Annotated in this window: 216 protein-coding genes, 2 tRNA genes and 1 pseudogene (2 of these 219 running past the window's edge); 119 read left to right on the forward strand and 100 right to left on the reverse strand. The window is 71.8% G+C overall.

The window, feature by feature from the left end:
• Positions 1-1520, forward strand: partial view of an excinuclease ABC subunit UvrB gene (gene uvrB, locus H4W80_RS55110; RefSeq protein WP_192792338.1) — the 3' portion only. Its footprint begins 589 nt before the window's first position; the window shows 1520 of its 2109 coding nt (coding positions 590-2109); its start codon lies off the left edge, out of view; the stop codon is at positions 1518-1520.
• 70 nt (positions 1521-1590) lie between these two features.
• On the opposite strand, the gene H4W80_RS55115 is transcribed toward uvrB, so the two are convergent.
• The 5 genes from H4W80_RS55115 to H4W80_RS55135 form a co-directional block, all read right to left on the reverse strand.
• Positions 1591-2352, reverse strand: a complete 762-nt coding sequence (locus H4W80_RS55115; RefSeq protein ID WP_192792339.1) for an alpha/beta fold hydrolase — start codon at positions 2350-2352, stop codon at positions 1591-1593.
• 234 nt (positions 2353-2586) lie between these two features.
• Positions 2587-3462, reverse strand: coding sequence for a serine protein kinase RIO (locus H4W80_RS64180; RefSeq protein ID WP_192792340.1), 876 nt, complete (start codon positions 3460-3462; stop codon positions 2587-2589).
• Between the two features lie 514 nt (positions 3463-3976).
• Complete coding sequence (locus tag H4W80_RS55125) at positions 3977-4735, reverse strand: ABC transporter permease (RefSeq protein WP_192792341.1); 759 nt, start codon at positions 4733-4735, stop codon at positions 3977-3979.
• Positions 4732-5670 (reverse strand): ATP-binding cassette domain-containing protein, encoded by a 939-nt coding sequence (locus H4W80_RS55130; protein WP_192792342.1) that lies wholly within the window; start codon positions 5668-5670, stop codon positions 4732-4734. The genes H4W80_RS55125 and H4W80_RS55130 overlap by 4 nt, the downstream gene beginning before the upstream one ends.
• Before the next feature lie 5 nt (positions 5671-5675).
• Positions 5676-6881: a cytochrome P450 gene (locus H4W80_RS55135; protein WP_192792343.1), complete on the reverse strand. Its 1206-nt coding sequence runs from the start codon at positions 6879-6881 to the stop codon at positions 5676-5678.
• 145 nt (positions 6882-7026) lie between these two features.
• Here H4W80_RS55135 and H4W80_RS55140 point away from each other — a divergent pair, with 145 nt between their 5' ends.
• The 3 genes from H4W80_RS55140 (at position 7027) to H4W80_RS55150 (ending at position 9880) form a co-directional block, all read left to right on the forward strand.
• Entirely contained in the window at positions 7027-7710 is a 684-nt protein-coding gene (locus H4W80_RS55140) for a helix-turn-helix domain-containing protein (protein WP_192792344.1), read from the forward strand.
• A gap of 844 nt (positions 7711-8554) precedes the next feature.
• Entirely contained in the window at positions 8555-9136 is a 582-nt protein-coding gene (locus H4W80_RS55145) for a dihydrofolate reductase family protein (RefSeq protein ID WP_192792345.1), read from the forward strand.
• A gap of 186 nt (positions 9137-9322) precedes the next feature.
• Positions 9323-9880, forward strand: coding sequence for a hypothetical protein (locus H4W80_RS55150; protein WP_225964211.1), 558 nt, complete (start codon positions 9323-9325; stop codon positions 9878-9880).
• Here H4W80_RS55150 and H4W80_RS55155 read toward each other — a convergent pair whose 3' ends face one another.
• Positions 9881-10459, reverse strand: coding sequence for a Uma2 family endonuclease (locus tag H4W80_RS55155; protein WP_318787525.1), 579 nt, complete (start codon positions 10457-10459; stop codon positions 9881-9883).
• Positions 10460-10516: 57 nt separating this feature from the next.
• Positions 10517-11122, reverse strand: coding sequence for a hypothetical protein (locus tag H4W80_RS55160; RefSeq protein WP_192792346.1), 606 nt, complete (start codon positions 11120-11122; stop codon positions 10517-10519).
• Between the two features lie 136 nt (positions 11123-11258).
• Between H4W80_RS55160 and H4W80_RS55165 the strand changes: the two genes are divergently transcribed.
• Both H4W80_RS55165 and H4W80_RS55170 read left to right on the forward strand, forming a co-directional pair.
• On the forward strand, positions 11259-12023 hold the full coding sequence (locus tag H4W80_RS55165; RefSeq protein ID WP_318787526.1) for a glucose 1-dehydrogenase: 765 nt from the start codon (positions 11259-11261) through the stop codon (positions 12021-12023).
• Positions 12024-12818 (forward strand): alpha/beta fold hydrolase, encoded by a 795-nt coding sequence (locus H4W80_RS55170; protein WP_192792347.1) that lies wholly within the window; start codon positions 12024-12026, stop codon positions 12816-12818.
• Between the two features lie 38 nt (positions 12819-12856).
• Here H4W80_RS55170 and H4W80_RS55175 read toward each other — a convergent pair whose 3' ends face one another.
• Positions 12857-13456, reverse strand: a complete 600-nt coding sequence (locus tag H4W80_RS55175; RefSeq protein ID WP_192792348.1) for a DUF4126 domain-containing protein — start codon at positions 13454-13456, stop codon at positions 12857-12859.
• A gap of 4 nt (positions 13457-13460) precedes the next feature.
• On the reverse strand, positions 13461-14366 hold the full coding sequence (locus H4W80_RS55180) for a phosphotransferase (RefSeq protein WP_192792349.1): 906 nt from the start codon (positions 14364-14366) through the stop codon (positions 13461-13463).
• 70 nt (positions 14367-14436) lie between these two features.
• On the opposite strand from H4W80_RS55180, the gene H4W80_RS55185 reads away from it, so the two are divergent.
• Positions 14437-16794: a GcvT family protein gene (locus H4W80_RS55185; RefSeq protein WP_192792350.1), complete on the forward strand. Its 2358-nt coding sequence runs from the start codon at positions 14437-14439 to the stop codon at positions 16792-16794.
• Here the strand turns inward: H4W80_RS55185 and H4W80_RS55190 are convergent.
• The 5 genes from H4W80_RS55190 to H4W80_RS55210 all read right to left on the reverse strand — a co-directional run bounded on the left by H4W80_RS55190 (position 16772) and on the right by H4W80_RS55210 (position 22148).
• The gene (locus tag H4W80_RS55190; protein ID WP_192792351.1) at positions 16772-17530 is read right to left on the reverse strand and encodes a GntR family transcriptional regulator; all 759 of its coding nucleotides are present in this window, start codon (positions 17528-17530) and stop codon (positions 16772-16774) included. The genes H4W80_RS55185 and H4W80_RS55190 overlap by 23 nt on opposite strands.
• A gap of 227 nt (positions 17531-17757) precedes the next feature.
• Entirely contained in the window at positions 17758-18522 is a 765-nt protein-coding gene (locus H4W80_RS55195) for a carbohydrate ABC transporter permease (protein ID WP_192794331.1), read from the reverse strand.
• A gap of 53 nt (positions 18523-18575) precedes the next feature.
• Positions 18576-19526, reverse strand: coding sequence for a carbohydrate ABC transporter permease (locus H4W80_RS55200; RefSeq protein ID WP_192792352.1), 951 nt, complete (start codon positions 19524-19526; stop codon positions 18576-18578).
• Entirely contained in the window at positions 19516-20826 is a 1311-nt protein-coding gene (locus H4W80_RS55205) for an ABC transporter substrate-binding protein (RefSeq protein WP_192792353.1), read from the reverse strand. Before H4W80_RS55205 ends, H4W80_RS55200 begins: the two co-directional genes overlap by 11 nt.
• 68 nt (positions 20827-20894) lie before the next feature.
• Positions 20895-22148, reverse strand: coding sequence for an ROK family transcriptional regulator (locus H4W80_RS55210; protein WP_192792354.1), 1254 nt, complete (start codon positions 22146-22148; stop codon positions 20895-20897).
• 86 nt (positions 22149-22234) lie between these two features.
• Here H4W80_RS55210 and H4W80_RS55215 point away from each other — a divergent pair, with 86 nt between their 5' ends.
• From H4W80_RS55215 to H4W80_RS55225, 3 genes are read left to right on the forward strand one after another with little or no spacing between them, the layout of a single operon-like run.
• The gene (locus H4W80_RS55215) at positions 22235-24379 is read left to right on the forward strand and encodes an alpha-N-acetylglucosaminidase (protein WP_192792355.1); all 2145 of its coding nucleotides are present in this window, start codon (positions 22235-22237) and stop codon (positions 24377-24379) included.
• Between the two features lie 8 nt (positions 24380-24387).
• A complete protein-coding gene (locus H4W80_RS55220; RefSeq protein ID WP_192792356.1) occupies positions 24388-25290 on the forward strand; it encodes an N-acetylmuramic acid 6-phosphate etherase in 903 nt (300 codons plus the stop codon).
• Positions 25287-26279, forward strand: a complete 993-nt coding sequence (locus H4W80_RS55225) for an N-acetylglucosamine kinase (RefSeq protein ID WP_192792357.1) — start codon at positions 25287-25289, stop codon at positions 26277-26279. The genes H4W80_RS55220 and H4W80_RS55225 overlap by 4 nt, the downstream gene beginning before the upstream one ends.
• Here the strand turns inward: H4W80_RS55225 and H4W80_RS55230 are convergent.
• Both H4W80_RS55230 and H4W80_RS55235 read right to left on the reverse strand, forming a co-directional pair.
• Positions 26224-27354 carry an NAD(P)H-dependent flavin oxidoreductase gene (locus H4W80_RS55230; RefSeq protein ID WP_192792358.1) on the reverse strand — a complete coding sequence of 377 codons (1131 nt, stop codon included), beginning with the start codon at positions 27352-27354 and terminating at the stop codon, positions 26224-26226. The genes H4W80_RS55225 and H4W80_RS55230 overlap by 56 nt on opposite strands.
• A 9-nt stretch (positions 27355-27363) precedes the next feature.
• Positions 27364-28047: an acyltransferase gene (locus H4W80_RS55235; protein WP_192792359.1), complete on the reverse strand. Its 684-nt coding sequence runs from the start codon at positions 28045-28047 to the stop codon at positions 27364-27366.
• Positions 28048-28157: 110 nt separating this feature from the next.
• On the opposite strand from H4W80_RS55235, the gene H4W80_RS55240 reads away from it, so the two are divergent.
• From H4W80_RS55240 to H4W80_RS55300, 13 genes are all read left to right on the forward strand, one after another.
• Complete coding sequence (locus H4W80_RS55240) at positions 28158-29822, forward strand: CTP synthase (RefSeq protein WP_192792360.1); 1665 nt, start codon at positions 28158-28160, stop codon at positions 29820-29822.
• Positions 29822-30424, forward strand: a complete 603-nt coding sequence (locus H4W80_RS55245) for an NUDIX domain-containing protein (protein ID WP_192792361.1) — start codon at positions 29822-29824, stop codon at positions 30422-30424. The genes H4W80_RS55240 and H4W80_RS55245 overlap by 1 nt, the downstream gene beginning before the upstream one ends.
• 16 nt (positions 30425-30440) lie before the next feature.
• Entirely contained in the window at positions 30441-31346 is a 906-nt protein-coding gene (locus tag H4W80_RS55250; protein WP_192792362.1) for a site-specific tyrosine recombinase XerD, read from the forward strand.
• A gap of 124 nt (positions 31347-31470) precedes the next feature.
• Positions 31471-32406, forward strand: coding sequence for a ParA family protein (locus H4W80_RS55255; protein WP_378525974.1), 936 nt, complete (start codon positions 31471-31473; stop codon positions 32404-32406).
• Entirely contained in the window at positions 32403-33218 is an 816-nt protein-coding gene (locus tag H4W80_RS55260) for a segregation and condensation protein A (protein WP_318787527.1), read from the forward strand. The genes H4W80_RS55255 and H4W80_RS55260 overlap by 4 nt, the downstream gene beginning before the upstream one ends.
• A 478-nt stretch (positions 33219-33696) precedes the next feature.
• On the forward strand, positions 33697-34296 hold the full coding sequence (gene scpB / locus H4W80_RS55265; RefSeq protein ID WP_192794333.1) for an SMC-Scp complex subunit ScpB: 600 nt from the start codon (positions 33697-33699) through the stop codon (positions 34294-34296).
• The gene (locus H4W80_RS64185) at positions 34293-36188 is read left to right on the forward strand and encodes a pseudouridine synthase (protein ID WP_318787528.1); all 1896 of its coding nucleotides are present in this window, start codon (positions 34293-34295) and stop codon (positions 36186-36188) included. Before scpB ends, H4W80_RS64185 begins: the two co-directional genes overlap by 4 nt.
• Before the next feature lie 69 nt (positions 36189-36257).
• Entirely contained in the window at positions 36258-36617 is a 360-nt protein-coding gene (gene aroH, locus H4W80_RS55275; RefSeq protein WP_185073133.1) for a chorismate mutase, read from the forward strand.
• A gap of 63 nt (positions 36618-36680) precedes the next feature.
• Positions 36681-37769 (forward strand): prephenate dehydrogenase, encoded by a 1089-nt coding sequence (locus H4W80_RS55280; protein WP_192792364.1) that lies wholly within the window; start codon positions 36681-36683, stop codon positions 37767-37769.
• Between the two features lie 53 nt (positions 37770-37822).
• Positions 37823-38443: an RNA polymerase sigma factor gene (locus H4W80_RS55285; RefSeq protein ID WP_318787529.1), complete on the forward strand. Its 621-nt coding sequence runs from the start codon at positions 37823-37825 to the stop codon at positions 38441-38443.
• Positions 38436-39494, forward strand: coding sequence for a CU044_5270 family protein (locus H4W80_RS55290; protein ID WP_192792365.1), 1059 nt, complete (start codon positions 38436-38438; stop codon positions 39492-39494). Before H4W80_RS55285 ends, H4W80_RS55290 begins: the two co-directional genes overlap by 8 nt.
• Positions 39491-40390 carry a hypothetical protein gene (locus tag H4W80_RS55295; RefSeq protein WP_192792366.1) on the forward strand — a complete coding sequence of 300 codons (900 nt, stop codon included), beginning with the start codon at positions 39491-39493 and terminating at the stop codon, positions 40388-40390. Before H4W80_RS55290 ends, H4W80_RS55295 begins: the two co-directional genes overlap by 4 nt.
• A 67-nt stretch (positions 40391-40457) precedes the next feature.
• On the forward strand, positions 40458-41606 hold the full coding sequence (locus H4W80_RS55300) for an NAD(P)/FAD-dependent oxidoreductase (protein ID WP_192792367.1): 1149 nt from the start codon (positions 40458-40460) through the stop codon (positions 41604-41606).
• A 50-nt stretch (positions 41607-41656) separates the two neighbouring features.
• On the opposite strand, the gene H4W80_RS55305 is transcribed toward H4W80_RS55300, so the two are convergent.
• Positions 41657-41857 (reverse strand): DUF2795 domain-containing protein, encoded by a 201-nt coding sequence (locus H4W80_RS55305; protein WP_192792368.1) that lies wholly within the window; start codon positions 41855-41857, stop codon positions 41657-41659.
• 40 nt (positions 41858-41897) lie between these two features.
• Complete coding sequence (locus tag H4W80_RS55310) at positions 41898-42743, reverse strand: glycosyltransferase family 2 protein (RefSeq protein WP_318787530.1); 846 nt, start codon at positions 42741-42743, stop codon at positions 41898-41900.
• Positions 42744-42852: 109 nt separating this feature from the next.
• On the opposite strand from H4W80_RS55310, the gene H4W80_RS55315 reads away from it, so the two are divergent.
• From H4W80_RS55315 to aspS, 5 genes are all read left to right on the forward strand, one after another.
• Entirely contained in the window at positions 42853-43509 is a 657-nt protein-coding gene (locus H4W80_RS55315) for a TetR/AcrR family transcriptional regulator (protein WP_192792369.1), read from the forward strand.
• A gap of 22 nt (positions 43510-43531) precedes the next feature.
• Positions 43532-44887: a carotenoid oxygenase family protein gene (locus H4W80_RS55320; RefSeq protein ID WP_192792370.1), complete on the forward strand. Its 1356-nt coding sequence runs from the start codon at positions 43532-43534 to the stop codon at positions 44885-44887.
• Positions 44888-44948: 61 nt separating this feature from the next.
• Positions 44949-45671 (forward strand): (d)CMP kinase, encoded by a 723-nt coding sequence (cmk, locus tag H4W80_RS55325; protein WP_318787531.1) that lies wholly within the window; start codon positions 44949-44951, stop codon positions 45669-45671.
• A gap of 30 nt (positions 45672-45701) precedes the next feature.
• The gene (gene der / locus H4W80_RS55330; RefSeq protein WP_192792371.1) at positions 45702-47093 is read left to right on the forward strand and encodes a ribosome biogenesis GTPase Der; all 1392 of its coding nucleotides are present in this window, start codon (positions 45702-45704) and stop codon (positions 47091-47093) included.
• Between the two features lie 314 nt (positions 47094-47407).
• Entirely contained in the window at positions 47408-48670 is a 1263-nt protein-coding gene (gene aspS, locus H4W80_RS55335; RefSeq protein WP_192792372.1) for an aspartate--tRNA(Asn) ligase, read from the forward strand.
• Positions 48671-48692: 22 nt separating this feature from the next.
• On the opposite strand, the gene H4W80_RS55340 is transcribed toward aspS, so the two are convergent.
• The 3 genes from H4W80_RS55340 to H4W80_RS55350 are packed head-to-tail and all read right to left on the reverse strand — an operon-like array spanning position 48693 to position 51423.
• Positions 48693-50267, reverse strand: a complete 1575-nt coding sequence (locus H4W80_RS55340) for an MFS transporter (protein WP_192792373.1) — start codon at positions 50265-50267, stop codon at positions 48693-48695.
• Entirely contained in the window at positions 50264-50905 is a 642-nt protein-coding gene (locus tag H4W80_RS55345) for an LppX_LprAFG lipoprotein (RefSeq protein WP_192792374.1), read from the reverse strand. The genes H4W80_RS55340 and H4W80_RS55345 overlap by 4 nt, the downstream gene beginning before the upstream one ends.
• 59 nt (positions 50906-50964) lie before the next feature.
• On the reverse strand, positions 50965-51423 hold the full coding sequence (locus tag H4W80_RS55350) for a MarR family winged helix-turn-helix transcriptional regulator (RefSeq protein WP_185073145.1): 459 nt from the start codon (positions 51421-51423) through the stop codon (positions 50965-50967).
• Between the two features lie 34 nt (positions 51424-51457).
• Between H4W80_RS55350 and H4W80_RS55355 the strand changes: the two genes are divergently transcribed.
• Entirely contained in the window at positions 51458-52387 is a 930-nt protein-coding gene (locus tag H4W80_RS55355) for a cation diffusion facilitator family transporter (protein ID WP_192792375.1), read from the forward strand.
• A 17-nt stretch (positions 52388-52404) separates the two neighbouring features.
• On the opposite strand, the gene H4W80_RS55360 is transcribed toward H4W80_RS55355, so the two are convergent.
• From H4W80_RS55360 to H4W80_RS55410, 11 genes are read right to left on the reverse strand one after another with little or no spacing between them, the layout of a single operon-like run.
• Positions 52405-52584, reverse strand: a complete 180-nt coding sequence (locus H4W80_RS55360; protein WP_185073147.1) for a hypothetical protein — start codon at positions 52582-52584, stop codon at positions 52405-52407.
• A gap of 10 nt (positions 52585-52594) precedes the next feature.
• Complete coding sequence (locus H4W80_RS55365; RefSeq protein ID WP_192792376.1) at positions 52595-53182, reverse strand: 4'-phosphopantetheinyl transferase family protein; 588 nt, start codon at positions 53180-53182, stop codon at positions 52595-52597.
• A 17-nt stretch (positions 53183-53199) separates the two neighbouring features.
• Positions 53200-53883, reverse strand: a complete 684-nt coding sequence (locus tag H4W80_RS55370) for a hypothetical protein (RefSeq protein WP_192792377.1) — start codon at positions 53881-53883, stop codon at positions 53200-53202.
• On the reverse strand, positions 53880-55226 hold the full coding sequence (locus H4W80_RS55375) for an MlaD family protein (RefSeq protein ID WP_192792378.1): 1347 nt from the start codon (positions 55224-55226) through the stop codon (positions 53880-53882). Before H4W80_RS55375 ends, H4W80_RS55370 begins: the two co-directional genes overlap by 4 nt.
• Positions 55223-56227 carry an MCE family protein gene (locus H4W80_RS55380; protein WP_192792379.1) on the reverse strand — a complete coding sequence of 335 codons (1005 nt, stop codon included), beginning with the start codon at positions 56225-56227 and terminating at the stop codon, positions 55223-55225. The genes H4W80_RS55375 and H4W80_RS55380 overlap by 4 nt, the downstream gene beginning before the upstream one ends.
• The gene (locus H4W80_RS55385; protein ID WP_192792380.1) at positions 56224-57255 is read right to left on the reverse strand and encodes an MCE family protein; all 1032 of its coding nucleotides are present in this window, start codon (positions 57253-57255) and stop codon (positions 56224-56226) included. Before H4W80_RS55385 ends, H4W80_RS55380 begins: the two co-directional genes overlap by 4 nt.
• On the reverse strand, positions 57252-58277 hold the full coding sequence (locus H4W80_RS55390) for an MlaD family protein (RefSeq protein WP_192792381.1): 1026 nt from the start codon (positions 58275-58277) through the stop codon (positions 57252-57254). The genes H4W80_RS55385 and H4W80_RS55390 overlap by 4 nt, the downstream gene beginning before the upstream one ends.
• A complete protein-coding gene (locus H4W80_RS55395; protein WP_192792382.1) occupies positions 58277-59311 on the reverse strand; it encodes an MCE family protein in 1035 nt (344 codons plus the stop codon). The genes H4W80_RS55390 and H4W80_RS55395 overlap by 1 nt, the downstream gene beginning before the upstream one ends.
• A gap of 1 nt (position 59312) precedes the next feature.
• Positions 59313-60332: an MCE family protein gene (locus H4W80_RS55400; RefSeq protein ID WP_192792383.1), complete on the reverse strand. Its 1020-nt coding sequence runs from the start codon at positions 60330-60332 to the stop codon at positions 59313-59315.
• A gap of 4 nt (positions 60333-60336) precedes the next feature.
• Positions 60337-61194 carry an ABC transporter permease gene (locus H4W80_RS55405; RefSeq protein ID WP_318787532.1) on the reverse strand — a complete coding sequence of 286 codons (858 nt, stop codon included), beginning with the start codon at positions 61192-61194 and terminating at the stop codon, positions 60337-60339.
• Complete coding sequence (locus tag H4W80_RS55410; protein WP_192792384.1) at positions 61194-61985, reverse strand: MlaE family ABC transporter permease; 792 nt, start codon at positions 61983-61985, stop codon at positions 61194-61196. The genes H4W80_RS55405 and H4W80_RS55410 overlap by 1 nt, the downstream gene beginning before the upstream one ends.
• A gap of 251 nt (positions 61986-62236) precedes the next feature.
• On the opposite strand from H4W80_RS55410, the gene H4W80_RS55415 reads away from it, so the two are divergent.
• From H4W80_RS55415 to H4W80_RS55460, 10 genes are all read left to right on the forward strand, one after another.
• Positions 62237-62665, forward strand: a complete 429-nt coding sequence (locus H4W80_RS55415) for a CBS domain-containing protein (RefSeq protein ID WP_192794339.1) — start codon at positions 62237-62239, stop codon at positions 62663-62665.
• Between the two features lie 93 nt (positions 62666-62758).
• On the forward strand, positions 62759-63307 hold the full coding sequence (locus H4W80_RS55420; protein WP_192792385.1) for a hypothetical protein: 549 nt from the start codon (positions 62759-62761) through the stop codon (positions 63305-63307).
• 212 nt (positions 63308-63519) lie between these two features.
• Positions 63520-64404, forward strand: coding sequence for an endo alpha-1,4 polygalactosaminidase (locus H4W80_RS55425; protein ID WP_225964215.1), 885 nt, complete (start codon positions 63520-63522; stop codon positions 64402-64404).
• Positions 64394-65308, forward strand: a complete 915-nt coding sequence (locus H4W80_RS55430) for a carbohydrate kinase family protein (RefSeq protein WP_192792387.1) — start codon at positions 64394-64396, stop codon at positions 65306-65308. The genes H4W80_RS55425 and H4W80_RS55430 overlap by 11 nt, the downstream gene beginning before the upstream one ends.
• Positions 65305-66594, forward strand: a complete 1290-nt coding sequence (gene melA / locus H4W80_RS55435; protein ID WP_192792388.1) for an alpha-glucosidase/alpha-galactosidase — start codon at positions 65305-65307, stop codon at positions 66592-66594. Before H4W80_RS55430 ends, melA begins: the two co-directional genes overlap by 4 nt.
• On the forward strand, positions 66591-67868 hold the full coding sequence (locus tag H4W80_RS55440) for an ABC transporter substrate-binding protein (protein ID WP_225964216.1): 1278 nt from the start codon (positions 66591-66593) through the stop codon (positions 67866-67868). The genes melA and H4W80_RS55440 overlap by 4 nt, the downstream gene beginning before the upstream one ends.
• Positions 67865-68776: a carbohydrate ABC transporter permease gene (locus tag H4W80_RS55445; protein ID WP_225964217.1), complete on the forward strand. Its 912-nt coding sequence runs from the start codon at positions 67865-67867 to the stop codon at positions 68774-68776. Before H4W80_RS55440 ends, H4W80_RS55445 begins: the two co-directional genes overlap by 4 nt.
• Positions 68773-69585 (forward strand): carbohydrate ABC transporter permease, encoded by an 813-nt coding sequence (locus H4W80_RS55450; RefSeq protein ID WP_318787533.1) that lies wholly within the window; start codon positions 68773-68775, stop codon positions 69583-69585. The genes H4W80_RS55445 and H4W80_RS55450 overlap by 4 nt, the downstream gene beginning before the upstream one ends.
• 84 nt (positions 69586-69669) lie before the next feature.
• On the forward strand, positions 69670-70443 hold the full coding sequence (locus H4W80_RS55455) for a cyclase family protein (protein WP_192792389.1): 774 nt from the start codon (positions 69670-69672) through the stop codon (positions 70441-70443).
• Positions 70440-72098, forward strand: a complete 1659-nt coding sequence (locus H4W80_RS55460) for a thiamine pyrophosphate-binding protein (protein ID WP_192792390.1) — start codon at positions 70440-70442, stop codon at positions 72096-72098. The genes H4W80_RS55455 and H4W80_RS55460 overlap by 4 nt, the downstream gene beginning before the upstream one ends.
• A gap of 65 nt (positions 72099-72163) precedes the next feature.
• Here the strand turns inward: H4W80_RS55460 and H4W80_RS55465 are convergent, their stop codons facing one another.
• The 3 genes from H4W80_RS55465 to dhaK form a co-directional block, all read right to left on the reverse strand.
• Positions 72164-72538: a PTS-dependent dihydroxyacetone kinase phosphotransferase subunit DhaM gene (locus tag H4W80_RS55465; RefSeq protein WP_192792391.1), complete on the reverse strand. Its 375-nt coding sequence runs from the start codon at positions 72536-72538 to the stop codon at positions 72164-72166.
• A 133-nt stretch (positions 72539-72671) separates the two neighbouring features.
• On the reverse strand, positions 72672-73289 hold the full coding sequence (gene dhaL, locus H4W80_RS55470) for a dihydroxyacetone kinase subunit DhaL (protein ID WP_192792392.1): 618 nt from the start codon (positions 73287-73289) through the stop codon (positions 72672-72674).
• Positions 73289-74269, reverse strand: a complete 981-nt coding sequence (gene dhaK, locus H4W80_RS55475) for a dihydroxyacetone kinase subunit DhaK (RefSeq protein WP_192792393.1) — start codon at positions 74267-74269, stop codon at positions 73289-73291. The genes dhaL and dhaK overlap by 1 nt, the downstream gene beginning before the upstream one ends.
• Positions 74270-74382: 113 nt before the next feature.
• Between dhaK and H4W80_RS55480 the strand changes: the two genes are divergently transcribed.
• On the forward strand, positions 74383-75129 hold the full coding sequence (locus H4W80_RS55480; RefSeq protein WP_192792394.1) for a lysophospholipid acyltransferase family protein: 747 nt from the start codon (positions 74383-74385) through the stop codon (positions 75127-75129).
• A gap of 40 nt (positions 75130-75169) precedes the next feature.
• Here the strand turns inward: H4W80_RS55480 and H4W80_RS55485 are convergent, their stop codons facing one another.
• A complete protein-coding gene (locus H4W80_RS55485; protein WP_192792395.1) occupies positions 75170-75367 on the reverse strand; it encodes a hypothetical protein in 198 nt (65 codons plus the stop codon).
• 49 nt (positions 75368-75416) lie between these two features.
• On the opposite strand from H4W80_RS55485, the gene H4W80_RS64190 reads away from it, so the two are divergent.
• Positions 75417-76358 (forward strand): RDD family protein, encoded by a 942-nt coding sequence (locus H4W80_RS64190; RefSeq protein WP_318787534.1) that lies wholly within the window; start codon positions 75417-75419, stop codon positions 76356-76358.
• A 47-nt stretch (positions 76359-76405) separates the two neighbouring features.
• Here the strand turns inward: H4W80_RS64190 and H4W80_RS55495 are convergent, their stop codons facing one another.
• Positions 76406-76906: a MarR family winged helix-turn-helix transcriptional regulator gene (locus H4W80_RS55495; RefSeq protein ID WP_192792396.1), complete on the reverse strand. Its 501-nt coding sequence runs from the start codon at positions 76904-76906 to the stop codon at positions 76406-76408.
• Positions 76907-76996: 90 nt separating this feature from the next.
• Here H4W80_RS55495 and H4W80_RS55500 point away from each other — a divergent pair, with 90 nt between their 5' ends.
• On the forward strand, positions 76997-77851 hold the full coding sequence (locus H4W80_RS55500) for an NAD-dependent epimerase/dehydratase family protein (RefSeq protein WP_192792397.1): 855 nt from the start codon (positions 76997-76999) through the stop codon (positions 77849-77851).
• Between the two features lie 55 nt (positions 77852-77906).
• Here H4W80_RS55500 and H4W80_RS55505 read toward each other — a convergent pair whose 3' ends face one another.
• Together H4W80_RS55505 and H4W80_RS55510 are read right to left on the reverse strand one after the other, a co-directional pair.
• Complete coding sequence (locus H4W80_RS55505) at positions 77907-79181, reverse strand: ABC transporter substrate-binding protein (protein WP_192792398.1); 1275 nt, start codon at positions 79179-79181, stop codon at positions 77907-77909.
• Positions 79182-79568: 387 nt separating this feature from the next.
• Positions 79569-79642 (reverse strand) — tRNA-Pro (locus H4W80_RS55510).
• Positions 79643-79737: 95 nt separating this feature from the next.
• Here H4W80_RS55510 and H4W80_RS55515 point away from each other — a divergent pair.
• The 4 genes from H4W80_RS55515 (at position 79738) to H4W80_RS55530 (ending at position 81752) form a co-directional block, all read left to right on the forward strand.
• Positions 79738-80163: a hypothetical protein gene (locus H4W80_RS55515; protein WP_192792399.1), complete on the forward strand. Its 426-nt coding sequence runs from the start codon at positions 79738-79740 to the stop codon at positions 80161-80163.
• Positions 80164-80232: 69 nt separating this feature from the next.
• Positions 80233-80778 (forward strand): hypothetical protein, encoded by a 546-nt coding sequence (locus H4W80_RS55520; protein ID WP_192792400.1) that lies wholly within the window; start codon positions 80233-80235, stop codon positions 80776-80778.
• An 8-nt stretch (positions 80779-80786) separates the two neighbouring features.
• Positions 80787-81548 carry a hypothetical protein gene (locus H4W80_RS55525; RefSeq protein WP_192792401.1) on the forward strand — a complete coding sequence of 254 codons (762 nt, stop codon included), beginning with the start codon at positions 80787-80789 and terminating at the stop codon, positions 81546-81548.
• A gap of 6 nt (positions 81549-81554) precedes the next feature.
• Positions 81555-81752 (forward strand): hypothetical protein, encoded by a 198-nt coding sequence (locus tag H4W80_RS55530; RefSeq protein ID WP_185073178.1) that lies wholly within the window; start codon positions 81555-81557, stop codon positions 81750-81752.
• 87 nt (positions 81753-81839) lie between these two features.
• Here the strand turns inward: H4W80_RS55530 and H4W80_RS55535 are convergent, their stop codons facing one another.
• On the reverse strand, positions 81840-82253 hold the full coding sequence (locus H4W80_RS55535; RefSeq protein WP_192792402.1) for an ATP-binding protein: 414 nt from the start codon (positions 82251-82253) through the stop codon (positions 81840-81842).
• A gap of 15 nt (positions 82254-82268) precedes the next feature.
• Positions 82269-83039 (reverse strand): SigB/SigF/SigG family RNA polymerase sigma factor, encoded by a 771-nt coding sequence (locus H4W80_RS55540; RefSeq protein ID WP_185073180.1) that lies wholly within the window; start codon positions 83037-83039, stop codon positions 82269-82271.
• Between the two features lie 173 nt (positions 83040-83212).
• Here H4W80_RS55540 and H4W80_RS55545 point away from each other — a divergent pair, with 173 nt between their 5' ends.
• On the forward strand, positions 83213-83569 hold the full coding sequence (locus tag H4W80_RS55545) for an STAS domain-containing protein (RefSeq protein WP_192794344.1): 357 nt from the start codon (positions 83213-83215) through the stop codon (positions 83567-83569).
• Between the two features lie 37 nt (positions 83570-83606).
• Here the strand turns inward: H4W80_RS55545 and H4W80_RS55550 are convergent, their stop codons facing one another.
• Positions 83607-84323: a GAF and ANTAR domain-containing protein gene (locus H4W80_RS55550; RefSeq protein WP_192792403.1), complete on the reverse strand. Its 717-nt coding sequence runs from the start codon at positions 84321-84323 to the stop codon at positions 83607-83609.
• Positions 84324-84387: 64 nt separating this feature from the next.
• Here H4W80_RS55550 and H4W80_RS55555 point away from each other — a divergent pair, with 64 nt between their 5' ends.
• Complete coding sequence (locus H4W80_RS55555; protein ID WP_192794345.1) at positions 84388-86214, forward strand: SpoIIE family protein phosphatase; 1827 nt, start codon at positions 84388-84390, stop codon at positions 86212-86214.
• A 127-nt stretch (positions 86215-86341) separates the two neighbouring features.
• A complete protein-coding gene (locus H4W80_RS55560) occupies positions 86342-87445 on the forward strand; it encodes a glycosyltransferase (RefSeq protein ID WP_192792404.1) in 1104 nt (367 codons plus the stop codon).
• A gap of 53 nt (positions 87446-87498) precedes the next feature.
• On the opposite strand, the gene H4W80_RS63220 is transcribed toward H4W80_RS55560, so the two are convergent.
• A complete protein-coding gene (locus H4W80_RS63220; RefSeq protein WP_192792405.1) occupies positions 87499-88551 on the reverse strand; it encodes a PucR family transcriptional regulator in 1053 nt (350 codons plus the stop codon).
• Between the two features lie 75 nt (positions 88552-88626).
• Here H4W80_RS63220 and H4W80_RS55570 point away from each other — a divergent pair, with 75 nt between their 5' ends.
• The 4 genes from H4W80_RS55570 (at position 88627) to H4W80_RS55585 (ending at position 92873) form a co-directional block, all read left to right on the forward strand.
• On the forward strand, positions 88627-89544 hold the full coding sequence (locus tag H4W80_RS55570) for a proline dehydrogenase family protein (RefSeq protein WP_192792406.1): 918 nt from the start codon (positions 88627-88629) through the stop codon (positions 89542-89544).
• Complete coding sequence (gene pruA, locus H4W80_RS55575) at positions 89544-91169, forward strand: L-glutamate gamma-semialdehyde dehydrogenase (RefSeq protein ID WP_192792407.1); 1626 nt, start codon at positions 89544-89546, stop codon at positions 91167-91169. The genes H4W80_RS55570 and pruA overlap by 1 nt, the downstream gene beginning before the upstream one ends.
• 114 nt (positions 91170-91283) lie before the next feature.
• Positions 91284-92246, forward strand: coding sequence for a GlxA family transcriptional regulator (locus tag H4W80_RS55580; protein ID WP_192792408.1), 963 nt, complete (start codon positions 91284-91286; stop codon positions 92244-92246).
• Between the two features lie 3 nt (positions 92247-92249).
• Positions 92250-92873, forward strand: coding sequence for a DJ-1/PfpI family protein (locus tag H4W80_RS55585; RefSeq protein ID WP_192792409.1), 624 nt, complete (start codon positions 92250-92252; stop codon positions 92871-92873).
• Positions 92874-93072: 199 nt separating this feature from the next.
• Here the strand turns inward: H4W80_RS55585 and H4W80_RS55590 are convergent, their stop codons facing one another.
• Positions 93073-93699, reverse strand: coding sequence for an ArsR/SmtB family transcription factor (locus tag H4W80_RS55590; RefSeq protein ID WP_192792410.1), 627 nt, complete (start codon positions 93697-93699; stop codon positions 93073-93075).
• A gap of 68 nt (positions 93700-93767) precedes the next feature.
• Here H4W80_RS55590 and H4W80_RS55595 point away from each other — a divergent pair, with 68 nt between their 5' ends.
• The 3 genes from H4W80_RS55595 (at position 93768) to H4W80_RS55605 (ending at position 96211) form a co-directional block, all read left to right on the forward strand.
• A complete protein-coding gene (locus H4W80_RS55595) occupies positions 93768-95012 on the forward strand; it encodes an MFS transporter (RefSeq protein WP_318787535.1) in 1245 nt (414 codons plus the stop codon).
• A gap of 56 nt (positions 95013-95068) precedes the next feature.
• Positions 95069-95875: a serine/threonine-protein kinase gene (locus H4W80_RS55600; RefSeq protein ID WP_192792411.1), complete on the forward strand. Its 807-nt coding sequence runs from the start codon at positions 95069-95071 to the stop codon at positions 95873-95875.
• A 259-nt stretch (positions 95876-96134) separates the two neighbouring features.
• Positions 96135-96211: transfer RNA gene (locus H4W80_RS55605), tRNA-Pro, on the forward strand.
• Positions 96212-96274: 63 nt separating this feature from the next.
• Here the strand turns inward: H4W80_RS55605 and H4W80_RS55610 are convergent.
• The gene (locus H4W80_RS55610) at positions 96275-96445 is read right to left on the reverse strand and encodes a site-specific integrase (RefSeq protein ID WP_225964218.1); all 171 of its coding nucleotides are present in this window, start codon (positions 96443-96445) and stop codon (positions 96275-96277) included.
• 501 nt (positions 96446-96946) lie between these two features.
• Positions 96947-97324, reverse strand: coding sequence for a hypothetical protein (locus H4W80_RS55615; RefSeq protein ID WP_192792412.1), 378 nt, complete (start codon positions 97322-97324; stop codon positions 96947-96949).
• A gap of 241 nt (positions 97325-97565) precedes the next feature.
• On the opposite strand from H4W80_RS55615, the gene H4W80_RS55620 reads away from it, so the two are divergent.
• Positions 97566-98726 (forward strand): NsdA family TPR-like regulatory protein, encoded by a 1161-nt coding sequence (locus H4W80_RS55620; protein ID WP_225964219.1) that lies wholly within the window; start codon positions 97566-97568, stop codon positions 98724-98726.
• Positions 98727-98886: 160 nt separating this feature from the next.
• On the forward strand, positions 98887-99222 hold the full coding sequence (locus H4W80_RS55625; RefSeq protein ID WP_192792414.1) for a hypothetical protein: 336 nt from the start codon (positions 98887-98889) through the stop codon (positions 99220-99222).
• Between the two features lie 302 nt (positions 99223-99524).
• On the opposite strand, the gene H4W80_RS55630 is transcribed toward H4W80_RS55625, so the two are convergent.
• Entirely contained in the window at positions 99525-100454 is a 930-nt protein-coding gene (locus H4W80_RS55630; RefSeq protein ID WP_192792415.1) for a helix-turn-helix domain-containing protein, read from the reverse strand.
• Between the two features lie 255 nt (positions 100455-100709).
• On the opposite strand from H4W80_RS55630, the gene H4W80_RS55635 reads away from it, so the two are divergent.
• Positions 100710-101168 (forward strand): DUF2690 domain-containing protein, encoded by a 459-nt coding sequence (locus H4W80_RS55635; protein ID WP_225964220.1) that lies wholly within the window; start codon positions 100710-100712, stop codon positions 101166-101168.
• Positions 101169-101232: 64 nt separating this feature from the next.
• Here H4W80_RS55635 and H4W80_RS55640 read toward each other — a convergent pair whose 3' ends face one another.
• Positions 101233-101937 (reverse strand): response regulator, encoded by a 705-nt coding sequence (locus H4W80_RS55640; protein WP_192792417.1) that lies wholly within the window; start codon positions 101935-101937, stop codon positions 101233-101235.
• Positions 101934-103133 carry a sensor histidine kinase gene (locus H4W80_RS55645; protein WP_192792418.1) on the reverse strand — a complete coding sequence of 400 codons (1200 nt, stop codon included), beginning with the start codon at positions 103131-103133 and terminating at the stop codon, positions 101934-101936. Before H4W80_RS55645 ends, H4W80_RS55640 begins: the two co-directional genes overlap by 4 nt.
• A 198-nt stretch (positions 103134-103331) precedes the next feature.
• Here H4W80_RS55645 and H4W80_RS62180 point away from each other — a divergent pair, with 198 nt between their 5' ends.
• Positions 103332-104135 carry a hypothetical protein gene (locus H4W80_RS62180; protein ID WP_225964221.1) on the forward strand — a complete coding sequence of 268 codons (804 nt, stop codon included), beginning with the start codon at positions 103332-103334 and terminating at the stop codon, positions 104133-104135.
• Between the two features lie 18 nt (positions 104136-104153).
• Here H4W80_RS62180 and H4W80_RS55655 read toward each other — a convergent pair whose 3' ends face one another.
• Positions 104154-105005, reverse strand: coding sequence for a DUF72 domain-containing protein (locus tag H4W80_RS55655; RefSeq protein ID WP_192792419.1), 852 nt, complete (start codon positions 105003-105005; stop codon positions 104154-104156).
• Positions 105006-105075: 70 nt separating this feature from the next.
• Between H4W80_RS55655 and H4W80_RS55660 the strand changes: the two genes are divergently transcribed.
• From H4W80_RS55660 to H4W80_RS55675, 4 genes are all read left to right on the forward strand, one after another.
• The gene (locus H4W80_RS55660; protein WP_192792420.1) at positions 105076-105828 is read left to right on the forward strand and encodes an endonuclease/exonuclease/phosphatase family protein; all 753 of its coding nucleotides are present in this window, start codon (positions 105076-105078) and stop codon (positions 105826-105828) included.
• 75 nt (positions 105829-105903) lie between these two features.
• Positions 105904-107031, forward strand: coding sequence for an L-talarate/galactarate dehydratase (locus H4W80_RS55665; RefSeq protein ID WP_192792421.1), 1128 nt, complete (start codon positions 105904-105906; stop codon positions 107029-107031).
• Between the two features lie 5 nt (positions 107032-107036).
• Complete coding sequence (locus H4W80_RS55670; RefSeq protein ID WP_192792422.1) at positions 107037-108323, forward strand: L-talarate/galactarate dehydratase; 1287 nt, start codon at positions 107037-107039, stop codon at positions 108321-108323.
• Between the two features lie 10 nt (positions 108324-108333).
• A complete protein-coding gene (locus tag H4W80_RS55675; RefSeq protein ID WP_192792423.1) occupies positions 108334-109050 on the forward strand; it encodes a FadR/GntR family transcriptional regulator in 717 nt (238 codons plus the stop codon).
• Between the two features lie 284 nt (positions 109051-109334).
• Here the strand turns inward: H4W80_RS55675 and H4W80_RS55680 are convergent, their stop codons facing one another.
• Genes H4W80_RS55680 through H4W80_RS55700 form a run of 5 tightly spaced genes read right to left on the reverse strand, consistent with a single transcriptional unit; the run spans position 109335 to position 114075 of the window.
• The gene (locus H4W80_RS55680) at positions 109335-110606 is read right to left on the reverse strand and encodes a glucarate dehydratase family protein (RefSeq protein WP_192792424.1); all 1272 of its coding nucleotides are present in this window, start codon (positions 110604-110606) and stop codon (positions 109335-109337) included.
• Complete coding sequence (locus tag H4W80_RS55685) at positions 110603-110998, reverse strand: universal stress protein (protein WP_192792425.1); 396 nt, start codon at positions 110996-110998, stop codon at positions 110603-110605. The genes H4W80_RS55680 and H4W80_RS55685 overlap by 4 nt, the downstream gene beginning before the upstream one ends.
• Positions 110995-112515 carry a tripartite tricarboxylate transporter permease gene (locus tag H4W80_RS55690; protein ID WP_192792426.1) on the reverse strand — a complete coding sequence of 507 codons (1521 nt, stop codon included), beginning with the start codon at positions 112513-112515 and terminating at the stop codon, positions 110995-110997. Before H4W80_RS55690 ends, H4W80_RS55685 begins: the two co-directional genes overlap by 4 nt.
• A gap of 9 nt (positions 112516-112524) precedes the next feature.
• Positions 112525-113046, reverse strand: a complete 522-nt coding sequence (locus H4W80_RS55695) for a tripartite tricarboxylate transporter TctB family protein (RefSeq protein ID WP_225964223.1) — start codon at positions 113044-113046, stop codon at positions 112525-112527.
• Between the two features lie 21 nt (positions 113047-113067).
• Positions 113068-114075 (reverse strand): tripartite tricarboxylate transporter substrate binding protein, encoded by a 1008-nt coding sequence (locus H4W80_RS55700; protein ID WP_192792428.1) that lies wholly within the window; start codon positions 114073-114075, stop codon positions 113068-113070.
• Between the two features lie 135 nt (positions 114076-114210).
• Here H4W80_RS55700 and H4W80_RS55705 point away from each other — a divergent pair, with 135 nt between their 5' ends.
• The 4 genes from H4W80_RS55705 to H4W80_RS55720 all read left to right on the forward strand — a co-directional run bounded on the left by H4W80_RS55705 (position 114211) and on the right by H4W80_RS55720 (position 118418).
• On the forward strand, positions 114211-115197 hold the full coding sequence (locus H4W80_RS55705; RefSeq protein ID WP_192792429.1) for a LysR family transcriptional regulator: 987 nt from the start codon (positions 114211-114213) through the stop codon (positions 115195-115197).
• A gap of 63 nt (positions 115198-115260) precedes the next feature.
• Positions 115261-116175, forward strand: coding sequence for a 5-dehydro-4-deoxyglucarate dehydratase (gene kdgD / locus H4W80_RS55710; RefSeq protein WP_192792430.1), 915 nt, complete (start codon positions 115261-115263; stop codon positions 116173-116175).
• Positions 116176-116180: 5 nt separating this feature from the next.
• Positions 116181-117503 (forward strand): enolase C-terminal domain-like protein, encoded by a 1323-nt coding sequence (locus tag H4W80_RS55715; protein WP_192792431.1) that lies wholly within the window; start codon positions 116181-116183, stop codon positions 117501-117503.
• Between the two features lie 57 nt (positions 117504-117560).
• Positions 117561-118418: an NAD(+)/NADH kinase gene (locus tag H4W80_RS55720; RefSeq protein WP_192792432.1), complete on the forward strand. Its 858-nt coding sequence runs from the start codon at positions 117561-117563 to the stop codon at positions 118416-118418.
• Between the two features lie 13 nt (positions 118419-118431).
• On the opposite strand, the gene H4W80_RS55725 is transcribed toward H4W80_RS55720, so the two are convergent.
• Positions 118432-119721: a YibE/F family protein gene (locus tag H4W80_RS55725; protein ID WP_192792433.1), complete on the reverse strand. Its 1290-nt coding sequence runs from the start codon at positions 119719-119721 to the stop codon at positions 118432-118434.
• Positions 119722-119787: 66 nt separating this feature from the next.
• On the opposite strand from H4W80_RS55725, the gene H4W80_RS55730 reads away from it, so the two are divergent.
• Positions 119788-120495 (forward strand): DUF72 domain-containing protein, encoded by a 708-nt coding sequence (locus tag H4W80_RS55730; protein WP_192792434.1) that lies wholly within the window; start codon positions 119788-119790, stop codon positions 120493-120495.
• Positions 120495-121466, forward strand: coding sequence for a magnesium transporter CorA family protein (locus tag H4W80_RS55735; RefSeq protein ID WP_318787536.1), 972 nt, complete (start codon positions 120495-120497; stop codon positions 121464-121466). The genes H4W80_RS55730 and H4W80_RS55735 overlap by 1 nt, the downstream gene beginning before the upstream one ends.
• On the opposite strand, the gene H4W80_RS55740 is transcribed toward H4W80_RS55735, so the two are convergent.
• The 3 genes from H4W80_RS55740 to H4W80_RS55750 are packed head-to-tail and all read right to left on the reverse strand — an operon-like array spanning position 121444 to position 124912.
• Complete coding sequence (locus H4W80_RS55740; RefSeq protein ID WP_318787537.1) at positions 121444-121923, reverse strand: DUF1850 domain-containing protein; 480 nt, start codon at positions 121921-121923, stop codon at positions 121444-121446. The genes H4W80_RS55735 and H4W80_RS55740 overlap by 23 nt on opposite strands.
• A gap of 38 nt (positions 121924-121961) precedes the next feature.
• Entirely contained in the window at positions 121962-122909 is a 948-nt protein-coding gene (locus H4W80_RS55745) for a TAXI family TRAP transporter solute-binding subunit (RefSeq protein WP_318787538.1), read from the reverse strand.
• Positions 122906-124912, reverse strand: coding sequence for a TRAP transporter permease (locus H4W80_RS55750; RefSeq protein ID WP_225964224.1), 2007 nt, complete (start codon positions 124910-124912; stop codon positions 122906-122908). Before H4W80_RS55750 ends, H4W80_RS55745 begins: the two co-directional genes overlap by 4 nt.
• Positions 124913-125148: 236 nt before the next feature.
• On the opposite strand from H4W80_RS55750, the gene H4W80_RS64195 reads away from it, so the two are divergent.
• The gene (locus tag H4W80_RS64195; protein ID WP_192792437.1) at positions 125149-126120 is read left to right on the forward strand and encodes a helix-turn-helix transcriptional regulator; all 972 of its coding nucleotides are present in this window, start codon (positions 125149-125151) and stop codon (positions 126118-126120) included.
• 4 nt (positions 126121-126124) lie between these two features.
• Here the strand turns inward: H4W80_RS64195 and H4W80_RS55760 are convergent, their stop codons facing one another.
• Positions 126125-126568 (reverse strand): ATP-binding protein, encoded by a 444-nt coding sequence (locus H4W80_RS55760; RefSeq protein ID WP_318787539.1) that lies wholly within the window; start codon positions 126566-126568, stop codon positions 126125-126127.
• 174 nt (positions 126569-126742) lie between these two features.
• Between H4W80_RS55760 and H4W80_RS55765 the strand changes: the two genes are divergently transcribed.
• The 3 genes from H4W80_RS55765 to H4W80_RS55775 all read left to right on the forward strand — a co-directional run bounded on the left by H4W80_RS55765 (position 126743) and on the right by H4W80_RS55775 (position 128745).
• Entirely contained in the window at positions 126743-127210 is a 468-nt protein-coding gene (locus H4W80_RS55765; RefSeq protein ID WP_192792439.1) for an adenylyltransferase/cytidyltransferase family protein, read from the forward strand.
• Between the two features lie 98 nt (positions 127211-127308).
• A complete protein-coding gene (locus tag H4W80_RS55770) occupies positions 127309-127896 on the forward strand; it encodes a hypothetical protein (RefSeq protein WP_192792440.1) in 588 nt (195 codons plus the stop codon).
• A gap of 105 nt (positions 127897-128001) precedes the next feature.
• Positions 128002-128745: a DUF427 domain-containing protein gene (locus H4W80_RS55775; protein ID WP_192792441.1), complete on the forward strand. Its 744-nt coding sequence runs from the start codon at positions 128002-128004 to the stop codon at positions 128743-128745.
• Between the two features lie 10 nt (positions 128746-128755).
• On the opposite strand, the gene H4W80_RS55780 is transcribed toward H4W80_RS55775, so the two are convergent.
• Positions 128756-129358 carry a TIGR03086 family metal-binding protein gene (locus H4W80_RS55780; RefSeq protein ID WP_192792442.1) on the reverse strand — a complete coding sequence of 201 codons (603 nt, stop codon included), beginning with the start codon at positions 129356-129358 and terminating at the stop codon, positions 128756-128758.
• A 56-nt stretch (positions 129359-129414) separates the two neighbouring features.
• On the reverse strand, positions 129415-130068 hold the full coding sequence (locus H4W80_RS55785) for a TetR/AcrR family transcriptional regulator C-terminal domain-containing protein (RefSeq protein WP_192792443.1): 654 nt from the start codon (positions 130066-130068) through the stop codon (positions 129415-129417).
• Between the two features lie 87 nt (positions 130069-130155).
• On the opposite strand from H4W80_RS55785, the gene H4W80_RS55790 reads away from it, so the two are divergent.
• On the forward strand, positions 130156-131691 hold the full coding sequence (locus H4W80_RS55790; RefSeq protein ID WP_192792444.1) for an FAD-dependent monooxygenase: 1536 nt from the start codon (positions 130156-130158) through the stop codon (positions 131689-131691).
• Here the strand turns inward: H4W80_RS55790 and H4W80_RS55795 are convergent.
• Genes H4W80_RS55795 through H4W80_RS55805 form a run of 3 tightly spaced genes read right to left on the reverse strand, consistent with a single transcriptional unit; the run spans position 131688 to position 135863 of the window.
• Complete coding sequence (locus H4W80_RS55795; RefSeq protein WP_192792445.1) at positions 131688-132950, reverse strand: M20/M25/M40 family metallo-hydrolase; 1263 nt, start codon at positions 132948-132950, stop codon at positions 131688-131690. The genes H4W80_RS55790 and H4W80_RS55795 overlap by 4 nt on opposite strands.
• Positions 132947-134806, reverse strand: coding sequence for a S9 family peptidase (locus tag H4W80_RS55800; RefSeq protein ID WP_225964225.1), 1860 nt, complete (start codon positions 134804-134806; stop codon positions 132947-132949). Before H4W80_RS55800 ends, H4W80_RS55795 begins: the two co-directional genes overlap by 4 nt.
• Positions 134807-134810: 4 nt before the next feature.
• Positions 134811-135863, reverse strand: a complete 1053-nt coding sequence (locus tag H4W80_RS55805; RefSeq protein ID WP_318787540.1) for a C39 family peptidase — start codon at positions 135861-135863, stop codon at positions 134811-134813.
• Positions 135864-135956: 93 nt separating this feature from the next.
• On the opposite strand from H4W80_RS55805, the gene H4W80_RS55810 reads away from it, so the two are divergent.
• Positions 135957-137285 carry an SWIM zinc finger family protein gene (locus H4W80_RS55810; RefSeq protein ID WP_192792447.1) on the forward strand — a complete coding sequence of 443 codons (1329 nt, stop codon included), beginning with the start codon at positions 135957-135959 and terminating at the stop codon, positions 137283-137285.
• On the forward strand, positions 137282-139990 hold the full coding sequence (locus tag H4W80_RS55815; protein ID WP_192792448.1) for a DUF6493 family protein: 2709 nt from the start codon (positions 137282-137284) through the stop codon (positions 139988-139990). The genes H4W80_RS55810 and H4W80_RS55815 overlap by 4 nt, the downstream gene beginning before the upstream one ends.
• 57 nt (positions 139991-140047) lie before the next feature.
• On the opposite strand, the gene H4W80_RS55820 is transcribed toward H4W80_RS55815, so the two are convergent.
• Positions 140048-141157 carry a DUF5925 domain-containing protein gene (locus H4W80_RS55820; RefSeq protein ID WP_192792449.1) on the reverse strand — a complete coding sequence of 370 codons (1110 nt, stop codon included), beginning with the start codon at positions 141155-141157 and terminating at the stop codon, positions 140048-140050.
• A gap of 66 nt (positions 141158-141223) precedes the next feature.
• Positions 141224-142693, reverse strand: coding sequence for a serine/threonine-protein kinase (locus H4W80_RS55825; RefSeq protein ID WP_192792450.1), 1470 nt, complete (start codon positions 142691-142693; stop codon positions 141224-141226).
• 94 nt (positions 142694-142787) lie between these two features.
• On the opposite strand from H4W80_RS55825, the gene H4W80_RS55830 reads away from it, so the two are divergent.
• The 5 genes from H4W80_RS55830 to scpA all read left to right on the forward strand — a co-directional run bounded on the left by H4W80_RS55830 (position 142788) and on the right by scpA (position 151371).
• Entirely contained in the window at positions 142788-144653 is a 1866-nt protein-coding gene (locus tag H4W80_RS55830; RefSeq protein ID WP_192792451.1) for a CASTOR/POLLUX-related putative ion channel, read from the forward strand.
• 18 nt (positions 144654-144671) lie between these two features.
• Positions 144672-145610, forward strand: a complete 939-nt coding sequence (gene mtnA / locus H4W80_RS55835; protein ID WP_192792452.1) for an S-methyl-5-thioribose-1-phosphate isomerase — start codon at positions 144672-144674, stop codon at positions 145608-145610.
• Between the two features lie 81 nt (positions 145611-145691).
• Positions 145692-147395, forward strand: a complete 1704-nt coding sequence (locus H4W80_RS64200) for a peptidoglycan-binding protein (RefSeq protein ID WP_318787541.1) — start codon at positions 145692-145694, stop codon at positions 147393-147395.
• Positions 147396-147496: 101 nt separating this feature from the next.
• Positions 147497-149227, forward strand: coding sequence for a methylmalonyl-CoA mutase subunit beta (locus H4W80_RS55845; RefSeq protein WP_192792453.1), 1731 nt, complete (start codon positions 147497-147499; stop codon positions 149225-149227).
• Complete coding sequence (gene scpA / locus H4W80_RS55850; protein ID WP_192792454.1) at positions 149224-151371, forward strand: methylmalonyl-CoA mutase; 2148 nt, start codon at positions 149224-149226, stop codon at positions 151369-151371. The genes H4W80_RS55845 and scpA overlap by 4 nt, the downstream gene beginning before the upstream one ends.
• Here scpA and H4W80_RS55855 read toward each other — a convergent pair.
• On the reverse strand, positions 151365-153584 hold the full coding sequence (locus tag H4W80_RS55855) for a serine/threonine protein kinase (RefSeq protein WP_192792455.1): 2220 nt from the start codon (positions 153582-153584) through the stop codon (positions 151365-151367). The two genes, scpA and H4W80_RS55855, sit on opposite strands and share 7 nt — an antisense overlap.
• A 111-nt stretch (positions 153585-153695) precedes the next feature.
• Here H4W80_RS55855 and meaB point away from each other — a divergent pair, with 111 nt between their 5' ends.
• From meaB to H4W80_RS55870, 3 genes are all read left to right on the forward strand, one after another.
• Positions 153696-154655 carry a methylmalonyl Co-A mutase-associated GTPase MeaB gene (gene meaB, locus H4W80_RS55860; RefSeq protein ID WP_192792456.1) on the forward strand — a complete coding sequence of 320 codons (960 nt, stop codon included), beginning with the start codon at positions 153696-153698 and terminating at the stop codon, positions 154653-154655.
• 86 nt (positions 154656-154741) lie between these two features.
• Positions 154742-156496 carry an AMP-dependent synthetase/ligase gene (locus H4W80_RS55865; RefSeq protein ID WP_192792457.1) on the forward strand — a complete coding sequence of 585 codons (1755 nt, stop codon included), beginning with the start codon at positions 154742-154744 and terminating at the stop codon, positions 156494-156496.
• Positions 156493-156945 (forward strand): acyl-CoA thioesterase, encoded by a 453-nt coding sequence (locus H4W80_RS55870; RefSeq protein ID WP_192792458.1) that lies wholly within the window; start codon positions 156493-156495, stop codon positions 156943-156945. The genes H4W80_RS55865 and H4W80_RS55870 overlap by 4 nt, the downstream gene beginning before the upstream one ends.
• On the opposite strand, the gene H4W80_RS55875 is transcribed toward H4W80_RS55870, so the two are convergent.
• Together H4W80_RS55875 and H4W80_RS55880 are read right to left on the reverse strand one after the other, a co-directional pair.
• A complete protein-coding gene (locus tag H4W80_RS55875) occupies positions 156863-157936 on the reverse strand; it encodes an acyltransferase family protein (protein WP_225964227.1) in 1074 nt (357 codons plus the stop codon). The genes H4W80_RS55870 and H4W80_RS55875 overlap by 83 nt on opposite strands.
• Positions 157933-158553, reverse strand: coding sequence for a TetR/AcrR family transcriptional regulator (locus tag H4W80_RS55880; protein WP_192792460.1), 621 nt, complete (start codon positions 158551-158553; stop codon positions 157933-157935). Before H4W80_RS55880 ends, H4W80_RS55875 begins: the two co-directional genes overlap by 4 nt.
• A gap of 70 nt (positions 158554-158623) precedes the next feature.
• Between H4W80_RS55880 and H4W80_RS55885 the strand changes: the two genes are divergently transcribed.
• Together H4W80_RS55885 and H4W80_RS62200 are read left to right on the forward strand one after the other, a co-directional pair.
• The gene (locus tag H4W80_RS55885; protein WP_225964228.1) at positions 158624-159280 is read left to right on the forward strand and encodes a CehA/McbA family metallohydrolase; all 657 of its coding nucleotides are present in this window, start codon (positions 158624-158626) and stop codon (positions 159278-159280) included.
• Complete coding sequence (locus tag H4W80_RS62200; RefSeq protein ID WP_225964229.1) at positions 159277-159495, forward strand: hypothetical protein; 219 nt, start codon at positions 159277-159279, stop codon at positions 159493-159495. Before H4W80_RS55885 ends, H4W80_RS62200 begins: the two co-directional genes overlap by 4 nt.
• Here the strand turns inward: H4W80_RS62200 and H4W80_RS55890 are convergent.
• A complete protein-coding gene (locus H4W80_RS55890) occupies positions 159474-159662 on the reverse strand; it encodes a hypothetical protein (protein ID WP_192792461.1) in 189 nt (62 codons plus the stop codon). The two genes, H4W80_RS62200 and H4W80_RS55890, sit on opposite strands and share 22 nt — an antisense overlap.
• A 25-nt stretch (positions 159663-159687) precedes the next feature.
• On the opposite strand from H4W80_RS55890, the gene H4W80_RS55895 reads away from it, so the two are divergent.
• The 3 genes from H4W80_RS55895 to H4W80_RS55905 all read left to right on the forward strand — a co-directional run bounded on the left by H4W80_RS55895 (position 159688) and on the right by H4W80_RS55905 (position 163065).
• The gene (locus tag H4W80_RS55895) at positions 159688-160209 is read left to right on the forward strand and encodes a CGNR zinc finger domain-containing protein (RefSeq protein WP_192792462.1); all 522 of its coding nucleotides are present in this window, start codon (positions 159688-159690) and stop codon (positions 160207-160209) included.
• Between the two features lie 230 nt (positions 160210-160439).
• A complete protein-coding gene (locus H4W80_RS55900; RefSeq protein ID WP_192792463.1) occupies positions 160440-162047 on the forward strand; it encodes an ABC-F family ATP-binding cassette domain-containing protein in 1608 nt (535 codons plus the stop codon).
• Positions 162048-162084: 37 nt separating this feature from the next.
• Entirely contained in the window at positions 162085-163065 is a 981-nt protein-coding gene (locus tag H4W80_RS55905; protein WP_192792464.1) for a hypothetical protein, read from the forward strand.
• 74 nt (positions 163066-163139) lie between these two features.
• Here H4W80_RS55905 and H4W80_RS55910 read toward each other — a convergent pair whose 3' ends face one another.
• Together H4W80_RS55910 and H4W80_RS55915 are read right to left on the reverse strand one after the other, a co-directional pair.
• Positions 163140-163397 carry a TFIIB-type zinc ribbon-containing protein gene (locus H4W80_RS55910; RefSeq protein ID WP_192792465.1) on the reverse strand — a complete coding sequence of 86 codons (258 nt, stop codon included), beginning with the start codon at positions 163395-163397 and terminating at the stop codon, positions 163140-163142.
• A gap of 58 nt (positions 163398-163455) precedes the next feature.
• Positions 163456-164310 carry a phosphotransferase gene (locus tag H4W80_RS55915; RefSeq protein ID WP_192792466.1) on the reverse strand — a complete coding sequence of 285 codons (855 nt, stop codon included), beginning with the start codon at positions 164308-164310 and terminating at the stop codon, positions 163456-163458.
• A gap of 18 nt (positions 164311-164328) precedes the next feature.
• On the opposite strand from H4W80_RS55915, the gene H4W80_RS55920 reads away from it, so the two are divergent.
• Positions 164329-165213, forward strand: a complete 885-nt coding sequence (locus H4W80_RS55920) for a TIGR03619 family F420-dependent LLM class oxidoreductase (RefSeq protein WP_192792467.1) — start codon at positions 164329-164331, stop codon at positions 165211-165213.
• On the opposite strand, the gene H4W80_RS55925 is transcribed toward H4W80_RS55920, so the two are convergent.
• From H4W80_RS55925 to murQ, 3 genes are read right to left on the reverse strand one after another with little or no spacing between them, the layout of a single operon-like run.
• Positions 165210-165593, reverse strand: coding sequence for a VOC family protein (locus H4W80_RS55925; RefSeq protein ID WP_192792468.1), 384 nt, complete (start codon positions 165591-165593; stop codon positions 165210-165212). The two genes, H4W80_RS55920 and H4W80_RS55925, sit on opposite strands and share 4 nt — an antisense overlap.
• Before the next feature lie 9 nt (positions 165594-165602).
• Positions 165603-166676 carry a serine hydrolase domain-containing protein gene (locus tag H4W80_RS55930; RefSeq protein ID WP_192792469.1) on the reverse strand — a complete coding sequence of 358 codons (1074 nt, stop codon included), beginning with the start codon at positions 166674-166676 and terminating at the stop codon, positions 165603-165605.
• Between the two features lie 11 nt (positions 166677-166687).
• Positions 166688-167587: an N-acetylmuramic acid 6-phosphate etherase gene (gene murQ / locus H4W80_RS55935; protein ID WP_192792470.1), complete on the reverse strand. Its 900-nt coding sequence runs from the start codon at positions 167585-167587 to the stop codon at positions 166688-166690.
• A gap of 58 nt (positions 167588-167645) precedes the next feature.
• Between murQ and H4W80_RS55940 the strand changes: the two genes are divergently transcribed.
• Positions 167646-168758, forward strand: a complete 1113-nt coding sequence (locus tag H4W80_RS55940; RefSeq protein WP_192792471.1) for an exo-beta-N-acetylmuramidase NamZ family protein — start codon at positions 167646-167648, stop codon at positions 168756-168758.
• Between the two features lie 2 nt (positions 168759-168760).
• Here H4W80_RS55940 and H4W80_RS55945 read toward each other — a convergent pair whose 3' ends face one another.
• From H4W80_RS55945 to H4W80_RS55980, 8 genes are all read right to left on the reverse strand, one after another.
• A complete protein-coding gene (locus H4W80_RS55945; protein WP_225964230.1) occupies positions 168761-169660 on the reverse strand; it encodes a GNAT family N-acetyltransferase in 900 nt (299 codons plus the stop codon).
• Positions 169660-170670 (reverse strand): ABC transporter ATP-binding protein, encoded by a 1011-nt coding sequence (locus H4W80_RS55950; RefSeq protein WP_192792472.1) that lies wholly within the window; start codon positions 170668-170670, stop codon positions 169660-169662. The genes H4W80_RS55945 and H4W80_RS55950 overlap by 1 nt, the downstream gene beginning before the upstream one ends.
• On the reverse strand, positions 170667-171671 hold the full coding sequence (locus H4W80_RS55955; protein ID WP_318787542.1) for an ABC transporter ATP-binding protein: 1005 nt from the start codon (positions 171669-171671) through the stop codon (positions 170667-170669). The genes H4W80_RS55950 and H4W80_RS55955 overlap by 4 nt, the downstream gene beginning before the upstream one ends.
• A 3-nt stretch (positions 171672-171674) precedes the next feature.
• The gene (locus H4W80_RS55960) at positions 171675-172574 is read right to left on the reverse strand and encodes an ABC transporter permease (protein ID WP_192792473.1); all 900 of its coding nucleotides are present in this window, start codon (positions 172572-172574) and stop codon (positions 171675-171677) included.
• On the reverse strand, positions 172571-173581 hold the full coding sequence (locus H4W80_RS55965) for an ABC transporter permease (RefSeq protein ID WP_192792474.1): 1011 nt from the start codon (positions 173579-173581) through the stop codon (positions 172571-172573). The genes H4W80_RS55960 and H4W80_RS55965 overlap by 4 nt, the downstream gene beginning before the upstream one ends.
• Before the next feature lie 10 nt (positions 173582-173591).
• A complete protein-coding gene (locus tag H4W80_RS55970) occupies positions 173592-175412 on the reverse strand; it encodes an ABC transporter substrate-binding protein (protein ID WP_192792475.1) in 1821 nt (606 codons plus the stop codon).
• 164 nt (positions 175413-175576) lie between these two features.
• Positions 175577-176542 carry a zinc-dependent alcohol dehydrogenase family protein gene (locus H4W80_RS55975; protein WP_192792476.1) on the reverse strand — a complete coding sequence of 322 codons (966 nt, stop codon included), beginning with the start codon at positions 176540-176542 and terminating at the stop codon, positions 175577-175579.
• Positions 176543-176544: 2 nt separating this feature from the next.
• A complete protein-coding gene (locus H4W80_RS55980) occupies positions 176545-177732 on the reverse strand; it encodes a M20 metallopeptidase family protein (protein ID WP_192792477.1) in 1188 nt (395 codons plus the stop codon).
• A 61-nt stretch (positions 177733-177793) separates the two neighbouring features.
• Here H4W80_RS55980 and H4W80_RS55985 point away from each other — a divergent pair, with 61 nt between their 5' ends.
• The 3 genes from H4W80_RS55985 to H4W80_RS55995 all read left to right on the forward strand — a co-directional run bounded on the left by H4W80_RS55985 (position 177794) and on the right by H4W80_RS55995 (position 179809).
• On the forward strand, positions 177794-178573 hold the full coding sequence (locus H4W80_RS55985; RefSeq protein WP_192792478.1) for an HAD-IIA family hydrolase: 780 nt from the start codon (positions 177794-177796) through the stop codon (positions 178571-178573).
• Positions 178574-178616: 43 nt separating this feature from the next.
• Positions 178617-179240 (forward strand): hypothetical protein, encoded by a 624-nt coding sequence (locus tag H4W80_RS55990; protein ID WP_225964231.1) that lies wholly within the window; start codon positions 178617-178619, stop codon positions 179238-179240.
• A gap of 173 nt (positions 179241-179413) precedes the next feature.
• Positions 179414-179809, forward strand: a complete 396-nt coding sequence (locus tag H4W80_RS55995) for a hypothetical protein (RefSeq protein WP_192792480.1) — start codon at positions 179414-179416, stop codon at positions 179807-179809.
• 39 nt (positions 179810-179848) lie between these two features.
• Here the strand turns inward: H4W80_RS55995 and H4W80_RS56000 are convergent, their stop codons facing one another.
• Together H4W80_RS56000 and H4W80_RS56005 are read right to left on the reverse strand one after the other, a co-directional pair.
• Positions 179849-181129, reverse strand: coding sequence for an RNA polymerase sigma factor (locus tag H4W80_RS56000; RefSeq protein ID WP_192792481.1), 1281 nt, complete (start codon positions 181127-181129; stop codon positions 179849-179851).
• Positions 181130-181290: 161 nt separating this feature from the next.
• Positions 181291-181620 carry a YciI family protein gene (locus H4W80_RS56005; RefSeq protein ID WP_185073265.1) on the reverse strand — a complete coding sequence of 110 codons (330 nt, stop codon included), beginning with the start codon at positions 181618-181620 and terminating at the stop codon, positions 181291-181293.
• Positions 181621-182121: 501 nt separating this feature from the next.
• Between H4W80_RS56005 and H4W80_RS56010 the strand changes: the two genes are divergently transcribed.
• Genes H4W80_RS56010 through H4W80_RS56045 form a run of 8 tightly spaced genes read left to right on the forward strand, consistent with a single transcriptional unit; the run spans position 182122 to position 190946 of the window.
• Complete coding sequence (locus H4W80_RS56010; protein WP_192792482.1) at positions 182122-183357, forward strand: sugar transferase; 1236 nt, start codon at positions 182122-182124, stop codon at positions 183355-183357.
• A 2-nt stretch (positions 183358-183359) separates the two neighbouring features.
• On the forward strand, positions 183360-184754 hold the full coding sequence (locus H4W80_RS56015; RefSeq protein ID WP_192792483.1) for an O-antigen ligase family protein: 1395 nt from the start codon (positions 183360-183362) through the stop codon (positions 184752-184754).
• A complete protein-coding gene (locus tag H4W80_RS56020; protein WP_192792484.1) occupies positions 184751-186277 on the forward strand; it encodes a lipid II flippase MurJ in 1527 nt (508 codons plus the stop codon). Before H4W80_RS56015 ends, H4W80_RS56020 begins: the two co-directional genes overlap by 4 nt.
• The gene (locus H4W80_RS56025) at positions 186274-186966 is read left to right on the forward strand and encodes a polysaccharide deacetylase family protein (protein WP_225964232.1); all 693 of its coding nucleotides are present in this window, start codon (positions 186274-186276) and stop codon (positions 186964-186966) included. The genes H4W80_RS56020 and H4W80_RS56025 overlap by 4 nt, the downstream gene beginning before the upstream one ends.
• Positions 186963-188057 carry a glycosyltransferase gene (locus H4W80_RS56030; protein ID WP_192792485.1) on the forward strand — a complete coding sequence of 365 codons (1095 nt, stop codon included), beginning with the start codon at positions 186963-186965 and terminating at the stop codon, positions 188055-188057. Before H4W80_RS56025 ends, H4W80_RS56030 begins: the two co-directional genes overlap by 4 nt.
• A gap of 2 nt (positions 188058-188059) precedes the next feature.
• Complete coding sequence (locus H4W80_RS56035; RefSeq protein WP_192792486.1) at positions 188060-188629, forward strand: hypothetical protein; 570 nt, start codon at positions 188060-188062, stop codon at positions 188627-188629.
• Positions 188626-189756: a GNAT family N-acetyltransferase gene (locus tag H4W80_RS56040; RefSeq protein ID WP_192792487.1), complete on the forward strand. Its 1131-nt coding sequence runs from the start codon at positions 188626-188628 to the stop codon at positions 189754-189756. Before H4W80_RS56035 ends, H4W80_RS56040 begins: the two co-directional genes overlap by 4 nt.
• A complete protein-coding gene (locus H4W80_RS56045) occupies positions 189747-190946 on the forward strand; it encodes a glycosyltransferase (RefSeq protein ID WP_192792488.1) in 1200 nt (399 codons plus the stop codon). Before H4W80_RS56040 ends, H4W80_RS56045 begins: the two co-directional genes overlap by 10 nt.
• A 209-nt stretch (positions 190947-191155) precedes the next feature.
• On the opposite strand, the pseudogene H4W80_RS64205 reads toward H4W80_RS56045, so the two are convergent.
• Positions 191156-191512, reverse strand: a pseudogene (locus H4W80_RS64205) (glycosyl hydrolase); the annotation flags it as partial.
• A gap of 434 nt (positions 191513-191946) precedes the next feature.
• On the opposite strand from H4W80_RS64205, the gene H4W80_RS56055 reads away from it, so the two are divergent.
• The 4 genes from H4W80_RS56055 to H4W80_RS56070 are packed head-to-tail and all read left to right on the forward strand — an operon-like array spanning position 191947 to position 195513.
• The gene (locus H4W80_RS56055) at positions 191947-193116 is read left to right on the forward strand and encodes a carboxylate--amine ligase (protein WP_192792489.1); all 1170 of its coding nucleotides are present in this window, start codon (positions 191947-191949) and stop codon (positions 193114-193116) included.
• 20 nt (positions 193117-193136) lie between these two features.
• The gene (locus tag H4W80_RS56060) at positions 193137-194330 is read left to right on the forward strand and encodes an NAD(P)-binding domain-containing protein (protein ID WP_225964233.1); all 1194 of its coding nucleotides are present in this window, start codon (positions 193137-193139) and stop codon (positions 194328-194330) included.
• Positions 194327-195112 (forward strand): hypothetical protein, encoded by a 786-nt coding sequence (locus tag H4W80_RS56065; protein ID WP_225964234.1) that lies wholly within the window; start codon positions 194327-194329, stop codon positions 195110-195112. Before H4W80_RS56060 ends, H4W80_RS56065 begins: the two co-directional genes overlap by 4 nt.
• Positions 195109-195513 carry a GEVED domain-containing protein gene (locus H4W80_RS56070; protein WP_192792491.1) on the forward strand — a complete coding sequence of 135 codons (405 nt, stop codon included), beginning with the start codon at positions 195109-195111 and terminating at the stop codon, positions 195511-195513. The genes H4W80_RS56065 and H4W80_RS56070 overlap by 4 nt, the downstream gene beginning before the upstream one ends.
• 6 nt (positions 195514-195519) lie before the next feature.
• On the opposite strand, the gene H4W80_RS56075 is transcribed toward H4W80_RS56070, so the two are convergent.
• The 3 genes from H4W80_RS56075 to H4W80_RS56085 all read right to left on the reverse strand — a co-directional run bounded on the left by H4W80_RS56075 (position 195520) and on the right by H4W80_RS56085 (position 199116).
• Positions 195520-196053: an NADPH-dependent FMN reductase gene (locus H4W80_RS56075; RefSeq protein ID WP_192792492.1), complete on the reverse strand. Its 534-nt coding sequence runs from the start codon at positions 196051-196053 to the stop codon at positions 195520-195522.
• Positions 196054-196155: 102 nt separating this feature from the next.
• The gene (locus H4W80_RS56080) at positions 196156-198129 is read right to left on the reverse strand and encodes an ABC1 kinase family protein (protein ID WP_192792493.1); all 1974 of its coding nucleotides are present in this window, start codon (positions 198127-198129) and stop codon (positions 196156-196158) included.
• Positions 198130-198189: 60 nt separating this feature from the next.
• Positions 198190-199116: an acyl-ACP desaturase gene (locus H4W80_RS56085; RefSeq protein WP_192792494.1), complete on the reverse strand. Its 927-nt coding sequence runs from the start codon at positions 199114-199116 to the stop codon at positions 198190-198192.
• A gap of 77 nt (positions 199117-199193) precedes the next feature.
• Here H4W80_RS56085 and H4W80_RS56090 point away from each other — a divergent pair, with 77 nt between their 5' ends.
• The gene (locus H4W80_RS56090) at positions 199194-199652 is read left to right on the forward strand and encodes an NUDIX domain-containing protein (RefSeq protein WP_192792495.1); all 459 of its coding nucleotides are present in this window, start codon (positions 199194-199196) and stop codon (positions 199650-199652) included.
• On the opposite strand, the gene arfB is transcribed toward H4W80_RS56090, so the two are convergent.
• Entirely contained in the window at positions 199649-200056 is a 408-nt protein-coding gene (gene arfB / locus H4W80_RS56095; protein ID WP_185073280.1) for an alternative ribosome rescue aminoacyl-tRNA hydrolase ArfB, read from the reverse strand. The two genes, H4W80_RS56090 and arfB, sit on opposite strands and share 4 nt — an antisense overlap.
• 148 nt (positions 200057-200204) lie before the next feature.
• Here arfB and H4W80_RS56100 point away from each other — a divergent pair, with 148 nt between their 5' ends.
• From H4W80_RS56100 to H4W80_RS56110, 3 genes are all read left to right on the forward strand, one after another.
• A complete protein-coding gene (locus tag H4W80_RS56100; RefSeq protein WP_192792496.1) occupies positions 200205-201026 on the forward strand; it encodes a hypothetical protein in 822 nt (273 codons plus the stop codon).
• Positions 201023-201622: an HAD family hydrolase gene (locus H4W80_RS56105; protein ID WP_192792497.1), complete on the forward strand. Its 600-nt coding sequence runs from the start codon at positions 201023-201025 to the stop codon at positions 201620-201622. Before H4W80_RS56100 ends, H4W80_RS56105 begins: the two co-directional genes overlap by 4 nt.
• 117 nt (positions 201623-201739) lie before the next feature.
• On the forward strand, positions 201740-203287 hold the full coding sequence (locus tag H4W80_RS56110) for an alkaline phosphatase D family protein (protein WP_192792498.1): 1548 nt from the start codon (positions 201740-201742) through the stop codon (positions 203285-203287).
• 405 nt (positions 203288-203692) lie between these two features.
• On the opposite strand, the gene H4W80_RS56115 is transcribed toward H4W80_RS56110, so the two are convergent.
• Positions 203693-205525 (reverse strand): efflux RND transporter periplasmic adaptor subunit, encoded by a 1833-nt coding sequence (locus tag H4W80_RS56115; RefSeq protein WP_192792499.1) that lies wholly within the window; start codon positions 205523-205525, stop codon positions 203693-203695.
• A gap of 176 nt (positions 205526-205701) precedes the next feature.
• Between H4W80_RS56115 and H4W80_RS56120 the strand changes: the two genes are divergently transcribed.
• From H4W80_RS56120 to H4W80_RS56145, 6 genes are read left to right on the forward strand one after another with little or no spacing between them, the layout of a single operon-like run.
• Positions 205702-206835 (forward strand): efflux RND transporter periplasmic adaptor subunit, encoded by a 1134-nt coding sequence (locus tag H4W80_RS56120; protein ID WP_192792500.1) that lies wholly within the window; start codon positions 205702-205704, stop codon positions 206833-206835.
• Positions 206832-207575 carry an ABC transporter ATP-binding protein gene (locus H4W80_RS56125; protein ID WP_192792501.1) on the forward strand — a complete coding sequence of 248 codons (744 nt, stop codon included), beginning with the start codon at positions 206832-206834 and terminating at the stop codon, positions 207573-207575. The genes H4W80_RS56120 and H4W80_RS56125 overlap by 4 nt, the downstream gene beginning before the upstream one ends.
• Positions 207572-208828: an ABC transporter permease gene (locus H4W80_RS56130; RefSeq protein ID WP_192792502.1), complete on the forward strand. Its 1257-nt coding sequence runs from the start codon at positions 207572-207574 to the stop codon at positions 208826-208828. The genes H4W80_RS56125 and H4W80_RS56130 overlap by 4 nt, the downstream gene beginning before the upstream one ends.
• Before the next feature lie 10 nt (positions 208829-208838).
• Positions 208839-209378: a hypothetical protein gene (locus H4W80_RS56135; protein WP_192792503.1), complete on the forward strand. Its 540-nt coding sequence runs from the start codon at positions 208839-208841 to the stop codon at positions 209376-209378.
• Positions 209375-210070 carry a response regulator transcription factor gene (locus tag H4W80_RS56140; RefSeq protein ID WP_192792504.1) on the forward strand — a complete coding sequence of 232 codons (696 nt, stop codon included), beginning with the start codon at positions 209375-209377 and terminating at the stop codon, positions 210068-210070. The genes H4W80_RS56135 and H4W80_RS56140 overlap by 4 nt, the downstream gene beginning before the upstream one ends.
• Positions 210067-211590 (forward strand): sensor histidine kinase, encoded by a 1524-nt coding sequence (locus H4W80_RS56145; protein ID WP_192792505.1) that lies wholly within the window; start codon positions 210067-210069, stop codon positions 211588-211590. The genes H4W80_RS56140 and H4W80_RS56145 overlap by 4 nt, the downstream gene beginning before the upstream one ends.
• Positions 211591-211731: 141 nt before the next feature.
• On the opposite strand, the gene H4W80_RS56150 is transcribed toward H4W80_RS56145, so the two are convergent.
• Positions 211732-213108 (reverse strand): FG-GAP and VCBS repeat-containing protein, encoded by a 1377-nt coding sequence (locus H4W80_RS56150; protein WP_192792506.1) that lies wholly within the window; start codon positions 213106-213108, stop codon positions 211732-211734.
• Positions 213109-213228: 120 nt separating this feature from the next.
• On the opposite strand from H4W80_RS56150, the gene H4W80_RS56155 reads away from it, so the two are divergent.
• On the forward strand, positions 213229-214458 hold the full coding sequence (locus H4W80_RS56155) for a cytochrome P450 (RefSeq protein ID WP_192792507.1): 1230 nt from the start codon (positions 213229-213231) through the stop codon (positions 214456-214458).
• Positions 214459-214472: 14 nt separating this feature from the next.
• Here H4W80_RS56155 and H4W80_RS56160 read toward each other — a convergent pair whose 3' ends face one another.
• The 7 genes from H4W80_RS56160 to H4W80_RS64210 all read right to left on the reverse strand — a co-directional run bounded on the left by H4W80_RS56160 (position 214473) and on the right by H4W80_RS64210 (position 223342).
• Positions 214473-215873 carry an MFS transporter gene (locus tag H4W80_RS56160; protein WP_192792508.1) on the reverse strand — a complete coding sequence of 467 codons (1401 nt, stop codon included), beginning with the start codon at positions 215871-215873 and terminating at the stop codon, positions 214473-214475.
• A 32-nt stretch (positions 215874-215905) separates the two neighbouring features.
• Positions 215906-216505: a TetR/AcrR family transcriptional regulator gene (locus tag H4W80_RS56165; RefSeq protein WP_192792509.1), complete on the reverse strand. Its 600-nt coding sequence runs from the start codon at positions 216503-216505 to the stop codon at positions 215906-215908.
• A 658-nt stretch (positions 216506-217163) separates the two neighbouring features.
• Positions 217164-217808, reverse strand: a complete 645-nt coding sequence (locus tag H4W80_RS56170; RefSeq protein WP_192792510.1) for a biliverdin-producing heme oxygenase — start codon at positions 217806-217808, stop codon at positions 217164-217166.
• 128 nt (positions 217809-217936) lie between these two features.
• Entirely contained in the window at positions 217937-218872 is a 936-nt protein-coding gene (locus H4W80_RS56175; RefSeq protein WP_192792511.1) for an alpha/beta hydrolase, read from the reverse strand.
• Positions 218873-219769: 897 nt separating this feature from the next.
• On the reverse strand, positions 219770-221131 hold the full coding sequence (locus tag H4W80_RS56180) for a phenylacetate--CoA ligase family protein (protein WP_192792512.1): 1362 nt from the start codon (positions 221129-221131) through the stop codon (positions 219770-219772).
• A gap of 203 nt (positions 221132-221334) precedes the next feature.
• Positions 221335-221991: a response regulator gene (locus H4W80_RS56185; RefSeq protein ID WP_192792513.1), complete on the reverse strand. Its 657-nt coding sequence runs from the start codon at positions 221989-221991 to the stop codon at positions 221335-221337.
• Between the two features lie 19 nt (positions 221992-222010).
• On the reverse strand, positions 222011-223342 hold the full coding sequence (locus H4W80_RS64210) for a sensor histidine kinase (RefSeq protein ID WP_192792514.1): 1332 nt from the start codon (positions 223340-223342) through the stop codon (positions 222011-222013).
• 648 nt (positions 223343-223990) lie between these two features.
• On the opposite strand from H4W80_RS64210, the gene lon reads away from it, so the two are divergent.
• A protein-coding gene (lon, locus tag H4W80_RS56195; RefSeq protein ID WP_192792515.1) for an endopeptidase La crosses the window boundary here: on the forward strand, positions 223991-225348 show its 5' portion. The gene runs 1000 nt beyond the window's last position; the window shows 1358 of its 2358 coding nt (coding positions 1-1358); the start codon lies at positions 223991-223993; its stop codon lies beyond the right edge, outside the window.

The following is a 225348-nucleotide window of genomic DNA, read 5'->3' on the forward strand; positions in this document are numbered from 1 at the left end:
TCACCCGGGGCACCTTCCGGGTCCGGGGCGACACGATCGAGATCATCCCGAAGTACGAAGAGCTGGCCGTGCGCATCGAGATGTTCGGCGACGAGATCGAGAAGCTCTCGACCATGCACCCGCTGACCGGCGAGGTCATCACGGAGGACGAGGAGCTCTACATCTTCCCCGCCTCCCACTACGTCGCGGGCGAGCAGCGCATGGCCGCCGCCGTGGCGGGCATCGAGGCGGAGCTGGCCGAGCGGCTGGAGGAGCTGGAGCGCCAGGGCAAGCTGCTGGAGGCGCAGCGGCTGCGGATGCGCACGACGTACGACATCGAGATGATGCGGCAGATCGGCACCTGCTCCGGCATCGAAAACTACTCGCGCCACATGGACGGGCGCGAGGCCGGCAGCGCGCCCAACACGCTGCTCGACTACTTCCCCGAGGACTTCCTGCTCGTCCTCGACGAGTCCCACCAGACCGTGCCGCAGATCGGCGCCATGTACGAAGGCGACGCCTCCCGCAAGCGCACGCTGGTCGAGCACGGGTTCCGGCTGCCGTCGGCGCTCGACAACCGGCCGCTGAAGTGGGAGGAGTTCCTGGAGCGCATCGGCCAGACCGTCTACCTGTCGGCCACGCCCGGGCCCTACGAGCTGGGGCGGGCCAAGGGCGAGGTCGTCGAGCAGGTCATCCGCCCGACCGGCCTGGTCGACCCCGAGATCGTGGTCAAGCCGACCAAGGGCCAGATCGACGACCTGGTCCACGAGATCCGCCAGCGGGCCGAGCGCGACGAGCGCGTGCTGGTCACCACGCTGACGAAGAAGATGTCCGAAGACCTCACCGACTACCTCCTGGAGCTCGGCATCCGGGTGCGCTACCTGCACAGCGAGGTCGACACGCTGCGCCGCATCGAGCTGCTGCGGGAGCTGCGCACGGGCGAGTTCGACGTGCTCGTCGGCATCAACCTGCTGCGCGAGGGCCTCGACCTGCCCGAGGTGTCGCTGGTGGCCATCCTCGACGCCGACAAGGAGGGCTTCCTGCGCTCGGAGACGTCGCTGATCCAGACCATCGGCCGTGCCGCCCGTAACGTGTCCGGCCAGGTCCACATGTACGCCGACAAGATCACGCCGTCCATGGAGCGGGCGATCGACGAGACCAACCGGCGGCGGGCCAAGCAGATGGCCTACAACGAGGCCAACGGCATCGACCCGCAGCCGCTGCGCAAGAAGATCGCCGACATCCTCGACTCCCTGCAGCGCGAGGACGCCGACACCGACCGGCTCCTGGGCGGCGGCCGCCAGCAGTCGCGCGGCAAGGCCCCCGTGCCCGGCTTCGCCGCGAAGCAGGCCGGCCAGCACGCCAAGGCCATCGCCGGCGAGATGCCGCGGGCGCAGATGGAGTCCCTGATCGAGTCGCTGACCGAGCAGATGCACCAGTCGGCGGCCGACCTGCAGTTCGAGGTGGCGGCGCGGCTGCGCGACGAGATCAAGGAGCTCAAGCGCGAGCTCCGCGACATGCGCGAGGCCGGCGTCAAGTAACGCCGCCCGCCCGGCGCCTCCCCTCCGCACGGAGCAAGAGGCGCCCGCGGGGCTCCGGGGCAGCTCGCTCTCAGGGGAGGAGATCCGCCAGGGCGCGAGCGAAGGCCTCGGGCTCGTCGAGCATGATGCCGTGCCCCGACTCGGGAATGCCGACCACCCGGACACCGCTCGCCCGCAGGCTGCCGGCGTCCTCGGGCGGGTCGCCCTCCGGGTGCAGGAAGGCGCGGGGGATCGGCAGGTCCTGCAGGAGCCGCCGCATGGGGGGTGTGGTGCCCGCCGCCAGGCTGACGGCCGTACGGTGGAGCCCGCGCAGGTCCGCCAGCCGCATGGCGGACCACCAGTGCGGCCCCACGCGCTCGCGCACCTCCTTCCACCCGTGCGACAGAAACGCCTCCTCCGTGTAGCTCGCGATGCCGCCGCCGCCCGGCCGCACGGGGGCCGGGCGATCGGGGTCGAGGTCGGCGTCCACGAGCACCAGGTTGGCGATCAGCTCCGGGTGACGCGAGGCGAGCACGATCGCCACCGCGCCGCCCATGCTGTGCGCGATCACCGACGCCCCGGCGACCCCCGCCTTACGCAACGCCTCGGCCAGGGCGTCGGCGTGGGTCTCCAGCGTGTAGGCGAAGTCCCGGGGGTGGTCGCTGATCCCGAACCCGAGCAGGTCGATCAGCAGGGACCGGTGCTGCGGGAGGAGGGGATGGGCGGCGACCTCGGCGTAGTAGGGGGCCGAGGTCGCGCCGAGACCGTGGACGTAGACGCGCGACGGTTCCGCACCCGGCAGCTCTACCCAGCGGATGCGAGCGCCGCTGGGATGGACGACGGCATCGTGCATGACGGCCCTCCTCGTCGGATCTCGGGGCCAATATACCTACGACCTGCGCAAACGATCAGCAGCTCCGAAGTCCACGCAGGTCGCTCCTGCCACCCGAAACCCGCTCAACCCACCCGCCCCAGCGACCGGTCCGGCCGTCCCCGCACCGCCGTTTCGCACCGCCGTCCGGCCGTCCCGCGTCGCCATCCGCGCGGCGGCGCGGCGCAGGACGTCGAGCCGTGGACGGCAGCCCGATCACAGGGAAAGGCCCGCCTCCTTGCGGAGGAGTGCGGCGAGGGAGTCCGGGTCGGCGGCCGGGACGCCCTTGGCGGCGAACCAGGTGGCGACGTTGTGAGCGTCCCGGTCCAGGAACGAGGGGCCGGTCGGGTGTGCGATCACGTCCACGATCTGCGGCAGGTCGATGATCACCAGCCTGCCGTCATGGACCAGCAGGTTGTACGGCGACAGGTCCCCGTGAGCCAAACCCTCCCTGGCCAGCGTCACCATGGCCGCCACGAGCTGCTCCCACAGCCCGTCCAGGTCGTCGGAGACCTGAGCCAGCCGCGGCGCGGCGTACCCGTCCGGCGTCCCGATGAACTCCTGCAGGATCTCCGTCTCCACGATCTGCACCGGGTACGGCACGGGAACCCCGAGCTCCCACAGCCGGCACAGCGCCCCGAACTCGGCGACCGCCCACTGGGCGGCGATCACCTGCTTGCCGAACGCGGTGCGGTTGGCCATGGCGCGGTTCATGCGGCTCTCGCGGGTCCTGCGGCCCTCCAGGTAGCCGGAGTCGCGGTGGAACAGCCGGTGATCGGAGGAGCGGTAGCGCTTGGCGGCCAGCAGGCAGACCCGGTCGGTGCCGGGCACGCCCCGCGAGATCAGGTGGACGTCGGCTTCCTTGCCGGTCTTGAGCACGCCGTGCTCGGTGTCGACGGCGGCCAGCTCGGTGACGAGCCAGCCGGGGTACGGCTTGGGCCCCTTCTCCGTGGGAGTGCTCTGGTCCCAGGTGGACCAGCGGTCACCCTCGGGCGGCCCGTCGTCGGTCTCGGGACTGCTCTCCAGCCATTCGAGGTCGTCGGCGTCGAGGGCATGCTTGCCACGGGTACGGTGCTGCGAGTGCTTGGGCACGGTGGGATTGCTCCTGGTGTGAGGCCCACCGGCTCGTCGATCAGGTCAGCGAACGCGCGGTGGGAAGGTTTGAGGACGCGGAAAACGGCACGCGAACAGTCGTCATCACGGTCTCACCCCTCCCTTCGCGGCACGGCGCGGCGATCATGGTAAAGCCGCCGCCGAGCGATCAACTCGGCTCCCGAGTATGCCGGTGCCCGCCCGGCCCTCGCAACCGATTAAATGACGCCCCCGCCGCCACCCCTGTCACCCGGGGCGGGACGGGACTACGCGACCGCCGGGGCTGCGGAGATGATCCCGGTGCCAGGCTCCCGTCCGCACCGTCGAGCGCGGGTTCGACGGCAGATCGACGTCCGGGCCCGCCCGGCACCTTGTGCGGCCCTTGCGCCGCATCGCCCGCCTGTCCCGCCGTGGCGCGGCAGTTCGGAACCGGTGTCAGCGGTCGCGGGTTCCAGGGGCACGAGATGAAGGCGAGGCGGAACCACGGATGCCTGACCGGTCAAGAAGGCCGGTCTCATCGGTTGTAGAGCCGGCGCGCCCACAGATATCCGGCCAGGGCGATGCCCGCGCTCCAGGCGGCTGCCTCCGCGAAGCCGGCGCCGGCCGGGCGGCCGGCCAGCAGCGCGCGCAGCGTCTCGATGACGGGGGTGAACGGCTGGTGCTCCGCGAACCAGCGCAACCCGGCCGGCATCGACTCGGTCGGTACGAAACCGCTGCCGAGGAACGGCAGCAGCATCAGCGGCATCGGCAGGTTGCTGGCCGTGGTGACGCTCTTGGAGACCAGGGCGAGCGCGACCGACAACCAGGTGATGGCGAAGGTGAACATGGCCAGCACCCCGGCCACGCCGAACCAGTCCAGCGCGGAGGCGGACGGGCGGAAGCCGATCAGCAGGGCCACCAGGGTCACCGCCGCGATCGCGATGAACGTCTGCACCATCGCCCCGAGCACGTGCCCGGTGAGCACCGAGACCCGGGCGATGGCCATGGTCTTGAACCTGGCGATGATGCCCTCGGTCATGTCGGTGGCCACCGAGATCGCGGTGCCCTGAGCGGCCCCGGCGATCGTCGTGATCATGATGCCGGGGGCGAGGTAGCCGACATAGGCGGCGCGGTCGCCGCCGATGCCCGCGCCCATGGTGCCGCCGAGGACGAACACGAACAGCAGCAGGAACACCACGGGGACCGCGGCGAACGTGAAGATCAGCGAGGGGGAGCGCCAGATGTGTCTGACCTGGCGGCGCAGCATCGTCGCCGAGTCGGTGATCGCTCTCATCGGGAGGGCTCCTTGGTCAGGGCGAGGAAGACGTCGTCCAGGTCGGGCGTGCGCACCGACAGCTCGGCGACGTCGATGGTCTCGGCGTCCAGCCACTCCAGGAGCTTCTTCAGCGTCCTGACGCCGCCGGAGTCGGGGATCTGGACGGTGAGCGCCGCGTCGTTGTGCGAGGTGGCGCCGACGTGCGGGGCGGCCCGGCGATAGCCGTCGGCGTCGGCGAAGCGCACCACGATGTGGCCGCCGGGGACCAGCCGCTTGAGCTCCGCCGGGGTGCCCTCGGCCACCAGCTCGCCCTGGCTGAGCAGGGCGATGCGGTCGGCGAGCTCGTCGGCCTCCTCCAGGTACTGCGTGGTCAGGAAGACGGTCACACCGTCCTGCTCGACCAGGTCCCTGACGATCTGCCACATGGTGCGGCGGCTGCGCGGGTCCAGGCCCGTGGTCGGCTCGTCGAGGAAGATCAGCTTGGGCGTGCCGATCACGGTCATGGCGAGGTCGAGCCGGCGGCGCATGCCGCCCGAGTAGGTGACCGCCGGCTTGCGCGCGGCGTCGGTGAGGTCGAAGCGCTCCAGCAGCTCGCGGGCCCGCTCACGGCCCCTGGAACGGCCGAGGTGGAGCAGGTCGGCCATGAGCCGCAGGTTCTCCTCGCCGGTGAGGAGGCTGTCGACGGCGGAGAACTGGCCGGTGACGCCGATCGCGGCCCGTACCTTTTCGGGCTCTCTCGCCAGGTCGTGCCCAGCCACCCGGATCTCGCCGGCGTCGGCCCTGATCAGGGTGGACAGGATCTGCACCATGGTGGTCTTGCCCGCGCCGTTGGGGCCGAGCAGGGAGAAGATCGTGCCCTGCGGGATGGTGAGGTCGATGCCGTCCAGTACGCGGTGCGAGCCGTACGACTTGCGCAGTCCCGTCACCGAGATGGCAGGTTCAATGGTCCGCACGGTCGTCACCCTCGGTCCCAGGTGACCGGCAGGCTGCGCACGCCGTAGATCTGCGCGGGGTCGGTGCGCAGCGGCACCTCATCCGCCGGTACGGCGAGCCGCAGCGTCGGGAACCGGGTGAGCAGCGCGGGGAAGGCGACGCGCATCTCGACGCGGGCGAGCTGCTGGCCGAGGCACTGGTGGATGCCGTGGCCGAAGGCCAGGTGCCCGGTGGCCGGACGGCGCAGGTCGAGCACGTCGGGGTCGGTGAACTTGGCGGGGTCCCTGTTGGCGGCGTTGAGCGCGATCAAGACCGTGTCGCCGGCCTTGAGCTGTTTGCCGCCGAGCTCGACGTCCTCCAGCACGCCGCGCATGCCGGTGGCGGCGATGGACAGGTGGCGCAGCAGCTCCTCCACGGCGCCGGCGGCCAGGTCGGGGTCGTCGCGCAGGACGGCGAGCTGGGCCGGGTCGCGCAGCAGGGCGAAGGTGCCGAGCGCGAGCATGTTGGCGGTGGTGTCGAGGCCGGCGCCGAGCAGGAAGGCGGCCACGCCCCCGAGCTCCTCGTCGGTCAGGTCGCTGCCCGTGGCCAGGTCGCTGAGCAGGTCGTCGGTCGGGTTCGCGCGCTTGGCGATCGCGAGCGTCCCCAGATACTTGCCGAGCTCGATGAAGGCGGCGTACTGCGCCTCGGGCTCGGGGGCGTCCGAGAGGGCCCGGGTGGCGGTCTGGAACTGCTCGCGGTCCTCGTACGGCACGCCGAGCAGCTCGCAGATCATCAGCGCGGGGACGGGCTGGGCGAAGACCTCGACGAGGTCGGCGGGCGGCCCCTGCCGCTCCATCGCGTCGAGCCGTTCACGGGTGATCTCGGTGACCCGCTCGGTGAGCAGGTTCATCCTGCGGACGGTGAACTTGCCCGCCAGCAGCTTGCGGAAGCGGGTGTGCTGGGGCGCGTCCATGCCGGTCAGGTCGCCGATGGGGGCGGGCGGCAGGTATCCCATCTGCGGGTAGTACTGGGTCTCGTAGCGGGAGCTGAAGCGCGGGTCGGCGAGGATCTGGCGGACCACCCCGTAGCCGGTGACCAGCCAGACGCCGGGGGCGTCCTCGGGCGCGGCCAGCCGGGCGATCGGCTGCTCGGCACGGAGCGCGGTGACCTCGGGGGCGGGGTCGAAGGGGCAGGCGGGTGCGCGGTCGAAGGAGGGGCTGACCGGCTGATCGCGATAGTACGTGTTCGACATGTTTTGAAAGCTACGTTGCATTCAAGACGACTGCAATCGACGAAACGCGTTCTCCCAGGTCATTCTCGGCAAATTGATGCATCGACGCTGGACCTGAATGCAATGTTTCGTTGCATTGAGTGGCGGCGAACGCAACAATGGCGTCATGTCACGAGGAAGGTTGACCCAGCGGGACCGCCAGCGCATCGCGGCCGGCCTCGCCGAAGGGCGTTCCTACGCCGAGATCGCCAGGCGGCTGGACCGGCCGACCTCGACGATCAGCCGCGAGGTGGGCCGCAACGGCGGCCCCGGCGGTTACCGGCCCGAGCAGGCACACCGGGCGACGGAGCGGCGGGCGCGGCGCGGCACGCCGGCTCTCCAGTTCGCGGCCAAGCCGCCGGACGACGAGAGGCGCGAGACGGAGGACGAGGTCATCGAGATGGCGGTCCGGATGGGGCTGCCGAAGATGATGGCGCGCGTGCTCATCGGCCTGTGGCTGAGCGAGGACGGCAAACTCACCGCGGCCGAGCTGACGCGCACGCTGCAGGTCAGCCCGGCCTCCGTCTCCATGGCTGTGGGCTACCTGCTCCAGCAGGGACTGATCGGGCGCGAGCGCGATCCGCGACGGCGTCGCGACATCTACACGGTCGACGACGATGCCTGGTACCACTCGATCGTGACCGGCTCACAACAGAGCCTCGAGGCGGCGGAGTTCGCGAAGGCGGCCGGGGAGAGGTTCGGCCTCGACACCCCCGTGGGGCGCCGGCTGGCCAAGGGCGGGGCCTTCCTGGAGCGGATCAGCCTGGACACCCTGGAGTCGGCCGAGCGCTGGCGCGACCTGCTGTCGTGATCGGCTCAGCAGGCGATCTGCCGGGAGAGCGGCGCGGATCCCGGCCGTCCGGGAGCACGGCGGGCCCGCCGCCACCCTCGGCACGGACGCGCAGGCGCTCGCCAGCCACCACACCGACCACCGCGCCGACCACCGGGCTGGCCATCGCGTCGGCCACCGGGCTGGCCTGCGGCGCGTGCTGGCCTGTGGCGCGTGCTGGCCTGTGGCGCGTGCTGGCCTGTGGCGCGTGCTGGCCTGTGGCGCGTGCTGGCCTGCGGTACGGGCCGGGCGAGCGGATCCGTATCGGCGCCGAGGTGACGGGCATCCGCCAGGCCAGGACAGCCCCTAAGGGGGCGGCGAGGCGGTGGGCCGATCTGCTGCTCGCGGCCGACGGCATCCACAGCACGGCACGGTACGCCGCCGCGTCCGTCCGGACGCGCCCAAGCCCGTCGCCGCCCCCGGTCGGCGGGCAGCAGGGCCGCCCGGCGGTCGAGGACGGTGAGCGACGCGGGCAGCCCGGCCGCCCTCCGACGATCGCCGTCGAGCACCACGAGGCCGCCATCGCTCACCGCAGTACGTGGCGGCCCCGTATCGGCGTCATCGTGCGCCAGCACACTCCCCGTGCCCGGCGCTCCCTCGCCGCGGGTAGCGCTCGCTGGACCGCCTCGTCGTCCACGGTCATGGCGCCGCAGCCGTTCATGGCGAGATGCCCGCGTCGAGCCCGGCGAGTTCCCGCAACGCGCTTGGCCTCGGTCGATGCAGTGAAAGTCATCGCGCGTCTGGTGACATTTGCCCCTGTCGGCCGACGAGCCCTCCGGGCAGGGTGGGCGCGAAGCTGATCGACGGAAGAAGCGGAGTGCCTGAGATGGCGAAACTCGTTGTCTGCAACATCATGTCCCTGGACGGCTTCTACGCGGCAGCGGACGGCAACCCGCTCGTGCTGCCGATGGACGCCGCCTTCGACGCCTACAACCTGGAGCGGATCCAGGCCGCCGGGTCGCTGCTGCTCGGCGCCGACTCGTACCGGATGTTCATGGGGTTCTGGCCCGCTCAGGCGGACAACCCCGAGGCGTCCCCGGTGAATCAGGAGTTCGGCGGGATCTACGGGCGGATCGAGGTCAGCGTCGTCTCGGACTCGCTCACGGACGAGGACATCGCGCCGTGGGCGGACCGGACGACCGTGGTCAAGCGCGCCGAGGCCGAGGGGTGGGTCAAGGAGCTCAAGCAGCGCGCCGGCGGCGACATCGTCACCTTCGGCAGCCGGATCACGTGGAACGCCCTGCTCCGCGCCGGGCTCGTCGACGAGCTGCACCTGGTCGTCGGAGCGAAGGCGCTCGGCGAGGGGACGCCGATCTTCACCCAGCCGGTCGAGGGGTTCACCGTCGAGGAGGTCCGCCGCCTCGACGGCTCCGACAACGTCCTCCTGCGCTACGCCAGGATCGGCTGAGCTGCTCGGCCGCGGCGAGCGGCCGGAGGCCGGCGCGGTGCCGGGCCCGTCCGGCCGCGCACGGAGCCGGCGTGCCGCGGGCGGCGCGATGCAGGAGGAAAGCCGAGGTCCTGCGGTGTCGAACTCGGCCGTCATTTCGCCAAAAATGCGGTGCGGTGGATCCAGCCGGACTTGTACGGTGCGGGCATGCGACGTTGCCCGGAATGCGACCACTGGGAGCCGGCCGGAGCCCCTGGCTGTCCCCGGTGCGCCGGACTGGTCGACGAGATCGTCGAGGAGGGCTGGCGCGCGTTCCTTGAACGGGAGTTCGGCACCACCCGGCCGCCGGACGAGCGCCTCATCGCCGAAATGGTCACCGACGAGCCCGACAAGCACCCATGGCGCGTGGTGGACGCCGCCTACGACCGCCTGACCTGCCCCGAGTGCGGCGATCGGCTCAGCAGGGGCCCGGCCGGGTGCGCCGCCTGCGACCTGGCCAACGGGTTCCGCTACTCCGCCATCGAGATCGACCGCCCCGCCGCCCCGCCCGGCAACGAGCACGCGCTGCGGGTGAACGTGGCCGTCACCCGCCGGCCGTCCGGGGTCTCGGAGTCCGAGGTGCTGCTGCGGCGCCTGTCGCTGCCCATCCTCATCGAGGGCCGGCTCCCCACCCGGGCCCAGGCCCAGGCCACCAAGGCCCTGGCCAACGATGGCGCCACGGAGGCGGAGCTCGCGGCGTTCATCTACCGGGAGTGGGACGACTGATCATTCCTCGGCCTTGTCCAGGTCGAGGTCGATGTCGATGTCCACGTCGAATCCGATGTTGGTCTGTAGCCGCTTGCGATGGATGCCGGTGGGGACATAAGCCTTGATTGCGGGCTCAAGCTCAAACGTGTAAACCACGGGCTGGCCATCCTCCTCCACTCGCCAGAAGTGCCTGATGCCCGCGTTTGCATACTTGATCGGCTTGGTGAATCGATCCCTCTCCTCGGATTCCGCCGAGACCACCTCGACGACGAGATGGACATCCTCGGGCTTGAACGAGGCGCGTTGCATGCTGAAAGCCGCTCTCTTGACCAGAAGGACATCCGGCTCCGGCCGCTGACGCATTCCCAGCGTCACCGTCATCTGGTCAACGGCCATGAGCTCCCGCGGCGGGCGAAGCGACCTCGAGAACCACCGAACTACGAGCATGTGGAAGCCGGTCTGCGGGGACCTGAAGATGAGCGACCCATCGATCAACTCGACGTGCCGGGGCGCGTCAGCGGGAAGGTGATCGAGCATGTCGGCGGTCCAGCCGCCGGGAGGGCCGGGATAGAACCACTCAGGAAGGGCCGCGGTCACCAGTCACCCTCCTCAGATCTTCACGCAGCGCGCCTATTTTGCCACGTGGAGTAGTCGTCAGGGGCGGTCTTTGCGTTCTTCCATCGAGCGGCGGTAGAGCTCGTCGATCTGGTCAAGCGGGTCGGGGGCGTGGCGGCGGGCCTCGATCTCGAGGTCGGTGCGGGAGCCGAGGTCGGCGATGCCGGTGGCGGTGTGCTGCACCTGGTCGCCCAGGAGGTCGGCGCGGATGCGGGCGCACATCGCCGTCAGCCTGGCCTGGTGCTCCCTGAGCCGGTCGAGGGTGGCGTGGTCGACGTACGAGGACATGCGGCGCTGCTGGGCGTACATGCCGAGCTGGCCGTCGTGGACGTCCGCCTGCGCGGAGAGGTCGGCCATGAGGCGGGGCAGGTCGCCGAGGCCCCAGCCCAGGCGCTGGGCGTGGTCGACGGCCTGGCGGGTGAGGGCGACCTCGCGGCGCAGGTCGAGGCGGAGGCGTTCGACCTCGGCGGCGTCGCCCGTGCCCATGGCGTTGACGTGGGTGCTGAGCCGGGTGGTGGCCTGCCTGGCCTTGACCGCCGCCTTCTTGCCCAGCTTGACCAGGAGGTAGACGCCCACACCGCCCAGCAGCAGGAAGAACGCCAGGATCACCAGTAGGACGACAAGCAGCTCGCTGATCTCCGCCACCTCCTGTGAATCTCGATGAATTGAAGGATAGTCGGCCGGGGCGGCATCGGCGCGGCCGGGAAACCAAGCAAGCACTTGATCAGAGTGGCGGGACTGTGTTTCAGTTCTCGGAGAGCGGCGGGAAGGGCGGGCTGGCGTGCTCGACGGCAAGGTAGTGATCATCACCGGTGGCGCCCGGGGGATGGGGGCGGCCACCGCGCGGCGCTGCGTCGCGGCCGGGGCTCAGGTCGTGATCACGGATGTGCTGGTGGAGGAGGGTACGGCCACCGCCAAGGAGATGGGTGCCCGATTTGTCCCTCACGATGTGACAAATCAGGACCAGTGGGCCGAAGTGGTCGCCGCCACCCTGGAGGCGTACGGCAGGCTCGACGGGCTCGTGAACAACGCGGGCATCGCCCTCGCGCAGCCGATCGAGCAGCAGCCGCTGGAGGCCTTCGAGCGGGTGCTCCAGGTGAACCTGGTCGGCGTCTTCCTGGGACTCAAATCGGTGGTCAGGGCCATGCGCGAGTCCGGCGGCGGCGCCGTCGTGAACCTCTCGTCCGTCGCGGGCCTCACCGCCCTGCCGGGCACGGGCGGCTACGGCGCGTCCAAGTGGGGCGTGCGCGGGCTGACCAAGATCGCCGCCCTGGAGTTCGGCAAGGACCGCATCCGGGTCAACTCCGTACATCCCGGAATGATCGTCACCCCGATGACGCAGCCGCTCGGGGCCGTGTCGGGGGACGGGACCTTCCCACTGGCCGCCGCCGGGCGCTGGGGCGAGCCCGAGGAGGTGGCGGAGGCCATCGCGTTCCTGCTGTCCGACGCGGCCTCGTACGTGACGGGCGCGGAGCTGGCCGTGGACGGCGGGTGGACGGCCGGAGAGAGCGCGCTGCTGTCCCGACTGGAGGGTGGGGGTCACTAGATGCCGTACGCGGACGTCGGCGGAAATATCAGGCTTTTCTATACGGAGGACGGCGACGGGCCCCCGCTGCTGCTCGTCCACGGCTGGGGCACCGACTCCCACCAGTGGTCCTGGCACATCGACGCGCTGGCGGCCACCCGCCGGGTGATCGCCGTGGACCTGCGCGGGCACGGCTACTCGTCCGTCCCCGAGAGCGGCAACACACCGCGCGAGATGGCCCGCGACCTGCGCGCCCTCCTCGACAGTCTGGGCATCCCGCAGGTGGTCGCCGTCGGGCACTCGATGGGCGGCCAGGTGGTCTCCATCCTCGCCGTCGAACACCCCGAGCTGGTACGCGGGCTGGTCGCCGTCGACCCCGGCTACGGCATGACCGACCGGGTCGCCAGGCGCTTCCCCAAGATGATCGACGGCCTGCGCGGCGAGCACCCGCACGCCGCCGCCGAGAAGATCGACGAGTGGTGCACGAACGCCGGCACCCCCGCCGTCATCAGGCGCTGGCACAAGCGCAGGCTGTACGGCATGCCGCCGCACGTGCTGCTCCAGGCGTTCGAGGCCATGTTCACGGCCCCGGACGCCATCGGGGTGCGCCCGGCCAGCGACGACTACCTGGCCCGCCGGCGCTGCCCGGTGCTGTCGATCTGGGCGGATCCGGAACGGGCGAGCTGGGAGTCGGGACTGCTCAAGGACCCCGCGTCCAGGGTCGTGTGCTGGGAGGGGGCCGGCCACCGGCTGCACGAGGAGCGCCCGGCCGAGTTCGTGGACCTGGTGGAGGAGTGGCTGCACGCCCAGGAGTGACCCGGGTCAGGGGGAGCCCGGGTCAGGGGGAGCCCTGGTCAGGGCTGGCCGCGGGCCGCTCGCCTGCGGGCGCGTATGCGGCGTACCTTTCTGATCAGCCACCACGCCAGCACCGCCATCACCAGCAGCGCGACGATCACCAGCGCGGGGGCGAAGACGGCCACCAGGCTCATGCCGAGCGAACCCGCGTCCTCCGCCGTGCTCACCACCGGGGCGCCCACCCCGGCCGTCCCGGCGTTGATCACCGGCCGGGCGGCGGCCTTGACCGCGTGCACGGCCAGCGCCATCACGATGCCCAGCAGCCAGCCGGCCCACGGGTGCTCGGCCATCCAGGTGGAGTGGTCGAACTCGGCCGCCGCCTGCGTGGCCGAGAAGACCACGCCGCCCGAGGCCGGGCGCACCACGGTCTGGATCGTGTCGTTGACGCTGTCGACGGCGGGCACCTTGTCCAGGACGAACTCGGCCATCAGCAGGACGGCGATCACCGCGAGCACGCCCCAGTTGGACAGCCAGGAGTAGCCGTCGGGGAGCTTCACGGCGTCGGTGAGGTTGGCCAGGACGCCCACGACCAGCAGCGGGATGTAGGCGTTCAGCCCGGCGGCCGTGGACAGGCCGAGGCCGGTCAGTGCGGCTAACATGCCCCTAGTCTGCCCGCGCGGCCTCGTCCATGAGGTGCGCCAGGCCGGATCCGGTGAATTCGGCCACCGCCCGGTCGTACTTCTCCATGCCCCACGACCAGAAGTCGAAGTCGATGCTCTCGTTCGCGCCGTCCTGGATGGAGGCCCAGAGCGTCCAGCCGTACTTGGACATGAGGCCGAGCAGCCGGGCGCGGGCGATCTTGTGGCGCAGGCGGCGGCCGTAGTAGGCGGTGACGAGCTCCTCCAGGTGGCCGAGCGGCAGGTCGGACTCGCTCCAGATGTTGCCGAGCTCGAAGCAGGGGTCGTTGTTGCCGGCGTACTCGTAGTCGATCAGCCAGAGGCGGCGCCCGTCGTCGAGGATGTTGCCGGGCAGGAGGTCGTTGTTGCAAGGGACGGTGCCTTCCGCCCTTATTTGCAGACATTTCCGGATGTCGTCGACGGCGGGCATGAAGTCGAGGTAGCCCGCGGGAAGCCGGTAGCCCCGCTCCCGCACGATCCCCAGGTAGTGCCGCTGCACCTCGAACATGTCGAAGTCCCGTACGAACCGCGGCCCCGCGTGCAGGCGGCGGCACGCCTGCGCCACCCGGGGGAGGTTCGCCCGGTCGAGGAGGTCGGCCTCGGTGAACGTCCGCCCCTGCACGAAGCCCACCACCAGCACCCCCAGCTCGGGCAGGTACGCGTGCACCGGCGCCCCCACCCCGGCCGCGGCGGCGGCCAGCGAGCACGCGTGCTCGGCGTCCCTGTCGATGCCCAGCAGCGAGGAGTCGCTGGCCCACACCCGCGCCACGTACGCCCCGTCCGGAGTCGTGACCTTGTAGTTGTGGTTGGTCAGCCCTCCGGGTAACTCCTCGACGGAGCGCGGCACGCCGGACAGCAGAGGAACGCGATCGAGCACCTCGGGCACGGCCATGCTCGATGCTAGGACGGGCGGCGCTAAACGGTCTAGACCTTTTACCGTGCCGAAGGTTAGCCTCGCCAGCATGAGCGACTCGGCCCGCATCGTGATCATCGGTGGCGGGGTGGGCGGCGCGTCCGTCGCCTACCACCTCACCCAACTCGGCGAACGCGACGTCGTCCTGCTGGAGCGGGACGAGCTCACCAGCGGCTCCACCTTCCACTCGGCGGGCCTGGTCGGCCAGCTGCGCGCCGATCCCACCCTGACCCGCATGAACCAGTACTCCGTCGAGCTCTACCGCACCCTCGACGCCGGCTGGACGGAGTGCGGCGGCATCAAGCTGGCCTCCACGCCCGAGCGCATGGCCGAGATCCGCCGGCAGATCGGCTGGGCGCGGACGTTCGGGCTGCCGCTGGAGGAGATCTCGGTGGCCGAGGCCGTCGAGCTGTTCCCGCTCATGGACCCCGAGGGCGTCGTGGGCGCCGCGTACCTGCCCACGGACGGGCAGATCGACCCCTCGCAGCTCTGCTACGCCCTGGCCCAGCGGGCCCGCGAGGGCGGGGCGATGATCCGTACCCATACCAGGGTGCTCGGCATCACGACGGCGAACGGCCGCGTCACCGGCGTGCGCACCGACCAGGGGGACATCGACTGCGAGATCGTGGTCAACTGCGGCGGGATGTTCGCGGCCGAGCTCGGCCGCATGGCCGGGGTGCGGATCCCGATCGTGCCCATGTCGCACCAGTACGTGGTGACCGACGCCTTCCACGACCGCACGGGGCTGCCCACGCTGCGCGACCCCGACCTGCTCGTCTACTACCGGCAGGAGGTGCAGGGGCTGGTCATGGGCGGGTACGAGCGCACCTGCGCGCCCTGGACGGCCGGCCCGAACTCCTTCGACGCCGTCCCCGCGGACTTCAACGGCCGCCTCCTGTCCGAAGATTGGCCGAGATTTGAGGAAATTTCGGATAATTCCCGGATCCGGGTGCCTGCGATGGCCGACGTCGGCATCCGCAAGCTGATCAACGGCCCCGAGGCGTTCACCCCCGACAACGAGTTCTGCCTGGGGGAGACGGAGGTCGGCGGGTTCTTCGTGGCGGCGGGATTCTGCGCGCACGGCATCGCGGGCGCGGGCGGCATCGGCAAGGTGATGGCCGAGTGGATCGTCGAGGGCGAACCCAGCATGGACCTCTGGCACATGGACATCCGCCGCTTCGGCCGCCAGTACCGCTCGCCGTCGTACACGATCAAGCGGGCCGTCGAGAACTACGAGACGTACTACGACATCCGCTACCCCGGCCACGAGCGCTCGGCGGGGCGGCCCCTGCGGCTCTCGCCCGCGTACGGCTGGCACGCCGCCCACGGCGCCGTCTTCGGCGAGAAGTCCGGCTGGGAACGGGTCAACTACTACGACTCGAACGCGACGGACGAGGGGGAGCGGCCCGGCGGGTGGGCCGGGCGGCTCTGGTCGCCCGCGATCGGCGTCGAGCACCGGGCCACGCGCACCACGGCGGGCCTGTTCGACGAGAGCTCGTTCGCGAAGATCGAGGTCTCCGGCCCGGACGCGGCGGACCTGCTGGAATGGGTGTGCGACAACCGGGTCGCCCGCGAGGTCGGCGCCGTCACCTACACCCAGGCGCTCAACCGGCGCGGCGGCATCGAGTGCGACTTCACCGTGACCAGGCGGGGCGAGCAGGAGTTCCTGATCGTCACCGGCACCGCGTTCGGCTCGCACGACCTGGGCTGGCTGCGCAAGCAGGCCGCGCGCACCGGCGCGACGGCCAGGATCGCCGACGTCACCGGCCAGTACGCGTGCTTCGCCCTGTGGGGCCCGCGCGCCCCCGAGATCATCGCCGGGCTCACGCCCGACCCGATGGACTTCCCGTTCATGTCGTCGCGGGAGATCACCGTGGGGGACGTGCCGGTGCTGGCGCTGCGGGTCACGTTCGTGGGGGAGATGGGCTGGGAGCTCTACTGCTCCACCGAGTACGGGCTGGGGCTGTGGCAGGAGCTGTGGCGGGCGGGGGAGCCGTACGGGCTGGTGGCCGGCGGCTACCGGGCCATCGACAGCCTGCGGCTGGAGAAGGGCTACCGGGTGTGGGGCGCGGACATCGGGCCCGAGACGACGCCGTACGAGGCGGGGCTGGGGTTCTGCGTCAAGACGGACAAGGACTTCCTCGGCAGGGACGCCCTGGACCCGGCGCCCGAGCGGCGGCTGCGGTGCGTGACGCTGCGCGACCCGCGCGCCGTCGCGCTCGGCAACGAGCCCGTACGGCTGGACGGGCAGGTCGTGGCCCGGGTCACCTCGGGCGGCTACGGCTACACCGCGAAGGAGTCGATCGCCTACGCCTACCTGCCGGTCGGGCCCGGGGCCCAGGTCGAGATCGAGGTCGAGGGCGCCTGGGTGCCGGGCGTCGTGGTCAAGAGCCCCGTGGTCCCGTGACGCCGCTGCGTACCGAGATCCGGACCCGGTCGGGACGGAACAGGTCCCGGGCGAACTCCACCGGCGTGCCGTCACCCGCGTAGGCGGTGCGCTCGATGAGCATGAGCGGCGTGCCGGGCGCGATGCCCAGCTCGGCGGCCTCCGCCGGGCGGGCGATCACCGGGGCCAGGTGCTCGACCGCCGTACGCGGCTCCAGGTCGTAGCGGGCGGCCAGCAGGGCGTAGAGGGAGCCGGTGAGGTCCTGGTCGAGGAAGCCGGGCAGGGGCGGGAACCAGGAGCGCTCCAGCGCCACCGGCGACAGCCCGGCCGAGCGAACCCTGGCCACCTCGTGCGCCGGCGAGCCCTCCTCCACCTCCAGCCCCGCGGCCACCGCCCGCGGGGCGGGCACGGTCGCCGCCGTCAGGACCCGCGCCTCGGCCCGCAGGTGGGCCCGCCGCATCTGCTCGGTGAACCCGGCCAGCCCGGTCAGGTCGCACTCGATGCGCGGCTCGGCCACGAACGCGCCGCCCGACCTGCCGGGCACCCTGACCAGCACGCCGTCGCGCTCCAGGGTGGCCAGCGCCTGCCTGAGCGTCATCCTGCTCACGCCCAGCCGCCCGGCCAGCTCCCGCTCGCCGGGCAGCCGGTCGCCCGGCTCCATCTCGCCGCTGGAGATCGACTCGAGCAGCCACCGCTCGATCTGCACGTGCGCGGGGACTCCCGTGCCACGCTCCAGCTCCGGCGGTGTCCCGACCACACGCGCATCTTGGCATGGGTTTCGACGTGAATGCCAAATGTGCCCACGGCCCAGGGTCGGGGTCCCTTGGAGGAGGGAGGGGCGTGGCTCGGGCCCGTTGGGGTTTCGAGCGCCGACCGTGGCTGGGGTCCCCTGGGGGAGGGGCGTGGCGCGGGCCGTTGGGGTGGCGGGTGCCGTCTGGGGCTGGGGGGTCCTTGGGGTGGCGGGGACGGTGGGTGGGATGCGGGTCAGCCCTTGATGGCGCCCTGGGTGATCCCGCTGACGAAGCTGCGCTGGAAGATGAGATAGACGACCACGATCGGGGCGATGACGATCAAGCAGGCCGCCGCCAGCAACGGGATGTCCGTCGTGTACTGGCCGACGAAGAGCCCCAGCCCGCTCGGTGCGGTGCGCCGGTCCGGGTCCTGCATCATGACCAGCACCAGCATGAACTGGTTCCACGACCACATGAAGTAGAGCACCGACAGCGTGGTGACCGCGGGCCACGAGATGGGCAGCAGCACCCGCGCCAGCACCACGAGGTCGCGGGCGCCGTCGATGCGGGCCGCCTCGACGAGCTCCTCGGGCACGTTCGAGAAGTGCGTCTGCATCCAGTACACCCCGAACGGCATGAACAGCGCCGCCTCGGCCAGGATGACGCCGACGTAGGAGTTGGTGAGGCCGACCTCGCGCAGGTTGAAGTAGAGCGCCACCACGATGACCTCGATCGGCAGCGTGAGCCCCATCACGAACCCGAACGACAGCGTCCGGTGCCCCCACACCTTGAGGATCGCCAGCCCGAACCCGGCGAGCGTGGCCATCGCCACCGCGAGCGGCACCACGAAGAGCGCGATCAGCACGCTCGAACGCATGAGGTTGGTGAAGTTGCCCCGCTCCCAGGCGAGCGCGAAGGTCTCCCACGACCACCGGTCCGGGATGCTCAGCCCGTCGAGCTGCGAGCCCGAAGGGTGCAGGGCGGCCAGGACGATGCCCGCGAAGGGCACCAGCACCATCACCGCCAGCAGGACGAGCACTCCGTACCGGACACTGACACCGCCGAGCGTTCTCAACTCTGATCATCCCTGGTGAAGTATCGGACGGCGCTCACGACGGCGACCACGATCACGGTCAGCACGACCGCGAGCGCGCTGGCGCCGCCGATGTCGCCCTCGTTGAAGGCCAGCCGGTAGACGAGCAGGCCGGGCACGTTGGTCTGCCCCGCCGGGCCGCCGTTCGTGGTGACGAAGACGAGGTCGAAGCTGGCCAGCGCGGCGATCGTGGTGATGACGCCGGCGACCGTGATCTCCCTGCGCACCCCGGGCACGGTGACGTGCCGGAACTGCCGGAACGCCCCCGCTCCGTCGAGCCGGGCCGCCTCGTACAGGGACGGGTCGATCTTCTGCGCGCCGGCCAGGAAGAGCATCATGCACAACCCGCTCATCACCCACGTCCCGATGAGGCCGAGCGCGATCAGCGCCAGGCCGTAGTCGCCCAGCCAGGCGCGGGTGATCGACCCCAGCCCCACCAGGTCGAGGAACTGGTTGACGACGCCGGACTCGCCGTAGAGCCAGCGCCAGGTGATGCCGACGGCGACGAGCGGCAGCACCTGGGGGAGGAAGAAGATGATCCGGAAGAACGTCATGCCCCGGCGCACCTTGCCCATCAGGAGCGCCGTCATGAGCAGCCCGACCGCGATGGGGATGACCGAGAAGAAGACGATCAGCGCGAGGCTGTGCAGGATGGCCTCATACAGCGCTGAATCACGAAAAATCTTGATGTAGTTGGAGAAACCGGCCCAGACCGGCGGCAGGATGCCGTCCCAGGTCAGGAACGACAGGCGGAGCGTGTTCAGCGCCGGCCAGATGGCGAAGCCCAGGTAGACCGCCAGCGCGGGCAGCACGTACAGCCAGCCGCGCGCCCGCCCCCTCCGGCGCGGAGGCCCGGCGGCCGCCCGCCCCCCGCCGCGGGCCGGGGCGGCCCGCGGCGGGGAGACGGCCGGGCTCAGCTCACGAGCCATGATGGGCGTCCCACGACTCCTGCAGGGACTTCAGGAAGGCGTCGGGGGTCATCTTGTCGCTGATCAGGCCCTGGATGCCGGGAGTCAGCTTGTCGATCATGCCGGGGGAGGCGAAGTCGGGGAACGGGACGATCCCGTTGCCCTGCGCCACCGGCGCGAAGACGCCCGCGATGTCGCCGCGCAGCCCCGTGGCGCCCAGGTCGGCCTTGGTGTCGACGGGCATGAACCCGCCGTCGAACTCGATCTTCGCCGCCTCCGGCGAGCTGAGGTAGTCGAGGAACGCCGCGGCGACGTTGGGGTTCTTCGACTTCGACGAGATGGCGTACGCGACGCTGGCGCCCGAGGCGACCTTCGCGGGCTCGCCCGACGGGGTGGGCATGAGGAAGAAGCCGACGTCGTCCTTCATCTCGGTCTCCAGGGTGGAGGCCGCCCAGTTGCCGGTGATCAGGAACGCGCTGCCGCCCTTGGCGAAGCTCGCCAGCGCGTCGGCGTCGGCCGTGGCGCTCGCCCCGGCGGAGATGTAACCCTTCTTCGCCCAGTCGGTCAGCGTCTGCGTGGCCTTCGACGCGGCCGGGTTCACGATCGTCGCGCCCGGCTTGCCGTACACCCACGACCGGTAGTCGTTGACGTCGCCGGTCACGTTGAGCAGGGCGTTCCACAGGTGGAACCCGCCGACCTGGAGCGCGCCGTTGCTCAGCGGCGTCTGGCCGGCGTCCTTGGCCTTCTGCATCGCGGCCTCGAACTCGGCCAGCGTCTTCGGCGCCTGCTTCACGATCTTCTTGTTGTAGAAGACGCCGAGCACCGAGAGCCCGCCGGGCACCGCGTACAGGCTGCCGGTCCCGAACTGCTTGGCCGACTTGTCGGAGCTGAGGACCTCGAGGCTGGCCGGCGGGAACTTGGTGGTCCAGCCGTAGGCCTTGGACCACGGGCTCAGGTCGAGGATGAGACCGGCCGGGACCAGGGAGTTCATCGCGCCCGGGTTGTACTGGGCGATGTCCGGCGCCGAGTCGGACGACATCGCCAGCTTGATGGACTTGATGTAGTCGTTGAACGGCGTCATCTGGGGCTTGACGGTGACGTTGGGGTGCTTCTTGGTGAAGCCGTCGATGAGCGCCTTGGTGGGCGGGTCGTTGGTGTAGGCGAGGGTCAGCGTCACCGGGTCGTTCGGAACGGTGGTCGATACGTTGACCTTGGTCGCCGTACTTCCCCCCGAACTGCTGGCGCCCGCGCAGGCCGTCAGCGCGAACGCCGTCGTGACGCTGAGCGCCGCGACCGCCGCGCGCCGGGCTGGTCTCGTCATGCGTGTGACCTCTCTCCTCAATCGGGTGGGTGGCGTCTTGTCCTCAAGGCCCTCATGGCGGCCGGTCCTCATCCGGCCGAGCCCGGTCTGACCAGGCCGAACCTGGTCCGTTCGATCTCGTCCAGCGAGTGCAGCAGCGCCCCGTGGACGACCGCGTCCTCCTGGAGCGCCGAGACCTCCAGCGCCGGCTGGTTCAGCGGCTCGCCGGAAAGGTGCCGCCGGAGCGCCGCGAGCAGCGTCTCGCCGCATCTGGCCAGTGGCCCGCCGATGACGACGAGGCGCGGGTTGAGGATCGCCCGGATCACGGTGATCCCCTTGGCGAAGCGGCGGGCCACCACGTCGAGCGCCTCCAGCGCCGCCGGTTCGCCGCCGGCGACGGCGTCCAGCACGGCCTCGAGCGCGTGCTCTCCCGCGGCCTCGATCCGGGCCAGGAGCGCGGCGTCGGCGGCGCGTCCGGCCGCGGCCGTGGCCTGGCGTACGAGCTCCGCGCCGCCGACCCGGTCCTCGAACGGGCCCAGGCCCTGCGGATGGCGGGGGGCCGAGGGGCCGTCGGTGAACAGGTCGAGGAAGCCCACGTCACCGGCGTCGTTGGAGGCGCCGCGGTAGAGCTCGCCGTTCAGCACGATACCGGCGCCGACCCGCTCGCCCCAGTGGATCATCACCAGGGAGTCCTCGCGCCGCTCCGCGTCGCGCCACCGCTCGCCCTGCGTGGCCAGCTTGACGTCGTTGTCCAGGTAGACGGGGCAGCCGAGCGCCTGCGTCAGCCGGCGGACGAGGAGGTCGCCGGCCAGGCCGGGCATGCTCGGGATGAGCTTGATGACCCCGGCCGCCGGGTCGACGATGCCGGGGGTGCCCACCGAGGCGAACCAGAGGTCGCCGGTCGTGACGCCCGTCGCGCGCAGCGTCCGCTCCACCGTGGTCAGGAGCGCCTCCACCACCTGGTCGCCGCTCGGGTCCGTGCCGAGCTGCTCCGCGGCTGAGGCCGTCACCGTCCCGGCCAGGTCCGCCAGCGCCACGCGCACGTCCTGCGGGCTGATCGACAGGCCCAGCACGTGGCCGGCCTCCGCCCGGAACCGTACGAGCTGCGCCGGCCGCCCCGCCCGGGTGGAGTCGCGGTCAAGGGGACCGAACTCGACGAGCCCTTCGGCGGCCAGGCCGTTGAGCGAGCGGGTGACCGCCTGGCGGGAGAGCCCCACCGACTTGGCCAGCGCCGAGACGCTCATGCTGGCCTCGCCCGGCGGCGCGGCCCGCAGCTTGCGCAGGACGGCGGCGGCGTTGACCTCGCGCATGAACTGCGTGCCGGCGGCGACGACCTGCTCCATGCTCTCTCCCTGCGATCGGTTGCCGGTACGCTAGCATATTAATTATGGACCGTACGGAACTAATTCGTCGAGGGGTGTGAGCTGCAGTGTTGTCCGGTGAGGGCCCGCCCTGGGCGGAGACCGTCCGCGGCCTGGCCCGCCGCGTGCTGGGGCCCGTGGCCGAGTCGGTACGGTTCGCCGCGCGCGACGGCGACGGGCGCGAGTACGCCTACGAGGCGGCGGGCGGCGTGCTCGCCATCGCCGCGACGGACGGGGTGAGCGCCTCGGTCGCGCTCCACCACTACCTCCGGGAACGCTGCGGCACGTCCGTGGGCTGGGACACGGTGCTCCCGCTGGGGCTGACGTCCCTGCCCGACGCCCCGCCGCGACAGGGCGCGGCGCGGGTGCGGGAGGGCTACTACTTCAACTTCTGCACCTTCAGCTACACGACGCCCTACTGGGACTGGGCCGACTGGGAGCGTGAGATCGACTGGATGGCCCTGCACGGCATCACCATGCCGCTGGCCGTCACCGGTCACGAGGCCGTCCTGCACGCCGCCTACTCCGCGCTCGGTCTCGACGACCGGCGGATCCGGAGCTTCCTGGGCGGGCCGGGCTATCTGCCGTTCCAGTTCATGGGCTGCCTGGACACCTTCGCCGGCCCGCTCTCCCCGTCCTGGATCGAGAGCCACCGCGAGCTCGGCGCGCGCATCCTCGACCGCGAGCGCGCCTTCGGCATGACCCCCGTGCTCCCGGCCTTCACGGGACACGTCCCGTCCGAGCTCGCCTCGACGGCGCGGGCCGGGCGCCGCCTCTGGCAGGGGTTCGAGACCTGGGTCCTCGACCCGGCCGACCCGCTGTACGAGCGGCTCGGCGCCGAGATCGCCCGCGCGCAGATCGAGCTCTTCGGCACCGATCACCTGTACGCGGCCGACCCGTTCATCGAGATGATCCCCATCGACGCCGACCCGGCCTTCCCCGGGGCCGTGGCGGCGGCGACGCTGGCCGGGCTCCAGGCCGCCGACCCGGACGCGGTCTGGCTCATGCAGGCCTGGCCGTTCTCCTACCAGCGGGAGTTCTGGACCGAGGAACGCGTCAACGCCTTCCTCGACGCGATCCCGGACGGCCGGATGCTCGTCGCGGACCTGTGGGCCGAGCACGACCCGCTGTGGAGCCGCTTCCGGGAGTTCTCCGGGAAGCCGTGGCTCTGGTGCGCGCTGCTGAACTTCGGCGGCCGCACCGATCCGGGCGCCGACCTGCGCGGAGTGCCCGCCGGGATCGACGCGGCCCTGGCGGCGCCGAGCCCGCCCGCCGGCCTCGGCCTGTCCATGGAGGCCACCCGCAACAACCCGGTCTTCTTCGAGCTCGTCGCCGACCAGATCTGGAACCAGGTCCCCGACCTCGACGCCTGGCTCGACGCCTTCGTGACCCAGCGCTACGGCGCCCGGTGGACGGCCGAGCTGCGGGCGGCCTGGCAGGGGCTCCTGGAGACCGTCTACGACCCCCGGGGCCTGCCGATCCTCCCCCAGGCGTTCGAGGGCGTCATCACCGCGGCTCCCTCGTACGAGCGCGGCCCGGCCGAGCTGCGCGCCGACGTCGCCGCTCTCCTGTGGTACCGGCCGGAGGCCCTCGCCACGGCCTGGGAACGGCTGATCGAGGTGGCCGAGCGCGACCCCGGCCTGGCCGCGGGACCGCTCGGGCACGACCTCGTGGAGACCGGCATCGCGTACATGGCCAGGGTCGCCGACCGCCTCTGCCTCGACGTCCTGGACTCGGCGGGCGACCCGGCGCGGGTCGACCGGTTCCTGCGGGTCTTCGAGGACCTCGACCGGATGCTGGCCTGCCGCCCCGAGTACACCTTCCAGCGCTGGGAGGCCAAGGCGCGGTCGTGGGCCGCCGACGCCGCGGACCGTGACGTCCTGGCCGACAACGCCCGCCGCATCATCACGGTGTGGGGCACCCCGGACAGCCCGCTGCTGGACGACTACGCGGGCCGGCACTGGGCGGGACTGGTCGGCGGTTACTACCGCGACCGCTGGGAGCTGTGGGCGCGGGGCCTCGGACGCGCGCTCGCCGGCGACCCCGGCGCGGAGGCGGAGCTGCGGGAACGGCTCCGCGAGCGCGCCGAGCTCTTCCTGCGGGAAGGCGCGGGGTCCGCGGCGCCGGATCCCGGCGATCTGGCCACGGAGTCACGCCGACTGCTCACCGCCTACGCGGGCTCGCTCGCCCAGCCGTACGAACACGATCGATGAGGAGCACGATGCCCCAGGTGGCACCACCGACCGAAAGCCGCAACCCGCGCACCGCCGACATCGACACGCTGGAGTCAGCGGACGTCCTGCGGCTGCTGCTGGACGAGGACGCCACGGCGGTCGCGGCCGCCCGCGCCGCGACCGGGGAGTTGTCCCGGGTGGTGGACGAGGCGCGTCTCCGGCTGGGCCGGGGCGGAGGCGTGCACTACTTCGGCGCCGGCGCGTCGGGCCGGCTGGCGGTGCTGGACGCCACCGAGATCACGCCGACGTTCGGGGTGGCGCGCGGCCTGTTCACGGCGCACTTCGCCGGCGGGCCGGGCGCGCTCACCGACTCGTCCGTGGACCGGGAGGACGCCGAGGAGCTCGGAGCCGCCGACGCCGGGGCGCTCGGCGAGAACGACGTGGCGATCGGGATCACGGCATCCGGGGCCACCCCGTACGTGGCCGGGGCGCTGCGCGCGGCCCGGGCGGCCGGCGCGCTCACCGTGCTGATCACCTGCAACCCGGCCGCGCCGCTGCGCGACCTGGCCGAGATCCTCGTCGTCGCGGACACCGGGCCCGAGGCGCTCACCGGCTCCACCCGGCTCAAGGCGGGCACGGCGACCAAGGTGCTGCTCAACGCGTTCTCGACGGCGCTGATGATCAAGTCGGGGCGTACGTACTCGAACCTCATGGTCGGGCTGGTCGCCACCAACGCCAAGCTGGAGCAGCGGGCGGTGAACCTGCTCGTGGAGGCGACCGGGGAGGACGCCGCGGCCTGCGGTGCCGCGCTGGCGGAGGCGGACGGGCGGATCCCGGAGGCGCTCGTCCGGCTGCTCACGGGCTGCGCGCCCGGCCAGGCGCGGGCCGCGCTCGCCGCCCATCCGGGCGTGCGCGCGGCCGTGGCCGCGCTGGGCGGGCACGCCGGATGAGCGGCTTCGCGGGCGTGGACGTCGGCGGCGGAGGCATCAGGGCACGGATCGAGAGCGGCGGGGAGATCGCGTACGGCGAGGACTCGGCGCCCCTGCCCCGCACCGAGGGCCGGGTGGACCTCGACCGGCTCGCCGCCCGGATCGCGTCGGTCGTCGGGGACGCGGCGCGCGTCCCCGGGCGGCTGGACGGGATGGCCGTCGGCGTGACCGGGCTGCCGGGGCTGGTCAGGGAGCCGGAGGCGTTGTGGCGGCCGCTGGGGGAGCGGTTCGGGCTCGGCACGCTCGTGGTCGCGGGCGACATGGTGACCACGCACGTCGGCGCGCTCGGGTTCCGGCCCGGGGTCGTGGTCGCCGCCGGGACCGGCGTCATCACGCTCGGCACCGACCTCGACCGCGTCTGGAACCAGTCCGACGGATGGGGCCACCTGCTCGGCGACCACGGCGGGGGCGCCTGGATCGGCGCCCAGGGCCTCCAGGCCGCCCTGCGCGCCCACGACGGCCGGGCCGGCGGCTCGCCCGCCCTGCTCGAACACCTGACGGCCCGCTTCGGCCACCCCCTGGACCTGGTGGCGCTCGTCTACGAGTCGGGGTCGCCGGCGCACCACCTGGCGTCGTTCGCGCCGTCCGTGGCCGACGCGGCCCGCGCGGGGGACCCGGTGGCGCGCGGGATCTGGACCGAGGCGGGGCGGCAGCTCGGCCAGACCGCCGTCGCCGCCGCGTCGGGGCTCGACCCGGTCTTCTCCTGGGGCGGCCGCGTCTTCGAGGCCGCGGACCTGCTGATGGAGCCGTTCCAGGGCACCGTGCGCGACCTGCTGCCGCAGGCCCGGTTCACGCCGCCCGGCGGCACCTCGGCCGACGGCGCCCTCGCGCTGGCCAGAGCCGCGGCGGACGGCGGGGTCCGGCCGCGGCACCCGTACCTGTACGTCTACGCCGCTAGTCGGAGCCGGTCAGCAGCCGCAGCCGCTCCACCGCCTCCCCGAACTCGCTGATCATGTCGTAGACCACCTCGCGGGCCGGTCTCACCTGGTCGAGCTGGCCCACGACCTGCCCGACGAAGTAGTTGACCAGCTCCACGGCCCCAGGCTCGCCCTTCTCCGCCGCCGCCCCGATGCGGGCCATCGCGCCCTCGGCCACCAGCAGCTGCAGCGGCATCCCGAGCGGCCCGGGGCTCTCCTGGCCGGAGTCCCACTCCTCCGTCCAGGCCGACTTGAGCTGGCGGGCCGGCTTGCCCGTACGGGACCTGGACCTGACCGTGTCCAGCGACGAGGCGGCCAGGAACTTGCGCTTGACCGCGGGCGACGTCTCCGCCTCCTCCGTGGTCAGCCAGACCGAGCCGCACCACACGCCCTCGGCCCCGAGCGCCATGGCCGCCGCCATCTGCCGCCCCGACGCGATCCCGCCCGCCGCCAGCACGGGGACCGGGGCGACCGCGTCCACGACCTGCGGGACCAGCACCATCGTGGAGATGTCGCCGGTGTGCCCGCCGGCCTCGGTGCCCTGCGCCACGATGAGGTCCGCGCCCGCCGCCACCTGCCTGCGGGCGTGCTCGACCGTGCCGACCAGCGCGGCCACCGGCACGCCCGCCTCCCTCGCCCTGGCGACCATCTCGGGCGGAGGCGGCCCCAACGCGCTGGCGATGAGCCCGATCGGGTGCTTGAGCGCCACGTCGATCAATCCCGTCGCCCCGGCCGCCGTCACCCGCCTGCCGAACTCGTCCGCCGCCGCCGTCAGCGGCTGGATGGGGGCGCTCACGCCGTACTTGGACAGCAGGTGGGTGACGAAGTCGCGGTGCCGTTCGGGGACGAAGTCCATGAGGTGCGCCTGCCGGTCGAGCGCGGAGGCGTCGACCTTGCCGGGCACGAGCACGTCCACGCCGTACGGCCGGCCGCCCACCTGCCCGTCGATCCAGGTCAGCTCGGTGTCGAGCTGCTCCGGCGAGTACGCGATCGCACCCAGGACCCCGAAACCGCCCGCGTTCGTGACGGCGGCCACGACGTCGCGGCAGTGGCTGAAGGCGAACAACGGGAACTCGATGCCCAGGCGCTCACAGATGGAGGTCCGCATGATCCGACGCTAACCGGCAGAAGCTTGTTCGGTCCATCCCCCGGGGCGGGCCGGGTGCTTCAGCAGGCCGCCGGGGGCGTGCCAGCCGAGCTCCGAGGTGTAGCCGCGGACCAGCTTGGCCGGTACGCCGGCGACCACGCTGTGGTCGGGGAACTCGCCGCGGACCACCGCCCCGCCCGCCACCACGCACTGGCGGCCCAGCCTCGTGCCCGGCAGGATGATCGCGCCCGCCCCGATCCACGAGCCGGAGCCGATCGATACCGGGCTGTTACGCGGCCACTGCCGGCCGATCGGCACGTCGGGGTCGTCGTAGACGTGGTTCTGGTCGGTGATGTAGACGTACGGGCCGGTGAAGACGTCGTCGCCGATGTCGATCGACTGGTGGGCCACGACGTGCGAGCCGCGGCCGATAGAGCAGCCGCCGCCGATGCGCAGGATGGACTCCGGCCCCAGGTCAACGCCGGGGCCCATGCCGCAGGACAGGGACACGCGCTCGCCGACCAGCGTGTGGTCGCCGATCTCGATCCACCGCTCGCCGAAGATCGCGCCCGGGGGGAAGGCGATGCTGACGCCGTCGCCGATCCGGCCGAAGCGGTAGCCGGCCGGAGCGGTGGCGTTGATCGCGCCCGCGCGCCGGATCGCCCCGTAGGCTCGGTGAATCAGCGCGCCGACTGCCCGCCGTACCAATGACATAGCGACCAAAGTTACCGCTAGGTCACACCGTTCGGGCATGTCGGGGGCGTTGTTTGATATCCTGAGAGCCCGTGGACACTTCGACCACACCTCGAGCCACGGGAGCCCCTTTGCGCAGCGCATCGCAAACCAAGCATCTGTTCGTCACCGGCGGTGTCGCCTCCAGTCTCGGCAAGGGGCTCACGGCATCCAGCCTCGGTCGCCTGCTCAAGGCGCGCGGTCTCAGGGTCACCATGCAGAAGCTCGACCCTTACCTCAATGTCGACCCAGGGACCATGAACCCGTTCCAGCACGGCGAGGTGTTCGTCACCGACGACGGCGCCGAGACCGACCTCGACGTCGGCCACTACGAGCGGTTCCTCGACACCGACCTGCACGGCTCGGCCAACGTGACGACCGGCCAGGTCTACTCCAACGTCATCGCCAAGGAGCGGCGGGGCGAATACCTGGGCGACACCGTCCAGGTCATCCCGCACATCACCAACGAGATCAAGGACCGGATCAGGGGCATGGCCGCCCCTGAGGTGGACGTGGTCATCACCGAGGTGGGGGGCACGGTCGGCGACATCGAGTCGCTGCCGTTCCTGGAGGCCGTCCGCCAGATCAGGCACGAGGTCGGGCGCGACAACGTGTTCTTCCTGCACGTGTCGCTGCTGCCGTACATCGGCCCCTCGGGCGAGCTCAAGACCAAGCCGACCCAGCACAGCGTGGCGGCGCTGCGCAGCATCGGCATCCAGCCGGACGCGATCGTGCTGCGCTCCGACCGGCCCGTGCAGACGGCGATCAAGCGCAAGATCAGCCTGATGTGCGACGTGGACGAGGACGCCGTCGTCTCCGCCGTGGACGCGGCCTCGATCTACGACATCCCCAAGGTGCTCCACTCCGAGGGGCTCGACGCGTACGTGGTGCGCCGGCTCGGCCTGCCGTTCCGCGACGTCGACTGGAAGGAGTGGGAGGAGCTCCTGCGCCGGGTCCACCGGCCGGCCAAGGAGGTCACGATCGCGCTGGTCGGCAAGTACATCGACCTGCCCGACGCGTACCTGTCGGTCACCGAGGCGCTGCGGGCCGGCGGGTTCGCCAACGACGCCCGCGTCAACATCCGGTGGGTCAAGAGCGACGACTGCGAGACCCCCGAGGGCGCCGAGCGCGAGCTCGACGGCGTCGACGGCGTGCTGATCCCCGGCGGGTTCGGCGTGCGCGGCATCGAGGGCAAGATCGGCGCGATCCGGCACGCCCGCGAGGGCAAGATCCCGCTGCTCGGCATCTGCCTCGGCATGCAGGGCATGGTCATCGAGGCCGCCCGCAACATGGCCGGCATCGAGGACGCCAACTCCGCCGAGTTCGACCCCGACACCAAGCACCCGGTCATCTCCACCATGGCCGACCAGGAGGACGTCGTCGCCGGCGAGCGCGACATGGGCGGCACCATGCGGCTCGGCAGCTACACCGCCAAGCTCGGCGAGGGCACCCTGGCCAGGCAGCTCTACAGCGGCAAGGCCAAGGCCGACGAGCGCCACCGCCACCGCTACGAGGTCAACAACGCCTACCGCGAGCAGCTCGAGAAGGTCGGCCTGGTCTTCTCCGGCCTGTCGCCCGACGGCCGCCTGGTCGAGTACACCGAGCTGCCCACCGACGTCCACCCGTTCTTCATCGGCACCCAGGCCCACCCCGAGTTCCGCTCGCGCCCCACGCGGGCCAACCCCATGTTCAAGGGCCTCATCACCGCGGCCCTGACGTACGCGGACGCGCGAGTCTCCACGAAGGTGACCCAGTGATGAAGGTCGAAGACACGCCCGAGGCGTGGGACGTCGTCGATTCCAAGGAACGCTTCCGCGGCCACGTCATCACGGTGGTCACGGACTCGGTGAAGATGCCCCGCGACGAGGTCGCCGACCGCGACGTCGTGGTGCATCCAGGCTCGGTCGCCGTGCTCGCGCTCGACGATCGGGAGCGGGTCCTGATGATCAGGCAGTACCGCCACCCCACGCGCATGCTCATGTGGGAGCTGCCCGCCGGGATCCGCGACGTCGAAGGCGAATCGCTCGTCGAGGGGGCGGCCCGCGAGCTCGCCGAGGAGGCCGGCTACCGGGCCGGCACCTGGCACACCCTCGTCGACCTGCGCTCCTCCCCGGGCATGACCGACGAGCGGATCCGGGTCTTCCTCGCCCGCGACCTGACCAAGATCGAGACCGACTTCGTCCACCGGCACGAGGAGATCGACATGCCGGTCGAGTGGGTGCCGCTGCCCGACGCGGTCGAGAAGGCGCTCATGGGAATGATCCACAATTCCCCGGCCGTGGCCGGTATCCTCGCCGCGTACGCGGCTTCGGTCGAGGGGTTCGCCCTGTTGCGCCCCGCCGACGCCCCTGAGGTGTGACCGGAAGGACCTTTTCGTGGAGGCGGTGCTCTCCAGCTACCTCGCCCATCTGGCGGTGGAGCGGAGCCTGGCTGCCAACACGCTCGCGTCCTACCGCCGTGACCTGCGCCGATATGTCGACCACCTGCGCGCGCGGGGCCGGGCGGAGCTCGACGAGGTGGGGGAGGCCGACGTGCTGGCCTTCCTCGCCGCGTTGCGCGAGGGCGACGGCGAGCACCCCGCGCTCGTCGCCAGCTCGGCCGCCCGCGCCGTCTCCGCCGTGCGCGGGCTGCACCGTTTCGCTCTGCGCGAAGGCGTCACGGCCCACGACCCCGCCCACGAGGTACGCCCGCCGCGCCAGCCGCGCCGGCTCCCCAAGGCCATCAGCGTGGACGAGGTCGAGCGGCTCATCGCCGCCTCCGGCCCCGACGGCGCGCCCCTGACCTTGCGCAACAGGGCCCTGCTCGAGGTCCTGTACGGCACCGGCGCCCGCATCTCCGAGGCCGTCGGGCTGGCCGTGGACGACCTGGAGGACGACCAGGTGCGCCTGCGCGGCAAGGGCGAACGCATGCGCGTCGTGCCCCTGGGCCGCTACGCCCGCTCCGCGCTCGACGCCTACCTCGTACGGGCCCGCCCCGGCCTGCTCGCCCACGGGCGCGGCACCCCGGCCGTCTTCCTCAATGCCAGGGGAGGCCGGCTGACCAGGCAGGGAGCCTGGGAAGTGCTCCAGGCCGCCGCCGAACGCGCCGAGCTCGACGGGATAAGTCCCCACGTTCTTCGCCATTCCTTCGCAACCCATCTGATAGACGGCGGCGCTGACGTTAGGGTGGTCCAGGAGTTGCTCGGCCACGCCTCCGTGACGACCACGCAGGTCTACACCTTGGTGACGGTCGACAAACTTCGCGAGGTCTACGCCGCCGCGCATCCACGTGCCCGGCAGTGATCTATAGTCTTTTGCGACGTGCGGCAACCCTCGGCGTGCCGCCTTGCTGCCTAAAGTGGCGAGCCCATAGTGTCCGTCCGGACGGTCCGGTTCGGGATCGTCAGGGAGGTTCGAGCTGGTGACTGTGACGACCAAGGGTTCGACCCCGGGGACCCCCGACAACCCCTGGGGCGACACGAAGACCAACGCGCCTTCCAACGGCGTCAACCTCGGGCCCACGCAGCGGCCCAGACCCGTGTTCCCCGAGCCGGTGCCCCCCGCGGTGCACGGCCCGGCGCGCGTGGTCGCGATGGTCAACCAGAAGGGCGGCGTCGGCAAGACGACGACCACCATCAACCTGGGGGCCGCGCTCGTCGAATGCGGGCTCAAGGTGCTGCTGGTCGACTTCGACCCGCAGGGCGCGCTCTCCGTCGGCCTGGGCATCAACCCGCTCCAGCTCGACCTGACGGTCTACAACCTGCTCATGGAGCGGGGCGTCACCGCCGAGGACGTGCTCCTGGAGACCGGCGTCGAGGGCCTCGACCTGCTGCCCAGCAACATCGACCTGTCGGCCGCCGAAGTGCAGCTCGTCACCGAGGTCGCCCGCGAGCAGGTGCTCGGCCGGGTGATCAAGCCGCTGCTGCCGCACTACGACGTGTGCCTCATCGACTGCCAGCCGTCGCTGGGCCTGCTCACGATCAACGCCCTCACCTGCGCCCACGGCGTCATGGTGCCGCTGGAGTGCGAGTTCTTCGCGCTGCGCGGCGTGGCGCTGCTCATGGACACGATCTCCAAGGTGCAGGAGCGGCTGAACGAGGACCTCGAGATCGAGGGCCTGCTGGCCACCATGTACGACGCCCGTACGCTGCACGGCCGTGAGGTGCTGGCGCGCGTGGTGGAGGCGTTCGGCGACAAGGTGTTCCACACGGTGATCAACCGTACGGTCCGCTTCCCCGACGCCACGGTCGCCGGCGAGCCCATCACCACCTTCGACCCGTCCTCGCTCGGCGCCAACGCTTACCGAGAGCTGGCCCGCGAGGTGCTCTCGCGCTGGTCGGCGCCTGCCACAATGGCCAGGTGACCGACGCCGAGCAGCCTCAGGGGTTCCAGGTCCACCTGGACGTCTTCGAGGGACCCTTCGACCTGCTCCTCGGCCTCATCGCCAAGCACAAGCTGGACATCACCGAGGTCTCGCTCTCCAAGGTCACCGACGAGTTCATCGCCTACATCCGCTCCCGTGGGACCGAGTGGGACCTCGACCAGACCAGCCACTTCCTGCTGGTCGCGGCGACCCTGCTCGACCTGAAGGCGGCCCGACTGCTGCCCTCGGGCGAGGTCGAGGACGAGGAGGACCTGGCGCTGCTGGAGGCCAGGGACCTGCTGTTCGCGCGGCTGCTGCAGTACAAGGCGTACAAGGAGGTGGCGAAGCTCTTCGCGGGGCGGATGGCCGAGGAGGCGCTGCGCTTCCCCCGTACGGTGCCGCTGGAGCCGCAGTTCGCCAACCTCCTGCCCGAGCTCATCCTGGGCATCGGGCCCGAGCAACTCGCCAAGATCGCCGCCAAGGCCTTCACCCCCAAGCTGCCCCCCACCGTCAGCGTCGGGCACATCTACCAGCCCCTGGCGAGCGTCAAGGAGCAGGCGGCCATCCTCGTCATGCACCTGCGCCGCCTCCGGCGCGCCACCTTCCGCACGCTGGTGGCCGACTGCTCGGGCACTTTCGAGGTCATCGCCCGATTCCTGGCGGTGCTGGAGCTCTTCCGGGAGTCGGCGGTCACCTTCGAACAGGTCGAAGCGCTGGGGGACTTGCACGTAACCTGGACGGGCGCTGACGACGGGGACGTCGCGGTGGGGGACGATTACGAGGAATCCGCGGAGAAACCAAGCAATGACTGACAGCCCACTGCCCACCCCTCGCCGATCCCCGGACTCCGAGCCCCCGCTCCCCGCCTGGATGACCCTCCCCGGCTCCCTCGTCCAACCCTCATCTCCGCCGGAAGAGGACACGACCGAACCGCCCTCACCCACCCCACCACCGCCCCCGGACGACGCCCGATCGACTGATGGGGCGATGTGGGCCGATGAGGCGCGCTCGACCGGCGGGGCCGAGTCGGCCGACGAGGCCGGATCCACCGCTGACGCGCTGTTGGCGGATGAGGAGGTTTCGGTCGACGGGCCGCTGTCGCAGGAGGCGGACAGCGCACCGGCGCCGGACGTTCCCTCCGCCGCCCCGGACGCGGGTCCTCCGGGCGCCGGGTCGGCGGGTCGTGGTGCGGCGGAGTTCGGCGCAACGCGCACAGCCGATGAGGCGGGCGCTTCGGAGGCCGGTGGGGCGTCGGCGCCTGAGTGGCGTGAGGCGGATGCCGCCTTGGGCGTGGCTCCCGGGCAGGGTGCGGAAGGCTTCGACGAGGGGCAGGAGCGGGCGGCTGAAGGGCCGACGCTGGAGGCGGCGCTGGAGGCCATCCTGCTCGTCGTCGACGAGCCCGTCTCCGAGATCACCCTGGCCCAGGTGCTGGAGCGGCCCACCCACGAGGTCGTCGCCGCGTTGCGGGGCCTGGCGGCGGAATATACCGCTGCCGGCCGAGGTTTTGACTTGAGAGATGTTGCGGGCGGCTGGCGTTTCTACACGCGTGCCGACTGCGCACCCCTGGTCGAGCGGTTCGTACGCGACGGCCAGCAGACGCGGCTGACCCAGGCCGCGCTGGAAACACTTGCGGTCGTGGCTTACCGGCAACCGGTGAGCCGGGCTCGCGTCGCCGCGGTACGCGGCGTCAACAGCGACGGCGTCATGCGGACGCTCGTCGCGAGAGGGCTGGTCGAAGAGGCCGGCACCGACCCGGAGAGCCAGGCAGTGCTCTACCGGACAAGCTCATACTTCCTTGAACGTCTGGGACTGCGGGATCTCAGCGAGCTCCCCGAGCTCGCGCCCTTCCTCCCCGACGACGTGGAAAACCTCGAGGAGACAACAAAGTGATCAACAGGCGTAGCACCCCGTCCGGTGATGGACGCGGTCGTGGACGTACCGGCGGCTCGGGTCAGGGCCGAGCGGGACGTCCCGCCTTCCGCTCCGATTCCAGTTCAGGATCCCGGTCCGGCGGCGGCTTCCGCGGCGGATCCGGGGACTCCCTCCGCGCCGACCGGAGCGGCTCACGCGCCCGGTACGGGTCCGGCGACGGCGAGCAGAGGCCCTCCCGCGGCGAGCGCGAGTACCCGGCGCGTGACGACCGCGGCAACCGTTACGAGGACCGTGGCAACCGGACCGGTGACCGTGCCGGCCGGAACGATGACCGTGGGAGCCGGTACGACGACCGGGGTGGCCGGTACGAAGACCGCAACGGGCGTGGTGAGCGCCAGGAGCGGCCCCGCGGCGACCGAGGCGGATACCGCCCCGAGCGCCGCGACGACGAGCGCGGCGGGGGCGCCCGCGGCTCCCGCGACGAGCGTGGCGGCTACGGCGGCGACCGACGCGACGAGCGCGGCGGTTACGCGGCCGGACGGCGTGACGACCGCGGCGGTTTCGGTGCCGGGCGGCGTGACGACCGCGGCGGTTATGCGGCCGGACGGCGCGATGACCGTGGCGGCTTCGGCGCCGGGCGGCGCGATGAGCGCGGCGGCTCCGGTGCTGGACGGCGTGACGAGCGTGGCGGTTTCGGTGCGGGCCGCCGTGACGAGCGTGGCGGTTTCGGCGCCGGGCGGCGTGACGAGCGCGGTGGCTATGGTGCCGGGCGGCGTGACGAGCGCGGCGGTTACGCGGCCAACAGGCGCGATGACCGTGGCGGTTACGGTGCCGGGCGGCGCGATGAGCGCGAGGGCTCCGGCGCCGGGCGGCGTGACGAGCGCGGTGGCTTCGGTGCCGGGCGGCGTGATGAGCGCAGCAGCAGCGGTGGCGGCGGGTTCCGGGCTGATCGGAGCGGGCGCAGGGACGGGGGCGCTCCGGCTTCCTCGCGTGCCCGGTTCGGCAGGCGGGACGGCGACGCCCGCCCCGGCGACCGCGCCCCCCGTACCCCCCGCCGCGACGACGTGCAGACGATCGGCAGCGGCAGCCCCCAGCGCGACCGCGTGAAGGCCGCTCGCCAGCCCCTCCGCGACCGCGACTTCTACGCCGACGACTACACCGACGAGCGCGACACCACCGAGGTCCCCAACGGGGTGCGGCTGCAGAAGGTGCTCGCCCAGGCGGGCGTGGCCAGCCGCCGGGCCTGCGAGGAGATGATCGGCGACGGCAGGGTCACCGTGAACGGCCAGGTCGTCAGGCGGTTCGGGGCCAAGGTGGACCCGGCGACGCAGGTCATCCACGTGGACGGCAAGCGCATCCCCACCGCCCCCGACCTCGTCTACTACGCCCTGAACAAGCCCATCGGCGTCGTCTCCACCATGAGCGACCCGCAGGGCCGCCCGTGCCTGGCCGACTACGTGGAGGAGCTGGCTCCGAGGCTGTTCCACGTGGGCAGGCTGGACACCGAGACCGAGGGCCTGCTGCTGCTCACCAACGACGGCGAGCTGGCCAACCGGCTGACGCACCCCAGCTACGGCGTGCAGAAGAAATACTGGGCCAAGGTGCCGGGCCCGATCCCGCGCGACCTGGGCCGCAGGCTCAAGCAGGGCATCGACCTGGAGGACGGCCTCGTCAAGGCCGACAGCTTCGCGATCGTGCAGGAGCACGGCCAGCAGGCGCTGGTCGAGGTCGTCCTGCACGAGGGCCGCAAGCACGTCGTCCGGCGCATGCTGGAAGAGGCGGGCCACCGGGTGATCGACCTGGCCAGGATCGAGTTCGGGCCGGTGAAGCTGGGCCGTACCAAACCGGGGACGGTCAGGGCGCTGACCTTGAAAGAGGTCGGTGAGCTGTACGCGGCCGTGAAGCTGTAATCTGGCCGGACGCAGGAGCCCGTGCGAACCTCCGCACGGGCTCTCCCGCTATGGAAGGGGACTGACCACATGGTGCGGGCGATCCGCGGGGCGATCCAGGTGGAAGCCAACGACCGCGACTCGATCATCGCAGGCACGACCGAGCTGGTCACCGCGATCATGGAGCGCAACGAGCTGACCACCGACGACGTGATCAGCGTGCTGTTCACGGCCACGCCCGACCTGACGGCCGAGTTCCCGGCGCTGGCGGCGCGCAAGCTGGGCTTCCACGAGGTGCCGCTGATCTGCTGCACCGAGATCGACGTGCCGGGCGCGCTGCCCCGGGTGGTGCGCCTCATGGCCCACGTCGACCTCGACCGCCCGCGCTCCGCGATCCAGCATGTCTACCTGCGTGGCGCCGTGAAGTTGCGGCAGGATATCGCCCAGTAACGCCCGGCGATTACGTCAGGGCATACTCACGCCCACTATGGCCCGATAAATCAGGACACCGAGATGGAACTTCGCACCGCGCTCGTCGTCGGCACCGGTCTCATCGGCACTTCCGCGGCCCTGGCGCTGCGCAAGCGCGGCGTACGCGTGCTGCTCGCCGACCGCGATCAGGCCGCCGTACGGCTGGCCCGGGAGCTGGGCGCGGGCGAAGACTGGGACCCGGACGCGCAGCTCGCCGACGAGGTGGACCTGGCGATCATCGCGGTCCCCCCGGCCCACGTGGCGAGCGAGCTGCTGGAGCTGCAGCGGATCAACGCCGCCAGGTTCTACACCGACGTCGCCAGCGTGAAGGCCGAGCCCCTGCACCGGGCCACGCAGCTCGGCTGCGACCTGACCTCCTACGTCGCCTCCCACCCGCTCGCCGGCCGCGAGAAGTCCGGCCCGGGGGCGGCCAGGGCCGATCTGTTCCTGGGCCGGCCGTGGGCGCTGTGCCCCACCGAGGAGGCCGACCCCGAGGCCAAGGCGACCGTGCTGCGGCTGATCGAGCTGTGCGGGGCCAACGCGGTCGAGGTGAGCGCGTCCGAGCACGACCGCGCGGTCGCCGTCGTCTCCCACGCCCCCCACGTCGCCGCCTCCGCCGTGGCGGCCCGCCTGGCCGACGCCACCGACGTCGCGCTCGGCCTGGCCGGTCAGGGCGTGCGTGACGTCACCCGGATCGCGGGCAGCGACCCGAGCCTCTGGCTCGGCATCCTGTCCGGCAACGCCTCCCCGGTCGCCGAGGTGCTCGAAGCCGTCGCCGCCGACCTGGCCGACGCCGCCAGCGCCCTGCGCGCCCTGGCCGAGGGCGACGGCACCGCCACCAACGACATCACCCAGCTCCTCAAGCGCGGTGTCGTCGGCCACGACCGCATCCCCGGCAAGCACGGCGGCCCGGCCCCCTCCTACGCCGTCGTCCAGGTCGTCATCGGCGACCGTCCCGGCCAGCTCGCCCGCCTCTTCCAGGTGTGCGACGAGGTCGGGGTCAACGTCGAGGACGTGCGCCTGGAGCACGCCCCCGGCCTGCCCCTGGGCATCGCCGAGCTGTCGGTCCAGCCCGACGCCGTGTCCATGCTGGCCGAGGGCCTGCGCGAGCGCGGCTGGGAAGTTCCCTGACCCCTGGGTCCTCCCGTGTGAAAGCAGAACGCCCTATCGGTTGAGTAAAGGGTGTGACTGCCAAAGTGACGGCTCGCGCCGGGCCATCGGACCCGGCGGAGGCGCTGAGCGACGCGGCTCTGCTGGAGCTGTCGTGCCGAAAACCCGAGCGGTTCGGTGAGATCTACGACCGGTACGTGGCGGAGATCCACGCCTACCTCGGCAGGCGCCTGGACCGGCAGGCCGCCGACGACCTGACCGCCGAGGTGTTCCTCGCTGCCTTCAGGAAGCGCGAGACGTTCGACTCCGGGCGCGGCGAGGTCCGCGCCTGGCTCTACGGGTTCGCCACCAACCTGATCAGCCTGCACCGCCGTACCGAGCTCCGGCGGCTGGCCGCGCTGCAGCGCAGCGCCGGCGTGCACCGCGCCCCGGAGGACGGCCACGAGGAGCGCGTGGTGACCCGCGTGGACGCCGTGAGCACACAGGGGCGGCTCGCGGAGGAGCTGCGGGCCCTGTCCGACGGCGACAGGGACGTGCTGCTCCTGAGCGCGCTGGGCGAGCTGAGCCATGAAGAGGTGGCCCAGGCCCTCGACATCCCGTACGGCACCGTCGGATCCCGCCTGTCCCGTGTGCGCAAGAAGCTCCGTGCCGCCCTGGGCAGCGTCAACCCCCTGAACGGAGGCACCGATGGATGACTACCGGGCGGTGCGGGAGCTGCTGCCCGCGCCGCCGCTGACGCCCGACGTGGAACGGGCCGGACGCGACAGGCTGGCCGCCGCGATCGCGGGGGAGCGGGTACGGAAGGGCCGCAGGGCCGCCAGGTGGACCGGGCTGGGGCTCGGCCTGGCGGGCGCGGCGGCCGCGGCGGCCCTGGTCGTCGTTCCCGCCACGGCCCCCACCGCGCCGACCCCGCACGGCGTGATCGCCGCGCCTGACGGCAAACAGTTCCTGCTGGCCGCCGCGGCTTCGGTGACCTCCGTGCCGGACGCCGGCACGTGGTGGGGGAGCACGCTGATCAACGGCAGGGAGTTCCGCGAGCCCGGCCAGGGCTACGTGCTGCGGGAGAGCGAGTCGCAGGAGACGTGGATCCCCGCGGACCCGGAGGGCCGCACCTGGTACCGCTGGAAGTACCTGGGCGCCAAGCCCGCCACGCCCCAGGACGAGGCGGCCTGGCGCGCCGCCGGGGCGCCGGAGTCGTGGACCTACGCGAAGAAGGCTCCCGGGTTGCCCACCGAGGACGCCCCACTCGGCATCGTACGGGCGGCGCCCGGCAAGCCGGAGACCTTCTCCACCGAGGACTGGGACTTCCGCATCGTGCTCGCGGACAAGCCCCTGACCAAGATGAACGAGGTCCCCGACACCCCCGAGGGCCTGCGCGCGCTCCTCGGCGCCCCCGACGACCAGGCGACCATCGACAACACCGCCCGCCTGCTCTTCTTCGCGCCGGTGACCAGCCGGACCAGGGCCGCCGCCTACCGGCTGCTCGCCTCGCTGCCCGGGGTCGACGCCGTCGGCCCGGTGACCGACGTGCTGGGCCGCGCGGGACAGGCGGTCGAGTACCGCTCCGCCGAATACCCCACCACACCGTACGCGGGAGAGACCCGCACCCGGCTGGTGATCGATCCGGTCAGCGGGATGCCGCTGTCCATCGAGACCCGGTCGGTGAAGGACGGGCTGCTCCTGGAGTACACCGCGATCCAGGACAGCCGCTGGACGAACGACAACCCGTTGGAGGAGACGAAGTGAGATATCCGATAGCCGCAGTGGCCGTCCTCATCACCGCCGGCGTCGTCGCCGTGCCCGCGCAGGCAGCCCCGGCCGAGGGCGCCTACTGGCGGGTCGAGGTGGTGCGGACCGCGGACCATCCACGCCCCGTGGGCAGCGGATACACGGTGACCCAGCGGTCGGTCAGCGTCGACTGGCAGACGCCCGGGGGCAAGGCGTGGTCCGCCTACCGCGAGCTGGGAGCCCGGCCCAAGACCGCGAAGGACGAGGCGGCCTGGAAGGCCGACGGCTCGCCGACCTCGTGGACGTACCGGACGGAAGGCATGAAGATCTCGCTGTCCACTGAACCCGGCAAGGGCCGCGTGGGCCCGGTGAAGGGGCGGCCCGCAGGAAAGTTCCGGATGGGGGAGAAGTGGGTGACGTACGCCCAGCTCCAGGCCCTGCCGACCGAGCCCGAAACGCTCAGGGCGCGCGTCGTCGCGGACGTGCGCGCCTGGATCGACGCGGCCGCGGAGGAGGCCAAGACCACCGACCCGAGTGCCAAGAAGGAGGACTGGCTGGCCCACCTCGACAGGTACGTGGCCGAGCACATGACCCACCTGCTGTACGAGAACCCGGTGCCGTTCAAGGTCAGGTCCGCCGCGTACCAGGCGCTGAAGACCACCAAGGGCGTCAGTGACCTCGGCCAGGCGAAGGACCCGCTGAACCGGTCCGGCCAGAAGGTCGCCCTGCCGGTCTACGAGCGGAAGAGCTCGGTGCTCAAGGAGCAGTTCATCGTGGACACCAAGACGATGACGCTGCTGGCCCGCTACGTCGATCTCCAGGACGGCGGCAAGCAGCTGGCCGGCAAGAGCGGGGTCGAGACGTACAAGGTCGGCTGGACCGACGACAAGCCCGCCGTGCCCGCCGCCGGCTAGCACCGGCCCGATGTCACATCCGAGCCTCCTCGGTCCGTCTTCAGGCCGGATCGAGGAGGTAAGGACAATGACCGACATTCTGGTACTCGGAGCCGGCTACACCGGGGTCGCCGCGGCCATCAGGACCGCCGTCAGGACCCGCCGCGCGGGGGGCCGGGTGCGGCTGGTGAACGCCTCGGCGAGGTTCACCGAGCGGCTCCGGCTGCACCAGACGGCGGCCGGGCAGCGGCTGGCCGACTTCCCGCTGCAGGACGTGGTCGCGGGCACCGGCATCGAGTTCGTCCAGGGACGGGTGGCCGGGCTGGACGTCGAGCGCCGTCAGGCCCGGCTGGAGGACGGGCGCGTGCTCGGCTACGACAAGCTGATCTACGCGCTCGGCGCCGTCACCGACGCCTCGGTGCCCGGCGTCGCCGAGCACGCCTTCGTCTACGACGACTACGCGGGCACCGTACGGCTCGCCGAACACCTCGCGGGCCTCGCCTCGGGCACGGTCGTCGTGGCCGGCGGCGGGCTGACCGGCGTCGAGTCGGCCGCGGAGATCGCCGAGGCGCACCCGCGCCTGCACGTGGTCCTGCTGACCAGGGGGCGGCCGGGCTCCATGATGGGCGAGCGGGCCCGCGCCCACCTGGACGCCGCGCTGGAGCGGCTGGGCGTCGAGGTGCGCACCGGCGCGGACATCACCAAGGTGCTGCCGGAGGGGGTCGAGCTGGCCGGGGGCGAGCTCGTCCACTCCGACGCGACACTGTGGACCACCGGCACCAGGGGCCTGCCGCCGGCCGCCGAGTCGGGGCTGAGCGTCGACGCCCGCGGCCGGATCGTGGTGGACTCCGCGCTGCGCTCGGTCTCCCACCCCGACGTGTACGCCGTCGGCGACGCCGCCGCGGTCAGCCAGCCGTACGGCGTGCTGCACGGCACCTGCCAGGGCGGCATCCCCACCGGCCTGCACGCGGCCGACTCGCTCGCCGCGACCCTGCGCGGCAGGACCCCGAAGGCGTTCCGGTTCGGGTACGTGCATCAGCCCGTCTCGCTGGGGCGCGAGGACGCGGTCATCCAGTTCACCCGGCCGGACGACAGCCCGCGCAGGTGGTACCTGAGGGGCCGGGCGGCGATCGCGTACAAGGAGGCCGTGAGCGGCAGCCCGCTGCCCACGTTCGGGCTGCTGAAGCGGGGGCTGGTGCCCGTGTGGGCGTTCGCGCTGACCGGAGGGCTCGGGTGAACGGCACGACGGGCGGGGCACTGGGCCCCGCCCGTCGCGTTCTTCCGTGATCAGCGCCTGGTCGTCAGGGCCTCGGTCACGTCACTCGGGTCGTCGAACATCTCGTGGTCGGGCAGGGTCTCCAGGGCTTTGATGATGTCCTTGCTCGCCTTGCGCTCGCGGGCAGCCCTGATCAGCTCCTGCTTGTTGGCCGGAAATTCCACGCCGCTCAGGTTCTTGAGCAGGTCGATCGGGTTCGGTATTGTCGTCATAACTCTGTGCTGCCCGACTGTCACGATATGTAACATTCGGTCAGCAATCGTGCTGTTCCAGCCGCTGCCGTGCCCGCTCCACCTCGGGCGGCAGTTCCCGCCGCTCGGCCAGTGCCCGCGACAGCCTCGGCACGGCCGTACGCAGCCCCTCCCAGCCGGCCGGTCCGGCGCGGAGCGCGTCGAGCGACCGCCGCGCCACCACCCGCCACGGGCGGCGCAGCACCGCGGTCAGCACGGCGTTGCGCGTGGCCAGCACCTGCCTGCCGCGCGGGTCCTTGGGCGGGGGCGGGTGGTGGTGGGCCACGACCTCGTCCACGTACGCCAGTCCCCACCCCTTCGCGGCCAGGTCCACGGCCAGCCGCTCCTCCTCGCCGAAGAAGAAGATCACGTCGTCGAACCCGCCCGCCTCCAGGAACGCCTCCTTGCGCACCACCACCGCGAACGCCAGGAACCCCAGCACGCTCGGCCCCGGCAGGTCCGGCTCCACGCCGAGCGGTGAGTCGCGCATCGCCTCCGAGACCGCGTCCAGGCGCTCCTCCGGCCCCACCAGCACGCGTGCCCCCAGGACGGCCAGCCGCGGATGCGCGTCCAGCACGTCCGCGGCCCGCTCCAGCGCCCCCGGCGCCCACCAGGAGTCGTCGTCGGCGAAGGCCACGTACGGGGTCTCGGCCAGGCGGACGCCGAGGTTGCGGCCCGGCGCCCCCAGGTTCCTGCCCGCCTCCACCACGTGAACGTCCGGGAAGTGGCGCCGCACGAACCCCGCCGTCCCGTCGGTCGAGCCGTTGTCGACGAGGATGACCGGGCGCGGGTGCAGCGGAAGCGTGCGGGCCAGCACCCGCAGCCTGTCCTTGCTGGCCACCACCACGGTGACGCGCGGATCGTTCACAGAGGGCCACTTACCGCGCGGCGCTCTCTTACTCCTCTTGGTTGACGCGCTCCCCGGAAAGGGGGTATCAAAAGCGGTAACAGCGTTACCGAGAAGAAACGGCGTTACCGTGAGCACTGCGTACCAGCAGGCCCAGCAGGAGGGGCAGAGCGTCGTCCGGGCCGCGATCCTCGACGCCGCCACGCACCTGCTCGCCACCGAGGGGCCGGCGGCGCTGACCGTGCGGCGGATCTCCGGCGAGGTCGGCTGCTCGACCAAGGTGATCTACACGCTGTTCGGCGGCAAGGACGGGCTCAGCCAGGCGCTGTGGCTGGAGGGGTTCGCGCGGTTCGAGCGGTGGATGCTCGAGGTGATGGGGCCGGATGATCCCCTGACCACGCTGCGCAGAGGCATGGTGGCCTACCGCGCCTACGCCCTGGCCGAGCCCGACTACTACCGGGTCATGTTCCAGGGGGCGATGCCGGGGTTCAAGCCGGACCAGGAGTCGGTGCAGGCCGCCAGGCGGACGTTCGACCTGCTGCTGCGGCGCGTGGAGGAGTGCCTGGAGGCGGGGGTGCTGCGCGGGGGAGCGGCCCGGGAGATCGCCGATGTGCTGTGGATGGCCATGCACGGCGCCGTAAGTCTGGAAATTTCTGGCTATTTCGAGCCTGACGAGGTGGCACAGCGCTACGAGCTGCTCTGCGCCTCGGTCCTCGCGCCTTTCCTGGCCCACAGTGCCGTGACCCACGGTGACGTGACCCACGGTGACGTGAGCCAAGGCGCCTGACCCACGACGAGAGGAACGCGACATGACGCCCTTCACCGGCGGGTTCGCGCCCGTGACCGATGAGATCACGGCCTTCGACCTGGAGGTCACCGGCAGCGTCCCGGCCGAGCTGAACGGCCGCTACCTGCGCAACGGCCCCAACCCGCTCAGCCTCGACGACCCCACGGCGAGCCACCTGTTCCTCGGCGAGGGCATGGTCCACGGCGTGCGGCTGCGCGACGGCCGCGCCGAGTGGTACCGCAACCGCTGGGTCCGCAGCGCCCGCGTCGCCGAACGGCTCGGCGAGCCGCCCCGGCCGGGCCCGCTGCACAAGAACTGGGACTTCGCCGCCAACACGCACGTCATCGGGCTGGCCGGGCGCACGTTCGCGACCGTGGAGGCGGGGCCCCTGCCGTACGAGCTGGACTACGAGCTCGACACCGTCGGCACGTGCGACTTCGACGGCGGCCTGCCCGGCGGGTTCGCCGCGCACACCCACCTCGACCCGGTCAGCGGCGAACTGCACGCGCTGGCCTACTTCTTCGGCTGGGACCACCACCAGCACATCGTGATCGACCCCAAGGGCTCGGTGACGCGGATCAGGGACATCCCGATCGCCGACGCCCCGATGCTGCACGACTTCGCGCTCACCGAGCGGTACGTGGTGATCTACGACCTGCCGGTCACGTTCAGCCAGGCCCACGCGGAGAAGGGCGTGCCGCTGCCGTACGCGTGGAACGACGCCCACGGCGCCCGGATCGGGCTCATGTCGCGCGAGAGCGGCGAGGTGCGGTGGGTGGAGGTGGACCCGTGCTGGGTGTTCCACACGCTCAACGCCTACGACGACGGCGACGAGGTGGTCGTGGACGTGGTCCGCTACCCCAAGCGGTTCGTGGACGCCCGGCTCGACCTGGGCGGCCTGCCGACGCTCGACCGGTGGACGATCGACCCGGCCGCCGGCAAGGTCCGGCAGACGCGGCTGGACGACCGGCCGCAGGAGTTCCCGCGCATGGACGAGCGCCGCACCGGCCGGCCGTACCGCTACGGCTACACCTCGGCCGCCCGCGACCTCCACGACGTGCTCTACCCGGCCGACGGCGAGCTGGAGGACCTGCCCGACCAGGCCTTCGACAACACGCTCATCAAGCACGACCTGGCGCGGGGGACGCAGGAGTGGCGGCAGTTCGGGCGGGGCGCGTACGCCGGCGAGCCCGCGTTCGTGGCCTCCGGCGCGGCCGAGGACAACGGGTACGTGCTCGTCCTGGTCAACAACGAGACCAGGGGAGCGGCCGACCTGGTGATCCTTTCCGCGCAGGACTTCACCGGCGAGCCGGTCGCCACCGTCCACCTGCCGGCCCGCGTCCCGCTCGGCTTCCACGGAAGCTGGATCGCCGACTGAGCCGGACACGGTAGCCTCTTCAGGTTGGGATTCTTGAGAAGCTCGTGAAGAGGGAGAGGCCGTGACCGGTCTGGTCGTCGCCATGGACGGTCCTTCGGGGTCGGGTAAGTCGAGCGTGTCGCGCGGGGTCGCCCGGGCGCTGGGCCTGCGCTACCTCGACACCGGGGCGATGTACCGGGCGATGACCTGGTGGATGCTGCGGCAGTCCGTCGACCTGACCGACCCCGCCGCCGTGGCGGCCCGCTCCGGCGAGCCGCGCATCGAGGCCGGCACCGACCCCGACGGTCCCACGATCCACGTCGACGGCGTCGACGTGGCGGGCCCGATCAGGGAGTCCGAGGTCACCGGCGCCGTCTCCACCGTGGCCGCCGTCCCCGAGGTCCGGGCCCGCCTGGTGGCGCTCCAGCGGGAGCTCATCGGGGCCGGTGACATCGTGGTCGAAGGCCGCGACATCGGCACGGTCGTCTGGCCCGAGGCCGCCGTCAAGGTCTACCTGACGGCCAGCCCGGAGGCCCGTGCCCGGCGGCGCAACGCCGAGCTGGCCGGCTCGACGGTGGCGGCGCAGCAGGAGGCCATGGCCAAGCGTGACACCCTCGACTCGACCCGCAAGACGGACCCACTCTCGATGGCGGATGGCGCCGTCGAGCTCGACACCACGCCGTTGACCTTGGAAGAGGTCATCGCCGAGGTGCTGAGACTGGTCGCGGAGCGGAGGAGCTCGGAAGGAGAGAGCGGAGCCAACGAGTTCCGAAGCGGCCGCGACCGTGTAAACGAGCGCACCTGACGGTGCGGTACTCACAAAGGATGAAATTTCGTGTCAACGGGGGATTGGGTCGAGGCCGGTCTCGACGACCTTGAGATCACCGAGCACGGCGACACTACGCCGTTGCCGGTCGTCGCCATCGTGGGGCGGCCTAATGTCGGCAAGTCCACGCTGGTCAACCGCATCATCGGCCGCCGCGAGGCGGTCGTGGAGGACGTGCCGGGCGTCACGCGCGACCGGGTCACGTACGACGCCAACTGGCGTGGCCGCCGCTTCACGGTGGTCGACACCGGCGGCTGGGACCCCGACGCCACCGGGATGAACCTGCGCATCGCCGAGCAGGCCCAGGTCGCCGTCGAGCTGGCCGACGTGATCGTGTTCGTCGTCGACGCCACCGTGGGCGCGACCGACGCCGACGAGATCGTGGGCTCGGTCCTGCGGCAGTCCGGCAAGCCGGTCGTCCTGGCCGCCAACAAGGTCGACAACCAGCAGCTGGAGCTGGAGGCCGCCGCGCTGTGGTCGCTCGGCCTCGGCGAGCCGTACCCGGTCTCGGCCCTGCACGGGCGCTCCAGCGGCGACCTGCTCGACGTGGTGCTCGACGCGCTGCCCGAGACGCCCGCGCTCGGCTTCGAGACCGAACGCGGCCCCGCCCGCGTCGCGCTGCTCGGCAAGCCCAACGTCGGCAAGTCCTCGCTGCTCAACAAGCTCGCGGGCGAGGAGCGGGTGCTGGTCGACCCGATGGCCGGCACCACCCGCGACCCCGTCGACGAGCTGATCGAGCTGGGCGGGCGCACCTGGCGGTTCGTCGACACGGCCGGCATCCGGCGGCGCGACCGGGAGCTGCAGGGGGCCGACTTCTACGCGGCCATGCGCACCCGCGCCGCGCTGGAGCGCACCGAGGTGGCCGTCGTGCTCATCGACGCCAGCCAGATCCTCACCGAGCAGGACCTGCGCATCATCGGCCTGGTCATCGAGTCGGGCCGGGCCATGGTGGTGGCCTTCAACAAGTGGGACCTGGTCGACGAGGACCGCCGCTACTACCTGGAGAAGGAGATCGACCGCCAGCTCGTCCGCACCCCGTGGGCGCTGCGGGTCAACATCTCCGCCCTGACGGGCCGGCACATCGACCGGCTGGTGCCCGCCCTGGAGAAGGCGCTCGACTCCTGGTCCACCCGGGTGCCCACCGCCCGGCTCAACGCGTTCCTGACGGAGCTGGTGCAGCAGACGCCGCCGCCGGTGCGGGGCGGGAAGCAGCCCAAGATCCTCTTCGCCACGCAGGCCTCCGTGGAGCCGCCGAAGTTCGTGCTGTTCACGTCGGGATGGCTGGAGGACACCTACCGGCGCTTCATCGAGCGGCGCATCCGGGAGGAGTTCGGGTTCGCCGGCTCGCCGATCGAGGTCACGATGAAGATCCGGGAGAAGCGGGCCAAGAAGGACAAGTGACGCGCACGGCGCCCGGGGGAATGGTTTTGCCGTTCCCCCGGGCGCGGCCGTAGGATCTACGGCAACGCGTCGACGGAGACGAGTAGCCAGAGGTCCGCAGGGGTCGAGAGAGCCGCCGGTAGCTGCGAAGGCGGTCCCGTGCTCCGCTGGTGAAGACACTCCCGAGTGCGGGGAGGAAATGCCCCGCCGGTCTGACCCCCGTCATCGGGTCGTCGAGGCCGCCTCCGCTGAGGCGGCGAAAGTGCGGTGGCACCGGGAGCTCCCTTCTCCCCCGCACTCCCAAGGGGTCATGCAATTCCTCGTGAGGAGCTGTAATGATCTCTCGTGTCATGTCGGCGGAGCTCGCTGAGCACGCCGGCCAACGAGTGACGATCGCCGGCTGGGTCCATCGCCGCCGGCAGCTGAAATCCGTGTCCTTCCTCGTCGTCAGGGACCGTACCGGCCTGGCCCAGGTGGTCGCCGCGAGCGACCTGCCCGGCGAGGAGAGCGTCGTCGAGGTCACCGGCACCGTGACCGCCAGCCCGCAGGCGCCGGGAGGCGTCGAGCTGGTGGAGCCGGAGATCGAGGTGCTGTCGGAGCCGTGCGCGGCGCCGCCGTTCGACCTGTACCGGCCGGTGGTGCCGGCCGGGCTGCCGACGATCCTCGACCACGCGCCGGTCGCGCTGCGGCATCCGCTGCTCGGCGCGCCGCTGGAGATCTCGGCCGCGAGCGTGGCGGGCTTCCGCGAGACGCTCGACGGGCTCGGGTTCACCGAGATCCACACGCCGAAGATCGTCGCCTCGGCCACCGAGTCGGGCGCGAACGTCTTCGGCATCGACTACTTCGGCAGGCGCGCCTACCTGGCCCAGTCGCCGCAGTTCTACAAGCAGGCGATGGTGGGGGTGTTCGAGCGGGTCTACGAGGTCGGCCCCGTCTTCCGCGCCGAGCCGCACGACACCGTACGCCATCTGGCCCAGTACACCAGCCTCGACGCCGAGCTGGGCTTCGTCATGGACCACCGGGACGTGATGGCGGTGCTGCGGGAGGTGGTGGCGGGCATGCTGGAGTCGGTACGGCGCCGCGCCCCGTCCGCCGTCGAACGCGCCGGGGCAATCCTGCCCGAGGTGCCCGCCGAGATCCCGGCCATCCACTTCACCGAGGCGCAGGAGCTGACCGGCTCGGCCGAGCCGGACCTGTCGCCCGCGCAGGAGCGGTGGCTGTGCGAGTGGGCGGCGAAGGAGCACGGGTCGGAGTTCCTGTTCGTCACCGGCTACCCGATGTCCAAGCGGCCCTTCTACACCCACCCGGACCCCGCGCGGCCCGGGCACTCCAACGGGTTCGACCTGCTCTTCCGGGGCTTGGAGCTGGTCACCGGCGGGCAGCGGCTGCACAGGTACCCGGACTACGTGGCCGCGCTGGCCGCCCGGGGCGAGGGCACGGAGCCGTACGAGGGGTACTTGCAGGCGTTCCGGTACGGGATGCCGCCGCACGGCGGGTTCGCGCTCGGGCTGGAACGGTGGACGGCGCGGCTGACCGGCGCCGCCAACATCCGCCAGACCACCGCCTTCCCCCGCGACCTGCACCGCCTGTCCCCGTGACCCTGGCCCCCTGCGCCCGCTCTCATCCGGGCGCAGGGGGCTCGCCCCGCCGGGCGCGAGGCATCAGCAGCGCGACGGCCGCGCCCAGCAGGCAGACGAAGGCCGTGACCAGGAACATCTCCGTGTACTCCGTGTGCAGCGCCGCCTGCACCTTCGCGGTGTACTCGGCCAGCTGCCGCTGGTACGTCACCGCGTCCACGCCGAACGGCAGCGGCGTGTCCAGCTGGGCGGTCAGCGACTGGAACCGGTAGAACCCCCACGCCGACACCGCCGCGATGCCGATCAGCATGCCCATCATCCTGGCCACCACGACCGCCGCCGACGCCACGCCGTGCTGGGCCGCCGAGGTCACGCGCAGCACCGCCGACGAGACCGGGGCGATGACCAGGCCCAGTCCCAGACCGGCGACCACCAGATCGACGTCCACGAGGAGCCCGGCGCTCTTGAGATCGAGCGGCCAGCGGCTCATCAGCCAGTAGCCGGCCGCCCCCAGCACCAGGCCCGCCACCGCGACGACGCTCTCGCCCAGCCTGCGGGCCAGGAGGCCGCCCAGCAGGGCGCCCACGGTGAGCGCGGCCAGGAACCTGGCCAGGATCAGCGACGCTCCCAGCGCGTCCTCGCCGAGCAGGGTCTGGGCGGTGAACTGGACGAACACCATGGTCACCAGGAGCGCCGCCCCGGCCAGGAAGCTCACGGCCAGGGTGGCGAGCAGGGGGCCCTTGCGGGTGGCGGAGAGGTCGAGCAGGCGTACGGGGGAGCGGATCTCCCACCACACGAAGATCCCTGCCGCCAGCGCGCCGGCGGCGATCACGGGCAGGCCCCACGGCGGGAGCACGGTCTTGGCCGGGTCGGGGTTGTACAGGCCCACGACCAGCAGCGCGAGCGCCAGCGCCAGCAACGCCCCACCGACGACGTCCACCCGCCGCCTCCCGCCGCCGCTCCCGGCCTGCCCGGCGCCGGTGGTCGTCGTGGGGTCGGGCGGCGGGCCGGTGCGGGCGGGCGGGCCGGAGGGGACGGTGAAGTGGACCGCGACGGCGGCCAGGGCGGCGAGCGGGAGGTTGATCCAGAAGATGGCGTGCCAGCCGCCCAGCTCCACCCCCGCCACCACGGTGCTCGGGATCAGCGCCAGCACCCCGCCGTACAGGGGCCCGAGGGCGCTCCCGAGCTCCTGCGCCGCCCCCACGGCGCCCAGCGCCACCGGCCGCTCGTGCTCGTCCCACAGGTCGCCGATGAGCGCCATCGTGATCGGCAGCAGCGCCCCGCCCGCCACCCCCTGCACGGTGCGCCCGGCCACCACCATCACCTCGCCGGACGCCAGCGCCGTCAGCACCGAGCCGAGCGCGAACGCCGCCAGGCAGGCGTGGATCAGCGGCCGCCGCCCGTAACGGTCGGAGAGCTGGCCGAGCAGCGGCATCGCGGCGACGTACCCGAGCAGGAACCCCGTCACGATCGGCGTGGCCCGCTCCAGGTGGTTCAGCGGGATGCCCACGTCCTCGGCGATGTCGATGAGGACCGTGACCACCACGTACGCGTCGAGCCCGGCCAGCAGCACCACCGCGCCCCCGGCGCCGAGGACGACCCGGCGGGCGCCTCTCATCCGGCGGGCGGCGTGATCGTGACCGGCGCGTCGTAGTCGCTGAACGACACCGTCACCGTGCCGTCCTGCAGCGGCAGGCTGGCCTTGGTCAGGCGGCTGGTGGCCTTGTCGATCCAGACCTTGCCGTTCACGCCCTGCGTGAAGCCGGGGATGATCTGGCCGATGGCCTGCCCGGGGAACGTGGTGGCCACCCGGTAGGCGTCGCCCTCCAGCGCCTCCACCTGGGGATCGGTGGCCGAGGTGAGCAGCTGCGCGATGCCCTTGGTGGGGTTGAGGATCACCGAGGGGTCGTAGAACTGCGCGAGCTGCTGCCGGGTCATCTTCTGGAAGCCGCCCGTGGGCCCCTTGAAGTGCACGGTGTCCCCGACCACGGCGAAGCTGATCTCCTGCAGGCCCAGGAGGTCGATCGTGATCGTGCCGTCGGCGTCGCCGGCGGCCGTGAGCCTGCCGTCCGCCTTCTTGACGGGCACCGTGGTCTTGCCCTCCGTCGCGATCGAGAAGCCGGCCGACTTGACGCCCTTCATGGCCTCGGCGGCCTTCTTCATCAGGTCGGGACCGGCAGGCAGCTCGCCGCCGCCGCCCGACGAACACGCCGACACCAGCGCGAGAACGGCGACGATCAGAAGCTTTCTGAGCATGTGCGGATCGTATCCACCGCCTGGGAACGCCGTGCGGCGTCGCGGATATCGGTTGGGTGTCAGCGCAACTTCTTGAGGCGCTCGACGATCGGCCCGTAGGCCGCGTCGATCGCTTCGAGCTGGTCGTCGGTGAGCCGGTCGACGAAGTGCTCGCGCACGCTCGCCACGTGGTGCGGCGCCACCCGCTGGATCGTCTCCCAGCCCTCGTCGGTCAGCACCGCGAACGTGCCCCGCCGGTCGTCGCGGCAGTCCTCCCTGGTCACCAGGCCCTTGGCCTCCATGCGGGAGATCTGGTGCGACAGCCGGCTGCGTGACTGGATCGTCGCGTCGGCCAGGTCGCTCATCCGCATGCGCCGCCCCTCGCTCTCCGAGAGGTTGACCAGGATCTCGTAGTCGTTCAGCGAGAGCTGGTGCTCCTGCAGCTCCCGGTCGAGCCGGTGCATGAGGAGCTTGTGCAGCGCCAGATGCGTGCGCCAGGCACGCTGCTCGGCGGGAGAAAGCCAACGAGGCGCGCTCATGATCTCCAATCTAGCGCACGTAGAGTGAAGCGCTATGGAGCAGCGGGATTCAGGGGAGAGCCTGGGCACCGTCCTGGTGGCGGGCGCGGCCAATCTGACCATCGCCGTGGCCAAGCTCGTCGCGGGTCTGTTCAGCGGCTCGGCGGCGATGTTGTCGGAGGCGGCCCACTCGGCCGCCGACACCGTGACCGAGCTGCTGTTGCTGGTGGCGGTGCGCCGCGCGGTCCGGCCGCCGGACCGGCGGCATCCGTTCGGCCACGGCAAGAGCGGGTTCTTCTGGGCCATGATGGCGGCGGTCGCGACGCTGGTGGGCGGGGCCGGGTTCTCGATCACGCACGGACTGCACGTGATCGAGAAGGGCGAGGAGCTGACGAACCTCACCCCGTCGTACATCGTGCTGGCCGTCGCGTTCGCCATGGAGGCCGTCTCGTTCTTCAAGGCCCTCTCCCAGCTGCGCGGCCAGGCCGCCAGGCACGACCTCGACCCGGTCCGGCTGGTGCGGATCACCTCCGACACCCCGTTGAAGGCCGTGCTGTTCGAGGACGCGGCCGCTCTCGTGGGCCTGGTCATCGCCGGCGCCGGGCTGGCCGCGTCGCAGCTGACGGGCTCGGCGCTGTGGGACGGCCTGGCGTCGGTCGGGATCGGCCTGCTCCTGCTGGTGGTGGCGCTCATCCTGATGCGGTCGAACATCTCGCTGCTCATCGGCCAGGCGGCGCCCTCGCACGTGCAGGAGGGCATCAAGGCCGAGCTGGTGGCTCAGCCGGAGGTGGAGGAGGTGGTCGAGCTGCTCACCATGATGATCGGGCCCGGCTCCATCCTGGTGGCCGCCAAGATCGACTTCGTGGACGTGGCGAGCGCGGCGGGCGTGGAGATCGCCTGCGACGAGGTGGACCGGCGGCTGCGCGAGCGCTTCTCGGGGATCAGCCTGGTCTTCCTCGACCCCACCCCGACCCGCCGTCGCTGACGGGGGCAGGGGGCAGGTCAGCTGTAGTAGTGCATGGCAACGGCGACGCCGATCACGTGCATCAGCACCACGATGACGATGAAGGAGATGAACACGAACTTGGCCGGCCCGTGCTCGAACGTCTTCCCCTCTTCGAGGGGCCGCCGCTGGGCCATGCGGTCGGCGATCCGCTCTTCAAGGGATTTCCGGTAGAACATGTGTACAAGTCTATCCGGGGATGGGCACCCTCCTCGCGGGGGCGTCCGTGATGATGGCCACTCTGATGTCCGGCCCCACGCTCCATTCGAGCAGGTGGCGGTCGCCCAGGTCGTCGCCGCCCGCGCGGAGCTTGTCGAGCGTCAGCTCGCCGCGCTTGATCAGCGCCTCCTTGCGCGTCCAGTGCCGGATCAGCTCGTCGTTGCCGGTGACCATCGCCCGCTCGCGCGGGGTGAGCACCCGGTCGGCGAGCAGCGGGTCCAGCGGCCCCGGCGGCACGTGCTCCGCGTCCACGCCGACCTTGCCGGGACCGGCCGCCGCGCACACGTAGCCGCGCGTGTGGCTGAAGCTGACGCCCAGCTCGGGCGCCTCCTCGATGTACGGCTTCCCGTGCCCGGGGCCGTGCAGGTCGCAGCGCTGCCGCAGGGTCAGCTCCTGCGGCCCGACGTCGAGCACGGCGGCGGCGCAGAGCCGTACGAGCAGGTGGGCGGCGACGAAACTGGCCCGATCCGCCTCGAACCTGAACCGCCCGGCCCGCTCGATCTCCACCTCGGTGAGCCAGTCTTCCGGGGCGCGCACCTCGTCGGGGCGGCCACCCATCGCTAAGGAACCGATGGTCAGTCCTTCTTCTTGTCGCCGGTGAGGTTGTACTGGTCCTCCGAGGCCGCGCCGAGAACGGTCACGTCATGGATCTTCCAGGTCCCCTTCTCCTTCACAAGGCTGATCTTAAGGTGCGAGTCCTTGACGGAGCGGATCGCTTCGGAGGTGTTCACCTGCTGGTCGACCACGACGATGGCGTGCGCGGTGGCCTCGTCCACGTCGGCCAGGTAGACCTCGCGCACCGTGGCCTGCGAGGTGGCCTTGAGCTTGACGATGACCTGCGCCATCGCCCCGCCGAACGCCGCGTCGTAGGTGGCCAGGAAGTCGCCCGTGGCCTGGGCGGCGAGGGTGGAGCGGGTGCTCTGGAGGTTCTGGTAGTCGTAGCTGAGCAGCGCCTTGCTGAACGCGCTCGCCGCCCCCGACACCTCCAGCCGCAGCGCGCGCTCGGACTCGAGCCTGGCCCGCGCGTCCCCGGCCTGCGAGGCGGAGATCCACTGCAGCACTGCGGTGGCGGCGAGCGCGGCCACCAGCATCGCCGCCAGCGTCCCGAGCACCCGGGCCCGCGTGACGCGCCCGCCGCCCTTGCCGCCGCCCGCCTCCTCGGAGGATGCCTCCGTGGAGGGGGCCTCCTCGGAAGAGGTCTCCTCGGAGGGGACCTCATCGGTGCGGGCGTCCTCGGCGAGGTCCTGCTTGGTGGTCATTTCGACTCCTCACGGCGGCGGGCGGCCCGGCCCGTCGCGATCCAGCCCACGATGCCACCGCCGGCCACCACGGCGAGGAATATCCCGGCAATCAGCGGGGTGGCGTTCGGCGGGGTGCGGGACGCGGGCCCGGCCTCCGCCGCGCCGGTGGGCGACGGGGTGGCCTCGGGGCTCCGCTTCGGGTTTTCGGTCTTCCTCGCCACCGGCCGCGCGGACTCGGCGGGCGAGGTGGTGTCCTGATGAGGGTCCGTACGGCGATCCGCAGGGGAGTCGTCGGAGTCCCCCGGGTCGTCAGTGGCGGGGGAGGGGCAGGAGCGCAGGGCGGGCACCGTCGGAGGCCGGACCGCCCCGGCGTACTCCTCGGCGGGGGTCGGCCCGCCCGGCACGCTGAAGATGAACGCCGCCCTCCCGTAGACGGTGTCGCCGTGCCGGTCACTGATGTCGTCCGCCAGGCTGAGCGCGGTCGGGACGATGCTGAGCAGGTGGTGCACGTTCCGCTCGGTCTCCGGCGAGAACGCCGGCCGGTGCGGCTGCCCCAGCGCCGTCAGCAGGCACGAGAACCCCGGCCTGGACTTCCTGACGGCCGCGTCCAGCCGGGCGAACACCCCCGGCCCACGGTCGAGGAAGGCGTTCAGGTCGGCGCGGGAGGCGCGCAGCGTGCCCGTCACCGTGCTCAGGTCCGCGATCCCGGAGGCCAGCTCGCCCCGCTTGCCGGCCAGCGTGTGGGTGAGCCGGGTGAGCTGCACCGACAGGTCGTCGAGGACGGCGGCGTTGTCGGCCAGCGTGCCGGTCAGGGAGTGGGCGTCGTCGATGATGTTCCTGATCGCCGGGGCCCGCCCGTCCAGCGCGACGGCCAGCTCATGGGTGATCGTCTTCGCGTCACGGGGCGGCACCGCGTTCAGCAGCTTGCCCACGCCCTCGAACAGCTTCTTGTAGTCGAGCGGCACCGACGTCTTGGCCAGCGGGATCGTGTCCCCGGCCGCGAGCGTGGGGCCCGTCACGCCGGTGGCGGGCGGCGAGAGCTCCACGTACGGCTCCCCGATGGCCGACTTGCGCCGCACCTCGGCCGTGGCGCTCCTGGGCAGCCGGATCCCCCTGTCGATGTCGAGACCCACCACGATCTTGCCCGGCGCCAGCCGCACGTCGCCGATCTTGCCGACCCGCACCCCCAGGTACGCCACGTCGAACCCCCGCATGAGCCCCGGCGACGACACGAACTCGGCCGAGACCCGGTAGGGCCGCTCGATGGCGTCGAGCCGGATGATCGTGCTGAACGCCCAGACGGTCATGACCACGCCCAGGACGGCGAAGACGCCCAGGTTCAGATAGATCCGGTTGTTCATCGCGGCGGCTCCAGGAGCAGGCGGAAGTCCTCGATCCGGTTGGGCAGCGGCCCCTGCGACGACTGCCTGGGCAGCAGGACGCCCTTCAGCCACAGGTAGATCAGCACCTGCCCGTTGACCGTGATCGGCGGCGCGTCGATGAACTTCTGCAGCCGCGCCACCAGCGTCTTCAGGTCCTCCTTGCCGCGCTGCATCGCCGACGAGATGGCCTCCAGCTCCAGCAGCAGCGTCCGCAGCCGGGCGGCGTGGCGCGGGTAGACGGTGAGGTTGGCCTCCTTGGCCAGCCGGGTCAGCGCGATGATCGCCTTCTTGACGTGCTTGCGCCCGTGCGCGATCCGCGCGGTGGCCGCGGCCAGCGTGCCCGGCAGCCGGTCCAGCTCGCCGCTGCCCTTGGCGAGGTCGTCGCCCAGCCTGGCCAGCGCGTCGATGCTGGTGCCCAGGTCCCGGCGGGCCGCGGCGTAGGCGTCGGTGACCTCGGCCGTCTGCTCGATCAGCTTGTTGACGTCGTCGCCCTTGCCGGCGAAGGCGGTGGAGGCCGCGTCGAGGATGGCGTTCACGTCCTGCGCGCCGAGCGCCTCGATGAGCGGCCCGGCCTTCGCGGTGACCTGCTCGATGTCCGGCTCGACCGACGTCTCGGCGATGGTGGCGCCGTCGCGCAGGTACGGCCCCGTGGCCAGGTCCCTGCCCGCGGGCGGCGTGAGCAGGACGTAGTTCTCGCCCAGCACCGACGTCTTGGCCACGGTGGCCGTGCTGCCCTCGGGCACCCGGTACTTGGACACGATCGACATCGTCACCTTGGCCCGGTAGCCCTCCAGCCGGATGCCGGTGACCGTGCCCACCCGTACGTCGGAGATCTGCACGCTGTGCCCGGCCACCAGGCTCTGCACGTCGTCGAAGACCGCGTTCAGGGTCAGGTCGCCGGTGGTCGCCCCGAGCGTCTGGAGCGAGCACGACGCCGTGACGGCGAGCGCGAGGATCGCGGCCGGCAGGCGGGCCCTCATCGCCGCCTCCCCTGCTGCTCGTAGGGGCAGTTGCTCAGCCCGGCGGGCAGGCACGGCACCCGCCCCAGGTTCAGCGACTGGAACAGCGGCGTCAGCCACGCCCTGGTCATCGCGTTGAGCACGACGCGGATCTTCAGCACGTGCTGCTTCCTGTCCCACGAGTCGATCACCACGTCGGCGAAGTCGGCCGCGCCCTTGACCGCCTGTGCCACGGACGCGCTGTTGGCCCGCATGGTCAGCACCAGCTCCGCCAGCGTCCCGGCGGCCTGGGGGAGCCGCTCGGAGTACTGCTCGATGATCACGTCGCCGCGCCGGACGAAGTCCGAGATGCCGGTGATGAAGTCGCGCAGCCGCCGCCGCTCCTCCGCCAGGATCGAACTGGCCTCCGCGAACGCGTCGATCGCGCCCGTCACCTGGCTCTCGCGCCGGTTGAGGCCGGTGGCCAGCCGGTTCAGCCCCTTGGCGAGCTCGACGAGCTGCTGGTCCTGCTTGGCCAGGGTGCCGGTGAGCCGGGAGGTGTCGTCGATGGCGTTGTTGATGGTCTTACCGCGCCCCCTGACCCCGTCGGCCAGGTCGCTCGCCACGGAGCCGAGCTTCCTGTCGTCGAGCGCGTCGGTGAGCTTGGTGAACGCGTCGAGCGCGTCGTCGATCTCCACCGGCAGGTCGGTGCGCTCCAGGGGGATGACCGTGCCCGGCGTGACCTTCCGGTCGCCGGGCTTCCACGGGGGATAGAGGACGACGTTCCGCTCGCCGAGCGTGTTCTGCGGCGCGACCACGGCCTTCACCCCGGCCGGGAGCGGCACCTGCCGGTCCACCAGCAGGTCGACTCTCACCTTGTCCCCATCGATCCGGATCTTCTCGACATATCCGGCGTCCAGCCCCATCACCTTGACGCGCGCCTGCTCGTACAGGGAGGGCGCCTTGCGGAAGATCGCCACCAGCCGGTACGGCTCCGGCCCCAGCACGGTGCACCCCGACGTCAGGAACACCCCGGCCACGGCCAGCAGGATCGCCACGGGTCGTCTCATCTGGCGCTCTTCCTGTCATTGCGGATGGCGGCCAGCACCTCGGGGTTGATGGGGCCGAGGCCCGTGGCTATGGCCTCGAGCCACGGGCCTTGACCGCCCATCGTGGACAGGCCGGAGAACGTCGGGCCCGCCCATGCCAGGAGCGAATTGAACTGCTTGTTGCTGCCGCTGAGCCGCGTCGTGATGGCCGCGTTGTCGTCCAGCACCCGGACGAGGGTCTTCTCGTGCTCGTTGATCAGCTTGGTCGTGCTGCGCACCAGGTCGCTGCCGTCGCCCAGCAGCGTGCGCAGCTCCGCGCGCCGCCTGCGCAGCTCGGCCAGCATGACGCCGATGGCGTCGATGAGCCGCGCGAGCTGCCTGTCCTTCTTCTCCAGGACGTTCATGATCCGGGTGCCGTTGTCGATGAGCCGCTGGAGCTGCGGCTCGCTCTTGCTGATCGTGTCCGACAGGTCGCCGATGTTGCGCAGCAGCCGGGTGATGCGGCCGCGCTTGCCGAGGTCGACCTTGTCCAGCTCGGTGAGCAGGTCGTCCACGGCGTCGGTGTCCAGGCGCTCGACCAGCCGGGTCGCGTCCTTGATGGCGTCGTTGATCAGGGTGGGCACGCCGGTCCGCGTCACGGGGATGCGCCGCTGCCCCTCGGGGAGCTGGTCCAGGTACGGGGCCGCGACGGGGCCGGTGAGCTTGACGTACCGGCCGCCGAGCAGGTTCGACAGGGCGATGTCGGCCCGGGTGCCGCGGCCGAGCCGCACGCCGTCGTCCACCTTCCAGGTGACCACCACGTTGCCCTGCGCGTAGTCGGCGCGGACCTCGGTGACCTTGCCGACGCGCACCCCGGCGACCCTGACGTCGTTGCCGGTGCGCAGCCCGCCGGAGTCCACGAACACGCCGGACATGGAGTAGCCGCCCTCCAGCAGCCCCAGGTTGCCGACCAGGAACGTGCCGGCGAGGATCGCGGCGAGCGTGGCCAGCGACACGAGGCCGACGACGATCCGGTTGCGGTCACGGAAGGACTTGAGCGCCATCACCGGCCCACCAGGAGCTTGCGCAGGTCCTTCGTGCTCTGGACCCGGGTGTTGCGCAGCGGCGGCGGCGCCTGCATCCCGTACGGGCAGGGCGCGGCGCTCAGCGCCACGCACGGGACCGCGGTGATGAAGTAGTGGCCGCGGTCCACGGTCTGGTACGCGCGGGCGAACAGCGGCTGGAACGTGCTGACCGTCCTGTCGATCTCGTTCACGTGCCGCCTGATGCCGCCGGTCAGCCCCGACAGGTTGTCGACCAGCCGGCCGAGCTCGTCGGCGTTCCTGCCCAGCACCTCGTTGGAGGTGTGCACGGTCGTCGACAGCTCCACCAGCGACTCGTCGATCAGCTCGCGGTTGTCGGCGAACGCCTCCGACAGCGTGACGAGGTTGTCGACGAGCTGCTCGATCTGCTTGTCACGCCGGGCGACCACGCCGGTGACGGTGGCGTAGTCCTTCAGTAACTGCTCGATGGTCTTCCTGCGCTCGGTGACCGTGGTGGTGATGGCGTTGACGTTGTCGAGCAGCCTCGGGATGTTCCGCTCGTTGCCCTTGAGCGATCTGGCGGCGGCGGTGAGGAGCTGGTTGATCTGGTCGGGGTCGAGGCTGCGGGTGAGCGGGCCGAGGTCGCTGACGAGCTGGCCGATGTCCACGACGGAGGAGGTACGGGTGATGCGCGCTCCCGGCGTCAGCTTCCCGGCCGCGGTGCCGGGCAGCAGGTAGACCACGCGCTGGCCGACGGCGTTGCGCCAGCGGATGGCGGCCTCGGTGTCGGCGGGCACGGTGATCCCCTGCTGCACCTCCATGGTCACCTCGGCCCGCCCGTCCACCACCTTGATCGTGTCCACCTGGCCCACGGGCGCTCCGGCGATCTTCACCTCGTCGCCCTCGTTCAGCCCCGACACGTCGTCGAACACGGCGACCAGCGGGTAGCCGGCGCCCGTGCTCACCCGGGCGATCTGCACGCCGATCACCGCGATCAGCGTCACGCACACGCCGACGAAGACCGCGAACCGCGCGAACGTCCAGGCCCGGCGCATGTCAGCGCCTCCCGTCGGTCGGGCCGCAAATGCCGACGATCAGCTCGCAGACGTCGGTCGCCACGAACGCCTCGACCTGGAGCTGGCGGGTGTTGCCAGGCCCGGGCGCCTCGATCAGCTCGTTGAGCAGGTCGACCAGCCGGTTCAGTCCGCGTACGCCATCGCCGGCCAGGCCGAGCTGGGCGTAGATGAGCGCGGCCACCCGCTCGGCGGAGTGCACGCCGGCCCGCAGGTCCTGGCGGTGCTTGGCCAGCCCGTGCGCCGCCAGGCCGGAGACGGAGGTCACCTCGTCCAGCAGGGCGCGCACCTTGTCCGCCCGCGCGAGCAGGCCGGGGGTGATGACGTTGACGTCGGAGGAGATCGAGACGAGATCGTCGCCCTTGTCCTGCAGCGCCGTGCCCAGCAGGGCGGCGTCGTGCAGGAACTGCCGGGCCCGGCCGCGCTGGCGGTGCGCGACGCCGACGAGCGTGCCGGCGTCGCCGATCAGCTCGCGCAGGTTCTCGCCCTCGCCGTCCAGGCCCTGGGCCAGGGTGTGCACGATGACGGTGACCTCGCGCGGGTCCACGGCGTCCAGGCCGCGGTAGGCGGCGCCGAGCGTGTCGGACAGGTCGAGCGGACCCTCGGTGTCGGTGATGACGGCGCCGGCGGCCAGGTAGGGGCCGGTGGTCTCGCCGGAGCCGGGCTTGAGGTCGAGGAACTTGGGGCCGAACACCGAGGCCGGCTCGACGGAGGCGACCGTGGAGCGCGGCACCTTGACGCCGGGGTCCAGGTGCATGGTCACCACGGCCCGGCCTCTGGCGTCCAGCGACACGCCCGTCACCTTGCCGACCGTGATGCCGCGGATCTTGACGGGGGAGCCGGCGTCCAGGCCCTGCCCGGCCCTGGCGAACACGGCGTCGATCCTCGTCCCGCTCAGCTCGGTGGCGGTGCGGACGACGTACAGGGTGGCCGCGGCGAGCACGACGAGCACGGCGAACGCGATGCCCACCCGGGCGGCGAGGGAGAGTTGGAATCGGCCCACCGGCTCACCCCGTCAGCGGTATGTTGCCGCCGCCGCCCCAGAACAGGTACGACAGCAGCAGGTTGAGCAGCACGATCGTGACGATCGACTGGCGGATGGCGCGGCCCGCCGCCACGCCCACGCCCACCGGGCCGCCGGTGGCGTGGAAGCCGTGGTAGCAGTGGATCACGATGACCGCGAAGGCGAACACGCCGACCTTGGTGACGCTGAACGCGATGTCCCGGACCGGCAGATACAGGTAGAAGTAGTAGTCGTAGACCCCCGGCGCCAGGCCGAACAGCACCGTGCACATCAGCCGGGTGGCGAAGAAGCTGGCGAAGAGGGCGATCAGGTAGATCGGCACCAGCGCCAGCAGCGCCGCCACGACCCTCGTGCAGATCAGGTACGTGAAGGCGTTGATGCCCATGACCTCCAGCGCGTCGATCTCCTCCGAGATCCGCATCGCGCCCAGCTCCGCCGTGAACGACGAGCCCACCTGCGCCGCCAGCGCCGTCGCGGCGATGATCGGGGTGATCTCGCGGACGTTCGCGAAGCTGCCCACCAGGCCCATGAACGACTCCGCGCCGATCGCCTGCAGCCCCTGGTAGCCCTGCAGGCCCACGGTCGCGCCCACGACGAACGCCATCGTGAACACCACGAAGATCATGCCGCCGCCGATGACGGTCGCCCCGACGCCCACCACGACGTCGCTGACCTGCCTGATGACGACCTTGAAGAACTTGAGCCGCAGGACGACGTCGCGTACGGAGTAGAACAGCACCTTCCACACGAACAGCGGCCAGTCGGCCAGCGTCGCGAACCGCTCGGCGACGTCCCGGCCCCGCAGGGCGAGCCGCAGACCGGCCGTGCGCGTCACCATCATCACAGCGACCTCGGCGGGTAGGCCAGGAAGTAGACGGCCGAGATCACGTAGTTGAACGCGAACACCAGCATGAACGTCACCACGGTCGCCTGGTTGACCGCCCGCCCCACGCCGACGGGGCTGGAGGCGCACGTCATGCCCTTGTAGCAGGCGACCGCCGCCGCGATGAACCCGAAGATCCACGCCTTGAACAGCGTCACGTACAGGTCGGAGGCGACGACCAGGGAGAACGCGCCGTCGAAGTACGCGCCAGGGGTGACGCCCTGCACGACGACGTTGAAGAAGTAGCCGCCGCTCGCGCCGGCCAGGATGACCAGCGGGCACAGGCAGACCGCGACCGTGCTGGCCGCCCACATGCGCGGCGTGACCAGGCGGTGGATCGGGTTGACCGACATGACCTCCATCGCGCTCAGCTCGTCGCGGATGTGGCGCGCGCCGATGTCGGAGGTCATCGCGCTGCCGCCGGCCCCGGCGATCAGCAGCGCGCTGGCCAGCGGCGCCACCTCGCGGATGAGCCCGACGAAGACCGCGCTGCCGGTCGCGGAGCTGGCGCCGAGCTGCCTGGCCAGCTCGCCCACCTGGAGTGCCACGGTGGCGCCCAGCGGCAGGGCGACCAGCAGGACCGGGACGCTGGTGACCCGGGCCAGGAACCAGCACTGTTCGACGAACTCCCACCACCAGCGCCGGATGTCCCAGGTCCTGCGCAACCCCTCCAGGACGATGACGAACAGCTCACCGATCTGGCCGAGTGCCGACCCGGCCCGGCGTCCGATGTACCCGGAGAGGGTCATCGGCGACCTCGGGTTACCGCCATGACCACCTCCGCCGCCTACGGATGAGTGGCAACCCTACTGACGGGTTGTCTAGTAGTCGATGCTTTCGTGGGAATTTGCGCGAAAGGTATGAGACGCAGGTCACATGTTGTCAGCCAGGCACGAAAAGTGACCGCGCCGTTACAACCCGGCTCCCCTTGACGTCCGCCCCGTGGGGTTGTTTGCCTGTACGCAAGGCCTGGAAGACTGAGGTGCAAGAGGTGATGCACGTGCTCATCGGGACGATTCTCCGCGCCAAGGGAAGTGATGTGGCCACCGTGCCGCCCGGGGCGACGGTGCGCGAGCTGCTTGCCACGCTCGCCGAACGCAACATCGGTGCCGTGGTGGTCTCCACCGACGGCCTCACCATCGAGGGCATCGTGTCCGAGCGCGACGTCGTGCGCCGCCTGCACGACCGCGGCCCGGCGATCCTCGACGGCCCGGTTTCCGCGATCATGACCACCCAGGTGCGCACGGTGGGGCCCGGCGAGAACGTCGACTCGCTGCGGCAGATCATGACCATGCAGCGGTTCCGGCACATGCCGGTGGTCGAGAGCGGCCGGCTCGTGGGCATCGTGAGCATCGGCGACGTGGTCAAGAGCGCGATCGAGGAGCTGGAGACGGAGAAGGCGTCGCTCGTCGACTATCTCCACCGTTGATAGGGATGGCACCCTTGGTCCGTGATGTACGGGCCTCCTGAATATCCGCCTGAGTATCCGCGGGCGACAAGCAGTCCGACGATCATCGTGCTCGTGGCCGGACTCGCCGCCCTGCTCGGGTTCCTGCTGGGGGTCTTCGTGGGGTACGGCTCGGCCGAGCCGTCCGAGAAACCCGCCCCCCGGGTCACGGTCACGGTCGAGGGCACGCAGCCGCCGGAGTCCGAGCCCACGGGCTCCGACCCGTCATCACCGGTCCAGCCCACCCAGCCCACACAGCCCACGCAGCCCACGCAGCCCACGCAGCCCACACAGCCCACGCAACCCCAGGGAACGCCGCCGGGCGCGACCCAGCCGGGGTCCACTCCGCCGGGCGCCGGTCAGCCGACCGGGGGGACCGGGAGCAATCCTGCCTTGAGCTCCCTGTCCATGCGGACGCTCGTCGTGGGCACGGACATCCAGCCGGGCACCTACCGCACGACGGGCCCGACCACGGGAATCCCCATGTGCTACTGGGCCAGGCTGCGCAGCGCCACGGGGGACGAGATCACCAGCGGCATGCCGGCGGGTCCGGCCAGCGTCACCATCCTGGCCACGGACAAGGCGTTCAGGACCGCCGGATGCGCGGAGTGGACCAGGGCATGATGCTTTTGTGCGTCAAACTCTGGACAATAGAGCAGGAATGCGCAATTCTGTGCGGCAAGCAAGAAGGGAGGCACGCCTGGAGCGTGCTGGCGTGACGTCCTACGGTTATGGGCCACGCCACTCCGGTGTCCCTGGCCAGGACGCGACTCGGAGAGTGCGGAACAGCGCGCAGCGCCACTGATCCGCACCCGATCCGTTCGCGAGGAGTCCTGTTGCGTCGTCTCCCTGCTCTGATCTCCGCGGCCGCCCTGGCCGCCACCGCCCTCGTCACCGCCCCCGCCGCCGGAGCCGCCGCCGATGCCGCAGCGGCCACCGAGGCCAGGGCGTTGCCCGCCCCCGTCGCCTGCAACGGCTGCTGGAAGCCCGCTCTGAACACGTCCTGGCAGTGGCAGCTCTCCTCCCTGCCGGCCAAGCCGTACCCGAACGTGCAGATGTTCGACATCGACGGCTTCGCCGCCAAGGACGGCGCGATCGTCAAGTCGCTCAAGGCCGACAAGCCGGGCCGCGGCGTCGTCTGCTACATCAGCGCGGGCACGTTCGAGGACTGGCGCCCGGACGCGAGCCAGTTCCCCGCCGAGGTGCTCGGCAAGCCGCTGGAGGACTGGCCGGGTGAGCGCTGGCTCGACATCCGCACGTACACCGGCAAGCTCGGCCAGATCATGAAGGCCCGGCTCGACATGTGCAAGGCCGCCGGGTTCGACGCCGTGGAGCCCGACAACGTCGACGGCTACAGCAACGCCAGCGGCTTCCCGCTCAAGGCCGCCGACCAGCTCGCCTACAACAGCTGGTTCGCCAACGAGGCTCACAAGAGGGGCCTGTCGGTCGCGCTCAAGAACGACATCGAGCAGATCCCGGCGCTGCTGCCGTACTTCGACTTCGCGGTGAACGAGGAGTGCTGGGAGCACTCCGAGTGCACCACCGCGCAGAACGACGACTACGGCTACGACCAGTTCGTCAAGGCGGGCAAGGCCGTGTTCAACGTCGAGTACAACCTGGCCACCTCGGCCTTCTGCGCCAAGTCCAACGCTCAGAACTTCAACTCCCTGAAGAAGAAGTACGAGCTCGACGCCTACCGCGTGCCCTGCCGTGGCGCGTGACTTCGACCTGCTGGTCGTCGGTGACGCCAACCCCGACGTGGTGCTCTCCGGGGCGCCGCGCGGGTTGGCGTACGGCCAGCGTGAACAGCTCGTCTCCGGCGGCGACCTGGTGCTCGGCGGGTCCGGCGCGATCACCGCGTGCGGGGCGGCCCGGCTGGGCGTGCGGACCGCGTTCGCCGGGCGCGTGGGCGACGACGCGGCCGGGCGCTTCGTGCTGGGCGCCCTGGCCGAGCGGGGCGTGGACGTCTCCCGCTGCGTGATCGACTCCCGGCCCACGGCCATGACCGTGGTGCTGGCCGACGGTTCGGACCGGGCCATCCTCACCTCGCCGGGCTGCCTGCCGTACCTGACCGTGGAGGACCTGCCGCGCGGCCTGGCCCGCCACGTCCACGTGTCGTCCTATTTCCTGCAGCCGGGGCTCGCGCCCGGCCTGCCGGGCTTCCTGGCGGAGGAGCGGCGCGCGGGCGCGACCACCTCCCTGGACACCAACGACGACCCCGCCGGGGAGTGGGAGGGGCTCGGGGAGGTGCTGGCCGAGGTGGACGTGTTCCTCCCGAACGCCGCCGAGGCCCGGGCCGTCGCGGCCCGGCTCTTCGGCGCCGGCCCCGAAGGCATCGAGGCCGCGGCCGCCCGGATCGGCGGGCTCGGCCCCACCGTGGTCGTCAAGGACGGCGGCGACGGCGCGCTGGCGTGGCAGGCGGGCGAGCTGACCCGGGCCCCCGCCGTCCCCGTCGAGCCGGTGGACACCGTCGGCGCCGGCGACAGCTTCAACGCCGGCCTCCTCGCCGCGCGGCTGCGCGGGATGAGCCTGCGCGAATGCCTGCGCGTGGCCGTCACCTGCGGATCCCTCTCGACCCAGGCCGCCGGCGGCACCGCCGCCCAGCCCACCTGGAAGGAAGTATGAAGATCGTCTTTCTCGGCGCGGGAAGCGTCGAGTTCACCCAAGGGCTGCTGGCGGACCTGGTTGCCTTCCCCGATCTGGGGGAGTTCGAGGTGGCGCTGCACGACATCCACCCCGAGCGGCTGGACACCGCCGAGGCCGCCGCCCGCGTCATCGCGGCCGGGCGGCCCGTCAGGATCTCCGCCCACCTCGACCTGCGCCGGGCCCTCGAAGGGGCCGACTTCGCGATCAACATGATCCAGGTCGGCATGATCGACGCCACCCGCGTCGACTTCGAGGTGCCCGCCCGGTACGGGCTGCGCCAGACGATCGCCGACACCATCGGCGTGGGCGGCATCTTCCGCGCCCTGCGCACCTTCCCGGCGCTCGACCGGATCGGGCGGGCCATGGCCGAGGTGTGCCCGGACGCGTGGCTGCTCAACTACACCAACCCGATGGCCATGAACGTCTGGTACCTGGCCGCCGCCACCCCCGTGCGCAACGTCGTCGGGCTCTGCCACTCCATCTACTGGACCGCCCATGACCTGTCCGAGCTGGTCGGGGTGCCGCTGGAGGAGGTGTCGTACCTCGCGGCGGGCGTCAACCACCAGTCGTGGATGCTCCGCTTCGAGTCCGGCGGCCAGGACCTCTACCCGCGCCTGGACGAGGCCATCGAGCGCGACCCCGGCCTGCTGCGCCGGGTGCGCGTGGACATGTACCGCAGGCTCGGCTACTACCCGACCGAGACGAGCGAGCACTCGGCCGAGTACGTGCCCTGGTACCTGCACGACGAGCGCGAGATCGAGCGCCTGCGGATCCCCGTGGGCGCGTACATCGGCATCAGCGAGGAGAACGTCCGCCAGTACGAGGCCACCCGCGACGCGCTGAAAGCGGGCCGGCCGATCACCGTGGAGGGGACCATGGAATACGCCCCGCAGATCATCCACAGCGTCACCACCGGCACGAGCCGGGTCGTCTACGGGAACGTCCAGAACAGGGGCCTGGTCGCAAATTTGCCGGACGGCTGCGTGGTGGAGGTGCCGTGCGTGGCCGACGCGCTCGGCGTCCGCCCGATGGCCGTCGGCGACCTGCCCGCGCAGTGCGTCGCGCTCAACCGCTCCTACGTCAACGTCAACGAGCTGACCGTGCGCGCCGTCACCGAGGGGCGGCCCGAGCACGTCCGGCACGCCATGATGGCCGACCCGAACACCGCCGCCACCCTCACCGTCGAGCAGATCGACGAGCTGTGCGGCGCGCTGATCGAGGCCCACGGCGAGCTGATGCCCGAGTCCCTCAGGAGCCGGTCATGAAGGGCCCCACGGCGGGCATGGCGGCGCTCGCCCTGGCCGCCGGGCTGCTGACGGCCTGCGGCTCCTCCTCCGACGACGCCTCGGGCCCGGTCGAGATCACCTGGTGGCACGGCCAGACGGAGCTGCAGGCGAAGGTCATCGAGGAGCTGGCCGCCGAGTACTCCAAGGCCCACCCGGACGTGAAGATCACGCCCGCCGTCGGGTCCACGAACGTGGACGACATGCTGCAGAAGGTCCAGGCGGTGCTGGCCGGCGGCAAGGCGCCCGACATCGCGTACATGTACGGCACGTGGATGCCGAACCTGGCGCGCAACCCCAAGGTGTACGACCTGGCCGCCACCGTGAAGGCCCCCGGGTTCGGGTGGGACGACTTCTGGCCGTCGGAGCGGGCCGTGTCGGAGGTGAACGGCAAGGTCGTCGGCGTCCCCGCGCTGGTCGACAACCTGGCCGTCATCTACAACAAGAAGCTGTTCGACGCGGCGGGGCTGCCGTACCCGTCCAAGGACTGGACCTGGGACGACTTCCGGGCCGCGGCGAAGAAGCTGACCGGCGGCGGCGTGTACGGCACCGCGTACCCCGTGACCGGTCTCGAGGACACCGTGTGGCGGTTCTGGCCGATGATCTGGCAGCAGGGCGGCTCGATCCTGACGCCGGACGGCAAGAAGTCGGCGTTCAACACGCCGCAGGCGGCGCAGGCGCTCGACCTGTGGACCGCCATGGCCCAGCAGGATAAGTCCGTATATCTCGATCAAAACGGGGAGAAGTTCGTGCCGCTGTTCCAGAGCGGCAAGATCGGGATGATCGCGGCGGCGCCGTACGCGCTGCTGGACATCATCGACCACAAGATCTCCTACGGCGTGCAGGTGCTGCCCGGCTACAACGGCAACCACGAGACGGTCGCCGGGCCGGACAACTGGGTCGTGTTCGACAACGGCTCGCGCCGGGCCAAGGCCGCCGCCGAGTTCCTCACCTGGCTCACCCGGCCGGAGCAGGACGCCCGGTGGTCGCTCGGCCTGGGCAACCTGCCGCTGCGCAAGGCCACGACCGCGCTGCCGGCGTACCAGAAGTTCGTCAAGGACTTCCCCGGCATCGACGTCTTCACCGCGAACCTCGAGAACGCCAAGCAGGCCAGGCCGCCCCTGCCGGCGTACCCGGAGTTCTCCGAGAAGGTCGGCAACGCGATCGCCCAGTCGCTGGTCGGCGGCACGCCCGCGCAGCAGTCCCTCACCAAGGCCGCGACCGAGGCCGACGCGGTGCTGGGGCGCTCGCGATGACAGCCCCGACGATGAGCGGGGCGGCGCGGGTGAGCGCGCCGCCCGCGCGGCGGAGCCGGTTGGTGCCCCAGCTGACCGGGTGGGGCTTCGTGTTCCCCGCGACGCTCGTGATCGTCGGGCTCAGCCTGTTCCCCGCGGTGTGGGCGCTGCTGCTCTCGCTGCGGGACGGCGACCTGCTCACCGGCGGCGACTTCGTCGGGCTGGCGAACTACCGCGACATGCTCGGCGACGCCGAGCTGGCCGCGTCGGCCGGGCACACGCTGCTCTACACCGTGCTCTTCGTGCCCGGCTCGGTGGTGCTCGGCCTGGCGCTCGCGCTGGCGCTCAACCTCAAGATCCGCCTCATCGGGTTCTACCGCACGTGCTTCTTCGTCCCGTACGTCGTCTCCGCCGCCGCCACGGGCATCCTGTCGAACTTCGTCTTCGACCCCGACTTCGGCATCGTCAACGCCGGGCTGAAGGCGCTCGGCCTGCCCGCGATGGGGTTCCTGCAGGACCCCGACCAGGCGATGCTCACCCTGGTCGCGATCTCGCTCTGGGGCGGCGTGGGCATGCCCGCCGTGGTCTACCTGGCCGCCCTGCAGGACATCCCGCGCGAGCTGATCGAGGCGGCCCGGGTGGACGGCGGCGCCGGGCGGCACGTCCTGCGCCACGTCGTGCTGCCGCAGCTGCGGCCGGCCACGGTCTTCCTGCTGATCTGGCAGACGATCACCGCGCTGCAGCTGTTCGACCTCGTCTACACCACCACCAAGGGCCAGCCGCTCGACTCCACGACGACCATCGTGTTCTACCTCTACCGGCAGGCGTTCCAGCTCTTCCACTCCGGCTACGGCACGGCCATCGCCTATGTCCTGTTCATCGTGACGCTCGCCGTGTCGGGCGCGGTCCTGTGGAGGGGTGCGAAGTGACGCGCCGCAGCCTCGCCCATCTCTTCCTGATGCCGCTCGCGCTGCTGTTCGTGGCGCCGCTGGTGTGGATGGCGCTGACCGCGTTCATGCCGGACGCCGACATCAACACCTACCCGCCCAAGCTCTGGCCCGAGCACTTCACGCTGGACGGGTTCAGGCGCATCTTCACCGAGGACGACTATCCGCTCTGGCTGGCCAACACGATGATCGTGGCCGGGGCGGCGGTGCTCGGGCACGTGGTGCTCTGCTCGCTGGCCGGGTACGGCTTCGCCCGGATCGAGTTCCGCGGCCGCGGGGTCGCCTTCGCGGCGGTCATGGCCACCATCATGGTGCCGACCCAGGTGCTGATGATCCCGACGTTCCTGCTCTTCAAGAACATGGGCCTGATCGACACTCTGGGCGCGGCCATCGTGCCGTGGCTGGCGTCGGCGTTCGGGGTGTTCCTCATGCGGCAGTTCTTCCTGTCGCTGCCCAAGGAGCTGGAGGAGGCCGCCGTCATCGACGGCTGCTCCCCGCTCGGCGTGTTCTTCCGCGTGGTGCTGCCGCTGGCCCGGCCCGCGCTGGCCACGCTGGTGGTGTTCACGCTGCTCGGCGCCTGGAACGACCTGATCTGGCCGCTCATCGCGATCTCCTCGGAGTCGGGCTACACGCTGCAGCTCGGCCTGGCCACCTTCGCCGGCGCCCGGCACACCGAGTGGTCGGCGCTGATGGCCGGCAACGTGGTCGCGGTGCTGCCGCTCGTGCTGGCGTTCATCCTGGCGCAGCGGCACTTCGTGGCCACGATGAGCTTCAGCGGACTCAAGGGCTGAGGTTGTTGGCAGTGGTGGGGTGTGCGTAGGAGGATGCGCACAGCCCACCGCACAGCCCACTGCACAGCCCACCGGGAGGATGACATGTCGGTGTTGCAGAGCTTCGTTGACAGCGTGCGCAGCGGGGCCATCGAGGTGATCGACCTCACGGCGCCCCTCTCGTCCGAGACGCCGATCCTCCAGTTGCCCGAGCCGTTCGGCAACACGATCCCGTTCCGCCTGGAGGAGATCAGCCGCTACGACGACCGCGGCCCCGCCTGGTACTGGAACGACATCCACACCGGGGAGCACACCGGCACCCACTTCGACGCCCCCGTCCACTGGGTCACCGCCCGCGACGGCCAGGACGTCTCCCAGGTGCCCGTGCGCAGCCTCATCGCGCCCGCCGTCGTGCTCGACTTCGCCGCCGAGGCGTCCAAGGACGCCGACTTCCTCCTCCAGATCGACCACGTCAAGGAGTGGGAACGCGCCAACGGCCCGCTGCCCGACGGCGGCTGGCTGCTCTACCGCACCGGCTGGGACACCCGCTCCGGCGACCAGGCGGCCTTCCTCAACGCCGACGCCTCCGGCCCCCACACGCCCGGCATCTCGGTGGAGTGCGCCAAATGGCTGGCCTCCGAGACCCCGATCGCCGGGATCGGCGTCGAGACCGTCGGCACCGACGCGGGCGCCGCCCACTCCTTCGACCCGGCCTTCCCGTGCCACTCCTTCCTGCTGGGGGCGGGCAAGTACGGCCTGACCCAGCTGCGCAACCTCGACCGGCTGCCCGTGACCGGCGCCGTCGTGGTCGCGCCGCCGCTGCCCATCGTGGGCGGCTCCGGCAGCCCCGTGCGCGTGCTGGCCCTGGTCGAACGTTGATCGTCGCGCAGGCCGTGGGCCGGGCCCTGGCCGCCTGCGGCGTCGGGACCGCCTTCGGGGTGGTCGGCAGCGGCAACTTCCACGTGACCAACGCCCTGGTGGCGGGCGGCGTGCGCTTCGTCGCCGCCCGCCACGAGGGCGGGGCCGCCACCATGGCCGACGCGTACGCGCGGATGAGCGGCCGGGTCGGCGTGGTGTCGGTGCACCAGGGGCCGGGGCTCACCAACGCCCTGACCGGCCTGACCGAGGCGGCCAAGAGCCGTACGCCGCTCATCGTGCTGGCGGGGGAGGCCACGGAGGTCCGGTCCAACTTCCACATCGACCAGGCCGCGCTCGCGACGGCGGTCGGGGCGGTGGCGATGCGGGTCGGCTCGCCGGAGGAGGCGGTGTCGCGGGCGGCCGAGGCGTACCGGGTGGCGGTGGAGGAGCGGCGCACGGTCCTGCTGAACCTGCCGCTCGACGTCCAGGCCGCCCCTTTCGAGGGCTCTATCGACGTATCGGTGGCCGCGGCGGGCTCTTCGGCGACCCCTCCGGCAGGTCCCTCGGTGGGTCCTTCGGTGGCGGAGCCGGCGGAGGTGGGGGAGCTGGCGCGGTTGCTCGGCGCGGCCGAGCGGCCGGTGTTCATCGCGGGGCGCGGCGCCCGGCACGCGCGGCGGGAGCTGGAGGAGCTGGCCGGGCGCGCGGGCGCCCTGCTGGCCACCTCGGCGGTCGCGAAGGGGCTCTTCCGCGGCAGCCCGTGGGACCTCGACGTGAGCGGCGGCTTCGCGACGCCGCTGGCCGCCGAGCTGATCCGCGGCGCCGACCTGGTCGTGGCGTGGGGATGCGCGCTGAACATGTGGACCACCCGCCACGGCACGCTCGTTTCGCCGGGTGCGAAGGTCGTGAAGGTCGATCTCGACCCGGCGGCGTTCACGGCCCACGTGCCCGCCGATCTGGGCGTGGCGGGTGACGTGGCGCGCGTCGCGGAGGCGCTGGCCGCTCGGGTCGCGCCCCGCCCGGGCTACCGGTCGCCGGAGGTCGCCGCCCGCGTGCGGGCCGAGGGGCGCTGGCGGGACGTGCCGTACGAGGACGAGAGCGGTGGCGGCCGGATCGATCCCCGGACGCTAAGCATCGGGCTGGACGACCTCCTGCCGCGGGAGCGGATCGTCGCCATCGATTCCGGAAATTTCATGGGATATCCGTCGATGTTCGTGGATGTCCCGGATGAGGGTGGGTTCTGCTTCACGCAGGCGTTCCAGTCGATCGGGCTGGGCCTGGCGACGGCGATCGGCGCGGCGATCGCCCGGCCGGACCGGCTGCCGGTGGCGGCGCTCGGCGACGGCGGCGCTTTCATGGGCATCGCGGAGCTGGAGACCGTCGTCCGGCTCGGCCTGCCCATGGTGATCGTGGTGTACGACGACGAGGCGTACGGGGCTGAGGTCCATCATTTCGGGCCGCACGGACACCCGCTCGGGACGGTCACGTTCCCGCCGGCCGACCTCGCCGCCATCGCCCGGGGCCACGGCTGCGCCGCCGTGACGGTCGGCGGGCCCGGCGACCTGGCGGGCGTGGCCGAATGGGTGGACGGGCCCCGCGACCGGCCGCTCCTGGTGCACGCCAAGGTCACGGCCGAGCACGGCTCCTGGTGGTTGGAAGAGGCCTTCAAGGGGCACTGAGCTCGCGGTGGGCGCGGGCGTCCGCCCAGCTCACAGCTCGCGGTGGATGCGGGCGCCCGCCGAGCTCACAGCTTGCGGTAGGTGCGTGCCTCCTCGGCCGCCTCCAGCACGTCGGCCAGCGGCACGCCCGCGCCCGCCGCCACCGCCGCGGCGATCGCGCCCTCCACGAACGGCACGTCCGCCACCACCACCCGGCCGTCCTCCTCCAGCAGGCGGGCGGTCAGCACCGAGCTGCCCAGGTCGGGGATGAGCACCACCCCGTCGCCCTGGTCCACGCTGCGCAGCGCCGCCTCGATGAGGTCCAGGCTCGTGCCCAGCCCGCCGTCCTCGGTGCCCCCGGCGGCCGCCACGAGCGCGTCGGCACCGGCGATCCCGCGCGCCAGCGCCGCCGCCTCCGCGGCCAGCCCGGCGCTGTGCGAGACGAGCACCAGCCCCACCATCACCCGGCTCCGCGAGGAATCACGCGATCACCGGAGCCGCCCATCACGCCACCACCGACGTCAGCAAAGCCCGTCACGCCACCGCCGACGTCAGCAAAGCCCGTCACGCCACCGCCGACGCCAGGACGGCCCATCACGCCACCACCGACGCCAGCGCCGCCATGAACAGGGCCGCCGACGCCGCCCCCGGATCCTCGTGTCCGATGCTGCGCTCGCCCAGGTAGCTGGCCCGCCCCTTGCGGGCCTGCATCGGGATCGTGGCCTTCGCCCCCTCCTCGGCCGCTCCGGCCGCCCGTTCGAGCGCCTCCTTCACCCCGATCCCGTCACGTACGGCCAGCGCGAGCGCCCGGGAGGCCGGAACCAGCGCGTCCACCATGGTCTTGTCGCCCAGCGCGGCCTTGCCCAGCCGTTCGAGCGCCACCACCCCGGCCTCGAACGCCGCCGAGAACCCGGCCAGCGTCACCGGCGACTCCAGCGACTTGCCCATCTGCCGGAACACCGACCCGTACAGCGGCCCGGAGGCGCCCCCGACGCGGCGGATCAGCGTCGCGCCCGCCGCGGCCAGCACCTCGCCGGGAGTCCCCGGCGGCGACTCGGCCAGCGTCTTGCGGACCTCGGTGAGGCCGCGGTCGAGGTTGGTGCCGTGGTCGGCGTCGCCGATCGCCGCGTCCAGCCGGGTCAGCCGGTCGCGGTCATCGTGGACCAGCCTGGCCGCCTCCTCGAACCAGGCCACGAACACGTCGGTGTCCATCAGCGCCCCCAGCGCAGCCCCGGCGTCTCGACCGGCGCGTCCCACAGGCGGGTGAGCACGTCGTCGAGCAGGCAGATCGACACGGAGAAGCCCTGCATGTCGAGGCTGGTCACGTAGTTGCCGACGAGCGAGCGCGACACCCGGGCGCCCTTGCCCCGGACGAAGGCCGCGACCTCCGCGAACACCACGTACAGCTCCATGAGCGGGGTGCCGCCCATGCCGTTGACCATGACGAGCAGGTCGCCGCGGAGCGGCAGGTCGCCGTGGATGGCCTCCATCGCGATCGCGGCCAGCTCGCGCGCCGACACCATCGGCACCCGGGCCCGTCCCGGCTCGCCGTGGATGCCGATGCCCAGCTCCACGTCCGTCTCCGGCAGGTCGAACGTCGGCTTGCCCGCGTGCGGCGTCGTACAGGACGTCAGGGCGATGCCGAACGACCTGCTGCGCTCGTCCACCTCGCCCGCCACCGCGGCGAGCTGCGCCAGCGGCGCGCCCTGCTCGGCCAGCGCGCCCGCCAGCTTCTCCACGAACACCGTGGCCCCGGTGCCGCGCCGGCCCGCCGTGTAGAGGGAGTCCTGTACGGCCACGTCGTCGTCGACCAGCACGCTGGCCACCTCGACGTCCTCGATCAGCTCGGCGGCCATCTCGAAGTTGAGCACGTCGCCGGTGTAGTTCTTGACGATGTGCAGGACCCCGGCGCCGCCGTCGACCGCCCTGGTCGCGTCGATGACCTGGTCGGGGACCGGGGAGGTGAAGACCTCGCCGGGGCAGGCCGCGTCGAGCATGCCGTACCCGACGAAACCGGCGTGCAGCGGCTCATGCCCCGAGCCGCCGCCCGAGACCAGGCCGACCTTGCCCGGCCGCGGCCCCTCGGCCCGGTAGACCACGCGGTCGCGCACCCGCAGCGAGGGGTGGGCCGCGGCCATGCCGTTCAGCGCGTCATCGACGACGGAGTCGGCCGTGTTGATGAGCTTCTTCATGGTGAGAAGATCTGCCCATTTTCACGAGGGCGCAAGCGTCGCACGGCGACGTGCGCGGGACGGTCCGGCTCCCGACTACCGTGCCACCCGCCTGAGTAGGCTACCTTCTGCTCATGGCTGAGATCGTGTACCCGCCGGTGATCGCCGCCGCGCGGGCCCTGTTTCGCGTGCTCGACGTTCGGTTCCACATGGAGGGTACGGAGCACGTGCCGAAGACCGGGGGAGCGGTGCTGGTGAGCAACCACATCAGTTACCTTGACTTCATCTTCGCGGGGTTCGCCGCGCTGCCCTCGCGGCGGCTGGTGCGCTTCATGGCCAAGCAGGACGTCTTCGAGCACCGGATCTCGGGCCCGCTGATGCGCGGCATGCACCACATCCCGGTGGACCGGGGGGCGGGCGCGGGCTCGTACGCCACGGCCCTGCGCATGCTGAAGGCCGGCGAGGTCGTCGGGGTCTTCGCGGAGGCGACGATCAGCCGGTCGTTCACCGTCAAGGAGATCAAGAACGGCGCCATCCGGATGGCCCAGGCCACCAACACGCCCATCATCCCCGTCGCGCTGTGGGGCAGCCAGCGCTTCTGGACCAAGGGCCGGCCCCGCAAGCTCACGCAACGGCACATCCCGCTGACCATCGTGGTGGGCGAGCCGATGCACCCCAAGCGCGGCGAGAACGTCAACGACCACACCGCCGACCTGCACAAGCGGCTGTCGGAGCTGGTGGACCAGGCGCAGCGCACGTACCCGGAGGTGCCGCCGGGGGTGTGGTGGCAGCCCGCCCACCTGGGCGGCACGGCCCCGACGCCGGAGGAGGCGGAGGCCATGGACGCCGCCGAGGCCGAGGCCCGCGCCAAGAAGGAGTAGCCCCGCCCCCAGGCGGGCCCGCCGCGCCGCGCCGCGCGGATCAGCCAGGGATCGGAAGCGTGCGGTCGGGGCGATCCGCCCGGTACGCCTCGCCGTCCGGATAGACGCACCACGTATCGCCCCGCCGCAGCAGAACCGGGCTCGTCCACGACTCGGCCGGCGCCGGGAGCAGCAGGTGCCGGAGGCGTTCCGCCGCGTCCCAGATCAGCAGCCCGCGAATGTTGCCGAGGAGATCCATCCTGACCGGGTCGTACAGAGGCTGGCTCCACAGCCCAGGAGGGGACCCGGTGGGCACGCATGGCCGAGGTCCGCGCGGGCGCCGGGCCTGTCTCGGAGCAGCCGGCGCCTGGGCGGCCGCCGTGGCCGTGGCCGCGTATGCGACCTGGGACGCCTGGCAGGTCGAGTACGGGTCTTCCTACGCCTTCTTCGGCTGCATAGGGTCCTTCGGCGAAACCGGCTTCGGCCTCACCGCAGTGGCGTCGGCCCTGCTGGGGGATGCCTATGAGGTCACGCAACTGGCCGTCCTGTGGGGCGTGCCCTCGATTCTGGTCCTCGCGGGGTCGCTGATGTCGGCCGTCACGGGGAACGGGGCCGTCGTCGGCCGCCGAGTGGCCGGCCTGCTCGTCCTCCTCGCGATCGCCGGACCGGTCAGCCCTTCGTACATGCGGGAGGACGGGTGCTCGGTGATGCCCGTGCTCAGTGGCGAGTGGTTCCGGACCGTGCTGAGCGCCTACGGGCCCGCGCAGTCCGCCCTGCTGGGCTCGGCGCTGCTGGTGCTGCTGGCCACCCGTACGGCGCAGGACACCTGGCCGAGTGGGTCCACCGGCCGCCGGGCGGCGGCGTTCGCCATCGACTACGCGATCATCGCCTTCCTTCTGGACCTCTTCGCGGTGCGGCTCAGCGGCGTGCAGTACGGCCTCCTGAACTGGTTCAGGGTCAACGAGCCGGCATCGCTGCTCGGCGCCGTGGCCGCGTTCCAGTACTCCCTGACGGGGCTGACGGCCGGCAAGCGGCTCATGCGTCTCCGCGTCGTCTCCGCCGGGACCGGTCATCGGCCGGGCCGGTCCCGGGCCGCGATCCGCGCGCTCGTCTTCCCCGCCCTCGTCTGCGTGCCGGAGTTCGGGCTGGTCGTGCTCCTGGTGGACGGGTTGTGGGCGACGGCCGACCCGGCGGCCCGCACTCTGCACGACCGTCTCGCCGGCACCCGGGTCGTACGCGACCTGCTGTAAGCGGGTGCCGCTCTGCCGTAGTGGCCGGCCTCGCCCGAGCGTGCGCTCTACATGGGGCGGCCGGTGTCGCCCAGGGAGACGAGGAGTTTGCGGAGGAGGCCGGCCAGCGCGTCGCGGTCGGCGGGGGAGAGGCCGCGCAGGAGGTGGGCCTCGTTGGCCGCGTGACGTTCCAGGATGTCGTTGGCGACCCGCCGCCCCTCGTCCGTCAGCGCCACGAGCGTCATCCGCCGGTTGCCCGGCGCCGGCCAGCGGTCGACCAGCCCACGCTCGACCAGATGGTCCATGCGGTTGGTGAGCGCGCCAGGGCTGACCATGGCCGCCGCCGACAGGTCCTTCATGCACATGGTGTCGGCTTCGTTCCTGAGCAGCGTGGCCAGCATGTCGAACTCCCACGCCTCAAGCCCGTGCTCGGCGAAAAACTCCTTGACCCCCCGCTCCAGGAGCCGCGAGGCTCGTGACACCCGGCCGATCACGCCCATCGGGGACACGTCCACGTCAGGCCGGGTGCGGGCCCACTGGCCGAGGATCGCGTCGACTGCATCTGCCATGGCGGCAATCGTACGACATTGAAATGTTCGACGTCGTGGGTTATCGTCCTACGTGGAAATGTTCAATGTCGAAATTTTTGAGGTGGGACGATGAAGGTGCTGGTGCTGGGCGCGACGGGGTACATCGGGAGTGTCCTGGTGGAGCGGCTGGTCGCGCGGGGGCATGAGGTGGCGGCGTACGTACGGCCCGCGGCGGAGGGAGAGCGGCGGGTGCCGGGCGTGGCCGACGTGCGCTACGGGGATCTGGCGGACGCCGCCGCGCTGGACAGGGCAATCGGCGCGGACCTCGACGCGATCGTGCACGCCGGCCAGCTGACCGGCGACCAGGAGACCGACCTGGCCACGATGGGCGTGCTCGCCGGATCGTCGAAGAAGGTCGTCTATGTCAGCGGCGTCTGGGTGCTCGGCGAGACCGACGGGGCCGACGAGGACAGCCCGGCCGACCCGATCCCCCTGGTGGCGTACCGGGACGAGGTGGAGCGGCTGGTGATCCACGGCGGCGGGTCCGTGGTGCGTCCCGGCGTCGTCCACGGGCGCGGCGCGGGCATCGCGGCGCTGCTGAAGGCCCGGGCCGCGCGGCGCGGGACCGGCGAGTACGTCACCGCGGGCGGCACGCCGCCGACGTGGACCTTCGTGCACGTGGACGATGTGGCCGAGCTGATCGTGGCTGTCCTGGAGAAGGGTGAGGCGGCCGTCTACCACGCCATCAGCGAGGAGGCGGTGCCCGTCACCGCCGTGGCCGAGGCGGCGGCCAGGTCGGCGGGCGTCAAGGAGGTGGCCGAGCCCTGGCCGCTCGAGGAGGCCGCGCAGGAGCTCGGGGAGGGCTTCGCCCACGCCCTGGCGATCAGCCAGCGCGTCAGCGCGACGCGTACCCGCGAAGCGCTCGGGTGGCGGCCCTCCCGTCCCGGCATCGTCGCCGATCTCGTCGAGGGTTCCTACGCCTGACGAGCCCTCCTGTGACGGCAGTGGGGCGGTCGTGACGGCCACCGCCCCGCGGCCCCTAGCCTGCGATGAGGGCGTTGGCCTCCGTGATGAGCTTCTGCGCGGCCTTGTCAGGCGTCATCCGGCCGGACAGGACCTCATTCGTGTACCGCGTGAGGATCGCCTCGATGGCGCTGGCGCGCTTCGGCGGGGCGGCGGGGGAGTCGGCGAGCTCGCCCTTGACCTTGTCGAGGAAGGCCAGCGTCTTCTTGTCGGTCTCCGGAAGCTTGTCCCTGACCGCCGCCAGCACCTGGGAATTGGCCGGCAGGCCGCGGTCGCTGAGGATGATCGCGCCGGCCTCCGGATCGTTGATCATGAAGTCGATGAACTTGGCCGCCGCGGCCTGGTGCTCGGACTTCGCCGAGGCGGTGTAGAACATCGCGGGCTGCAGGAACATGCCGCCCGCGGCGGCGCCCGGCGCCTTCGGCATCCGCAGCAGGTCCACCGCCTTGCCGCCGGACGCCTTGTTGATCGAGCCGAGCTGGTTGCTCCACCACATCCCCATCGCGCCGTTGCGGGTGGCGAACAGCGACCGGTCCTCGCCCTGCGTCCCGAGCTCGATGCTCTTGGCGGCGTCGGGAGAGCCCTTGGTCCTGATCAGCTTCTGGTGGATGGCCCACCACGCCTTCAGCGTCTCGGGCGAGACGCCGATCCTGTTGCCCTTGTAGAGGGACTCGCCCCGCTGAGCGGCGAAGATCTGCAGGAACGCCGGGTTGAAAGCCTGCTGCGTGCCGTAGACCTTGCCGCCGGTGCCGGCAGTGATCTTGGCCGCCAGGTCGACGTATTCGTCCCAGGTCCAGGTGGTGTCGTCGGGCAGACTCTGCCCCGCGTCCTTGATCGCCTTCGGGTCCACGACCAGGGACCAGGCGTTGACGCCGGTGGGGATGGCGAACTGCTTGCCGTCGATGGCGCCGGTGGCCAGCACCTTGGCGTCGATGTCGGCGGTGTCGACCGCGCTGGACAGGTCGGCGAGCGTGCCGCGTTCGGCGTATTCGCGCAGGCCGCGGATCTCGAGGGTGATGACGTCGGGCGTCTGGTCGCTCGCGACCCTCGTGGCCAGCGTGTCGTAGTAGGCACCGAAGCCGGAGAACTCTTCCTCGATGTCGATGTCCGGGTTCTTCGCCTCGAACCTCTTGATCGCCTCTTGCGTCATCTTCTGCCGTGCGTCACTGCCCCAGTAGGAGAAACGTAACGTGATCGCACCGTCGGCGCCTTCGCTGCCGCAGGCCGCAGTGATCACCAGCACAGTGGTGGCCAGCAACGCTGCCGTCCACGTCTTCTTGCCAGAGCCCACGGCTCTACCTCCTGGGGGGTTGAGGGGTGCAGGACCTGCTTCGCGGTCCTGGGAGGGTCACTCCACGGGTCGGTCGCTTCCGTCCGGCCAGGAAGAAGTCGAAGCCCGGCCCGAGCGCGCTGATCGGCATGGCGAGCATCCGGAGCTCACGACGACCCCCCACCGGAGTCAGAGAATCCCGCAAGGTTACCGGGGCGGTGAAGCCGCCGGAAGTTGTTGAGGGGGAGGAAGTGGCCGAAGTGGTCGCTCTGTGTCCGGATGGGGTGCGTTTGGGTGACTCCCGTGAGCCGGCGTGCTCCGGATCGAGCGCCCGCGGGCAGCCGCGACGGACGCCGCCCACTCATGCGAAAGGGTGCCACCCTGGCGAGTGACACCCTGATCGACCAGTCGGGACGACAGGATTTGAACCTGCGACCCCTTGACCCCCAGTCAAGTGCGCTACCAAGCTGCGCTACGTCCCGGTCGTGTCGGCCGCTCCCTGCGGAGCGGGACGTCATAACCTTAGCGCACATCGGAGGTGCACGCGTACACGGAGAGCTGGGGCGGAGGTGGCCGAGTGGGGCGGAAACCGACCATCGATCGGCGGGAGCTGGCCAGGTTGGTGGCCGAGGGGATGAACGTGCAGGAGCTGGCCGCGCACTTCGGGGTCAGCGAGTCCGGGGTGCTGCAGGCCAAGCGGGCCGCCGGGCTGGCCAAGCCGATGCTCGACCACAGCCGGGCCGTCCCGTGGAAGCTGGCACGCGAGCACTCCCAGTCCGGGCCCGCCACCAATCTGCGTAATCTGTCAGCGGCCGCGCAGGGGAAGCCGCCCGCGGCCGAGCGGCTGAACACGGCTCTGCGGTGGGCTCAGCGGCTCGTGGACGAGGGGCTCGACGTGCGGTACGACGCGGCCGAAGGGTTCAGCGAGATCCCCGCCGCACCGACGGGCTCACATGTCGCGGCGGTGCTGGCCGCGGCCAGGCAGGCACTGGAAGCCCGCTGAGACGGTGGGTTTCGACCCACTGTTCGAGGGCAGTCGCTGGTCTCAAGACAGAGACCGGAGGCGAACAACATGACCACCTTAATCTGGGTGGCCGTCGTCGCGGTCGTGGTGGTGGCGCTCGTCGCAGTCGGGTATCTCGTGCTGCAGCAGAGGCGCCGCGACCATCTCCGCGAACGTTTCGGCCCGGAGTACGAACGCATAGTCGCCGAGCACGACACCCGCCGCGAGGCCGAGCAGGAGCTGCTCGACCGGGAGCGCCGGCATGCGGAGCTCGACCTCCACCCCCTGACGGAAGAGTCGCGCGACACCTACGCGAACCAGTGGACCGAGGTGCAGGAGCGCTTCGTCGACGCGCCCGGCTTCGCGGTGACCGAGGCCGATCAGCTGGTCACCTCGGTCATGGCCGAACGGGGCTACCCGACGGAGAACTACGAGGAGCGGCTGTCCACCCTGTCGGTGGGGCACGCGAAGACTCTCGACCACTACCGGACGGCCCACGAGATCAGCGGGCGGGCGGCCAGGAAGGAGGCCTCCACGGAGGAGCTGCGGCAGGCCATGGTGCACTACCGCGCGCTGTTCGAGGAACTGCTGCAGGAGACCACACGAGGACGGTGAACGAGCACATGAGCACCCCCAGCACCCCCAGGAGCGGCAGCGAGGAGGAGCGCGCCCGCCGCGACGGGCTCCCTGACGAGTTCCCCGACGAGCGCTCCGGCGACCGCTTCGACGCCCGCACCGACGGGTACGCGGACGAGCGCGAGCTCGACGGCGACCGCGCGGGCGACGTCCATGCCGCAAACGATGACCGTATTGTCCTGGACAATGGCCGGGTCCCCGGCGACGTCCGGGTCGCGGGCGACGACGAGCCGGAGCGGCACAGCCCGCGCGCCGGCGACGAGTACGCCGCTGCCGTCCCTGGCGCCGTTCCCGGGGCCGTGCCCGGCGCGGTGACGCCGCCCGCGGCCGAGTACGACGACGGCGCGTACCGCGACCCCTACGCCAGGACCGGCGAGGACACGACGGCAGGACCGGAGACCGAGCCGGGCGACGTCCCGGCGCACGCCGCCCCCGACGACATCGTCCTGTTCGACCAGGACCCGGACCAGGTGCAGGCCCGCTGGCGCGACCTGCAGGCGTCGTTCGTCGACGATCCCGGCGAGGCCGTGCGGCGTGCCGACGGGCTGGTCGGCGAGGTCGTCGACGCCCTCACCAGCAGCCTCACCACCCGCACGAACGGCCTGCGCGACCGCTGGAAGGACACCGAGGCGGCCGACACCGAGCAGATGCGCCTGGCGCTGCGCGACTACAGGAACGTCCTGGAACGCCTGCTCGCCCTCTCCGGCCACCAGACCCAGCCCGAGCTCCAGACCTGGGGAAAGAGGTGATCTGACATGCTCGCGGTAGTCGCAGCGATCATCTTCGGGCTGGGATTCCTGCTCGACCTGGTCGGCGCCCGGATCCCCGGCGGGTTCTCCGGCATGACGTTCGTCCTGCTGGGCCTGACGCTGCTGGCGCTGCATCAGGCGGGCGTCGGCACGGCCGGCATCCGTACCGGCTACAGCAACTGGCGTGGCCGGGCCCGTAGGTAGACGGCACGTACGAACGGGCCCCGCCGGTCAACGGCCCCAGCCGGTGAGGCCCTGGAACGGGAGGTCGCCGAAGGCGGCGGCCTCCCGTCACTCCTTTCCGGGGAAGCGCATGATGACGGTGCTGCCGCCGTTCCCGACCCGTACGGTCAGGTCCGACGACACCAGCCGGGCCACCCACAACCCCATCCCGCCCACCGCGTCCGGTCTGGGCCCAGGCTTCCAGGCGCCCTCGTCGTGCACCTCCACGATCAGGTCGCCGCTCACCGTCCAGGTACGCATGGAGGCCCGGTCGGCCCCGTGGGTGACGGCGTTGGTGGCGACCTCGTTGACCGCGATGACGAAGTCCCCGATGGCGTCCTCGGGCATGCCGGCGTCGCGGGCCTCGTCCTCAGCGAACTGCCGGACCTGCGGCAGGTCCGGCAGTCGGAAGCGGAGCTCTTTCACGGGCGCGCCGGGCGGCGGGCTCGTGTAGCCCGACTGAGGCTCCCCGTCCTCGTTCACCCGGCGACCTTCTTCTCAGCCGACCAGCTCGGAGCGAAGCTGGTCGAGAACCTTGCGGAGGATACGTGAGACGTGCATCTGGGAGATCCCGAACTCGGCGGCGATCTCGGCCTGCGTCATGTTGCCGAAGAACCGAAGCAGCAGGATGTGCTTCTCGCGCGAGGGCAGCGCGTCGATGAGCGGCTTGACGGCCTCCCGGTCGACCATGGTGCTCAGCGTGTCGTCGTCCTCGGGGATGACGTCGCCGAGGGAGGCGGCGTCGTCGTCGGTGCCGAGCGGCGCGTCGAGCGACAGGGTGCTGTAGGCGGCGGAGGCGTCGAGGGTCAGCAGGACGTCCTCCTCGCTGATGTTCATCTTGGCGGCCAGCTCGGCCACCGTGGGCGACCTGCCGAGGTCCTGGCTGAGGTCGGCGACCAGCCGGTTGAGCTCCGAGCGGCGCTCCTGGTAGAGACGCGGCACCCGGATGGCCCAGGTGCGGTCGCGGAAGTGGCGCTTGACCTCGCCGGTCATCGTGACGACCGCGTAGCCCCTGAACGCGTGGCCGAGGGTCGGGTCGAAGCCGTTGACGGCTTTCATCAGGCCGACGTAAGCGGCCTGGAGAAGGTCCTCCAGAGGCTCGCCGCGGTAGCGGTAGCGCCGCGCGATCTCCATGGCGAGCGGCCGGTGCATCTCGACGATCCGCTCGCGCAGTCGCTCTCTGTGACTGTCGAGGGTGTCTTCCCGGACCATTTCGGCCAGGAGTTCTTCCGCGGTCATCTCCTCGAGGACGTATTCCTGTACAGCCATCGCTGCTCCTCTTATGGGTCGCAGGCGGCCTCTCCAGCAAAAAAGCCCAGGCAGAGGCACGCCTCGCTCAACTCTCGAGACGAAAGCCCGCTGCTGGACTCCGCATCAAGTGTCCCCCGTTTCGCGGGAAGTATTCCTCCCTTCTGTGGTGACAGTAAGGTTGCTCCGTGACAATGCCGGATAGCGGCGAGGGGTCCATGGCGGCCCTGAGCCTGACGTCGTCGACGGTGGACGAGATCACCGTGATCAAGGTTGACGGCGTCCTCGATGCCACGACCCGCGAGCAGTTCGCCGACTACCTGTCCCTGGCGGGGCCGGACCTGATTCTGGACCTGGCCGGGGTCACGTTCATGGACTCTCGCGCGCTCGGGCTCATCGTCCACCACTGGCAGACGAGCCTGGCGTCGGGCGCCAGGTTCGCGCTCATCGGGGTCGAATACTCCAAGTCCAAGGTGATGTGGATCACCGGACTGGCCCAGCGGCTGCCCCTGTACGACACGCTCGACGACGCGCTGGCGGCCATCGGCTGAGGACGGGGGCCAAAGAGACAGGCCAGACAGACAAGGGTCAGCGCTTCGACTTCCGCTGGTGCTCGTCGACCAGGAGCCTGGCGAGGTCGGCCACCTTGACCTGGTGGTGCTGGGAGATCTTGCGCAGCTCCTCGAACGCGGCCTCGGCGGTGCATCCGCTGGTCTGCATGATGATGCCCTTGGCCTGGTCGATCACCGACCGTCCGGCGAGGGCCTCCTGGAGCTGCGCGGCGTCGGTGCGCACCTCCTCGAACTCCCACATGTTGGCCATCGCCACCCCGACCTGCTCGGTCAGCATGTCGGCCAGCGAGTGGGCGCCCTGGGGGGAGAACGCCCCTGGGCGTACCGAATAGAGGCCGACCAGCAGCAGGGCGGGCGCCACGTCGATGGGCACGACCAGCACGGAGCGCACGCCCCAGCGGCTGGCCAGCGCGTCGTAGCGGGGCCAGCGGGGCTCGTTGAGCACGTCGGCCACGCCGGCGCGGGCGCCGCTCTGCCGGGCCTCGACGGACGGGCCCTCGCCGAGCGCGCGTTCGCCCTCGACGAGCATGATCAGCTCGCTGTGGGAGCCGGACACCAGGACCCGGTGGTCGCGCCAGTGCTCGGCCGAGGCTCCCGAACAGCCCGGTACGCCGGCGGCCAGCGCCGTGGTGAGCCCACGCAGCACGCGTTCCGTGGAGGTGTCCTCGCCCAGCCGGCCCAGTGCGGCAAGGTCGCGGGCGAGACCGGGGGTGATCATCGCAGTTGATTTCATAGCAGCAAGCCTGTACCCCATATGGCCTCCCATATCCCTTGTGACGTAGCGTCAGAGGGTGACCATGCCGGACCTCGAACAAGCGCTGGACGCGTTGGCCGGACGCGTGTCGTCGCTTCGCGAAGCGCGAACCGCCTATCCCGCCGACCTCGCGCCCACGCTCGACGCCGCCCTTGCCGAGCTCGACACCGCCGCCGAACTGCTGGCCGAGGCCCGAGAGGCGCTGCAGAAGGCGCCCAAGCGGGCGGGCGGAAAGAAGGACGGCACGCAGCGGGAGCTGAAGCTGCTGCGTCAGGTGTTCCGGGCCTTCCCGGTGCCGGTCATCGTGCTGGACGGCGGTGGCGTGGTCAGGCGGATCAACCCCGAGACCTCGCAATTGCTCGGCAGCCCCGACGGCTACCTGGTGGGCCGGTCGTTCCCGCTGCTGGTGGACGTCTCGCGGCGGGCCGCGTTCCGGTCGCACCTGACGGCGGTGCTCCAGACGGGCCAGCCGGCGGCGTTCGAGACGCGGCTGGCGCACCAGGGGCGCACGCACACCGTCCAGCTGGCGCTGACCAGGATGACCATGCCGGGCGAGCCGCAGCAGATGGTGGCGGCGGTGGCGCTGCCGACCGAGGTGCAGCTGCCCGAGCCGGGCGCGCGGCGGCCCGAGCAGTCCGACGGCGCGCTGCTGCTGGCGGCGGCCAAGCGGCAGGACCTGCTGGTCAAGATGGCCAATCTGCTGCTCGAGGAGGAGACGCTGCTGCGCCCGGTCGCGCTGCCGAGGGCGACGCGGCTGCTGGCGGCCGAGTGGGCCGACTGGGTGGTCGCGGACATGGTGCGCGGCGGGGTGCTGCGCCGCTCGGTCGTGGTGGCGCCGAAGAACCATCCGCTGGGCGATCTGGTCCGCCAGGTGGAGTCCGCGGATCCGGCGGGCAGCCAGGTCGTGATGCAGGTGCTGGAGCGCGGCTCCGGCGTGGTGCAGGAGATGCTGGACGACGACAGCCTGCTCGGGTTCTGCGCGGACGGGCCGCTGCTGACGGCGATGGGCGCGGGCTCGATGCTGAGCGTGCCGATCGGCTCCGGCGACGGCGTGCTCACGCTGGTGCGCGCGCACGACCGGCGCCCGTTCACGCTGGCCGACCTGGCCGTCATGCAGGAGGTCGGGCTGCAGCTCGGGCTGGCCGTACGGGCCCAGACCAGCTTCCAGAGCCGTTCGCGGGCGGCGGACGCGCTGTCGGCGAGCGTCGCGCCCCGCACGCTGCCCGACGTGCCCGGCTACGAGGCGGCGGCCGTCTACCATCCCGGGGCGTCGGTGGGCGCCGAGTTCTACGACGTGTTCCCGGTGTCGTCCGGGTGGGGGTTCGCGCTGGGCGGCGCCGTCGGCAAGGGCGAGGAGGCCGCGTCGGTCAGCGCGATGGTACGCGGCGGCCTGCGGGTCCTCGGCGTCTGGGAGTCCGACCCCGACCTGGTGATGCGCAAGGTCAACGAGGCCCTGGTCGCGCAGGGCACGGGCATGTTCGTGATGGCCGTGGCGGGCTTCGTGAAGGGGCGCGAGATCAGGCTGTCGTCGGCCGGGCACCATCCCGCCGCGCTGCTGCAGGCCGACGGCGCCGTGCGCTTCGCCGCGGGCGGCGGCGTGCCGCTGGGCCTGGCGCCCGAGGCGGAGACCAGCGTGGAACGGCTGACGGTGGCCGTGGGCGAGACGCTGGTGCTCTATTCGGAGGGGCTGATCTCCTCCAGGAACGACCGGGGGGAGCCGTACGGCGAGGAACGGCTGGCCGACGTGCTCGGCCGGTGCGCGGGACAGTCGCCGTCCACCGTGGTCAAGGCGCTGGAGGCCGACCGGCACGCCTTCTCGGGCGGCCAGGTGTGGGACGAGATTGTGATCCTCGCGCTACGTGGGGTCTGACCTGCAAAGTCAGAGATGTCTGATTTTTGGGGGTTTGCGATCGAGTCAAAACTGGGTATGGTCGGAAGCGTAGACATGTGCCTAAGACGCAGGCGCACCTTCCAGTCTTTCTTCGCTGAGGTGTGCCATGAATATCGCGATCGTAGCTTCCGCTGAGAGCAACCGGCGTGACCGCATCCTTTCCGTCGCCCGTGAGCTCGGCCGCGAACACCACGTCACCGTCTACTCCCGTCGTGACAGCATTGAGGGCAAGCCCAAGACGCGGGTGGCCCCGGGGGTCACGTTGGAGCAGATCGACGTGGGCCCGGCCCAGGAGTTGTCGGCCGACGGCGTCGTTCCCTACCTGAACGACGTCGGCGAGCACCTGATGCGGCGATGGAGCCAGGAGCGGCCCGATGTGATCCACGCGCATTCGTGGACCGGTGGGCTGGTGGCGGTGGCGGGTGCCAACGGGCTGGGGGTGCCGGTCACGCAGACTTTCCACACGGTCGACGCCTCGCACAAGGAGCTGGAGCTGGCCCTCGGCCGCCGGGCCAACGCGGTCATCGCGGGCTCCGGGGACGAGGAGTCGGCGCTGATCCGGCTGGGCGTGCCGCGCAACCACATCGCCGTCGTCCCGTACGGCGTCGACACCGAGCGCTTCCAGCGCCGCGGCGCGGTGGCCACGAAGGGCACGCGCAAGCGGCTCCTGCACGTCGGCCCGCTGACGGTGGATCGCGGCGCGGACACCGTCGTGCGGGCGCTGCCGGGGCTCGGCGACGTCGAGCTGGTCATCGCGGGCGGGCCCGAGCCCGAGGACCTCGACACCGACCAGGACGCCTGCCGGCTGCGCGCGCTGGCCGAGCAGCTCGACGTCGCCGCCCAGGTGACGCTGCTGGGTCAGGTCAAGCGGTCCGCCGTGCCGAAGCTCATGCGCAGCGCGGACGCCGTGGTGTCGGTGCCGCGCGAGGCCGTGACCGGCATCGTCGCGCTGGAGGCGATGGCCTGCGGCGTACCGGTGATCGCCTCGGCCGTCGGCGCCCACCTGGACTCCGTCATCGACGGCGTCACCGGGCTGCTGGTTCCCCCGGACCGGCCGGCGCGCACCGCGCGGCTGGCCCGCGAGCTGCTGTGGGACCCGACCCTGCGGACCGCGCTGGGCTACGCCGGCGCCGACCGGGCGCGCTCGCGCTACTCCTGGGAGCGGGTGAGCCAGGAACTGGTAAGGGTGTACGAGGCGGCCTGCGCCTGAACCACCGAAACCCCGGCAGGCGGCAGCAGCCGCCTGCCGGCACCATGAGGTGGTCAGTGTCCGCAGAGCCGGGCGGCCTTGAGCCCCAGGTGCACGGCCAGGCGGTCGTCGCCGTCCGAGAGATCCCGGTGGGTGAGACGCTCGGCCTTGCCCAGCCGGTAGTAGAGCGTCTGGCGGTGGATGCCGAGCTCCGCGGCCGTCTTCTGGGCGTGGCCGCCGTGGTCGAGGTAGGCCTCCACGGTCTCGGCCAGCTCGCCGTCCAGGACCGCGGTCTCGGCCGCCAGCTCGCGCAGGTCCGCCTGGCCGAGCCTGGCCAGCAGGCGGTGCACGCCCAGGTCCTCCCAGCGGGCGACGGGCGCGTACCGGGGGAAGTGCTCGGCCACGCGCAGGGCGTGGCGGGCCTCGCGCCAGCTCAGCCAGGCGTCGGCCGGGTCCGCCCGGGGCGCGCCGATGCCGGCGGCGGTGCCATACGCGCTCTGCAGGGTCTGCGCCACCTCGCCCGCGAGGTGGGCGGGGGCGAGCAGGGCGACGGGGGAGCCGGGGCGGGCCAGGACGCCGCGCGGCAGCGTCCAGAGGGCGGCGAGGCGCTCGGCCGACTCGCGTACGGCGATCGCCGCGACGGGGCCCGGCACCTCGATGGCCGCGCCCGCCCGCTCGGACGGGTCGGCCGAGAAGAGGGCGAGCAGGCCGCGGCCGAGGTCCTGCCGGCTCCTGGCCTCCTGGGCGAGGGCGGCGGCGGCCCTGGCCACCAGCGGCGCGACGGATTCGAGCGCCGCGAGCGAGCCCGAGTCGAGCAGCCACAGATAGCCGTAGGTGACCTCGCCGTGGCGCAGCGGCCAGCACACCCTGGCCAGGACGCCGAGCTCGGCGTCGGCGGGGATCCGGACCGGGCCCGGGGCCTTGGCGATGCCGTAGCGCTCGAAGTAGTCGCGCACCTCCCCGGTGGCGCGCCGGCGCAGGATCGACTCCTGGCGGACCGTGTCGATGTCGCCGTGCTGCGCCCCGTACGCCAGCAGCCGGAACGAGCGGTCCTCCAGCGTCGCGGACGCCCCCAGCCGGGCGGCGATCTCGTCGACGATCTCTTGCAGGTCTGCCGTGTTGTGCATTTGTATGACAGCCTGCCACATCGGCCGTTACGCACGTCGATGGCCCCCGCTGAGCTGCGTTTTTAGACTTGAGGCATGCTGGGTCAAGTGCTCCTCGCCGCGTCCGGGAGCGGCGTCGTACGTCGTGCCGTGTCGGCCTTCCCGCTCACCAGGAAGGTGGTCGATCGGTTCGTCGCGGGCGAGAGCGTCCAGGAGGCCCGCGACGCCATCGAGCGCCTGCGCGACATGAAACTCGCCGTCACCGTCGACCACCTCGGCGAGGAGACGCGCGACGCGCGGGCCGCCGAGGCCACCGCGAACGCCTACCTCACGCTGCTCGACGCCGTCAGGCCGCTCGACCTCGGCGCCCGGGGCGAGGTGTCGGTCAAGCTGTCGGCCGTGGGGCAGCGGCTCGACGACGCGATGGCGCTGGAGCACGCCCGCGAGATCTGCGCCGCGGCGGCGCGCAACGGCTCGACCGTCACGCTCGACATGGAGGACCACACCACCGTCGACTCGACGCTGACCATCCTGCGCAAGCTGCGCGAGGACTATCCGTCGACCGGGGTGGCGATCCAGGCGTACCTGTTCCGCAGCGAGGCCGACTGCCGCGACCTGGCCGCCGAGGGCTCCCGGGTGCGCCTGGTCAAGGGCGCCTACCGCGAGCCCGCCTCCGTCGCGCACCAGGGGCGCGGCGCCGTGGACAAGGCGTACGTGCGATGCCTGCGCATCCTCATGGCGGGGAAGGGTTACCCCATGGTGGCGACGCACGACGATCGCATGATCGCGATCACGGAGGTGCTCGCCGACCGGTTCGGGCGGACGATCGGCGACCACGAGTTCCAGATGCTCTACGGAATCCGGACCGACCTGCAGGAGTCCCTGGCCGGGGCCGGCCACACGGTCCGTGTCTACGTCCCCTACGGCGACGACTGGTACGGCTACTTCATGCGCCGCCTCGCGGAGCGCCCCGCCAACGTCGCCTTCTTCCTTCGCGCCCTTGGGGGTAAGTAATGGATGCCATCAGCAACGTTCCCGTGCCGGCCAACGAGCGCGTCTACGGCTACGCGCCGGGCAGCGCCGAGCGGTCGGCGCTGGAGGACCGCATCAAGGAGCTGGCCGGGTCGTCGATCGACCTGACCATGACCATCGACGGCGAGCAGCGCCTCGGCGGTGGCGCCCCCATCGACGTGGTGCAACCGCACAACCACGCCGCCGTCCTGGGCCGTACCAACGACGCTACGGCCCGGGACGTGCAGGACGCGGTGGACGCGGCGCTGCGGGCGGCGCCCGCGTGGCGGGCCCTGTCGTTCGACGAGCGGGCGGCGATCTTCCTCAAGGCCGCCGACCTGCTGTCCGGGCCGTGGCGGGCCACGCTCAACGCGGCGACCGTGCTGGGCCAGTCGAAGTCGGCGCAGCAGGCGGAGATCGACTCGGCCTGCGAGCTGATCGACTTCCTGCGCTTCAACGTGGCCTACGCCCGCCAGCTCTACGCCGACCAGCCGATCTCGTCGCCCGGCGTGTGGAACCGGATGGAGTACCGGCCGCTCGAAGGCTTCGTGCTGGCGATCACGCCGTTCAACTTCACCGCCATCGCCGGAAATTTGCCGACTTCTGCGGCTTTGATGGGGAATGTCGTCGTCTGGAAGCCGTCGCCGACCCAGCAGTTCGCCGCGCACTTCACGATGCGGCTGCTGGAGGCGGCCGGGCTGCCTCCCGGCGTGATCAACATGGTCACCGGCAACGGCCAGGCCGTCTCCGAGGTGGCGCTCGGGCACCCGGCCCTGGCCGGGATCCACTTCACCGGCTCCACGGCGACGTTCCAGCACCTGTGGAGCACCGTCGGCCGGAACATCGCCGCCTACCACGGCTACCCGCGCCTCGTCGGCGAGACCGGCGGCAAGGACTTCGTGCTCGCCCACCCGTCCGCCGACCCGGCCGTGCTCTCGACGGCGCTGGTCAGGGGCGCCTTCGAGTACCAGGGGCAGAAGTGCTCGGCGGCCTCGCGGGCGTACGTGCCGCGCTCGGTCTGGAACCGGATGCGCGACGACTTCGTGGCCACCGCCGAGTCGCTGACCGTGGGCGACGTGTCGGGCGACCTGTCGACGTTCATGGGCGGGGTCATCGACGCCCGGGCCTTCGCCAAGCACAAGGAGGCCATCGACCGGGCGCGGGCGGCCGCGAACATCGACGTCCTCACCGGCTCGTACGACGACAGCGTCGGCTACTTCGTCAAGCCGACCATCCTGGAGTCGGCCGACCCCACTGACGAGATCTTCGTCAAGGAGTACTTCGGGCCGATCCTGGGCGTGCACGTCTACGAGGACCGCGACTTCGACGCGGTGCTCGACCAGATGGAGGGCATCGCCCCGTACGCGCTGACCGGCTCGATCATCGCCCAGGACCGCTACGCCATCGCGTCGGCGTCCGACCGGCTGCGCTTCGCGGCGGGCAACTTCTACGTCAACGACAAGCCGACGGGCGCGGTCGTGGGCCAGCAGCCGTTCGGCGGCGCCCGCGCCTCGGGCACCAACGACAAGGCGGGCTCGATCTTCAACCTGATCCGCTGGGTGAACGCCCGCACGATCAAGGAGACGTTCGTCCCGCCCACCGACCATCGTTATCCGCACATGGGCTGATTTTTCAGCCCATCCGGCCCATGAGCCCCCCGGTCCTGCCCCGGGGGGCTCATGGCGTAATGTGCAATGTTTGTGTCGTTGACGCCTTGACAGCCCCGCCACCAGCATGAAGACATGCAGCGACGGGTTGTGATGGTCGTCTTCCCCGGCTTCCAGCTGCTCGACCTGGCCGGGCCGTCCGACGTGTTCGCGACGGCGGCGCTGCTGGCGCCCGAGGACGGCTACCAGGTCGAGGTGGCCGCCGTGCGGGCCGGTCCCGTGCCCTCCGGCAACGGGATCGCCGTCACGGCCCGCGCCCTCGGCGAGGTCACCGGGCCCGTCGACACGCTCATGGTCGTGGGCGGGATGTCGGTCCCCGGGCAGCTCGGCGACCGGGAGCTCGTCGAGGCCGTCGCCCGGCTGGCCGCGGGCGCGCGGCGGGTCGCGTCCGTGTGCAACGGGGCGTTCCTGCTGGCCGAGGCCGGGCTGCTGGACCACCGGCGGGCCACCACGCACTGGCTGTCCGCCGGCGAGCTGGCCGCCCGCTACGAGTGCGTCGAGGTGGACGCCGACCCCCTCTACATCGAGGACGGCGACGTCTGGACCTCGGCGGGCGTCCTGTCCGGCGTGGACCTCGCGCTCGCGCTGGTGGCCAGGGACCACGGCCACGCGCTCGCCCGCGACGTCGCCCGCGGCCTCGTGGTGTACCTGCACAGGCCGGGCGGGCAGAGCCAGTTCAGCACCCCGATGCGGGCCATGACGCCGCGCAGCGAGCCGCTCAGGGAGTTGCAGGCCTACATCGACGCCAACCCCGCCGCCGACCTGAGCGTGCCCGCGCTCGCCGCCCGGGTGGGGATGAGCGAGCGCCACTTCTCCCGCGTCTTCACCGGGCAGACCGGCCTGTCGCCCGGCCGGTACGTCGAGCGCAGCCGTGCCGAGGCCGCCAGGCGGCTCCTGGAGGTCACCGCCCACCCGCTGGACCGGGTGGCCAGGGAGTCGGGGCTCAGCACGCCGGAGACCCTCTACCGCGTCTTCCGCCGCCACTGGCGGATCTCACCCGGCGACCACCGTCGCGGGTTCCGATCGAAGGAGAAGTAAACGATGCACGTGGCGATCCCGCTCTATCCCCGCTTCACCGCGCTCGACGCGGTCGGGCCGTACACGGTGCTGGCCTTCGCGCCCGGCTGGACGGTCACGTTCGTCGCGGCCGAGCCCGGGCCGGTCACCGACGACCAGGGCACGCTCACCCTCACCGCCACGGCTTCCTACGAGGACCTGCCCCGCCCCGACGTGATCGTGGTCCCGGGCGGCCCGGGGACGTTCGACGCCATGTCCGACGAGGCGCTGCTCGGCTGGCTGCGGCAGGCCCACGAGCACAGCCGGTGGACGACCTCCGTGTGCAGCGGGTCGTTCGTCCTGGCGGCGGCGGGGCTGCTGGAGGGGCTGAGGGCGACCAGCCACTGGGCCCTGCTCGACATGCTGCCGCAGTACGGGGCCGAGCCGGTGAGCGAGCGCGTCGTGACCCAGGGCGGGATCGTGACCGCGGCGGGGGTGTCGGCGGGGATCGACATGGCGCTGACCCTGCTGGCCCAGGCCACCGACGAGATCACCGCGCAGTCGGTGCAGCTCGTGATCGAGTACGACCCGCACCCGCCGTTCGACGCGGGGTCGCCGAAGACGGCGCCGGAGGGCCTGACCGAGCTGGCGCTCAAACTCATCGGCTGACCCCCTCCGGGGCCCGGCCGCCCCCGCCCCGCCCCAGCGCCCTCGCTCTGAGGGCCCGGCCGCCCCCGCCCCGCCGCCCCGCTCCAGCGCCCTCGCTCTGAGGGCAGGCCGCCCCGCTCCGGCGGCACCGCTCTGGGACGCACCGCTCTGGGGGCCCGGCCGCCCACGCCGCCCCCGGCTGCTCCGGCCGTGGGCGGCCCTAAGGCGTGCCCTCCTCTGCCGGCCCCTGACCGGCCCCCACCGGCAGCACGTCGAAGTGGATGATCACGCGCCCCATCGACGGATCGCGATCGCGTGAGTCCGGCGACTCGACCTCCCTGCGGTCCGACAGCGCGCGATACCGCTCCAGCACCTCGAACACCTCGTCCCGCAGCGCCGCGCTCTCCTCGGGCGTGAGCCGCAGCGAGCGCCGCCCGTAGCCGCTCGCGCGCACCCACTCCTCGGGCGCCCGCGCCTCCTCCTCGCGCCACCGGGCCAGCTCCGCGCCGCGCTGGCGCACCATGTCGTCCAGCAGGAACTCCATCGCGCCGGCCGCCTCGGGATCGGAGGGCGGTTCCCCGTAGGAGAACCCGCCGGGCGTGATGCGCCAGTACTTCTCCTTGCCGCGCCCCATCCCCGGCACGACCTCGATCATGCCGTGCCCGGCCAGCTCCCTCAGGTGGTAGCTCGTGGCGCCGGTGTTCTGCCCGAGCAGGGCGGCGAGCTTGGTGGCCGTGGAGGGGCCGTGCTCGTCCAGCAGCTCGTAGATCCGCAGGCGCAGCGGGTGGGCGAAGGACTTCAGGGCCCTCGCGTCGAGCGTGCGGGCGGAATAGCTCTTGCTCTGCATCGCTATGCAAGCCTATCTTTGCAAAGAAAACTATGCACACTTTCCCTTACACACTATCGGAGTGAGCCGTGGGGCGTTCGTTCGGATTTCTGTGGTCCTCCACCGCGCTGTCGAACCTGGCCGACGGCGTGCTGAAGGTCGGGGCGCCGCTGCTGGCCGTGTCGATGACGCGTTCGCCCACGCTGGTGTCGCTGGCGGGGGCGGCCGCGACGGTGCCGTGGCTGCTCCTCGCGCTGCACGCGGGGGCTCTCGCCGACCGGCTCGACCGCCGCCGCATCATGGTCGTGGCCAACCTCGCCCGGGCCGCGGTCCTCTCCCTCGCCGGGCTCGCGGCCCTGCTCGGCCTGCTCGACCTGTGGGTGCTGCTGGCGGCCGTGCTCGTGGCCGGGGTGGCCGAGGTCTTCGCCGACGTCTCGGCGCAGTCGATCCTGCCGATGACCGTGCCCCAGGCCGACCTGACCAGGGCGAACGGCCGCGTCTCCACCGCCCAGATGATCGGCAACGACTTCGTCGGGGCGCCGCTGGCGGGCCTGCTCGTCGTGACGCTCCCCGCCGTCGTCTTCGGCGCCCCGGCCCTCCTGTACGGCGCCGCGGGCCTGCTGTTGCTGGGCATGCGCGGCACGTACCGGATGGACACCCCGCGAGCGCAGGGCCGGCGGCCGCTGCGGCGGGACATCGGTGAGGCGCTGCGGTACCTGTGGTCCCATCGGGTGCTGCGGAGCCTGGCCGTCACGGCCGGGCTGCTCAACCTCGCCAACGCCGCCTACTTCGCCGTCTTCGTGCTGTGGGCCGTCGGCGACGGGTCGCGGATAGGGCTGGAGCCGGGCGAGTACGGCCTGATGACGACCGCGTTCGCCGTCGGGGCGCTGCCGGGGTCGCTGCTGTCGGGGTGGGCCGCGGGGCGCTTCGGGGAGTTCCGCGCGCTCGTGGGGTGCTGGCTGGCGACCAGCCTCCTGCTCATCGTGCCGGTGGCCGTGCCGTCCCCGTGGACGCTCTACCCGACGGCCGTGCTGTGGGGCGTGGCGGGCGCGGCGGGCAACGTCCTGGTGATCTCGGCCCGGCAGCGGCTGATCCCGGCCGAATTGCTCGGGAGGGTCAATTCGGCATACCGCCTCGTCGGCATGGGCGGGATGCCGCTCGGGGCGGCTCTGGGAGGCGTTGTGGCCGAGTTTGCGGGGCTTGGTGCCGTCCTCGTGGGCGCCACTGGAGTATGTTTGGGGGGTGTCGGACTGGTGTGGCGCGCGTTGTCTGATCGAATTTCTAGGCCGTTGACCAGCGCACCCGCACTTTCCGACATATCAGGATCACGTTAGGCACCCTACGGCCTGTGCTGAAGTGACATGATTATCCCCGAGCAAGAGGGGATGGTATGCGGGAGATCGGCGGACGGTACCTCCTGAACGAGGAGGCCGGTCGTGGGGGTATGGGAGTCGTCTGGCGTGCGTTCGATCAGCTCCTCCACCGTACGGTGGCGCTGAAGGAGCTGACCTTGGCCGGTGAGGCCGAGATGGTGCGCCGCCGGGTGCTGCGTGAGGCCAGGATGGCTGCCGGCCTGACGCACCCTAACATCGTCACGGTCCACGACCTGATCGAAGAGGGCGGCAAGCTCTGGATCGTGATGGAATACCTGGACGGGCTCTCGTTGCACCAGCTGCTCTCCCAGGTGGGCACCTTACCGGCCCAGTCGGTCGCCGCGATCGGGCAGCACCTGCTCGCCGCGCTGCGCACCGCCCACCAGGCCGGAGTGCTGCATCGCGACGTGAAGCCCGCCAACGTGATGCTGACCGGTGACCGGGTGGTGCTGACCGACTTCGGCATAGCGACCGCCGAGGGCGACATCCGGATGACCAGGTCGCGGCGGTTACGGGGCACGCCGGCGTTCATGGCGCCCGAGCGGCTGCACGGGGGGCCGGCCAGCAAGGAGGCCGACATGTGGTCCTTCGGCGCCACCCTCTACAGCGCCGTCGAGGGCCAGCCGCCCTACCCGGGCCAGGACGCGGCCACGGTGCTCGGCATGGCCCGCAGCGGCCCGTACCCACCGCCCCGGCGGGCCGGGGTGATGCGGCCGCTCATCGAGGGCCTGCTCCACCACGACCCGGTACGGCGCTACACGCCGGAGCAGACGGCCGGCCTGCTGGCCGGCATGCGCGCCAGCGCCTACCAGGCCGCCATCTGATCACCGCCGGCCGCCGGGTCGCTCGCCCGGCGGATGTTGTTTGACCTCCGCCGTCCCGGATGCCACCACCTGGGCGTGCTCAGGCCGACCGCGCACGGCCTGCCCGCACCGGCCCGGAGCACCCGCACCACAGGGCGAAGGCGATTCCTGCCCGAGCGCGGGGGCCTGCCGGCCCGGTTCGGCAACGCTCGATGATCTCGCACTTCTGATGTGCGCTAAGGTAATGACGTCCCGCCCCGCAGGGGGCGGCCGGCACGATCGGGACGTAGCGCAGCTTGGTAGCGCACTTGACTGGGGGTCAAGGGGTCGCAGGTTCAAATCCTGTCGTCCCGACCAGATTTCAGCTGGTCGACAAGGGTGTCACTCGAAAGAGTGGCACCCTTACGCATTGATGAGTGACTACCGGGCGAAGATCGTGTCCATCGCTGCAGCTCCTTGCAGGAGTACGGGACGGATCTGCTTCCGGTAGACGGTTTCGGTGGCCGCTGTCCCGGTGCGGCCGACCAGGCGGGCGATGTCCTCCAGCGGAACCCCGGAGTCGGAGAGCAGCGACACGAAGCTGTGTCGCATCTCTCGGGGCGTCCAGTAGTACACGGACATCGGGACCGGGCATGCGGCCTTGGAGGCCGGTCCCGGCCCGCGCCGATCGACGGGCGACCTGAGCTTAGGTCAGGACGTGAGATCGGCAGTTGCCGAAGACGGGGGAGGAACGGGGCAGGAGTTCCGGATTGCTTCTGGCAGGCGTGGTGACGCCGTCCTTCCAGATCTCAAGCCACCACGCCCGTCTCTAGCGGGCCCTTCCAAACAGCAACGCCGTCCAGATCGCCCAAACCTCGCTGATCGGCAAGGGCGATGTCTCATGCACCTCGTGCCTCCCGTCGAGCTGGATGGTTCGCCGTAGGAGTGCCCGCCCGCCGCCCTCGCACAGTTCGTACACCGTGGCCCTGCAGTGGCAGGTCCAGGCCACCGTGCGCGTCCGCTCCAGCGCGGGGTACGGTTGCCGCCAGTCCAGCCGGGTGTGATCGCGCTGCGCCATGGCTACATGCGGGCTCAGGCACCTATTCGCAAGGGTCACGACGCGCTGTCCGCGACCACCTCAGATGACGGGGTCTTCCTCAGATGTGCGTACCGGAAGGCGACCCGCCGAGCCGCCCGAGCAGGGTCTATCGCCGGATGCCAGGCGTAGGTGAAGCGCCGACGGTGCTGATCCCAGCCGGTACGCCACCAGTAGCGATCGTCTTTGCACCACACGACCAGGCCCACCCAGACCGACACCAGCGCCAGCCCGTAGCCGTCGTGGACATCGGCCGCGATGCCGTACTGCTTCAGCGCCTTGCGGAGTTCTTCGGCGACGTCGAGCGGGGTCATCGACACGACATCCAATGTCCTGTCCTGACGGCCCGCTGTGACGCTGTTCGCGGGGATCGGAGCGCCTCTAGAGTTGTCCATGGGTCGCACCTCCAGTGTGCGATCAAGGAACCCGTACGGCGTGTCAGCGCCTGCGGGTTCCGCCTTTTCACGGTCCTCTCATGACATCTCCCGGTAGCCCCGCACCGACAGTGCGAGTAAGGGAGACTGGGGGAGACAGGCGGACCCCAAGTCCCCCGAGGTGCACACAATGGATAGCGTTCCGGTCTGGGCGATACGGTTGCGCGCCGAAAGGCGTGGCAAGTTGTGGACACAGCGAGACATGGCCAAGCACCTTGCCGACGCGGCCGACCCACGCACCAGGGCTCGTCTGCCCGAGCGGGAATCCCTGATCCGTATGATCAAGGATTGGGAGGCCGGCAGGCATCAGCCCAAGGACCCCTATCGATTGCTCTACTGCCGGGTGTTCGGTATGAGGGAAGCCGAGTTGTTCGCCGATGCCGCAGAAGCCTCGGTGCAGGACAACGCTTGCTTCGAAGGCGAGATCGAGGCGTTGGAGCTGGGCCGCCGGGTTGCCGCCAGCGATGTGGGTAACGAGACGCTTGACCGGCTGGAACTGGCCGTCGATGACCTTGCGATGGCCTACCAGGGAACACCGCCGGCCGAGTTGCTGAAACGAGCACGCGAGCACCTGTCTTACGTTTCACATCTGATCAACGCGAAGAAGACACTCGTCGAGCACCGCCGCCTGCTCACAGCCGGTGGCTGGCTGTCCTTGCTGGCTTCCACCTGCTATATCGACCTCCGCCAGTTCAATGCCGCCGCAACATGGCTTCGGACATCCGCCCAGTTGGCAAAGCATGCTGAGCATCCCGAGATCGCGGCATGGTGCCTGGAGACGGAGGCCTGGCAGGCGATCACCACCGGCGACTACCGCCGAGCCTTGACCCTGACTCAGGGGGCGCAGGTGATCGCGCCACGTGGAAGTTCCGCCTACATCCAGGCGACCGCACAGGAAGGCCGGGTATGGGCACGGCTCGGATCCGGCCCGGAGACCCGTGATGCGCTGAACCGCGTCGCCCGGCTGGTCTCGTCGTTGTCGATGCCCGAGCATCCCGAGCATCACTACCGATACGACCCCTCCAAGAGCGACGCATACGTCGCGACCACACTGTCATGGCTGGGAGATCCGGCCGCCGAGTCATACGCCCGGCAGGTGCTCGCGCGTATGGAGTCAGCCGCCGATGAACTGTTTCGCCCACGCAGGGCGGTATCTGCGCGTCTTGACCTGGCGCTGGCCCTGCTGGCGGCCGATCAGCCCGACGAGGCCGGTCGGCTTGCCCTCATGACCATGACCAGCGGCGTGCTGGTGCCGTCCAACTATTGGAGGGCACACGAGGTGATCAGCGCCATCGAAACGCTCCGCATGCCGGAAGCCACAGAACTGCGCGAGGCGTATCGAGAACTGAGCGGTCCCGAGTAGAGGGCTCGGGGCGCGTCCATGCAGAAACGAAGGTGCGCGGACGAGCGGCCTTCTGAGTGAATCGGGTTCGGTGGGTACCAGGCCCTGGGCCAGTACTTCCGCATCTGCGGGCCGATATGGAATGATCCTTCTCTGCATTAATCATGTCGAAGGATCACGTATGTCCATCAGGGCGATCGCGTTCATCGCCTTCCTCTTTATTGGTGCCGGTGTGCTTGCTGGTGTGATGCCCCTTACCGAAGGTGGCTTGGAGTGCGGTTCGGCGTTCATCTCGCCGTCCAATTCTGCCGGTCAAGACCATGTGAACGAGTGCGAGGATGTTCGCAATCTCGTTCAGATCCCAACAACGATTTTGCTGGCCGTCGGCGGTGTGTTGCTACTCGCGGCCTTCTTCTTGGATGTGCGTCTGACTGTGGAGAGACATCGAAGAGAAGAGCAGCAAAGCGCAGCGCCCGGGATTCGTGACGAAGATATCGGCCAGCCGTCGGGTGACTAGCTGAGTGACAATCGTCAGCGACAAGCGTGGACGTCACTGGATCGCCCTAGACAGTGTTGCCAGGTCGAACCCGCTACAGGTCATGATCGGGGCCCTGTAGGGAGTGACCGGGGGTCAAGGGGTCGCAGGTTTCAAATCCTGTCGTCCGACCAGATTTCCGCTGGTCGATAAGGGTGTCACCTGTTGGATTGACACCCTTTCGCATGGGTGGGTGCCTAACGGGCGAAGAGGGTATCCGGATCTGCTTGCGGGAGACGGCCGCGCCGCTGTGGCAGGCGAGGGGGCATGGCTCTCGGACCGATTCAGCGGGGCCGGTAGTAGTCGAGAGCGATCTTCGCGGCGTAGTTGCCGTCGTCGGTCTCGATCACCTTGATCACGGCGATCTCCCCGGTCTTGCGGGAGCGCAGGCAGAAGAGCGTCCTCGGGGGAACCTGCCGGAAGCGCACGCCGTACGACGGGGCGGGGGATGCGTGCGCCGCGCACCGGTCGGGGGTCAGGGACGGTTCCGGGGAGATGTAGACGTCGGTGTCGTCGGGAAGCTCAAAGGCGCCGTGGCCGTCCCCTCCGCTGTTGGTGCTTATCGACCAGGGACCGTCCCCCTCGGTGACCACGCCGGTCTGGAGATCGAAGTAGAAGTTGTAGTCCGGCAGCGGCAGCCGCCGGTCGAGGTAGACGGGGTCGTAGGCCGAGGTCGGCGACGGAGTGGAGCTCGAAGGAGGGACGACCTGGCGCTTCGCCTGCGACGACCACGGCGATGTCACGGCGAGGGTGACGGCGAGCGTGACGGCGGCGGCGAGCGCGGCGACCAGGGCGACGAGGAGCGGGCGGCCTCCGGCGACCCGGCCCGTGGCCGTACTCGCTGCGGCGGTTCTTCCCGTCGCCGTGCCACCCGGGGGTGTGGGCTCGCCGGGTCCATCGGTGGCGTCCCGTGGCTCGTCCGGTTCGGCGATCAGGTCGGGGCGGGCGCGCTGGAGCGTGACATGCAGCATGGTCCAGCGTTGCCGCCACTCCTCGACCTCTCCACCGCAGGCCGCCACGAAAGCGAGGGTGACGTCCAGGGTCGGCAGGGTGTGCCCGGCCGCGGCCCGAGAAAGCACCGAGGGGGAGTAGTTCGCCTTCCGGGCGAGCTCGCGATAGGTCGGGGCCCCGGGTGCGGTGACCCGCAGTTCGCGAAGCTCGAGGGCGAACTCCCGGAGGGGCCCGTCCGGGACCGGTGTCTCCCGCCTGCCCATCGCCACCTCGATCGCGCGGTCGAAGCTCGCCCGTCCGTGACTCGCAGTATCCGATCTTTGCTGAGATCGGTCAAAGCCCGGATCGCCGTTGCACTCGGCCCCGCGTCCAGCTCATGCGGAGTCTCCGGCCTGCGATGTTCGGTTGTTTCCAATGGTTCGGAGTTGTTGTGCGAATGCCGGGACAGCTTCCCTCGCGGTGGGCGAACAGTGACAGTCGAGGTCGGCACGTCGTACCTGTCTCCTGGAGGAAGCAGCATGAATCGATCCTTCGCCGCCGCAGCGTTGGCCTGCGGCCTCCTTCTCATCGCTCCTGCGGCGTACGCGCAGGACGGGCCCGGCCGGGGGGAAAGGGGCAAGTCGACCGTTGATGCGGTCAGGGGATGCTCGGGCGCCGGCTGTGACGGAGCGGATCCCGTGGAGCTGCACTGCAGCGGTGACGCCCAGACCGTCTACCACTACTCCACCAGCCTGGGCCGGCTGGAGCTGCGCCACAGCCCGGGGTGCGGCGCCTCCTGGGCGCGGATAACCGGGGCGGAGGAAGGAACGTGGTTCTACGTGCAGACCTGCAACGGACGGTACGCGCAGTCCTACCGGGTCCCGCGCGGCTACAGCAACGCCTACACCGACATGGTGCCCGACTATTCGGGGATACGGGTGGGCAACCTCGCCGGTCACAGCCCCTGCCGGGGACCGGAGGACTCGGTGCGTGGGTGAATCACCCGAGAACGGATCGCGCGGAGCGGGACGCCGTGTTCCCTCGCCCAGGTCTCGGCAGCCGTCAGCGGCGGCCGTCCGGGATGGTGATGAGTCCGCCTTCGTAGGCGGCGATGACGAGCTGCGCTCGATCCCGGGCGTGGAGTTTGGCCAGAAGACGGCCGATGTGGGTTTTGACCGTGCCGACGGTGAGATGAAGGTGCTGCGCGATCTCGGAGTTGGACATCCCCTTGCCGATGAGGGTGAGCACCTCGCGCTCGCGTTGAGTGATGTCGTCGAGGTCGCGCAGGACCGGGGCGGAGTGGGGGCCGCGCAGGAAATCGGCGATGAGCCGGCGGGTCACGGTGGGCGCGAGCAGCGCTTCGCCGGAGGCGACGACCCGGATGGCGGCCAGGAGCTCGCTCGCCGTCGCGCTCTTGACGAGGAATCCACTGGCGCCGGCCCTGAGCGAGGCGTACACGTATTCGTCCAGGTCGAACGTGGTGAGGATCAGCACACGGACGCTGGCGCTGTCCGGGTCGGCGCAGATGCGCCGGGTCGCCTCGATGCCGTCCATGTCGGGCATGCGCACGTCCATGAGGACGACGTCGGGTCGGCGCCGGCGGGCCAGGAGCACGGCTTCGGCGCCGGTGCCGGTCTCGCCCACGGTGGCCAGCCCCGGGGTGGTGTCGATGAGGACCTTGAGGCTGTCGCGTACCAGGACCTGGTCCTCGGCCAGCAAGACCGTGATGGGAGGGGGCGCATCGGGTGCGGCGGCGTCGGCGGTCATGTCAGGGTGCCGTTAGGGTCGTAGGGCAGGCGGGCCGTCACCTGAAAGCCTCCTTCGGGCCGGCGCCCGGCGCTGAACGTGCCTCCGTACATCCTGGCTCGCTCGCGCATGCCGATCAGGCCGTGTCCGCCGTGGCCCGCTCGCGGCGGCCGGCCGTGGCGGGGGCCGTCATCGATGACCTCGATCAGGGCTTCCCGTCCGTCGATCTCCACGGTGACGGAGCAGCGGGTGGGCGCCGCGTGGGTGATGACGTTGGTCAGAGCCTGTTGCACGATCCGGTAGACCGACATCGCGACCGCGGGCGGCAGCACGGCCTCCTCGCGGACGGTCAGATCCACCTCCACCCCGGCCGCGCGGGCATGGGCGGCCAGCTCGGGCAGGTCCGCCATGCCGGGGACGGGCAGGGGAGGCTGCTGGGGATCGCCGTCGGAGCGCAGGAGGCCGAGCACGCGGTGGATCTCGGTGAGCGTGCTCCGGCTGGTCTGCTCGATGACGTCCAGGGCGGCGCGCACCTCGTGCGGGCGGGCGTCGGCGACATGGTTCGCGACGGTGGCCTTGACGGCGATCACGCTCATGCTGTGGCCGATGACGTCATGCAGTTCGCGGGCGATCCGCCGGCGTTCGTCGGCCACGGCCGCCTCGGCGAGGTGGCGGACGAGGCGGGCGGTCGTGTCCCGCTTCCAGCGGACGACCGTCCCGACGGCCCATCCGGCCGTCAGCAGCACGCAGACCGCGCCGATCTCGACCGGCCAGTACGGCGGCATCTCGCTGGGCGCCGCCGCGGGCGGGAGGCCAGGGAACACCTGCTCGTAGAAGATCAGGATGGCGGCCACCGCGCCGACCACGCACACCGCCCAGCCGCCTGACGACCACACGACCGAGGCGGTGGAGGCCACCAGGTACAGCACGAGCACGGTCGGCAGGAACGACACCCAGATCGCGCCCGCCGCGACGGCGCCGGCCACGGTCGCCGCCACCGCCGTGGCGCACGCGAGCCCCAGCATGGCCCGTGGCCGGCGGCGCCGGACGGCGATCGGAAAGCTCATGGCCGCCGCCACCGGCCAGGCCGACCAGGCGGGCCACCACGACGACGGGCCCGGCGGATCGACGATGGCGTAGCCGACGGTCAGCGCCACGATGACCGCCAGCACAGCGTCGGCGACGCCGCTTCCACCGAGCCGCGAAGCGCGAACCATGACGAGAAGGTATCGCCTTCCCGATCAACCGGCATCTGACCACGGTTGGACATCCGCTTCCGTCCCGAGTCGTACCACCGGCTCGCGTCGGCCGGCCAAGATGCGACCCGGGCCAGACGCGTCCCCGCCCCGCAGCCCGTCACCATGCTGGTGCGCTCGGCATACCGGGCCGAGAGCGGACGAATCTGGGAGGAAACGATGAATGCCGATCTTCGGCGGCGAATCACCCGATGGCGACAGAGTGCCGAGGAGCGGCGCGCCGCCAACGCCGCGGCCAACCTGGACCGGCAGCCCCCGTTCCCCGGACGATGGGTGAGCGCCGTCTCGCTGATCGGCGGCCCCGCGCTCATCATGACCGGGACCCTCCTGCGCTCCCCGTTCTACTACTTCGTCCCGTACCAGCTCGCCGCCTACGCCCGTCACCCCGCCCTCATCACGGCCGCCTACACCTGCTTCGCCGCCGGCTTTGTCCTGCTGTGGCCGGCGGTCATGACGCTGGCGCAGCGGATCGCCGCCACCAGCCCGCTGTGGGGACTGTGGGGCGGCTGCCTGGTGATCGTCGGCCTGTTCACCCGGACCTTCCAGTTCGGCACCGATCACCTGGCCTTCCACCTGACCGACAGCCTCGGCCTGCGAACGATGCTCAGCGGCATCGACGCCTACTACCTGGCATGGCGGGACACGATCTGGCACCCGTTCAGGGCCATGTCCGGACCGGCCTTCTTCGGCTGGGTCGTGCTGGCCGTCGGCGCCTACCGCTCCGGCGCCCTGGGGCTGGGCCGCTCGGTCGCGCTCGGCCTGATGTCGGCGCTCGCGCTCGGCACCCTCAAAGGCACCGAACCGCAGTCCTTCGTCGCCGTGGGCGGCCTCTGCGTCGCGTTCATCCCCCTGGGCATCTCGCTACTGCGTAGCGGGCCCCCGCCGACCAGGCGCGCCATGTTCTGGATCGTCGTCCTCGTCCTCGTGCACATCCTCATGACGGCCTACGGCCCAAGGGGATGAGAACCCCCGGTCCAGCCGTCAGAAAAGGGTCAGCGGGTCCGTGGGCTCGGGTTCGGGGAGCGGGGTCAGGCCGGGGACGCGGGCGCGTACCGCCTCGTGGAAGTCGCGGGCCAGCTTCGGCGCGTCGGCGTTGTCCGGCGTGTGGACGAAGAACGTGGGGGAGCGGCCCTCCCGCAGCCAGTCCGTGACGACGTCCAGCCACGGCCGCCAGCCCTCGACGGTGCGGGCCTCGGCGTCGCGGCCCAGGTAGCGGACGATCGGGTGGCCGGTGAGGGCGCGCGTGCGGCGGGGCACGCGGGGCTTCTTGGTCCACGCGTCGCGCTCGGCGTCGCTGGTCGGCGGGCTCTGGAAGAGCGTCGTGGTGTCGAACGGGACCCACTCGGCGTCCGCGGCCGCCAGGACGCGCTCCAGGAGCCGTTCGGACCGCTCGTCCTCGAAGAAGGCGCGGTGCCGGAGCTCGACGGCGTATCTGTGGGAGCGGGGGAGCCGGTGCAGGAAGGCCGCGAGGGTGCCGAGGTCGGCCGGTGAGAAGGAGCCGGGCAACTGGATCCAGAGCGCGTGGGCTCGCGGGCCCAGCGGCTCGATGGCGTCCAGGAAGGCGTGCAGGTGCTCGTCGGCGCCGGTCAGGCGGTGCTCGTGGGTGATGGGCTTGGGGAGCTTGACCACCATGCGGAAGTCGGGGGCGGTCTGGCCGGCCCACGACTCCACCGTGGCGCGCGTGGGGGTCGCGTAGAAGGTCGTGTTGCCTTCCACCGCGTCGCACCAGGTCGCGTACGAGCGCAGGCGCTCCCCGGGCGGGAGGTGGCCGGGGAGGAAACGACCTTGCCAGCGCGCATGAGTCCACATCGCGCATCCCACGTGAAGCCGCATGCTCTCGACGGTATCGGAGATCCGTTGAGACGCTGTCATGGTCATGACGGGCGAAAAGGAAGGGCCGACCATGCCTCGTGTCCGACTGCTTCTCGTGATCGTCCTCGTCGCGGTGAGCGCCCTGGCCGGGCCCGCGGCGGCCGCGCAGGAGTTCCGGGTGCTGCAGCTCAACCTGTGCCACAGCGGCGTCAACACCTCCTGCTTCAACGGCGCCGCCACCCTCCAGGAGGCGAACGCGGTCATCGCCGCCAAGCAGCCCCACGTCCTCTCCCTCAACGAGATCTGCAGGAACGACCTGCCCCAGCTGGCCCCCGCCATGGGCGACGGCTTCTCCGCGTTCGCCCCGGCCCGCCGTCCCGACGGCACGCCCGTGCGCTGCACCAACGGCGACGAGTACGGCAACGGCCTGATCTTCCGCTCTCCGGCCGCCGGGACCGTCTTCTCCGGCCAGTACGCCACCCAGGACGGCGGCAGCGAGAAGCGCGTCTACGTGTGCGCCGAGTTCGCCGACCTCGTCGGGTGCGGCACCCACCTGTCGACCACCGGGAACGTCGCCATGGCCCAGTGCAAGGCGGCGATCGCCCTGCTGCGCGACCGGGCCGTCGCGGGGCGGCAGACGTTCCTGGCGGGCGACTTCAACCTCAAGTACGCCCCGCTGATCGGGCCTGACGTCCAGGACTGCAACGCCGCGCCGTTCTTCAGGAAGGGGGACGGCAGCGTGCAGCACGTCTTCGCGGCCAACCTGGGCTACGTGCGGACGGAGGTGACCCGCATGACCTACACCGACCACCCCGCCCTGCTCGTCGTGCTGACGCGGCCCTGAGGCGAGGTTGTCATATGAGTGATGGCTTCGTATGATGACTGACAACATCCTCGCCGCCTACCCCTTGGACCGCCGATGGCCGCCGACCGCATCCGCCACGTCTCGCTCTCCTCCGTCACGCTTCCGCTCGACGTCCCCGTCAGCGACGCCAAGGTGCTCACCGGGCGGCAGAAGCCGATGACCGAGATCGCCTTCCTCTTCGCCGAGATCACGACCGAGGACGGTCACGAGGGCACCGGGTTCAGCTACTCCAAGAGGGCGGGCGGCCCCGCGCAGTACGCCCACGCCAAGGAGGTCGGGGACAACCTGATCGGCCAGGACCCCTCCGACATCGGCAAGGTGTACGACACCCTGCTGTGGGCGGGCGCCTCGGTCGGCCGGTCCGGCGTCGCCACGCAGGCGCTGGCCGCGATCGACGTCGCGCTGTGGGACCTGAAGGCGAAGCGGGCGGGGCTGCCGCTGGCCAAGCTGCTGGGGTCCTATCGTGACTCGGTGCGGACGTACAACACCTCGGGCGGCTTCCTGCACGCGCCGATCGAGGAGGTCAAGGCCCGCGCCACCCAGTCGCTCAAGGACGGCATCGGCGGGATCAAGATCAAGGTCGGGCAGCCCGACACCCGGGAGGACCTGCGGCGGCTCGCCGCGGTCCGCGAGCACCTCGGCGACGACGTGCCGCTCATGGTGGACGCCAACCAGCAGTGGGACCGGCCGACGGCGCTGCGGTTCGGGCGGGCGGTGGAGGAGCTCGGGCTCGTCTGGATCGAGGAGCCGCTGGACGCCTACGACGCCGAGGGGCACGCGCAGCTCGCCGCCGCGCTCGACACGCCCATCGCCACCGGCGAGATGCTCTCCAGCGTCGCCGAGCACGTCCGCCTCATCGAGGCCCGCGCCGCCGACATCATCCAGCCGGACGCCCCGCGCGTCGGCGGCATCACGCCCTTCCTGCGCCTGGCCACCCTCGCCGACCACGCCGGGCTGCAGCTGGCGCCGCATTTCGCCATGGAGATCCACCTCCACCTGGCCGCCGCCTACCCGCGCGAGCCCTGGGTCGAGCACTTCGAATGGCTCAACCCGCTGTTCAACGAGCGGCTCGAGACCCGCGACGGCCGCATGATCGTCCCGGACCGGCCGGGGCTCGGGTTCACGCTCAGCGAGCAGTGCCGCAAGTGGACCGTGGACAGCGTCGAGTTCGGGAAGGCCTGAGACCGGTGGGCGACCGTGTCGCGTCGGTGCGGTTCGGCCACTACGCCGTGCCGCTGGCGCATCCGGTGAGCGACGCCAAGGTCGCGACGGGGCGCCAGCGGCCCCTCTCCCAGATCGACGTGCTGACCTGCGAGATCACGACGGACGACGGGCTCGAGGGGCTCGGGTTCTCGTACACGACGCGGGCGGGCTGCCGCGCGCAGTTCGCCCACGCCAAGGAGGTCGGCGAGATCCTGCTCGGGCGGGATCCGTCGGACATCGGCAGGTTGTACGACGGGTTGTTGTGGGCGGGGGCGTCGGTCGGGCGTTCGGGGGTGGCCACGCAGGCGCTGGCGGCGGTCGACGTCGCGCTGTGGGACCTGAAGGCGAAGCGGGCGGGGCTGCCGCTGGCCAAGCTGCTGGGGTCCTATCGTGACTCGGTGCGGACGTACAACACGTCGGGCGGCTATCTGCAGGCTCCGGTCGAGGAGGTCAAGGAGCGGGCCCGGCAGTCGCTGAGCGAAGGCATCGGCGGGATCAAGATCAAGGTGGGGCAGCCCGACACCCGGGAGGACCTGCGGCGGCTGACCGCGGTGCGCGAGCATCTCGGGGACGACGTGCCGCTCATGGTGGACGCCAACCAGCAGTGGGACCGGGCCACGGCGCTGCGGTTCGGGCGGGCGGTGGAGGAGCTCGGGCTCGTCTGGATCGAGGAGCCGCTGGACGCCTACGACGCCGAGGGGCACGCGCAGCTCGCCGCCGCGCTCGGCACGCCCATCGCCACCGGCGAGATGCTCTCCAGCGTGCCCGACCTCGTGCGGCTCATCGACCTTCGCGCCGTCGGCTTCCTGCAGCCCGACGTGCCGCGGGTGGGCGGCATCACGCCCTACCTCAAGGTCGCCGCCCTGGCCGATCACGCGCAGCTGCAGGTCGCGCTGCACTTCGTGATGGAGATCCACGTCCACCTGGCAGCGGCTTACCCGCGCGAGTCCTGGGTGGAGCACATCGAGTGGCTGTCGCCGCTGTTCGAGGAGCGGCTGGAGATCGAGGGAGGGCGCATGCGCGTTCCGGACCGCCCGGGCCTCGGCCTCAGCCTCGCCGCGGCGGCCGGGGCCTGGCGGCTCGATCAGGTCGAGTTCGGCGCGGTTGCGGGGCGGGAGTCCGATCCGGGCGAGTTCGGCGCGGTTGCGGGGCGGGAGCCCGATCCGGGCGAGTTCGGTGAGGTTGCGGGGCGGAGGTCCGACCGGGGCGAGTTCGGTGAGGTTGCGGGTGGGCGGTCCGGGCGGGTCGAGTTCCGTGCGGACGCCGGGTAGGTTGTCAGCCGTGCCGCCAGATCAGAGGCTCGACCGCGACAGCGGGCGCGGGCTCGCGCATGAGCTCGTCGAACGCCTCAAGGAGCGCATCCTCGCCGGCGAGATCGAGCCCGGCCAGAAGCTGCCGACCGAGTCCTCGCTCGTCGAGGAGTTCGGCGTGAGCCGTACGGTGGTCCGCGAGGCCATCTCGCGGCTCCAGGCGGCCGGGCTGGTCGAGACGTTCCAGGGGCGGGGCTCGTTCGTGCTGGCGCTGCCCGCCTCCACGGCCTTCTCGGTGGAGCCGTCGCAGATCCGCAGCCATCGCGACGTCCTCGACATGATCGACTTCCGGATCGGCGTGGAGTCGGAGTCGGCGGGGCTGGCCGCCGAGCGCCGCACCGACCTGCAGCTGAAGGCCATCGAGCGGGCCCTGGTCGACCTCGGGCGCTCCGGCGAGCAGCCCAGCAGCGCCGTCGAGGCCGACTTCCAGTTCCATCTCAAGATCGCGCTGGCCTCGGGCAACCGGTTCTACTCCGACCTGCTGGCGTCCTTCGGGCCCATGGTGATCATGCTGCCGCGCACCCGGCTGGAGCACGCGTACACGGTGTCCAACGCCACCCACCTCACCCGGGTGACGCTGGAGCACGAGAACATCTATCGCGCCATCGCCGACCGGGACGCCGCGGCGGCGCGGGCCGCGATGCGGCTGCACCTGTCCAACTCACGCGCCCGCCTCCAGGCCCCGTAGCGGGCGGTCGGGGGGCGCGCCGGGACGGCTTGCGTCTGCGGAGTCGCGGGCTCGTCTCCGGGCTCCGCAGCACGCGGTTACCGGCAGTGGGGGCTGCATGGTGCGTGGTTGGCCGTGGGGGCGGGTGGGCTTCGTAGTGCGTGGTTGGCCGTGGGTGGGGTGCGCGGCTGCGTCTGTCCCGCCTTGCGGGTCCCGTCTTCGGGCTTCGTCGTGCCAGGGCGGGGTGGGATGTGGCTGCGCGCCCCGCCCCGCGCGCTCGTCGCCGGGCCCCGCGAGGTGCCGGGTTACCAGCGGGCGGTGTTGGGGGTGAAGCCGGGCTCGACCGTGCGCATGTACGTCGTGTCCTCGCGCCCGCGCTGCCCGCACCGCTCGTACTGCTCGTGCAGAGCCCCCAGGGCGTCCTCGTCCAGCTCCACGCCGAGCCCCGGCCCGGTCGGCACGGCCACGCTGCCGTCGCGGAACTCCAGCGCCCCCGGCCTGATGACCTCCTCGGTCTTCCACGGGTAGTGGGTGTCGCAGGCGTAGGTGAGGTTGGGAGTCGCGGCGGCCAGGTGGGTCATCGCGGCCAGGCTCACGCCGAGGTGGGAGTTGGAGTGCATCGACAACCCCATCCCGAACGTCTCGCAGATGCCCCCCAGCAGGGCCGAGCGGCGCAGGCCGCCCCACAGGTGGTGGTCCGAGAGGACGACCTGCACGGCGTCCGCGGCGACGGCGGGCTTGAGGTGCTCGAAGGCGATGACGCACATGTTCGTGGCCAGGGGCAGGTCGGTGTGCCGGGCGACCTGCGCCATGCCGTCGATGCCGGGCGTCGGGTCCTCGAGGTACTCCAGGACCCCGGCCAGCCGGTGCGCCACCTTGATCGAGGTGTCCACGGTCCAGGCGCCGTTGGGGTCGATGCGCAGGGCGTACGAGGGGAAGGCGGCGGCCAGCGCCTCGACGGTCTCGACCTCGTGGCCGGGCTCGAAGACGCCGCCCTTGAGCTTGATGGCGGTGAAGCCGTACTCGTCGACCATCCGCCGGGCCTGGGCGACCATCTGCTCGGGCGTGACGCCCTCGCCCCACGAGTCCTCGTCCTGGCCCGGGTGGCCCGCCCACTTGTAGAACAGGTACGCCGAAAACGGCACCCGGTCGCGCACGGCGCCGCCGAGCAGGTCGCTCACCGGACGGCCGAGCGTCCTGCCCTGCAGGTCGAGCAGCGCCACCTCGAAGGGCGCGGCCACGGTGTCCACGGCGCTGGAGACCTCCAGCATGCCGCCGAAGCTCGCGCCCGCGCCGCCGGTCGAGCGGCCGAGCGTCTCCACGACGACGCGGCGCAGCCCGTGGGCGTCGAACACGTCCAGGCCGGGCAGCGCGGCGGCCACGGCGTCGAGCCGGTCGAGATGGGCCTGGTCGGCGTACGTCTCGCCCAGCCCCACCAGCCCCGAGTCGGTGTGCGCCTGGACGATCGCGCGCAGCACGAACGGCTGGTGGACGCCGACGACGTTGAGGAGGGGCGGGTCGCGGAAGGCGACCGGCGTGACCGAGACGCGGCTGATCCGCCCGCCGTCAACAGTCATCGGGGCGCCTTCACGGTCAGCACCGGCACACTGGCCTCCATGAGGATGCGCTGCGCCTCGCTGCCCAGGATGAACTTGCCCACCAGCGACCGGTGCCGCAGCCCGATGACGATGAGGGTGCCGCCCGTCTCCCTGACGAGCGCCTCGAACGTCTCCGGCAGGTCGTCGTCGTGGAGCGGCTGGCGTACCTCCGCGTCCACGCCGGCGGCCCGCGCCCGGGCGAGCAGCGCGGCCGAGGCGCCGTCATCGATCTTGTGCTCGTCGACGGGGGCGCCGCGGCGCGGGGAGTTCACGATGATCACGCGCTCGGAGCGCAGCGCGCCCTCGCGCAGGCCCGCGTCGACCGCGGCCTCGCCCTCGGGGGTGGGCAGGTAACCGACGAGGATCGTCATGGCGTCTTCTCCTCAACTGGAACGCGGTCCGCGCCGGCGGTCTTGCGGCGTACGGCTTTGCGGATGAGCGGCAGGACGGCGACCAGCACCACCAGGGCGAGCACCGTGCCGGAGATCGGGCGGGTGAGGAAGCCGGTCGGGTCGCCGCCGAAGATGAGCAGCGCCTGGCGCGACGAGTTCTCGATCATCGAGCCGAGGACGAACGCGAGCACCAGCGGCCCGGGCTCGAAGCCGAACTTCTTCATCAGGTAGCCCAGCAGGCCGAAGGCGATGACCAGGAAGATGTCGTACACATTGTTGTTCACGGTGTACGCGCCGAGCAGCGTGATGAGCACCGTGATCGGGGCCAGGATGGCCGGGCGCACGCGCAGGATCTTCACGAAGACGCCGACCATCGGGATGCTCATGATGAGCAGCAGGATGTTGCCGATGTACATCGAGTTGATGACGCCCCAGAAGACGTCGGGGTGCTCGGTGACGAGCTGCGGCCCCGGCTGGATGCCCTGGATGAGCAGCGCCCCGAACATCAGCGCCATCGTCGCGTTCGCCGGGATGCCGAGCGTCAGCAGCGGGATGAACGACGACGTCGCGGCGGCGTTGTTGGCGGTCTCGGGGGCGGCCACGCCCTCGACGGCGCCCTTGCCGAAACGTTCGGGCTGCTTGGCGCGGCGCTTCTCGAAGGCGTAGGCCGCCAGCGAGGACAGCACCGCGCCGCCGCCGGGCAGGACGCCCAGTACGAACCCGATGAGCGAGCCGCGCCCGATCGCGCCCTTGGACTGGTTGAGGTCCTGGCGCGACGGCCACACGTTGCCGACCTTGGCCGGCGCGTGCACCTGGTTGTGCCGCTCCTCGAGGTTGTAGAGGATCTCGCTGAGGCCGAACAGGCCCATGGCGATCGGGATGAAGTCGATGCCCTCGGCGAGGTTCAGGCTGTCGAAGGTGAACCGCTCGGCGCCGGTGAAGGTGTCGCGGCCGACGGTCGCGATGAGCAGGCCGACGCAGGCCGCGATGATCGCCTTGAGCTTGTTGCCGTTGCCGACCGAGGAGATCAGCAGCACGCCGAGCACGCCCAGCGCCGCGTACTCGGGGGGCCCGAAGTCGAGCGCGAAGCCGGCGACGACCGGGGCCAGGATCGTCAGGCCGACGATCGAGACGGTGCCGCCGATGAAGGAGCCGATGGCGGCGATGCCCAGCGCGGTGCCCGCCTTGCCCTGTCTGGCCAGGGCGAACCCGTCGAAGACGGTCACGACGGAGGACGCCTCGCCGGGCAGGCGGAGCAGGACCGAGGTGATGGTCCCGCCGTACTGGGCGCCGTAGAAGATGCCGGCCAGCATGATGATCGCGGAGACCGGTCCGATGCCGTACGTGATCGGCAGCAGGATGGCGATCGTCGCGCCGGGCCCGAGGCCGGGCAGCACGCCGATGAGCATGCCGATGATCACGCCGATGAGGCAGTAGAGCAGGTTGGCCGGCTCCATGACGACGCCGAAGCCGTTGAGGATGGGGGAGATGTCCATGGGGTCTTCTCAGATGAGGCGCGGGAGCGGGACCTGGAGCAGCACGACGAAGAGCAGGTAGAACGCCGCCACCGTCAGCACGCTGACCACGATGGAGGTGCGCCACGACTCTTTGCCCAGCCAGCGCAGCCAGACGAACACCAGCAGCAGGGACGGGATCTCGAAGCCGATCAGCGGCAGCAGCCAGGCCAGCATGATGAGCGTCACCAGGCCGGCCGCGGTGAGCAGGCTCGCCTTCGAGAACCGCTCGGTGTCCTCGAGCTTGCGGCCGGTGACGACGAGCACCGCCGACAGCACGACGATGACGACGCTGATGGCGAACGGCCACAGGCCGGGGCCCGGCTGGGTCATGCGGCCGAGCCCGAGCGCGAGGGAGCCGATCGCCCCGGCGACGCCGACCGCCAGCGCCACCAGGGCCGCCGAGATCTGCGAGAGGGGGCCGGCGTGCGGTGGCCGGGTGTCGTCGGCGACCTCAGCGCCGGACTCGAGAGGGCCGGACTCGAGGGGGCCCGCCTCAAGAGGGTCAGACATGGACATGCTCGCTCCTAGGGACTATCCGGCCAGGCTGATGCCGTACTTGCTCAGCTGCTCCTTGTACGTGGCGGTGTCCTTCTGCAGGGAAGAGAGCACCTCCTGCGGCGAGACCTCCATCGGGGTGAGCGAGTTGTCCTCGTTGAACTTCTTGTACTCCGGCGTGGCGAACGTCTTCTTCGCCGCCTCCAGCAGGCGGGCCTTGACGTCCTCGGGCGTGCCCTTGGGCGCGGTCAGGAAGCGGTACTGCGTCACCAGGACGTCGAAGCCCTGCTCCTTGGCCGTCTTCACGTCCGGCAGATAGGGGATGCGCTGGTCGGAGAAGACCGCGAGCGGGACGAGCTTGCCGGCCTTGATGTTCTCGATGGCCTCGCCGATCTGCATGGTGGAGACGTCCACCTGGTTGCCCAGCAGGGCGGTCAGCGCGGGGGCGCCGCCGTCGAAGGGCACGGCCGTGGCCTCGATGCCGGCGGTCTTGAAGGTCAGCGCGGAGGCGAGCTGGGCGCCCGTGCCGACGCCGGTCGTGCCGTAGCGGATGGTCTTGCCGGCCTTCTTCATGTCCTCGATGGACTTGTAGCCGGACTGGGAGTTGGTCGCCATGACGTAGTCGTCACGCGAGACGCCGGTGATGACGTCGAACGAGTCGATCTTCGTGGCCTCGGCGGGGGAGACCGTGAGCGGCGTGATGGTGAACAGAGACGCGTTCTGGACGGCGATCTTGTAGCCGTCGGCCTTCGCGGACTGGAGCTCCTTGGCGTTGAGCGCGCCGTTCGCGCCGGGCTTGTTGAGCACCGGGGCGGAGACGCCGAGCTCCTTGCCCATGCCCTGGGCCAGCGCCCGTGTGATGAGGTCGGTCGAGCCGCCCGCGGACGCGCCGACGCTGAACTCGATGTTGCCCGTCGGATATTTACCGTCACCGCCGCCGGAGGACGTGGTCTTGACACCGCCGCACGCCGTCAGCGCGAGCGCGGCGGCGCCGCCGATGACACCCGTGAGAAGGCGGCGGCGGGTCGTCCGGGATGTCGGCATGGACTTCTCCTTATGTGCGAGCGGCGTCTATGGAGGTTACGGGGTTGTTTCCGCTCTGTAGTCTCCGGAGACTAGGGACCTGCCTCGATGCCTGTCCAGGCTCAATTCGGTATCAGGTGATACTCTGCGAGCATCATGCTAACACTGGATCAGATCCGGGCATTCGTGGCGGTCGCCGAGGAGCTCCACTTCGGCCGGGCCGCCGAGCGACTGCGCATGACGCAGCCGCCGCTCAGCCGCCACATCCAGAAGCTGGAGCGCTCGATCGGCGTGACCCTCCTGGAACGCGACAACCGCCGCGTCGTGCTCACCGACGCCGGGCGCGGCTTCCTGGAGGACGCGCGGCGCATGCTCTCGCTCGTCGACACCGCGGGCGACCGGGCCCGCCGCATCGCCAAGGGCGCCACGGGCACCGTACGGCTCGGCTTCACCGCCGTCTCGGCCATCAGCATGCTCGGCACGATCCTGCGCCGCCTCACGGAGCAGCTGCCGGAGATCGACGTCATCCTCCACGAGCGGGTGACCGCCGGGCAGGTGGACGGCATCCTGCGCGGCGAGCTCGACCTCGGCCTGGCCCGCCCGCCCTTCGACATCGCCACGCTCGACTCCCGCGTGGTCTTCCGCGAGCCGCTGTGCGCCGTGGTCCCCGTCGGCCATCCGCTGGCCGCCCTCGGCCGGCCGCTCGCGCCCGACGACTTCGACGGCCTGCCGGTCATCAGCTACAACCCCGTGCAGTCGCGTTACTTCCACGAGCTGACGATCCGCTTCCTCACCAACGCCCACCCGAGGATCGAGCAGCAGGTCCACCAGATCCTCACCGCCGCCCTGCTCGTGGCCGCCGGCCGGGGCGTGGCGCTGGCGCCGGCCAGCGCCCGCTCGCTCGGCATCGACGGCATCGTCTTCTGCGACCTGGTACGCGGCGGCGGCGACCCGCTCGACGAAAGTGACGGCGTCGCGGGCAAGCCGGTGGAGCTGCACGTCATCTGGGACCGCGGCTCCACCAACCCCGCCCTGTGGCGCGTCCTGGAGCTGCTGCCCGACCCCGGACGTCACGATGCTCGTTCGGTATCGCCGGATACAGAATCGGGCTTGGACAGGAATCCACCCTCCTTCCTAGCCTGACGGCATCAACCTTTACCGGCGGTGCGGGGGATCCCGCGGACCGCGTGTCAACAGAGGACGGTCATGCCGAATTTCTCGCCCCAGGAGCTCGCCGCCCAGCTCAAGAGCGGCCTGCTGTCGTTCCCTGTCACCCATTTCACGCAGGAGCTGGAGTTCGACGAGGCGGGTTACCGTGACCACCTGTCCTGGCTGAGCGCGTTCCCCGTGGCCGGGCTGTTCGCCGCGGGCGGCACCGGCGAGGGCTTCTCGCTGACCTCCGCCGAGATCGACCGGGTGGTGCGGGCGGCGGTCGGCGAGGTGAACGGCAGGCTGCCGGTCGTGGCCCCCGCCACCGGCGGCACCGCGAACGCCGTCGCGCAGGCCCAGGCCGCCGAGGCCGCCGGGGCCGACGGGCTGCTGCTCATGCCCCCCTACCTCACGGAGGCCGGGCAGGCGGGCCTGGTGGAGCACGTCTCCGCGGTGTGCCGCGCGACCAGCCTCGGCGTGATCGTCTACAGCCGGGCCAACGCGATCCTGAACGACCGCTCCGTCGAGGCCCTGGCCGGCCGCAACCCCAACCTCGTCGGGTTCAAGGACGGCGTCGGCAGCATCGAGCACCTCACCCGCATCTACGCCACCGTCGGCGACCGCCTGGCCTACATCGGCGGCCTGCCCACGGCCGAGACGTTCGCGCTGCCGCTGCTGCAGCTCGGCATGAGCACCTACTCCTCGGCGATCTTCAACTTCGTCCCGCAGTACGCGCTCGACTTCTACGCCGACGTGCGCGCCCAGAACCGGGACGCCGTCTACCGGCGGATCAAGGAGTTCCTGATCCCCTACCTGGACATCCGCGACCGGCAGAAGGGGTACGCCGTCTCGATCATCAAGGCCGGCCTGGCCGCCGTCGGACGCCCGGCGGGCCCCGTCCGGCCGCCGCTGCAGAACCTCACCGACGGCGAGCAGGCCGAGCTGACCGCCCTCATCAACAAGATCAGCTAGGCGCCATGTCTCCCACCATCCAGCGCGTCGAGGTCGTCCCGGTGGCCGGGTACGACAGCATGCTGCTCAACCTCAGCGGCGCCCACGGCCCGTTCTTCACCCGCAACGTCGTCATCACCACCGACTCCGACGGGCGCACCGGACTCGGCGAGGTGCCCGGCGGCGAGGCCATCCGCCGGACCGTCGAGGAGGCGGGCGCGCTGCTGACCGGCGAGCCCGTGGCCCGCTACCGCAGCCTGCTGCGGTCGGTGTCCGAGCGCTTCGCCGACCGCGACGCGGGCGGGCGCGGCGCCCAGACCTTCGACCTGCGCACCACCGTGCACGCGGTCACCGGCCTGGAGTCCACCCTGCTCGACCTGCACGGCCAGTACCTGGGCCTGCCGGTGGCCGACCTGCTCGGCGAGGGCCGCAGGCGGGACCGGGTGCCGATGCTGGGCTACCTCTTCTACGTCGGCGACCCGGGCAGGACCGACCTGCCCTACCGGGTGGACGACGCGGGCGAGGACCGCTGGTCCCGGCTGCGCCGCCAGGAGGCGCTCACGCCGGACGCGGTGGTCGCGCTGGCCGAGGCCGCCCAGGAGCGTTACGGCTTCGCCGACTTCAAGCTCAAGGGCGGGGTGCTGACGGGCGAGGAGGAGATCGAGGCGGTCACGGCGCTGGCCCGCCGCTTCCCCGAGGCGCGCGTCACCCTCGACCCCAACGGCGGCTGGCTGCTCGACGACGCCGTACGGCTGTGCCGCGGGCTGGGCGGCGTGCTGGCCTACGCCGAGGACCCGTGCGGGGCCGAGGGCCGTTTCTCCAGCCGGGAGACGATGGCCGAGTTCAGGCGGGCCACCGGGCTGCCCACCGCGACGAACATGATCGCCACCGACTGGCGGGAGATGGCCCACGCCGTACGCGCCGGCGCGGTGGACATCCCGCTGGCCGACCCGCACTTCTGGACCATGGCCGGATCCGTCCGCGTCGCCCAGCTCTGCCACGACTTCGGGCTGACCTGGGGCTCGCACTCCAACAACCACTTCGACATCTCGCTGGCGATGTTCACCCATGTCGGGGCGGCGGCCCCGGGGGAGATCACGGCGCTGGACACGCACTGGATCTGGCAGGACGGCCAGGCCCTCACGACCAGCCCGTTCCGGATCGTGGAGGGCGCGATCGAGGTGCCGACGACCCCCGGGCTCGGCGTCGAGCTCGACCGCGCGGCCCTGGCCGAGGCCCACGAGCTCTACCTGCGCCACGGCCTCGGCGCCCGCGACGACTCCGTGGCCATGCAGTATCTGGTGAAGGACTGGGTCTTCGACCCGAAGCGCCCCTGCCTCGTCCGCTGACGGCTTCTGCAGGGTCCGTGCCGACCGGCCCATGGCGGCTGGCCTAGTGTTGGCCTCATGGGCATGGTCGGTACGGTCGGGCTGGTGCTGCATCCCCAGCGCGACTCCAAGAAGGCGATAGACACCATCCTGCGCTGGGCCGCGGACAAGGGCGCCACCGTGCTCGGGCTGCCCGAGGAGGTGGGGCGGATCGACTGCACCGCCGTGCCCGTGGACGCCGACGCCCTCGTCGAGCGGGCCGACCTGCTGGTCGGGCTGGGCGGCGACGGCACGATGCTGCGGACCATGCGGCTGCTGGCCGGCCGGCCCACGCCCATCCTGGGGGTCAACCTCGGCAAACTCGGCTTCCTGGCCGAGATCGACGTGGACGAGCTGGCCGGCACGCTGTCGGCCATCGACGAGCACCGCTACACGATCGAGCCGCGCATGGCGATCAAGAGCCGGCTCGGCGGCAAGGACGTGACCGCGTTCAACGACATCGCGCTGGTCCGCATCCCCGGGGAGGGGCTGGCCGCGATCTCGGTCACCCCGGCGGGCAGCGACTTCGTGCGCTTCGCGGCCGACGCGGTGATCGTGGCGACCTCCACGGGCTCGACCGCCTACAGCTTCTCGGCCGGCGGGCCCATCGTGTCGCCCCGGGTGGAGGCGGTGCTGGTGGTGCCCGCCGCCGCCCACTCGGCGTTCAACCGGGCGCTCGTGCTGCCCGCCGACGAGGAGGTCACGCTGGAGGTGCTGCCCACCAGCGGGCGGCTGGCCGTGGAGGTGGACGGGGCCGTGGTGACCCACCTGTGCCCCGGCGACACCGTCACCGTGGCCGCGTGGCCGGGGGCGGCGAAGGTCGTGCGGCTGGGCACCACGTTCTACGAGCGGGCCCGGCGCAAGCTGCGGGTGGACGGCAGCGCCGAGGCCCTCTGACGACCGGCCGCGCTCAGGTGCGCGACCGGCGGCGGTGCCGGGCCGGGCGCTCACCCTCGGCGGGCCGCTCGTACGGACGTGGGACGGGGTCGTGCTGGTGGGCGTGCGGCGTGAAGAAGCTCTCCTGTGCCTCCCGCCGGGCGGCAGGCTCCCGGGCGTCCTCCTCCGGGTGGTGACGGGAGGCCGTCAGTGCCGCCAGCGCCGTGGTGATGGGCACGGCGGCGATGAGCCCCAGCGTGCCGACGATGCTGCGGACGATCTCCTGGGCGATGACCGGCGTCGTCAGCACCTCGCCCAGCGGCTGCCGCCCGATGCTGAACAGCAGCAGCAACGGCAGCGACGCCCCCGCGTACGCCAGGATGATCGTGTTGATCACCGACGCGATGTGCGCCCGGCCGATGCGCCCGGCCGCCCGGTAGAGGCGGGCGAAGCCGTAGGAGGGGTTGGCGTGCGCCAGCTCGGCCACCGTGACGGCCTGGGTGACCGTGACGTCGTCGAGCACCCCCAGCGCGCCGATGATGATGCTGGCCAGCAGCAGGCCCTGCGTGTCGATCTTCAGGCTCATGTCCAGCGCCAGCGCGCTGTCGTCGGTGATGCCGTTGAGCCGGGCGAACCCCAGCGCCCCGTACGACAGCAGGCCCGTCAGCGCCAGGCTGGCCAGCGTCCCCAGCACGGCCATCGAGGTGGCCAGCGAGAAGCCGTGCGTGAGGTAGAGGACCAGCAGCATGATCGCCGAGGCCCCCACGATGGCCACCAGCAGGGGCGGCTCGCCCTCCAGGATGCCGGGGATGACGAACGTCAGCAGCAGCACGAACGTGACCGCCAGCCCCACCAGCGCCGTCACCCCGCGCCAGCGGCCGAAGGCGATGACCGCCAGCGCGAAGGCCGCCCCGAACAGCCACAGCGGCGTCGACCGGTCGTGGTCGGAGATCTGGTGGTGACCGTCCGCGTCGCGCAGCAGGATCACGTCGTCGCCCGCGGCGAAGTGCTGGGCCCCGGGCCCGCTGGGCAGCCGGAGCGTGACGCTCTGCCCGCCCTCGACGCGGACGTCGGCGTTGCCGCAGGTGGCCGGGTCGGGCTGGGGCGCGCCGTCCGGGGCGGCGGGGCACTTCTTGAGCGTGACCCCGGTGATCGTCCCGGTGACCCGCTGCACGCTGGACTGGGCGGTGCCGGTGCTCACCGTCCCGCCCGGCCAGAGCCAGAGCAGGCCGGCGAGGGTGATGATCGCCAGCGGCACGAGCACGGCCAGACCGGCCATCACCGTACGCCGGGAGCTGGGGGGATGCGCGTGATTGGCGCCCATCGAAGTCAGTGTCCTCCTCGGCTGACGACAGTACTGCACTCCGGCGCGCTGGGTAGGCGTAAAAGCATGTCATGGCTCGTGGGCACTTCGGGGTGGCAGTACAAGGACTGGCGCGGCGTGCTCTATCCGCAGGACGTCCCGCAGCGGCTCTGGCTGGAGGAGTACGCGGCCGAGTTCCCGACCGTCGAGAGCAACAACGCGTTCTACCGGCTGCCGAGCGCCGAGACGTTCGCGGCCTGGCGGGACCGCACGCCGGACGGGTTCGTGATGGCGGTCAAAGCCAGCAGGTTCCTGACCCACATCAAGCGGCTGGCCGACCCCGAGGAGCCCGTGGAGCGCCTGATGAGCCGCGCCGCGGCGCTGAAGGACAAGCTCGGCCCGGTCCTGCTGCAGCTGCCGCCCACGCTGAAGGCCGACGCGGACCGGCTCGACCGGTGCCTGCGCTGCTTCCCGGCGGGCGTCCGGGTGGCTGTGGAGCCGCGGCACGAGTCGTGGTGGACGGAGGACGTCCGCGAGCTCCTGAGCGCGCACGGGGCCGCGCTGTGCTGGGCCGACCGGCTGGGCAAGCCGCAGAGCCCGCTCTGGCGCACCGCCGGCTGGGGTTACGTGCGCCTGCACGAGGGGCCGTCACGCTGGTCGTACGGCGACACCGCGCTGAAGACGTGGGCCGGACGCCTGCGCGAGGCGGGCTGGGACGACGCGTACGTCTACTTCAACAACGATCCCGGGGGAGCGGCTGTGCGCAACGCGCGACGATTTGCCAGACTCGGCTAGTGCACACACGTCTGTACAGGAACGGCGTCCTCGAAAAGGAAGGTTTCCCGATCGAGGAGGTCTCCGACTATGTGGCGGATCCCGGCAACACGGTCTGGTTCGACCTGTGCTGCCCCTCGCCCGCCGACCTGGGCGTGATCGGTGAGGAGCTGGGGCTGCACGAGCTGGCGGTCGAGGACGTGCTGTCCGACCATCAGCGGCCGAAGGTTGATATATACGACAATCACTTGTTCATCACTGTTTATGGGGTGCACTTCGACGAAGGGCAGCTCGACCCCGTCGAGGTGAACATCTTCGCCACCAGGAACGCCCTGGTCACCGTCCGCGAGAACGACCACTTCGACATCCGCGACGTGGTCAAGCGCTGGGACGCCAACACCCGGCTGGCCGGCCACGGCGTGGCGTTCCTGCTGCACGGGCTGCTCGACTACGTCGTCGACAGCCAGTTCGACCTGGTGCAGGACCTCGACACGCAGGCGGAGGCGCTGGAGGAGTCGCTGTTCGACGAGGACGGCCCCCATGACGGCAGGGCGCTGCAGCGCCGGATGTACGAGCTGCGCAAGAACACCGCCCGGCTCCGCAAGATCTCGATGCCGATGCGCGAGGTGGTCGGCACCCTCCTCCACCGCGACCAGGACTTCATCACCGAGCCCGCCATGATCCCCTACTACCAGGACGTCAACGACCACGTGCTGCGCGTGGCCGAATGGGTGGAGACCATCCGCGACATGCTCGCTAACGTCCGCGAGACCCGCCTCGCCCAGCAGGGCTTCCGGCTGAACGAGATCATGAAGCGGCTCACCAGCTGGGCCGCGATCATCGCCGTGCCGACCGCGATCACCGGCTACTACGGCCAGAACGTGCCCTACCCGGGCTCGGGGCAGCCGTGGGGGTTCTGGATCTCCACGATGCTGGTGGCCGGCATGTCCGTGCTGCTCTACGTGGTGTTCAAGAAGAAGGACTGGCTGTGAGCGCACGCGGGGCCCAGCGCAGCGCGGCCAGGTCGTAGGGCGGGCGGCAGGGCCCGCTGCGCGCGTCCGGCCGCTCCTCCACGGCCAGCCGCACCCGCGCGGCGCCGTCCGCCGGAAACAGGGGCAGGCAGCGGCCGCCCGAGATGAGGGTCCGGCGGCCGATCGCCGTGGTGAGCAGGGACAGCTCCTCGTACGTGGCGGGCACGGCCAGGCGCAGCACCCACATGCCCTCCGGGGTCCGCACCCGCGTCCCGTCGAGCGCGTAGTACTCCAGGACGCTCTCGTTGGTCGAGACGACCGCCCGCATGGTGAACCGGCGGCCCTCCACGGTGAACACCTCCGCGGAGGGCGCCCGGTAGATCGAGTGCACGTACCCGATCGAGAAGGCGCCCCCGGCGACGGGCAGGCCGTTCACGGTGAGACGCCCGGCGCTCGCGCCGCAGCAGAGCGCCGCCACCACTGTGAGCGCCGCCGCGAGCGCCGCGAGCAGCCTCGTCAGGCCTTTTCCTTGTAGTAGCGGGCCGCGCCGGGGTGCAGCTCGACCGGCGCCACCTGCTGGCCCAGCATGAGGTCGAGCTTCCTGGCCTCCGGATGCACGGCCGCCAGCTCGGCCTTCTTCTCGAACAGGGTCTTGGTGATGTCGTAGGCGAGCTGGTCGCTCATCTTGTCGGGCACCAGGAGCACGTTCGCGATGCCGACGGTCTTGATCGAGCCGGACAGCTTGTAGACGGACAGGTCCACGTCGAGGCCGACGTACTGCTGGCCGTACGTCGACTGCATGGTCGTCAGCACGTCGCTCGTGTCGAGCACCTTCACGTCCGGCTTGCTCGTGGCCAGGTCGGTGATGCCGGCCGTGGGCAGGCCGCCGACCCAGAAGAACGCGTCGATCGTGCCGTCCTTGACGGCCTGCACCGACTCGTTGATCGACAGCTGCTGCTTGGTGATGTCGTTGTCCGGGTTGATCCCGGCCGCCTGAAGGACCCGCCTGGCCACGACCTGGGTGCCGGAGTTGGCCGGGCCGAGCGAGACGCGCTTGCCCTTCAGGTCGGCCACCCTGGCCGCCCGGACGCCGGGCGCGACCACGAGGTGGGTGTAGTTGTCGTAGATGCGGGCGATGGCCTTGACGGGCTGCTTCGAGGTGAAGGTGTCCTTGCCGTTGACCGCGTCGGCCGCCGTGTCGGACTGGGAGAAGCCGATGTCGGCCTTGCCGGAGGCGAGCAGCTTGATGTTCTCGACGGAGGCCGAGGTGACCGACGCCGTGGCCTGGGTGTTGGGGATGTTGGCCGACAGCAGCTTGGCCAGGCCGCCGCCGTACACGTAGTAGACGCCCGTCGTGCCGCCCGTGGCGATCGACAGCCGGTTGCCGGAGCCGCCCGCGCCACCTCCGCCGCAGCCGGCCGCGGTCAGGACGGCGACGGCCACTATCGCAAAGATCCGCTTCACGCTGGGTCCCTTCTCCTGCTTCTGACGAGGTGCACGGCCACGGCCACGGCCAGGACGGCCAGACCGGCGACGATGGGAACGGGTTCGAGGAAGAGCAGCAGCACCGCGGCGATCGCCGCGAGCACGCGCTCGGGCCATCCGCTCATGCCGCCGGTCGCCAGCGCGAGGGCCGCCACGGCGACGGCCGAGACGGCCGTCATCAGCAGCACGGTGCCGATCGGCCCCTGCCCGAGCAGCGCCTGCCCGTTGGGCGTCAGCACGAAGGCGAACGGCACCAGGAACGCCGGCAACGTGTAGCGCCAGGTCATCATCATCGTCTTGTACGTGTTGCCGCCGGTGATGGCCGCCGCCGCGACCGCGGACAGCGCCGTGGGCGGGCTCACCTCCGACAGCACCGCGTAGTAGAAGACGAACATGTACGCCTCGGCCTGCGTCACCCCGAGCGTCGTGAGCGCCGGGCCGATGATCACCGCGGCGATGATGAAGCTCGCGGTCACCGGCACGGCCAGGCCCAGCAGCATGACCGCGATGCCGGACATGAGCGTGGTCAGCACGAGGTTGCCGGCGGCGAAGTCCACGATGATGGCGCTGAGGTTGAGGCCGAGGCCGGTTTGCGTGATGACGCCGACGATGATGCCCGCCGCCGCGCACACCGCGGTCACCGGCAGCACCTCCAGCGTGCCCTTGGCCAGCGCCTGCCCGACGCGCCTGGGGCCCATGCGGTGCTGCGGGTCGAGGAACGACAGCGCGAACGCGATGGCGGTGGCGATCACCACGGACTGGAACGCCGAGCGGTCCAGCGCCATCAGCACGATGATGAGGACGAGCGAGCTGAAGTGGTAGCCGAAGCGCAGCAGCAGCTTGCCCGCCTTGGGCGCGTCCACCTGCACGGCGTGGGTGCTGAAGCGGCGCGAGTCGATCTCGATGGCCAGGAAGATGCCCAGGTAGTACAGGAGCGTGGGGATCGTCGCGTACAGGAGCACCTCGAGGTAGCTGACCCTCAGGTACTCGGCGATGATGAACGCCGCCGCGCCCAGCGTGGGCGGCGACAGGATGGCGCCGATGCCGCCGGCCGCGAGGATGCCGCCCGCCGGCTCCTTCGGGTAGCCGGCCCGCCGCAGCACCGGCCAGGCGACGCTGCCCAGGCTGACCGTGGTGGCCACGCCGGAGCCCGACACGGTGCCGAGCAGGAAGCCGGCCGTGGTGACGGTACGGCCCGGGGCGGCGCGGGACTTGCGGAAGGCGGCGAAGCTCAGGTCGATGAAGAACTTGCTCGCGCCCGAATAGTCGAGCACGGCGCCGTAAATCGTGAAAAGGATGATGTAACTGGCGGCCACTTGCATGGGGACGCCGAAGAAGCCCTCGGTGCCGGTGTAGAGCTGGGACACGATTTGGCCGAGGTCGAAGCCACGGTGCCCGATAGTCCAGTCAATCGGCAAATATGCGCCGTAATAGGCATAAATCAGGAAAATTAGGCAGATGATGGTCAGGGACCAGCCGACGGTGCGCCGTACCGCCTCCAGGAGCAGCACCGTCAGCGCCAGGCCCGCCACGATGTCGAGGTCCGTCAGCGCGGCGCCGGAGCCCCGATCGCGGAACCCGTCGATGTCGAGCAGCGGATAGACCAGCACGGCCAGCGAGGCGGCGGCGAGCAGCCAGTCGGCCACGGACGGCCGCTCGAAGCGCCGGGTCCCCTCCGGTTCGCCCTCCGCCGGTGTCCCGGGGGGCGGGCCCGCGGCGGCGCCGCGCCGGAGCAGCCGCGGCAGGAACGCCGACCAGCCCGACCGGTAGCAGAGGAAGACCAGCGGCAGCGCCACCGCCAGGAACGTCATCCGGTGTTCCAGCGCCTCCACCGGCCGGAACACCACCACCAGCGAATAGACCGACAGCAATCCGCCCACGATCCACACGCCGAGCCGCAGCGGCCCGCCGAGTTGCCGCGCAGGGCGTTCCTGTTCGTGCGCGGAGACAAGCTCGGCCTCACGGTCGCTCAGCTCGGTCAAGACACGTCCTCCCCCGACACGGCGTTGCAGCGGACTTTACGAGCCGGTTACGCGCGGAGGGAAGAGTCCGTTATCTATTCGATCTCCTAGCCCCGGAAGAAAGATCGCAACTCCGCTCGCCGCCTCGTCCGGCCCCTGCGACGAGCCCGTGCCGCGCCCCTCACCGAGGTGTCCGGGCGGTCGTGAAAAAAAGTTTCAAGAGGGCCTCAAGGTTTGGCAAATGATATAAAGGCTCGGTGGCCGAGATCACCCTTGACGTCCGCCAGCTCCAGGCGTTCGCCGAGGTCGGCTACCAGGTCGCGGGCAGCGGCGGGGCGCAGGCGGCGATGGCGGCGCTGCGCCGGGTGGTCCCGGTGGACGCCTACGAGTTCGTCGCGTTCGACCCGGCCACGGGGCGGCACCACAGCGTCGTGTCCGACGGCCACCGGCGCATCGACCACGACGCGGCCGAGGAATACGCGGGGCTGGAGGCGTGCCGCAGGGCCATCGCCACCCGCGCGCCGGTGATCATGCCGGAGCCGGGCACCGAGCGCTACTTCCGGCGCCACCTCGCCCCCTACGGCTGGCGGGCGGGGCTGACGGCGCCGCTGTTCCTGAGCGAGGGCCGCTACACGGGGCTGCTCCACCTGGCCACCAAGGACTCCTTCCCCCGGCTCACCGGCGCGCTGGTCGTCGCGATCAGCCCGATGCTCGCCCACGTCACCGACCTGACCAGGTGCGTCATCGACCCGGTCGGGCTGCCGCCGGACTTCCGGGCGGTCGCCTTCGACCGGGTGGGGACGCGGCGCCAGGTGCCGGGCCACGAGGCGTCGGCCGTGCTGCGGGAGGATCCGGCGATGGCCGCCTTCGCCCGGGCGTTCATCGACTCGCGGGAGCTGAGCAGGCACGGGCTCTGGCTCGACCGCAAGGGGCGATGGCACGAGCTGCGGCTGCTCAGGGCCGGGGTCGGGTTCCAGGGGGCGCTCCAGGGCGCGGTCGTGGCCGAGCGGCCGTGCCCGCTGCCGTACGACCTGACGGGGCGCGAGGTCGACGTGCTCACCCGGGTGGCGGCCGGCGACTCCAACCCGCAGATCGCCGCCGCGCTGGTGCTCAGCGTCCGCACGGTGACGACCCACCTGGAGCACATCTTCGCCAAGCTCGGCTGCGACAGCCGTACCCGCCTGACCACCAAGGCCCTCGCCGAGGGCCTGTGCCGCCTCGACGTCTAGCCGGTCAGACGGCCATCCCGGCCGAGAGGTGCGACCACAGCAGCTCGAACCAGACCGTCGTCGTGCCCTCCTCGCGGGTGAAGCCCCAGCGGTGGCTGAGCGCCTCGATCAGCGGCAGGCCGCGCCCGCTGGTGGACTGCGCGCTCGTACGGCACACGCACGGCGGCCCGTCGGACCCGGCGTCCGACACGAGCACCCGCACCGCCGTCTCCGAGCTGCTCACGGTCACCGTGAACGAACCGCCCGCCCCGGACCTGGTGTGCAGGATCGCGTTCGTGGCCAGCTCGCTGGTGAGCAGCGCCGCGTCGTCGTACAGGGGATGGTCGCGGCCGAGCGCGGCCGTCACGAGCCCCCGGGCCCTGGCCACCTGCGACGGCACGCCCGGGAGCCGGGCCACGAGATCCTCGGAGTCGCCTCCGTCGACGCTGTGAAAGTCCGGCGGTGCCACGGCGACCTCCCCCAAATCCGGTGACGTCATGAGACGCGCCGGTGGGGGGCCGGAGATTACCGCGAAAAGGTAGGAATGACCTTGCCCGAGGTCGGCTGCACGACCGCGGACGCCGACCGAGTACGCTGCGATCGACGAGTCGTCTAGGCCATAGGGGAGAGCGTGGGAGGTCGCGTGAGCAGCCTGGAGGCCGTCTGGGTGCAACCGTACGACCGGGCGGGGGCGGCGGTTGTGACCGGCGTCTTCGACATCCTGCACGTCGGCCACGTGCGCTACCTGGGCGCGGTGGCCGACCGCGGCCTGCCGCTGGTCGTCGGCGTGGAGGACGATCCCCGGGTGCGGGCCTGGAAGGGGCCGAGCCGCCCGCTCAACCCGGCGGAGGAGCGGGCCGAGGTGCTGGCCGCGCTCCGCTTCGTGACCGGCGTCTTCATCGTGACGGGGCCGCCCGAGGCGCACGGGCCGGAGGACTACATCGACCTCCTGGCCCCGATGCGGCCGGGGGCGCTCGCGCACACGGCCGGCGACCCGCACGCGGGCGCCCGCGCGGCGGCGGCGGCGATCCTGGGGTCCGAGTGCTGGGAGATGGCCTCCATCCCGGGCCGCTCGACGACCCGGATCGTGAACGCGGCCGGCAAGGGCTGACACCCGGACCCCGCCCCTCCGCGTCGCAGGCGGCCCGCGTGCCGAGCGGTGCCGCACCCCCGGCGGTGGGCGGGCATGATCGCGTAATCTTTCGTGGCATGACAGCCGACCTGGTGGCGAAGCGTGTGACGAACCTGCTGGCACCCCAAGTGCTGGTGATCGCCATGCCTCCCGTCGTCGGCCTGCTGGCCCAGGGATGGAGCGGCGCGGCGTGGGGCCTGGTGGCCTCGGCGATCTGCGGCGGCGTGCCGGCGGCGGTGATCGCGGCCGGCGTGCGCACGGGCCGCCTCGACTCCCACCACATCGTGGACCGCGCCCGCCGCACCGGCCCCCTGCTCGCCGCCGTGGCGGCCGTGCTGGTCGCGCTGGCGCTGCTGGTGGTGATGGGCGCGCCGACGCTGCTCGTCGCCACCGTGACCGCGATGCTGGTCGCGCTGGCCGTCACCGTGCCGGTGACGCTGCGCTGGAAGATCTCCTTTCACGCCGCCGTCTCGGCGGGCACGGTCGTCGTGTTCGCCCACGTCCTGCCCGCCTGGCCGGCCGCGATCGCCGGAGCCGCCGTCGTGGCGCTGGTGTGCTGGGCGCGGGTACGGCTCACGCACCACACCTGGCCCCAGGTCGTCGTCGGAGCGTTGGTCGGCACGGCCGCGACGTGGGCGACGCTGGCCGCGTTCGGCCTGAGCTGAGCCCCGGGCCGCCGGCGCTCCGGGGCGGATCGGCGTGAGCGGCAGCCCCGGACGGCCCGCACGCGGGACCGGAATAGCGGTGCCGCGTCCGGGGTTGCCGCTCACATGGATGTCACGAACCGCGGCCGGGTACGCGTCGAGCCCACGGCCAAGCGTGTGAGGACCTATCTCGGCGGCCGGGTGGTGGCCGACTCCACCTCCGCCCTCCTGGTGTGGGAGGTCCCGTACTACCCCACCTACTACTTCCCGCTGGCCGACGTGGACGAGTCCGCGCTCAAGGCCACCGGCGCGACCAAGCACTCCCCGAGCAGGGGAGAGGGCCTGGTCCACACCGTCACCTCGGGCACGGCCGAGGCGGCTGACGCCGCGCTCGTCTATCCCGACTCGCCGCTGGAGCAGATCCGCGGCCACGTCCGCTTCGAGTGGGACGCCATGGACGCCTGGTTCGAGGAGGACGAGGAGGTCTACTTCCACCCGCGTGACCCGTACACGCGGGTGGACATCTTGGCGAGCTCGCGCCACGTGCGGGTCGAGGTGGACGGCGTGACCGTGGCCGACTCCCGCAGCCCGCGCATCCTCTTCGAGACGGGCCTGCCCGCCCGCTACTACCTGCCGAAGACGGACGTACGGCTCGACCTGCTCGAACACACCGACACCGCCACCCACTGCCCCTACAAGGGCACGGCGGAATACTGGACGGTCAACGGCCAGAAGGACCTGGCCTGGTCGTACCGCACGCCGCTGCCGGAGAGCGAGAAGGTCGCCGGGCTGATCGCCTTCTACAACGAGAAGCTCGACATCTACGTGGACGGCGAGCTCCAGGAGCGCCCGAAGTCGAAGTTCTCCTGATCCCGCGCGGTCAGGCGGAGGGCGTCCAGCGCGGGTCGCGGCCGAGGTAGCGCAGGAGCGCCGCCACGTCGTCGTCGCCCGGCTCCGGGTCCAGCGCCGGGGCGTACGCGCCCCAGGCGCGCAGCGGCTCGACGATCTCCAGGGCCACCTTCAGCAGGGGCCTGGCCAGCTCCGGCGTGAGCGGCGAGGCCTGACCGGTCGCGACCGCGATGTCCCAGGCGTGCACGGCGGCGTCGAGCGCGCACGCCGTCGAGCCGGACCACGGCGACATCTTGTGCGGCGGCACCGGCGTCGGCACCTCCGTGGCGTCCCGGTCGACGCCCGCCCACGCGCGGGCCGAGCGGGCCAGCGCGTCCTCGGTGAAGGCCGACGGGTCCGCCTCCGGCTCGCCCGACGGCTCGAACGGGTTGAACGTGGGGCCGGGCTCGCCGGTCAGCGCGGACGCGAACCCGATCTGGTCGCCGACCGCGTGCTGGAGGACCTGGGTGACGTCCCAGGCGGCGCAGGGCGTCGGCAGGTGCCAGGCCCCGGCCGGCACGGCGCCGACGACCCGGCGCAGAGCCTCGTGCGAGCCGTCGAGGATGTCCCAGCCGCTGACAGTGGTGTCGCTCATTGGTGAGCCCCCTTTCGTGGTGCTTTCAGCATAGCAGAACGGAATAGTTTGTTCCACTAGTTGGGGACCTCGGCCGCGAGACCGTGGAGCAGCATGTCCAGGGCCTGCTCGAAGTCCGCCGGCGGGTCCACGCCCTCCCGGGTGCTCCGCAGCAGCCTGCTGAAGTGCGGCAGCCGTGCGGGATCCATCTCGCGTACGTACGCGCTGACCCCCTGCTCGCCCGCGTGCACGCCGGGATCGCCGGTGAACCCGCCCGTGGACAGTACCAGCGACCCGAACACCAGGCTGTTCACGGCGGTCAGCGCCCGCCATGCGCCCAGGTCGTCGAACCCCGCCTGGAACAGCGCCCCCACCAGCGCGTCGAGCGGCTCCAGTGCCCGTGCGGAGGTCGGGTTGGACTGGTCGGTGACCAGCGCGAGCGGCACCGCCGGATGGCGGCTGAACACCCGGTACATGCTCAGCGCGATCTCGCGCACCTGCTCCTGCCACGGCAGCGCCGGGTCCGGCCGCTCGACCTGCTCGAACACCCGCTCGGCCACGCCGTCGAGGATGTCGGCCTTGTTGGAGACGTGGTTGTAGAGGGACATCGCCTCGACGCCGAGCGCCTTGGCCAGCCGTCGCATGGTCAGGCCCTCCAGGCCCTCCTCGTCGGCCAGTTCCAGGGCCGCGTCCAGGACCCTCTCCCTGTTCAGCGGCTCCCGTCGTGCCATGCGGTGCTCCTTTCCCGGATTGACAAAGCTTACGGTGTATGTGTTCTACTTACTGCGTAAGCTTACTGCGTAAGTAGAGGAGCGGAGATGACCGACGTGATCGTCGTCGGCGGCGGGCCCGTGGGGCTGCTGCTGGCGTGCGAGCTCAAGCTGGGCGGCGCCGACCCGCTGGTCCTGGAGGCGGCCACGGGCGAGGAGCGCCGGACGCGCAGCCTCGGCCTGCGCTCGCTCAACGCGCGCACGGTGCAGTCGCTGGCCCTGCGCGACCTGGTCGAGCCGGTGGCGGGGGAGCAGTGGGCGATGCTCGACGAGCTGGCCGCGCGCCGCGAGCCCGCCGGGGCCGACCTGGTCGCCATGATGGTGGAGCTGCTGCGGGAGGGCCTGATCAGGGGGCACTTCGGCGGGCTGCCGCTGCTGGGCGAGGCCGGCGACGCCGAATACCTCATGCTCAAGCAGGACCGGCTGGAGGCCGTCCTGGCCGAGCGGGCTGCCGGGATGGGGGTGCGGATCCGGCAGGGGTGCGCGGTGCGCGACGTCGCGCAGGAGGGCTCCGCCGCCGTCGCCACGCTCGCCGACGGGCGGACGGTGCGGGCCGCGTACCTCGTGGGGTGCGACGGCGGGCGGAGCCTGGTGCGCAAGCGGTCGGGGTTCGCGTTCGAGGGGACGCCGGCGACCATGACGGGGCGGACCGCCGTGGCCGAGCTCGCCTCCGCCGAGGCCGTGACGTCGTCCCTGCGCCACCCCGGCGGGCTGGTGAACCTGTCGCTGGTGCCGGGGGAGATCGCCACCATCGAGTTCGACGGCGGGCCGGACGACCGGGACGCGCCGATGACGGCCGGGGAGCTGGAGGCCAGCCTGCGGCGGGTGACGGGGCACGACGTGGTGGTCAAGCGGCTGGAGACCGGCATCCGGTACAGCGACAACACCCGGCACGCGGGCACCTACCGCAAGGGGCGGGTACTGCTGGCGGGGGACGCGGCGCACGTGCACTCGCCGATCGGCGGCCAGGGGCTCAACCTGGGGCTGCAGGACGCGGTCAACCTCGGGTGGAAGCTGGCCCTGGTGGCCCGGGGGCTCGCGCCCGAGGCGCTGCTGGACACCTACACCGCCGAACGGCACCCGGTGGCGGCCAGGGTGCTGCGCAACACCCGGGCACAGGTGGCGCTGATGCGGCCAGGGGCGCAGGTGGAGGCGTTGCGGGAGGTGCTGGCGGAGGTGATCGAGCTGCCGGACGCCAAGCGGCACTTCACGGGGATGGCCGACGGGACGGAGGTGGACTACGCGCCCGGCTCGGCGCACCCCCTCGTCGGCCGCTTCGCACCCCGCCTCGAGGCGCTCCCCGAGCCGGCTCCCGCGAAGGCCCGGACGCTCCCCGAGCTGCTGCGGGACGGGCGCGGTCTCGTACTGGCCCTCTCAGGAACGCCCGGCGACGGTGGGATCGACGCTGCCGTGGCCGGGCACCGGGACCGCGTGCGGGTGGCGCACGCGGACCCCTCGGCCGTCCCCGGCGGCGGGGCCGCGCAGGTGCTGCTGGTGCGGCCCGACGGCTATGTCGCGTGGGCGGGCGGGCGCGACGGGGTCGCCGCCGCGCTCACCACCTGGTTCGGCCCGCCCAGGGCCTAGGCGAGGAGACGGGTGAGGACCCGGGTGCCGAATTCGAGCCCCTCCACCGGCACCCGCTCGTCCTTGCCGTGGAACATCCCGTAGTAGTCCAGGTCCGGCCGGAGCATGAGGGGCGCGAAGCCGTAGCCCTTGATGCCGATCCTGGCGAAGGACTTGGCGTCCGTGCCGCCGGCCATCACGTACGGCACCGGCCGCGCGAGCGGGTCTTCGGCCATCAGCGCGCCCGCCAGCGTGTCGAAGAACGCCGACGGGTACGGCGCGTCGGGCGCGTCCTCCAGGTTGACGAACTCCCGGGTGATCTTCGCCCCGAGCAGCGCGTCGATCGTCTCCAGGAACTCCTCCTGCGTCCCCGGCATGTAACGCCCGTCCACGTGCGCCTCGGCGGTCGAGGGCACCACGTTCACCTTGTATCCGGCGTCGAGCATCGTCGGGTTCGCCGAGTTGCGGATCTGGCTCTTGAACAGCCCGCCCAGCGGCCCGAGCCGGGCGGCCTCCTCGTCGAGGCGGTCGAGGTCGATCGGGCGGCCGGTGATCTCCGACAGGCTCTGGAGGAGGGCGGCCACCGGCGGCGTCAGGCGTACGGGCCACTGGTGGGCGGCCACCCGCGACAGGGCGTGCACCAGCGTGGCGACCGGGTTGTCCACCGGCGGGCGCGAGCCGTGCCCGGCCACGCCGTGCGCGGTGAGCTTCATCCAGGCGGTGCCGCGCTCGCCCACGGCGATCGGGTACACCCGGTGCTCGCCGGAGGCCACGCTGAAGCCACCGGACTCGCTGATCGCCTCCGTGACGCCGTCGAACAGCTCCCGGTGCTCGGTGACGGCGTGCCGCGAGCCGTAGTCGCCGGTCGCCTCCTCGTCCGCCAGGAACGCCAGCACCAGGTCACGCTTCGGGCGCACGCCCCGGGCGGCCAGGTCGAGCACGGTCGCGAGGGTCATCGAGCACGAGCCCTTCATGTCGACCGCGCCGCGCCCGTACACGCAGCCGTCCACGATCTCCCCCGAGAACGGGTGCATCCGCCACTCGGCCGGGTCGGCGGGCACCACGTCCAGGTGGCCGTGGATCAGCAGCGCGTCAGGGGAGTCGCCGTCGATCCTGGCCACGACGGTGGTCCGCTTCGGAGCCGACTCGAACACCACCGGCTCGATCCCGGCGTCGGACAGCAGCGTGGCGACGTACTCGGCCGCCGGCCGCTCACCGGAGCCCGGGTTGGTGGTGTCGAACCTGATCAGATCCGAGCAGATCTCGGCAACGCTTTTCACGCTCTCCCCTTCAGTGTCAAAGGCGGGACCTCGGGAGTCTCCATGCCGAAGATCAGCCCGTAGAAGGCCAGCTCGGCCTCCAACGCCGAGACGATAGTCTCCTCCCTGCGCCAGCCGTGCTGCTCGCCGGGGTAGGTGATCAAAGCCCACTCTTTGCCATGTTTGTCCAGTTCGGCGGTGAACCGCTCGGCCTGGCTCACGTCAACGATCGCGTCCTCCAGGCCGTGCATCATGAGGCACGGGCCCGACGCCCGGTAGGCGTTCAGGAGCGGTGAGCGCTCGGTGTAGCGCTCGCGGGTCTCGGGCAGCGGGCCCACCAGGCCGTCCAGATAGCGCGACTCGAAGTCGTGCGTCTCGGCCGCCCAGCTCTCCGGGTCGGTGATCGCGTAGTGCGCGACCCCGCCCGCGAACACGTCGCTGTGCACGAGCGCCGCCACCGTCGTCCAGCCTCCGGCGCTGCCGCCGCGGATGGCGATCTTCGCGGCGTCGGCCCTGCCCATCTCGACCAGGCCGCGCGCCACCTTGGCGCAGTCCTGTACGTCCACCACGCCCCACTGGTGGCGCAGCCGCTCGCGGTAGGCGCGGCCGTACCCGGTCGATCCGCCGTAGTTGACCACGGCCACGCCGAGCCCTCTGCTGGTGAAGTACGCGATCTCCAGGTCGAGCACGACCGGGAGGTTTCCGGTCGGGCCGCCGTGGACGAAGATCACGTACGGGTCCGGGCCGCTCCGGTCGCCGGACGGCGGATAGAGGTGCGTGTGCACGCCCTCGATGGTCACGGCCTCGGGCGTGGGCAGCAGGTCGCGGTCCGGCAGGGGCTTGCGCGGCGACACGACCTCGTGGGTGCCGTCCGCGAGGTCGACGAGGGTGACCTCCAGCGGCGTGTACGGGGTCGCGCCCACCGCCGCCACCTTGCCGCCCGCGACCGACACGGTCGAGGACCAGTAGGTGGCCGTGCCGCCGATGTCCCTGATGTCGCCGGTCTCCGGGTTCAGCACGCCCAGGCGGCGCAGGTCCGGGGTGCCGTACACGACCGCGAGCTCGCCCGTGTCCGCGATGGCCAGGTACGACATGCCCGGCTTCCACGCGGCGGCGCCGAACTCCTGCTCGATCGGGGTGAGGTTCGTGGCGGGGGAGCCGTCGAGGGGGACGAGGTGGACGTTCCACCAGCCGGTGGGGTCGGTCACGGCGTACAGGCCGGCGTCGTCGCGCCACTCGGCCTGCGCCACCGACTCCTCGGGGCCGCCGGCGACCACCCGGTGCGCGCCCGCCGTGCCATCCTCGCGCAGCGGGGCCACGCACAGCTCGGTGCCGTCCCAGGGCATGTTCGGGTGGTCCCAGCCGATCCAGGCGACGTGGCGGCCGTCGGGGGACAGGCGGGGGTTCATCAGGAAGTGCTGGGCCTTGACGATCATCGTGACCGGGCCGCCGTCCAGGGGCACCGCCACCAGGTCCCGCACGCCGTCCGTCTCCCGGACCGCCCACACCTCGTCCCGGCCGGGCGGGAGGTAGAGGTCCGCGTAGCGGTACGGGCCCTCGGGGGTGATCGCCACCGGCTCCGCCCCCTGGATGCGGTAGAGGCGCTGGTCGGCCCAGTTCGTGAAGACCAGGCCGCCGTCCGGGAGCGGGCGCCAGGAGCGCCCGCCGTACTCGATCACCCGGTTGCGCGCGTTCCAGCCCGGCGGCAGGGCGTCCACGCGGCTGCCGTCGGGGAGGCGGCGCACCACGCAGCGGCGCCCGCCCTCGGCCGGGCGTGGCTCGTCCCACCAGACCTCGACGCCGGAGGGCGTGGCCACCGCCTCCACCCACTGCGGGCCGCCGTCGGTACGGGCCACGTCGATCGGTCGAATGCTCATCAAGTCACCAATTGCCATTCGTACAGGGAGGAAGTGGATGGTCAGGCGGGTGAAGGATGTACGCGATGCCCCCGCTGCCCGAGCTCCTGAGCCACACGTTCTCGAACGCTGCCCGCGGATAGACCCTTTGAACCGAGGCGTCGCCGGGAGCCGCGGGATCGTTGACGACGATGTCGCCCTCGGTGGTGAAACCGGTGACGACCAGGATGTGCCCGCTGGTGGAGTAGCAGGAGCCGGGCAGCTCGGCCGCCTTGAACGACTGCGAGGTGATCACCGGGACGCCGGCCCGCACGAACGCCTCCAGCTCCACCGCCGACCGCAGCCGCGTCACGAACCCGGCCAGGCCGTAGCGCCCCGCGTACGCCACGTTGAACGGCCAGTTGCCGGTGCCCTGGTAGCTCGTGTCGTACGTGCCCATGGCCGCGTGATCCACGGACGGGGCCGGATCGCCGTCCCCCACCCAGGCCAGCTCGGCCGGCCCGGGACCGCGGCCCCAGTAGCCCAGCACCATGGCCACCGAGGTCGGGCCGCACCAGTTGGCGCCCCCGCCGTCCCACTGCGGATGGTGCCCGGCGTGCGCGTGCTGGGAGTAGGCGGGCACCGCCAGCTCCACCGCCCCCGCGGCGCCGAAGGGGCTCGGCGTGACCGGGCGGCGCGGCACGGCCGAGGCCATCACGCCCAGCCCGGTCACCCGCGCGTCCCCGCCGTGCGCCGCGATCCGCACCTGGTACGCCACGACCGGCCGCCGCGCCACGAACGTGTCCACCGCCACGTCCCCGTCCTCGTCGCCCTGACCGGGCACCGAGGTGCGGGGGGCGCCGTGCTCCGACCAGCGGCCCATGACGTACCACTTGGTGAGATCGCCCCGCGCGGTCCTGGCCCGGAGCGCCACCTCGATCCACGAGCCCGGCGGGGTGCGCGCGGTCCACGAGGGGATGAGCTGGGTCGCCGCGAACCCGATCCGCTGCTCCGCGCTCTCCCACGCGCCCGCCTGCGGCGCGCCCGCGGGCACGGCGAAGCGGGCGAAGGCGACGCGGGTCAGGTCGACGGTGAGCACCAGCCATATTGTGGTTTCGCACCCTGTGTCGCACATCGGATGGTTTACGTACCGGCCCTGTTTGTGTCGGTGGTGATCTCTAAGGTTCGGGGCATGACTCAGGCGGTACAGGCATATTCCTATGCGGGCCCCTCCACGCTCACCGACGGCAGGCTCGGTCTCTCGACCTCCGGCGGCACGGCGTTATCGGGGCCGCGGACGCACCCGCGCTTCTTCAGCGGGCTGCTCACGCACGCGGCCCCGGCCGCGGCCGGGCTGCTGGCGGTGGCGGACGTCGCGCTCGCCCGCTACCACCAGCCCAGGCCGGGCTGGACCCGCGACCCGGTGGTGACGTGCGACGGCGGGCGGCTGCGGTTCGAGTCGTTCTCGGCCTGCGGCGGCGTCTACGCCCGGCTCGACGTGCTGGAGCTCGACGGCGACGTGCTCGACCGGGGCACCACCAACGTCGACGTCAACGGCCCGCTGCGCGAGTCCCTGGCCAGGGTGGGTGGCAGGGACCCGCTCCACCTGGGCGTCGGCCCCGACGAGCTGACGGTCACCACGCTCGACGGCGCGGTCGTGGAGAAGAAGGTGCCGCTGCCGTCGCGGTGGCTGCGCGGGTTCGCGGAGGTGCAGGTGATCGCGTCCGGCTGGGACCTGCGGGCCGAGCTGGCCGGGCCGCACGCCGTGCGCTTCCTGCGCTCCCTGCCGAAGGGCGCCCGCTCCACCGTCTGGGCCGTCCCCTCGGGCCGCGACCTGCGACTGGCCTCAGGGCCCGCGCGCGGTGGGGTCTGCCTGTCGGGCACCGGGCGGGTGGCCACGCTGCTGCCGCTGCTCAGGTTCGCCAAGGCGCTGCGCGTGTACGGGCCCGCCGACGGCTCGTCCACGGCCAGCGGGTGGGAGCTGGAGCTGCCCGGCATGCGCTACACGCTGGCCGTCTCGCCCGAGCCGTGGCGCGGGTTCTCCGGCGAGGGGGCGGTGCTGTCGGACCTGGCCACAGACGAGGCCGCGGACGACGCCGACGTGGTGGGCATGCTGCTCAACTTCGAGCCCACGGTCGAGCTGGGGCTGCTCGCCGACCGTTCCGGGCTTGCGATCGAGCGTGTACGCGCCGCGCTCACCCAGCTCGGCACGGCCGGGCGCGTCGGCTACGACCTGCACGAGGCGGCCCACTTCCACCGCGAGCTGCCCTACGACAGGGACCAGGTGGCGGAGCTCAACCCCCGGCTGACGGCCGCCCGCGCGCTGGCCGGCTCCGGCGCCGTGCGGCTGCTCGGGGAGGCGGCCGAGGTGACGACCGACGGCGGGGTGCGGCGGGTGCGCATCGCCGAGGGCGAGTGCACGTGCCCGTGGTGGTTCGACCACCGGGGCTCGCGCGGGCCGTGCAAGCACGTGCTGGCGGCCAGGATCGCCGCCCGCGTCGCCGTAGAGGTCGCTCCGTGACCGCATGGGAGACGGTGGTGGCGGCCATCGACACCGGAGACCCGCAGCGGGTCGCCGAACGCGTGCTCGCCCTCGGCGAGCGCGAGCGCCGCGAGGTGGCCGCCCTGCTCCCCGCTCACATCGCCGTGGCCGAGGAGCGGGCCCATGCCCGGGACCTGGAGCGGTTCACCAGGCGGGAGCGCGAGAGCGAGGCCGCCTGGCGCGAGCACGTGCGCCGGGCCGAGCGCGCCGGCCGCACCGTCCACGAGTACGAGCGCTGGGAGTGGAACACCCCCTGGAACCCGCCCTGGCCGATGGAGCGCGAGGAGAACTGGGCCGGCTCCCTGCGGGTCGCGGGCGCGGCCACCATCGGCGGTGCGGCGGCCGTCGTGGCCTGGCTCAACCGCCGCGAGTTCCAGGAGCGCGGGGAGATGAGCGGCGCCACCACCGCGATCCTCGAAGGCGTCCTGTCCGCCCGCCCGGCCGCGTGGCAGGAGGACTTCGCCACCCGCGCCGCGCTCCGGCTGCGCCCGGCCCCCCGCCGGCGCCGCCGCCCGGACGAGACGGACGCGCTCGCCCTGGCCATGCTGCGCCGCACCGGCGTGGTCCCGCCCGAGCACGACCCCCTCGTGGTGGCCTGGGTACGCCGCCCGCCCGTCCGCGAGGACCCGCTGCTCGACCACCTCCTGCCCCGGCTCTTCGAGGCGGAGGGCGTGGGCGCGGCGCTGCGTGGCGAGCGCGCGGAGCCGCCGGCGCGCGGCACGTGGCTGGCCACGCTCAAGAAGCTGGCCGGTCAGGGCCGCCGCGACCTGCTGCTCGACGGGTGCGTACGGCGCTTCCTGCGCGGTGGCGAGGCCGCCGACCTGCGCTTCTTCGTCCGCCTGCACGAGCTGCTCCAGCCGACCTCCGACGAGGTGAGCAAGCGCGCCGCCGACTACCTGCGGCTGCTGCCCGCCGCGCCCGGACCCGTCGCGGAGGCGGCGCTGCGCCACCTGCGCGGGCTCGACCACCTGGACCACGCCGACGTGTCGGAGGCGCTGCGGGCGCTGCTGTTCAGGCCGGAGCGCAAGCTGGTGACGGCCGGGCTGACCTGGCTCGACGCCGTCGCCCGCGCCTGGCCGGGCGACCTCGACGAGCTCGCGCCCGCGCTGGGATACGCCTTCGCCTGCGAGTCCGCCGACGTGCAGGGGCGGGCGGTGCGGATCGCGGTCAAGCACGCCAAGCGGTTCACGCCGGTGGGGGCGCAGGCCCTGCGGGACTCGTTCGGGGTGCTGCCGCACCAGCTCGGGGAGACCCTCGTGGCGGTGTTCGGCGGGGAGGCCGCCGAGGAGCCGCCGGAGCCCTTCACGCCCGCCGAGCTGCCGGCGCCGCGCTACGCCGAGGCGTTCCCCGCGCCGGTGGCCACGCCCGTGGAGCTGGGGCCGTGCTGGGGCGGATGGGAGTCCGCGGAGCTGTGGCTGGCGGGCGTCGTCCGGCTGCACCACGACGACCGCGACGGGCTCGTGGCGAAGCTGTCGGAGTGGCGGCTGGGCCGCCGCTCGCACGAACGGCCGTGGCTGGACGTCTGGCAATGGTGCGAGGAGATCGCCCGGCTGATCCTGACGGGCGGCTCCCCGGCCGACGGGCTGCCCCGGGGCGGCGCGGTGTCGGCTCCGCACCTGTTCCTGCTGCGGCGGTGGGCCGAGGTCCACTCGGCGCTCCAGGGCGGCGCCCTCCCGCCGTACCTGCTGGCCGAGCCCACCGAGGGCACCGGGCACGTGGACGCCGGGGAGCTCGTGGCGCGGCTGGCGGGCTACGAGCGGTGCGGCGTCGAGGCCCTGCCGGCGGACCTGCAGCAGGCGCTGCTGCGGCTGCCGCGCGAGGTGGCGCCCGAGGTGGTGGCGCGGGCGCGGCTGCTCACCTCGGAGGCGGGGCGGGCGGCGGCCCGGTGGATGGACGGCGGCCGCCCCGAGCCGGTCACGGAGGTCGGCTGGCTCGCCTCCGGGCGGCTGGACCCCGGCGGCGAATACCGCGACGACCGGGAGCCGGCCGACACCCGGACCCCCGACCTGGCGCCCAGGATCCGGGTGGCGCCGACGGGGCTGCCGCTGGTCGACGAGCTGTTCACCGAGCCCGGCCGGCGGCGGGAAGGCCAGGACGGGCTGCTGCCGTGGTGGCCGTACGTGATGCCGTCCCACCGGGAGGTCGTCGCGCTGCACTTCCTCCCGCACCTGCTGTACGGGTGGCCGACGCAGGGGGCGGGGCCGCCCGAGGCGTACGCCCTCGCGCTGGCCGACGGCCCGTGGGGCGAGGGGATGGCGCTCGTGCCGGCGTTCCTGCTGGCCGACCCGTCCTGGTCGAAGCTGCCCGTGGTGCGGGCGGGCCTGGTGGTGGACCTGGCGGCCCGCGGCGACGGGGACGCCGAAGAGATCGGCCGGCAGCTCGGGCTGCTGCTGCGCAGGACGTGGCTCAAGCCCGGCCCGGTTCTCGAGACCCTGGAGAGCGCGGCAGAGCAGGGAGCGCACCGGGAGGTGTGGCGGATCATGACCGGGTTCCTGCCGGTGTTCCTGCCGGGGCCGGAGGAACGGCCGCACACCCGGCACACGCAGGTGCTCGCCTTCGCGCTGCGCACCGCCCGGTGGGCCGGAGCCCGGGGGCCGGTGCCCTGCGTGGCGGAGATCGCCGAGCGGCGGGCGTCGAACAACTTCGTCCGCGAGGCCCGCCGCCTGCACACCTACCTGACGTGACCGCCCCGTGATCGCCCCGTGACCGCCACGGGCCTGTACCTCTGGCCGGCGCGCCGGTCAGAGGTACAGGCCCGTGGACTCGTCGCCCGGCTGCGGGGTGAACTCGCGGCCCGCGCGCAGGGCGTACAGCTGGGCCAGCGTCGCGCCCGACGCGCTCACCCCGTTGGCGGAGCCCAGCCACGTGACGGCCTCCTCCTTGGTCAGCGGCCCGACCTCCACCTGCGCCAGGCAGCGGCCGGGGCGGACGACGGCCGGGTGGAGGCGGGCGAGGTCCTCGTTGGTGGTGATCGCCACCAGGACGTCCCGCCCCTGGCCGAGCAGGCCGTCGGTCAGGTTGAGCAGCCGCGAGAGCCCCTGGCCCGCCTGGGCCTTGGCGCCCGAGCTGATCAGCTCGTCGCAGTCCTCCAGGACGAGCAGCCGCCAGCGCTGCGCGTCCTCGTCGGAGTCGTAGCCGACGGCCACCTCCATCAGGTAGCCCGGCTCGTTGAACAGCCGCTCCGGGTCGAGCACGCAGTCCACCTGGCACCAGTCGTGCCACTGCTTGGCCAGCGTGCGCAGCAGCGTGGTCTTGCCGGTGCCCGGCTCGCCGTGCAGCAGGATCAGGCGGCCGTTGACGTCGGCGGGGGTGATCGACATCAGCCGGTCGAGGGCGGGGCGGACCTTGGCCGAGTAGTTCTTGGTGATCTCGTCCCAAGGTTGCGCCGTGATCGGCTTCTCCGAGCGGGTGCCGCCGTGCATGCCGCGCCACCAGAAGCCCATCTCGACGTGGTCCACCTCCGGCATGGCCTCTTCGGCGCCCTCGATGCTCTGCGCGAGCACGCTCTTGGCCAGCTCCTCGTCCACGGCCGTGACGCTGACCGTGGCCGTGCGGTTGCGATGACGCACGACGCGCAGGGTCCAGCCCTCGCCGGCGATCAGCCGCGACTCCGAGCCGTCCTCGACCCGCGCCGTGCGCAGCAGCCGGCCGTCGGCCGGGCTCAGCGGGGCGTCGGGGCGTACGCGCTCCAGATTGGCAAGGCGGGACCACGGTTGCGCACCCGTCGCGAACGGCGACAGCGCCAAGGCGTCGATGACGTCGATGGCGGAGTCGGCGTCGTCGATCCAGATGTTCATGGGGAGCTCGGAAGACTCCCGGCTGGGGAACGGCACCTCCCTCATCACAGACATAACGTTAATGATCCAGCGTCCAGCCGTCACATGTCGAAGGGTTTTGCGGAAAATTCGGCGTATCGGTTAGGTCTTGCTCAGGGTGCCGGTCTGGGTGACGATGCCGGGGCCGGGCTCGTCCCGCCAGGTGTAGGAGACGGCGTCGCCCTGCTTGGCGAGCCAGACGGTGCCCGGGATGCAGCCGCCCTCCATCGCTTCCAGCGAGAACGTCAGCCGCGACGCCTCCACCTGGGTCAGCGTGATCGTGCCGCGGCAGCTCACGCCGGCGTCCTTCTCGCTCCACTGCGCGGTGGACGCGCCCGGCTTCAGCACCACGGTGTTCTCGGCCCCGTCGGTGTCCATGGGGTTGGTGCTCCGCGTCCGGCCCGTCCACGTCCCCGCGTAGGCGGCGGGGATCTTGAGCTTCCCGCCGGAGGCGGCGGGCGTCGTGCTGTCCGCGGACTCCGGTGGGGACTCCGGTCGGGACTCCGGTGGGGACTCCGGCGGGGTGGACGGTGCCGGGGACTCCGGAGGGACGGGCGAGGAGGAGTGGTCGCCCTGGTCGGCGAGCGAGGTCGGGGTGCGATCGGCGGAGAGCATCGTGACGACGGCCGCGGCGAGGGCGACCAGGACCGCCAGCGCGCCGATGAGCAGGCCCCGCGAGCGGGTGCCCCCCGTCCCCTGGGTGGTGATCGCGGCCTGGGGGCGCGGCCCCGTGCCAAGGCTCTCGGGAACGGCGGGGCCCTGCGGGAGGTGGGCCGGCGGGGCGTTGGGGTTGACCAGGGACATCATCAGGTGCTGGGCCGTGGGCCGCCGCGACGGGTCCTTGACCAGGCAGGACGCGATCACCCCGCGCAGGCGTGGCGGCAGCTGCGCCAGGTCCGGCTCCACGTGGAGCACCCGGTGCAGCACGGCGGGCACGGTGTCCGCCCCGAACGGGCTCGTGCCCGTGGCCGCGAACAGCATCGACGAGGCCCACGCGAACACGTCGGAGGCGGGCGAGGCGGGCGAGCCGCCGATCTGCTCGGGCGCCAGGTAGGCGGGGGTGCCGATCAGGCCGGAGGTCATCGTGGCCGCCCCCTCGGCCCGGGCGATGCCGAAGTCCACCACCCTGGGCCCGTCGGGCCCGAGCAGCACGTTGGCCGGCTTGAAGTCGCGGTGCACGATCCCGGCCGCGTGGATGGCGGCCAGGGCGGTGGCCGTGCCGACCGCCAGGCGTTCGAGGTCGCCGCCGCGCAGGGGGCCGCGCTCGCGCACCCGGTCGGCCAGCGAGGGGCCGTCCACGAACTCGCTCACCACGAACGGCCGGGGCCCGTCGGCCGAGACGTCGAGGACCCGCGCGGTGCAGAAGGAGGCGATGCCCTCCAGCGCGTCCAGCTCGCGCGCCAGCCTGGCCCGCGTCTGCTGGTCGCCCGCGCTCAGCAACTTGATCGCGACCGGCTCGCCGGCGGCGGTCTGGGCGAGGTAGACCACGCCCTGCCCGCCCTCCCCGAGCCGGCCGGACAGGCGGTAGTCGCCCAGGGACGGCGGGTCGTCCGGTCGCAGGGGGCTCGCCATGGCCGATACGTTACCGGTCGCCATGCGCTGGTGAAGATCCACCGGTACCTTGGAGCGTTGGGCAAATCACACCTTAAGCGGAGGTATCGGGGAAGTGTCGAAGGCGACGTTCCGTGAACGGGCGCGTTACTGGTTCGACAACACCATGTCCAGGGGAACCGCCTCGTTGATCGGCTGGCTGGCCGTGGTGTCGGTGGGGCTGATCGTGGTCGTGGCCGGGCTCACGCTCTGGCTGGCGCCGAACGAGCCCGACGGTGTGAACGGCCCCGGACATGTGCTCTGGATCGCGCTCATGCACGCGCTGAACCCAGGCAAGCTCGCCAGTGACAAGGGCTCGACCGCGTACATGGCCGTGATGTTCGCCGGGTCGATCGGCGGCCTGTTCGTCGTCAGCATGCTCGTCGGCCTGCTGTCCAACGGGCTCAAGCAGAAGGTGGACCGCCTGCGCAGGGGGCGCTCGCGGATCGTCGAGTCCGGCCACACGGTGGTCCTCGGCTGGTCGGACCAGGTGTTCACGATCGTGGCCGAGCTGGTCAAGGCGCACGCCAGCCAGAAGGGCTCGGTCATCGCCGTCCTGGCCGACCGCGACAAGCTGGCCATGGAGGACGACATCCGCGAGGCCGTCGGGGACCTCGGCAGGACCCGGCTGGTCTGCCGCACCGGGCGGCCCACGGAGCCGCGCGACCTCGCGCTGATGAACCTGGCCACCGCCCGTTCGATCGTCGTGCTCTCGCCCGAGGGCGAGGACCCGGACGCGCACGTCATCAAGATCCTGCTCGCGCTGGCCAAGCGGCGCGGCGTCCACCCGCCGGTGGTCGCCGGGCTCGCCTCCAGCCGCAACATCGCCGCCGCCCGCCTGGCCGGCGGCGAGGACGTGCACCTCGTCGACTCCGACGACACCGCCTCCCGGCTCATCGTGCAGTCCTCGCGCCAGTCGGGCATGTCCGTCGTCTGCATGGACCTGCTGAACTTCGACGGCGGCGAGATCTACCTGCGCACGCCCAAGAAGCTCGTCGGCGTCACGTACGGGGAGGCGCTGCACGCCTACCAGACCGCCTCCGTCATCGGCCTGCGCCGGCCGACCGGCGTCGTGCTGAACCCGCCCATGGACACCGTCGTCAACGCCGACGACGAGGTCATCGTCATCGCCCACGACGACTCCCACATCCGCCTGGCCGCCGGCAAGCCGTCCATGGAGGAGTCCGCGATCGTCGAGGCGCAGGCGCCGCCCACCGAGCCCGAGCGCACGCTCCTGCTCAACTGGAACGGCCGGGCCGAGCAGATCGTCCGCTACCTCGACGGCTACGTGGCCCCCGGCTCGGTGCTGGAGATCGCCGCCGACCACCCCAAGGCCGGCACCGGCCTGGCGGGCCTGCGCAACCTCACCGTGAACGTCAAGGACTGCGACACCACCGACAGGTACGCCCTGGAGTCCCTCGGCGTCGGCCTCTTCCAGCACGTCATCGTGCTCTCCGACGACCGCTTCGCCGCCCACCACGCCGACACGCGCACGCTCATGACGCTGCTGCAGCTCCGCGACATGCAGAGCACGCTCGGCGAGCACTACTCGATCGTCAGCGAGATGCACGACGAGAACAACCGGGCCCTGGCCGAGGTCACCGAGGCCGACGACATCGTGATCAGCGACACCGTCATCGGCCTGCTGCTCGCCCAGCTCGCCGAGAACCGGCACCTGGCGGACGTGTTCGGCTACCTGTTCGACTCGCGCGGCTCGGAGATCTACCCCAGGCCCGCCGCCTCCTACGTCAAGACGGGGACGCGCGTGCACTTCGCCACGGTCGTGGAGTCGGCCAGGCGCAGGGGCGAGACCGCCATCGGCTACCGCAACGCCCTGGCGCGCAACGACCCGCCGCACTACGGCATCGTCCTCAATCCCGACAAGTCCGAGCCCGTCGTCCTGAACCACGGCGATTCGGTGATCGTCCTCGCCGAGCGCTGAAAACGTACAGTTTGCCGTGTGAGGACCATTGACTGGGTGGACGGCGCCGTCGAGCTCGTCGACCAGACACTGCTGCCCGACAAGTGCGTGACGCTGCGCATCCACACCGTGGACGAACTCGTGGACGCCATCCGGCGGCTGGCCGTGCGCGGCGCGCCCGCGCTGGGCGTGGCGGGGGCGCTCGGCGTGGTGCTGGCCGACGGCGACCCCGCGCGGATCGCCCGGCTCCGCGCCGCCCGGCCCACCGCCGTCAACCTCGCGTGGGGCGTCGACCGGGCCGCCGCCCACCTGCGGGAAGGCCGCGAGTCCGTGCTCGCGGCCGCGCTGCGCGTGCGCGACGACGACATCGCCGCCTGCGTGGCCATGGGGGAGCGCGGGGCCGACCTGCTCGAAGGCGACCGGCTGCGGATCATGACCGTGTGCAACACCGGCGGGCTGGCCGCCGTCGAACGCGGCACCGCGCTCGGCGTCGTGCAGACGCTCCACGAGCGCGGGCGGCTGGCCGAGGTGCTCGCGATGGAGACCCGCCCGCTGCTGCAGGGCGCCCGGCTCACCACCTGGGAGCTGTCCAGGATGGGGGCGCCGCACCGGCTCATCGCCGACTCGGCGGGGCCGTACCTGCTGGCCAAGGGCGAGGTGGACGCCGTGCTCATCGGCGCCGACCGCATCGCCGCCAACGGCGACACCGCCAACAAGATCGGCTCGTACGCCCTCGCGCTCGGCGCGGAGCGCGCCGGGGTGCCGTTCGTGGTGGTCGCGCCCGAGTCCACGATCGACCCGCACACCCCCACCGGCGAGCACATCCAGATCGAGGACAGAGGGGCGGACGAGGTCGTGACGGTCAGAGGTGTACGCGTGGCGCCTGAGGGCACCCAGGCGTTGAACCCGGCCTTCGACGTGACGCCGCACGATCTCATCACCGCGATCGTGACGGACAAGCGGGTGATCAGACCCTAGGTAAAATCACCCAACTTCAGGACCTGTCCGCATGCTCCGCGTTACGCTCGGTGGTCTCGACAGCGACTCTCGGAGCTCACCGTGGCCATCGACCTGGTGTTACGCAAAGACTGGAACGCCCGCCCGCCGCGCGGCGACTACACGCAGCTCGACTCCACCAAGGGAGTGAAGGTCCACTACACGGGCGGCAGAGTCGACCCCGGCATCGTCTCCGACCACAGCGGGTGCGTCTCGCTGGTGCGCTCGATCCAGGCGTTCCACATGGACGACAACGGCTGGATCGACATCGGCTACTGCGTCGACGAGGAGACCGAGCTCCTCACCCGGCAGGGGTGGAAGTCGTACCGGGACCTGCGCGCGGGCGACGTCGCGCTCACGCTCGACCACGGCACGGGCATGTCCGAGTGGCAGCCCGTGCTGGAGGTGTGCGTGTTCCCGGCGATGGAGCGGGAGATGATCCGGATGGAGGGGCCCGCCCACTCCTCCCTGACCACCCCCCATCACCGCTGGCCCGTCGAGCGCCAGGCGGGCGAGGACACGCGGCGCCTGTGGGTGACCACCGAGACCATCGGTCACCGGGACCGCATCCCGGTCGCGGCGCCCTGCGCCGACCTGCCGGCCGAGCCGAAGTGGTCGGACGCCTTCGTGGAGCTGGTCGCGTGGTTCGCGGCCGGGGGCGAGTCGAGCGCGGGCGCCGTCGCGATCCACCGGTCGCGGCGGGACCCGGCGCAGCTCATGCGCGTCCGCGCCGCGCTCCACGGCGTCTTCGGCCCTCCCGCTGGGGGCGCGTCCCGCTGGAGGGAGACGGCCAAGGACGATCTCGTCGAGTTCCGGCTCCCGGCCGACGCCGGACGGCAACTGGTCGAGGTGGCGCCCGGCAGGGTGCCGGGGTACGCGTTCCTCCTGTCACTGACCCGGGCCCAGCTCGCCCTGTTCCTGGAGACCTCCCTGACGGCGGGCGACGCCGGGCGCGACAGGCTCGCCCGCGAGGACCGGGCGGCGGCGGAGGCGTACATGTTCGCCGCGCTGCTGTCGGGGTCGGGAGCGGCCATGAGCCGCCTGCCCGAGACCGGCATGTGGCTGACCACGATCCGGCGCCGGCACTCCGTCATGCCCCGGCCCGCCCTGAGGATCCGGAGGGAGACCTACCGCGGCCGGATCTGGTGTCCCCGGACCGAGAACCAGAGCTGGCTGGCCCGCCGCGAGGGGACCGTCTACTTCACCGGCAACACCATGGTCGCCTGCCCGCACCGCAAGGTGTTCGAGGGGCGAGGTCTGCACCACCTGCCCGCCGCCAACGGCCCCGGGCTCAACGCCGGCCACTACGCGGTGCTGGGGCTCGTCGGCAACGCGGGGCTCGTCCAGCCGCCCGACGGGGTGCTGCACGCGGTCCTGGACGCCGTCCAGTACCTGCGCGACAAGGGCGGCGCGGGCACGGAGATCAAGGGGCACCGCGACGGCTACTCGACCGACTGCCCCGGCGACCCGCTCTACGACTGGATCCGGCGCGGCGCGCCCCGGCCGGGCGGGACCCCGCCCGCGGAGCCGGACGCGCCGTCGTTCCCCGGGCGGCTGCTGAAGTATCCGCCGGTCATGCACGGCGAGGACGTGCGCACCTGGCAGGCGCGGATGAGCAAGCGCGGCTTCGACCTGGCCGTGGACGGGGCGTACGGCGCCGGGTCGCGCGAGGCGTGCCGCAGGTTCCAGCGGCGGCAGGGCATCGAGGACGACGGGGTCGTGGGCCCCCTGACCTGGCGGCTGACGTGGGAGGCGCCCGCGTCGTGAATCTGGGCCCTGAATCTGGGGTGGACCGGGGTCGGCGACACGCCGATCCTGGGGTGGACCCGGGGTTACCGCGCCTTCGGAGCTGCGCCTAGTATCCGACCATGGAACTGGCCACGGGGTTCGAGTCCATCTCGCGAGACGGCTGGCGGGCGCTGGCGGTCGAGGTCCTGCGCAAGTCGGGCATCGAGACGGAGGCGCCGGAGGAGGCGCTGTCCACCGCGACCTACGACGGGGTGACGGTCGCGCCGCTCTACGACCTGGACGACCTGCCCGGCGATCCCGGGCTGCCCGGTGAGGCGCCTTACGTGCGCGGGGCCCGCGGCACCCCAGGCTGGGACGTGCGCCAGCGGCACGCCGTGGCCGACCCCGAGGCGGTGCTGGCCGACCTGGAGAACGGGGTCACCTCGCTGTGGCTCGTCGTCGGCGACGGCGCGATCCCGGTGGACGCGCTGGGCGCCGTGCTCAAGGACGTCTACCTCGACCTGGCGCCGGTCGTGCTGGAGGCCGGGGAGCGGGTACGGGAGGCCGCCGAGGTCCTGTTCGGGCGCGGCAGCGCGGTGCGGGGCAACCTGGGCGCCTCCGCCGTAGGGGGTCCTGGGCTGGAGCTGGCCCGGCGCTGCGTGGACGGGTTCCCCGGACTCGGGGCCGTCACCGTCGACGCCACCCCCTTCCACGACGCGGGCGGCAGCGACGCCGAGGAGCTGGGCTGCTCGATCGCCCGGGGCGTCGCCGAGCTGCGGGCGCTCACGGACGGCGGGCTCTCTGTCGAGCAAGCGCTAGGGCAGATCGAGTTCCGCTACGCCGCCACCGCCGACCAGTTCGCCACCATCGCCAAGCTGCGCGCGGCCCGCCGGCTGTGGGCCAGGGTCGCCGAGGTCTGTGACGCCGCCGGGCACGGAGGCCAGCGGCAGCACGCGGTGACCAGCTCGGCCATGATGACCGCCCGCGACCCCTGGGTCAACATGCTGCGCACCACCCTGGCCTGCTTCGCCGCCGGGGTCGGCGGCGCGGAGGCGGTCACGGTGCAGCCGTTCGACGCCTGCCTCGGGCTGCCGGACGCCTTCTCGCAGCGCATCGCCCGCAACACGCAGGCGCTGCTGCTGGAGGAGTCGGGCCTCGGGCGCGTCATCGACCCCGCCGGCGGCTCCTGGTACGTCGAGCGCCGCACCGCCGACCTCGCCGAACGCGCGTGGGCCTGGTTCCAGGAGATCGAGGCGGCGGGCGGGATCACCCGGGCCGGCGGGCTGGTGGCGGACCGGATCGCCGCCACCCGCGCCCGCCGCGCCGACGACGTCGCCCACCGCCGCCTGCCCATCACGGGCGTGAGCGAGTTCCCCGACGTGCACGAGAAGCCCGTACGCCCGCCCACGCCGGCGCAGGCCGCCTCCGAGACGGGCGGCCTGCCCCGGATCCGCTACGCCGAGGAGTTCGAGGCCCTGCGCGACCTGGCCGACGCGCAGCCCGAGCGGCCCACGGTGTTCCTCGCCACGATCGGGCCCGTGGCCGCCCACACCGCGCGGGCCGCGTTCGCCGCCAACCTGTTCCAGGCGGGCGGGCTGGACACCGAGACCGCCGGTCCCGGGGCCGACCCCGAGCAGATCGCCACCGCGTTCGCCGTGAGCGGCGCCTCCGTCGCCTGCCTGTGCTCGACCGACAAGCTCTACGCCCAGCACGCCGCCGCCGTCGCCACCGCACTGCGCAAGGCCGGTGCGAGGAAAGTCTGGCTGGCGGGGAAGGGGGAGTACGAAGGCGTGGACGGAAACCTCTACGCGGGCTGCGACGCGCTGGCCGTGCTCCGCGAGACCTTCGACGACCTGGAGGTGACCCGATGATCCCGGACTTCTCCGGCATCCCGCTCAACGCCCTGCCCAAGGACGGGCCGCAGGAGCCGACGCACGCCGGCGAGGTGTGGGAGACACCGGAGGGCATCGGGGTCAAGCCGCTCTACACGGCCGGCGACCTCGAGGGCATCGACTTCCTGCGCACCTACCCTGGCGTGGCCCCCTATCTGCGCGGCCCGTACCCCACCATGTACGTCAACCAGCCCTGGACCATCCGCCAGTACGCGGGCTTCTCCACGGCCGAGGACTCCAACGCCTTCTACCGGCGCAACCTCGCCGCCGGGCAGAAGGGCCTGTCGGTGGCCTTCGACCTGGCCACGCACCGGGGCTACGACTCCGACCACCCGCGCGTGGCCGGCGACGTGGGCATGGCCGGGGTGGCGATCGACTCCATCTACGACATGCGGCAGCTGTTCGACGGCATCCCGCTCGACCGCATGTCCGTGTCGATGACCATGAACGGCGCCGTGCTGCCCGTCCTCGCGCTCTACATCGTGGCGGCCGAGGAGCAGGGCGTCGCGCCGGAGCAGCTCGCGGGGACCATCCAGAACGACATCCTCAAAGAGTTCATGGTCCGCAACACCTACATTTATCCCCCGGCGCCGTCGATGCGGATTATTTCGGATATTTTCGCTTATACGAGCGAGAAGATGCCGAAATTCAACTCCATCAGCATTTCCGGCTACCACATCCAGGAGGCCGGGGCGACGTGCGACCTGGAGCTGGCCTACACGCTGGCCGACGGGGTCGAATACCTGCGGGCCGGGGTCGCCGCCGGGATGGACGTCGACCGGTTCGCGCCGCGGCTGTCGTTCTTCTGGTGCATCGGCATGAACTTCTTCATGGAGGTCGCCAAGCTGCGTGCCGCCCGGCTGCTGTGGGCCAAGCTGGTTTCTGGATTTAATGCGAAAAATCCGAAATCGCTGAGCCTCCGTACCCACTCCCAGACCTCCGGCTGGTCGCTGACCGCGCAGGACGTCTTCAACAACGTGGCCCGCACCTGCGTCGAGGCCATGGCCGCCACCCAGGGCCACACGCAGTCCCTGCACACCAACGCCCTCGACGAGGCGCTCGCGCTGCCCACCGACTTCTCCGCCCGCATCGCCCGCAACACCCAGCTCCTCATCCAGCAGGAGTCGGGCACCACCAAGGTGATCGACCCGTGGGGCGGCTCCTACTACGTCGAGCGCCTCACCCACGACCTCGCCGAACGCGCCTGGGCCCACATCCAGGAGGTCGAGGCCGCCGGCGGCATGGCCAGGGCCATCGAGGCGGGCCTGCCCAAGCTCCGCATCGAGGAGGCGGCCGCCCGTACGCAGGCCCGCATCGACTCTGGCCGCCAGCCCGTGATCGGCGTCAACAAGTACCGCGCCGAGAGCGACGAGGCCGTCGAGGTGCTCAAGGTCGACAACAGCGCCGTACGCGCCCAGCAGCTCGACAAGCTGGCCCGGCTCAAAGCCGAACGCGACCCCGGCGCCGTGCAGCGCGCGCTCGACGCGCTCACCAAGGCCGCCGACAACCCCGCGCCGGGCCTGGAGCACAACCTGCTCAAGCTGGCCGTGGACGCCGCCCGGGCCAAGGCGACCGTGGGCGAGATCTCCGACGCCCTGGAGCGGGTGTTCGGCAGGCACGCCGAGCAGGTACGTACCATCTCTGGGGTGTACCGCGACGAGTCAGGCCCCTCCGCCAACATCGAGCGCGTCCGCCGGGTGTGCGCCGACTTCGAGCGGGCCGAGGGCCGCCGCCCGCGCATCCTGGTGGCCAAGATGGGCCAGGACGGGCACGACCGCGGCCAGAAGGTGATCGCCACCGCGTTCGCCGACCTCGGCTTCGACGTGGACGTCGGCCCGCTGTTCCAGACGCCGGAGGAGGTCGCCAGGCAGGCGGTCGAGGCCGACGTGCACATCGTGGGCGTGTCGTCGCTGGCCGCCGGGCACCTCACGCTGGTGCCCGCGCTGCGCCGGGCGCTGGCCGACCTCGACGCCGGCGACGTCATGATCGTGGTCGGCGGCGTCATCCCGCCCGGCGACCACGACGAGCTGCGGGCTGCGGGCGCCGCCGCGATCTTCCCGCCCGGCACGGTGATCGCCGACGCCGCCCTCGACCTGCTCGACCAGCTGCGAAACCGTCAGTAAGTTCCCTGGTCGCACATCGTGACGGAGATCGTCCGCTGGGTGGCGACCGGGGATGTGATCCGGAGCGTGACGCGATGGACGCCGCCCGTGCTCTTGAGGCTCTGCGGCGAGGTCAGGTAGCGCTGGCCGTTCTCGGTGACGAGCGCCGACGCGCGGCCCACGGCGACGTTGTCGATGTACCAGGTGTAGCGAAAGGTCAGCGGCTGGCCCGTGCGCTGCACCAGCGCCTGGAGCGTGACCTCGCCGCCGGTCCAGCAGTCGCCGTCCTTGGCGCCGCCCGGGCGGACGTAGACGAGCCTGAGCCGGTCGGCGGCGGGCGTCGCCGTCGGGCTTCCGGTCGGGTCCGCCGTCGATCCCGCCGTCGGGAGGTGGCTCGGGGTGCCGTCGTTCTGTGGGCTGGGCCTGGGGGTACGCGAGCGCCTCGGGCGCGTCGTGGGGGTGCTCGCCGCCTCGGTCGTGGGCGCGGTGGTCACGTCGGAGACGTTCTTGGCCTTGGGGGTGGGCGTGGTGGGGGTGAGCCACATGATGGCGCCGGCCAGCGCCAGCACGGACACGCCGGCGACGCCCGCGATGAGCACCGTCTTCACCCGGCGCCGCCTGGACCGCCGGGGCTGCGCGGGCGCCTGGGGCGGGGCCTGGGGCTGTGCCTGGGGCTCGCCCGGCACGAGGAGGTCGACCAGCGCCGAGTGCTGGGCCATCGACGGCTCGGCCACGACCTGCTCGGCGCCCGGCCCTTCGGCGGGCGGGAACCCCGGCGGCGGCTCGGCGGGCGCGTGGTGCGGGAAGGCGGGGGGAGCCGGGGCTTCGATCGGCGCCGGCATCGGGAACGTCCCCGGCCCCTGGCCGTGCGGCGCGCTCCCCTGGCCGTGCGGCGCGGTCGCGGCCTGGCCGAAGTGCTGGCCCTGTTCGAAGTGCGCGCCTTGGCCGAAGTGCGGGCCTTGGTCGAAGTGCGGGCCTTGGTCGAAGTGCGGGCCTTGGTCGAAGTGCTGGCCCTGTTCGAAGTGCTGACCATGTTCGAAGTGTGGGCCCTGGTCGAAGTGCGGGCCTTGGGCGAGGTGCGCGGGCGTGTTCTGGTCGAAGTGCTGGCCCTGGCCATGATGCGCGGGAGGAGCGGGCTGTCCCGCAACGTGCTGCCCCGCCACGTGCTGCCCCGGCACGGGCTGTCCCGTCACTGGCTGTCCCGCCACGTGCTGGCCCGTCACGGGTTGCCCTGCCACTGGCTGGCCCAGGGACTGCGGATCGGTGCCGTGGCCCTGGCGCGAGGTCCTGCGCGGCAGCGGCGGGGCCGCGGGCTGCTCCGCGGCCGGCTCCTGGGCGCGGCCCCGGCGCGGCGGCGTGTCCTGGTCCAGGGTGGCGTCCGGCGTGTCCTGCCAGGCCGCCAGCGGGGGATCGGGCCGGTGGGGCTGGGTCTGGTGCGGGGCCGTCTGCCGGCGGGCCGGCGCGGTCAGCCGCAGCAGCACGTCACGCATCGCGGGGCGGGCCCCCGGATCCTTGGCCAGGCAGGCCAGCAGGATCTCGCGTACCGGCCCGCGCAGCTCGCCCATGCGCGGCTCGTCCTTCAGGATGCGGTTGATCACCGCGGGCAGCGAGTCGTCCCCGAACGGCGGCACCCCGGTGGCCGCGGAGACCATCACCGACGCCCACGCGAACACGTCCGCCGCCGCCCCGCCCGCCTGCCCGGCGAGCTGCTCGGGCGCCATGTACGCGGGCGTGCCGACGAAGGTGCCGGTCGCCTTCACCCCGGTGCCGAGCGCCCCGGCGATGCCGAAGTCCACCACCCGCGGCCCGTCGGGCCCGATCAGGACGTTCGCCGGCTTGAAGTCCCCGTGGACGACGCCGGCCTGGTGGATGGCGTCCAGCGCGGTCGCGGTCGCCACGGCGAGCTGCTGCAGCTCCGCCCCGCCGAGCCGGCCGGCCTGCTCGAGCGAGGGTCCGTCCACGTACTCGGACACGATGTACGGCCTGCCGCTGGTCGAGGCGTCGAGCACCTGCGCGAGGCAGAACGGCTCGACCTTGCGCGCGGCGGCGATCTCCGTGGCGAGGCGGCCGTCGACGGCGAGCCCCTCACGCAGCACCTTGACGGCGACCGGGGTCCCGTTACGGGCCTGGCCGAGGTAGACGACACCGTGGCCGCCCGCGCCGAGCCGACCGACCAGCCGGTAGGGTCCCACCGTTGCCGGGTCGCCCTCGCGGAGGGGTTCGACGTTGGGCATGAGGGGAGTGACTCCTGTGACGGCTGAGGTTAGAACTCCAGCACCCTACTGGCAAATGTCAAGACTTGTCAGAGCTTAGGCTGATCAACTGGGAAGAAAGGGGTAAGCCGGGTGCACTCGCTGGAGGACTACGCCCGAGGCGTACGGGCCGGGTCCCGTACGTGGATCGCCCGCGCGATCACGCTGGTCGAGTCGACCAGGCCCGACCACAACGTCCTGGCACAGCGTCTGCTCGTCGAGCTCACCCCGCTGTCCGGCCACGCGCGCCGGATCGGGATCTCCGGCGTGCCCGGCGTGGGGAAGTCCACGTTCATCGACGCCCTCGGGACGATGCTGACCGAGCAGGGCCACAAGGTGGCCGTCCTGGCCGTCGATCCCTCCTCCACCAGGACGGGCGGCAGCATCCTCGGCGACAAGACCCGCATGGCCCGCCTGTCGGTCGACCCCGCAGCGTTCATCCGCCCCTCGCCCACCTCCGGCACCCTGGGCGGGGTCACCAAGGCGACCAGGGAGGCCATGGTCGTCGTGGAGGCCGCCGGCTTCGACGTCGTGCTGGTCGAGACCGTCGGCGTGGGCCAGTCGGAGACCGCGGTGGCCGACATGGTGGACACGTTCCTGCTGCTCACGCTGGCCCGCACCGGCGACCAGCTCCAGGGCATCAAGAAGGGCGTGCTGGAGCTCGCGGACGTCATCGCGGTCAACAAGGCCGACGGCGAGCACGAGCTGCCCGCCAGGAAGGCGGCGCGGGAGCTGGCGGGCGCGCTGCGCATGCTCCGCTCCGACTCCACACCGCCGCCGGTGCTCACGTGCAGCGGGCTCACCGGCGACGGGCTGGACAAGCTCTGGCGGCACGTGCTGACCCACCAGGAGTCGATCGACCTGGCCGCCAAGCGCCGCGGGCAGCAGGTCGGGTGGACGTGGACGCTGGTGCGCGACCGGCTGCTGTCCGAGCTGCGCCACGACCCCGAGGTGGCGGCGATCACCGAGGAGGTCGAGCGGGAGGTCCTGGCGGGCGAGCTGACCCCCGCGCTCGCGGCCGACCGGCTCCTGTCCGCCTTCAAACGGCCCTGAGACGGGAGACGCGCGGCGCACTGGTCTATCCCAAATGGTGGGATTGCTCTTAGAGTCGGCGTCAACACCGTCCAGGAGGTTCAGGCATGGCCAGCATTCCGTCCCTGCTGCGCGACCGGATCGCGGCGACCCCCGACGCCGAGGCGTACCGATTCCCCTCGGACGACGGCTGGGCCTCGCTGTCGTGGCGCGAGGTGGGCGAACGCGTGCGCGGGCTGGCCCTGGGCCTGGCCGGGCTGGGCTCGGGGCCCGGCAAGCGGGTCTCCATCCTCTGCTCGACCCGGGTCGAGTGGATCCTGGCCGACCTCGCGGTGCTGGCGACCGGAGCGGCCACGACCACGATCTACCCGTCCAACACGGCGGCCGAGTCGGCGTTCGTCATCACCGACTCCGGCAGCACGATCGTCATCGCCGAGAACGACGAGCAGGTGGCCAAGCTCAGGTCCGTCCAGAAGGAGCTGCCCGACGTCACCCACGTCGTGGTCGTCGACGGCTCGCCCAGCGACGACGGCTGGGTGGTCACCCTCGCCTCTCTCAGCGGTGAGGGCGACTACGACGCCATGGTGGACGCCATCGCCCAGGACGACCTGGCCACCCTCATCTACACCTCGGGCACCACCGGCCGCCCCAAGGGCGTGGAGCTGACCCACGACAACTGGCTCTACGTCTCCGAGGCCGTCCGCAAGCTCGGCCTGCTCTCCACGTCCGACCTGCACTTCCTGTGGCTGCCGCTGTCGCACTCGTTCGGCAAGCTGCTGGAGGTCGTCATGATCGACATCGGCGTGCCGACCGCGATCGACGGCCGCCTCGACAAGATCGCCGAGAACCTCGGCGCCGTCAGGCCGACGTTCATGGCCGCCGCGCCGCGCATCTTCGAGAAGATCCACAACACGGTCGTGGCCACCGTGCGCCGCGAGGGCGGGATCAAGCTGCGCATCTTCGACTGGGCGAAGCAGACCGGCATCCGGGTCGTCAGGGCCCGCCAGCGCGGGGCGGACGTCCCGGTCACCACCCGGGTCGAGCACGCCGTGGCCGACCGCCTGGTCTTCGCCAAGCTCCGCGACCGGTTCGGCGGCCGGATCCGCTTCTTCATCTCCGGCGCCGCCCCGCTCTCGCAGGACATCGCCGAGTTCTTCGACGCGGCGGGCCTGACCATCCTGGAGGGGTACGGGCTGACCGAGTCGTCGGCGGGCAGCTTCCTCAACCGGCCGGAGTCGGTGAAGTTCGGCACGGTCGGGCCGCCGCTGCCGGGCACCGAGGTCCGCATCGCCGACGACGGCGAGGTTCTCATCGGCGGGCGCGGCATCATGCGCGGCTACCACGGGCTGCCGGAGGAGACGGCCGAGGCGCTGGAGGAGGGCTGGCTGCACACCGGCGACATCGGCGAACTCGACGAGGCCGGGCGGCTGCGCATCACCGACCGCAAGAAGGAGCTGATCAAGACCTCGGGCGGCAAGTACGTCGCGCCCACGTACCTGGAGGGCCGGATCAAGGCGGCCTGCCCATACGCCTCGCACGTCTTCGTCCACGGTGACCGGCGCAACTACGTCACCGCGCTGGTCACGCTGGACATGGACGTCGTCAAGCCGTGGGCCCAGGCCGAGGGACTGCCGTCCGATCCCGAGGAGCTGCGCGAGCACCCGCGCGTGCGCGAGGAGGTCGGGCGGGCCATCGACCAGGTCAACGCCGACCAGGCCAGCTACGCGACGGTCAAGAAGTTCGCGATCCTGGCCGAGGACTTCACCGTGGAGACGGGCGAGCTGACGGCCAGCCTCAAGATCAAGCGCAAGGCCGTCGAAGAGCGCCACGGCAAGACCCTCGACTCCTTCTACGACGGGTGAGCGATCCCGCCGTGATCTCCCACCTGCCGGTGCGGCCGAGGCACTGCGACGCCCAGGCCATGATGCACGCCTCCCGGTACTACGAGTACATCGAGGACGCGTTCCTCGACTGGATCGGGGCCCGCGGCGGCTACGACCGGCTCCGGCGGGAGGGCGCCGACCTGGTGGTCAAGGCGAGCGGGTGCGAGCACCACGCGCCCGCCCGCCTCGGCGACGTGCTGGCCGTGGAGAGCGCGCCGGCCAGGGTCGGCACCACGTCGATCACCATGAGGTTCACGATGCGGCGCGGGGACGAGCTGGTGGCCGTCGGGACGGTCACGTACGTGTGCGTTCGCGACGGCCACCCCGCCCGCCTGCCCGACATGCTCAGAGGACCCGCTTCGCCCCCGGCAGCGACCGCACCAGGTACGCCAGCCCCCAGCACAGCGGCAGCGCCACCACCGCCATGATCGCGAACTTGACGACCGCGATCGCCTCCAGCGGGCGCAGCGCGTAGCCGATGGCGACCAGCACGATCGGGTGGATGATGTAGACGGTGAAGGCGTGGTCGGACAGGAACCTCCCGCGCGGCCCCTGCCCGGCGAAGCGCTCCCGGAAAAGCACCGTCAGCCCGATGATCATGCTGACCGCGAAGGCCGACTCCCAGGTGGCCACCACCGCCGAGTTGACCGTCCCGCTGGTCATGGACGAGAGCGGCAGCAGCACGGCGGTCGACACGCCCGCCGCGGCGAACGCCAGGTGCCCCGCCCGCGCGGGCAGCGTCTCGAACCAGCCGCGCCGGAAGGCCACGCATCCGAGCGCGAACATGGCGACGTACTGCGGCAGGAAGCTCGGCGTCGGCAGCCCGAGCACCGGCACATAACTACCGGTCGGCACCGGGATCCGCCACAGGAACGTGGCGAGCGACAGGCCCAGGACGAACAGCACGACCGACCGCGGCCGCAGCGGCGCGGGGCTCGGCTCGGGCGCCGGCCGCCGGCTCCGCCACCACGCGTACGCCAGCGCGAAGACGATCAGCACCTCGGCGAACCACATGGGCCCCGGGTCCCACGAGCCCAGGTAGTACTGCCAGTACGGCATGTCCGGGCGCTGCGCGAGCCCGCCGAAGTTCACCAGCGGCCGGAGCAGGACGAGGAAGACGAGCAGCGGGATGCCCAGCCGCACCAGCCGGTCCCGCACGAAGGCCCGCGAGCCCTTGCGGTCGTAGGACCCGGGGGTGAAGAAGCCGGAGATGAGGAAGAAGAACCCCATGAAGAACGCCTGGTTGAACACCACCAGGATGTCGAGCGCGACCCCCGACGGGTCCTTGGCGGGCTCGGTGTAGAACCACAGGGGGATGTTCCCGTACGTGACGGCGGCGTGGTGGATGACCACCAGCGCGGTCAGCACGATCCGCAGGTTGTCGATCGAGTGGAGCCTTGTCCTCGGTTCGGTCTTCATTTCCGGCATGCCCTTTCGAAGAGGTCGGCCAGCTCGCGCGCGTGTGCTTCGAGGTCGTGGTCGGGATAGGCGGCCCAGTAGCCGAACATGCTGTCCATGGCCGCCGACAGCGTGACGGACATGACGCGGAGGTCGAAGTCCCTGAACTCGCCGGTGCGCTGCCCGAGCCTGAAGATCTGCTCCAGTCCCCGGTAGATCTCCTCACTGGTGCGCACGCCGTAGCGGGGCTTGCCGTCGGCGGTGCGCAGGTTGTTGAAGATCTCGCCGAGCGCCAGGATCTGCGAGCGGTGCTTGCGCATGTGCGCGGCGTTGGCGACGACGTACGTCCGCAGCAGCGCGCCGGCCCCCTCCACGCCCTCCATCGTGGCCAGCACGTGATCGGCGGCCTCCGTGTAGGCGCGGATGACCACCTCCTCCATCAGCTCGTCCTTGCCGGCGAAGTGGTAGGAGATGACGCCCTTGCTGATGCCCGCGTGCTTGGCGATGCGCGCAAGGGACGCCTGGGCGAACCCGACGTCGGCGATCACCTCCACGGCCGACGCCACGATCTGCGCGCGCCTGGCCTCCTCGATGAACGACCGCCGCTTCTGGCCGTCCGGCTCATTTTCTGACCGCATGGCCAAAATTTAACACAGGTGGCCAGAGACGGCGATGCCCAGCGCTTCGCGCCCTCAGCTCATCCGGGGCATGGAGTACGGCGAAGCCACGGTCGAGCTCGAACCGGGGCCGCGTGAGGAGCGCCTGACCGAGCTCGCCCCGCGGCGCATCTACGACGCGGCCGCGCGCGGCTGGTACGGCGGCGACATGCACGAACACCTCAACTGCGCGGGAGACCTCGTCGGCGGGCCCGCGGACGCCGACGTCGCGTTCGGGCCCGTGGACAGCCTCGACGTGCTCACGCACGCCTCGATCCCGTCCACGGCGGCGGTGTACCGGCGGCTGATCGGGGCGCGCGACCGGCTCGCCGTGACCGCGGGCACGGATGCGGTGTACCGGCGGCTGATCGGGGCGGGCGACCGGCTCGCCGTGACCGCGGGCACGGATGCGATGATCTCCTTCGCCCGCTCCGGCAACCAGTCGAACCCGCCCGGCTGGGCCCGCGTCTACGCCCAGGTCGAGGGCGCGCTGACCGCCAGGTCGTTCGCGGCGGCCGTACGCGCGGGCCGGACGTTCGCCACCACCGGCCCCTGGCTGGAGCTGTCGGTGGCCGGCCACGGCCCGGGCCACGTGCTCCAGGCCCGCGAGGGGCAGCGCGTCCGCGTCACGGCCACCGCCGTCGGCCCCGAGGTCGCGGCGGTGCGCATCCGCACGGCGGAGTGTGCGACGAGCACCCCCGCACGATGACCTCCACCGGGTACGCCCTGACCAGCCCCGTCTACGTGGAGGTGGACGGGTGGCGGGTCGCCCGGCGGGAGGACGTCGTGTGGTGCCTGGAGTGGCTCGACCTGCTGGAGGAGCTCGTCAGGCAGCACGGCCGCCTGGCCGGCGCCTACCAGTTCGGCGACCACGTGTCCCTGCTGGAGCAGGCCGGGGCGGTCTACCGGTCCAGGCTGCGCTGAGGCGTCGAGACACCGCAGCGGCGAGGTGGGACGGTGGCGACCATGCGCGAGGTGCGCACCTCCCACACGCCGCAGTCACACCGCAGGTAGGAGACCGTGCCCTCGGAGGTGCGGTGGGAGGAGACGACGGCCAGGGCCAGGGGGTCGTGCAGGTGTCTGGAGTGCATGTTTCCAATCTGCTGTAATGGCCTTATGCATTTCAACGCTTACGGCGGCAACGGGGCGGCCCTGGCGGCGGCGCTGGTGAACGCGACCGACTTCAGCCCCGGGGCGGTCGAGGCGATGCTGACCGAGCATCGCCTCGTTCGCACCGTCGTCACGGCGGAGCAGGCCGAGGAGCTTCGGGTGTGGGTGGGGCGGCTGTCGCCGGTGTTCGGGGAGCGGGACCAGGACACGCAGATCAAGCTGATCAACGATCTGCTCGACGTCACCGCCTCCAAGCCCTACGTCAGCGCGCACGACGGGCGCGAGCCGCACCTGCACTTCTTCGACCCCAGCGCGGACGTCGTGTCCCGGGCGAAGGACACGACGGCCGGCGGGCTGGCCATGGCCATGTCGTTCGCGGGCGGGCACCGGCTGGGGCGGTGCGACCGCGACGGGTGTGAGATCGTCTTTGTCGACACCTCCCGCAACGGGCGGCGCCGGTTCTGCTCTCCGGCCTGCGCCAACCGGGTCAACGTCGCGGCGCATCGGGCGCGTGGCCTTGCGAGGTGATCGGGGCGTCGCATACGCTTTGTGGCGTCTTATCGCCGAGCCGTGGGGGCAGTTGACGTGAGGATCTGAGGTCGCGGGCACCGCGCCGTTCCGCCCTGTCGTGGGCATGCGCGCACACACCTGGACCTCTTGGCGATCCTCGTCGCCCCGGACCCTCTGCTGGTGTGCGTGCGTTTGCGGTGATTCCCGCCAAGTCACGAAATTTCGATCTTTGTGACGGGAGCCGCCTTATGTCTTTTTTCATTGTCGTAGATCACGTGTCCTTCGGCTGGCCGGACGGCACCAAGGTGCTCGACGGGCTCGACGCCGCGTTCCCCGCGGGGCGCACCGGGCTCATCGGGACCAACGGGTCGGGCAAGTCCACCCTGCTGAAGATCATCGCGGGGGAGCTGGCCCCCCGGCCCGGATCGGTGTCCGTCTCGGGAGAGATCGGATACCTGCCGCAGAACGTCCCGCTGGGCGCCGGCCGTACCGTGTCGGACCTGCTGGAGATCAGCGCGACGCGAGCGGCGCTGCACGCCATCGAGGGCGGGGACGTGGCCGAGGAGCACTTCGCGGCCGTCGGCGACGACTGGGACGTCGAGGAACGCGCCCGGGCGGAGCTCGACCGGCTCGGGCTGGACCACGTCGGGCTGGACCGCACGGTCGGCACGCTGTCCGGCGGCGAGACCATCATGGTCGCGCTGGCCGCCCAGCTGCTGAAACGGCCCGAGGTGCTGCTGCTCGACGAGCCCACCAACAACCTCGACCTCGACGCGCGAGAGCGGCTCTACGCCGCGGTCGCCGCCTGGCCGGGCGTGCTGGTGGTGGTCAGCCACGACCGCGCGCTGCTGGAGCTGGTGGACCAGATCGCCGAGCTCCGCGACGGCGTCGTGCGCATGTACGGGGGCAACCTGAGCGCCTACGAGGAGCAGGTCGCCGCCGAGCAGGACGCCGCCCACCGGATGGTACGGACCGCGGAGGGCGAGATCCGGCGGCAGCAGCGCGAGCTCATCGACGCCCGCACCCGGATCGACCGGAGCCGGCGGGTCGGCCGGAAGGCGTTCGAGAACAAGAAGGCGCCGAAGATCGTCGCCAACGCCCTCAAGCGGAAGGCCCAGGTGACGGCGGGCAAGCAGCGCAACCTGGCCATCGAGAAGCTGGAGGAGGCGCGGGGGCGGCTGACGGAGGCGGAGCAGGCGGTGCGGGACGACGCGGAGATCCGCATCGAGCTGCCGGGCACCGAGGTCCCGGCGGGCCGCACGGTCCTGACCCTCCCCCTCGCCCGGGGGGCGGGCACCGGGCGTGAGGAAGGGGAAGGTGATGGTGAAGGCGTGGTGCTGGAGACGCTGGTGGTGCGCGGTCCCGAGCGGATCGCGTTGCTGGGCCCCAACGGCTCGGGCAAGACCACGCTGCTCAAGCGGATCGTCGAGCACGGCGCCCACGTCCCGGTGCGCTACCTGCCGCAGCGCCTCGACCTCCTGGACGACGCGCTGAGCGTGGTGGACAACGTGCGGGCCGTGGCCCCGTCCGCCTCCGTGAACGACGTCCGGGCCCGCCTGGCGCGCTTCCTGTTCAGGGGCGAGCGGGTCAACCAGGCCGTCGGCACGCTGTCGGGCGGCGAGCGCTTCCGGGCGACGCTGGCCGCGCTCCTGTCGGCCGAGCCGCCGCCCCAGCTGCTCCTGCTCGACGAGCCGACGAACAACCTGGACATGGCCAGCGTCCGCCAGCTCTCCCAGGCGCTGAACGCGTACCGGGGGGCGCTCGTGGTGGCCAGCCACGACGTGCCGTTCCTGGAGACGATCGGGATCACCCGGTGGCTGCAACAGGATCGGAATGCCGGACTGTCCGAATCCTGATTGACGGGCAGGGATCAACCGGACGATAGTGTGACAGGTGGCTGGACCCCGGTTGATCTCCTGTGTTCTCGCCCTGGCAACCCTCACGCTCGGCGCGTGCTCCTCGGCGTTACCGTCCCCGACCGGAGGCGAGCCGAAGGTCAGCGGGGTGGCCGGCGGCAACGGCGGCGTGCCCGCCGGCGGCGGCACGGTGGCGGGCACCCCGAGCCCGGCCGCGCTCACGCCCGAGGCCTACAAGGGCGAGCTCCAGAGCCGGCACAAGTCGATGGCGGACGCCATCAGCGCCCTGGCCGGCGCGCGCGGGGTCAAGGCCCTGGATCAGCGCGTCGGCCGCGCTGAGGAGGCGCTGAGCGGGGCGGCGGACGCGCTGGCGGCCATCACCCCGCCCGACGCCGTACGACCCCAGCACGACGCGTACGTGGCCGGCCTGCGCGACTTCGCCGCAGAGCTGGGCACCACGGCCGGCAAGGTCGGCGCGCGGAACCTGTGCACCTCCTCGGCCGTCCTCGCCGACCTCGACGACAAGCTGGCCGCGCTCGACAAGGCGGGCGCGGCCCTGCAGAGCGCCGGCGACTACCCGGCCGACGTCGTGAGCGTGAAGGCCGGCAAGAAGCAGACCAGGCGGCTGAAGAACGGCTCGTTCATCAAGAGGGCGACCTTCAACGGCCGCAGCTCGCTGGAGATCGACAACGGCGGCAACCGCGACTCCGTGGTGACCATCATGAAGGGCGGGAGCAAGTCCTTCAGCGTGTACGTGCGCAAGAACGCCAAGTTCAAGATCAAGGGCGTGCGCGACGGCAGCTACAAGATCTACTTCACGCACGGCGTGGACTGGGACGGCAAGAGCAAGTCGTTCACGCGGAACTGCAGCTTCGAGAGGTTCCAGAAGTCGGTGACGTTCAAGACGACGTTCACCGCCACGCAGATCCGCTGGCACGACTGGCGGATCACGCTGCACGCGATCGCGGGCGGCAACGCCCGCACCTCGCCCGTGGACCCCGACGACTTCCCGGGCTGACCCCCCGAAGACCCGAAGACCCCGTAGAACGCGCGAAGGCCGCGCACCCCATCGGTGCGCGGCCTTCGTCGCGGTCAGGTGGAGAACAGCATGCCCACCCAGCTGCGCTGCCGGTGGTGGTGGCCGCCGTAGTGGCCGCCGTGCGGAGCGCCCCAGGCCGGACCGGGGGCGGGGGGCGGCGGGGGAGACGTGTGGTACTGAGACTCCATCCGGGTCAGCGTCTCGAGCTCGCCGTAGTCGAGGAAGATCCCGCGGCAGTTGTCGCACTGCTCGATGTGAACGCCGTTGCGCTCATAGGTCCGCATGTTCCCGCGGCACTTGGGGCACTGCATCTAGCTCGCTCTCCTTGGCTTCGAGGTCTCAGGTTGAAACCTACCGCGCGCAACCCCGTCACGCTCGGACGATTCTGTTGCACGCCTCGACTAACGAATGCTCGACCTCGTCCAGTTCCCGGCCGTCGCGCTCGGCGTTGACGACGGCCACCGCGGCGAGCTGAACGGTCAGCGCCCTGGCGGGCACGTCGAGCCGCCGCCACGGGTCGTCGCCCGGGCCGAGCGCGGGCCCGCCGGAGGCCAGGTAGGCCCCCAGGAACCGCTCCCAGACGGCCGGGTCGAGCAGCCCGGCGGCGTACCAGGCGGCCGGCCTGGCCAGGTCCCACGCCGGGTCGCCGACGCCCAGGTCGTCGACGTCGATGAGCAGCCAGCCGTCGCGGTGGACGAGCTGGCCCAGATGCCAGTCGCCGTGCGTGAGCAGGCCGGGCAGCGGGTCGGGCTCGGGCAGCTCCTCGAAGGTCCGCCTGATGAGCTGCTCCACCGGGCCGTCGCCGGTCATCCGGCCCACCGCCCTGGCGGCCCGCGCGGGCCCGCCGGCGGGGGGCAGGCCGGGCAGCAGGGTGAGCGGGACGGCGTGCAGCCTGGCCAGCAGCCTGGCGCCCTCCTCCCAGGGCGCGGAGTCCGGGTCCTCCTGCGCGACCGGCCGGCCGGCGGGCCAGACCGTCACCGCGCGGCCCGCGACCTGCAGCACCTCGGGGTCGAGCGGGGCCAGCAGCACGCCGGTCACCGCGGCCGACGCCGCGCCCCGCAACCGGATCCGCAACGACTCCACGTCGTCACGCCGCGAGTGGGCCTTGACCACGATCTCGCCCCTGCGTAACACCACGACGTCCGTGCGCGTCGGGTGCAGCACGGGCTCGCCCGTCCCCCCGTACGCCCCGGCGATCCCCGCCAGCTCCTCCTCCAGACCCACTCGTACAGACTAGAGCTCATGAGGATCGGTTTCGCAGTGCCCCAGTCAGGCCCTTGGGCGACCCCGGAGAACATGCGCCGCGTCGCCCGGCGGGCGGAGGAGCTCGGCTACCACGAGCTGTGGACGTTCCAGCGGCTGCTGTACCCGGTCGGGCACCCGATGGGGCCGACGTACCGCAGCGTCCACGACCCGCTGATCACGCTGGCCCACCTCGCGGGCGTGACGGAGCGGATCCGGCTCGGCGTGGCCGTCGTCAACACGTACGTGCAGCCCGTCGTGCTGGCCAAGCAGCTGGCCACGCTCCAGACGGTGTCCGGCGGGCGGCTCACGGCGGGGCTCGGGCTGGGCTGGCTGCCGGAGGAGTTCGAGGCGGCGGGCGCCGGCATGGACCGGCGGGGGCGCAGGGGCGAGGAGTTCGTCGAGGTGCTGCGCAAGGCCTGGGCCGACGACGTGGTCGAGCACCGCGGCGAGTTCTACCGGGTGCCGCCCTCCCACATCGACCCCAAGCCCGTGCCGGGGCCGCCGCCGATCCTGCTGGGCGGCACCGCGGAGGTCGCGCTGCGCCGCGCCGCCCGGCTGGCCGACGGGTGGGTGAGCTCCAGCAGGGAGGACCTGTCCGCCATCGCCGGCCGGGTGCGGCTGATCAAGGAGACGATGGCGGAGGCAGGGCGCGACGCGGCGGCGTTCCGCTTCGTCTGCCGCGGTGTCACGCAGGTCCGGGAGGCCGGCGACCGGCCACTGACGGGCACGTACGACAAGATCAGGAGCGACGTGGACGCGCTGGCCGCCAGTGGCGTGACGGACGTCTTCCACGACCTCAACTTCGACCGCGAGTTCGTCACGCTCGACGCCGAGGAGGCGATGCGCCGGGCCGAGGAGGCGCTGGAGGCGCTGGCCCCCTAGCCCCAGCCGCCGTACGGGACCGTGATGATCTCCAGGTTGTGGCCGTCGGGGTCGGACCAGTAGAGGCCGCGGCCGCCGTCGTGGGTGTTGATCCGCTCCGGCTGCGTGTGGTGCGGATCGGCCCAGTACGTCAGGCCGCGGCTCTTGATCCGGTCCCAGATCTGGTCGAACTCCTCCTCGCTGACCAGGAACGCGTAATGCTGCGGCACCACGGCCTCACCCGCCTGGACGACGTCGAGCGAGACGCCGTTGCCGAGCGAGACGACGCGGAACGGCCCGTACACGGGCGCGGGCTCCAGGCCGAGGACGTCCACGAGGAACGCGGCGGTCGCGTCCCTGTCCTTCGCCTGCACGATGGTGTGGTTCAGCTGGACGGACATACCTGCAGGCTACGTCAGGGGCTGGAGCTCGCGCAGTCGCAGCGCCTCCCCGGCCACCGCGTGGCGCAGCTCGCGGATGCCGTCCCGCCCGCGCACGGGGTGGACGGCGTTCGTCAGCAGCACCACGGTCAGCCCGCGGGCGGGATCGACCACCAGCGAGGTGCCGGTGAAGCCGGAGTGCCCGAAGGCGCCGCTCAGGGGGCCGACGATGCCCGGGTCGCCGATCCGCACGCCCAGCCCGTGCCGGAAGGCGGCCCCCTCGGCGCCCTGGTCGCGCAGCATCTCGGCCACGCTCTCCGGGCGCAGCACGGCGCCGCCCCGCCCGATCGCGGACAGCCGCAGAGCCTCGCCGAAGGCCAGCAGGTCCCCGGCCGTGGCGAACAGCCCCGCGTGCCCCGCCACGCCGCCCAGCGCGTACGCCGTCTCGTCGTGGACCTCCCCGCGCACGCAGCCCGGCCCGGGCCGCTCCGGCTTCCACTCGGTGGCGGCCACGCGCGCGAGCGCCGTGGGCCGGTAGCCGGTGTCGGGCAGGCCGAGCACGTCCGTGACCCGGGCGCGGACCAGCGCGTCGAGCGGCGCGCCGCCCGCCAGCTCGGCGACCCGGCCGGCGACGACCAGGCCGACGTCGCTGTAGAGGTACGGGCCGCCGACCGGATGGGCGATCGGCGTGCGCAGCATGGCCTCCATGCGTTCGGAGGCGTCCGCGCCGGGCAGCTCCAGGTCGATGCGGCGGGTCGGGGGCAGGCCCGCCGTGTGCGTGAGCAGGCGGCGCGGCGTGACCCTCGGGTCGTGCCCCGGTATCCAGGCGGCGACCGGCTCGTCCAGGCCGATCGCGCCCTCCTCGGCCAGCGAGAGCAGCACGGCCGTGGTGAAGAGCTTGCTGATCGAGGCCAGGTCGAAGATCGAGTCGTGGCCGGCGGGCGGGCGCCGCGCGGCCAGGGTCCCCTCGGCGTCGGCGTAGCGTACGAGCTCGCCGGCGGCGGCCGCGGCGGCCACGGAGCCGTCCACGGCGATCAGCGCGACCGCGGCGGCGCACACGCGCGGCACCGCGCCCGCCAGGACCGCCCCCAGCCGGTCGGTCATCCCCGTTCCCCTCAGCCGCTCAGCGCGTCGCTGAGGCGCTCCCCGTGCGACTCCAGCAGCGCTCGTGCCCCCTCCGCGTCGAGCCCGTGCTGGATCATCAGCACGGCGATCTTCGCCTGCCCGCCGGCCGCGTCCAGCGCGGTCTCGGCCGTCTCCAGGTCGGCGCCGGTGATGTCGCTGACCATGCGCAGCGCGCGCCCGGCCAGCTTGTTGTTCATCGCCGACATCTCGATCATCTTGTTGCCGTAGGTACGGCCGAGCTTGACCATCGAGATCGTGGAGATCATGTTGAGCACGAGCTTCTGGGCCGTGCCCGCCTTGAGCCGGGTCGAGCCGGTCACCACCTCGGGTCCCACGACCACCTCGATCGCGTGCTCGGCGGCGGCCGACAGCGGCGCGCCCTCGTTGCACGACAGGCCGACGGTGACCGCGCCCCGGGAGGCCGCCTCCGCCAGCGCGCCCAGGACGAAGGGAGCCCGGCCGCTGGCGGACACGCCCACCACCGAGTCGAGCGGTCCCACCTCCAGGTCCTTCAACGCGGCGGCGCCCGCCTCGGCGTCGTCCTCCGCTCCCTCGACCGACCGGGTGAGCGCCTCGGGCCCGCCCGCGATGATGCCCTGCACCAGCGACGGATCGGTGCCGAACGTGGGCGGGCACTCGCTGGCGTCGAGCACGGCCAGCCGGCCCGACGTGCCGGCCCCGACGTACAGCAGCCGGCCGCCCTCTGCCATCCTGGCGGAGATCGCGTCGATGGCGGCCGAGATCGCCGGGATGGCCACCGCGACGGCGGCGGGCACGGCGGCGTCGGCCTGGTTCATGAGCCGGGCGATCTGCTCGGTCGGCAGCCGGTCGATCTGGCTGTAGCGGGGATCGCTCTGCTCGGTGGACAGCTCGGGTAGCGGATCAATCATGACGCTAATTTCCACCCTCTCCTTCACACTTGTAAATATCTTTCAGACAATGGCTTTCATGCCACACATACGCACCGGAGCCGAACGGCTGGCCGTGGATACCGCACTCGCGGGCGGAACCCGGCTCGGCCTGATCACGAACCCCACCGGAGTCCTGCCCGATCTCACCCCCACCGCGGACGCGCTGCTGGCCGCAGGACTGAACCTGACGGCCCTGTTCGGCCCCGAGCACGGCATGCGCGGCACCGCCCAGGCGGCCGGCAGCGAGGCCGACTCCGTGGACGAGAGGACCGGGCTGCCGGTCTTCGACACGCACAAGCTCGAGGGCGAGGCGCTCGACCGGACGATCGCGGGGTCGGGCGTGGACACGCTCGTGTTCGACATCGCCGACGTGGGCACGCGCTTCTACACCTACGTCTGGACGATGTACGACCTGATGGCGTCGGCCGCCCGGCTCGGCCTGAGGTTCGTGGTCCTGGACCGGCCCAACCCGCTGGGCGGGACCGTCGAGGAGGGGCCGGCGCTCGACCCGGCGTTCGCGAGCTTCGTGGGCCGCTTCCCGCTGCCGGTCCGGCACGGCAGGACGGCGGGGGAGCTGGCCATGCTGTTCGGGTTCGACGTGGACCTGCTCGTGATCGAGATGGAGGGCTGGCGGCGCGACATGACGTTCGCCGCGACGGGGCTGCCCTGGGTGATGCCCTCGGTCAACATGCCGACCCCGGACACCGCGCTGGTCTACCCGGGCACGGGCCTGTTCGAGGGGACCAACTTCTCCGAGGGGCGCGGCACGACCAGGCCGTTCGAGCTGATCGGCGCCCCGTACGCCGACGCCAGGTTCGCCCCGGCGCTGACCGCGCTGGACCTGCCGGGCGTGCGGTTCAGGGAGACGTGGTTCATGCCCACATTCCACAAGCACGCGGGCGTCGCCGTGCGCGGCGTCCAGCTCCACGTGCACGACCCCGAGGCGTTCAGGCCCGTCCTGACGGGCCTGTCCATGCTGTACGCGGCCCGCACCCTCTACCCGGACGACCTGCGCTGGTGGGGCCCCGACCTGTTCATGGACCACCTGTGGGGCTCCGACACCCTGACCCGCTGCCTGGACGCCGGCGAGGACCCCCGGGGCCTGTGCCCGCCGCCGGGAAAGCCTGAAGGACGACTCATCTACGACTGACATCACGCCAGATCGCGCCGGTAGAGCCAGAAGACGCGTTCCGCTCGCGCGCCCACGGCGTGCGAGTAGAACCGCAACGGCCCCACCCACCCGATCTGGGCGCTGGACTGTCCAGCGGCCCGCTGGTCGGCCAGGCACCTGCGCAGCAGCACCCGTCCGACGCCGAGCCCGCGGGCGTCCGGGGAGGTCCCCATGGGCCCGAACCAGCCCGGCCGGGCGCCCCAGGCGGCGAAGCCCAGGACGCGACCGTCGCGCTCGGCGTAGTGCAGGCCGGCCGCGTGGGCGGCCTCCCAGGCCCAGCGCTCGTTCCACTGCTCCCGCACGAACGCGGCGACGTGCGCGCGGGCCGGGTGGTCCGCGGTGTCGCCGGCCGCGTGCACGCGCACGCCGGAGCGCTCCAGCCGCGGCAGGTCGTCCTCCACGGACAGGTCGGCGCTCAGGTCGGCCGTCATGTTCCAGGCGACGTCGTAGCGGTGGTAGCCGAGGCTCTCGGCCAGGCAGGCGGCCGCGGTGTAGCGGACGTCGATGCCCGGCCAGACGTAGCACGGCGGGTTGCCGGAGAAGCGCGCCTGCCGCGCGCCCTGGCTCCTCAGCCACTCCTCGGCGGCCCGCACCAGCGCCCGCCCGCGCCCCTGCCCCTGCGCGGAGGGGTGGACGGCCAGCAGGTCGATGTGCCCGGTCTCCGGCTCCGTGGCCGACAGGGAAGCCATCACCACGCCGCCGTCGGTGGCCAGCGCGTTCCAGCGCCGCTCGGCGGGCGGGCGCGCCAGGTAGCCGACCAGGCCGGCGGCCTCCGCGGCGTCCAGCGTCAGCGCGGCGGCGGCGACCTCGGCCGCCTCGGCGGCCCCGGCCCCGCTCACAGATCCGGCGGCGGACATGAGGGTCCGCACGGCGTGGGACATCACACCTCGCTCATCGGGCGGGCGATCACGCTGCGGCGCTCGGGGTAGAAGCACGCGTGCTCCTGCGGCACCCCTTGGGTCAGCTGCAGCAGCGGCCGCTCGCTCTCGCACCGCTCGCCCCTGAACGGGCAGCGGCGGGCGAACAGGCAGCCCTCGTCAGCCTGGCTCTCGTCCAGCGACTCCAGCGGCGTCACGGGCTGCTCGCCGGGCTGCTCCAGGCCGTGCAGCACCGGGATCGCCGACAGCAGCGACTGCGTGTACGGGTGGACGGGGTCGGCGATGACCGTGTCCACCGCGCCGCGCTCGACGACCTGGCCGCGGTAGATGACGTACAGCTCGCCGTCGTCGCCGATGTAACGGGCCGTGGCCACGTCGTGCGTGATGAACAGCACGCTCACGCCCAGCCGCTCGCGCAGGTCCTTCAGCAGCGCCAGGATGCCCAGCCGCAGCGACACGTCGATCATGGAGACGGCCTCGTCGGCGACGAGCATCTCCGGGTCGACGGTCAGCGCGCGGGCGATGACCACGCGCTGGCGCATGCCGCCGGACAGCTGGTGCGGGTAGCGCGACAGCACCGTGCCCGGGTCGAGGCCCACCAGCGACAGCACCTCGGCCGCCCGCTCCTCGACCCACGACCGCGACCGCCCGGTCTGCCCGGCCCGCAGGGACAGCGGGGCGAACAGGGTCTGGTGGACGGTCCTGGTCGGGTTCAGGGCCGAGTACGGGTCCTGGTGGATCATCTGGATCTTGCGGAAGTGCGGCTGGCGCTGCTTCTGCTTGAGCGGCGACATGGAGACGCCGTCGATCGCGATCTCGCCCTCGTCGTACGTCTCCAGCCCGGCGATGATCCGGCCCAGCGTGGTCTTGCCGCACCCGGACTCGCCGATGAACGAGGCCGCGCCGCCCTTGGGGATCGCGAAGTCCACGCCGCGCAGCGCCCGCACCTCGCGGGCGCCGAGCACCTTGCCCCGCTGCTTGAACGTCTTGACGACGCCGGTCCCGGTGATCATGCGTGCTCCTTCACGTTCGCGGTCACGGCGTGGCACGCCACGACCCTCGACCCGTCGGCGCCCTGATCGGCCTGGGGGAGCGGATCGACGGTGTCGCACACGTCCATGCGCAGCGCGCAGCGCTCCCTGAACACGCACCCCTGCTTCGGCACGGTCGCCAGCGTCGGCGGCCGGCCGGGCAGCGCCCTGGCCTCGTCGATGTCGCCGACGAGCCGGGGGATGGCCTGGATCAGGCCCCGGGTGTACGGGTGCCGCGGCGAGCCGAGCACCTCCCTGGTGGGGCCCTGCTCGACCAGCCGCCCGCCGTACATGACGGCCAGCCGGTCGGCGACCTCGGCCACCACGCCGATGTCGTGCGTGATGACGAGGGTGGTCAGGCCGCGCTCCGCGTGCACCTCGCGCACGATCTTCAGGATGTTCGCCTGCGTGATCATGTCGAGGGCGGTCGTCGGCTCGTCCAGCACCACCAGGTGGGCGTTGAGGACCAGCGCCAGCATGATGCCGACCCGCTGGCGCATGCCGCCGGACAGCTCGTGCTGGTGCGAGTCGAGCACCCGGGCCCCGTCGAGGCCCATCCGGCCCAGCAGCTCCTTGGCCTCCCGCACCAGCCCGCGCAGGTCCTCGACGCCGTGCGAGCGGCCCAGGTCGAGCAGCTGCTTGCCGACCGTCTTGAGCGGGTTCAGGGAGTTCTGGGCGGCCTGGAACACGTACCCGATGTGCTTGCCCCTGGCCTTGCGCAGGTCCTCGCCCTTCAGGCCGACCACGTCGCCGAGCCCGTCGATCTCGACGCTGCCCGCCGAGATCCTGCCCGGGGGCTGGACGGCGTTGAGCAGCGACAGGGCCATCGTCGACTTGCCCGAACCGGACTCGCCGACGATGCCGGTGATCGTGCCCGGCTCCAGGGTCAGGGTGATGTCCCTGACGGCGGGCAGCTCTCCCGCGGGGGTCTTGTAGACGACCGTGAGGCCGTCGATGCGCACTCCCGGTGCTTGCTGAGCCACTTACTACTCCTCCCGCAGCCGGGGATTGAAGATCTCGTCCATGGCGTCCACCACGAGCACGATGGCCAGCGTCAGCAACAGGATCGCCAGCAGCGGCCCGATGAGGAAGCCCAGCGCGCTCGGCACCTGGAGCGCGCCGGAACGGAACACGGCCGTGTTGAGCATCTGCCCCCAGTTGTTCGACTCGTACGGCAGCACGCCCAGGAAGAACAGGCCGACCTGCGCGTAGACGCCGCCGGTGACCGCGATGAGCATGTTCATCGCGATGTACGGCGCCATGCTCGGCAGCAGCTCCTTGCCCACGATGTGCCTGGTGGGCAGGCCGAGCCCGCGCGCCGCCTCGATGAAGCCCCGCTCGCGCAGCGACAGCGTCTGCGAGCGCACCGCCCGCGCCACGCCGCCCCAGCCGAGCAGCCCCAGCACCAGGCCCATCTGGATCGCGCTGCTGAACTTCCACACCGTGGACAGCACCAGCAGCAGCGGCAGGCCGGGGATGGTCAGCTTCATGTCGGTGAGCCGCATGAGCACGTTGTCCCAGCGGCCCCGCTTGAAGCCGGAGAACAGCCCGATGCCGGTGCCCACGACCACCGTGATGACCGCGGTCACCAGGGCGGCCAGCAGCACGTACCGCGATCCGGTGACCACGAGGGCGATCACGTCCCGGCCCTGGTCGTCGGTGCCGAGCCAGTGCTCCCAGCTCGGCGGCGCGGTGATCCGGGTCGGGTCGAGGGGCAGCTGGGCGGGGTAGAACATCGGACCGAACACGCCCATGAAGACGAACCCGAGCACGAGCACCGCGCCCACCATGCGGCTGGGCTTGCGCTTCATGACCCGCCAGACGCCCGCCCAGAAGTTGCGGCGCATGGCGGCGCTGGTCGAAGAGCTCTCCAGCAGGACACTCATGACGACACCTCCTCCCCGCTGCGGACCCGCGGGTCGATCGCGGAGTAGAACAGGTCGGCGAGGATGTTCGCCACGATGATGGACACTGTGATCAGCAGGAACGCCCCGCCCATCAGCGCGTAGTCACGCATGGTGATGCTGTCGAGGAGCAGCAGGCCGAGCCCCGGGTAGTTGAAGATCCGCTCGATGAACACCGCGCCGCCGAGCAGCAGCCCGAGCGACAGCGCGAGGATCGTGAACAGCGGCAGGATCGCGTTGCGCGCGATGTAGCGGAAGATGATCGACCGCTTCATCCCGCGCAGCTCCGCCGCCAGGATGAAGTCGTCGCCGAGCACCGTCACCACGCTCGACTTCATCGCCAGGATCCATCCGCCGTAGGACGCCAGCGCGTACGTCAGCACCGGCAGCACCGCGTGCTGGGCCAGCGAGCCGATGTAGCCGGCGTTGAACCCTGGCTCGAACAGGATGTCCACGGGCCCGTCGCCCGGCAGGATCGGGATCAGCGTCGCGAAGACGGCGCTGAGCAGCAGCCCCAGTACGTACTGCGGGATGCCGTGCAGCAGCGATCCCGAGATGGCCAGGACGTCGCCGAGCTTGCCGGAGCGCTTGATGGCCGCGTAGACGCCCATCAGGATGCCGACCAGGAAGCTGAGCAGCGTTCCGACCAGCACCGGTAGAACGGTCCACTTGGCCGCCTCGCCCAGCACCTGGGTGACCGGCGCGCCCGCGTGGGTGATCGACTGGCCCAGGTCGAAGCGGAGCAGGCCCGACATGTACTGGGTGTACTGCTCCCACAGCGAGCCCTTGGGCTGGAACCCGTAGAGCACGCGCGTCGCCTGCTCGGCTGCCTGCTGATCCATGCCCTGCTGGACCAGCTTCTGGACGTTCGCGGCCACCGGGTCGCCGGGGATGCTCCTGACGATGAAGAAGCTGATCGTGGCTACGACGAGGATCATGACGACCCCGCGGGCCAGGTGGCCCGCGAGTCGCCGTGCGATTACTACCATAGGCTCTTCTCTACTGCTTCGCCTTGATGAGGCCCAGCTGGATCCAGACGCCGGCGTTCAGGCGGAGCAGGTCACTGTCCTGCTCCGGCCAGCCGGTGAAGCGGCTGGTGTTGGTGAACTGCGTGTTCACGTAGTCCCAGAGCTGGATGGCCGGCAGGTCCTGGTTGGCCGTCTTGGCGAGCTGCGCCATGATCGGCTTGGCCTGCTCGGGCGTGGCCGCGTTCAGCTTGGCCGTGAGCTCGCCCGGGTTGATCTTGCCCACGCCCTCGACGTCGATCTCCTCCGCGCTGCCCATCCAGTTGCCGCCCTTGCCGGGCGCGCTGTGCGCGACCTTGCCGGCGACGTTGGTCCAGCCGTTGGCGGCGCCGTAGAGGCGCTGGAAGATGTCGTACGGCGCGGGGCCGAGCGCCATCAGCCAGAAGCCGACGTCGTACTTGCCGGCATCGAGCTCCTCCAGGTAGACGGGGTAGTCGGCGACGGTCACGACCTCGGCGTCCACGCCGCCCGCGATGAGCTGGCTCTTGATGTTCTCCTCGGCGGAGATCCAGTCGGAGAACGTCGCGGGCGCGCGCATGCTGACCTTCCACGGCGAGCCGTCGGCCAGCGTCCACTTGCCGCCCGTCTTCTTCAGGCCGGCGGCCTTGAACTCCTCCTCCGCCTTGGCCACGTCGTGCTTGTACGGGTTCAGGCTCGCCAGCTCGGAGCCGATCCACTCCTGGGCCGGCTTCTGGTGGATGCCGGAGGTGGTCAGGGCCGGCGTGCCGCCCTCGGGCGAGGCCACCTTGGTCACCTGGTCGCGGTCGATCAGGTAGGCCAGGCCGCGCCGCACGTGCACGTTGTCGTACGGCTTCTTCGACTGGTTGAAGGCCATGCCGACGGCCACCGGCGAGAAGCCCCTGATGACGTTGGAGCCGGGGGCGTTCTTGATCCGGGTCATGATGTCGGAAGGCATGGCGGTGAAGCCGGCCTGGTCGAGCTTGCCCGCGCTCAGGTAGTTCCAGATCTGCTCGTTGCCGTTGTAGTTGAGCAGCTTCACCTGCGCGGGCGCGACGTTCGCGGCGTTGTAGAAGTTCTTGTTCTTGACCAGCAGCGCCTCGCCGGGGTTGACCCGCTCCAGCGTGAAGGGTCCGGCCGAGACGTCCTTCGGCGGCGCGAACGCGAGCACCTTCTGGCCGATGGCGAGGATCTCCTCGCGGGCCTTGTCGGCGTCGGCGCCGGTTTCCCTGGCGGCCTTCAGCTTGTCCCAGAAGTCGGCCGGCAGCAGGCTGTTCCAGACATGGGCCGGCACGACCCAGTTGTCCATGATGCCGCGGGCGAACTTCATGCTCGGGTTCTTCATGTCCTGGGAGACCTTGACGGTCTTCTGGTCGACCACCTGGACGTCGGAGGCCACGCCCGCCGCGCCCGGCGTGACCGCGAACGCGGTGCTGCCGGTGGTGGAGGCCAGCCCGAGAGAGAGCTTGACGTCGTCGGCCGTCACCGGCTTGCCGTCGGACCACTTGGCGTTCGGCTGGATGTGGAGGGTGATCGAGGAGTTGTCGGGAGCGATCTCCCAACTGGCCGCGATACCCGGGTAGAACTGGTTGGGATCGGTCAGGTGGTTCTTGATCCAGCCCAGCTTCATCGCGTTGTAACCCAGGAAAGAGTTGCCCTTGGGCGCCCATGGGTTGGCCGGGCCGCTCGCGTCGAGGCCGGGCTTGAGCACGTCGATCGTGGTGAAGAGCCCGCCCCCGCCGCCCGAGCCGCCGGAACTGTTGGTCGAACCACCGCTGCACGCCGCTGTCGCGGTGGCAAGGCCCAGCAACGCCACTACCGCTGCCAGTCGTTTCATTTGCCGCTCCGGGGAGATGTCGGACCTGTCGAAGATCTCTGTAGGGATTGACCGGACCCTACGATCGTGCCTCACCCGCGTCAATAATCTCCAGAGGTTGTGAGGCTAATGTAACTTTCCTTCATCAGTGTGCGGAGTGGAGCTAAGCGCCGTCAAGTAAAACGTCATTCCATTACCAAGACGGCAGCCCCTCTGACCTGGTCGTTCGCCAGATCGGTGAGCGCCTGGGCAGCCTCCCCGAACGGGTGGAGGCTCGTCGCCACGTGTGGCGGGTGCGCCAGCGCCAGCTCCAGGTAGGCACGCCCATCGGCCCTGGTGTTGGCCGTGACGCTGCGGAGCGTGCGTTCCTGGAAGAGGTGCCTGTCGTAGTTCAGAACGGGCACGTCGCTCAGGTGGATGCCGGCGATGGCCAGCGTGCCGCCACGGTCGAGCGCTTCGAGCGCTGTTGGCACCAGGGTACCTACCGGCGCAAATAGGATGGCCGCGTCCAGCGGCTCGGGCGGTTCGTCCCCGGCGGAGGCGGCTCCCAGCTCCAGCGCGAGCGCCCGGGAGGCCGCGGATCTGGTCACCGCGTGCACGACCGCGCCCTGCGCGATGGCGGCCTGCGCGGTCAGGTGCGCCGAGGCGCCGAATCCGTAGATCCCCAGCCGCCCGCCCGGCGGCAGGTCGCAGCGCAGCAGCGCCCGGTAGCCGATGATCCCGGCGCACAACAGCGGCGCCAGCCGCTCGGCGGGCAGGCCCTCGGGCAGCGGATAGACGTAGTCGCGGGGCGCGGTGAGGTATTCGGCGTACCCGCCGTCGGCGTCCCACCCCGTGTAGGTGGAGGAGGGGCAGAGGTTCTCCGAGCCCCTCAGGCAGTATCTGCACGTGCCGCAGGTCGAGCGCAGCCAGGCCACGCCCACCCGCTCGCCCGTGCCCTCGACGCGCCCGACGACCTGATGGCCGGGCGTGGTGCGCGGCCGGCGCGGCAGGAGATCGCCCTCCGCCAGGTGCAGGTCGGTACGGCACACGCCGCACGCCTCGACCCGCACCAGCACCTCGCCCGGGCCAGGCTCGGGCACGTCCCGCTCGACGAGCTCCAGCGGCCCCGTCGCCATCGGCCCCGGCTCGGCCACGACCCACGCCCGCATGGTCACGACAGCCTGGCGTGCGCGAGCGTGGCGTAGAGCGCGGCGCCGTCGGTCAGGACGTCGTCGTCGAAGACGGCCTCGGGGGAGTGGTTGTAGGGCGCCGTGGCCGGGTCCCGGTCCGGCGGGCACGCCCCCAGGAACACGAACGCGCCCGGCACCTCCTCGAGCACGTACGAGAAGTCCTCGGAGCCCATGATGGGCTGCGGCGCCACGAAATACCGCCCCGGCCCGAACAGCTCGTCGGCCGTCTTACCCACGAACGCCGCCTCGCCGTCGTCGTTCACCGTCACCGGGTAACCCATCCCGAACGACGCCTCGACCTCCAGCCCGTGCGCCGCCGCGATCCCCCGCACGACCTCCACCAGCCTGCGCTTGACCTTCGTCCGGTTGTCCTTGCTGAACGTGCGCACCGTGGCCTCGAACCTGGCCTCGTCGGGGATCACGTTGTCCGCCGACCCGCCGTGGAAGCTGCCCACCGTCACCACGACCGGGTCGAACACGTCGAACCCCCTGGTCACCATGGTCTGCAACGCCGTCACCATCTCGCAGCCCGCCGCGATCGGGTCCAGCGACCGGTGCGGGCTGGAGCCGTGCCCGCCGCGCCCCTTGACCGTCACGAGGAACGTGTCCGCCGCCGCCATGATCGGTCCCGGCCGCGACGCGAACAGCCCCGGCGGCAACATCGCCGACACCACGTGCATCCCGTACGCCGCCACGGGCCGCGTGCCCGCCGCGTCGAGCACGCCCTCGTCGATCATGTGCTTGGCGCCCTCGAAACCCTCCTCACCCGGCTGGAACATGAAGACGACGTCACCGGCCAGCTCCTCCCGCCGCGCGCTCAGCAGCCGCGCCGCCCCCGCCAGCATCGCGGTGTGCAGGTCGTGACCGCACGCGTGCATCTGCCCGGGGAGCTGGGAGACGTACGGCAGGTCGTTCTTCTCGGCCACGGGGAGCGCGTCCATGTCCCCGCGCAGCAGCACGGCCGGGCCCGGCCTGCCGCCCCTCAGCACGGCGGTGACGGAGCTGAGGGACGTGCCCGTCCTCACCTCCAGCGGCAGCCCGTCCAACGCGGCCAGGACCTTCTCCTGCGTGCGCGGCAGGTGCAGGCCGAGCTCCGGGGTGGTGTGCAACGAGTGCCTGAGCTGGATGAGTTCGTCCCGCATGTCACGGGCGGCTTCAGTGAAGGACATGAAGAACATTGTTCATCCACCGGGCGGGAAGTCGATAAGGCGCGCTCGGTACGATGTGCGTGTGACTCAGCGTAAACGGATCGACTCCTGGTTGTCCGATATGGACGGCGTTCTGGTCCACGAGGGTCGTCCGATCCCCGGTGCGGACGAATTCATCAAGCGGCTCAGCGAGTCCGACAAGAAGTTCAGGGTGCTGACGAACAACTCGATCTACACCCAGCGCGACCTGTCGGCGCGCCTGGCCGGGGCGGGCCTCGAGGTGCCCCCCGGGTCCATCTGGACCTCCGCGCTGGCCACCGCCCAGTTCCTCGACGACCAGCGCGCGGGCGGCTCGGCGTACGTCATCGGCGAGGCGGGCCTGACGACCGCGCTGCACGAGGTCGGCTACGTGCTCACCGACCTCGACCCCGACTACGTCGTGCTCGGCGAGACCCGCACCTACAGCTTCACGCAGATCACCCGGGCCATCCGCCTCATCGAGGGAGGCGCCCGCTTCATCGCCACCAACCCCGACCCCATCGGCCCCTCCACCGAGGGCTCCCTTCCGGCCTGCGGCGCCGTGGCCGCCCTCATCACCAAGGCCACCGGCGTCGCCCCCTACTTCGTCGGCAAGCCCAACCCCCGCATGATGCGCAGCGCCCTCAACGAGATCGAGGGCCACAGCGAGACGACCGCCATGATCGGCGACCGCATGGACACCGACATCGTGTCGGGCATGGAGGCGGGCCTGTTCACGATCCTGGTCCTCACGGGCGTGACCCAGCGCGACGAGATCGACCGCTTCCCCTACCGTCCCTCGCTGGTGGTCGACTCGGTCGCCGACCTCATCGACCTCATCTGAACCTGACCAGTTCTGACAGGTACGGGTGGCACCCTTGGGTGGCATGACCCGCGTTTACCTGGAGATCGGCCCGAAGAAGGTGTTCGCCTGCTCGCTCGACTGGCCCGGCTGGTGCCGGGTCGCCAAGGGCGAGGAGGCGGCACTCGACCTGCTCATGGAGTACGTCCCCCGCTACGGCGCGGTGGCCGCGCGGGCCGGGCTGGACTTCGCCCCGGGTGACCCGGTGGTCGTGGCGCGCGTCCAGGGCAGCGACATCACGGACTTCGGCGCCCCGTACGCCGTCCCCGACCTGGACCAGGAGCCCCTGGCGGCGTCCGAGGCGGCCCGCGGCGTCGCCCTCCTCCGGGCGGCCTGGGCCCTGTTCGACGAGTGCGCCGCCGTCTCGCCCGAGGACCTGCGCAAGGGCCCGCGCGGGGGCGGCCGCGACCTGTCGAGGGTCGTCAGGCACGTGGAGGAGGCCGAGCGCGCCTTCGCCAGGAAGGTGGACGTGCGGCACAGGCCGTACAAGGAGCCCGGGGACCGGGACGCCATGCGGGCGGAGCTGGCGGAGGTGCTGTCCCGCGCCTGGGAGCCGCCCCAGACGACCGGCTGGCCGCCCCGCTACGCGCTGCGCCGCACCGCCTGGCACGTCGTCGACCACCTCTGGGAGATCGAGGACCGCCGCTAGCATCCTCGCCCGGCGGGCCGGGCAAAGAATCGGGGCCGATTTCGTCGAGGTCTGGCCAAAATCCCTCACCGACTGCCACCATGTGGTGACCGAAAGCGGTCGTCGATGGTGCGGCCGCTCCATCAGCAAGCGCAAAGGTAAAACCCGTGGACGTACAGGCGGAGATTCGCGACTTGAAGCTCCGTGTCGATGGGCTCGAGGCGTGCGACCGGCTCGGCGACGCCACGCCGGGGGGCGGCGGGGAGCTGGCCCTGCTCCGTGAGATCAACGACCGCACCAAGCGTCTGGAGACCCAGCTCGCCGCGATGAAGGCCGAGACGGCGGTGGCCCGCACCGAGACGATCGAGCAGTTCGCTGCCGTCGACCTCGAGATCGCGGCCATCCGGCGGGAGATCCACACCCACTTCGCCACGCCCGCCGCGGACGGCGAGGACTACATCCCGACGCAGATCGCCGACGAGTTCGCGAGCGTCCGGGCCGAGATCTCGCAGGAGTTCAACGCGATGCGGTCCGAGCTGCTCGACCTGGGCATCAAGCTCGATCGCGTGCTCAAGAAGGACTACATGTGACGCCGGGCCGGGCCGGATCGCCGCTTCGCCGAGGGGCCGCTAGCCGGGAGCGGGGCCGGTGAGGTCGTCGGCGCGTTCCAGGAGGGCGCGCTGCTCGGCGCCCGGGGCGAGGAGGGCGGCCGCCCGGCGGAACAGCGCGGCGGCGTGGTCGCGGTGGCCGAGGCGGGCCGTGAGGTCGGCCTGCGCGGCGACGGCGAGCGGATAGTCCTTCAGCGCGCCGGTGGCGAGCACCTGGTCGATCAGCGCCAGCCCGGCCGCCGGGCCGTGCGCGTAGCCGTGGGCCACGGCGCGGTTGAGGGCGATCACCGGTGAGGGGTGGATCTCCGCGAGCTCGTCGTACCAGCGGGCGATGGCCTGCCAGTCCGTCGCGCCGGGGTGCGGCGCGGTCGCGTGGCAGGCGGCGATGCGCGCCTGAAGGACGTAGGGGCCGTCGGCGATGCGCGCCTGCGGGACGTTGGGGCCGTCGGCGATGGGCGCCCGCAGGACGGAGGGGCCGTCGGCCCGCGCCGCCGCCAGCGTCTCCAGCCCTTCGCGGATCGCCGCGCGGTCCCAGCGGGCGCGGTCCTGCTTGTCGAGCGTGAGCAGGTCGCCCCGGCCGTCGCGGCGGGCCTCGCGCCGGGAGTGCTGGAAGAGGAACAGCGCCAGCAGGCCGGCGACCTCGGGCTGGTCCGGGAGCAGCCGGTGGAGCAGGCGTGCCAGCCGGACCGCCTCGTCGGCGAAGCCCGGCTCGCCGTCGGGGTCGTAGCCGCGGGTGAAGAGCACGTACAGGACCGCCAGCACGCCGGGCAGGCGCTCGGCCAGCGCCGGGCCGCTCGGGACCAGGTACGGGATGCCCGCGTCCGAGATCTTCGTCTTGGCCCGGGTCAGCCGCCGCGTCATGGTCGCGTGGGGGACGAGGAACGCCCGCGCGATGTCGGCGGTCGGCACCCCGCAGACGGTCCTCAGCGTGAGCGCCACCCGCGACTCCAGGGCCAGCGCGGGGTGGCAGCAGGTGAAGATCAGCCGCAGGCGGTCGTCCACGACCTCCTCCTCCGGGTCGTCCGTGGCCGGGGCGGTGAGGGAGAGCTCCGCCAGCTCGTGCAGCTTGCGGCGCTCGACGGACGCGCGGCGCAGCACGTCGGTGGCGCGGTTGCGGGCCACGGTCATGAGCCAGCCGCCGGGGTTGTCCGGCACGCCGTCCCGCGGCCACCTCTCCAGGGCCTGCGCGAGCGCCTCCTGGGCGCTGTCCTCGGCGAGCGTCCAGTCGCCGGTGACGCGGATCAGGGTGGCGACGATCCGCGTGTAGGAGTCCGCGCCGACCCCCGCGACAACCTCCGCCACGGCCCCCGCGCCCTGTCCCGCGCCCTGTCCCGCGCCCTGTCCCGCGCCGGGTCCTGCGACGGCCTCTGTGACGGTCCCCGCACCGGGCCTCGCGCCGGGTTCCGAGCCGGTCCCCGCGGCGGGCTGTGCCGCCGCGGGGGGCCGTGCCGCGCGTCCTGCCGTCACTGGCCGGCGAACGGCCGCAGCTCCAGCCGCCCGTACCGGGCCATCGGGTGCGCCCGCGCCACCTCGATCGCCTCGTCGAGATGGGCGCACTCGAGGATGTCGTAGCCCACGATCACCTCCCGGGTCTCGGCGAACGGCCCGTCGGAGACCAGCAGCTCGCCGTTGCGGACGCGGACCGTCGTGGCGGCCGACACCGGCCCCAGCTCGTTGCCGTCCAGCCGCCGGCCGCGGCCGTCGTTGTCGGCCACCCACTTCTCGATGTCCTCGCTGCCGGTCGAGTCCGTGTCCGGTTCGGCGTCGGTGCAGACGAACATCATGTACTTCATCGATCGCTCCTTGCGTGTCGTGCTGTCACCAGCATGACGAACGGGCTCCCCGGATCCGGACACCCCCCGGAGCATCTCTCTCAATCCGGACTCTCTACCCAAAGCCGACCCTAAACCCGGTAACCACCTCCATATCGCCAACGCTGGATCAATGAAAACTTGCGCGACAACAAGGGATCCAAGCCCCTAACGTTCTCGATTTCCGTGAGGCGCGCGGCTACGCTCAAGGCTTCGTTGGGCCATTGTTCGCGTATTCCGTAGGAAAAGACTTGCTACGGAAATATGGGGCAGCAAATGGCCCGAAGAGAGACTATTGGCTTTTTGGAGGGATTAGATCGACTATTTTCAAGGTCGATCCGGTCAAACTAGTTTATTTCCGGAGAAGTAGTGGCTGTTAGCGTTGGGGGCCATCGCTGGGTCAGGCGGTGGGGAGGACAGCAGAGGTCGAGGCTCTGGAAGGCCGTCCAACCACTGAGCCTGGTCTGCGTCGATCTGATGTGCATGGCGTTCGCCGCGGCCAACGCCGGCCAGAGCGTGCCGCGCATCGCGCTGGCGGGACTCCTGGTCGTCGCGGTCGGCGGCCTCGGTCACGTGTACGCGCCGCGCGTCCTGCCCTCCAGCCTGGACCGTGGCTTCTGGCTCGCCGGGGCGGGACTCGTGGGCGCGCTCACGGCCTTCCGGGAGACGACGTCGCTCATCGTGGTCGTCCTGATCGCGCTGCTGTTCACCTTTCTCGCCGTGTGCGGCAGGAGCGTCCTGTACTTCCTGATCCGCCGGGCACGCCGGCGCGGCAGGGCCGTGCCCGCCCTGGTGGTCGGCGCGGGGGCGCACGGTCAGCGGCTGGCGCGCAACCTGCTCGCCTACCCCGAGTACGGCCTGCTCCCGCTGGGCTTCCTGGACGAGACGCCCGGCGAGGACCCGTGCGTCCCGGTGCTCGGCGGGCCCGGCGACCTCGTCCGCGTCGTCCAGGCCCACGGGGTGCGCGCCGTGGTCATCGCCGGGCAGGGCCAGCAGTCGATCGCGAGAACGGCGAGGTCGCTCGGCTGCGACGTCTACCTCGCGCCCGACCTGGGCGAGCTCATCATCGACTTCGTGACGCTGCGCGAGCACGTACGCAGCTTCCCGCTCGTGCGGATGCGCCCCGAGGCGCAGCGCGGCCTCGCCTGGCCGCTGAAGCGGGCCATGGACGTCGCCGTCGCGCTGACCGGCCTCGTCGTCAGCGCGCCGATCCTCGCGCTCTGCGCACTGCTGATCCGGATGGAGACCGGCCCCGGGGTGCTGTTCCGGCAGCGGCGCGTGGGCTACCGGGACCAGCCGCTCGAACTGATCAAGCTCAGGACGCTGAGGCCCGCGGACGCGCGCGAGTCCGAGACCCTGTGGAGCATCGCCCACGACAGCCGGATCGGGCCGGTGGGCCGGCTGCTGCGCAAGGCCTCCTTCGACGAGCTTCCCCAGCTCTGGAACGTTCTCAGGGGAGACATGAGCATCGTCGGCCCGCGGCCCGAACGCCCGCACTTCGTCAAGAAGTTCTCCCGGACGGTCCCGGGCTACGGCCTGCGCCACCGGATGCCGGTCGGCATCACCGGCTGGGCCCAGATCCACGGGCTGCGCGGTGACACCTCGATCGAGGATCGCGTCCGGTTCGACAACCACTACATCGACGGATGGACGCTGCGGACGGATCTCAAGATCATGCTGCAGACGGTCTGGTCCCTGCTCCGGCCGGGCGGGGGCTAGGCATGCGCGCCCTCTGCCGGCGGCCCAGCCTGGCGGCCGCCGCCACCGTGCTCCTGACCTGCCTGCCGGCGGGCCGCCAGGACCTGTCCTCCGGCGTCCAGGTCACGGCCGCCGACCTGGCCTCGCTCCTGCTGGTCGCCATCGCGGCGACCGTCGCGCTGGCGAGCCGCCTGCCACGCCCGCTGCCCGCCCGCGCCTGGGAGTACGCGCACGCCGTGCTGCCTGCGCATGCCGTGCTGCCCGCCCGCGCTCTGGCGTCCGCCCGTGCCGTGCCGGCCGCCTTCGCCGTGGTGCCCGCGCGTGCCTTGGTGCTCGCGCCGGTCGCGGGCGCGGCCGGGATCGCGATGCTGGCCTCTCCCGACGTCCTGGCGAGCCTGCCGGGCTACGTCCGGTATCTCCAGGTGTTCGTGCTGGTCCCGCTGGCCGTCCTGGTGACGGTCCGGGACCGTGCCGACACCCTGATCGTGGGCGGGGCCCTGGTCGGGGCGGCCGCCCTGCAGGGCCTGGTCGGCTGCGTCCAGGCGGTCACCGGCACCGGCGCGTCGTACGCGGGGGAACGGGTACGGGCCGTCGGCACCTTCGGCGCGCTCGACGTCATGGGCATGGCCGGCGTGGTCAGCTACGGCACGCTCCTCCTGCTGGCGGCCGGCCTGGCCTGGCGGGGCGGTCGCCGGGCCGCCGCGCTCGGCGGCGCCGCCCTGCTCTGCGTCCCGCTCGCCCTGTCGCTCAGCCGCGGCGCCTGGCTCGCCCTGCTGGGCGCGTCGCTGGTCGTGCTCTTCGTGCACAGCCGGGCGCTGGCGGCCAGGGTGATCCTGCTCGGCGCCGCGGCGGCGGCCGTGCTGGCCCTCGGCCCGGGCGCGGGCTCGGACCCGGACCTGCTGGGGCGGCGGCTGTCCTCCATCACCTCCGCCGTCTCCCAGCCCGACCAGTCGGTGAGCGACCGCTACAGCCTGTGGCTCACCGCCACGAGGATCTGGCTGGACCACCCGCTGACCGGGGCCGGGCCGCGCATGTTCGCGGAGCTGCGCGACGCCTACGCGCCGATCGAGCTGTCCTCCGGCAGCGACACCGACGACCCGGTGAACGGCTTCCAGCGCCGGCCGCTGCTCTCCCCGCACAACATGTACCTGCTGACGCTCAGCGAGCAGGGCCTGCTCGGGCTGGCCGCGCTGGGCGCGTGCCTGGGGTCCATGGCCTGGTGGGCCGTGCGGGCGGGCGTGCCGGCCGCGGCCGGGCTGCTGGCCTGGCAGGGCATCGACTTCCTCTACGGCGACGTCGGCGGACCCTCGACCGTGGTCACGTCCGTCGTCCTGGGGCTGGTCCTGTCGCTCGTCGCCCGGCCCTCGGCGACAGGCTGGGCGGGCGGGGCCCCGGTCGCGCTGGGCGGGGCACGATGACCTCGTCCACCTCGCGGGCCACCTCGCCCATGGCACGGGCCGTCGGCGTCACCGTCCTGCTGACCGGGCTGGGCTCGCTGCTCGGCTTCGTCCGCGACCTGCTGCTGGGCCGCTTCTTCGGCGCCGACGCCGGCACCGACGCGTTCCTCGTCGCCTGGACGATCCCGGAGACCGCCGCGCCCCTGCTGATCGAGGGGGCGATGGCGTTCGTGCTGGTCCCGCTGTTCAGCCGGGCCATGGAGGCGGGCGAGGACCTGAGGGCCCTGGTGTCGTCGACGCTGCCGTACCTGTGTCTCGGGCTGCTGGTGCTGACCGTGCTGGCCGTCGCGGGCGCGCCGTGGCTGGTCGGCGTGCTCGCCCCGGGCATCCGGCGGGCCGACCTCGCCGTGGACTGCATGCGGGTGGCGTCGGTGACGATCCTGACGTTCGGGCTGGCCGGGTACCTGAGCGCGGCGTTGCGGGCGCACCAGTCGTTCGCGCCGCCGGCCGCCATCTACGTGGCCTACAACCTGGGGATCGTCACCTGCGTGTGGGCCCTGCGGGACCAGGGCGCCTACGCGGCGGCGGTCGGGGTGGCCGCGGGCGGGGCGGGCATGGTGCTGGCCCAGGTCCCGGCGTTCGTGCGGCGCTTCGGGGCGCCCCTGCGGCCCGCGCGCCGCGTGGCGCTGCCGATGAGCGCCTTCCTGCCGATCGCGGTCTTCACCCTCGCCCGGCAGAGCCAGGTCTTCGTCGAGAGGTTCGTCGGCTCGAAGCTGGCCGAAGGGTCCATCTCGCACCTCAACTACGCGCAGAAGATCGCCCAGGTGCCGATGGTCCTGTCGCTGATCGTGGCGACCGTGAGCTTCCCGCAGCTCGCCCGCGCCCTCGCCGCGGGCGAGACCGAGCGGGCGCGGCGCAGGCTCGGCGACGACCTGATCAGCGCCTCGGCGATCGTGCTGCTCGCCACCGCGGTGCTGCTCGTCTGCGCTCCGGACGTCGTGGCCGTCCTGCTGCAGTACGGCGCGTTCACCGAGGCCGACACCGCCGCCACCGCGCGGATCATGCGGGTGTACGCGCTGGGGCTGCTCGGCCAGGCCGTGGTCGGGGTCGTCTGCCGGGTCTACTTCTGCGGCGCCCGCGCGTCCTGGTACCCGGCCCTCGCGATGGGCGCGGGGCTGGCCGCGACGGTCGTGCTGGCCCGCCCGGAGTGGGGCGTGACGGGGATCGCCGCCGCCAACGCGGCCGGGATCACGCTGACCGCCGCGCTGCTGCTCGCGGGGCTGCGGCGGCAGGCCCTCGCCCTGCCCCTCCACGCGGCGCTGGGCCCGTTCGGCGACCTGCTGCCGGCCGCCGCGGCCGCCACCGGAGCGGGCTGGGGCACGCGGACGCTGCTGGCGGACCTGCCGCCGCCGATCGCCCTGGCTTCGACCGGAGCCGCGATCGCCGTCACCTTCTACGCCGTCGCGGCCCTCTCGGGGGCCACGGCAGCGCTCATCGACACCACCAAGATCACCCACTTGATCAGGATGCGAGGTCGCTCATGACCGCGATGCCGCTGGTGCTCATGTACCACTCCGTGGACAAATACGACAGCGACCCGCTTCACGTCACGGTCTCGCCCGACCGCTTCGCCCGGCAGATGCGCTGGCTCGCCCGGCGCGGCCTGTCCGGGGTCTCGATGCTCGAGCTCACGCGCGCCCGCAGCACGCGCGGCCTGGTCGGGCTCACCTTCGACGACGGGTACGGCGACTTCCTCAGCGAGGTCGTGCCCGTCCTGCGCAGGTACGGCTTCACCGCCACGGTCTTCGTGGTCACCGGCCTGATCGGCGAGCACAACGCCTGGGACGCCGGCTCGCCGCGCAAGCGGCTCATGGACTCCGAGGGCCTGCGCTGGGCCGCGCGGCAGGGCATGGAGATCGGCTCGCACTCGGCCGGGCACTACTCGCTGTCCGGGCTGCGCGACGACGAGCTCCACCAGGAGGTGGCCGGCAGCAAGGCGACGCTGGAGGACCTCCTGGGCCGCCAGGTGAACGGGTTCTGTTACCCGTACGGGCACGTCAACGCCCGCGAGCTGGCCGCTGTCCGCGAGGCGGGCTACTCCTACGCCTGCGCCATCTGGAAGTCCGAGCTCACCGGCACGTACGCGCTGCCGCGCACGTACGTGGGCGAGCGGGACGGCGCGCTGCGGCTGCACGCCAAGCGGGCGCGGCACCGGGTCCGGTGGGGCTGGTGAAGGTCCTGCACGTCATCACCGGCCTGGCGGCGGGCGGCGCGGAGCAGCAGCTGCGGTCCCTGCTGCCGCACGTGCGGGCCCGGTGCGAGGTGGCGGTGCTCACCGGGCACGGGGTGGTCGCGGACGCCATCGAGCGTTCCGGCGTGCCCGTCCACCACGTCGGCATGCGCGGCAACAGGGACCTGCGCGCCGTCGGGCGGCTGGCCCGGCTCATGCGCCGGCGCCGCTACGACGTGGTGCACACCCATCTGTACCGCGCCTGCGTGTACGGCAGGCTGGCGGCGCGGCTGGCGAACGTCCCGGCGATCGTGGCGACCGAGCACTCGATCGGGCGCGAGCACGTCGAGGGGCGCCGCCTGACCCGCTCGATCAGGGCCCTCTACCTGGCCAGCGAGCTGCTCGGGCACCTCACCGTGGCCGTCTCGCCGACCGTGGCCGACCGGCTGTCGAGATGGGGCGTCCCCCGCTCGCGCATCGTGGTGGTCCCGAACGGCGTCGACGGCGCCGCGTTCGGCTTCGACGCCGCCCTGCGCCGGCGCACCCGGGAGCGGCTCGGCCTGCCCGAGAGCGCGTTCGTGATCGGCGGCGTCGGCCGCCTGGAGCCGAGCAAGCGCTTCGACATCCTGATCAGGGCGCTGCCGCCGCTCGAACACGCCGTCCTGCTCCTGGTCGGCTCCGGCTCCTGCGAGCCCCGGCTGCGGGAGCTGGCCCGCGAGGCCGGGGCCGAGCACAGGGTGATCTTCGCGGGGGAGTCGCCCGACGTGGGGGCCCTGATGTCGGCGATGGACGTGCTGGCCGCGCCCTCGGCCGAGGAGACGTTCGGCGTGGCCGTCGTCGAGGCGCTCGCGTCCGGCCTGCCCGTCCTGTACGACGCCTGCCCGGCAGTCGAGGACCTGCCGCCCGGCTCGGCCCCGGGGGCGCGGCGCGTCGAGCCGCACCGGCTCGCCGAGGAGCTGTCCGGCCTCGCCGCCCGCCCGCCCCTCAGACTGCCACCGCCCGATGCCGTCCGGCTCTACGACGTCCGCCGCCAGGCGGACCAGTTGGAGCGGCTCTACCTGCGCCTGCTGGGCGCCGAACCCACCGAGGAGTGAGGATGACTTGGACCTGGGTCCGCATCACGGGCCTGCTCGTGCGATGGTGGCTTCCGCTGTCCCTGGCGGTCGGGGCGCTCGGCGGGACCGCCTACGCGCTGGCCCGCGACGCCGTCTACGCCGCCGAGGCCTACGTCGTGGTGGCCGGCGGCGACCCGGCTCAGGCGGCCGGGTTCGCCGCCGCCTACGCCCGGATCTCCAGTCATCCCGGGTTCCTCGCGGGCGCCGCGGACGAGCCGGACAGCCTGCGGGCGGCGGCCTCGCCCGACGCCCCGCTGGTGCGGCTCACCTCCGTGGCGACCGGCGCGCGGGAGGCCGCCGACCGCGTCAACCGGGCGGCCGCCGCGCTGATCGCCTACGCCAACGCCCATGCCGCCGACACCCGCGTACGGCTGGTCCCCTTCGCCTCGGCGGCGCCTCCGCTGCGCCCCGCGTCCCCTCTGCCGCTGCTCAGCGTGGCCATCGGCGCCTGCGGGGCGGCCCTGGCGGCCGGCCTCGTCCGGCTGGCCGCGCCGCAGGCCCGCTCTCAGGCGCGGCCGGAACCGGCGGCGCTGACCGGAGCGCCGGCGTGAGGGCCGCCCGGCCGGGGACCTCGCGCGCGGGGCTCACGCTGCGGGTCGTCAGGGAGGGCGCGGAGCTGGCCGCGCTGTCGGCGGAATGGGCGGATCTGTACGCGCGCAGCTCGGCCGCCACGCCGTTCCAGTCCTACGGCTGGCTCAGCTCCTGGTGGCGGGTCTACGGGACCCCGGGGCGGCTGCGGCTGTTCCTGGCGCACCGGGACGGACGCCTGGTCGCCGCCGCCCCGCTCAGGCTGGAACACCGGCTCGGCTGCCGGGTGCTGACGCCCGTCGGGGGAGCGCAGTCCGACTTCACGGACATCGTGGTGGACGACGCCGAGGGCGACGCGGGCCTGCGCGACCTGCGCGCCGGGCTGCTGGCCCAGCCGGGCTGGGACGTCATCGACCTGCCCGAGGCGCGGCCCGGCGCGGCGATCCGCCGCCTGGCGGAGATCTGGGACGGCAGAGCCTGGACCCTGCCCGCCTCCACCTGCCTCCAACTGCCCGGACAACCCATCGAGCAGGTCCTCGCCGGGCTCCAAGGCCGCCGGGCCCAGCATGTGCGGGCCGCGCTGCGCAAGCTCGACGCGCTGAACGTGTCGGTGACCGCGGTCGAGGCGGACCGGGTCAGGGCGGCGACGGCCGAGCTGCTGCGGTTGCACACCATGCAGTGGAAGAGCCGGGCGATCAACGCCCAGCACACGCAGCCGCGCTTCCTGGACCACCTGGCCGGGGCCGCGCAGGCGCTGGTGACGGAGGACCACGGGGCGCTGTGGGAGTACCGGGTGGACGGGCGGCTGCTGGCCTGCGACTTCTCGGTGATCGGCAAGGACTTCGTGGGCGGCTACCTGTACGGGGTCCACCCGGACCTGCGGGCCCGGGTGGACCTGGTCACGATGCTGCTGCGTACCAACCTGGAGCTGACGCACCGGCTGGGCAAGCCGGTGCTCAGCATGCTGCGCGGCGCCGAGCCGCACAAGGCCAGGTGGGAGGCCGAGGCGGTGGTCAACCGGCGGGTGATGCTCGGGCGCGGCTCCCGCGCGGCCGCCTACGCCGCGCTGGCGGGCGTGCGCAGGGCGGGCAAGGAGCTGCTGAAGAGGCGCTGCCCGCGCCTGGTGGCGAAGGTCTCGGCATGGCGGTGAGACCGGGGGTCCTGCATGTCACGCAGCCGGTGGACGGCGGCGTGGGGGCGTACGTGGCCATGGCCGCCGCCGACCAGGCACGCCGGGGCTGGCGGGTCGCGGTCGCCTGCCCCCCGCCCGATGTGCAGGCCGGACCGCTGGCCGGCGAGCTGGACCGGCTGGGCGTGCCCCGGCTGGACTGGACGGCCGGCCGCGCGCCCGGGCTCGGCGACGTCGCCCAGGCGGCGCGGCTGCGGCGGATCGTGCGCGAGTTCCGCCCCGACGCGGTGCACCTGCACTCGTCCAAGGCGGGGCTGGCGGGCAGGGCCGCGCTCAGGGGCCGGGTGCCCACGCTCTTCCAGCCGCACGGCTGGTCCTGGCTGGCCGCCCGGGGCGGCGTCGCCGCCGCGGCGCTGACCTGGGAACGGCTGGCCGCGCGCTGGGCCGACCGGGTGATCTGCGTGGGCGAGGGCGAAGCGGCGCTGGCCAGACGGTACGGCGTGCCCGGCGACCTCGTCGTGGTGCGCAACGGCGTGGACCTGCGCCGCTTCACGCCCGCGGGGCCGCGGGAACGGGCCGAGGCGCGCGCCCGCCACGGCATCGCCGAGGACACGCCGCTGGCGGTCTGCGTGGGGCGGGTCACCCGCCAGAAGGGCCAGGACCTGCTGCTGTCGGCCTGGCGGCGCGTCGCCGCGCGCGACGGGCGGGCCCGGCTGGCCATCGTCGGCGACGGCCCGCTGCTGAGCACGCTGCGGTCGCGGGCCGTGCCCGGCGTTCACTTCGCCGGCGGCGTGACCGACGTCCGGCCCTGGTACGCCGCCGCCGACGTGGTGGTGCTGCCCTCGCGCTGGGAAGGTCTGCCGCTCACCGCGCTGGAGGCGCTGGCCACGGGCAGGCCCGTGGTCGCGTGCGCGGTGCCCGGCCTCACCGAGGTGGTGGCCGGGGAAGTCGGCGCGCTCGTTCAGCCGGAGGACGGCGCGGGACTGGCCGAGGCGCTGCTGGTCAGGCTCGGGCAGCCCGCGCTGGCCGGCGCCGAGGGGGCGGCCGCCGCCGCGCTGGCGGCCGGGTTCGGCGTGGAGGGCGCGCTGGACGGGCTCGCCGCGCACACGCTGGGCGTGCTGGCCAGGGAGGCGCGCTCCAGCAGCCGCCTGCGGAAGGCCTCCGACGAGCCCGGGTTCGACGAACACTGCCAGACGCCGTGGGGACAGTAATCGGAGATCGAGTGATAGACGACGTTGTGAGTACTGATCCAGTCGAGCATCCCCTCGACGTAGGCGGGGCGGTCGCCGTTGCGGAACAGCCCCCACTCGGGGAACGAGATGGGCTTGCCGTGCTGCGCGGCGAAGTCGGCGTGCGCCCGCAGGCCGTACGGCTGGTCGACGTAGTCGGCGAACTCGTGCCCGGGCCCCTGGTCGTAGCTGTCCATGCCGATGATGTCGACCACGTCGTCACCCGGGTAGCAGTCCGTCCAGGGGACCGCGTCGCTCCCGCGGCTGGGGGCGAAGTCGAAGCGGAAGCGCTGGCCGGGCGTCTCGCGCATGGTCTGCACGATGCGCCGCCAGTACTGCTTCCACGCCTCCGGGTCGGGTCCGCACCTGCTGGAGTAGGTGGTGCCGTTCATCTCCCAGCCGAGCACGATGATCGTGTCGGCGGCGCCGGAGGAGACCAGCTTCCCGGCGAGCTTCCTGAAGCGGCCGTCGTGGGCGCCGTGCGCCCCCTTGGCCAGCTTTCGCGCCACGGCGCGGTCGGACATCCCGGACTCGTTCGGGGTGACCATCGGCACGTTCAGCGCCAGGACGCGGCCCGGCTGTGCGGCCCGCCAGCGTGTCCAGGTGTCGAGGATCTCGGAGTCGCCCCCCTCGAGGGACTTCCAGCGTTCGCCGGGGAGGTAGGTGCGCCCGACCGTCACCTTGAGCCCCAGCCACGCCTCGAAGCCCGGCAGGAGGTCGGGACCGCGTTTGTCGGAGGCGAGGAAGACGCCCAGCGCCGCGGGGCCGGCGGAGGGGGCGGGCACGGGCGTGCCCAGGCTGACCGATGCCACGGCCACACCCGTGATTATCGCGAGCGAAAAGTGCAGATATTTCTTTCCTGCCACGATCGCACATCCCCGATTCTCGCCTCTCCTTCCTTCTCCATACCCCACGTTTCGGCAATCCGGATATCCGACTCGCGATTTGCCTGATTTATAGCTTTTCGCGAAGGAGAAGGAACATGCTCGATTGCACCGTCCCGGCGCTTGTGCTGCGACTGGACCCCAATAACTTTCATCATGGGACCCTCGGCGCCATCCGCTCCCTCGGCAGGGCCGGCGTGGAGGTGCACGGGCTGCTCGGGGACACGGACTCGCCCACCTCCCGCTCCAAGTACCTGGCGCGCGGGCACGCGTGGCCGCGCGGCGGGGGCATGGGGGACGTCGTGCGGACGCTCACGCAGGTCGCCCAGAGCATCGGCCGCCCGGCCGTCCTGCTGGCGCTGGACGACGCGGGCGCCATCGCCGTCGCGGAGCACGCGGCCGAGCTGCGCCCGTACTACCTCCTTCCCGACCAGGTGCCCGGACTGCCGCGCGCCCTCGCCGACAAGCGCCTGCTGGCGCAGCTGTGTTCCGCGTTCGGGGTCGTCCAGCCGGAGACCCGGCTGATCACCGGCGAACGCGACGCCGCGGCGGCCGTCACCGACTTCGGGCTGCCGCTGGTCGCCAAGTGGGCCCAGCCGTGGCTCCTGCCCGCCGGCGTCGGACTGCGCAACACCAGCCTGGTGCGCCGGGCCGGCCAGGTGCCCCGGCTGCTCCAGTACGTGGAGGGGCGCGACCTGCTGTTCCAGCGCTTCGTGCCCGGTGGGCCGCACTCGGACTGGTTCTTCCACGGCTACTTCGACGAGAACTCCCGCTGCCTGTACGGCGGAGCGGGACGCAAGGAGCGCGCCCATCCCAAGGGCGCCGGGCTCACCACCTACGGGCGATGGCTGCCCAACCCCGTCGTCGAGGGCACGGCCCGCGAGCTGGCGGAGCGGCTGGGCTACCGCGGCGTGCTGGACATCGACTTCCGCCACGACGCCGGCAGGGACGCCTACCACCTGCTGGACTTCAACCCCCGGCTCGGCGCCCAGTTCCGGCTCTTCAGCGACAGCAGCGGACTGGACCTGGTGCGGGCCGCCCACCTGCACCTGTCCGGCCGGCGCACGGCCCTGGGGCGGGCCGGACACGGCCGGACCTACGTGGTGGAGAACTACGACCTCCTCACCGCGGGCCCGAAGAGCCTGCGCGCCCTGTGGTCGGCGGACGAACTGGCCTGGCTGTCCGCCGACGATCCCCGGCCCTTCGTGGCCATGGCCAGGCATGCGATGAAACGCGGATTCACCCGGCTGGCCCGGCAGCGGGCCTAGCACGGCGAATGGAGGAGAACATGGCTACCTCGGTCATCGACGTGGCGATCGTGGGCGCCGGACCGTACGGGCTGTCCGTGGCGGCGCACGCCCTGCACGCCGGGCTGGACGCGCGGGTGTACGGCGAGCCGATGCGGGCGTGGGAGCGCCACATGCCCAGAGGCATGCTGCTGAAGTCCGAGCCGGACGCGTCCCATCTCGGCGACCCGGATCGCAGGCACGGCCTCGACGCCTTCCACCGCTACTCCTACGGGGAGCCGGTGCCGGTGGAGAGGTTCGTCGCCTACGGCAGGTGGTTCCGGGGGCGGGCGGTCGGCCGGGCGCTGGAGGAGACGGAGGTGACGGCCGTCGGCGTCGAGGGCAGGCTGTTCGCGCTCTCCCTGTCGTCGGGGGCGTCCGTGCTGGCCAGGACGGTCGTGCTGGCCCTCGGATTCCTGCCGTTCGCCCACCGGCCCCGCGCCCTGGCGGCCCTGCCGCCCGAGGCGGCCACGCACAGCTCCGACCACCACGACCTGAGCGGGTTCGCGGGCCGGGACGTGACCGTGCTCGGGGCCGGGCAGTCGGCGCTGGAGACCGCGACGCTGCTGGCCGAGGCCGGGGCGGCCGTCCGGCTCGTCGCCCGGACCGATGCCCTGGCCTGGAACGACGTGCCCGTCGAGCGGCGCCCGCTCATGTCGCGCGTGCTGGCGCCCCGCTCCCCGCTCGGGAGCGGCTGGCCGTCCGTGGCCTGGTCGCGGATGCCGTACGCGGTCCGGCACCTGCCGAGGGCGGCCCGCGCCCACATCGTGCGCAACACCCTCGGGCCGGCCGGGTCCTGGTGGCTGAAGGAGCGCTTCGACGGCGCCGTGCAGGTGACCCTGGGGACGCGGCTGGCGGCCTCCGAGTACCGCGACGGGGTCCGGCTGCGGCTGCGGGACCCCGCGGGAGCGGTCACCACGCTGGAGACCGAGCACGTCATCGCGGCGACCGGCTACCGGGTGGACGTGGCCAGGATCGGGATCCTGCACGAGGACCTGCGGCGCGCGGTGGCGGCGCCCGGTCCGGCGCCGCGGCTCGGTCCCGCCTTCGAGACGTCCGTCGCGGGGCTGCACCTGGTCGGGCTCGCGGCGGCGGCGACGTTCGGACCGGCCATGCGGTTCGTGTGCGGCTGCGACTTCGCCGCCCGCCGCGTGACCAGGGGCCTCGTGCGCCGACTTCGGGGAGCCCGGGCGTGAACCCGCGTAGAGCCGCGATGGTTCTTCACGCGGTGCTGCCCTGCGTGGTCACGCTGTTCGCCGGCGTCCCGGGGGCCGTCGCCGGGGACGCGCCGTCGTCCTTCACCAACTCGCCGGCGACGGCCTCGGGGCGGACGCCGTCCGGCGTGAGGGTGACCGTGCGCAAGACCATGATCGGGCAGACCCGCGTGGCCTCCGCCCAGGTGCTGACCCCGAGCACGTGGGCGCCCGCCGACGAATACCTCGTCCCGGCCAACGCCAAGATGACGGCGGGATTCATGGACCTCTACGAGGACTTCGCGGCCCGGCCCGGCGGCTGGAGCGGCGTGGCCATGCTGACGTTCACGTTCTCCCGGCCGGTACGCGACCCGCACCTGCACGTGTTCGGCACGGGCGGCCTGTCGCGCGACCCCAGGCGCGGCCGCGACGACTACTGGCCCGCCATCGACCTGGTCGGCGGCACCCCGGCCACGCCCACCTTCTCCGCGGCGGCCGGCTTCCCCGGCTACCGGGTCACGTCGGACTCGATCGAGCCGGAAGCGGTCCGTCCCGTCAGGTCCACCACCTGCGGGGTCGTCTACACCTGCGGCACGGCCAAGGTGAACGGCACCGTGACCGCGTTCACGATCCGCCTGAGCGCCCGTGACGTGCGCTACGGGCTCGGGGGCCCAGGCTGTGGGCCGCGTTCAAGCTCACGCTGGCCGAGGACGACTCCGACGCGCCCGCCTCGTACGGAGCCGCCTCCCACGCGATCACCGACTCCTTCCTGGGAGCCTCCGTGACCGCCGACCATCTGAACGTGGTGAGCACGGCGCCCCGCAGGGTGAGCGCCGACGAGGACGACGCCGTGACCGGCTCCCCGGCGGAGATCACCGTCCGGGACCTGGCCGGCACGCTGACGGTGCCCGTACGGGCCGGGTCGCCCGCGTACCTCACCGGCTGGATCGACGCCGACGGCGACGGCCGCTTCGGCACGGACGAGCGGGCCACCGCGAAGGTCGACAAGGACGCCACCACCGCCGAGCTGCGCTGGAGTCTGCCGAAGACACTGCCCACCGGCCCCACCTGGATGCGGCTGCGCCTGGCCGCCGAGGCGACGGCCCTGCCCACGGGATGGGCCGACAGCGGCGAGGTCGAGGACCACCCGATCCGGCTCGTCCGCCCGGCGGACGCCGTGAGCTGAGGCGGGTCAGAGCGAGAGCGCGGGCTCCATGACCTCGGAGGGGCACAGCCGGCCGATCACCGCGCGCACCTGGGCGCGCAGGGCGGGGTCCGTGAGGTGGCCGTCCTCGTCGAAGTGCGGGCAGGCCGGGGAGATCACCAGCTCGGCCCCCATCACGACGGCGCCCGCCGCCTGAAGGTGCTTGTACAGCTCCGCCTGCGCCCACATCGCGCCGCACGCCCGCGCGCTCGCGCTCATCACCGCCACGTGCTTGCCCGACAGCCGGTCGCCCGCCGACATCCAGTCCAGCGCGTACGTCAGCTCCTCCGGCAGCAGGCTGTGCTCGGGGGCGGTCAGCAGCACCGCGTCGGACGCGGCGACCAGCCCGATGAGCTCGCGCGCCACGACCGGCACCGGGCCAGGCGCGTACGGCGGGATCTCGCCCAGCCCCGGCCACACCGCGAAGTCGACGCCCGCGGGCAGCTCGCCACCCGCCGCGTCCAGCAATTTGTTGATAAACGACCCCGCGTGCAGACTGGCGGCGATCCCGATGATTTTCACCCTCTGCTCCCGAGCGGTTCCGAAGTTTCCAGAAACCTGCCCGATGCCTCGGATGTCCAAGACCAGCGCCGGGTCAAGACACGACTGGGGCCCGTTCGCGCCCTATCGCCGCGCCGGGTGATCGTCCGAGGCGCGCGGGCGGCGGAAGATCAGGGCCAGGACGCGCAGCACCAGGATGGCGGCGATCACCAGCAGGTTGTAGCCGATGAGCTGGAACAGCGAGGTGTTCGCCAGCGCCGGCGGGCCGCCGGCCGTCCCGAGGAGGATGACCGCCATCACCCCGGCCGTGGCCCCGAGCACCGTCAGCAGCACCTGGTGGAGCAGGCCCGTCACGTAACGGCGGTCGCGGTCGTCGGCGAGCAGCCGCACGTTCATGGTGAACCGGCCGTGCTCCGCGGCGCTCGCGATGCGCTCGACGCGGCGCGGCAGGCGGCGCAGCATCGGCAGCAGCGCGACCAGCTCCTGCGTGACGGACTCCTTGATCGTCTCCGGCGTGATCCGCTCGGCGAGGTGGCGGCCGGCGAACGAGCGGGCCTCGCCGATGAGGTCGAACCCGGGGGACAGGCGCACGAGCGTGCCCTCCAGCGTGGCCAGCGCGCGGAAGACGGCGGCCACCTCGGGCGGGATCGACAGCCCGTACGCCGAGACGATCCTGAACAGGTCGGTGAACATCTGCGCGCTGTCCATGCCGGCCGTCACGTGCCTGGCCATGAACTGGCCGAGCGCCCGTTCGAGCGCGGCCTCGTCGATGTCCTCCGGCCTGGGCACGACCTCGAGCAGCGCGTCGGTGACGCCCAGCGGGTCCTGGCGGTTCATGGCGAGCAGGAAGCGCCGCAGCGCCGAGCGCACGGAGTCGTCGAGCCGCCCGACCGCGCCGAAGTCGAGCAGCCCCAGCGTGCCGTCGTCGAGCAGCATGAGGTTGCCGGGATGCGGGTCGGCGTGGAAGACGCCCTCGATCAGGATCTGCCTGAGCAGGCAGTCGAGCAGGTCGCGGGCCAGCTGCGGGCCCTGCTCGGGGGCGGCGGCGGTGACGGGCCGGCCGGACAGGCGCCGCATGACGAGCACGCGTTCGGTGCACATGGCGCTGATCGGGGCGGGGTAGGTGACACCGCCGCCGCCGGAGGCGGTGACGGCCGCCATGTTGGCCGCCTCCACCCGGAAGTCGAGCTCCTCGCGGATCGCCGTCGCGAACCCCTCGGCCAGGTCGCGCAGGCCGAGCGAGCGGCCCCAGCGGGTCCTGGACTCCAGCGTGGCCGCCAGCCGCCGGACGATGTCGAGGTCCTTCGAGACCACCGGCCAGATGCCCGGCCGCAGCACCTTGACCACGACGCTCTCGCCCGAGTGCAGGCGCGCGGCGTGGACCTGCCCGATGGAGGCGGCGGCCAGCGGCGTCCGGTCGAACTCGGCGAACGCCTCGTCCACCGGCCCGCCCAGCTCGGCGGCCAGCACCGGCTCGATCTCCGGCCACGGCGCCGGGGCGACCTGGTCCTGCAGCCGGCCCAGCTCCTCGACGAACTCGGCGGGCAGCAGGTCGCGCCGGGTGGACAGGACCTGGCCGAGCTTGATGAACGTGACGCCGCCCTCGTCGAGCGCCTCGCGCAGCGACCTGGCCAGCCGCACCTTGCCCGAGCGGTCGTCGAGCCGCTCGCCCCGGCCGCGCAGGTACGGGCCGAGGCCGTGCTTGATGGCGATCCGGGTGATCTGCGAGTAGCGCCTGGCCCGGGACAGGCGGCCGCGTACGGACCTGACGAGCTCCAGCGGCCCCGGCACCGAGCCCGGCGGCACCAGCGCCTCGGCGATCACCAGGATCACCATGGGGATCAGCACCACGCTCATGACGATGAGCAGCAGGATCCCCATCGCCGGCGCGGCGGGCGGGTTCTCGCGGTCGACGGGGCCGAGCGAGGACAGGATCGGCTCCAGCATCGGCTGCGCCAGCGCGAAGGCGACCAGCGCAGCCAGGAACGTGCGCAGCCTGCCGAACCTGACGTCCAGCAGGCGCTGCGCCGCCGTGGCCAGACCGATGATCATCAGGAGCGTGAAGACGCTGAGGAGCAGCTGGGTGGGGAGATCCATAGAGCAGGATCCTTCCACGGCGGCGCTCCCCGCCAGATGCCGGCGGCGGGCGCGGGTCCGTCAGCGGGCGGCGGCGCGCGCCCGGCGCTCCTCGCGGCGCTCGACGAACCTGGCGGCCGTGGTCTCGGTCTTGGCCAGGAACGCGGACAGCTCCTCGCGGGCCCGCTCGCCCTCGGCGTCCAGCCCGGTCTTGTCGAACACCGACCACTGCTTCAGCACCGGCATCAGCACGTCGTCCAGGTGGAGGCGCAGGTCGTAGATGCCCTCGTTCGCGATGATCATGGCCTTGCGGGCGAACCCCTCGATGCCCGAGCCCGGCATCTGGAACGTGGTGACGACGTCGGTCACCGCGCGCATGGTCTGGTTGGGGTCCAGCTCGAAGGCGGCCTTGAGCAGGTTGCGGTAGAAGAGCATGTGCAGGTTCTCGTCGGCGGCGATCCTGGCGAGCAGACGCTCGCAGCCCTCGTCGCCGGAGGCCCTGCCGGTGTTGCGGTGCGCGATGCGGGTGGCCAGCTCCTGGAAGGAGACGTACGCGAGCTGCTGGAGCATGGTGCCGTACTCGGTGATGAAGCCGTTCTCCATGTGGTGCATGCGGGCGCGCTCGAGCGCCACCGGATCGACGGCGCGGGTGACCGTGAGGTAGTCGCGCAGCGCGGTGCCGTGGCGGTCCTCCTCGGCCGTCCAGCGGTGCACCCAGGTGCCCCAGGCGCCGTCGCGGCCGAACGTGCTGGCGATCTCGTGGTGGTAGCTGGGGAGGTTGTCCTCGGTCAGGAGATTGACGATGAGCGAGATGCGGGCCGCCTCGGGGATCTTGGAGTCGCCTTCCTGCCACGCCTCGCCCCCGTAGATGCCGTCGAAGTCGCGGCCTTCGCTCCACGGGATGTACTCGTGCGGGAACCACTCCTTCGCCATCGTGTGATGGCGGTCGAGCTCCACGGCCACCACGGGCTCCAGCTCGTGCAGCAGCTCCGTCTGAGTCATCGCCATAAAAGATCTTCTCCTTCAGGTTACGGTACCGTAGGTTAGGCTACCGGAAGGACATACCGGTCAAATAGGGTGTCCCTATGCGACCCAGTGTCCGCGGTGTCCTGCTCGACCACGACGAGCGGCTGGTGATCTTCCGCCGTACGGTTCCGGGACGCGACGTCTATTGGAGCATCCCCGGAGGGCATGTCGAACCGGGGGACGACACGCTGGAGCACACCCTGCACCGGGAACTGCTCGAGGAGCTGGGCGCGACCGTCTCGGCGGTGACGCCCCTGGTCACGCTGTCATACCCCTGGCAGGGCGAGCTCAAGACGCAGCACGTCTACGGCTGCCGCCTGGTGTCGATGGATCCGGGGCTGCGGCACGGGCCTGAGTTCGAGGACCCGTCGCGGGGGCTGTACGAGGTGGAGCGGGTACGGCTGAACCGTTCGGAGATCACGTCCCGGCACCTGGTGCCCGAGCCGGTCGCCGACTACCTGTCGACCGCCATCACGGACCTGCCCCGCCTGATCGGCCAGGGCTCTCCGCCCGGTTAGGGCTCGCGGCGCAGGCGCTTCAGGTCGGAGCGCTGCTTCTTCGCGGCGATGCGGCGCTCGACGGCGCCGCGGCTGGGCTTGGTCGGGCGGCGGCGCTTGGGCGGCGGGGCGATGGCCTCGCGCAGGCGCTGGGCCAGGCGGTGCGCCGCGGCCTCCCGGTTGCGCAGCTGGGAGCGGTATTCGGAGGCGGCGATCGTGATCGTCGGGGAGCCCAGCCGGTCGAGCGCCCTGGCCTTCAGCGCGGGCGGCAGCGCGGTGCTGGCGGCCACGTCGAAGACGAGCTCCACGCGGCTGTCGGTGGTGTTGACGCCCTGGCCGCCGGGGCCCGACGAACGTGAGAAACGCCAGACGAGCTCGACGTCGGGGATGACGATCGAGTCGTTGACGATCAGCGGGCCGGGCATGTGCGGGACTCCTGTTCTCTCACCAGCACTAACAGTAAATGGGTGATGTATGCCGCGCGCAACGGCATTTCCCCTTCTCTGTTGAGATGGCGGACTGCAAGTGACGTATGCCACCATCGCGCGGAGAATCACGTGTGGGGGAGGCGCTGTGGCCGCGATCGTCGGCGTGCACGGGATCGGCAAGTACAACTACTACCTCGAGGCCGGGCGGTCCGCGACCGGAGCGGCCGAGGCCATGCGGGTCAAGTGGGACCGCTACCTCCAGGTGGCGCTCGGGGGCGAGGCGCGGCCCTACTTCAGCGAGGTCGCCTACTTCTCGCACCACCTGCACAGCGGCAAGGGCGGCGAGGAGGAGGCCAGGGCCGCCGCGGCGGCGGAGGGCCAGATGCAGCAGGTGCTCGTCGCCTGGGCGAAGAACCTGGGCGTGGGCGAGCACGTGACGGGGGCGCTCAAGTCGTTCACCGGCTGGCTGCTCGACCGGCTGGACGGCAGGTCGGCGGCGTTCGCCAAGCTGTTCGCGCCGGAGGTGGCGGCGTACCTCACGGACGAGGGCAAGCGGGAGAAGTGCCGGCAGGCCGTGGCCGACGCGATCAGGCGCAACCGGCCCAAGGTGGTGATCGCCCACTCGCTCGGCAGCGTGGTCGCGTACGAGACGCTCTGGGGCGACCCCAGCCTGCGGATCGACCTCCTGATCACCCTGGGCAGCCCGCTCGGCATGCGCAACGTCGTCTTCGAGCGCCTCCTGCCCGCGCCCATCAACGGCCGCGGCGAACGCCCCCCGGGCGTCAAGCGCTGGGTGAACATCGCCGACAAGGACGATATCGCCGCCATCCCGCCCAACCTGGCCGTCAGCTTCACCGGCATCGACGCCGAAGAGCTGGTCAACCTGGATTGGATCGACTTTCACACCGTGGAGAAGTACTTAGGTTGCCCGGCGCTGGACCCGCATCTGCGACCATTCCTGGCATGACGTGGATTGTGTTCGACTACGGCGGCGTCCTGTGCCTGCCCCAGCTCGATTCCGACAACGAGGCCATGGCGCGGGCGGTGGGCGCGGACCCGGACGCGTTCCGGCGCGGCTACTGGGAGCACCGCCTGGAGTTCGACCGGGGGAGCCTGGGCCCGCTGGACTACTGGTCGGCCGTGCTGGGCCGGCCCGCCACCACGTCCGAGCTCGCCCGCCTGGTCGCCATGGACGTCGCGAGCTGGGCGTACCCGAACGAGAGCACGGTCGCCCTGCTCGGCGAGCTGATCGGGGCCGGGCGTGACGTGGCGCTGCTGTCCAACATGCCCGTCTGCGTCGGCGACGGCCTGGACGAGCTGCCCTGGATCGCCGAGGTCGGCCACCGCTTCTACAGCGGCAGGATGGGCCTGGTCAAACCCGACCGGGAGATCTACGACGAGATGGCCCGCGCGCTGGGCGCCGACCCGTCCGAGGTCGTCTTCATCGACGACCGCGAGGAGAACGTCGAGGGCGCCGAGCGCGCGGGCATGACCGGCGTGCACTTCACGGACGCGTCCACGCTCCGCGGAACGCTGTCTGGCGTGCACGGAGCCATCGGATGAACGCTCAGTGAGGTCATCGGCCGGGTGAAACCCCGCGAACAGGACGACTGATGCTGTTCACCCGTGCTTGACTCGGCTGTCACGGCCGGGTCAGCGCGGGCGGACATACCTGTGAACGTGGACCGCAGAGCCTTCCTGACAGCGGCGACAGCCGGACTCCTCCTTCCCCAGACCGCCACTCCGGCGGCAGCGGCCAGAACCCTCAGATCCGACCCGTTCACGCTGGGCGTGGCCTCCGGCGACCCGTCGGCCGACGGCTTCGTCCTGTGGACCAGGCTGGCACTCGACCCGCTGGCCGGCGACGGCCGCGGCGGCATGCCCGCCCGCGACGTGGACGTGGACTGGCAGGTCTCGGCCGACGAGCGCTTCTCCAAGATCGTCAGGTCCGGTACGGCCACCGCCAGGTCGCGCGACGCCCACAGCGTCCACGTCGAGCTGGACGGGCTGGAGCCGGGGCGCGAGTACTTCTACCGGTTCAGAAGCGACGGCAGGCTCTCCCCGGCGGCGCGCACCAGGACGACCCCCGCCGGGGAGACGCCGCTCAACTTCGCGGTCGCGGCGTGCGCCCACTACGAGCACGGCTACTACACGGCCTACCGCCGCCTGGCCGAGCAGGAGCCCGACCTGGTGGTGTTCCTCGGCGACTACATGTACGAGTACGGCCCCAGCGGCTACACGGCGCTGGCCGGCCGCGTACGCACCCACACCCCCGGCAAGTGCCAGACGCTCGCCGACTACCGGCTGCGGCACGCCCAGTACAAGAGCGACCACGACCTCCAGGCCGCGCACGCGGTCGCCCCGTGGCTGGTGGCCTTCGACGACCACGAGATCGAGAACAACTGGGCCGGGCCCGTCTCCAGCACGAACGCGCCCGGCTTCACCAGGCGCAGGGCGCAGGCGTTCCGGGCGTACTACGAGAACATGCCGCTGCGCCGCGCCAGCCTCCAGGGGGCGGTGCTCAGGGTGAACCGGCGGATCTCCTGGGGGACGCTGGCCCGCTTCCACCTGCTGGACACCCGGCAGTTCCGCGACGACCAGGCGTGCCTGGACGGCGTGCGGGCCGGGTGCGACGACCGGCTGGCGTCGGGGCGGACGCTGCTCGGCCCCGACCAGTGGCGCTGGCTGGAGAGCGGCCTGCGCGGCTCGACCACCCGCTGGAACCTGCTGGGGCAGCAGATCATGATGGCGCAGCGCGACTACAAGGTCGGGCCCGGGCGCGAGGTGAACCTGGACTCCTGGGACGGGTACGCCGCCGAGCGGACGCGGCTGCTGGGCTCGCTGGCGGGGACCGAGAACCCGGTGGTGCTGACGGGGGACGCGCACATGCACCACCTGGCCGAGCTCAAGACCGACTTCGACGACCCGGACTCGCCGGTGGTGGCCAAGGAACTGATCGCCTCGTCGATCGCGAGCGACGGGGACGGGTACCGGGACCGGACGTGGATCGCGGAGGCGCTGCAGGAGAACCCGCACTTCTCCTTCATCGACCAGCGGCGGGGGTATCTGATGGCGCGGCTGACCCGGGATGAGCTTTCCGTCGATTTCCGGACATTGGACTACATTTCGCGGCGGGGCGCTCAGGCCAAGACCGCTCACCGGCTCACCATCCCGGCAACCACCGGCCCCGCGGCCGCCGGCCGGGCGGGCGCAGCGCGCGTCGGCTGAAGGTTCGCTGGGAGCAACCTGAAAATCCGCTCAACGACCCGCCCACCCGCCCCACCGACCACCCACCCACCGGCGCGGCACCACGCCCACTGGGGGCACGCTCCCCGGGGCGCGAGCCACGCCCCCGCCTGGCATGCCCGCCCACCGGCGCGCCATCTTGCGCGCCCACCGGGGCGCCGTCTCGCGCACCCGCCTGGCGTGCCCACCATGCCCACCGGGGCGTCCGCCGTGCCCTTCTGGCATGCGGGGCGGCGGTCACCAGGCCGCTCCCGAAGGCGTTTGCCGCGCCCACCGGAGGCGCCAGGTGGCGCCGCCGGTAGGCGCGCCGGGCCGGGGCGGCACGCCGCACGTGCGGCCCTGCCCGGGACCCGGCCGGGAGAGGAGGTGCCGGGCCGGTCCAGGGGGTCAGGCGCCAGGCCAGCTCGCGTCCGGGAACTCGCCGTTCGTGGCACCCGACATGACCACTTCGTCGCTCTCCTGCAGCCCTGAGGTCACCTCCACGTACTGGTCGCCGCGGACGCCCGTCCGCACCACCTTCGCCGAGTCGCGCCCGCCCGCCCGGACCGTGACCACCTGGGCGCCGTCCGACCTGCTGCGGACCGCCGAGGCGGGCACGTAGATCGCGTCCGCGGCCGTGTCCGTGGTGACCGTCACCGAGGCGGTCTGCCCGAGCATGAGCCCGGCGGGCGGCTCGTCGAAGGCCAGGGTGACCGAGTAGCGGACGAGCTGGCCGCTCACCGTCGCGGTCGGCGCGATGGCCGTGACCGTCCCCTCGTACTGCTGGCCGTTCCGGGTGGCCAGGGTGATCCGGGCCTTCTGGCCGAGCTTGAGCCGGTTCACGTCCGACTCGGTGACCATGGCCTGGACCTGCAGCTCGTTGAGGTCGCCGAGGCTGGCGAAGGTGCCGGTGCCGGCCTGGTCGCCGACCGCGCCCGCCAGCGACAGGACCGTGCCCGCCGCCGGGGCCACGATACGGGTCGCCCGTACGGCGTCGGCGGCCTGCTCGAGCGCGGCCTGCGCGCGATCCACGTTCGCGCTCGCCTGCTCCTCGCTGACGCCGCCCTGCCCCTGACTCTGCGCCTGCCCCTGACTCTGGCTCTGCGCCTGGCCCTGGCTCTGGCTCTGGCCCGTTGAGCCGGTGCCGCGGTTGCAGGACGACTGCGCGTTCGGCCGGGCGGCGCCGCTCGTCGGTCTCGTGCTCGTTCCCGCCGACGGCTTGCCGCCGGCCGTGGGGCGGCCGCTCGCCGACGGCTTCGCGCCGGTGGACGGCTTGCCGGAGCTCGTGGCGGACGGGGTGGCGTCCGAGGTCGGACGGCTCCCGGACTGGTCGGAGCCCCCGCCCGGGATGCCGCCGTGGGAAGCGCCGCCGGTCGGGGTGGCGGTGACGGTCGTGGTGACGGTGGCCGTCACGGTGACCGTGACCGTGGGCTGCGGCTCGGGGCCGGGGCCGGGGCCGGTGGGGCCGGGGTCCGTGGGGACGGAGGTCGGCGTGCCGGTGGGGCGCGGGGTGGAGCTGGTGGCCGGGCTCGCGTTGCTCAGGGACACGCCCTGGGTGGGGGGCGCCGTCGGCCCGAGCGCGCCGTTGGCCCCACTGCCGTTCGCCCCACTGCCGTTCGCTCCACTGCCGCTCACCTCATCGCCGCTGAACACGCCGCCGACCGTGCCGCCGCTCGGCCGGCCCGTGGGCGTGGGCGTGGGCGTGGGCGTGGGGGTCGCACGCCTGGTGGGCGTCGCCGAACCCGCGGGTGTCCCGCCGGTGGGCGTCGCCGCGCCGGTGGCGGACGTGGCCGGCGTCGCGCCGCCTCCGGACGGCGTACAGGCAGCGGGGCTGGCGGCGCCGACCGGGGACGCGGCCGGGGACGCGGCCTTCTCCGCGGCCTTCTCCTGGGCCTCCTCCAGGGCTTCCTCGGCGGCGGCGAGATCGGCCTTGGCCGCCGTGTACGCCTCCCGCGCCGACCGCCCGTCGATCCTGGCCAGCACCTGCCCCTTCTTCACCTTGGTCCCGACTTTGACGTACACCTTGGTCAGCGTCCCCGAAGAGCCGAACGCCAGGTCCCTGCGCGAGCCGTCCACGGTGTTGCCCGCCGCGCTGACCGTGGCCGTGACCTGGCCGCGCTGCGCGGCGGCGAGCCGTACCTGGACGGTGGGCGGGGTGTCGTCGCGCAGCGCCAGCACCAGGCCGGACCCGGCCACGAGCACGGCGAGGGCGAGGCCGCCCAGCGCGAAAGTCGGTCTCATGGCCGCCCATCCTGGCGAAGCCGGCTCGCGCCAGGCTGCGAGCAGCCTAAGAGTTACCTGTGTACCTGAAGGGACCTCCAGGTTGTCAGCGAACGTTCAGCTCGCTCGCGGCTCCGGCGCAGCCTGGTGTGCAAGGGTCACCGGCTGTGAAGGTGTCGACAAGGCGCAGAGCGCTGATGACCAACGGAGCGCTGGTGGTGCTCCTGCTGGGCGGTGCCGCGCTCGCGTACGCCCAGCTCGGCACGGGACAGGCGGCGGGCCAGACTGCCGTCAGGACCGTGACCGCGAGCCGCGGCTCCGTGGTGGCCTCGGTGTCCGCGTCGGGCGCGGTCGAGAGCTCCAAGTCCAGGGCCCTGTCGTTCGGTACGACGGGGACGGTCGAGAAAATCTATGTCAAGGCCGGCGACAAGGTGAGCAAGGGCGACCTCCTGGCCAGGCTCGACGACGACGCCGCGCAGGAGAGCCTGTCGGCGGCCAAGGCCACGTACGACGAGGCCGTCGACGACGGGACCTCGACGGCCCAGCTCTACGCCGCCTACATCAAGGCCCGCAACGCCTACCGGGAGGCCCAGCGCACGGTCGCGGCCACCGTGCTGAAGGCGCCGTTCAAGGGCACGATCACGGCGGTGAACGGCTCGGTCGGCGGCAGCAGCTCGGGATCGGGCTCCGGATCCGGCTCGGGATCGGCTTCGAGCGCGGGCTCCGGTCAGAGCGCGGGCCAGTCCTCGGGCTCCGGCGGCGCTCAGAGCTCCGGCGGGTTCGTCGAGCTGGCCGACACCGGCAAGCTGCAGCTCGTGGGCACCTTCACCGAGTCCGACGTCGGCAAGATCAAGAACGGCCAGGAGGCCACGGTCACGTTCGACGCCCTGCCGGGAGTGACCGCCACGGGCAAGGTCACGCAGATCCAGCCGGTCGCCTCCACCAGCAACAATGTCGTGCAATATCCGGTCACGGTGACGTTCACGAAGGTCCCGGGACAGGTGCGGCTGGGCCAGACGGCCACGGTCGAGGTCGTGGTCGGCCAGGCCGACGACGTCGTCACCGTACCCTCGACGGCGGTCTCCACCAGCGGCGGCCAGACCACGGTCACCCTGCTCAGGAACGGCACGCAGACCAGGACCCCGGTGGAGGTCGGCGTGCAGGGCACGACGCTGACCGAGATCAAGTCGGGCGTCTCCGAGGGCGACCAGCTCGTGCCCCCGGCGACCACGACGAGCACCACGGGCGGCAACCTGCGCTTCGGCGGTGGCGGCGGCTTCCCCGGTGGCGGTGGCGTGCCCGGCGGCGGCGGGCCGGGAGGCGGGCGATGACGGCCCCGGAGGTCCCTCCCGTCCTGCGGGTGCAGGACCTGGTCAAGGAGTACGGCGAGGGCGACGCGAGGGTCCGCGCCCTGCGCGGCATCAGCCTGGACGTCGAGCGTGGCGACTATGTCGCCATCATGGGCGCCTCCGGCTCCGGCAAGTCCACGCTCATGAACATCCTCGGCTGCCTCGACGTCCCCACCTCCGGCACGTACCTGATCGACGGCGCCGACGTGGGACAGCTGGACGAACGCCAGCTCGCCATCCTGCGCAACCGCAGGGTCGGGTTCGTGTTCCAGTCGTTCAACCTCATCCCGCGCATGAGCGCGCTGGCCAACGTCGAGCTGCCGCTGGTGTACGGCGGCATCGGCCAGGCCGAGCGGCGCAGGCGGGCCCTGGCCGCGCTGGACCAGGTCGGGCTGACCGACCGCGTACACCACGAGCCGAACCAGCTCTCCGGCGGCCAGCAGCAGCGCGTGGCCGTCGCCAGGGCCCTGGTCACCGCGCCCGCGCTGCTGCTGGCCGACGAGCCGACCGGCAACCTCGACACCGCCTCCACCAACGACGTCCTGGAGATCCTGGACCGGCTCAGCGAGTCGGGCCGCACGATCGTGCTCATCACCCACGAGAACGACGTGGCCGCGCACGCCAAGCGGGTGATCAGGCTGGTGGACGGCGAGGTCGTGGAGGACCGCCGCCAGGGCCCGGTGGACGGCCCGCCGCCCCGGATGGCGGGAGTCGCCCGGTGAACCAGCTCGAGATCCTCCGCTTCGCGCTGCGCGGCCTGCTGGCCAACAAGATGCGCAGCTCGCTGACCACGCTCGGCATCCTCATCGGCGTCGCCGCGGTCATCATGCTGGTCGCCGTCGGCGAGGGCTCCTCGCAGAGCATCACGCGCAACATCCAGCGCCTCGGCGCCAACACCCTGACGATCTCCCCGCAGTTCTCGGGCGGCGGCGGCGGTGGTGGCGGTGGCATGCGGGCGCCCGGCGGCGGCACGAACACCGGCCCGCGCACCCAGGCCAGGCAGCTCAGCCTGGCCGACGCCAAGGCGCTGACCGACAGGACCCTGGCGCCCTCCGTCAGGAGCGTCTCGCCGGTCGTGACCGCCTCTTCCTCGACCGCCACGTACGGCGCCGCCAGCCACGCGATCTCGCAGTTCGTCGGCACCTACCCCAGCTACTTCGAGGCCGTCAACAAGCCGGTCTCGAAGGGCACCTACTTCTTCAACGACGACGTGCTGGCCGCCAGGAAGGTCGTGGTGCTCGGCCAGACCGTCGTGGAGGAGCTGTTCGGCACCGTCGATCCCATCGGCAAGCAGGTCAGCGTGTCCGGCGTGCCGTTCACGGTCGTCGGGGTGCTGAAGGAGACCGGGTCCACCGGCATGCAGGACGCCGACGACGTGGCCATCGCGCCGCTGCCCGCCGTACAGCAGAGCCTGAGCGGGTTCGGCTCGCTCAGCTCGATCGTCGTGCAGGCGTCCGGGGCCGACACCACGACGGCGGCGCAGGCCGAGGTCACGGCCATCCTCAACCAGCGGCACGGCATCAAGAACGACAACGCCGACTACCGCATCCTCAACCAGGCCACCCTGCAGGAGACCGTCAGCGCGGCCACCGGCACCTTCACCGTGCTGCTGGGCGCCGTGGCCGCGATCTCGCTGCTGGTGGGCGGCATCGGCATCACCAACATCATGCTGGTGACCGTCACGGAGCGCACCCGCGAGATCGGCATCCGCAAGGCGATCGGCGCGCCCAGGAGCGCGATCCTGGGCCAGTTCCTGCTGGAGGCCACGCTGCTGAGCCTGGTCGGCGGGCTGTCCGGGGTGCTGGTGGCGTTCATCGGGACCAGGTTCACCGTGGCCGGCATCGAGCCGGTCCTCGTGCCGTCGTCGGTGGCGCTCGCGCTGAGCGTGTCGGTGGGGATCGGGTTGTTCTTCGGCAGTTATCCCGCCAACCGGGCGGCCAAGCTGAGGCCGATCCAGGCCCTGCGCCACGAGTAAGGAGAATGACATGGCCCAGCTCGACTCCTCGCCGTACCCCGACGACCTGGGGGAGGAGCTCGCCGTACAGCCGCGGAAGGGCACCTCCAAGCTCACGCTGGCGCTGGCCGCCGGCGTCGTGCTGGTGGCCGGTATCCTCATCGGCATTCAGGCCGCCAACCTGTTCGGCTCGCCGGCCGCCTCCGCCGCCGGGGCGCAGCAGCGCCCCGGCGGCGGGTACGGCCAGCAGCAGGGCGGTTCCGGCCAGCAGCGTGGCGGTTTCGGGCAGCCGCCCGGTTACGGTGGAGGCCAGCGGATGGGCGGCGGCGGGGGAGGCACCATCGGCACCGTCGAGAAGGTCGAGGGCGGCAAGGTCTACGTGAAGACCATGGACGGCTCCACCGTCACGGTCACCACCGACGACCGGACCACCGTCCAGATCTCCAAGCCCGGGAAGGTGTCCGACCTCCGGACCGGCACCAGCGTGGTGGTACGCGGGCAGCAGGGCGGCGACGGCTCGGTGACCGCGACGTCGATCACGCAGGGGAACCTCGGAGGAGGCCCGCGATGACGCGCGAGCCCGAAGCCCGGCTGCTGGTGGTCGATGACGAGCCCAACATCAGGGAGCTGTTCTCGGCCAGCCTGCGCATGGCCGGCTTCGAGGTGCTGACCGCGGCCGACGGCATGGAGGCCCTGCGGGTGGCCGAGGAGAGCTCGCCTGACCTGGTGATGCTCGACGTCATGCTGCCCGACCTGGACGGCCTGGCGGTCGCGGGCAGGCTGCGGTCCCGCGGCCGCCGGGTCCCGGTGCTGTTCGTGACCGCGAAGGACACGTTCGAGGACCGCATCGCGGGGCTGGGCCTGGGCGAGGACTACGTGACCAAGCCGTTCAGCCTGGAGGAGGTCATCGCCAGGATCCGGGCGGTGCTGCGCAGGACCCGGCGCGGCGTGCCGCCGCCCAACCGGCTGCGGGTGGCCGACCTGGAGCTGGACGAGGAGAGCCACGAGGTGTGGCGCGACGGCATCCCGGTGAAGCTGTCGCCGACGGAGTTCAGGCTGCTGCGGTACTTCATGCTCAACGTGGGCCGCGTGCTGTCGAAGACGCAGATCCTCGACCACGTCTGGAACGGCGACTGGCGCACCGACGTCGGGCTCGTCGAGTCGTACGTCTCCTACCTGCGGCGGAAGGTGGACACGGGGGACCGCAAATACCTGCACACGCTGCGCGGGGTGGGCTACATCCTGCGCCCGCCGCGCCTATGAGCGGCGCCGTCTCTCCCGCGCGGCGCCTGCGCGCCAAGGGCGCGGCGGTGCGCAAACACCTGGCCAGGTCCCCGCTGTGGCTGCGGCTGGTGTCGGCGACCCTCCTGCTGGTCACCCTCGCCATCACCGTGACCGGCCTGTTCGCCGTACGCCTGATGCGCGGCTACCTCGTCGAGCGCGTGGACCAGCAGCTGCTCTCGGCCAGCCGCCCGCTGCGCGAGCCGCTCCCGCCGCCCGCCGACCAGCCCCGTCCCGGCGCCCGTCCGCAGCGTTTCTTCGGCCTGTTCTACGCGGTGATCCTCGACTCCGCCGGCGCCCCGATCAGGACGATCAGCGAGTCCACCGAGGACCACACGCCCGCCCTGCCCAAGCTCGACCTCCCCACGGTCCTGGCGCTCCACGGCCACCCCTTCACCGTCGAGTCGCGCGCGGCCGGGGGGCCGACCTGGCGCGTCGTCGCCGTGCCGGTCCGGGACGGCGAGACCCGGGTGATCGCCGTCAACCTGGGCGACGTGGACGCCACGGTCTCCCAGCTCGCCCTCATCGTGGGGGTCGCCGGCGGCGGCACGCTGGTGGTGCTCGGGTTCGCCTGCTACTGGCTGGTGCGCCGCAGCCTGCGCCCGCTCCGCGAGATCGCGCGTACGGCCAAGGACATCGCGGGCGGCGACCTGTCGCGCCGCGTGCCCATGTGGGCGGCCACCACCGAGGTCGGCAAGCTCGGCCGCTCGCTCAACGGCATGCTCGCGCAGATCGAGTCGGCGGCGCGCGAGCGCGAGTCGGCCGCCGAGTCGGCTCGCCAGTCCGCGACGGCCGCCCGGCGCTCGGAGGAGCTGATGCGCAGGTTCATGGCCGACGCCTCCCACGAGCTGCGCACGCCGCTGACGTCGATCAGGGGGTTCGCCGAGCTGTACCGGCTGGGGGAGGAGAAGGACCTGGCCGAGGCCGTACGGCTGCTGAGCCGCATCGAGGGGCAGGCGGCCCGGATGGGGCTGCTGGTGGAGGACATGCTCCTGCTGGCCCGTCTCGACCAGCGGCGGGAACTGGCCCGGCGGCCCGTGGACCTGCTCAGCCTGGCCGCCACCGCCGTCATCGACGCCCAGACGCTGGCGCCGGACCGCAGGATCGAGCTGGTGCGGCTGTTCGGGGGCGAGGGGGACGTGATCGTGACCGGGGACGAGTCGCGGCTCGGACAGGTCCTCAACAACCTCGTCACCAACGCCCTCACCCACACGCCGCCCGGCACGCCCTTCCAGGTGCGGGTGGGGCTGGACGGCGACCAGGCCGTGGTGGAGGTGGCCGACGAGGGGCCCGGTTTCCCTCCGGAGGTGGCCGAACGCGTCTTCGAGCGCTTCTACCGGGCGGACCCGGCGCGGAGCGCGGGCGGGTCGGGGCTGGGGCTGTCGATCGCGGCGACGCTGGTGGAGGCGCACGGGGGCATCGTGATGGCGGAAGGCTCACCGGGCAAGGGCGCCCTCTTCCGCATCATCCTCCCCACCACCCCCACCCCGCCCTCCACCTGACCCCTACCTGCTTCACCGCCCGCCCCACCGCTCACCCCGCGCGCCATTCACCGGGCCTCGGCACGTCGGCCCCCGCCCCACGCCGCCGCGCCGTCTCCCGTTTCAGGGGCGCCGCCCCTCCGCTCTTCCCCCGAGAGGACCTCAGCCGAAGGTGTACCCGTACAGCCCCGTGCCCTTGCTGAGCGGGCGCACCTTGCCCAGCTTCAGCCCCGCCTTCCGGGACCCGGGAGCGTACATGACCAGCCCCTGGTCCGGCGCCGCCACCACGAGCCCGTACAGCGGCCGCCGCGCCCCCAGCGCCCGATAACGCTCACTCAGCGGCAAGGTGGCCAGAGCGGCCCCGAAGTCCCGCCCCTCGCCCTTGATCAGCAGGTTCCCCACCCGCGTGAGCCCGCCGGACGCCCGCCCGGCCAGCACCTGGACCGCCTTCTCCCCGGGCACGCCGATGGCCAGCTCGTCGTGCCCGTCCCCGTTGAAGTCGCCCGTGGCCAGCGACGCCCCGAACCGGTCGTAGTACCGGGCCACCCCCTTGAGCGTGTTCTGCGACCACGCCTCGCTCTTGCGCGTGGTCAGCCCGCCGCGCGACCCGTACAGGACGTCCACGGTGCCGTCGCCGTAGTCCATGGCCCGCTGGTTCGCGCTGAGCCCCTCACCCGGCACCCCGATGGCCAGGTCGGCCCGCCCGTCCCCGTTGAAGTCGCCCGTGGCCAGCGAGGCCCCGAAGGCGTCCCACTTCTCGGAGGCCCCCTTGATGCCGGGGGTGCTCTGGGTGAGCAGCCGCGCCCGCTTCGCCCGTACGTCGAGGATGGTCACCGACCCCTGCCCGTCCAGCGTGACGCTGTCGGCGGGCGCGCCGACGGCCAGCTCGTCCTTGCCGTCCCCGTCGAAGTCCCCGGTCGCCAGCGCGGCGCCCCACTGGTCGGTCACGCTCGCCGCCTGCCGCACCCACGACGTCTTCTGAGTGATCTGGTACGGCTTACGCCCCTTCATCCAGTACACCGTCACCGCCCCGCCCGAGCGGTGGCTGGGCGCGCCGACGACCAGTTCGTCCTTGCCGTCCCCGTCGAGGTCACCGGCGGCCAGCGCCGCCCCGAACCGGTCGCTGGACGGCTTGGCCGGCGCCAGCTCCTTGCCCGGTACCAGCCCGTCGACCGAGCCGTTGAAGATCTGGACGACCCCGTTCCCGTCGCCGCCCGGCACCCGCGCCCCCACGAACTCCTCCGACACCCCGACGGCCAGGTCGGCGCACTTGTCGCCGTTGAAGTCGCCGACGGCCAGCGCCGATCCGAACGAGTCACCGGGTTCGGCGCCGTTCTGGGTGAGCTTCGCCTTCTTCCCGGACCCGTACATCACGGTCACCGACCCGGCCCGGGAGTCGTCGTAGGGCGCGGCCACGGCGAGGTCGGGCCGGCCGTCGCCGTCGAAGTCGAGAGGGTGCCCGCCGCACGCCCGTGCCGCGGCGGGAGTCGTACCGGAGGCGAGCGGGAGAAACAGGCAGGCGGCGAGGAGAAGGTTCATAACGGAAGTAATGTCCACTTAGGTCGAACCGTGCCTGAACAGCGCGAGAACGGCCCAGGAGGGCCGGATGCACATCGCTTGGCGATCCACGGCGTGGTGGGAACGTGCCAGGATAGACGCGTGGACATCGATCTCGCGGATCTGGATTTCTGGCGCAAGCCGCCCAAAGAGCGTAACGAGGCGTTCGCCCGGCTCCGGCAGGTGGAGCACCCGGTGTTCTTCCCCGAGAAGAAGGTGCCGTTCCTGCGCTCGGGCAAGGGTTTCTACGCCCTCGTGCGGCACGCGGACGTGGTCGAGGCCAGCCGCAACGCCAAGATCTTCTCCAGCGAGCCCGCCGTCACCAACCCGGAGCCGCCGGGCTGGGTGAAGCAGGTGTTCGGGGAGTCGATGGTCAACATGGACGACCCACGCCACGCCCGCCTGCGCCGGATCGTCACCCGCTCGTTCAGCCCCAAGATGCTGGCCGGGCTGCAGAGCGACATCGAGGCCGCCTGCGCCCGCATCGTCGACGACGTCGTCAAGGACGGGCCGCGCGACTTCGTCACCCAGGTGGCCGCTCGGCTGCCCATCCACGTCATCTGCGACATGCTGGACATCCCGCAGGAGCTGCGCGAGAAGGTCCACCAGCACGTCGACATCTCCACCGCCTACACCGGCGTGCGCCCCAGCCTGGCCCGCAGCGTCCAGATGGCCGGCCAGAACATGCTGGCCCTGCTCGCCCTGCAGCGCATGGTCATCAAGCTCGGCCACGAGCGCGTCGCCGACCCCAAGGGCGACCTGGTGTCCCTGCTGGTCAACGCCAACCCCGACGGGGAGAAGCTGACCGACAAGGAGCTCGGCTCGTTCTTCTCGCTGCTGCTGGTCGCGGGCAACGAGACGGCCCGCAACACGATGGCGCACGGCATCAAGCTCCTCACCGACAACCCGGCGCAGCGTGAGCTGCTGATGGGCGACTTCGACGCGCACATCAACGGCGCGATCGAGGAGATGGTCCGGTACGTGTCGCCGATCATGCAGTTCCGGCGCACGGTCACCGAGGACTACTCGCTGCGCGGGCTGGAGCTGAAGAAGGGCGACAAGGTCGTCCTGTTCTACGGATCGGCCAACCGGGACGAGTCGGTCTTCCCGGACGCCGACACGTTCGACATCACCCGCGAGACCAAGCCGCACGTCGGCTTCGGCGGCCCCGGACCGCACTTCTGCCTCGGCGCCAACCTGGCCAGGCAGGAGATGCGGACGATGTTCCGCGAGCTGCTGACCAGGCTGCCCGACATTCGCTCGGTCGGCGAGCCGGAGCTGCTGCTGTCGAACTTCGACAACAGCGTCCGCGCCCAGCCGTTCACCTTCTGAGGCTGTGACAGGGCTCAGCCTGGCTCGTCGTCGTCCTCCACCGCCAGCACGTTCGTCCTGATCGTGAGGAACGTGATCAGCGCCGCCACCACCATCATCCCGGCGCTGACCAGCATCGCCATATGGAACCCGGCGTCGAAGACCGGCGGGTTCCTGAACGCGTCGCCGACCAGCCCGACCAGCGGCGGCACGGCCGCCACGGCGAGCAGGCTCCCGGTGCGGGCCACGGCGTTGTTGACGCCGCTGGCGGTGCCCGCGTGCCGCTCCTCGGCCGTGGCCAGCACGGTCGAGGTCAGCGGCGCGACCGCCGCCGAAAGCCCCAGCCCGAACAGGGTCGCCGCGGGCAGCACCTGCAGCCAGTAGGAGGCGCCCGGCCCGATCGTGCTCATCGCGAGGAACCCGCCGGCCGCGAGCAGGATCCCGCCCGTCATCGGCCAGCGCGGCCCGAACCGCTTGGCGATCTCTCCGGCCCCGGGTGACAGGAGCAGCATCAGGATCGTCGTCGGCAGCATCGCCAGCCCCGCCGCGATGGGCCCGAATCCGGACACCACCTGGAGCTGGACCACGAGCAGGAAGAACACCACGCCCATGGCCGCGTACATGATCAGTGTCACCACGTTCACGGCGGTGAAGACCGGGTTGCGGAAGATCTCCACCGGCACCAGCGCGTCGGGCGACCTGCGGATCTCGGTCACCACGAAGACCGCGCCCAGCGCCAGCCCCGCGACCAGCGCCACCGGCGCGCCCGTCTCGATCAGCCCGTACGTGATCCCGGCCAGCGCCAGCGCCGCCAGCACCGCCCCCAGCACGTCGAACCGCCCCGCCGCCTGCTCGTCCTTGCTCTCCGGCACGTGCCGCAGGGTCACGAGCACGATCAGCGCCGCGAACGGCAGGTTGACCAGGAACGCCCAGCGCCACCCCACGCTCTGCACCAGCGAGCCGCCCAGCAGCGGCCCGATCGCGCTGGCCACGCCGCCCAGCCCGGACCACACCCCGACGGCCCGGGGCCGATCGTGCCGCACGAACGACGCCTGAATGATCGCCAGCGAACCCGGCGTGAGCAACGCCCCGCCGATGCCCTGCAGGGCCCGGGCCGAGATCAGGAACTCGATGTTCGGCGACAGCCCGCACAGCGCCGAGGCCACGGCGAACCACACGGTGCCGATCAAGAAGATCTTCCGCCGCCCGTAGCGGTCGCCCAGCGACCCGCCCAGCAGGATCAGCCCGGCGAGGGTGAGCGTGTACGCGTTGATCGTCCACTGCAGGCCGTCCATGCCCGCGTCGAGCTCTCTGCCCAGGAACGGGAGGGCGACGTTGACCACGGTGCTGTCGAGCAGCGCCAGCCCGGAGCCCAGCACGGTCGCGGCCAGGATCCAGCGGCCACGGGCGGACCCGAGCTGGACATGGCCGTTCACGGGCGCCGTCCCCGCGCCGTCAGCCGCACCGCTCACGCGAGTCCGCCGATGGCCCGCAGCACGAACTCGGACACCAGCTCCTCGGCCCGGTCCACCGTCACGCTCCCGCTGATCAGCGGAACCCGCTCGGCGCCGACGACGGCGAGGATCATGCGAGCCGTGGCCTGCACGTCGAGCACCCGGAAATCGCCGGACTCGACCCCGCTCTCGAGGATCTCCACCAGAATGCGCTGCATGGGCGCGACATGCTCGGCCAGCTGCTGGTAGGCGTCGGGCCCGAGCGCGGCACCGAGATCGGCGGCACCCGGATGCGGATGGGCGAGCAGCCCGGCCAGCTGCAGCCGTACGAACGCCCGCAGCCGATCAGCCGGTGAGGCACCCCCCGGCAGCTCCTGCTCGTAGCTGTCGATGAAGTACTGGGTCACCTGCTCGGTGAACGCCAGCAACAGGGCCGCCTTGTCGGGGAAGTAGTTGTACAGGACGGTCCTGGTGATCCCCGCCTCGCCGGCCACGTCCGTCATCGAGATCGCGTCGATGCCGTGCACCCTGGACAGCCGGGAGACGGCCTGCAGGATCCGGTCCCGCGTCAGCGTTCGATGCTCGCCGATCGTGGCGGCGGAGATCCGAGGCATACGCCCATCGTAGGCCGGGATTGTCAGAAGCCGACGCACACTCCCCCCATTCCCCCTCCCCTCCGAGACCCACCGCCGCCGATGGGCAACAGAGCAGCGAGGACGGTCCGTCGGCGGTCAGTCATCGGTCCTGATGATGTGGCGAGGTGGTGGACGGCGGTTGATGGCTTGTTCTGATGACGTGGTGAGGTGCTGGCTGGTGGTTGGTGGCTGGTTCTGAGGATGTGGTGGGGGTCCCTGGCGGCGGTTGGTGGCCTGTTCTGATGACGTGGTGAGGTGCTGGCTGGTGGTTGGTGGCTGGTTCTGAGGATGTGGTGGGGGTCCCTGGCGGCGGTTGGTGGCCTGTTCTGATGACGTGGTGAGGTGCTGGCTGGTGGTTGGTGGCCTGTTCTGAGGACGTGGTGGGGCCCTGGCGGCGGTTAGTGGCTTGCTCTGATGATGTGGTGAGGTGCTCGCTGGTGATTGGTGGCCGGTCCTGAGGACGTGGCGAGTGAGCCTCGTCGGGTTCGCCGGCCATTGGGCGTTAGGCGGTGGACGTGACGGCCGGGGTGGGTGGTGAGGCGGCGGTCGTGATGGCCGGGTGTGCGTAGTTAGGCGGCGGTCGTGGCGGCCGGGCGTGCATAGTCAGGCAGCGGTCGTGACAGCCGGGGATGGGTGGTTAGGCGGCGGTCTTGACGACGTGGAGGAGTTCGGCGAGCACCTCGGTGTTGAGCTGGTACGCCAGCTTCACCTCGCGGATCATGCGCTGACGCTCCCGATCGTCCAGTTCGAGCTCGTCCAGCCGCGTACGGTACTCGTTCTTGAACCTCGGCAGGCTGCCCAGCCCGTCGAAGATGTAGAAGTCGACGCCCCCGCCGGCGCCGTACCCGTAGATCTTCTGGAGCTCCATGCGGATGAACTGACCGCCGGAAAGGTCGCCCAGGTAGCGCGTGTAGTGGTGGGCTATGTAGCCGCTCGGCCAATCGGCCACCTGGTGGATCCGCGCGACCAGCGTACGGGTGGCTTTGGACGGCACGATCCGGCTGCGCCAGCTCGGACCGTAGATCGTCGCCAGGTCCCGCTCCAGCGCCCGCTCTCGATACAGCTCGGGAAAGACGAACCGGCCCGCCACGGGATGGTCGGCGAGTTGGCGTGACGCGCCGTCAAGTGCGATATACGCGAAGTAGTGTTGAGCTACCATTTCCCCGTATTCGTGCTCGCTCAGGCGGCCGCCCATGAGCTCCGCGAGATAGCTCTCGCCTTCGGCGGACTCGTGGTCAGCCCAGGTGGCGTTCTTCAGGGTTTCGGAGAACGGGGTGCTCACGACCTACCTCAACTCGCACGGAAGTTTCATGACGAAGTGTCACAAACATCGGCACCCGGAGTCAAGCTGATGACGACACCATGTCATCAAAATCCGGCTCTTCTGTCTCGTACCCAGGAAACACCACGTCAAGAGGTCACCTCGCCTTCGTGCCCCAGAGCGATGAGGGTCAGGTTGCGCAGTGATGGGGTCCCGGGAGTGAAGTAGTCGCTGTGACCGCCCGAGCCCACCGCGAAGACTCGAGCTCCGAACGATGGGTTCATAGGGTCGGTGCCGAAGCCCACGGGGCCGAGCTTGACCTTCGGCACGAACCTGATCCAGTCGTTCTTGCCGAGCCCTGCCCAGATCCGCAGCGGTGACACCCCTGCGCCTGTCACGGCTCCCTGAGCACCCTCCACGCTTGCCGGGCGCTGGGTGTCCAGCAAGTATGCCGTGCCGTGGGGGTCCGTCGGGTCTCTTGTGCCTTGGGTGGCATGTTCGCCTTTCATGCCAAGAGTCGTGTTTGCGGTTGGTGCGCTGAGGGTGACGGCTTCGGCGGTCTCCGCGTTGCGGGCCGGGTGGGTCAAGGCGGCGGCAGAGGGGGCGTCGAGGCCAGGGCTGCCGAAGATCGCGAGGTCGGTCACGGGTAAGCCGGGGACGGCTTTGGCGCACAGGACCGAGCCGTAGCTGTGGCACAGCAGTGCGATCGGGGCCGGGGTGCGTGAGTGGAGCTCCGTGACGGTGCGGCGCAGTGCGCGGGCGCCTTTGGCTGCTGCGTCGTTGGTGAGCGCGCCGAGGCTCAGCGTGGGTGGGGAGTCGTAGCCGAGCCATGCCACCGCCGCCAGCCGCTCGTGCGGGGCGAGCCGCGCGGCCTCCGCGAGCAGGGCCCTCGCCGCGCCTCCGGGGCGTTTTGTGCCGTCGTCGAACGTGGCGACCGTCGTGTCGGCACCGGGCACGATGACCGCCACCCGGTCGGCGGCGGACAGGTCGCCGTAGACCCGCACCAGCCGTCCGCTCGGCTGCCCCGGCCACGCCGCGAGGGCCCCCACCGTCACGAGTCCTGCGAGGAGAAGGTTTCTGAGCATGCTGGGAACGTTACGGAGAGTGGCCTGGCGTTCGCGTCACCGCAGGGTTTGACCTTTTCCGTAGTACTGGAGGGGGACGCGGGGCTACGGCGCGTGCTCGGCGTTGGCTCGGGTGCGGGCTGCCGACAAACCATCCCGGGTGGGTGCGTCATGCTCCACGCCCCGGCCCTTCGCAGATCATGCCAAGGGGGTGCCCCACAACGCCGCCGCCGCCCTGCCCAAGGTGCCCATCGCCCCAGCTCGGTTAGGCGAGATCATCTTGGGGCCGCGTGGGGGCGACGCGTCGTGAATGTCCGGAGAGCGGCGGATGCCACGGCTCTGCTGTTACGACCCGGCTGGGGATGGGTTGGTGCTGTGTGGCTTGGCGGTCTGTGTGGGTGCGGGCGGGGGACGCTGTTGGCCCGGCGGCTACGACCTGGCCCGGGGCGGGTTGAGGCTGTGGGGTGGTGGCGGGCTGTGCGGGTGGTGGCGGGAGATGTCGCCGGTTTACGGCTACGGCCTGGCCGGGGGCGGGTTGGGCGCTGTGGGGTGGTGCGTGGTGGGCTGTGCGGGTGGTGGCAGGAGATGCCGCCGGTTTACGGCTACGGCCTGGCCGGGGGCGGGTTGGGCGCTGTGGGGTGGTGCGTGGTGGGCTGTGCGGGTGGTGGCAGGAGATGCCGTCGGTTTACGACTACGGCCTGACGGAGGTGGGTTGGGTGCTGTGTGTGGTGGTGGTCTGCCTGGATGGGGGGCGGGTGGAGATGCTGTTGGGCGTCGGCTGCGACCTGGCCGGCTGGGGTAGGTAATGCTGGGCGTTGTGTACGGCGATGGCCCGTGTATGTACTCGCAAGAGACCATCGGTCCACGACCCCGAGCTGGCAGCGGGTCATGGAGTTCCGCTCGCCCCGCCCCCGGTCCTCAGCGGGTGTAGCGGTGCTTGGCGCCCGGGGGGAAGTACTCGGGGTCGCCGGACTCCCGGAGCCGGATGAACGGCACCTGCTGCGGTACGGGCACATAGTTGGCGAACTCGCTGTTCAGCCGCCGCAGCTGGGCCAGGATCGACCCGCCCACGGCCTGGGCGATCTCGTCGGTCGGTTTCTCGCCGGGCATCAGCTCCACCGTGATCGTCAGGTGCCGGTCCCGGTTGGCGTCCTCCACCACCTCCATCACGAACTTTCCGGTGACCGAGCCGCTGACCTCCGGCTGTTCCAGGCCGACCGCGATGTTCTCCGGGTAGACGTTCGCGCCGTAGTAGGACACGGTGAAGTGGCTGCGGCCGAAGACGTACACGAACGGCCGCTGCGGCCCCTCGGCCTCCGGCGAGAAGCCGTGCTGCCGGACGAAGCCCAGCATGTCCTCGTACGGCACCACGCCGCCCTCGTCGGCGATGTGGTAGCGGATGAGCGGGATGCCGTTGTCGCCGGAGAAGAGCAGGGTGCCCTCGTGCTCCTCGAAGAAGCGGACCTGCGGGTCGTACTGGATGAGCGTCGGAAGCCTGGACTCACCGAACAGTTCCCTGGCCGTGTCCGGGCGCGTGGACAGGAAGCGGCGGATCTCGACGGACAGCGGGGTCTCGTTGCCCAGGACGCCCGCGTCGGCGGTGCCGTACAGGGAGGCGATGCCCCGGACGGGGTCCACGATGCCCGCCCGCCGTGCGACGAGCGTGCGCCACTCCTCGCTGAACACCTCGCCGGCCGTGACGAGCCTGATGTTCCAGTCGGCCCAGGGGAGGTCCTCGGTGTCGATGACGTTCTTGAGGAACGGCGGGTAGCCCAGGAGCACGACCTGGTCGAAGTGGGGCGCCAGCTCGGGGATGACCCGCAGGATCTCCCTCCGGTCGGTGCCGGGGGCGACCACGGTGATCGGGTAGCCGCGTTCGGCCAGGTGACGGCAGCAGTTGACGGTGAACAGGCCGCCGACCCAGGTGCCCAGGGCGAAGCAGACGACGGCGAGGGTACGGCGCTCGCGGGCGTCAAAGGAGTCCCTGAAGACCTCCTCGAAACGGGCGGCGATCACTCGCTCGTCCGCCGCCGAGCGTGGCCAGAAGGACGGGACGCCGGTCGAGCCGGAGGACACAGCGATGATGTCCCCGATCGTGCCGTTCCTGCACAGGTCGGGGAGGGGATGGCGGTGGGTGTAGGTCTCCTTGGACGTCATCGGCAGCCCGACGAAATCCTGAAATGTCGTGACCTGCTCGGGGTTGATGTGGTTCTCCGCCAGAAAGGCCCTGTAGGCGGGAACAGTCGCCGCCACCTGATGGAAGAGCTCAACCGGGTCCATCAGCCGACTGTACGGCGGCGGCCCGTGAAGGGGAACGGGGCCGCGCAGGCACCACCCCGGGGTCATTTACCGGGGCCACGCAGGCACCGCTCCGGGGTCATTTACCGGGGCCGCGCAGGCACCGCTCCGGGGTCATTCGCCGGGGCCGCGCAGGCACTGCCCCGGGGTCATTCACCGGGGCCGCGCAGGCATCGCGCCCGGGGTCATTCGCCGGGGCGGACCAGGCCGGTCTCGTAGGCGAAGACGATCGCCTGGGCGCGGTCGCGCAGGCCGAGCTTCATCAGCACCCGCCCGACGTGCGTCTTGACCGTCTGCTCCGCCACGAACAGCTTCTCCGCGATCTCCTGGTTGGACAGCGCCTGCGCGACCAGCGTCAGCACCTCCGTCTCGCGCTCGGTGAGCTCGGCCGGTCGCCTGCCCGCCACCGGTCGCGGCGCGCCCAGCTTGGCGAACTCGTGGATGAGCCGCTTGGTGACCGCCGGGGCGATGAGCGCCTCCCCGGCCGCGACCACCCGCACCGCCTCCGCGAGTTGGGCGGCGGAGGCGTCCTTGAGCAGGAACCCGCTGGCCCCGGCCCGCAACGCCTCGTAGACGTAGTCGTCGAGGTCGAACGTCGTCAGGATGAGCACCTTCGGCGTCCCGCCCCGCGACAGGAGCTCCCTGGTCGCCTCCAGGCCGTTCATGACCGGCATGCGCACGTCCATGAGCACCACGTCGGGCCGCAGCGCCGAGGCCCGCTCCACGGCCTCCCGCCCGTTGGCCGCCTCGCCCACGACCTCGATGTCCGGCTGCCCGCTCAGGAACACGGTGAACCCCGTGCGCACCATCCCCTGGTCGTCCGCGATCAGAACCCGGATCAAGCCCTCTCCCTCTCCGTGGTCATCCGACGTCGTCCCCTGTGACGAATCCCCGGGGGCGCTCGTGGGTCTTCTCGCCGGCGTCGGTGACGGGCAGCGTGGCGCGTACCTCGAAGCCTCCGCCCGCCACGGGACCGGCGTCGAGCGTGCCGCCGAGCAGCGTCGCCCGTTCGCGCATGCCCGCCACTCCGTGACCCGCGCCGGGCCCCGCGCCGGGCGCGGCGCTCGGGCCGTTGGCGACGCGCAGCCGCAGCTCACCCCGTCGGTGCGCGACGTCCAGCGCCACCGTCGAGCCGGGCGCGTGCCGCATCGCGTTGCTGAGCGACTCCTGCACGATCCGGTACGCCGACAGCCCCACGGCCGGAGGCAGCCGGTCGAGCGGTCCGGCGCGCTTGACGAGCACGGCCAGCCCGGCGGCCCGGGCGTTGGAGACCAGCTCGTCGAGCCGGTCGAGCCCGGGCTGAGGGGCGGTGTCGACGCGTCCGTCCTGATCGCGCAGCACGCCGAGGACCTGGCGCAGCTCGGCGATCGCCTCCAGCGACAGCGCCCGGATCTCCGCCAGCCCCGCCTCCAGCTGGGCGGGGTCGCCCCTGGCCTTGAGCGGCACGGCCTCCGCCTGGATCGCGATCACCGACATGTGGTGCGCGACCACGTCGTGCAGCTCCCTGGCGATGCGGGCCCGCTCCGCCAGCACCGCCTGCGCGCTCTCGGCCTGCCGGGTGCGCCGCTCCTCCGTCTTCAGCTTCGCCGTGGCGGAACGGCGGACCCGGACGTTGTAGCCGAACAGCACCGCCACCGACACGACGACCATGGCGACCGGCATCGAGTTGGGGTCGATGATCCACGTGGCCAGGAGCATGACGACCCAGACGGCCACCGTGATCCGCCGGTCGCAGCGCACGGCCACGGAGTAGAGGACCAGTAGCTGGGAGACGATCAGCCACGTCGTGTACGGCATCCCGCCGTCAGACAACCCGACCGTCCTGGTGACCCCGACGGCCACCGGCATCAGCGCGATCGACACCCGCCAGGCCGCCAGCGGCCACCGGTCGCGCAGGGCGATGGGCAGCCCGACCGCCACGGCGGTGAGGTAGACGAAGCCGTCCCAGATCGGCCCTCGTCCGTCCGGGCCGGGCGGTGGGCCGGAGATCCACGACCGCACCGTGCTCTGCGTCTGCATGTAGAGCAGCAGCGCCAGTATCAGCTCCGCCACCTGGACGAGGCTGATCGTGGAGACCGGGACGAGCGGCCTGAGCCACTGCGGCACCCCGAACGCCAGCCGCCGCGCCTTCGGCGGCGGATCGGCGTCACCCTGGAAGAAGGCGAGCCCGAACGCCCCCGGGACGGCGCGCACGGCCCGCCCCGCCCACGCCCCGACCCGCCCGAAGAACCCCAGTCCGCCGCCGCCGCCGCTCCTTTGGCCGCTGCTCCGTTCGCCGCTGCTCCGTCCGCCGAGGCTTCGTTGGGCGTCGCTCGGTTCGCCATCGGTCCTTTGGTCGCCGCTCCGTTCGCCATCCCTCCGTTGGCCGTCGCTCGGTTCGCCGTCGCTTCGTTGGCCGCCGCTTCGTTCGCCATCCCTCCGTTGGCCGTCGCTCGGTTCGCCGTCGCTTCGTTGGCCGCCGCTTCGTTCGCCGTCCGTGCTGGGCTGTGGCCGGCCGGTCCGCTCGCTCGGACGCTCCCCGCCATCCCACCCCCGAGCCGCCGCGTCATCGTCGTGCGGCGTGGATGCCGCCTCATCGCCGCCCCCGCCTGGCGAACCCGCCCACTCCTCGCCGGACGCGCGACGGCGGCGGCTGAGGAAGCGGCGGCGGGGGACGGAGATCACCTGGTCAAGGGTACGGGCGCGCGCCTCGCTGGGCGTCACCCCAGGGTTTGATCCCGCACGTCCCCCTCAGGTATCGCTTACACAATTACGATCGCCGTGAGCGAACATCGGCAAGAGAGGGAACAACGAAGGGCTCCAATGAATTGAGTCGGTATAACTCAACCCTTTGGAGTTCGCATGAGTGAGAGCCTGATCCTTCCGGTCCTGCCTCTGGACGACGAGGTCGTCCTGCCGGGCATGGTGGTTCCGCTGGACCTGTCCGACTCCGAGGTGCGGGCTGCCATCGACGCGGCTCGTGCATCCGGTGGCAACAAGCCGCGGGTCCTCCTCGTTCCCCGGATCGACGGCCGTTACGGCGCCATCGGCGTGCAGGCCGTTGTCGAGCAGGTCGGGAGGCTGCCCGGCGGCGAGCCCGCCGCCGTGGTCCGGGGTGTCAACCGCGTCCGCGTGGGCACCGGAACGACGGGACCGGGCGCCGCACTGTGGGTCGAGGCCGAAACGATCGACACCGTCGCCGCCGGTGAGCGCGCTCAGGAGCTGGCCAAGGAGTACAAGGCGCTGGCCACCACGATCCTCCAGAAGCGCGGCGCCTGGCAGGTGGTCGACCAGGTCAACCAGATCGACGACCCCTCGGTGCTGGCCGACAGCTCCGGCTACACCCCCTGGCTGACCACGGCGCAGAAGGTCGAGCTGCTCGAAGCCGCCGACCCCGCCGAACGGCTGGCCAAGCTGGTCGAGTGGTCCCGCGAGCACCTCGCCGAGCTCGACGTCGCCGAGACGATCCGCAAGGACGTCCAGGAGGGCATGGAGAAGCAGCAGCGCGAGTTCCTGCTGCGCCAGCAGCTCGCCGCCGTGCGCAAGGAGCTCAAGGAGCTCAACGGCGACACCGAGACCGAGGAAGAGGACTATCGCGCCCGCGTCGAGGCCGCCGACCTGCCGGAGAAGGTGCGCGAGGCCGCGCTCAAGGAGGTCGACAAGCTGGAGCGGACCTCCGACCAGTCCCCTGAGACCGGCTGGATCCGCACCTGGCTGGACACGGTGCTCGACATCCCCTGGAACGACCGTACCGAGGACAACTACGACATCACCGGCGCGCGGGCCGTGCTCGACGCCGACCACACGGGCCTGTCCGACGTGAAGGACCGCATCATCGAGCACCTGGCCGTGCGCAAGCGCCGCCAGGACAAGGGCCTCGGCGTGGTGGGCGGCCGCCGCAGCGGCGCCGTGCTCGCCCTCGCCGGCCCTCCCGGAGTCGGCAAGACGTCTCTGGGCGAGTCCGTGGCGCGCGCGATGGGCCGCAAGTTCGTACGCGTCGCGCTCGGTGGCGTACGCGACGAGGCCGAGATCCGCGGCCACCGGCGCACCTACGTCGGCGCGCTGCCCGGCCGCATCGTCCGCGCCATCCGCGAGGCCGGCTCGATGAACCCGGTCGTCCTGCTCGACGAGGTCGACAAGGTCGGCGCCGACTACCGCGGCGACCCGACGGCGGCCCTGCTGGAGGTGCTCGACCCGGCCCAGAACCACACGTTCCGCGA

The sequence above is a fragment of the Nonomuraea angiospora genome, from assembly GCF_014873145.1.
GTDB classification, from domain to species: Bacteria; Actinomycetota; Actinomycetes; order Streptosporangiales; family Streptosporangiaceae; genus Nonomuraea; species Nonomuraea angiospora.

Coding starts and splice junctions, on each gene's coding strand:
- H4W80_RS55115 (WP_192792339.1), bottom strand. CDS start 2,352: ATGCACGATGCCGTCGTCCATCCCAGCGGCGCTCGCATCCGCTGGGTA.
- H4W80_RS55125 (WP_192792341.1), bottom strand. CDS start 4,735: ATGAGAGCGATCACCGACTCGGCGACGATGCTGCGCCGCCAGGTCAGA.
- H4W80_RS55135 (WP_192792343.1), bottom strand. CDS start 6,881: ATGTCGAACACGTACTATCGCGATCAGCCGGTCAGCCCCTCCTTCGAC.
- H4W80_RS55140 (WP_192792344.1), top strand. CDS start 7,027: ATGTCACGAGGAAGGTTGACCCAGCGGGACCGCCAGCGCATCGCGGCC.
- H4W80_RS55145 (WP_192792345.1), top strand. CDS start 8,555: ATGGCGAAACTCGTTGTCTGCAACATCATGTCCCTGGACGGCTTCTAC.
- H4W80_RS55150 (WP_225964211.1), top strand. CDS start 9,323: ATGCGACGTTGCCCGGAATGCGACCACTGGGAGCCGGCCGGAGCCCCT.
- H4W80_RS55170 (WP_192792347.1), top strand. CDS start 12,024: ATGCCGTACGCGGACGTCGGCGGAAATATCAGGCTTTTCTATACGGAG.
- H4W80_RS55175 (WP_192792348.1), bottom strand. CDS start 13,456: ATGTTAGCCGCACTGACCGGCCTCGGCCTGTCCACGGCCGCCGGGCTG.
- H4W80_RS55180 (WP_192792349.1), bottom strand. CDS start 14,366: ATGGCCGTGCCCGAGGTGCTCGATCGCGTTCCTCTGCTGTCCGGCGTG.
- H4W80_RS55185 (WP_192792350.1), top strand. CDS start 14,437: ATGAGCGACTCGGCCCGCATCGTGATCATCGGTGGCGGGGTGGGCGGC.
- H4W80_RS55195 (WP_192794331.1), bottom strand. CDS start 18,522: ATGGTGCTGGTGCCCTTCGCGGGCATCGTCCTGGCCGCCCTGCACCCT.
- H4W80_RS55200 (WP_192792352.1), bottom strand. CDS start 19,526: ATGGCTCGTGAGCTGAGCCCGGCCGTCTCCCCGCCGCGGGCCGCCCCG.
- H4W80_RS55205 (WP_192792353.1), bottom strand. CDS start 20,826: ATGACGAGACCAGCCCGGCGCGCGGCGGTCGCGGCGCTCAGCGTCACG.
- H4W80_RS55210 (WP_192792354.1), bottom strand. CDS start 22,148: ATGGAGCAGGTCGTCGCCGCCGGCACGCAGTTCATGCGCGAGGTCAAC.
- H4W80_RS55220 (WP_192792356.1), top strand. CDS start 24,388: ATGCCCCAGGTGGCACCACCGACCGAAAGCCGCAACCCGCGCACCGCC.
- H4W80_RS55225 (WP_192792357.1), top strand. CDS start 25,287: ATGAGCGGCTTCGCGGGCGTGGACGTCGGCGGCGGAGGCATCAGGGCA.
- H4W80_RS55230 (WP_192792358.1), bottom strand. CDS start 27,354: ATGCGGACCTCCATCTGTGAGCGCCTGGGCATCGAGTTCCCGTTGTTC.
- H4W80_RS55235 (WP_192792359.1), bottom strand. CDS start 28,047: ATGTCATTGGTACGGCGGGCAGTCGGCGCGCTGATTCACCGAGCCTAC.
- H4W80_RS55245 (WP_192792361.1), top strand. CDS start 29,822: ATGAAGGTCGAAGACACGCCCGAGGCGTGGGACGTCGTCGATTCCAAG.
- aroH (WP_185073133.1), top strand. CDS start 36,258: ATGGTGCGGGCGATCCGCGGGGCGATCCAGGTGGAAGCCAACGACCGC.
- H4W80_RS55280 (WP_192792364.1), top strand. CDS start 36,681: ATGGAACTTCGCACCGCGCTCGTCGTCGGCACCGGTCTCATCGGCACT.
- H4W80_RS55290 (WP_192792365.1), top strand. CDS start 38,436: ATGGATGACTACCGGGCGGTGCGGGAGCTGCTGCCCGCGCCGCCGCTG.
- H4W80_RS55300 (WP_192792367.1), top strand. CDS start 40,458: ATGACCGACATTCTGGTACTCGGAGCCGGCTACACCGGGGTCGCCGCG.
- H4W80_RS55305 (WP_192792368.1), bottom strand. CDS start 41,857: ATGACGACAATACCGAACCCGATCGACCTGCTCAAGAACCTGAGCGGC.
- H4W80_RS55320 (WP_192792370.1), top strand. CDS start 43,532: ATGACGCCCTTCACCGGCGGGTTCGCGCCCGTGACCGATGAGATCACG.
- aspS (WP_192792372.1), top strand. CDS start 47,408: ATGATCTCTCGTGTCATGTCGGCGGAGCTCGCTGAGCACGCCGGCCAA.
- H4W80_RS55340 (WP_192792373.1), bottom strand. CDS start 50,267: ATGAGAGGCGCCCGCCGGGTCGTCCTCGGCGCCGGGGGCGCGGTGGTG.
- H4W80_RS55345 (WP_192792374.1), bottom strand. CDS start 50,905: ATGCTCAGAAAGCTTCTGATCGTCGCCGTTCTCGCGCTGGTGTCGGCG.
- H4W80_RS55350 (WP_185073145.1), bottom strand. CDS start 51,423: ATGAGCGCGCCTCGTTGGCTTTCTCCCGCCGAGCAGCGTGCCTGGCGC.
- H4W80_RS55355 (WP_192792375.1), top strand. CDS start 51,458: ATGGAGCAGCGGGATTCAGGGGAGAGCCTGGGCACCGTCCTGGTGGCG.
- H4W80_RS55360 (WP_185073147.1), bottom strand. CDS start 52,584: ATGTTCTACCGGAAATCCCTTGAAGAGCGGATCGCCGACCGCATGGCC.
- H4W80_RS55365 (WP_192792376.1), bottom strand. CDS start 53,182: ATGGGTGGCCGCCCCGACGAGGTGCGCGCCCCGGAAGACTGGCTCACC.
- H4W80_RS55370 (WP_192792377.1), bottom strand. CDS start 53,883: ATGACCACCAAGCAGGACCTCGCCGAGGACGCCCGCACCGATGAGGTC.
- H4W80_RS55375 (WP_192792378.1), bottom strand. CDS start 55,226: ATGAACAACCGGATCTATCTGAACCTGGGCGTCTTCGCCGTCCTGGGC.
- H4W80_RS55380 (WP_192792379.1), bottom strand. CDS start 56,227: ATGAGGGCCCGCCTGCCGGCCGCGATCCTCGCGCTCGCCGTCACGGCG.
- H4W80_RS55385 (WP_192792380.1), bottom strand. CDS start 57,255: ATGAGACGACCCGTGGCGATCCTGCTGGCCGTGGCCGGGGTGTTCCTG.
- H4W80_RS55390 (WP_192792381.1), bottom strand. CDS start 58,277: ATGGCGCTCAAGTCCTTCCGTGACCGCAACCGGATCGTCGTCGGCCTC.
- H4W80_RS55395 (WP_192792382.1), bottom strand. CDS start 59,311: ATGCGCCGGGCCTGGACGTTCGCGCGGTTCGCGGTCTTCGTCGGCGTG.
- H4W80_RS55405 (WP_318787532.1), bottom strand. CDS start 61,194: ATGATGGTGACGCGCACGGCCGGTCTGCGGCTCGCCCTGCGGGGCCGG.
- H4W80_RS55410 (WP_192792384.1), bottom strand. CDS start 61,985: ATGACCCTCTCCGGGTACATCGGACGCCGGGCCGGGTCGGCACTCGGC.
- melA (WP_192792388.1), top strand. CDS start 65,305: ATGAAGATCGTCTTTCTCGGCGCGGGAAGCGTCGAGTTCACCCAAGGG.
- H4W80_RS55440 (WP_225964216.1), top strand. CDS start 66,591: ATGAAGGGCCCCACGGCGGGCATGGCGGCGCTCGCCCTGGCCGCCGGG.
- H4W80_RS55445 (WP_225964217.1), top strand. CDS start 67,865: ATGACAGCCCCGACGATGAGCGGGGCGGCGCGGGTGAGCGCGCCGCCC.
- H4W80_RS55455 (WP_192792389.1), top strand. CDS start 69,670: ATGTCGGTGTTGCAGAGCTTCGTTGACAGCGTGCGCAGCGGGGCCATC.
- H4W80_RS55465 (WP_192792391.1), bottom strand. CDS start 72,538: ATGGTGGGGCTGGTGCTCGTCTCGCACAGCGCCGGGCTGGCCGCGGAG.
- dhaL (WP_192792392.1), bottom strand. CDS start 73,289: ATGGACACCGACGTGTTCGTGGCCTGGTTCGAGGAGGCGGCCAGGCTG.
- dhaK (WP_192792393.1), bottom strand. CDS start 74,269: ATGAAGAAGCTCATCAACACGGCCGACTCCGTCGTCGATGACGCGCTG.
- H4W80_RS55480 (WP_192792394.1), top strand. CDS start 74,383: ATGGCTGAGATCGTGTACCCGCCGGTGATCGCCGCCGCGCGGGCCCTG.
- H4W80_RS55485 (WP_192792395.1), bottom strand. CDS start 75,367: ATGGATCTCCTCGGCAACATTCGCGGGCTGCTGATCTGGGACGCGGCG.
- H4W80_RS55495 (WP_192792396.1), bottom strand. CDS start 76,906: ATGGCAGATGCAGTCGACGCGATCCTCGGCCAGTGGGCCCGCACCCGG.
- H4W80_RS55500 (WP_192792397.1), top strand. CDS start 76,997: ATGAAGGTGCTGGTGCTGGGCGCGACGGGGTACATCGGGAGTGTCCTG.
- H4W80_RS55520 (WP_192792400.1), top strand. CDS start 80,233: ATGACCACCTTAATCTGGGTGGCCGTCGTCGCGGTCGTGGTGGTGGCG.
- H4W80_RS55525 (WP_192792401.1), top strand. CDS start 80,787: ATGAGCACCCCCAGCACCCCCAGGAGCGGCAGCGAGGAGGAGCGCGCC.
- H4W80_RS55530 (WP_185073178.1), top strand. CDS start 81,555: ATGCTCGCGGTAGTCGCAGCGATCATCTTCGGGCTGGGATTCCTGCTC.
- H4W80_RS55540 (WP_185073180.1), bottom strand. CDS start 83,039: ATGGCTGTACAGGAATACGTCCTCGAGGAGATGACCGCGGAAGAACTC.
- H4W80_RS55545 (WP_192794344.1), top strand. CDS start 83,213: ATGCCGGATAGCGGCGAGGGGTCCATGGCGGCCCTGAGCCTGACGTCG.
- H4W80_RS55550 (WP_192792403.1), bottom strand. CDS start 84,323: ATGAAATCAACTGCGATGATCACCCCCGGTCTCGCCCGCGACCTTGCC.
- H4W80_RS55555 (WP_192794345.1), top strand. CDS start 84,388: ATGCCGGACCTCGAACAAGCGCTGGACGCGTTGGCCGGACGCGTGTCG.
- H4W80_RS55560 (WP_192792404.1), top strand. CDS start 86,342: ATGAATATCGCGATCGTAGCTTCCGCTGAGAGCAACCGGCGTGACCGC.
- H4W80_RS63220 (WP_192792405.1), bottom strand. CDS start 88,551: ATGCACAACACGGCAGACCTGCAAGAGATCGTCGACGAGATCGCCGCC.
- H4W80_RS55570 (WP_192792406.1), top strand. CDS start 88,627: ATGCTGGGTCAAGTGCTCCTCGCCGCGTCCGGGAGCGGCGTCGTACGT.
- pruA (WP_192792407.1), top strand. CDS start 89,544: ATGGATGCCATCAGCAACGTTCCCGTGCCGGCCAACGAGCGCGTCTAC.
- H4W80_RS55580 (WP_192792408.1), top strand. CDS start 91,284: ATGCAGCGACGGGTTGTGATGGTCGTCTTCCCCGGCTTCCAGCTGCTC.
- H4W80_RS55585 (WP_192792409.1), top strand. CDS start 92,250: ATGCACGTGGCGATCCCGCTCTATCCCCGCTTCACCGCGCTCGACGCG.
- H4W80_RS55590 (WP_192792410.1), bottom strand. CDS start 93,699: ATGCAGAGCAAGAGCTATTCCGCCCGCACGCTCGACGCGAGGGCCCTG.
- H4W80_RS55600 (WP_192792411.1), top strand. CDS start 95,069: ATGCGGGAGATCGGCGGACGGTACCTCCTGAACGAGGAGGCCGGTCGT.
- H4W80_RS55610 (WP_225964218.1), bottom strand. CDS start 96,445: ATGCGACACAGCTTCGTGTCGCTGCTCTCCGACTCCGGGGTTCCGCTG.
- H4W80_RS55615 (WP_192792412.1), bottom strand. CDS start 97,324: ATGGACAACTCTAGAGGCGCTCCGATCCCCGCGAACAGCGTCACAGCG.
- H4W80_RS55620 (WP_225964219.1), top strand. CDS start 97,566: ATGGCCAAGCACCTTGCCGACGCGGCCGACCCACGCACCAGGGCTCGT.
- H4W80_RS55625 (WP_192792414.1), top strand. CDS start 98,887: ATGTCCATCAGGGCGATCGCGTTCATCGCCTTCCTCTTTATTGGTGCC.
- H4W80_RS55630 (WP_192792415.1), bottom strand. CDS start 100,454: ATGGGCAGGCGGGAGACACCGGTCCCGGACGGGCCCCTCCGGGAGTTC.
- H4W80_RS55635 (WP_225964220.1), top strand. CDS start 100,710: ATGAATCGATCCTTCGCCGCCGCAGCGTTGGCCTGCGGCCTCCTTCTC.
- H4W80_RS55640 (WP_192792417.1), bottom strand. CDS start 101,937: ATGACCGCCGACGCCGCCGCACCCGATGCGCCCCCTCCCATCACGGTC.
- H4W80_RS55645 (WP_192792418.1), bottom strand. CDS start 103,133: ATGGTTCGCGCTTCGCGGCTCGGTGGAAGCGGCGTCGCCGACGCTGTG.
- H4W80_RS62180 (WP_225964221.1), top strand. CDS start 103,332: ATGAATGCCGATCTTCGGCGGCGAATCACCCGATGGCGACAGAGTGCC.
- H4W80_RS55655 (WP_192792419.1), bottom strand. CDS start 105,005: ATGCGGCTTCACGTGGGATGCGCGATGTGGACTCATGCGCGCTGGCAA.
- H4W80_RS55660 (WP_192792420.1), top strand. CDS start 105,076: ATGCCTCGTGTCCGACTGCTTCTCGTGATCGTCCTCGTCGCGGTGAGC.
- H4W80_RS55665 (WP_192792421.1), top strand. CDS start 105,904: ATGGCCGCCGACCGCATCCGCCACGTCTCGCTCTCCTCCGTCACGCTT.
- H4W80_RS55680 (WP_192792424.1), bottom strand. CDS start 110,606: ATGACTGTTGACGGCGGGCGGATCAGCCGCGTCTCGGTCACGCCGGTC.
- H4W80_RS55685 (WP_192792425.1), bottom strand. CDS start 110,998: ATGACGATCCTCGTCGGTTACCTGCCCACCCCCGAGGGCGAGGCCGCG.
- H4W80_RS55690 (WP_192792426.1), bottom strand. CDS start 112,515: ATGGACATCTCCCCCATCCTCAACGGCTTCGGCGTCGTCATGGAGCCG.
- H4W80_RS55695 (WP_225964223.1), bottom strand. CDS start 113,046: ATGTCTGACCCTCTTGAGGCGGGCCCCCTCGAGTCCGGCCCTCTCGAG.
- H4W80_RS55700 (WP_192792428.1), bottom strand. CDS start 114,075: ATGCCGACATCCCGGACGACCCGCCGCCGCCTTCTCACGGGTGTCATC.
- H4W80_RS55705 (WP_192792429.1), top strand. CDS start 114,211: ATGCTAACACTGGATCAGATCCGGGCATTCGTGGCGGTCGCCGAGGAG.
- kdgD (WP_192792430.1), top strand. CDS start 115,261: ATGCCGAATTTCTCGCCCCAGGAGCTCGCCGCCCAGCTCAAGAGCGGC.
- H4W80_RS55715 (WP_192792431.1), top strand. CDS start 116,181: ATGTCTCCCACCATCCAGCGCGTCGAGGTCGTCCCGGTGGCCGGGTAC.
- H4W80_RS55720 (WP_192792432.1), top strand. CDS start 117,561: ATGGGCATGGTCGGTACGGTCGGGCTGGTGCTGCATCCCCAGCGCGAC.
- H4W80_RS55725 (WP_192792433.1), bottom strand. CDS start 119,721: ATGGGCGCCAATCACGCGCATCCCCCCAGCTCCCGGCGTACGGTGATG.
- H4W80_RS55730 (WP_192792434.1), top strand. CDS start 119,788: ATGTCATGGCTCGTGGGCACTTCGGGGTGGCAGTACAAGGACTGGCGC.
- H4W80_RS55770 (WP_192792440.1), top strand. CDS start 127,309: ATGACAGCCGACCTGGTGGCGAAGCGTGTGACGAACCTGCTGGCACCC.
- H4W80_RS55775 (WP_192792441.1), top strand. CDS start 128,002: ATGGATGTCACGAACCGCGGCCGGGTACGCGTCGAGCCCACGGCCAAG.
- H4W80_RS55780 (WP_192792442.1), bottom strand. CDS start 129,358: ATGAGCGACACCACTGTCAGCGGCTGGGACATCCTCGACGGCTCGCAC.
- H4W80_RS55785 (WP_192792443.1), bottom strand. CDS start 130,068: ATGGCACGACGGGAGCCGCTGAACAGGGAGAGGGTCCTGGACGCGGCC.
- H4W80_RS55790 (WP_192792444.1), top strand. CDS start 130,156: ATGACCGACGTGATCGTCGTCGGCGGCGGGCCCGTGGGGCTGCTGCTG.
- H4W80_RS55800 (WP_225964225.1), bottom strand. CDS start 134,806: ATGAGCATTCGACCGATCGACGTGGCCCGTACCGACGGCGGCCCGCAG.
- H4W80_RS55810 (WP_192792447.1), top strand. CDS start 135,957: ATGACTCAGGCGGTACAGGCATATTCCTATGCGGGCCCCTCCACGCTC.
- H4W80_RS55820 (WP_192792449.1), bottom strand. CDS start 141,157: ATGTCTGTGATGAGGGAGGTGCCGTTCCCCAGCCGGGAGTCTTCCGAG.
- H4W80_RS55825 (WP_192792450.1), bottom strand. CDS start 142,693: ATGGCGAGCCCCCTGCGACCGGACGACCCGCCGTCCCTGGGCGACTAC.
- H4W80_RS55845 (WP_192792453.1), top strand. CDS start 147,497: ATGGAACTGGCCACGGGGTTCGAGTCCATCTCGCGAGACGGCTGGCGG.
- scpA (WP_192792454.1), top strand. CDS start 149,224: ATGATCCCGGACTTCTCCGGCATCCCGCTCAACGCCCTGCCCAAGGAC.
- H4W80_RS55855 (WP_192792455.1), bottom strand. CDS start 153,584: ATGCCCAACGTCGAACCCCTCCGCGAGGGCGACCCGGCAACGGTGGGA.
- H4W80_RS55865 (WP_192792457.1), top strand. CDS start 154,742: ATGGCCAGCATTCCGTCCCTGCTGCGCGACCGGATCGCGGCGACCCCC.
- H4W80_RS55875 (WP_225964227.1), bottom strand. CDS start 157,936: ATGAAGACCGAACCGAGGACAAGGCTCCACTCGATCGACAACCTGCGG.
- H4W80_RS55880 (WP_192792460.1), bottom strand. CDS start 158,553: ATGCGGTCAGAAAATGAGCCGGACGGCCAGAAGCGGCGGTCGTTCATC.
- H4W80_RS55885 (WP_225964228.1), top strand. CDS start 158,624: ATGGAGTACGGCGAAGCCACGGTCGAGCTCGAACCGGGGCCGCGTGAG.
- H4W80_RS62200 (WP_225964229.1), top strand. CDS start 159,277: ATGACCTCCACCGGGTACGCCCTGACCAGCCCCGTCTACGTGGAGGTG.
- H4W80_RS55890 (WP_192792461.1), bottom strand. CDS start 159,662: ATGCACTCCAGACACCTGCACGACCCCCTGGCCCTGGCCGTCGTCTCC.
- H4W80_RS55895 (WP_192792462.1), top strand. CDS start 159,688: ATGCATTTCAACGCTTACGGCGGCAACGGGGCGGCCCTGGCGGCGGCG.
- H4W80_RS55900 (WP_192792463.1), top strand. CDS start 160,440: ATGTCTTTTTTCATTGTCGTAGATCACGTGTCCTTCGGCTGGCCGGAC.
- H4W80_RS55910 (WP_192792465.1), bottom strand. CDS start 163,397: ATGCAGTGCCCCAAGTGCCGCGGGAACATGCGGACCTATGAGCGCAAC.
- H4W80_RS55920 (WP_192792467.1), top strand. CDS start 164,329: ATGAGGATCGGTTTCGCAGTGCCCCAGTCAGGCCCTTGGGCGACCCCG.
- H4W80_RS55925 (WP_192792468.1), bottom strand. CDS start 165,593: ATGTCCGTCCAGCTGAACCACACCATCGTGCAGGCGAAGGACAGGGAC.
- H4W80_RS55930 (WP_192792469.1), bottom strand. CDS start 166,676: ATGACCGACCGGCTGGGGGCGGTCCTGGCGGGCGCGGTGCCGCGCGTG.
- murQ (WP_192792470.1), bottom strand. CDS start 167,587: ATGATTGATCCGCTACCCGAGCTGTCCACCGAGCAGAGCGATCCCCGC.
- H4W80_RS55940 (WP_192792471.1), top strand. CDS start 167,646: ATGCCACACATACGCACCGGAGCCGAACGGCTGGCCGTGGATACCGCA.
- H4W80_RS55945 (WP_225964230.1), bottom strand. CDS start 169,660: ATGTCCCACGCCGTGCGGACCCTCATGTCCGCCGCCGGATCTGTGAGC.
- H4W80_RS55950 (WP_192792472.1), bottom strand. CDS start 170,670: ATGATCACCGGGACCGGCGTCGTCAAGACGTTCAAGCAGCGGGGCAAG.
- H4W80_RS55960 (WP_192792473.1), bottom strand. CDS start 172,574: ATGAGTGTCCTGCTGGAGAGCTCTTCGACCAGCGCCGCCATGCGCCGC.
- H4W80_RS55965 (WP_192792474.1), bottom strand. CDS start 173,581: ATGGTAGTAATCGCACGGCGACTCGCGGGCCACCTGGCCCGCGGGGTC.
- H4W80_RS55970 (WP_192792475.1), bottom strand. CDS start 175,412: ATGAAACGACTGGCAGCGGTAGTGGCGTTGCTGGGCCTTGCCACCGCG.
- H4W80_RS55975 (WP_192792476.1), bottom strand. CDS start 176,542: ATGCGGGCGTGGGTCGTGGCCGAGCCGGGGCCGATGGCGACGGGGCCG.
- H4W80_RS55980 (WP_192792477.1), bottom strand. CDS start 177,732: ATGTCCTTCACTGAAGCCGCCCGTGACATGCGGGACGAACTCATCCAG.
- H4W80_RS55990 (WP_225964231.1), top strand. CDS start 178,617: ATGACCCGCGTTTACCTGGAGATCGGCCCGAAGAAGGTGTTCGCCTGC.
- H4W80_RS56005 (WP_185073265.1), bottom strand. CDS start 181,620: ATGAAGTACATGATGTTCGTCTGCACCGACGCCGAACCGGACACGGAC.
- H4W80_RS56010 (WP_192792482.1), top strand. CDS start 182,122: ATGGCGTTCGCCGCGGCCAACGCCGGCCAGAGCGTGCCGCGCATCGCG.
- H4W80_RS56015 (WP_192792483.1), top strand. CDS start 183,360: ATGCGCGCCCTCTGCCGGCGGCCCAGCCTGGCGGCCGCCGCCACCGTG.
- H4W80_RS56020 (WP_192792484.1), top strand. CDS start 184,751: ATGACCTCGTCCACCTCGCGGGCCACCTCGCCCATGGCACGGGCCGTC.
- H4W80_RS56025 (WP_225964232.1), top strand. CDS start 186,274: ATGACCGCGATGCCGCTGGTGCTCATGTACCACTCCGTGGACAAATAC.
- H4W80_RS56035 (WP_192792486.1), top strand. CDS start 188,060: ATGACTTGGACCTGGGTCCGCATCACGGGCCTGCTCGTGCGATGGTGG.
- H4W80_RS56045 (WP_192792488.1), top strand. CDS start 189,747: ATGGCGGTGAGACCGGGGGTCCTGCATGTCACGCAGCCGGTGGACGGC.
- H4W80_RS56055 (WP_192792489.1), top strand. CDS start 191,947: ATGCTCGATTGCACCGTCCCGGCGCTTGTGCTGCGACTGGACCCCAAT.
- H4W80_RS56060 (WP_225964233.1), top strand. CDS start 193,137: ATGGCTACCTCGGTCATCGACGTGGCGATCGTGGGCGCCGGACCGTAC.
- H4W80_RS56080 (WP_192792493.1), bottom strand. CDS start 198,129: ATGGATCTCCCCACCCAGCTGCTCCTCAGCGTCTTCACGCTCCTGATG.
- H4W80_RS56085 (WP_192792494.1), bottom strand. CDS start 199,116: ATGGCGATGACTCAGACGGAGCTGCTGCACGAGCTGGAGCCCGTGGTG.
- H4W80_RS56090 (WP_192792495.1), top strand. CDS start 199,194: ATGCGACCCAGTGTCCGCGGTGTCCTGCTCGACCACGACGAGCGGCTG.
- arfB (WP_185073280.1), bottom strand. CDS start 200,056: ATGCCCGGCCCGCTGATCGTCAACGACTCGATCGTCATCCCCGACGTC.
- H4W80_RS56105 (WP_192792497.1), top strand. CDS start 201,023: ATGACGTGGATTGTGTTCGACTACGGCGGCGTCCTGTGCCTGCCCCAG.
- H4W80_RS56115 (WP_192792499.1), bottom strand. CDS start 205,525: ATGAGACCGACTTTCGCGCTGGGCGGCCTCGCCCTCGCCGTGCTCGTG.
- H4W80_RS56120 (WP_192792500.1), top strand. CDS start 205,702: ATGACCAACGGAGCGCTGGTGGTGCTCCTGCTGGGCGGTGCCGCGCTC.
- H4W80_RS56125 (WP_192792501.1), top strand. CDS start 206,832: ATGACGGCCCCGGAGGTCCCTCCCGTCCTGCGGGTGCAGGACCTGGTC.
- H4W80_RS56135 (WP_192792503.1), top strand. CDS start 208,839: ATGGCCCAGCTCGACTCCTCGCCGTACCCCGACGACCTGGGGGAGGAG.
- H4W80_RS56140 (WP_192792504.1), top strand. CDS start 209,375: ATGACGCGCGAGCCCGAAGCCCGGCTGCTGGTGGTCGATGACGAGCCC.
- H4W80_RS56145 (WP_192792505.1), top strand. CDS start 210,067: ATGAGCGGCGCCGTCTCTCCCGCGCGGCGCCTGCGCGCCAAGGGCGCG.
- H4W80_RS56150 (WP_192792506.1), bottom strand. CDS start 213,108: ATGAACCTTCTCCTCGCCGCCTGCCTGTTTCTCCCGCTCGCCTCCGGT.
- H4W80_RS56165 (WP_192792509.1), bottom strand. CDS start 216,505: ATGCCTCGGATCTCCGCCGCCACGATCGGCGAGCATCGAACGCTGACG.
- H4W80_RS56175 (WP_192792511.1), bottom strand. CDS start 218,872: ATGCTCAGAAACCTTCTCCTCGCAGGACTCGTGACGGTGGGGGCCCTC.
- H4W80_RS56180 (WP_192792512.1), bottom strand. CDS start 221,131: ATGGACCCGGTTGAGCTCTTCCATCAGGTGGCGGCGACTGTTCCCGCC.